This window comes from Escherichia sp. WS338 (genome assembly GCF_046486405.1).
GTDB lineage: Bacteria > Pseudomonadota > Gammaproteobacteria > Enterobacterales > Enterobacteriaceae > Escherichia > Escherichia coli.
Genome location: NZ_JBJQLL010000001.1, coordinates 1 through 230,686 on the forward strand (window position 1 = coordinate 1; position 230,686 = coordinate 230,686).

A 230,686-nucleotide genomic window follows, 5' to 3' on the forward strand; every position below is an offset into this window, starting at 1 on the left:
AAAAAACTCAGGCCGCAGTCGGTAACCTCGCGCATACAGCCGGGCAGTGACGTCATCGTCTGCGCGGAAATGGACGAACAGTGGGGCTATGTCGGGGCTAAATCGCGCCAGCGCTGGCTGTTTTACGCGTATGACAGTCTCCGGAAGACGGTTGTTGCGCACGTATTCGGTGAACGCACTATGGCGACGCTGGGGCGTCTTATGAGCCTGCTGTCACCCTTTGACGTGGTGATATGGATGACGGATGGCTGGCCGCTGTATGAATCCCGCCTGAAGGGAAAGCTGCACGTAATCAGCAAGCGATATACGCAGCGAATTGAGCGGCATAACCTGAATCTGAGGCAGCACCTGGCACGGCTGGGACGGAAGTCGCTGTCGTTCTCAAAATCGGTGGAGCTGCATGACAAAGTCATCGGGCATTATCTGAACATAAAACACTATCAATAAGTTGGAGTCATTACCGCCAGGGTCAAGATGGGTTGTCCCAGTTTTTCCCACAGTGCAAGGCGGTATTCGCTGCTGGGTTGCCCGGTTTCCTGCAAATAATGGATGTAATGATTAAGTTGACGGACAGAAAAAGTATTTCCCGGCATCGATAACTCTTCAAGATTCATACTGGTGAAGGCCGATTGCCAGGGAAGATTATCAGATGTTTCCTGCGTTTCTTTGCCATTCAGCCATTTTTTATGATTCACACCATGCAGGATCCACGTTTTGTCGTCTTCAATGGTAGCACTGCGCGCATAAATGTAGGATTCGAGCGAGAGATCATCGCGGTAATGAAATATCTCCACGTCCACCGGCTGGCCCTGCTCGTTCAGCGATTTCACCGTCACAAATTCATTACCACGCCTGGCCCACAGCATATTGCCGGTAATGTCATCGTCCTCCCCCAACGCAGTGGCAGTCGATTTGATTTGCAGCGCCTGTTGCTGCAATGGCGACGCCACCCACTCATCTATCGCGCCTAATGAAACAGTCCACAATATCCCGGCAACCAGCGCCACCAGTGCAATACGGAAGATAGAAAACCCCGTGCTGCGAATGGCGGTAAGCTCACTGTTTTTCGATAACTGCCCCAGGCCGACAATCCCTCCCAATAAGGCGATAAACGGCGAAAGTTCGACCAGTGTGCGCGGTAAGGTCATCAGCACCACCAGCACCGCCTGAGTCCAGCGATAACCACCCGGGCTGACATCATCCAGTTCGTTAATCAGGTTGAAGGTGGTAAAAAGCGGCAGCAATAGCCCTGCGGCGGCGGCAAAACCGAGAAAGAGATGACGGATTAAATAGCGACTGAAAACATTCATCGGGAAAATTTCTGCAGCAAAGAGAAGTCGCGTGCGACCAACATCAGCAGGCCCATTAGCATGAGTCCGGGTACTAACCACAAACCAGGAATGAGGGGAATCGCGCCGTTAGCCACCAGCGTACGGCAGACGTCGCCGCCATAAAAAATGGCAACAAACAGCAACGTCAGTGGCAATAACGTTGAAAATCGCCCTTGCCGCGGTTTTACCCGACTTAATGAAATGGCCAGCAGCGCCATCAACAATGCTGTCAGGCCACGGCTTTGTCGCCATTGCAGTTCGGCATGATCGGCAGGAAAGGCGGAGCGCGCCAGCTCCGTGACCGATTTTGCTTTGCGTTTGACGTTAGGGCTTTGATCCAGCGGATTCAGATGTAATTGCAGATTACGGTAGATCTGTTCGTTGTCGTCACGCCCCTGATGATCGAGAAGATAGGCGGTCCCGTTATGCAACATAACGGTCGGTTTCTCAGGTGATGGGTCAACCACATCAACCGAACGGGCGCGGAAAATGCGGGTTCGATTAGCAGTAGAAGTATAAATCAGCGCATCAGTCAGGCGATTATTATCCTGATCAACCGTCTGCGAAAGGATCATTCGTCCGTTATCGTTAGTGTTAAATTTCTTTGCCCGCAACTGGCGAACATCCAGCTCCGACTGTGACTGTTGCTCCAGTTGATAAATCTGCGCATAAGCCCACGGACGACCATACATCGACAGAAGGGTGACAAAAATACTTAGCGGTATCGCCAGATAAAGAACGGCTTTGTACAAGCGTCCCGGACTGCCCCCCGCCGCAGAGATAGCGGTAATTTCCGAGTCGGTATACATCTGCCCTAGCGTCACGCCAACTGACACATACAGTCCAACAGGTAACAACATCTCCAGTGCAATCAGCACTTTGTAGAAAACGATATCCAGCACAACATCAAGAGCTAATGTCCCATTTGCCGCTTCGGTCAGATAACGCTGTGCGGAGTAGCTGGCGAAAATAAAGATCAGAAAACCGACGATAATCAGCACCAGACGGCGCGTACCACGCATGATGTAGTGTTCAACCAGCTTCATCTCACTAACGCCCTCAATCCTTTGAATTTTTATTCATTGATCAGCTTCTGCGCCAGCGCAATGACATGATCTACCTCTTCCGGCGTCAGGCTGCCGTCCTTTGCCCACTGAATTTGCCCGGTTTTATTCAGCACCAGAATGGTTGAACTCTGCTCCTGCAAGTGCCAGGCAACGCGTCCCTGTCCATTGCCGTCAATAACGAATTGCGCCCATGGATAGCGGCGTTTATTTTTTTCGATTTTGCCAACGACAAAATAGCCGGTACCAAAGATGGCATCATCAGTGTTCACAATGGTGGTGGGCTGAAAACGATCCTGCGGAAAGTTTGCCGCTTCAACTGCTTTAATTAACAGTGAGTTCTTTTTCTTCGCCGACTTACGCCCGGCGATATACTGAATAATGCGAACTTTTCCCGCCAATTGGGTGCTGTTCCACTTTTGGTAGTGAATTTCGTCGTCGCTATTCCGAAGCAGCTCGCCGCCTTCCTGGATATAAACGGGGGTAACCGTTTTGCCAGTGACGAAATTGTGTGCCTGCACACCCGGGGCTAAGAGCATGATAATCAGCGCAATAATCAAACGAGATGACATCATTGCTCCGGTTATAGCGGAAAACGCGAAATCAGCAGTTCTAAGCGCTGGCGAATATCGCTATCCAGCGCCATCGGTGCATCATACGACTGGCGGTTTTCCATATCATCCGCCACCATGTCGTCGTGTTTATCCCCCATCAGGCCATTAATGGCGGCGAGGAAGCGGGAAATCTGTAACGCTTCTTTATTTTCAGGATCAAGCGATCTTAGGGTGTCGTAATAAGAAACCTGCTGGCTGATGATTTTTCGCACATCATGAAATTCCCTGCCGGTTAGTCGCGGTTTGGCAATTATCTCTTTCAGGGTATGCATTTGCTTTTGCCGATAGGCAATAAAACCGCTTACGCTTTCTAACTGGCTATGGCGTAATGAATAGTTCACCAACGACCAGACCGGAGAGCTTAAATAAACCCGTAACAGGTTGCCGTAATACGACACAATATTTTTCTTACCGTTACGAAAGCCGTCCTGAAAACGCCCCAAAAAAACGGTCGTTTTGCCGAATAAAAATCCGGCCTGATGCTTCTTTAAATACAGCCGTTGCGCAAAACGCAGGTGCTTGTAGCGCGCTCGCATGTATTTAAATTGTTTGCGCTCATCAGCAGTCAGCTCATCGCCTTTGGCCTGTTTGCATATTAAACGCAGTAACTCCTGGCGATTGACGCCATTGAGCCAGAATTGCAGGCATAACGCGTAATTATCATGGATGATTTCGGTGGTACAACTTAGTGCGATAGTCGGCGGCAAACTGACCTGTGCATCAACGACATCATCTTCTTCAATCGCAACAAATAGACGCTCGCTCGCCTCTAGCGGGAAATATTTTCTCATCATCAGGATTTCTCTCCGGCTGCGTTATAAAGCAAGGAATGGCGCTGAAAAAATGCCTTTAAGGTCGGAATTAGCGAAAGCACCACATCCAGACATTGACCACCGAAATAAGCAAACGCTGCTCCCAGCACGCCAAACAGATGACAGAACATGAACAGCAATACGATGTAGCCGATTGAGGCGATGGTTTGCGCCACGAGAAAAGCGCGCTGTTTTCCCGCCATCAATAGCAATGACTCCTGAGGGAAGCCCAGCATCGAGATCACAATTGCGCCCAGCATCACCTGAATCAGGTCATACGCTTCGAGATACTTAACGCCAAACACCAGCGAAATGAGCGGCTTGCCGACAATCAACACCGCGAGCGCCACCAGAATACCGATTCCGCCCGCCAGTAAACCTGACTTCACGCCTAACAACCACGGTCTGGTGGTACGCGGATCTAAACGCATCACCTCTGGGTAAAAACTTTTGCCCAGTAAACCCGCTGGCGTTCCGGCGGCGTCGAAGAATGTCATGGCGATTTTAAATAACCCGGCGGCAGCGGGTCCTAACACGATCCCCACCAACACTGTGCTGCACGAATTACGCGCCGACCAGATGGAATGGGCAATGTTGGTTGACCAGACAAAACTCCACGCGCCTTTGATGTGTCGGGCAGACTCAAACAGATTCAATTTGAACGCGTTATGGATATTTCTGCGGCGTAATTCACGTGCGGCAAACCACCAGTACATGGTGCCGCCAACAAGATTCGAGGCGTACCAGGCAATAACAAAACCCGCAAAACCAAAGTCAAAATACCAGGCAACGACGCTCCCCGCTGCGCGCAGAAAAGGTTTCGTCGCTTGCTGTACAGCAATTAGATCGAAGCGATCTACCGCACGCAGAATGCCGGTCGGCGTGGAGGAAGCCATTGAAGGAATGAGCGTGCAATACAGCGCTGCCAGCCAAAAGCTTTGGTCATCCAGACCTAATGAATGGGAAAGAAAAGGGAGTAAGGCAATGCCGCCGACAATCGCCACCGCGCCGCTGACGATATCCAGCGAGAAGGAAAATGAGACGACATTGCGGAATTGCTGCGGATTATTGTTGGTTAATGCTGGTGTTCCGTACTGAACCACCAGCTGCCATGTCTGAAACTTAATAAAATCGCTGATCGACTTGGCGTACGATTGTACAATCACCAGTACGCCAAACATGGCGGGCGTCATCCCTTTACCGGCACACGAGAGCGCCAACAGACCCAGCAAAGCGCTCACGACATTACTGGAGCCTAACCAGGCGCTATTGCGAATAATGGTGCGAAACGCGCCATCTGCAAACCAATGTTTGATGTTAAAACCCGCCAATTCAGCCTGACCTTATCGTTGATAGTAAAAAGTATCCCGCCAGCCTTAAGTTAAACTTCGGCGGTCAGAAACGATGGCAACCAGAGAAACCGCCTTCTGTGCCTGTTCCAGCACTTCGCTGTAGGGCGCTCTGGAATCAATCTCAAGAATTTTTGTGCCGTTATAGCCAATCGTCGACATGACGCCGATTTTGTCCTGCAGCTCGGCATAGTCATGGTCAGGCTTGCGGGAGATGGCAGTATCAATATCAATCCCCAAACGAATGATTAATTCAGGACGGTATTGCGCCATTTGTTGGTATAAACGCCGTTCGCGCTGCGCCAGAAACATGCTGATTTTCCCGGTCGCACGTTCGACGCCGATCCCCGGTCCGTCATAATAAAAGCCCGAAATTTCAGCCTGCGGGAAGCGATCGCTGACCACCAGAACGCCACTTTGCGCCAGTCGCTGAACCTTGCGTAGATTCGCCATTCTTCGCAGCGAGAAGCAGTACATAATCACCGCCGCCCATAGCGCTGGAGATTTGGTTTTCATGCTTTGGGTTTTCGAGGATTTGGCCGCCAGTCGCCGTTCGAGCCAGACGCCAACCAACGGCAATCGTTTGATTTTGTCGCCGTCTTCGCCCGAGAGCAGCCCCAGATAGCGCCGCTCGGTTTGCCAGTGTTGTTGCAGCGATTTCACCAGGTCGGTGGTCAGTGTGGATTTACCGGTGCCATCACACCCGACCACCGCAATCAGCCCCGGAATGTAGTTGGGCTGCGGCGCGGTTGTACTATTAACAGTTTGTGTTTGTAGTGCGTCCATTCGTTAAATCATCCCCTATCCATTTTGGTGATCAGGAAAGCGCGGCGTGAATTGCGCGTAGTGACGCTTGCAGAATTTCATCGGCGGGTTGCCGACCATCCAGTTCAAGGATCTTTGCGCCATTAAATGTCAGTTGCGGCGTAACGGCGATTTTTTCCTGTAACGCCGCCAGTTGGTGGTCAGGTTTACGCGCAAACGCGGTTTGTTCATCAATGCCAAGACGAATCAACAATACGGGCAAATAAGACGCCATCCATTGGTACAGCTTCAGCTCGCGCTGCCTTAACATTTTTATCCAACCGTTACCGCCCGTGGTTTTTGCCAATTGCGGGCCATCAAAGCGAAAACCCGGCACTTCAACCTGCGGGTAGCGGTCGGTGATGAGCAGATAGCCTTGCTGGCTTTTACACAACATTTTGCGAAACTTGTACGCCCGCCAGCAGGAAAGCAGATAGATAACCAGCGCAGTAATATTGCCAGGTGGTGTGGAGGGCTTTTCGTGCACATGTGCCGCTTTACTTCGCAGATAACGCCCAAAAGGTGCGCCAATAACAGGGAGCTGTGAAATCCATTCGCCAATTCGCCCGGACGATTGCCCGAGATAAATGTGTTCTGTTGGCATTGTTGCTGCCAGTTCATTTACCAGGCTTGCCGTGAGGGTCGATTTACCTGAACCATCACATCCTACAATGGCAATAACACGCACTGGCGTGGAATTAATTATTGACATATTACGTTGATTCACGAAAAACCCGGCAGCAAATAATGTATTGAATATTACGTGGTCCGTGCTCAGAATATCCGTTCAACCTTATTGTGACAATGGTTAATTGTGACATTAACCTGAATTACGCTTTCATAAAAACATATTAATCAAATAAATATTTTGGATGGATATTTAAATTTAAGGATATATTCATGCAGTCAATAACACCTCCATTAATTGCCGTTATTGGTAGCGATGGTTCAGGCAAGTCAACGGTGTGTGAACATCTTATTACCGTTGTCGAAAAATATGGTGCTGCCGAAAGAGTTCATTTAGGAAAACAGGCCGGAAATGTCGGTCGTGCAGTGACAAAATTACCGTTGATGGGAAAGTCTCTGCACAAGACTATTGAAAAAAATGAAGTGAAAACGGCAAAAAAATTGCCGGGTCCGGTTCCGGCCCTGGTGATCACCGCTTTCGTCGCCCGCCGACTGTTACGCTTTCGTCATATGCTCGCCTGTCGTCGTCGCGGGCTGATTGTCTTAACCGATCGTTATCCTCAGGACCAAATTCCTGGCGCTTACGATGGTACGGTGTTCCCACCTAACGTTGAAGGCGGCCGGTTTGTCTCATGGCTGGCAAGCCAGGAACGTAAAGCATTTCACTGGATGGCGAGCCATAAGCCTGATCTGGTCATCAAACTCAATGTTGACCTTGAAGTTGCCTGCGCGCGTAAACCCGACCATAAACGGGAATCGCTGGCGAGGAAGATTGCCATAACGCCACAGTTAACCTTTGGCGGTGCACAACTGGTTGATATCGACGCCAATCAGCCACTGGAAAAGGTGCTGGTTGATGCAGAAAAAGCGATTACGGATTTTATGACCGCGCGTGGTTATCACTAGTCAAAAATGGAAATGCCCGATCGCCAGGACCGGGCATTTTCAGGAAGGTTAAATCAACTGCAATGCTATCCAGTACAACCCACCAGAAAGAAAAATCGCCGCCGGTAAAGTAAACACCCACGCCATCAGGATGCTGGTTACCGTTTTACGCTGTAACCCACCGCCGTCCACCACCATCGTCCCTGCTACCGCAGACGAGAGGACGTGTGTTGTGGAGACGGGCATCCCAATATAACTGGCAAGGCCGATAGACACTGCCGCCGTCATTTGTGCCGCCATGCCTTGCGCATACGTCATGCCGCGCTTACCAATCTTCTCACCGATGGTCATCGCTACACGACGCCAGCCAATCATGGTGCCAATGCCGAGCGCCAGAGCTACTGCCATGATGATCCACACCGGAGCGTACTCAATGGTGCTTAACATATCGCTGCGCAGTTTTTTCAGCAGGTTCTGGTCTTCTTTACTGACGCCTGGCAGTTTCGCCAGCTTCGCGGAGGTATCAGAGATGCACAGCATAATGCGGCGCAGCTGGCTGCGCTGACTCACGCTTAACGGCTCGTAACTTTCCATATTGCCTGGCAGCATCGTTTTAACGCGCGCAATCGCATCAAAGGTATTTGCCGGATGACAGTGAAACTCCGTTACTTGCGTGCCATCAGTCGATGCCGCAGGCAATGGAGGTTCCATCGCAATCAACTTCTGCGGCAGTTCAGGATGCTGTTGCAGGTAGTGTTCGAAGTTGGTGACGGCATCGCGGGTACGGGTAATTTCATAGCCGGACGCATTCATATTGACGACGAAACCAGCAGGGGCAATCCCCACCAGTACCAGCATCACCAGGCCGATCCCTTTCTGCCCGTCGTTAGCACCGTGCGAAAACGCCACGCCCGCAGCGGAAACAATCAGCGCAATACGCGTCCAGAATGGTGGCTTCCGTTTGCCTTTTTTCTTTTTGCGATCTTCCGGAATGCGGTGAATACGGTCACGCTTTTTCGTCCCGCTCCAGTAGCGGCGCAGCAGGAATATCAGGCCTCCCGCAATGACCAGGCCGACGATAGGGGAAACAATCAGCGAGGAGAAAATTTTGGTCACTTCACGCAGGTTTAACGCATCCATCACCGATGAGCCGGTTAACAGCGCGTTGGTTAAACCGATGCCGATAATCGCACCAATCAAGGTATGCGAACTGGAGGCCGGTAAACCAAAGAACCACGTTCCCAGGTTCCAGATAATCGCCGCCAGCAGCATGGAAAAGACCATCGCCAGGCCGTGAGTTGACCCCATATTCAGCAACAAATCGGTTGGTAACATATGGACAATGGCATAGGCAACGCTAAGTCCGCCTAGCAATACGCCAAAAAAGTTAAAAAATGCCGCCATCACCACGGCAAGCTGTGGCTGCATGGCTCGAGTATAAATAACGGTTGCCACCGCATTCGCCGTGTCATGAAAACCATTGATTGCTTCGTAGAACAACACAAATGCCAGAGCAAGTAATAACAAAAGCCCCGTGTATATATCAAGGCCAACAAATAAATTTAGCATATATTAGATTACGCCATTTTGAATTTACGAACGGACGCATTATCAGTGACTTTAACGGCATGGGCAAAGTGAAATATCTTTTTTTAACGATAAAAAGAGTGTTATTTCTTGTGTATCAGACAATAAGCATTCATTCAAAATCTTTAGAAATAATCAAAACACAGGTATTCCACTGGTTAATATATTCATATATTAAATAAATAAATATTGAAATATATAAACGTTGAATGTTTTGATTAATCCCCGTACTGATTATTCTTCATAATCAGTACGGGGTTGCTACAACATGTATTACTCTTTCACCACAATTAGCGGTTCAATATCACTCTCTTTTTTGATGACCAGTGATTCATCACCGCGCAAACACGTCCCACCGTAGTTGCCGCCAACGGTGAAGGTACATACCTGAATGTATTTACCGTCCACTTTCGGCAAACACCACAGTTGCTGATAGATGTTTTTCTGCTCGGCAAATTTACCGCTGGTTTTGTCCAGCACCTCTTCATGATGGCTGACGAGGTCGATGTTACTGCCACAGCGACCGGCGATCGGTTTCACTGCATAACCGGTTTTCACCAGTTCATCATTCACGGAGAAATCGGTATCCAGCAGGTAACGATGGTGCGGGAACAGCGACCAGAGGATCGGCAGAATCGCTTTGTTGCCGGGGATCACTGTCCACAGAGGTTCAAAGACCAGCACTTCCGGGCGCAGCAATACGTCGATAAGACGCACTTCATTTTGCGGATGACCGGTACGGATCGGCACCGCAGCAAACTCACGGTCGCTAACTTCACGAATCTGATCAAACGCGGTTTCCCACGCCCAGGTTTTCCACACGCAGTTAACCAGTCGCCCTTCCCCATCAATCAGTTGCCCGGCAGCATCCCAGCCCAGTTCATCCAGCCCGCGCAAGATACGCGTTTCAAAGCCCGCCTGGTGCAGCGCCTGCTCCATAAACTGCGCGTGATAGTTTTCCTCGATATCTTTGTCCTGCATGATATGGACAAACGGACGTGCACGACTGTGTTTCCAGGCACCAGCCAGTTCGTTAATCAGCCCTTCCGCCGGATTGAAGCCGTTGCCTTTATAGCCCTGCTCCGCCCAACGTTCGAGGATCAAGCCAGCTTCGGTATGACAGGAGGCGGAGTCGGCGTTGTATTCGTAGACCTTCAGGCCACGTTCGTCCATACAGAAATCCATACGACCGGTGATCATATGGTGACGGCGACGCTGCCAGGAGAGACGCAAACGTGGCCAGAGGATTTTTGGGATGTCGAACAGCGCCAGCAGGTTGTCATCTTTCAGCACCTTGTCGGTTGCGTGAAGATACATCAGGTGCAGTTCGTTGGTGGCTTTAATCAGCTCCTGCTCTGCGCTCTCGGTAATGGTGTAGTAATGATACGGATCCTGATTGATCACCTGACCGTTGGCCTGCACATAGGCGTTTTGTAGCGGATCTTTTTCATCCAGCCATTTACCGTCAAACTGGCCTTTGTTTTCCAGGCGCGCTCCGCTGATTTTCAACAGCTCGCCTGCAATTTCCGGCTGCGGTAAGCTGTATTCAGTATCTTCCGTCTGGATCATCCAGCCGAGAATGGTGGTGTCATCAAAAGTGTCTTTAAGGGTATAGCAGCCGTTTTCGACCACCATCTCCAGCTCGCGCGTCCACTGTTGCCCTTGCGGTAACGGGGAATGAATCACGTTCTGTTCCGCAATACGGACTTTGTTGCCATGCAATTGGGTAATGATGGCGACATGACCAGTGTCTTTAAATTCACCGCCTTTATCCCAGATAAGAAGCGCACCCGCGACCGGCGCACGCGGCGAGCCGTTAGGAAATGCCTGCAATGGCAGGATGTTGTCATTAACCACTTCACGCAGGAAGCGCAGCGAGAAAATCTCCCACGCCATACCCACGTCAGTGAAGACCACACCGTAATTCAGAAAGAGAAAACGGCGAGCAAATTCAACGCATTGCCATTTGTGGCCCATATATTCGTCGTCGATATAGCTACGGAATACGGCGTCATCTTCGTATTCCTGCGGATCGAGAGAACTGTAATCTGAAGAGTAGATTGCTACCCCACCTGGGGCGTAGCCCAATAATGTCCCGAACGGGGCATCCTGGCTGGTCGTTCCTTTGCTCATCACTTTACCTTTAACAATACAACCTAAGCAGTTGGCGTAATTGTTGTGCTCTGATTACCTGCTCAGCGACATTAACCGGACAGAGGTCAGACTAATCATACACCTCATCGCAGCGGCTGGCGCAAAGGGTTAAAAAATTCACATTCTGTACAGCAAGTGACCTGCTACACTGCTTCAACACTACCACTCAGAAGGCAACTCACTATGACAGACAACACTTATCAGCCCGCGAAAGTCTGGACGTGGGACAAATCCGCCGGCGGCGCGTTCGCCAATATCAATCGCCCGGTTTCTGGTCCGACGCATGAAAAAACGCTGCCCGTTGGCAAACACCCATTGCAACTTTATTCGCTGGGAACGCCGAACGGTCAGAAAGTAACGATTATGCTTGAGGAGCTGCTGGCGCTGGGCGTTACTGGTGCAGAGTACGACGCCTGGCTGATTCGTATTGGCGATGGCGATCAATTCTCCAGCGGCTTTGTCGAAGTGAACCCAAACTCGAAGATCCCGGCGCTGCGCGATCATACGCATAATCCGCCGATCCGCGTGTTTGAGTCTGGATCGATTCTGCTTTATCTGGCGGAGAAATTTGGCTACTTCCTGCCGCAGGATCTGGCAAAGCGTACTGAAACGATGAACTGGCTGTTCTGGCTACAGGGGGCTGCACCGTTCCTCGGCGGTGGTTTTGGTCACTTTTACCATTACGCGCCGGTGAAAATTGAGTACGCCATCAATCGCTTTACCATGGAAGCCAAGCGCCTGCTCGACGTGCTGGATAAGCAACTGGCGCAGCATAAGTTTGTTGCAGGCGATGAGTACACCATTGCGGATATGGCGATTTGGCCGTGGTTTGGCAACGTGGTGTTAGGCGGCGTGTATGATGCCGCAGAGTTTCTGGATGCGGGAAGTTATAAACACGTACAACACTGGGCGAAAGAAGTGGGCGAACGTCCGGCAGTGAAGCGTGGGCGTATTGTTAACCGCATCAACGGACCGCTGAACGAGCAGTTGCATGAACGCCATGACGCCAGTGATTTCGAGACGAATACGGAAGATAAGCGTCAGGGGTAAGGGTTGGTATTCGTCGCAGCAAGCCATCCAGGCCGGATAAGGCGTTCACGCCGCATCCGGCAATCGAGCACAATGCCTGATGCGACGCTGCCGCGTCTTATCAGGCCTACAAAAGCTAATCATCACGCGCTGGTAATGTCGTAATCCATTTGGCGCAGCGCGTCTAATGTGGCTTTGGCTTCATCTTCGTCGATGATGCTCATGGCAAATCCGACGTGTACCAGTACCCACTGGCCCAGCAGATCGGCAGGGTTACCTTCACAAATCAGGGCGATATTCACGTCGCGCTTGATACCACATACTTCAACCTGCGCAAGCTGGTGAATATCTTCACCGACAGCCAGCACCTGGCCTGGAACGCCAATACACATTGTTAACTCCGGTTATTCAACTTCAATACTTTTGACGATTAGCGAATCGCCGGTATCGACACGCAACCGCTCGCCATGACAGATCGGACACTGCGCATCGTGCTGATGAATCTCCACCACCTGGCTGCAATCCCAGCACCAGGCCTGGGCGGGTTTATAGACGATATGTAAATCGCACCCTTGCGCCACCGTTCCGTGGCAGACAATTTCAAAACTAAAACGGACGGCGCTCTCCTCAACGCAGGAGAGCGCACCAATTTCCAGCCACACGGCGGTGACGCGCTTAACATCGTGCTGCTCCGCCTGCCGTTGGATAATTTCAACGGCGCTCTGGCAAAGCGACAACTCATGCATTTTCGCCACTCCTGCGGCCAAATAGCAGGGCACGACGCCCTGCGTGTGGTACATCCGGATTGGTGACTGGCAGCGAAAGGAGCATTCGGGCGCAGTCATCCGTCAGCCGTTGGCCCTCTTCAATCGACATGCTGTGCGAAAGCGGCGACATCAGCGAGCAGGAGAGGTATTGCGAAACACCATCCAGTTCACCAACAGTAAAGGTCATAGTGCCATACGGCAGTTGCAGACCAATTTTTTCACTCACTTTGCGCAGCGGCCAGAGTTGATCCGGGCCGGGGAAGATAACTGCACTCAGCATCCACGGGGTGATCACACACCCCGTCCACTGACCTTCGAACAGCGTAAAGTCAGAAACATACACCGGCATTGAAGGATGCAGAAAAGAGAGATCATGCATCGAACGCCGGGCAATTTCTTCAAAAGCTGCCTGTACTTGCGCCTTCGGGGAGGTCTGGAAACCTGCTATCTCTTCAGTCATGAATCGCCTCCCGTGGGATGGCTTCCACGCCTGATTCACGCAGCGCAGCCAGAACCTGCTCAAGCGCAGGTTCAATCATCGCTTCGACCGTCGGCGTCAAGCCAATGTGCGGCTCCAGTGATTCCGGGATCACGCCGACCAGGGTCAGCTTTTTCGGAAACTCACCGGTGAAGCGCAGGGCCGACAATACGTCGGCCAGGCCAAGCTGATGCGGAGAGATTTTGTTGGTAAACAACGCCGGAACTTCTTCATCTCGCAGGATCATCATCGTTCCCGGCGCGTTCTTTTTCGAGACAATGGCATCCGCAATAATCAGATGATCGCGATTTGCCATGTCGCCAAGCAGCTCCATTCCCGCCGTTCCGCCATCGAGGATCTCAACATAATCCGGCAGAATGTATCGTTGCTCTAACGCTTCAACAATTCGCACACCGATGGCTTCATCGGTCAGCAAAATATTGCCAACCCCTAAGACTAAAATACGCATTACAGAACCTTCACTGAAACCACTTCGTTGCCGTCGGCATCCACTACGTGTACCGCACAGGCCATGCACGGGTCGAAGGAGTGAATGGTACGCACCACTTCCAGCGGTTTATTCGGATCGGCAACCGGTGTACCCACCAGCGACTGCTCGTAAGGACCGACGTCATCATTGAAGTTACGCGGGCCAGAGTTCCAGGTTGATGGAACAACTGCCTGGTAGTTACTGATAATACCGTCTTTGATCACCATCCAGTGAGAGAGCATACCGCGCGGTGCTTCAAGGAAACCAACGCCTTTGAACTCACCTGTAGCCGGAATGTTCGGCTTCACAAAGGTGGTGTGATCGCCTTTGCCGATATTGGTGATCAGTGCACTGTATTGATTTTGCAGGATATCCTGCAATTCGCAGCAGTGAACGGTACGACCAATAATACGGCCCAGCGTGGAGTGCAGCTGCGCCACTTCCAGCGTGTTGCCAGTCAGTTTCTGATAAATCGCAACGATTTCATTCAGTTTGTTCTGGGTAGACTCGCGTCCTGCCGCCAGTTTCACCAGCATGTTAGCCAGCGGACCCACTTCTACCGTTTTGCCGTAGAAAGTCGGTGATTTCACCCAGGAATATTTACCGTCGTCAGACCAACCATCATAAGCCGGAATGGTGGTACCTTCCCACGGTGCCTGCGGCGCTTCGTCTTTATACCAGGAGTGCTTCGCGCTCTCCTGAATGCCTTTAATCAGGTATTCATCGGAGTGGGAAGTGATCGGGCGATACGAGGACAGATCCGCATTCTCAATGTAGCCGCCCGGGAACAGGAAGCTGCCGTTTTTGCTGTCGGTCGGGAATTCCGGCACGCTCAGGTAGTTCACCGCACCTTTACCGCGCGTCAGCCATTCCGGGTAGAACGCGGCGATAACTGCGGTATCAACCTTGTAAACCTGCTCAACAAAGTCGCTCAGTTTATCGATGAAAGACTTGATGTACATCAGGCGCTCAAGGTTCAGCACGCCCAGACCGTCGAGGTTGATCGGGTTAGCGACCCCACCTACTGCCAGGTTCTGAATGTGCGGCGTTTTACCGCCCAGCAGCGCCACGACGCGGTTAGCGTCACGCTGGCACTCCAGCGCCTGCAGGTAGTGCGCTACCGCAATCAGGTTCACTTCCGGCGGCAGTTTCATCGCCGGGTGACCCCAGTAGCCATTGGCGAAAATCCCCAACTGACCGCTGGCAACCAGATCTTTAATCTTGTTCTGAACTTTGGTGAACTCTTCCGGACTGTTCAGATGCCAGGTCGAAACGCCTTTCAGCATTTCAGAGGCTTTGGTTGGGTCAGCTTGCAGTGCAGAAGTGATGTCCACCCAGTCCAGCGCCGAGAGCTGATAGAAATGAACGATATGGTCATGCGTGGTGTGCGCAGCCAGAATGATGTTACGGATGTATTGCGCGTTAACCGGAACGTCGATATTCAGTGCACTTTCTGCCGCACGAACGGAAGAGAGCGCGTGAGTAGTCGTACATACGCCACAGATACGTTGCACAATCATCCATGCATCGCGCGGATCGCGGTTTTTCACGATCTCTTCCATGCCGCGCCACATGGTACCGGAAGCCCATGCTTTCGAAACGACGCCATTTTCGATTTCGCAATCGATGCGTAAATGCCCCTCAATACGGGTTACCGGATCAATAGTAATTCTCTGGCTCATGCTTTGCTCGCCTCATGACGATTATGATCGTTTTGTTTTAAAGGAGGAAGTATCGGCAGTAGACGAATGAGTACGATGTAAGCGCAAATCTCAATAGCCACAAAACCAATAGAAATCAACAGTTCTTCCCAGGTCGGGAAGTAGGCGTAACCGCCGCCCGGGTTGAATGCCACCAGCGAATAGGTCAGACGCCAGGTTGCACAACCTAACAGCGCGCTCAGTGCTGACAGGAACAGCATGCGGGAATCATTACGCAGCTTCGCCACACGCAGAACGACCAGCGGGAAGAGCATCAGCAGGACTTCAATCCAGAACATCGCGGAGTAGAAGTCACCGGCAAACGCTAACGACAGCTTGTCGCGATAGATAAGCTCGCCAAAGCGCAGCACGATGAAAATCGCCAGCAACACACTGATGGTGTTGGTCAGCTTGACGAACAGGCTCTTTTCATCTGGACCATTGCCACGCAGACCCGCCTGCACCAACGAACCTTCAAAGATGACAATCGAGAAGCCCATGATGAACGCCGTCAGCAGCGAGAACAGCGGCAACATTTCATAGCTCTGCCACAACGGATGCACTTTGTAGCCCGCCGAGATCATCAGCGACCCCATTGAAGACTGGTGCATAGTTGGCAGCAGCGCACCGAGCGCGATAATGAAGAACATCACCTTGTTCAGACGCTGTAGCGACACCTTCCAGCCCAATCGTTCAAACAATGCCGGAGCAAACTCCAGTGCCATCACGCCGATGTAGATGGTCATACAGACCGCCGTCTCGAACAGTACCGAGTTCACGTTGAAGTGACCCGGAATGTAGAAGTACGGCAGGTTCCAGTAGCGACCCACGTCGATAGTGATCGACAAGCCACCCAGTGAATAACCAAACAGACTCGCCAACAGCGCCGGACGCACCAGCGGATGGTATTGCCCACGGTTAAAGACGTATACTGCCCACGCCAGCGCCCAGCCGCCACAGGCAAAGCCGGTACCGATCAGCAGGTCAAACGCGATCCACACGCCCCACGGGAAGCCGCCGTTCAGGTCGGAGACAGAGCCCAGACCGAACACCAGACGCTTCACAATCAGGAGCATACAGATGACGATTAACGGTCCAAAAATCATGACCGGTTTACTGATGATTTTGCCGCCCAGCGGTTGTGGATCATGACTCATGATCGTCTCCTCCGTCGTGATGGTCGTTTTTAGTGTTGCGACGAACCAGCACGGTTAAGCCCGCCAGCACAGCCAGTGGTAGCATCATGCCTTTATACAGGGTGTGTTGGACATGTTCGGAACGCGCACCAGTAGAAAGATCGTCCAGTTTCGGCAGGTCGAGATTTTCATAAGGCACACCCGTCAGTACCAGAACCTGAGTACCGCCGCCCTCTTTCTCGCCGTACAGATGCGGATAATATTTCGGCACCGTATGCAGGTAAGTGTCGCCAGATTTCAGCGTCTGACGCGGATAGTGGTATTCGCTGCCCGGCTTCAGCGCCAGACGTTTTTTCGCCTCCGCCATCAGCTCTTCACGCGTACCAAAAATCACCGCGCCCGCCGGGCACACTTCTACGCAGCCAGGCAGACCGCCTTTATCAAGACGTTCCACACCTTTCTGGTTGCACAGTTCACACTTATGCAGCGCACCAAATGGGTTGTTGTAGTCGTACTTCGGCACGTTGTATGGGCAGGCGACCATGCAGTAACGGCAGCCGGTGCACACATCTTTGTCGTAATGGACAATACCGGTTTTCGGATCTTTTTTCAGTGCAGAGACCGGGCACACAGAGACACAGTTCGGATCGACGCAGTGCATACACTGTTTCTTAATGTACGCGTAGCCATTCTCCTCCTGGTCTTTGTTGACCCCTGTGCCGCTGGTCCACACCTGAATGATGTTATTGGTATACGGCGACAGTTTGTCGTTGTTCGACCAGGTCTGTTCCCCTTGCGGGTTACGTTCAGGGAAGTTGATATCCTGACACTTGGTGACGCAAGCCTGGCAGCCTACGCACAAGGTCGAGTCGTACAACATCCCCAGCGATCCCGGAATTGGCGGGCGGTTTTCAGCAGCCGCATGACTGACAGACGGCAGCGCGCCCGTCAGCAATGCCCCGCAGGAGGCTGCTTTAATAAAATTACGTCTGTTCACGGTTATTCTCCCCGTGAGTCAGCGTTATCTTTCTTTTGCTGACGACCCAGTTCACGCACCGCCATCACGCTGACACCGGCAACCAGCCCAACCACACCGCCGAGCAAACCAATAGCGCCCGCAGAGACGTTGCCGCCTTCTTTAGCGTTAACGTCCGGTTTCTGTGAACGCGGAGTCTGATTTTCGACGTTGGCAAGCTGATGGATGCCTTTATGGAAGCCGATACCTTCTTCGTTACAGCCATAGCACGGGTGACCAATCGCCACCGGCCACACACCGCCAACGTCACAGAATTGCAGCGTTGAGCAATTGCCGTAAGTTTCTGGCCCTTTACAGCCGAGGTGGTACAGGCACCAGCCTTCGCGGTGGCCTTCATCACCGAACTCTTTGGCAAAACGACCAGCATCGAAGTGCGGGCGACGTTCGCAGTGTTCGTGAATCAGACGGCCATAGGCGAAGGTCGGACGGTTTTTGTCATCCAGTTTCGGCGGCTTGCCGTAAGTGATGATGTGCGCAACGGTCGCGAGGAAGTTGTGCGGGTTCGGCGGGCAGCCCGGAATATTGATAACGGTTTTGCCTGGCAGAACTTCTTGCAGGCTGACTGCGCCAGTTGGGTTAACTCCAGCTGCGGCAACACCGCCCCACGCAGAGCAGGAACCGATAGCGATAATGGCTGCTGCGCCTTCCGCCGCTTTACGGATGTGATCCACAATCGGCTCACCGGCAACCATGCAATAAATACCATTATCTTTTAATGGGATGGAACCATCCACCACTAACACATACTGCCCTTTGTACTTCTCGAGAGCGTTATGTTTGTTCTCTTCGACCTGATGACCGAAGGCGGCGGAAAGCACTTCGTGATACTCCAGAGAGATAGTCTCCAGCACGAGGTTTTCTACCGTTGGATGCGTTGCACGAAGCAGAGATTCCGTACAACCGGTGCACTCCTGCGCGCCAATCCAGATAACTGGCGGACGCTGCGGGTTAGTAACCGATTCGGCCATCTCTGCAGCGGCTTTGCTACTTAACCCCATGGTGGCGGCTAATGCTGCACAAAGCTTCATGAAATCACGACGGTTAATGCCGTGAGAATGGATGAGGGTGTTATCTCCAGTCATTTATAGTTATTCCGTTGCGAAGACCTGGCATATATTTTGCCTCAATCGCAAAATCAATAATGCGATCGATGCGCCATTTACCACACATTTATTATGGTTATCGATATCATGATACTGCGGCGGGGCGCTAAAACGAAGGGAAGAAGCATTAGTGTAATTAATTAAAGCAAGATAATACGTATGTTTGATCAATTTTCGAGGCGATAACCGGCCATAAAAAAGCGCAACGTAGAACAGGAATTATTCTCACGAAAGAAATCCATTACCATCTCTTTATCCAGTCCATAGCGGCGCGTCAGAATACCCGCTTCCCAGGCGCTAAGCTGGCGATCTCCGGTCTTTTCGTACATCCGGTGTGAGTAGCCTAATACAAAACCGCGTTTATAATCGGCACAGTATTTTGTCACATTAACCGCACTGTCGGCATGCGTTGCTTTTAATCCCGCCATTAAGCCTTTACCAAAATGGTTATTCATCGTTCACCTCATTCGCTATATATTGACGTATATAGCGATATTTTAGGCAAAGAACGACATTTGCGCACGCTATTTTTTCATGCTTGTTTAAGACGTAATCCTGTAAGAGATAAACCCATCAGGAGAGATATTTATCGAACCATTTCAGCGTCCTTTGCCAGGCAAGATCGGCGGCAGATTTGTCATAACGGGGCGTGGAATCATTATGGAATCCGTGATTAACCCCCGGATATATATACGCCTCATAGACCTTATTATTGGCTTTCAACGCCGCCTCGTAAGCAGGCCAGCCCTCGTTGATTCGGGTGTCCAGTTCCGCGTAGTGCAACAGTAAAGGCGCTTCAATCTTCGCCACATCGGCAGTGGGTGCCTGACGACCATAAAACGGCACCGCGCAGGCCAGTTCCGGGTAAGCGACCGCTGCCGCGTTCGATACGCCACCGCCATAGCAAAATCCAGTAATACCCACTTTGCCTGTCGCTTGCGGATAGCTTTGCATAAACTCAATCGCGGCAAAGAAATCATTCATCAGTTTGGTTGGATCAACCTGCTGTTGCAGCTCACGACCTTTATCATCATTACCCGGATAACCTCCAACGGAACTTAAGCCGTCAGGTGCCAGGGCGATATATCCCGCCTTCGCCACTCGCCGCGTCACATCTTCGATATACGGATTCAGCCCTCGATTCTCATGCACCACTACCACGGCTGGCGTTTTGCCGCTCATTTTTGCGGGCTTCACCAGATAACCCCGTACCTCGCCGTGACCATTTGGCGAGGGATACGTGATGTACTCTGCAACAATTTCCGGGTCGGTAAACTCTACCTGAGTCGCCAGCGCATAATTTGGCTTGAGCAAATCAAACAGCGCTAATGCCGTCATCCCGCCCACCGCATACTTCGCCGCAAGGTTGAGGAACTCACGTTTCGAGATTTTCCCGTGAGCGTAATAGTCGTAGTAATCCAGCAACTCTTGTGGGAAATCTTTGGCGGTTAAACGCGGCATCGTTGCACTCCTCAACTGGTGTTTTTTTAAGCAAAGCATAAGCGCGTGTTTTTGCCCAGTTTTTCGTCACTCTGTGAGCCAGACTACGGGATACGCGCTGGCGAATCGCTAAACTAGAAACATTGTTTCGAAATTGAACGATGGAAAGGAGAGGTCATGGTCTGGTTAGCGAATCCCGAACGTTACGGGCAGATGCAGTACCGCTATTGCGGAAAAAGTGGTTTACGCCTGCCCGCGTTATCGCTCGGTTTATGGCACAATTTCGGTCACGTTAACGCGCTGGAATCACAGCGTGCGATCCTGCGTAAAGCGTTTGATTTAGGCATTACGCACTTTGATTTAGCCAACAATTACGGGCCGCCTCCAGGAAGCGCAGAAGAGAACTTTGGTCGCCTGCTGCGCGAGGATTTTGCCGCTTATCGCGATGAACTGATTATCTCTACCAAAGCCGGATACGATATGTGGCCCGGCCCGTACGGCTCTGGCGGCTCACGTAAATACCTGCTCGCCAGCCTCGACCAAAGCCTGAAGCGTATGGGGCTTGAGTATGTCGATATCTTTTACTCTCATCGCGTCGATGAAAATACGCCGATGGAAGAAACCGCCTCTGCGCTGGCTCATGCGGTACAAAGCGGTAAGGCGCTGTATGTCGGGATCTCCTCTTACTCGCCAGAGCGGACGCAAAAAATGGTTGAGTTGCTGCACGAGTGGAAAATTCCGCTGTTAATTCATCAACCTTCGTACAATTTACTGAACCGCTGGGTGGATAAAAGCGGCCTGCTGGATACCCTGCAAAATAACGGCGTGGGCTGCATTGCCTTTACTCCACTGGCTCAGGGATTGCTGACCGGAAAATATCTCAACGCTATTCCGCAAGATTCACGGATGCATCGTGAAGGGAATAAAGTTCGTGGTCTGACGCCGAAAATGCTCACCGAAGCCAACCTCAACAGCCTGCGCTTATTGCATGAAATGGCACAGCAGCGTGGACAATCAATGGCGCAAATGGCGTTAAGCTGGTTGCTGAAAGATGAGCGAGTGACGTCGGTATTGATTGGAGCCAGCCGCGCGGAGCAACTTGAGGAGAACGTGCAGGCGCTGAATAATCTGACATTTAGCACCGAGGAGCTGGCGCAGATTGATCAGCATATCGCCGATGGAGAGCTGAATCTGTGGCAGGCGTCTTCCGATAAATGACCTGTTAATAACGGGCGCGAGAACCGCGCCCGAATCAGATCAGTGATTATGACGAGTCAGTCGGTCAAGATAGCCCATCACAAATGCAGAGAGCACAAACGTCAGATGGATAATGACGTACCACATCAGTTTGTTATCAGGGACATTTTTCGCATCCATAAAGACGCGCAGTAAGTGAATGGAAGAAATTGCCACAATCGACGCTGCTACTTTGTTTTTCAGCGACGTTGCGTCCATTTTCCCCAGCCAGTTCAGCTTCTCTTTGTTCTCGGAGATATCCAACTGCGAGACGAAATTCTCATAACCGGAAAACATCACCATCACCAGCAAACCGCCAACCAGTGTCATATCCACCAGCGACAGCAACACGAGGATCAAATCTGATTCCGCCATCGAGAAGATATTCGGCAGTACGTGAATAATCTCCTGGAAGAACTTCAGCGCCAGGGCAACTAACGCCAGCGAAAGGCCAAAGTACACGGGGGCAAGCAGCCAGCGAGAAGCATACATTGCATTTTCAAGAAAACGTTCCATACATTCCTGTCGTGTAGTTAAAACGGGCAACAGTATATCGCAATTGAGTAAACAGCACGCAACAGCAAATCAACATATACGTTAAACCTTTGTCGCATAAATCCGAAGTTTAGGGATCTTCCTGGTTCCCTTATCAACGCATCGAGAGCGTCTACCCTTAAAGGACGTTGAACCTGAAGGGAGAAAAACGATGTCTCATTTAAAAGACCCGACCACGCAGTATTACACTGGTGAATATCCCAAACAGAAACAACCGACGCCAGGCATCCAGGCGAAGATGACACCGGTACCGGATTGCGGCGAGAAAACCTATGTTGGTAGCGGTCGCCTGAAAGATCGTAAAGCACTGGTGACAGGGGGCGATTCCGGAATCGGTCGCGCTGCCGCCATTGCTTACGCGCGTGAAGGGGCTGACGTGGCGATCAGTTATCTTCCCGTAGAAGAACAAGACGCTCAGGATGTGAAAAAGATCATTGAAGAATGCGGACGCAAAGCCGTCCTGCTGCCAGGCGATTTAAGCGATGAGAAATTCGCCCGTTCGCTGGTTCACGAAGCGCACAAGGCGTTAGGCGGGCTGGATATTATGGCGCTGGTCGCCGGGAAACAGGTTGCCATTACTGATATTGCAGACCTCACCAGCGAACAGTTTCAAAAGACCTTTGCCATTAACGTTTTCGCGCTGTTCTGGCTAACCCAGGAAGCGATCCCCCTGCTACCGAAAGGTGCCAGTATCATCACCACTTCGTCAATCCAGGCATACCAGCCAAGCCCGCATTTACTGGACTATGCGGCTACGAAGGCGGCGATTCTGAACTACAGCCGTGGCCTGGCAAAACAGGTCGCGGAGAAAGGTATTCGTGTGAATATTGTCGCACCTGGCCCGATCTGGACAGCACTGCAAATTTCCGGCGGGCAAACGCAGGATAAGATCCCGCAGTTTGGTCAGAAAACGCCGATGAAGCGTGCGGGGCAACCGGCGGAACTGGCCCCTGTATATGTTTATCTGGCAAGTCAGGAGTCGAGCTACGTCACCGCAGAAGTGCATGGCGTGTGCGGCGGCGAGCATTTAGGCTAAAAAAATGCCCGGTTGTGAAAAGCAACCGGGCATCATTTTTATTTCGCTTTCGCAGTTTCTTCGCCGACCAGACCTATCTTCAGGTAACCCGCCTGATGCAGCGTATCCATTACCTTCATCAACGTCTCGTAATCGACGGTTTTGTCCGCTCGGAAGAAGATGGTGGTGTCTTTCTTGCCTTCGGTTAACGCATTCAACGCCGTAATCATTGTTTCATCGGTGACCGGATCGTTACCGATAAACATCGAGTTGTCTGCCTTCACCGACAGATAAACCGGTTTTTCCGGGCGCGGCTGCGGCGTGCTGGTAGAAGCAGGCAAGTTCACCTTCACATCTACCGTCGCTAACGGTGCCGCCACCATAAAGATAATCAGCAGAACCAACATCACGTCGATAAACGGCGTCACGTTGATATCATGCATTTCGCCGTTATCGTCGAGGTTTTCGTTAAGATGCATTGCCATCGGACATTATCCTGCGCGTAATTTTTGTGCGACACGAACCGGATGCGCAGCGGCGCTGGCTTCCAGATCCAGGTCACGGCTTTGCAGCAACAATACCTGCGCTGCAACATCACCCAGCATCGCTTTAAAGCCGCCAATCTGGCGTGCAAATACGTTATAGATAACGACCGCCGGAATCGCTGCCACGAGGCCGATTGCCGTTGCTAACAGAGCTTCTGCGATACCCGGCGCAACGACTGCCAGGTTAGTAGTCTGCGTTTGCGCGATACCAATAAAGCTGTTCATGATGCCCCAGACCGTACCAAACAGACCAACGAACGGCGAAATCGCGCCGATGGTTGCCAGATAGCCGTTACCACGGCCCATTTGACGACCTACTGCGGCGACCCGACGCTCCAGACGGAAGCTGGTACGTTCTTTAATACCTTCGTTATCGTCGCTGCCTTCTGACAGTTCCAGCTCATTCTGCGCTTCATTGAGCAAATGCAGGCTTAAGCTTTTGCTACCAAAATCAGCGGCGATATCGTTGGCCTGGTTTAAGGAACGCGCTTCAGCCAGCAGTTGCTGCTCGCGCTTAAGGCGACGCTTCTGATTGAAGAACTCTACGCTCTTACTGAAGAAGATTGCCCAGGTGACTACGGAGGCCAAAATAAGCCCAATCATCACGCACTTAACGACAATATCGGCGTGCTGATACATACCCCAGACGGAAAGGTCCGTCTGCATTAAATTATTACCCACTGTGTATCTCCAGGACGCAAGTCACAAAATCTGCGCATAATAATATCAAAACGACGTCGAATTGATAGTCGTTCTCATTACTATTTGCATACTGCCGTACCTTTGCTTTCTTTTCCTTGCGTTTACGCAGTAAAAAAGTCACCAGCACGCCATTTGCGAAAATTTTCTGCTTTATGCCAATTCTTCAGGATGCGCCCGCGAATATTCATGCTAGTTTAGACATCCAGACGTATAAAAACAGGAATCCCGAGATGGCGGACAAAAAGCTTGATACTCAACTGGTGAATGCAGGACGCAGCAAAAAATACACTCTCGGCGCGGTAAATAGCGTGATTCAGCGCGCTTCTTCGCTGGTCTTTGACAGTGTGGAAGCCAAAAAACACGCAACGCGCAATCGCGCCAATGGCGAGTTGTTCTATGGACGGCGCGGAACGTTAACCCATTTCTCCTTACAACAAGCGATGTGCGAACTGGAAGGTGGCGCAGGCTGCGTGCTGTTCCCCTGCGGGGCGGCGGCGGTTGCTAATTCTATTCTTGCTTTTGTCGAACAGGGCGATCATGTGTTGATGACCAACACCGCCTATGAACCGAGTCAGGATTTCTGTAGCAAAATCCTCAGCAAACTGGGCGTAACGACATCGTGGTTTGATCCGCTGATTGGCGCAGATATCGTTAAACATGTGCAGCCAAACACTAAAATCGTGTTTCTGGAATCCCCAGGCTCCATCACCATGGAAGTCCACGACGTTCCGGCGATTGTTGCCGCCGTGCGCAATGTGGTGCCAGATGCCATCATTATGGTCGATAACACCTGGGCGGCCGGTGTGCTGTTTAAGGCGCTGGATTTTGGCATTGATGTTTCCATTCAGGCCGCTACCAAATATCTGGTGGGGCATTCAGATGCGATGATTGGCACTGCCGTGTGCAATGCACGTTGCTGGGAGCAGCTGCGGGAGAATGCCTATCTGATGGGCCAGATGGTCGATGCCGATACCGCCTATATAACCAGCCGTGGCCTGCGCACTTTGGGTGTTCGCCTGCGTCAACATCATGAAAGCAGTCTGAAAGTGGCTGAATGGCTGGCAGAACATCCCCAAGTAGCGCGAGTTAACCACCCTGCTCTGCCTGGCAGTAAAGGCCACGAATTCTGGAAACGAGACTTTACAGGTAGCAGCGGGCTATTTTCCTTTGTGCTTAAGAAAAAGCTCAATGATGAAGAGCTGGCGAACTATCTGGATAACTTCAGTTTATTCAGCATGGCCTACTCGTGGGGCGGGTATGAATCGTTGATCCTGGCAAATCAACCAGAACATATCGCCGCCATTCGTCCACAAGGCGAGATCGATTTTAGCGGGACCTTGATTCGCCTGCATATTGGTCTGGAAGATGTCGACGATCTGATTGCCGATCTGGACGCCGGTTTTGCGCGAATTGTATAACATTGCCACTTTTGGACAATTTTGCAGACATTTTATTGTGAAAAGTCTTAAATTGTTGCGTCCGGGATCAAGGCGTCCCGGACGATTCAGGAGTACAATAGGCAGATAAAGGCTTAAACGCTGTTCCACAGGAAAGTCCATGGCTGTTATTCAAGATATCATCGCTGCGCTCTGGCAACACGACTTTGCCGCGCTGGCGGATCCTCATATTGTTAGCGTTGTTTACTTTGTCATGTTTGCCACGCTGTTTTTAGAAAACGGCCTGCTGCCCGCCTCATTTTTGCCAGGCGACAGCTTGTTGATATTGGCTGGCGCATTGATTGCCCAGGGGGTTATGGATTTTCTGCCTACGATTGCGATTCTGACCGCCGCAGCAAGTCTGGGCTGCTGGCTAAGTTATATTCAGGGGCGCTGGTTAGGGAATACCAAAACGGTGAAAGGCTGGCTGGCACAGCTTCCTGCTAAATATCACCAGCGCGCCACCTGCATGTTTGACCGCCACGGTCTGCTGGCGCTGCTGGCTGGACGTTTTCTTGCATTTGTCCGTACGCTGCTGCCAACCATGGCAGGAATTTCCGGTTTGCCAAACCGCCGTTTCCAGTTTTTCAACTGGTTAAGCGGATTGCTGTGGGTCAGCGTGGTAACCAGTTTCGGCTATGCCTTAAGTATGATTCCGTTCGTTAAACGCCATGAAGATCAGGTAATGACGTTCCTGATGATCCTGCCAATTGCCTTGTTAACCGCTGGCTTGTTAGGCACGCTGTTTGTGGTGATTAAAAAAAAATACTGTAACGCCTGACGATTTTCCCCGTTCCCGGTTGCTGTACCGGGAACGTATTTAATTCCCCTGCATCGCCCGCATTCTTGCCGCATCTTCCCCCGGCGTCACACCAAAGTAACGTTTAAACTCACGGCTAAATTGCGATGCGCTTTCGTAACCGACGCGCATCGCTGCCGCACTGGCTTTCATGCCGTCGTGGATGATCATCATCCGCGCCTTATGCAGACGGTAATTCTTCAAATACTGCAACGGCGAGGTGCTGGTGACAGACTTAAAATTATGGTGGAACGCCGATACGCTCATGTTGGCTTCTGCCGCCAGTTGCTCGACGCTCAGGTTTTCGGTGTATTTATTCTCAATCCGTTTCAGCACGCGACTAATCAGGCTGAAGTGAGTCTGGCGGCTGACCAGCGCCAGTAACGCGCCGCCGCAAGGTCCGGTCAGCACGTAGTACAGAATTTCGCGGATGATCTGTTTGCCGAGAATACGCGCATCCAGTGGTCGCTCCATCACGTCGAGTAACCGCTCCGCCGCGCATAAAATCTCTTCTGATAACGTGGCAGAGTTAATCCCGCTGGCTGCCATCGACGGCTGGAAATGCTCATCTTCGCCAATGTCCATCAACAGTTCCTGTAACTGCAAAATATCGAAATTGAGACGCAACCCTGCCAGCGGCACCTCTGACGTGGCATAGGTTTCGCACTCAAACGGCAACGGCACCGTCAGCAGCAGGTATTCATTGGCATCATAACGAAACACGCGTTCATTGATATAACCGATTTTATGCCCGGAAAAGAGAATTATGATGCCAGGCTCGTACATTACCGGTGTACGTGCGAAAGGCGTCTCGCCATACAACAAACGCACATCGGGCAACAGCCCTGACAAACAATTTTCTTTATTTTTCAGTTTATTAACTTTATCCGCCAGCAAGCGGCAAATCTCTTCACGTTTCATATCGCGTAATTTCTTAGGAATAATGCGGCAATTTGATTGTGCGCAATTTTGTAGCATTTCTCCAGCACTCTGGAGAAATAGGCAAGACATTGGCAGAAATGAGCATTGAGAGCCAGGGCGCTGGCGATCACAATGAAAAACATCAGGCAGATCGTTCTCTGCCCTCATATTGGCCCAGCAAAGGGAGCAAGTAATGAACAACTTTAATCTGCACACCCCAACCCGCATTCTGTTTGGTAAAGGCGCAATCGCTGGTTTACGCGAACAAATTCCTCACGATGCTCGCGTATTGATTACCTACGGTGGCGGCAGCGTGAAAAAAACCGGCGTTCTCGATCAAGTTCTGGATGCCCTGAAAGGCATGGACGTGCTGGAATTTGGCGGTATTGAGCCAAACCCGGCTTATGAAACGCTGATGAACGCCGTGAAACTGGTTCGCGAACAAAAAGTGACTTTCCTGCTGGCAGTTGGCGGCGGTTCTGTACTGGACGGCACCAAATTTATCGCCGCAGCGGCTAACTATCCGGAAAATATCGATCCGTGGCACATTCTGCAAACGGGCGGTAAAGAGATTAAAAGCGCCATCCCGATGGGCTGTGTGCTGACGCTGCCAGCAACCGGTTCAGAATCCAACGCAGGTGCGGTGATCTCCCGTAAAACCACAGGCGACAAGCAGGCGTTCCATTCTGCCCATGTTCAGCCCGTATTTGCCGTGCTCGATCCGGTTTATACCTACACCCTGCCGCCGCGTCAGGTGGCTAACGGCGTAGTGGACGCCTTTGTACACACCGTGGAACAGTATGTTACCAAACCGGTTGATGCCAAAATTCAGGACCGTTTCGCAGAAGGCATTTTGCTGACGCTGATCGAAGATGGTCCGAAAGCCCTGAAAGAGCCAGAAAATTACGATGTGCGCGCCAACGTCATGTGGGCGGCGACTCAGGCGCTGAACGGTTTGATCGGCGCTGGCGTACCGCAGGACTGGGCAACGCATATGCTGGGCCACGAACTGACTGCGATGCACGGTCTGGATCACGCGCAAACACTGGCTATCGTCCTGCCTGCACTGTGGAATGAAAAACGCGATACCAAGCGCGCTAAGCTGCTGCAATATGCTGAACGCGTCTGGAATATCACTGAAGGTTCAGACGATGAGCGTATTGACGCCGCGATTGCCGCAACCCGCAATTTCTTTGAGCAATTAGGCGTGCCGACCCACCTCTCCGACTACGGTCTGGACGGCAGCTCCATCCCGGCTTTGCTGAAAAAACTGGAAGAGCACGGCATGACCCAACTGGGCGAAAATCATGACATTACGCTGGATGTCAGCCGCCGTATATACGAAGCCGCCCGCTAAGCTTTTTACGCCTCAAACTTTCGTTTTCGGGCATTTCGTCCAGACTTAAGTTCACAACACCTCACCGGAGCCTGCTCCGGTGAGTTCATATAAAGGAGGAACGTATGGCTAATCCAACCGTTATTAAGCTACAGGATGGCAATGTCATGCCCCAGCTGGGACTGGGCGTCTGGCAAGCAAGTAATGAGGAAGTAATCACCGCCATTCAAAAAGCGTTAGAAGTGGGTTATCGCTCGATTGATACCGCCGCGGCCTACAAGAACGAAGAAGGTGTCGGCAAAGCCCTGAAAAATGCCTCAGTCAACAGAGAAGAACTGTTCATCACCACTAAGCTGTGGAACGACGACCACAAGCGCCCCCGCGAAGCCCTGCTCGACAGCCTGAAAAAACTCCAGCTTGATTATATCGACCTCTATTTAATGCACTGGCCCGTTCCCGCTATCGACCATTATGTCGAAGCATGGAAAGGCATGATCGAATTGCAAAAAGAGGGATTAATCAAAAGCATCGGCGTGTGCAACTTCCAGATCCATCACCTGCAACGCCTGATTGATGAAACTGGCGTGACGCCTGTGATAAACCAGATCGAACTTCACCCGCTGATGCAACAACGCCAACTACATGCCTGGAACGCGACACACAAAATACAGACCGAATCCTGGAGTCCATTAGCGCAAGGTGGGAAAGGTGTTTTCGATCAGAAAGTCATTCGCGATCTGGCAGATAAATACGGCAAAACACCTGCGCAAATTGTTATCCGCTGGCATCTGGATAGCGGCCTGGTGGTGATCCCAAAATCGGTCACACCTTCACGCATTGTCGAAAACTTTGATGTCTGGGATTTCCGTCTCGACAAAGACGAACTTGGCGAAATTGCAAAACTCGATCAGGGCAAGCGTCTCGGTCCCGATCCTGACCAGTTCGGCGGCTAACGTGCAAATTCTCCCGGTGGCGGTAATGTTCCGCTACCGGACTTTTCAGAAATCATTTATTCCCCTCGCGTCCCGCCCGTTGCTACTCTTCCTTGTTCAGGAATGTCAAATATAAGGACATCATCATGCAGAGCCGGAAGCTCTTAAAAGAACAACTCATCTATATCCGGGATAAACGCAACGGAGAGGTGAAAAACAGATGAAAATAATACTTCTGTTTTTAGCAGCCCTGGCAAGTTTTACCGTACACGCACAGCCCCCCTCACAGACCGTAGAACAAACAGTCCGGCATATTTATCAGAACTATAAATCAGATGCCACTGCCCCTTATTTTGGTGAAACCGGAGAGCGAGCGATAACTTCTGCGCGTATTCAACAGGCGCTTACCCTGAACGACAATCTTACGCTGCCGGGCAATATTGGCTGGCTGGATTATGATCCGGTTTGTGATTGTCAGGATTTTGGCGATCTGGTGTTAGAAAGCGTAGCGATAACCCAACCTGACGCCGATCATGCCGATGCCGTTGTGCGCTTTCGTATCTTTAAAGACGATAAAGAAAAGACCATGCAGACACTGAAAATGGTGGCGGAAAATGGTCGTTGGGTCATTGACGATATTGTCAGCAATCATGGCAGCGTCTTACAAGCAGTTAATAGCGAGAATGAAAAAACGCTGGCCGCTATAGCTTCGTTGCAAAAAGAACAGCCGGAAGCCTTTGTTGCCGAACTCTTTGAACATATTGCTGATTATAGCTGGCCGTGGACGTGGGTGGTTTCCGACTCTTACCGCCAGGCGGTCAATGCCTTCTATAAAACCACCTTCAAGACTGCCAACAATCCCGATGAAGATATGCAAATAGAACGGCAATTTATTTACGACAATCCGATCTGTTTTGGCGAAGAGTCGCTATTTTCACGTGTTGATGAAATCCGTGTCCTGGAGAAAACCGCCGATTCCGCCCGCATTCATGTTCGTTTTACGCTGACCAATGGCAACAACGAAGAGCAAGAACTGGTTTTACAGCGGCGCGAAGGGAAATGGGAAATCGCTGATTTTATCCGCCCGAACAGCGGCAGCCTACTTAAACAGATTGAGGCAAAAACCGCCGCCAGATTAAAGCAATGAGCTGAATTAAATAACAATTAGCCGGAACAATAAATAAAAGGGAACACTATATGAAAACGATTTTCACCGTGGGAGCTGTTGTTCTGGCAACCTGCTTGCTCAGTGGCTGCGTCAATGAGCAAAAGGTCAATCAGCTGGCGAGCAATGTGCAAACATTAAATGCCAAAATCGCCCGGCTTGAGCAGGATATGAAAGCATTACGCCCACAAATCTATGCTGCCAAATCCGACGCTAACAGAGCCAATACGCGTCTTGATGCACAGGACTATTTCGACTGCCTGCGCTGCTTGCGTATGTACGCAGAATGATAAAAAAATCCCCGGCAGCATTCTGTTACCGGGGATATTTTTTAACGTCCAACCGCCGCTTTAGGGCGTTTCTTCGCACCAGCATTCTGCAGGCGAGATTGCGTAGACGACGCTTTTTTTGCCGTAGCAGGCGTCTGACGCTGGGTCGCCATCGGCGTATGTTTAGTCAACGCCGGACGGGTATTGCGGTTCTGACGGCGAGCTTCACGCATCTCTTCAATGGTTGGCGCAGGCACTAAGCAATCGCGACGGCTGCCAATCAGATGCTTTTTGCCCATCGCTTCCAGCGCCTGGCGGATTAACGGCCAGTTTGCCGGATCGTGGTAACGCAACAACGCTTTATGCAGGCGACGCTGCTTGTCGCCCTTAGGTACGAAGACGTCTTCACTCTTATAACCAATCTTCGCCAGCGGGTTTTTGCCGGTGTAATACATGGTGGTCGAGTTAGCCAGCGGCGACGGATAGAAGTTCTGCACCTGGTCGAGGCGGAAGCGATGCTTTTTCAGCCATAGCGCCAGATTCACCATATCTTCATCACGCGTACCCGGGTGCGCGGAGATGAAATACGGGATCAGATACTGTTCTTTACCTGCCTGTTTCGAGTAAGTATCGAACAGCTCTTTAAAGCGGTCATAGCTGCCCATGCCCGGCTTCATCATCTTCGATAACGGCCCTTCTTCGGTATGTTCCGGGGCAATCTTCAGATAACCGCCAACGTGATGGGTCGCCAGCTCTTTGATATAGCGCGGATCTTCTACGGCGATGTCATAACGCACACCAGAGGCAATCAGGATCTTTTTAATGCCTTTCAGATCGCGCGCACGGCGATAGAGGTTGATCGTCGGTTCGTGGTTAGTGTCCATATGCGGACAAATATCCGGATAAACGCACGACAAACGACGGCAGGTTTGCTCAGCGCGTGGCGATTTGCAACGCAACATATACATGTTGGCAGTAGGCCCACCGAGATCGGAAATCACGCCCGTAAAACCTGGAACAGTGTCGCGGATCGCTTCGATCTCATTGATGATCGAATCTTCCGAACGGCTCTGAATAATGCGCCCTTCATGCTCGGTCATAGAACAGAAAGAACAGCCACCAAAGCAGCCACGCATAATGTTGACCGAGAAACGGATCATTTCGTAAGCCGGAATACGAGCATTGCCATAGGCCGGATGCGGCACGCGCTTGTACGGCAGCGCAAAAACGCTGTCCATCTCTTCGGTAGAGAGCGGAATAGCAGGCGGGTTGATCCACACATAGCGGTCGCCATGTTTTTGCATCAATGCGCGGGCGCAGCCTGGGTTAGTTTCGTGGTGCAGAATACGCGAAGCATGGGCGTACAGCACTTTATCGCCCTTCACTTTCTCGAAAGAAGGCAGCAATACGTAGGTTTTTTCCCACGGTTTCGGGCGCGGCGGCTGCACGGTTACGGCTTTCGCTTCCTGCTTTTTCGGCGCAACAGGTTTGTTATCCGCGCACGGCAGATCTTCGCCATACGGATGCGGGATCGGGTCGATTTTCCCAGGAGTATCAAGACGGGTGGAATCCACGCCGCTCCAGCCTGGCAACGCCTCTTTTACGATAATTGCGGTATTACGCACATCGCGGATTTCACTAATCGGCTCGCCCATCGCCAGACGGTGCGCCACTTCCACCAGCGGACGCTCACCGTTACCAAACATCAGCATGTCGGCTTTCGAATCCACCAACACGGAACGGCGCACGGTATCGGACCAGTAATCATAATGCGCGGTACGGCGCAGGCTGGCCTCAATACCGCCGAGGATCACCGGCACATCTTTCCACGCCTCTTTACAACGTTGGGTATAAACCAGTGTGGCGCGATCCGGACGCTTACCCGCGACATTATCTGGCGTGTAGGCATCGTCATGACGTAAACGGCGATCGGCAGTGTAACGGTTGATCATCGAATCCATGTTGCCTGCGGTAACGCCGAAAAAGAGATTCGGTTTACCCAGACGCATGAAATCGTCTTTGCTGCTCCAGTCTGGCTGGGCGATGATCCCGACACGAAAGCCTTGCGCTTCCAGCATACGACCGCAAATCGCCATCCCGAAGCTTGGGTGATCAACATATGCATCACCTGTTACCAAAATGATGTCGCAGCTATCCCAGCCAAGTTGATCCATCTCTTCACGAGACATCGGCAAAAACGGTGCCGGTCCAAAACAGGCGGCCCAGTACTGCGGCCAGGAGAACAGGTCGCGATCCGGTTGGATCAGGGAGATAGAGCTCATTTTGCTTCCAGAAATGATAAAAAAATAATCAAAGGCCGGGGATTATAAGCCGGAACGAAAGAGAAATCGAAAGGTATTCCATACTCGCCCTCCTCGGGCGAGTATGAAGATTACGGTACCGGATTGACTAACAGTTGCCCTATCGAGCCACGGTCCGCCATTTCCAGCGTCTGACTGTTGAAGTAGAACGGGAAGTGCGCCCAGGAAGGCTGACCGAAATAAACCAGCAGCTCCACTTGTCCGTCAACCCAAACGGTATCTTTCCAGCCTCTGTCCTCCGGGAACGGCATCGCGCCATTCACGTTACGGATCTGGAACATCACGCCTTCAATATGGAACGCTTGCGGCTCGTCCGCGCGTACCGTCCAGCGTTCCCACGTTCCTTGCTGCGCGGTGACATCAATACGGTTAACGTCCCACAGTTGTCCATTAATACCCGGGTCATCACCCAGACTGATATCACGACTGCGAATCGGCGAACCAGCCATGATTTCAGTTGGCAGCAAGCGCATCGGAAGACTGTCTGTGACCAGCGGCAGAAGGCCGGTTGGGCGCAGCGTTAGCACCAGCGTAGAAACCAGAATGCTGGATGGCTCAAAGAAGCCACGAATACGATCAACAATGCTCGCCGCTTCGCCACAGGTGATCGACACTTCATCACCGTTGCTCATATCCACCAGAATCTCACGACGCTCGCCCGGTGCCAGCGAAAGTTGCTTCACCGATACAGGAGCGGGCAGGAATCCCTGATCGCCAGAAATCACATGTAACGGGCGACCATCGCTCATCTGTAGTTGATAGCGACGAGAGTTCGACGCGTTCAGCAGTCGCAAGCGCACCCAGCCTCGCGAGACTTCAACGTACGGGCTTTGTACACCGTTAACCAGCAGTGTGTCACCAACAAAGCCGCCGCTTCCCGGTTCGTTGTATTCTGGCGTACCAAAGTTGTCCAGCCGTTTATCCTGGATAATGACCGGAAAATCATCCACACCATAATGGTTGGGGATAGGCAGCGACTTGCTGACTTCATCTTCCACCAGCCACATTCCGGCAAGGCCGTTATAGACCTGCTGAGCCGTGCGGTTGGGAGTATTGGCGTGATACCACAGAGTAGCTGCGTTCTGGCGAATGGGCAGTACGGGTGCCCAGTCAGCGTTTGGCGACATCATCCGTGCCGGACCGCCCATCAGCGGGCCTGGTACCTGTAGCCCGGCCACCGTCATTGAGACATTTTCTGTCAGGCGGTTGCTGTAAATAAGCTTAACATCGTCGCCCTTCCATACGCGGATAGTCGGCCCCAGGTAACGACCATTGATTCCCCAAACCGACGCGCGTGTCCCTGGCGTAAATGACCAGTGCGCACGTTGTACAGTCATAAACAGCGGTTGCCCACGGCGAGATTCAAGCAGCGGCGGAACGGGTAGCGGTTGCTGTTGCCCGGCTGCGCTGGCCTTCAGGGGAACAGCGCCTGCACAAAGTGCAATCCCCGATGCCTGAATGAACTGACGCCGACTGAGTGACATATTTGCTCCATGTAAAACTGGCTAAAGTAATACCGTACAGGAAAGTGTTCCCCGCAAAAATACAGATTGCCGACTTAAACTTTTCCGGCGGCTTCGCGCTCTGCGACTTCTTTATCGAGCTCAGCGATTTTTTGTTCCATTATCGAACGACAATGGGCAGCCAACTCGCGAACCTGATCTTTGCCATACTGACTGACGTCAATTGGCGGCAGCATTTCGACAATCACCAGACCGTTGTGTAGCCGATTAAGATTAATCTTATTCGAAGTTGTAGAGACGCACACGGGAATAATCGGGACGCCCGCCGCAATTGCCGCGTGAAATGCCCCGGTCTTGAACGGTAGCAGGCCGCGACCACGGCTGCGGGTTCCTTCCGGGAACATCCAGATGGAAATACGGCGTTTTTTGAAGTGATTCACGACTTCCGCAATAGTGCCGTGAGCTTTAGTGCGATTGTTTCTGTCGATCAATAAGTTGCCGGTTAACCAGTACAACTGCCCGAAGAAGGGGATCCACAGCAAGCTCTTTTTCCCTACCGTCACCGTCGGCGGTTGCACAATGTTCGATGCTGTCACCATGTCATAGTTGTTCTGGTGGTTAGCGATATAGATAGCATTGCCGTAGCTTTCAGCATCCGCAGGTTTGCGGCACTCAACTTTCAGGCCGAACAGCGGTGCAAGACGACCAAACATATGCCCAAAGGTGGCCACATGTTTCGGGTTACGCGGGCTGAAAAGGCAGTAAATGGAGCCGAATACACAGACTAAGATGCTGTAAATCACGGTAATAATAAGACGAAAGATATATAGCATAACACCCTCTGAAGGTCTGAGAGACTGGCATTGTACGTCACCTGAAATCAGGTTAGGGCATTGTTAAAAGCCGCTCTCTGGAAAAGCGTATTGTTAATCGCAACGCATGAATAAACAACGGTTTCAAGGGAATTTTTATCGTTTCCGGGGGTTGAATACGCTGCCGGATGACGACTTAACGTTTCATCCGGCGTTCCTTGCAAGCGGGAGGAAACAGCGCCCTCCCCGGCATATTACTCTTCGCTATCACCGCTGCTGGCACGGCGAGGAGAGTCGATCTCAACACGATCGATACGCTGCAAACCGCGCATCAACGTACCGCGGCGTCCACGTTCGCCAGTGACTTTCTGTAGCTCTTCCGGACGCAGTTTAATTTTGCGTTTCCCAACATGAATGGTCAGCGTGCTTTGCGGCGGCAGAACGTACAGTTGCGCAAGACCATCCTCGCCACGCGCGGCTTCTGCCGATGGAATGTTGATAATCTTGTTGCCTTTGCCCTTCGACAGCTGCGGCAGATCGCTTACCGGGAACATCAACATACGGCCTGCCTGAGTGATTGCCAGCAGCATATCGGAAGCATCTTCAATCACCACCGGCGGCATAACATGGGCATTTTCCGGTAAGGTGATCAAAGCTTTACCTGCACGGTTACGCGCCACCAGATCGTTAAAGGTGCAGACGAAACCGTAACCCGCATCGGAAGCCATCAGCAGTTTCTGATCGTCGCTTTCCATCAGCATATGGTCAACGGTCGCTCCAGGCGGCAACGTTAATTTGCCGGTGAGCGGCTCGCCCTGACCACGCGCCGACGGCAGCGTAATCGGGTCGATGGCATAGCTACGACCGGTGGAATCAACAAACACTACCGGTTGGTTGCTCTTACCTTTCACCGCCGCTTTGAAGCTATCGCCCGCTTTATAATTCAGGCCCGGCGCGTCGATATCATGGCCTTTAGCGCTGCGTACCCAGCCCATCTGCGACAGCACAATGGTGACAGGTTCAGACGGCAGCATGTCGTGCTCGCTCATCGCTTTCGCTTCTTCGCGTTCCTGCAACGGCGAACGACGTTCGTCACCGTAGGCTTGCGCGTCTGCCTGCAGTTCTTTCTTCAGCAGGTTATTCATTTTACGCTCGGAAGCCAAAATGCCCTGCAACTGGTCGCGCTCTTTTTCCAGCTCACTCTGCTCACCGCGAATCTTCATCTCTTCCAGTTTGGCAAGATGACGCAGTTTCAGTTCGAGGATCGCTTCCGCCTGGGTTTCCGTAAGGCCAAACCGCGACATCAGCGCCGGTTTCGGTTCATCTTCATTACGAATGATCTCAATCACTTCGTCGATATTGAGAAACGCCACCAGCAAACCTTCGAGGATATGCAGGCGCTTGAGGACTTTCTCCAGACGATAGTTCAGTCGGCGGCGCACGGTATCGCGGCGGAACACCAGCCATTCGGAGAGGATTTCCAGCAGGTTTTTCACCGCCGGACGACCATCCAGACCGATCATATTGAGGTTAATGCGATAGCTCTTTTCCAGATCGGTGGTAGCAAAGAGGTGGTTCATCACCTGATCCATATCCACGCGGTTGGAACGCGGCACAATCACCAGACGGGTCGGGTTCTCGTGGTCAGATTCATCGCGCAGATCGTCAACCATCGGCAGCTTTTTGTTGCGCATTTGCGCAGCAATTTGCTCCAGTACGCGCGCACCTGAAACCTGATGCGGCAATGCGCTGATAACCACCGCGCCATCTTCTTTCTTCCAAACCGCGCGAATACGCACTGAACCACGTCCGTTCTCGTAGATTTTACGAATCTCGGCGCGCGAAGTGATAATTTCCGCTTCAGTCGGATAATCCGGCCCCTGCACGATATCCAGCAGCTGATCGAGCGTGGTTTTCGGCTGGTCGATTAAGGCGATTGCCGCCTGAGCCACTTCACGCAGGTTATGCGGTGGAATATCGGTCGCCATGCCGACGGCAATACCGGTGGTGCCGTTAAGCAAAATGTTTGGCAGACGGGCAGGTAGCATTTTCGGCTCCTGCAAAGTGCCGTCGAAGTTTGGTACCCAGTCAGCCGTCCCCTGCCCCAGCTCGCTCAATAGCAGCTCGGAATATTTCGACAACCGGGATTCGGTGTAACGCATTGCCGCGAACGATTTCGGATCGTCCGGCGCGCCCCAGTTCCCCTGACCATCAACCAGCGGATAACGGTAAGAGAACGGCTGCGCCATCAGGACCATCGCTTCATAACAGGCACTATCGCCGTGCGGATGGTATTTACCCAGTACGTCACCGACGGTACGGGCCGATTTTTTAAATTTGGCGCTGGCATTCAGGCCCAGCTCAGACATCGCATACACAATGCGGCGCTGAACAGGTTTCAGACCATCACCAATAAACGGCAACGCACGGTCCATGATCACATACATGGAGTAGTTTAAGTAGGCGTTTTCCGTAAATTCATGTAGCGCAAGGCGCTCTGCCATATCGCTCATTAATTCTGATTCCTCAACTTATTCGCCAGCCTTCAAAGGGGCAATATTGCCGGAGATACTACATTATCTGCCGCGTCGAGTCACAGGAGATCAGCGTGAATAGCGCCGCCGGACGTGCTCCGACGGCGATAAAGACATCAATGTGTCTTGATATACAACTCTTTGCTGTAGACATAATCCTGAGGATTATGCAGCGGAAAACCGCCAACGTAGGGTTTAAGCAGTTTGATTAACGGCTGATAGTAGATGGGAATCAGCGGTGCCTGCTGGTTGATGATCACTTCTGCCTGCTGATACAACGCATTACGCTTTGTCGCATCAGTGATCTGCGTGGCCTGGTTTAGTAAGGCGTCATACTGCGCATTTTTCCAGTGACCGACGTTTTCTTCAATATCGCTTTTGAGCGTGTTCAGGAAGCTGGAAGCATCATTGTACGTCGCATCCCACGACTGCCGCGACAACATGAAATCACCGGTTCGTCGGGCATCAAGATAGGTTTTCCACTCCATTGTGCGCAGCGTCACCTGTGCACCCAGCCATTTTTTCCATTCGGAAGACAACGCTATCGCGGTCTTTTCATGCAGATCGTACTTGTTGTAGAACAGCTCAAAGCGTAGCGGATGAGAGGCGTCGTATCCCGCCTGTTTCAGCAAGGCTTTTGCCATCGCGACACGCTCACTCATTGGCTTTTGCAGTTCATCGAACGTCGTCGCGCTAAAGCCTTTTACCTCTGGCGGCGTCAGCGTGGTTGCGGGCGTTCTCAACCCCAGTACCTTTTGCGCAATAAGCTGTCGATCAACCGTAAGATATAGCGCCCGACGCACCCGCACATCGTTAAATGGCGGTTTCTCAAGGTTAAAGTTGTAATATTCGCTGTTCAGACGCGGGATAATTCGTAGCTCGCCAGGCAGTGATTTTTCAATGGCAGGAATTTGCTGCGCCGGAACCCAGGTGAGATCGACCTCTCCCGCGCGATAGCGGTTATAGCCGGTGACCGAATTATCCAGCGCCAGATACTCAACCTGTTGCAATACTGTATGTTGCGCATCGCGGTACTTTGGATTTTTGCGTGCAGTAATCTTTTCGTTAACTACCCACTGATCAAGCACAAAGGCACCGTTGTAAACCATGTTCTCTGGCTTACTCCAGCTATCGCCATGTTTAGCGATGACATGATGAGGAACCGGGAACAACGTCGGCCAGGCGAGCATCGTCGTAAACCAAGGAACTGGCTGCTCAAGCGTAACTTCAAGAGTACGATCATCCGTCGCTTTGATCCCCAGCGATGTAACATCTGCTTTACCCGCAACAATAGCCGCGGCATTGTTAATGTGCGCCTGTGCCAGATAGCCAGCAAAAGGGCTTGCCGTTTTCGGGTCAACCGCACGTTGCCAGCCGAGGACAAAATCCTCTGCCGTCAGAGGCTGACCGTCTGACCACTGCAAACCGCTACGTAGATGGAAAATATAGCGCTTGCCGCCGTCCAGTATCTCCCAGCGTTCAGCCTGAGCGGGCTGCACCTGGCCTTCACCGTCCATCCATACCAGACCTTCAAACAGATCCAGCACAATCTGCGCGGCAGTATTCTCCTCTACCTTTTGCGGGTCGAGCGTGCCTGGGTCGCTATGATTGTTGTAACGAAAAACTTGTTGCGGGGCGAGCGGTGTGTTGGCGGGAACGTCAGCAGCGTAGAGAGGAGCCACACTTACCAGGCTGACCAGCCATAATAAATTTCGCGTATACATGGTATTCCTTACCGGAGAAATTATAAGCCCGACAACAATACGCCTGTGGCATTGTTAGCTCAAACTTATCGCGAGTGATTTGGCTCACACTCCGGTAAAGATTCCCCATCACGCTAACGGTACATAAATATCCGTTTCCAGTCGCCGCTCTGTCATCCCTTCGGCAAGATTGGTGTAGTGAAACAGGATCGGGGCTTTGCGCATTTTTTCGCCGCTTGCAGGTAGCCAGTGGCGAATGATGCCCCATATCGTGTGTGAAATATCGTCCAGCTCGCCAACATGGCGGGCAACAGCATAACGCCCACCGGTAAGTTCGCCATTACTCACGCCATAACGATTATCGGGGATCGGTTCGCTAACGCTGCCGCAGATATCAAAGCGAAACGCTTCTGGTGCGGTGGTGGCTGGGTCGTCCCAGGCGACGCCAAAAGTCTGGCTTTGGTTAACAGGAGAAAGCCCCGTCTCTTTACGCCACATGATAAATTTCGCCACGCTGTAGTTGAGCAACTCAGGGCTACAGCGGTGCGGCAACATCGCCACAGGGATTGATGGGAAATCGATAATATTTACATCCAGTGTCAGGTTTGTCATTTTGCCTCCCTGCGAAATTATTCCCGGGAACGCGTCCCGGGAGCGGTAACAATTACGGATTTACTTTGCGGATCTGTTTGACGTCAATTTCAACAGAGTTCCAGTCTTTATCGACTTCACCCTGAATCTCAACTGTATCTTTCGGCGTCACCGTCACGCCGTTCCAGCGTTTGTGGTCGATATCAACATTGATAGTACCGCTGGCATCTTTGAACACGTAGAGATCGTCAGAGATGCGTTCAACGATATTGCCGCGCAGGGTTACCCAGGTGTCGTCACGCAGGGATTTTGCGCTTTCTACGGTCGTTACGCTGCCGTTCGGCCCCTGGAATCCTCCGGCCTGACTTTGCGTTGCCGATGGGCCAGAAAAACCGCCCTGCTCTGCTGCCATCACCGGTGCGCTGCACAGGGCCATTACTGCGATTACTGCTGCGAATTTTTTCATGTTTATTACTCCCTTTAATGTCTGTTTCCGAGCATTTAACAAGATAGTCCTTAACAACTTCTTAAGGGAAAAAAATAAAATTTAATGCTGTACAGAGCGCGTTACAACACGGTTTACTGGCAGCAAATACGGTTATCGCAGGGATGAAAAAATGCGAATTTTACTGATAGAAGATGACATGCTGATTGGCGACGGCATCAAAACGGGCCTTAGTAAAATGGGTTTTAGCATCGACTGGTTTACACAAGGTCGTCAGGGAAAAGAGGCGCTATATAGCGCGCCTTATGATGCGGTGATCCTGGATTTAACCTTACCAGGCATGGATGGTCGCGATATTTTGCGCGAATGGCGAGAAAAAGGTCAGCGTGAGCCGGTACTGATCCTGACCGCGCGCGATGCGCTGGCGGAACGTGTAGAAGGGCTGCGTCTGGGAGCTGACGATTATCTGTGTAAACCTTTTGCGTTGATAGAAGTCGCCGCCAGGCTGGAAGCTCTGATGCGCCGAACCAACGGCCAGGCCAGCAACGAGCTGCGCCACGGCAACGTCATGCTCGACCCCGGCAAACGTATCGCCACGCTGGCTGGCGAACCCTTAACGCTGAAACCAAAAGAATTTGCCCTGCTGGAATTACTGATGCGTAACGCTGGTCGGGTACTGCCGCGCAAACTGATTGAAGAGAAACTGTATACCTGGGACGAAGAGGTCACCAGTAATGCCGTTGAAGTGCATGTGCATCATCTGCGACGCAAACTCGGTAGTGATTTTATTCGTACCGTGCATGGTATTGGCTACACATTAGGTGAGAAATGAAATTTACCCAACGTCTTAGTCTGCGCGTCAGGCTGACGCTAATCTTTTTAATTCTGGCCTCAGTGACCTGGCTGCTTTCCAGCTTTGTCGCCTGGAAACAAACAACGGATAACGTCGATGAGTTGTTCGACACCCAACTGATGCTGTTTGCCAAGCGGTTAAGTACGCTCGATCTCAACGAAATCAACGCGGCAGATCGCATGGCACAGACGCCAAATAAATTAAAACACGGTCATGTTGATGACGATGCGCTGACCTTTGCCATCTTTACCCACGACGGCAGAATGGTCCTTAATGATGGCGATAACGGAGAAGATATTCCCTATAGCTATCAACGGGAAGGTTTTGCTGACGGGCAACTGGTGGGCGATAAAGATCAATGGCGTTTTGTCTGGATGACCTCACCTGATGGCAAATATCGCATCGTTGTTGGTCAGGAATGGGAATACCGTGAAGACATGGCGCTGGCGATTGTTGCCGGGCAATTGATCCCGTGGTTGGTCGCACTGCCGATTATGTTAATCATCATGATGGTACTACTGGGTCGTGAACTCGCGCCGCTGAACAAACTGGCGCTGGCACTACGTATGCGTGACCCTGACTCGGAAAAACCACTAAACGCGACTGGCGTACCCAGCGAAGTGCGTCCACTGGTTGAGTCGTTGAATCAACTGTTCGCCCGCACACATGCGATGATGGTTCGTGAACGACGCTTTACCTCTGACGCAGCTCACGAACTTCGTAGCCCGTTAACGGCGCTGAAAGTGCAAACCGAAGTTGCGCAGCTCTCTGACGATGATCCGCAGGCGCGGAAAAAAGCACTGCTCCAATTACATTCCGGGATCGATCGTGCTACTCGTCTGGTTGATCAACTGCTCACGCTATCGCGGCTGGACTCACTGGATAACCTTCAGGACGTCGCGGAGATCCCGCTTGAAGATCTCCTGCAATCGTCGGTGATGGATATTTACCACACGGCGCAGCAGGCGAACATTGACGTGCGACTGACACTCAATGCCAACGGCATCAAACGCACCGGACAACCGCTATTGCTAAGTTTGTTGGTGCGAAATTTGCTGGATAACGCCGTGCGCTACAGTCCACAGGGCAGCGTGGTGGACGTCACGCTGAATGCCGATAGTTTCATCGTGAGGGATAACGGCCCCGGTGTAACACCAGAGGCACTGGCGAGAATTGGCGAACGCTTCTATCGCCCACCCGGACAAACCGCTACCGGCAGTGGACTTGGGCTATCAATTGTCCAGCGAATCGCCAAGCTGCATGGCATGAATGTTGAGTTTGGGAATGCGGAACAAGGTGGATTTGAGACGAAGGTAAGCTGGTAAGGGTAAGATTTTTGCTAAATTCGCAAAAGACTTTGCACATTTTGCTAATTTCACCGTACCGCTCTGTGACGTACTATAGTCGGCAAACGTCTCACCTTGAGGTTAAAAAATGAGCAACATCCTGATTATCAACGGCGCGAAAAAATTCGCCCACTCCAATGGTCAACTGAACGACACCCTGACCGAAGTGGCGGATGGCACACTGCGCGACCTCGGGCATGATGTCCGCATCGTTCGCGCCGACAGCGACTACGATGTCAAAGCGGAAGTACAAAACTTTCTCTGGGCTGATGTGGTGTTCTGGCAGATGCCAGGCTGGTGGATGGGCGCGCCGTGGACAGTGAAAAAATACATTGATGATGTATTCACCGAAGGTCACGGGACTCTGTATGCCAGCGATGGTCGTACCCGCAAAGATCCGTCGAAAAAATACGGTTCTGGCGGTCTGGTACAAGGTAAAAAATATATGCTTTCCCTGACCTGGAACGCACCAATGGAAGCCTTCACCGAAAAAGATCAGTTCTTCCACGGCGTTGGTGTTGACGGTGTGTACCTGCCGTTTCATAAAGCAAACCAGTTCCTTGGCATGGAACCGCTGCCGACATTTATCGCTAATGACGTGATAAAAATGCCTGATGTTCCCCGCTATACTGAAGAATATCGCAAGCATCTTGTGGAAATTTTTGGTTAACTAGAGCTCTGGCTTTAGAAGGAGTTAACCATGATTACAGTAATCGCAGAAATCCGTACTCGTCCTGGTCAACATCACCGTCAGGCAGTGTTGGATCAGTTTGCTAAAATCGTTCCAACCGTACTGAAAGAAGAAGGTTGCCACGGCTATGCGCCAATGGTGGATTGCGCTGCTGGCGTGAGTTTCCAGTCTATGGCACCGGATTCTATCGTGATGATTGAGCAGTGGGAAAGCATCGCGCATCTTGAAGCGCATCTGCAAACCCCGCACATGAAAGCATATAGCGAAGCCGTAAAAGGTGACGTGCTGGAGATGAATATTCGTATCCTGCAGCCGGGGCTTTGACATTTCTAAAAAGAGGCCGGTGCTGCTACCGGTCTCAGCCCAGATTAGCCATTCTTTCTTCCCGTTTTCAGTCCTCGATGGAAATCGTTAATTCGCTTAATGGTTTTAACCGCACGCTGCGGCACTGCGGAAGCTACCGACCAGACAATCATTTCCAGACACAACAATACCGTACCATGTAGCGGCGTTTTCCCTTTTTCATCCCCGCGCGGAACATGAATCACAATACTGGCGTCTTTGCTAAAACGTGAATCCAGCGCGTTTGTCAGCAAAATAACAGGGATCCCCAGCCGCCTCGCCTCACGAAGCATTGTCAGCCCTTCCCGGTGCGCAGATTTTTGCGCCATCATGATCAGAACATCGCCACGTTGAAGCGCGATCAGTTGCTCGGCAAGGCCAATACCCGTACGGTTTAGTGCCGTGGCAGGCAAACCTATGCGGTTGAATAGTCGTGCGGTATAGTCCGCCAGAATACCCGAAGCGCCAATGCCAAAAATTGCGACTTGCCGTGCCTGCACCAACAACGCTACAGCTTGCGCAAGCGCGTGGCGGTTTTCAGGCTCTGACAGGACATTACAGGTATACAAATGCCCTTCAAGAACAAAGTCGATTGCGGTGTTAACATCGCTCGTCAAGTTACTCACCGTCGTAGACATCTTTTCGCTGGAACTAAGGGCTGGACCAAGCCACTGTTCCAGAGTGCGTTTCAGATCACGCAGCCCGGCAAACCCCAGGGCCTGTATAGCCCTGATAACTGTGGCATCGGAAGTGTTCAACGTGGCCGCAATTTCCATCGCCGTTTGCTCGAGTACCACTTCACGATGCTCATTAATGTAGCTGGCGACAACTCTTAACCCAGGCGTTAACTGACTCGCGCGAGTGCGAAAACGCTCACCAAAAATATCAACCCGCACTTTATCTTTCTGGATCATTTAGCCTCCGGTAGAGGTCGCCCTGCAATTTGTGATTGTATCTGCGCAGCCATCAGCCCCAGAGATGCAAAGGAGTTAGAAATTGCCTCTTCACGAGAAATCAGCACATAACGCCCGGAACGACAGGCAGTCAGAAACTGACACCATCCCGGCATGACTTTTTCCATTGCTGCCAGCTCATCCTGAGGTTTACCACCGGTGTCACCGCGCCAGGTTGCAAAAACAAAATCGGCATCCAGTTCAGGTAAACGCTCCGCGCTCACATCCATTCGCCCACCTTCAGGAATGCTCTCAATCAGCGGCGGAAAGCGAAAATCAGCATCGCGTAATACCCGCCCCAGCGAATGATAGCTATGCATCACATTAATTTTTCCCTGATTTGCCTGAATCACCGATACCGTTATTTTTTGGCTGTCCAGCGTCGCCTTCAGCGCATTGATTTGTGCCTGATAGCGGCGTTCAAGTATCGCCAGCTGCGACTGCGTTCCTGTAAGTTCTGCCAGCTTGCGGTAGATTTCTGGCGCGCCTCCTTTGAGATGATCAATGCTCACCGTGGGCGCAATTTTTTCCAGTTGTTCAATGGGCGTATTACGGGTCGGTTCTGTGATGATCAGGTCAGGCTTTGCCGCCACAATCGCTTCAATATCAATATCAGCGGTGCCAATAAAAGCGATCGATGAATTATCAAAGTCGACACCTGTCAATAACGCGCCTGATCGAATGAAATGGCTACCGTCAGGCCGGGTTCGCCCGTGGCTGGCGACAGGAGGTACACCGAGCTCAATCAGAGGAATAGTGATATCAAGATCGTGTAAAGAGACAATTCTCTTTGGATGAGCAGGAACAGTGACTTTGCGCCCTAAATCATCAGTAAAGACCTGAACAGGTTCTGTCGCGCGGGCAAAGAATGACAACAGTATCAGCAGAGAAAAAAATAAACGCATATAACTCCCATTAAAAACTGTTCCTGCGCTGCCAGAGCAGTAGCAAAAAGAATGGTCCACCAATCAATGAAATAATGATTCCGGCAGGCAGTTGCAAAGGCAAAAAAGCCAAACGACCAATGCTATCCGCCAGAATAACTAACAACGCCCCCGATACCGCGCTCCCCAGCAGTAATGTCGTCTGCCCGCCACGTAGAATAAAACGTGATATATGGGGTGCTATCAATCCGACAAAACCGATGTTACCAACACACGAAACGCAGACGGCTGTCAGGATTATTGGTGCGGCGACACGTAACAACGCCAGACGAGAACTATTCACCCCTAACCCGGTTGCAACCTGATGACCAAGCAGAGCGATATCCGCCGTCCTGGCGGTGAACAGCAATAAAAGAGCGGCTGGCAACATCCAACAGGCTGAAATACCGACTAACATCCAGTTAGCTGCATGCAGGCTTCCCGATAACCACATCAATGCAGTTTGTACATCTCGAACATCTGCAGTGGTCATAAATACACCGATACCGGCGGCGAAAAACCAGGAAACACCAATACCAATCAGAACAAATCGCGGGCGGGAAATATCGCGCGCACAAAAAATCACGATTAAAGCCACCAACAGGCCACCAGCAAGACCAGCCACTGGACGCCAGAACATTCCCAGCATTGGAAACTGGAAAATCAGCCACAGCACAGCCACGCTACATCCTTCTTTGACGCCGATTAACCCAGGATCGGCAAGGCCGTTACGTGCAATGGATTGCATTGCGGCCCCTGCCATACCTAACATGGCCCCGCATAGCAATGCCATGATGACTCTCGGCAAGCGAATATCCTGCACAATATAACGTGCGTCTGTGCTTACGTTTTCTGGAGAGAACAATGCTCGTCCTACTTCCGATGCCGGGACGGAGAAAGAGCCATGCATCAGACCGAATATCAGTATTCCAACCGCAAACAGAAACAACCCACCAAGCAACAGCAGATTTTTAGGGCGTACCAGTGTCGAAAACTTACCAACACGTAGTGGGCGTAGCCCGACGTTCATTATCCGACTCATTTGAACATCCTCGTCGCCATAATGACAAAAACAGGCGCACCAACTAACGCCGTCATGACACCGGTCGCTAACTCATAGGGCGTGAAAAGCGTCCGGGCAATAATATCTGCCAGTAATAACAAAAGCGCGCCGACACAAGCTGAAAGAGGGAGCAGAACGCGCAGATCCGCTGATACCAGACGCCGGACAATCTGCGGTACTAGCAGGCCGACAAAACCAATGGGGCCAGCAATCGATACGGCTGCGCCACAGAGCAACGCGATCGCAAGCAGGGTGAATGTTCGCGTGCGGAGTACAGAGACGCCCAGCCCCTGCGCCATGCGATCGCCCAGTGCCAACATGTTAAGGGAGGGTGCAAGGTAAAGGGCTAACACAAATCCCCCCAGAGAAAACCAGGCGGACGTACCCAGCGTCGCCCAATCCTGCCCCGCTAAATCACCTGCTAGCCATGTCCGCATCGCCAGCAGTGTTTGTTCGTCAAGAATCAGGATTGCAGCCGTTATTGAGGACACGAACGCCGATAGCGCCACGCCGCATAAAGTAACTTTCATTGGCGTTACCCCTGAACGCCCTGCGGAGGAAAGCAGCAATATCAACAGGAACAATAACGCGCCCCCCGTAGATGCCAGCAGTGGGCGTCCAACCGGAAAGGCCAGTCCAAGCGCACTGGCGGCAACGACAGCAAGAGCGGCTCCGGCATTTAAGCCTAAAATATGTGGTTCCCCCAATGGGTTACGAATGACAGCCTGCAACAAAGCACCAGCAACACCAAGAGAAGCACCGGTAAGCAATGCTGCTGCTAAACGCGGCAAACGGAGTCTTACAATTACGTTGTGATCGAAGTTTTGCGGATCAAAATGAAGAAATGCCTGCAACACCGTTTGTGGTGCAATAAATCGGGCACCAATCCCTGGATATACCACGCATCCCACCAGCAATAAGGCGAGGAAAATTACAGTAACCAGCCCTGTGCGCATCATACTTTTTCTACACCACGAAACGGCATGAAGAACGGCTTTCCCGTCAGAGGATTTATTGATGCGTGAACATCAACGTCAAAGACAGCTTTTACCAGTTCAGGCGTGCAATGCTCCCCCTCATTCAACACACGCACCACTTTCCCCTGGCGTAAAAATATCAACGTATCGCCATAATTGACGGCAAAATTCAGATCATGCAACACCACGACGACTGTACGCCCGTGATGACGCGTTAAATCATGTAATAACTCAAGAATTTCAACCTGATAACGTAAATCAAGCCAAGTTGTGGGTTCATCCAGTAGGATATAAGGCGTCTTTTGCGCCAACACCATCGCAATCCAGCAACGCTGGCGCTGCCCACCAGAGAGTTTTTCAACAGGTAAATGTGCAAACTCCTGCGTACCGGTTAATTTCAGAGCCTCTTCTACCGCCTGCTCGTCGGCGTCGCTCCATTGACGAATGAAATTCTGCCAGGGAAAACGCCCACGCGACACCAGTTCATAAACGGTTAAGCCCTCCGGCAATAATGGCGACTGCGGCAAGATCCCAAGTCTACGGGATAACGCTTTCGTTGGTTGCTCGTGAATCGCTTTGCCATCAAGCAATATCGAACCGCCCATAGGTTGCAAGATACGTGCAATGGTGCTGAGCAACGTCGACTTTCCACAGCCGTTTGCCCCAACCAGAACGGTCATTTTTTCTGTGGGAACGGAGAAAGAAACACCATCAACAATGATTTTCTTGTGATACCCGGCAGAAACATTGTCGAGGATCAGCCCCTGCCCTTTTGCGTTATGTGCCACGTGTACGCCAACTTAATCAAAGACAAACAAAAATAAAACTCATTCTCCTTTGAGAGTTTGACGCCACAAAATGTAGTAGTCAAGCAGTTAAAAGCCACACAAAAACAAGGTAAATAACAGGCAAAACATTTTTATAAATAAAAATAAAAACATTAAATATCAATAAATTAAAAGCAATCAAATTGTATAAACTTTTCATAAAAACACATGTAGCAATTTTTTGTTATTTCTCATTTACTACTACATTACTGCGTGATTGAATGATTCTCAATTACATATCCGATGGCGAAATAACAAACGGATAGTGCTTAGTGAGCAATAAGAAACAATTTTCACTCGCGACAATCCGCGAGTTTTTGGGATAACAGACTAAATGGCTATGTTCACACCTTCATTCTCAGGACTCAAAGGTCGGGCGCTCTTTTCACTGCTTTTTGCGGCACCGATGATTCATGCAACAGACTCTGTAACGACCAAAGATGGCGAAACAATCACTGTTACAGCAGATGCAAATACCGCAACTGAGGCAACCGATGGTTATCAACCTCTGAGCACCTCCACGGCGACATTAACCGATATGCCGATGCTGGATATCCCGCAGGTGGTCAATACGGTTAGCGATCAGGTTCTGGAAAACCAGAATGCGACAACGCTGGATGAGGCGCTTTATAACGTCAGTAACGTGGTACAGACCAATACATTAGGCGGGACTCAGGATGCTTTTGTACGCCGTGGGTTTGGCGCAAACCGGGATGGCTCCATCATGACCAACGGTCTGCGAACCGTACTTCCTCGCAGTTTCAACGCCGCCACAGAACGTGTGGAAGTGCTAAAAGGCCCGGCCTCCACGCTGTATGGCATTCTCGATCCTGGCGGACTGATTAACGTCGTGACCAAGCGCCCGGAAAAAACATTCCATGGTTCGGTTTCAGCCACCTCCTCCAGTTTTGGTGGCGGCACTGGGCAACTTGATATCACAGGTCCCATTGAAGGCACTCAGCTGGCGTATCGCCTTACCGGGGAAGTGCAGGATGAAGATTACTGGCGAAACTTCGGTAAAGAGCGCAGTACATTTATTGCCCCGTCACTCACCTGGTTTGGTGATAATGCAACAGTAACCATGCTCTATTCCCATCGGGACTATAAAACTCCGTTCGATCGTGGAACGATTTTCGACCTTACGACGAAACAGCCCGTAAACGTTGATCGAAAAATACGTTTTGACGAACCGTTTAATATTACAGATGGTCAGTCCGATCTGGCGCAACTCAACGCAGAATATCATCTCAATAGCCAGTGGACAGCGCGCTTTGATTACAGCTACAGCCAGGATAAATACAGCGATAATCAGGCGCGTGTTACCGCGTATGATGCAACGACAGGAACACTGACACGGCGTGTTGATGCAACTCAGGGATCTACCCAGCGTATGCATGCTACTCGTGCGGATCTGCAAGGGAATGTTGATATTGCCGGATTCTATAATGAGATTCTGGGTGGGGTGTCATATGAATATTATGATCTTCTGCGTACAGATATGATTCGCTGTAAAAAAGCTAAAGATTTCAATATCTACAACCCTGTTTATGGTAATACCAGCAAATGTACAACGGTTTCGGCGTCGGACAGTGATCAGACGATCAAACAGGAGAGCTACTCAGCGTATGCACAGGACGCACTCTATCTGACCGATAACTGGATTGCCGTCGCCGGGATCCGCTATCAGTATTACACGCAGTATGCGGGTAAAGGCCGTCCTTTTAATGTCAATACTGACAGCCGCGATGAACAATGGACTCCCAAACTGGGGTTGGTCTACAAACTGACGCCATCGGTATCCTTATTTGCCAATTATTCGCAAACATTTATGCCGCAGTCGTCAATTGCCAGCTACATTGGCGATCTTCCACCAGAATCATCTAATGCTTACGAAGTCGGGGCAAAATTCGAGCTATTCGATGGTATCACCGCAGATATTGCGCTGTTTGATATCCATAAACGTAATGTGTTGTATACCGAAAGTGTTGGTGATGAAACCATTGCCAAAACGGCAGGCCGTGTTCGTTCAAGAGGGGTAGAAGTCGACCTTGCGGGAGCATTAACTGAAAACATTAATATCATTGCCAGCTACGGCTATACCGATGCTAAGGTTCTGGAAGATCCTGATTATGCAGGTAAACCATTGCCGAATGTTCCTCGTCATACCGGTTCGCTATTCCTGACCTATGACATTCATAACATGCCTGGCAATAACACACTGACGTTTGGCGGTGGTGGACATGGCGTAAGCCGTCGTTCGGCAACCAATGGGGCTGACTATTATCTGCCAGGCTATTTTGTTGCCGATGCCTTCGCCGCATACAAAATGAAATTGCAGTATCCGGTCACACTGCAATTAAACGTCAAAAACCTGTTTGATAAAACGTATTACACCTCTTCCATCGCCACAAATAATCTGGGGAATCAGATTGGCGATCCGCGTGAAGTGCAATTCACGGTGAAAATGGAATTTTGATCAAAAAAGCCCGGTATGTTTACCGGGCTGAGACTGATGACAAACTCCAAATTGTCTGATGCGCTACGCCCATCAGATCTACCATAGAAATTCAATATATTAAATTTTCATATATTTTTAGGCTGTAAACACACCTTAATCTGTTCGTAATATTCATTATTAATCAGATAAAATCTCATGATGAGTCCGGTAATCAGGTTAAGTATCGCGGGAATGATCGTCATTAACAGGCAGATCCCCCACAACGCCTGTGGTGTTTGTTCTACGCCAGGTTGATAGTCCATAAACGCTAAAGCGATTCCGATAAACCCTCCCGCCAGTCCCATACCAAACTTTTGAAAAAAGAGAATCCCGCCAAATGCCAGTCCAGAAACACGTTGCCCCGTTTTCATTTCACCATAATCCACTGACTCAGCAATGGATGCCCAATAAATGGGAAGCTGAATATCAGTCAGAAAGGTCACCACAATATAAAATGTAAAAGCTAACACTATAGAATTTGGTTGCACGAAATACATCGCACCACCCACCACGAACGCCAGTAATTGGGTATAACGAAATATTTTTATTTTGTCGTAGAGTCGAGTAAGCCAGGTGCAAGCGATCATAGCCAGAACAGAGGCGATCACGCCTGAAGTTAAAAACGGTGAAATTAAAGCATCCCCACCATTCAGGTAATATTTTGCATAATATGCAGCGACAGAGTTACGAATAATCCCGCCAAACATAATGATCGCAATTACAGCGCCCAAAATGAGCCATTGATCATTTTTGATCAGTAACCGAAACTGCGCGGCCATACCGAGACTGGGTTTTGGATGGTAGATGCGCTCTCTCACGCTAAAAAAACAATACAGGCATAAACACGTTGCCAGAATTCCCATTGCCCCCATTGCTATTTGATAACCCAGTTGTACGTTATTCTTCCCAAGATACATTGCAGATAAAGGAACAATAATTGTTACGGCGAACATGGCAATTTTTGTCATAACAAAACGATAACCATTGGCGCTCAATCGCTCTTGTGGATCATCCGTGATAACGCTGATTAATGAAACATAAGGAATAGCGATTAACGTATAGGTCAAGGTAAGTAACACATAGGTAGCCCAGGCCCATAAAAGCTTAACTGAATAATCGGTATTAGGTGTGGTGAACATCAACCAAATGCTTATCCCAAACGGTATTGACATAAAAAGCAACCACGGCCGATATTTTCCCCAACGTGTATTCGTTCTGTCTGTCATTGTTCCCACAACTGGATCAATCACAGCATCAAGGATACGTACAGAAAATAACAGAATACCTAAGTCGACGGGTTTCAGACCAAATACATCCGTGTAAAAATAAGTGATGATCATGGCCAAAGACATCATTACTATCGCGATAGCCATATCACCAGCACCAAAACCTATCTTTTCATTTATTGTAAGTTTCATACACAGCACTCATTGATTACGTGAACTTATATTAAAAACAAATATATCTGAACTCATTCAGCACATAACTTTACGAGTGAGCATAAATGCATTGGTTGATACCACAACAAACCATTGAGTCAATATTGAGCAACATCACATAAAAACCAATTTCACTTAATCTCATGATTTATATATTTAATTGTGGTTTTTTCTGTTTTATGTCACAGATAGTGAACAAGCACCATGCGTAATAAAAGTTAAAGAATGTAGAGTTGGTATCAACCACTTGAAATGAGGCTTTGTCATGATAAAAATTTATAAAGCCAGTAAAGGTCAGCTAAAGCATCGTGAAATCTTTGATGAAATAAAGAAAAAAGTAGATAACGGTGAATGGAAAGAAGGCAAAGCCATACCGACAGAAAGGGAATTGTCAGAATATTATTTAAGTAGCAGAACAACTATTCGAAAGGCAATAGAAAGTCTTAAACAACGCGGCTACCTGCATAGTGTCCACGGGCAAGGAACATTTGTATTGCCTTCTCGTAGTAGAGAAAATCATTTATTGCATAGTTTTACCGACGATATTAAAGCTCGAGGTGGTATACCAGCACAGAATATTCTTGAGATAGGCTATGTTCCTGTCAGTGATGTTATCAGAAAAAATCTCGACCTGGATATCCATGTCCAAACCGTATTCTGTATAAAACGCGTTCGCTATATGGGAAGTACCCCCCTGGGTATTCAGACATCATGGCTTGCATTAAATGACAGGCAAGAAATAACCCAAGAAGATCTGCTGGCGACGGGTTCGCTCTATATTTTACTGGAAGAAAAACTCGCTATTAAACCTTTAGAAGCAACAGAAATTATCTCTGCCCGGCTTCCCTCGCCCCTTGAGCGTCAATTACTGGAACTGACTGCCGATGATGTCGTATTAAGTTGTACCCGCGTCACGTTATCCGTGGAACGCAAACCAATGGAGTATGTAGAGATGGTGTATCCCGCAAGCCGGTACTCCTACAAAGCACGAATTACAAAAGACAGTTTTAGCGTGTAACAGAGAGAATATTGTGAACAAAATAGAACAAGCTGTAATTTATAACAAAATATTAGGTTCTTTAGCCTGCGCAGGTATGGGCGATGCATTAGGCGCAGCGACTGAACTCTACAGCATTGATGAAATAAAAGCTCAATGGGGAGGTTTTTTAAATGCCTTTGTTTCTCCTCCTGCCGATACATTCGCTGGCTCATTAAATGGTATTGCGGGACTTATCACCGACGATTCCAGCCAAATGTATGTGTTTTCAGAAGGGTTAATTGAGGCTGGATTTGATAACTTCACCAATAATGACTGGTTAGCTTGTCTTCTGCGTTGGGCCGATATGCAGCCCTACGCAAATTATAAAGGCCCCACAACAGAACAAATCGTCAAGGCACTAAAAGAAGGTAGACCAACAAACACCATTGGGCGTATTGGAACATCTTCTCGTCAGGCACCCAATGTCGGCACCACGAATGGAGCAGGAATGCGTGTAGCCCCTGCAGGATTGATCTGGCCAGGCAAGAAAGAAAAAGCGTGTCACCTGGCGCTAATAACTTGCCTACCTTCGCATGACACCAATATTGCGATTGCCAGCGCTTGCGCCATCGCTGCGGCGACATCACAAGCTATGTTACCAGAAGCTTCGCTCACATCATTACTGGACGCCGCAATCTGGGGAGCGAATTACGGCGAACGCCTGGCCAAACAATATGCACGATGTGTCGCAGGGCCATCTATCGCCATGCGCATCCAACTTGCAGCGGACATCGCCAGACGAGCCAATGACCTGGAGTCTTGTCTGCGAGAAATGGAAGGTTTGGTTGGTAACTCTGTTGCCGCCCATGAATCCATTCCTGCGGCAATCGGTCTATTGCTGTACTGCAAAGGAGAACCCTGGGAAACCATTCATGCCTGCGCCAATATTGGCAATGACACCGATAGCATCGCTACGATGGCAGGCGCAATTGCAGGGGCATGGCGCGGTTTTGATGCGCTCCCTGAAGATAAATATGCCTTTTTCCGCGCCGTAAATAATAAAGATTTCGATATTGAAGCGATCGCATCGGGTCTGACATTGCTTGCATTAGAGGCACAGGAGAAATAATGAACATGCCAGCCCGTACTCCTGTTATGCCATTAGCGCAAACTCGTGAGGAGATAAATGCTACGGCGGCATCGTTACGCCATTTGGCAGCTATCTGGGGTGAATGTTTTTCTACTTTTCAGCTCGATAAACGTGCTGTTGAACGCGTCTGTATAGTGGGATCGGGCGACTCCTGGACGGTGGCACTATGTGCCGCCGCCTGGCTGGGGAAATACACACATCTGTTTTGTTACGCATTGCAAACGTGGGATTTTCTTCAGACTGATTTAACCCGTTATCAGAAAGAAACGTTAATCATTATTCTCAGTGCAAGTGGCAGACCATCAATGACCGTTGACGCCCTCTGCCACGCAGTATGCTCAAACGCGCAAGTGCTGGGTGTGACGAATTGCCCTGGAACACCATTTTGCGCAATAACAGAAAACATGCTCTATACATGGGCGAATAAGCAGGGTATTCCAACGCAAAGTAGTAGCGTCACACTTTATGCCCTCCTGCGCTTAGCGCAAAAATTATGTCCAGGCTTAACACCACTGCAGATTGAAGATGATTTGGAAGGGAAATTTAGCCAGATTAATCAGCACTGGCAGCAAAAGAAGCGCCATTTTTACCAACAAAAAGAGATAACGTTTCTTGGGAGTGGCTTAAGTTGGGGACTGGCAATATCGGGGAGCAATTTACTTTCTTGCGGCCCACAGATTCGTGCGACAGCCCTTCCACTGGAAGAATTTTATCATTCATTACGCTTACATCAGGCTGGTGTCGGTCAGCATTATATTTTACTACCAGCCACATCCTGCGAGTCCCCATTTTACCTTGCAACCCAAAAAGCAATTGTTGAACAGGGAGCGACAGCAGAATTAATCAGTTTTATACCTGACGCCAGTGAGTCCAACAATTTATTTCTGGTCATGCAGTGGTTATATGAAATGTGCTGGCATTTAAGTTGTGATTATGTCGACGCAGGCGGGCAACGCGTTAGCCATAGGGAGAAATAAGACTATGAAGAAATTTGATGTCGCCGCTTTAGGCAGTGGAAATATAGATATTTTTTTATCTATCCCGTCACTCCCCACTCGTGGCGGTAAAGTTGTCGGGACACGTCTGGGTGAACAAGCTGGCGGCACAGTCGCCAACAGTGCCTGTGCGATGGGACAACTGGGTCTCAATGTGGTATCTGTTTCATGTGTGGGCAATGATCATTCAGCCTCGATCATTCTTGATGGATTTAAAAAATATCATGTAAATTGTGATTTCGTTCAGGTAATTCCGGAATTGATTGCCAATACCGCGATTATCTTTATTGATGAATTAGGTGAAAAAACGTTGGTTTACTCGCCTGGTAGTGATCATGAGTGGGATAAAGAAAAAGCCCTGCAGGCAATTGCGCAAAGCCGTTATTTTTATACGATGCCAGCAGATATCGAGAAATTTCGTATGCTGGCCGAATATTCCCGTAGCCAGATGACAAAAGTTGTCGTTGATATTGAGCCTCATATCATTGCAACACCTGAACACCTTGCCAGAATTTTACACCTTGCTGATATTGCGATATTTAATTATGACGGTTTTATTCGTGGCTATGCAACAGAGCCAGATTTTACACTTCTGCATGATATACAAGACGAGTATCAACTTGACGCTGTCGTGGTTACGCTGGATGTTAGGGGAGTAATTGCAGTCAAAGGCAATGAGCAAGTAAAAATAGGTAGTTATACAATTCCCGTTATTGATACCACAGGCGCTGGAGATACTTTTAATGGTGCATTTGTTTATAGCTTAATAAAAAATATGCCCTTAATTGAAGCACTAAAATTTGCTTCTGCCACAGCAGCAATAAATATTACTGCATTAGGTGCCAGAGGTCATCTGCCGACACCATCGGAGGTTAATCTTTTTCTTTCACAACACGACTAAAATCATATATATACAAAGGTAAATATCATGAAAATAAGATATGCCGCTATTTTTCTGGCATTACCGCTGTTATGCACAACAGCGCAGGCAAACAGTTTTCTTCATTATGCTGGGGAGTTTAACTTCCGGACGGGAGAAAAGCAGAACAATGTCACAATCGCGGGGCTATCAGCCATCACATTTGATGCAAAAAAAAATATTTTCTATGCTATTAACGATAGCAGAAACAATAATAAAGAAGGAGATGCCAGTCTTTATACACTAAAAATACAGGTATCATCCAGGGGCATTGAGCAAGTGAATTTTCTCAACCAGCGTCCACTGCTTGATGCAAAACAGCAACCTTTCGTGACCAATACGGTGGATGCCGAAGGTCTGGCCCTGACACACAATGGTAAATCATTACTCTGGAGTTCGGAGTTAGGTGCTCCACTGCGTCTGAGCACTCTCGATGGCGTAATGGAGAAAGATTTTACGTCTTTATTTCCTGCTCGCTTTAATATTAGTTCTGACAAAGAGAGCAGCAATGGTATTCGCAGCGGCAACGCCTGGGAGGGCCTGACAGTTACACCAGATGGAAAATCACTTTTTATCGCCGTTGAAAGCAGCCTTAAACAGGATGGGCCTATTGCAAGTCCAATAAATTCAGGCACATCACGCTTACTGCAATTTTCTATAGATGCAGACGGTCGACCTTCAAAGCAATTGCATGAATATCTCTATATTACTGATCCTGTTCCGCAAGTGAGTAAGTTCGGTATTAATGATAATGGCGTATCCGAGGTCATAGCGCTGAATGATCACCAATTGTTGGTCATCGAACGTTCCGGCAGAAACGTCAGTGCTGGGTTCAATGACTGGGATTACTCTGTCAGAGTTTATATGGTCGATTTAACTGCTGCCAGCGATATCAAGAATATTGACAGTCTGCAAGATTGGTCCAATAAATCCACGTTACAACCCGTCAGTAAAAAATTATTAATTGATTTTGCTGATTACACTTCCTCTGCGGATTGTATTGAAGGGGTAACCTTCGGTCCTCTGATTGATGGGCATACATCGTTAATATTTGTATCTGATAATAATTTCCAGCCCCATCAACAGACGAAATTTTATCTATTCATTGATAAGGAAAACAAACTTAAAATTTAAAGTCAAACTATAGATACAAAAACATTCTAATACATGGAATCATCAGATGGTGTATTCGATCACCAAAAATATATTTTATTCTGAAAGGGAATATTATGAATTCTTATCTTAAAATATCACTTGCAGGAATAACAATGTTATCCTGCCTGTCACCTACACTAGTCTGTGCAGAACAGCCGCATGGATTTATTGATTATCGCCATGAGTATCTTGATGATACTCGCACCCACGCGGACCGCGTTGAATTTGGTACATTTTTTAGTAATGGTATCGGTTTGATGGGAGAATTACGCTATAACACCGATGAAGGTGATAAAGATAAGTGGGACCCCTCACAATTTGGCAATAACGGAACAGGATTATCTGTTGTTTACCGCTTTAAGCCGCTGGATGACAAAAAATTCTGGTTAGAACCCATGTTCTGGCTTGATACCACGCAATATTGGTCAACTTACGAATATGGTCTTTCTGCGGGTTATGACTTCAGCAAAGAATGGAAAGTTTCAGGTCGGTTTCGTTATGACATGGATAAAGCCACCGATAAATCCAAAGGTTATGGCAACGATGATCGTAATAACCGCCGTTACGATGTGTGGATCGACTATCGACCACAAAAAACCAACTTCCAATATCAGTTAAACCTGGTCTATTACAATAATGGTTATTTAACCTGGAATGATGGCCATAAAAACTATACCGCATCATTTAAAGTAGGGTACAAAATGGGATCGTGGATACCCTATATGAGTATTGCGGATTATAAAGGTGTGGATAAAACATCAAGTAATCGCCAAATCCGCTGGCGCTGGGGTCTGACTTATACTTTCTAATCTGGAATAAAAAATGAATAATAAATTTAAAATCATTCTCTGGATGATGCTCTCTGCTCTGCCTGCTTTATCTTACGCACAGGTAAAAAATATAGTTACTGGCGAATATAGTGCGGTCAGTAAAATTATCACAGAAAAGGAAACTCTCTATCCATCCGATAAGATATTATTGGTTTTTGACATTGATAACACGTTATTAACGAGTGGCACTCGCATTGGCGGTGATATCTGGTATCAATGGCAAACCGATAAATTGCCTTTAAAGCCGGATGACTCGCAAAAAGTTCCTTGCCTGTATGAAAATACAATCAGTATGCTTTACGAACTTAGCCCTATGCAGCTTACCGAGCCACAGTTACCGACAATGTTAAAACAGTGGCAACAAAAGCATACCGCTTTTGCTCTGACATCCCGTGCACCGGATACTCTCTTTCCGACATTGCGGGAATTAAAGCGAAACGGCATTGATTTTTCGTCTTCCGCACTCAGGAAGAAAGAGGATACTTTGCCACCCTTTGAAAAAGGGAAACTCAAACGGTCATGGCTGTACAGCCAGGGGGTATTTTTTTCTTCCGGGCAAGATAAAGGCGTAATTCTCGATTATATGCTGGATAAAATGGGGAACAAATATGACGCGATTGTTTTTATCGATGACGGGCAAGCAAACATTCATGCGATGACGAAGATGTTCTCTAAGGATAAATGGTCCTCTACGGATTTTACCATTATTCACTATACCAGAGTGGAGGATGAGCTTATTAAACAACAAGGTGCAGTAATAACAACTGCACAAGCAGAAAAAATGGCTACGGACTGGAAAACTCTGGCTGGTTCGCTGGCAACACTATTTCCAGATCGTAATAAACTGTGCCCAATAAAATAATCAACGACAACCCGGCAAAACACATGTTTGCCGGGTTAAGATTATCAGACCTCAATCTCTGCCATGTCGCCTTTCTCTTGCAACCAGTTGCGGCGATCTTCCGAGCGTTTCTTCGCCAGCAGCATATCCATCATCGCGTCAGTACGCTGATCGTCTTCATCATCGATAGTCAACTGCACCAGACGGCGAGTGTTCGGATCAAGCGTGGTTTCGCGCAATTGCATCGGGTTCATTTCCCCGAGACCTTTAAAACGCTGAACGTTTGGCTTGCCTTTCTTGCGTTTTAATTGCTCAAGTACGCCCTCTTTCTCTTCTTCCGTCAGCGCGTAATAAACCTCTTTCCCGAGGTCAATACGGTAGAGCGGTGGCAGTGCAACGTAAACGTGACCGTGTTTCACCAATGCGCGGAAGTGTTTTACAAACAAAGCGCAGAGCAGCGTGGCAATGTGCAGACCATCGGAGTCAGCATCCGCCAGGATACAGATCTTGCCGTAACGAAGCTGGCTCAAATCGTCGCTGTCAGGATCGATACCGATAGCTACCGAAATATCGTGCACTTCCTGCGAAGCCAGCACTTCGTCGGAAGAGACTTCCCAGGTGTTAAGGATCTTACCTTTCAGTGGCATGATCGCCTGATATTCGCGATCGCGCGCCTGCTTGGCAGATCCGCCTGCGGAGTCACCTTCCACAAGGAATAGTTCGGTACGGTTAAGATCCTGCGCGGTACAGTCAGCCAATTTACCAGGCAGCGCCGGGCCGCTGGTTAGCTTTTTACGCACCACTTTTTTAGCCGCACGCATACGACGCTGGGCGCTGGAAATCGCCATCTCTGCCAACAGCTCCGCCGCCTGAACGTTCTGGTTCAGCCACAGGATGAAGGCATCTTTCACCACGCCCGAAACGAATGCCGCACACTGACGCGAAGAGAGACGTTCTTTGGTCTGCCCGGCAAACTGCGGATCCTGCATTTTTACTGACAGCACATAGGCGCAGCGATCCCAGATATCTTCCGCCGACAGCTTTACACCGCGCGGCAGAATGTTGCGGTATTCACAGAACTCACGCATCGCGTCCAGCAGGCCCTGACGCAGGCCATTAACATGGGTACCGCCCTGCATCGTTGGGATCAGGTTGACGTAGCTTTCGGTCAGCAGTTCACCGCCTTCCGGTAGCCACAGTAGCGCCCAGTCCACCGCTTCAGTATCGCCAGCGAAATTACCGATAAACGGTTTTTCTGGCAGCGTCGGTAAACCGTTTACCGCTTCCGCCAGGTAATCATTCAGACCGTCCTGATAGCACCAGCGCTGTTCGGTGTTGTTGATCTCATCTTTAAAGGTGATCTCAACACCAGGGCACAGTACTGCTTTGGCCTTCAGCACATGCGTCAGGCGTGAAACAGAAAAACGCGGGCTGTCAAAGAAGGTTTCATCCGGCCAGAAGTGCACGCTGGTACCGGTATTGCGCTTACCGCAAGTGCCGACAACCTGTAAATCCTGCACCTTTTCGCCATTTTCAAAGGCGATGTTATAAACCTGACCATCGCGGCGTACGTTAACTTCTACGCGCTTCGAAAGGGCGTTAACCACCGAAATCCCCACGCCATGCAGGCCGCCAGAGAACTGGTAATTTTTGTTAGAGAATTTACCGCCTGCATGCAGACGGCAAAGAATCAGTTCAACCGCCGGTACCCCCTCTTCCGGGTGAATATCCACCGGCATCCCGCGCCCATCGTCAATCACTTCTAACGACTGGTCAGCATGTAAGATTACGTCCACGCGTTTTGCGTGACCCGCCAGTGCTTCATCGACACTGTTATCAATAACTTCTTGCCCCAAATGGTTAGGGCGAGTGGTATCGGTATACATCCCCGGACGGCGGCGAACCGGCTCAAGCCCAGTGAGTACCTCAATGGCATCAGCGTTATAAGTTTGCGTCATGGTTTAAGTTAGCAATTCGAGTTGATCGTCAGAGATGGTGCAGACCAAGAAAATCGACGATCGGGTTGAAATAATCTTCGAAGCCCGTGAATGCGTGGTTGCCGCCTTCTATGACAGTCTGGCGGCAGGAAGCGTAGTACGCCACCGCCTGGCGGTAATCCAGCACTTCATCTCCCGTCTGTTGCAGCAGCCAGATCAAATCCGGCGCTTCCAGCGGGTCAATCTGCATGACTTTGAGATCGTAAATATGGCGTGACTCTAGCACATATTGCTGCCCGGTGTAGGGGTTCTCGTTCTGACCGAGATAGTCCGTCAGCAGTTCAAACGGGCGCACCGCCGGGTTGACCACCACTGCGGGCAGCATAAAACATTGCGACAACCAGGTGGCGTAATATCCCCCCAGTGACGAACCGACAATACCCAGCGAATCGCCACCATGTTCCAGGACAATGGATTCCAGCAGTTCTGCCGCATCGGAAGGATACGGCGGCAACTGCGGGATGATCATCTCAACGTCAGGGTGATGTTCCGCAAGCCAGTTTTTTAACAAGCTCGCTTTTGCAGAGCGCGGCGAGCTGTTGAAACCGTGTAAATAAAGAAGCGTAGACATCAGTAGCCTTCTGAAGCGGTATCAGGTTGGAAACGTGTGTCCGCCAGGCGATGCACCTCGGTGGTCAGCGTGCCATCAGCATGTAACTCGAGAGTACGCCAGCCGGGCGCGATGGTGTCCAGCGTAAAGTTGGAACAGTGCGGCTTAAACTGCACACAGGTCGACGGCGTTGCCAGCAGGCGGCGACCGTTCCAGTCGAGATCCAGCTCCTGATGAATATGACCGCACAGCAAGTATTTGACGTGCGGAAACTTCGCCAGCACGGTATCCAGTTCGCCCGCGTTACGCAGGCTGTGTTGATCAAGCCAACTACAACCCGCAGGTAGCGGATGATGATGCAGCAGCAGCAACGTATGGCGTTCTGGCGCATCGGCCAGTTTACGTTCCAGCCACTCAAGCTGAAACTCGCTCAGCTCACCGTGCGGCACGCCAAACACCTGGCTATCCAGCAACAGGATTTGCCATTGCTCACCAATAAACACCCGCTTCGCCGGGGAGATACCCGCATCCTGTAACGCGCTGTACATCGCGGGCTGGAAATCGTGGTTGCCCGGCAGCCAGACGCAGGGCGCACGAAAACTTGCGATGCCTTCAGCGAAATGCTGATAGGCCGCAGAGGATTGATCCTGCGCTAAATCACCTGTCGCGACAATCAGGTCGAATTCGTGCTGGTGTGGCCGAATCGCCTCCAGCACCGCCTGGTAGCTTTCCCAGGTGTTTACCCCTAACAGGGCTTCGTGCTTTTGCGCAAACAGGTGAGTGTCGGTAATTTGTAAAATCCTGACTCTGGCCTCACCAGCCAGAGGAAGGGTTAACAGGCTTTCCAAATGGTGTCCTTAGGTTTCACGACGCTAATAAACCGGAATCGCCATCGCTCCATGTGCTAAACAGTATCGCAACCAGTCCGCTAAAAACTGATTAATTTGATGCTTTTCGTCGCGTTGATGCAACTTTTTATTAGGATAATCATACCGCGCTTTGAAGCGAAAAATCTGCTGGCTTGAACACACTTCAGCCACCATCGCGTCATGATACAGACGCACCGTCATTGACGGAAGGCTCCAGTAACTGATCGCGGGCGCAGTCTGTTCTATTGTCACCAGGGTAGTGTATCGGGTCGATTCCACAATCGTCAGCCGATATTGTGCGTTTGCCACCTGATAGCTTACAGTTTCGCCGGGTGCGTCATTGCGCGGTAACAAACGGCGCAATTGTGAAAAGTTCATCTCGCACAGGCGCATCATTTCAGGAAAGTCAGGTGTGTAACGCTTCATTTATGCCCACTCATTTTTTAACGCTTGATGATGCAGCTGCAGCCATTGCAAAGCGATGACCGACGCTGCGTTGTCGATTTTCCCCTCTTCTACCCACTGGTATGCCTGTTCCCGGCTTACCACATGAACGCGAATATCTTCGTTTTCATCAGCCAGACCGTGAATACCGCTTGCGGTCGTGGCGTCCACTTCGCCCACCATAATTGACGAACGCTCACTGGTGCCCCCCGGGCTTGCCAGGAAACTTAACACCGGTTTGGTCCGTTTGACTATCAGCCCCGCCTCTTCAATCGCTTCGCGACGGGCAACATCTTCCACACTTTCACCCTCTTCAATCATCCCGGCAACCATCTCCAGTAGCCAGGGGGTTTCGCTAGTGTCGTACGCGGCAATTCGAATCTGCTCAATCAGCACAACTTCATCACGCACTGGGTCAAAGGGTAGCAAGACTGCGGCGTGACCGCGCTCAAAAATTTCCCGCCGTACCTCATGACTCATTTGCCCGTTGAATAGACGATGACGAAATCTATAAAGATCTAATGAAAAAAAGCCGCGATAAAGTGTTTCTCGTGCAATAATTTCTACATCGTTTTTGCCAAATGTAACGGGCAGGTTGTCTGGCTTAAGCATTGTTAATGTCCTGGCACTAATAGTGAATTAAATGTGAATTTCAGCGACGTTTGACTGCCGTTTGAGCAGTCATGTGTTAAATTGAGGCACATTAACGCCCTATGGCACGTAACGCCAACCTTTTGCGGTAGCGGCTTCTGCTAGAATCCGCAATAATTTTACAGTTTGATCGCGCTAAATACTGCTTCACCACAAGGAATGCAAATGAAGAAATTGCTCCCCATTCTTATCGGCCTGAGCCTTTCTGGTTTCAGTTCGTTGAGCCAGGCCGAGAACCTGATGCAAGTTTATCAGCAAGCACGCCTTAGTAACCCGGAATTGCGTAAGTCTGCCGCCGATCGTGATGCTGCCTTTGAAAAAATTAATGAAGCGCGCAGTCCATTACTGCCACAGCTAGGTTTAGGTGCAGATTACACCTATAGCAACGGCTACCGCGACGCGAACGGCATCAACTCTAACGCGACCAGTGCGTCCCTGCAGTTAACTCAATCCATTTTTGATATGTCGAAATGGCGTGCGTTAACGCTGCAGGAAAAAGCAGCTGGGATTCAGGACGTCACGTATCAGACCGATCAACAAACCTTGATCCTCAACACCGCGACCGCTTATTTCAACGTGTTGAATGCTATTGACGTTCTTTCCTATACACAGGCGCAAAAAGAAGCGATCTACCGTCAATTAGATCAAACCACCCAACGTTTTAACGTGGGCCTGGTAGCGATCACTGACGTGCAGAACGCCCGCGCACAGTACGATACCGTGCTGGCGAACGAAGTGACCGCACGTAATAACCTTGATAACGCGGTAGAGCAGCTGCGCCAGATCACCGGTAACTACTATCCAGAACTGGCGGCGCTGAATGTCGAAAACTTTAAAACCGACAAACCACAGCCGGTTAACACGCTGCTGAAAGAAGCCGAAAAACGCAACCTGTCGCTGTTACAGGCGCGCTTGAGCCAGGACCTGGCGCGCGAGCAAATTCGCCAGGCGCAGGATGGTCACTTACCGACTCTGGATTTAACGGCTTCTACCGGGATTTCTGACACCTCTTATAGCGGTTCGAAAACCCGTGGTGCCGCTGGTACCCAGTATGACGATAGCAATATGGGCCAGAACAAAGTTGGCCTGAGCTTCTCGCTGCCGATTTATCAGGGCGGAATGGTTAACTCGCAGGTGAAACAGGCCCAGTACAACTTTGTTGGTGCCAGCGAGCAACTGGAAAGCGCGCATCGTAGCGTCGTGCAAACCGTACGTTCCTCCTTCAACAACATTAATGCTTCTATCAGTAGCATTAACGCCTACAAACAAGCCGTAGTTTCCGCTCAAAGCTCATTAGACGCGATGGAAGCGGGTTACTCGGTCGGTACGCGTACCATTGTTGATGTGTTGGATGCGACCACCACGCTGTACAACGCCAAGCAAGAGCTGGCGAATGCGCGTTATAACTACCTGATTAACCAGTTGAATATTAAATCAGCTCTGGGTACGTTGAACGAGCAGGATCTTCTGGCACTGAACAATGCGCTGAGCAAACCGGTTTCCACTAATCCGGAAAACGTTGCCCCGCAAACGCCGGAACAGAATGCTATTGCTGATGGTTATGCGCCTGATAGCCCGGCACCCGTCGTTCAGCAAACATCCGCACGCACTACCACCAGTAACGGTCATAACCCTTTCCGTAACTGATGACGACGACGGGGCTTCGGCCCCGTCTGAACGTAAGGCAACGTAAAGATACGGGTTATCTGCCGCATTCTTCCCCCTTCTCGCTTCAATTTCGACCAGCCATCCTCTATTCTGATGGGTATTTACCACTGGTCCCGGAAGACAAAAATGAAACGGACAAAATCCATACGCCACGCATCGTTCCGCAAAAACTGGAGCGCACGCCATCTGACACCAGTCGCTCTCGCGGTTGCCACTGTTTTTATGCTGGCTGGCTGTGAAAAGAGTGATGAAACAGTGTCTCTCTATCAAAATGCTGACGACTGTTCAGCTGCAAACCCAGGCAAAAGCGCCGAATGTACCACCGCGTACAACAATGCGCTGAAAGAAGCCGAACGTACTGCGCCGAAATACGCCACCCGTGAAGACTGTGTTGCTGAATTTGGTGAAGGTCAGTGCCAGCAGGCACCAGCCCAGGCTGGCATGGCACCAGAAAACCAGGCGCAGGCCCAGCAATCCAGCGGGAGTTTCTGGATGCCGCTGATGGCCGGTTACATGATGGGACGTCTGATGGGCGGCGGCGCGGGATTTGCACAGCAGCCGCTGTTCTCCTCGAAAAACCCGGCCAGCCCGGCTTACGGTAAATATACCGACGCGACCGGTAAAAACTATGGCGCAGCCCAGCCAGGCCGCACCATGACCGTACCGAAGACGGCAATGGCACCAAAACCGGCGACCACTACTACTGTTACCCGTGGCGGTTTTGGTGAATCTGTTGCCAAACAAAGCACTATGCAGCGTAGCGCAACCGGCACCTCTTCTCGTTCAATGGGTGGCTGATACCGATGGAAAGAGTCAGTATTACCGAGCGCCCGGACTGGCGCGAAAAAGCCCACGAATACGGTTTCAATTTTCACACCATGTACGGCGAGCCGTACTGGTGTGAAGATGCTTACTACAAGTTGACCCTCGCCCAGGTTGAAAAGCTGGAAGAAGTCACCGCCGAACTGCACCAGATGTGCCTGAAAGTGGTGGAAAAAGTGATCGCCAGCGATGAGCTGATGACCAAATTCCGCATACCAAAACACACCTGGAGTTTTGTGCGCCAGTCATGGCTGACTCACCAGCCATCGCTTTATTCGCGTCTTGATCTGGCGTGGGATGGCACTGGCGAACCTAAACTGCTGGAAAATAACGCCGATACACCAACGTCACTATACGAGGCGGCGTTCTTTCAGTGGATCTGGCTGGAAGATCAGCTTAACGCCGGTAACTTGCCGGAGGGCAGCGACCAGTTTAACAGTCTGCAAGAAAAGCTAATCGATCGCTTTGTCGAGTTGCGTGAACAGTATGGCTTCCAGTTGCTGCATCTCACCTGCTGTCGCGACACGGTGGAAGATCGCGGAACCATTCAGTATTTGCAGGACTGCGCGACGGAAGCTGAAATCGCTACCGAATTCCTCTACATCGACGATATCGGTTTAGGCGAAAAAGGTCAGTTCACGGATTTACAGGATCAGGTAATTTCCAACCTGTTCAAGCTGTATCCGTGGGAATTTATGCTGCGCGAGATGTTCTCCACCAAGCTGGAGGATGCAGGCGTACGCTGGCTGGAACCGGCGTGGAAGAGCATTATCTCCAACAAAGCGCTTCTGCCGCTACTGTGGGAGATGTTCCCGAATCACCCGAACCTGCTGCCTGCTTATTTTGCGGAAGATGATCATCCGCAAATGGAAAAATATGTGGTTAAACCGATCTTCTCCCGTGAAGGCGCAAACGTGTCGATCATTGAGAACGGCAAAACCATTGAAGCAGCGGAAGGTCCGTATGGCGAAGAAGGGATGATTGTTCAGCAATTCCACCCGTTACCGAAATTCGGCGACAGCTATATGCTGATTGGTAGCTGGCTGGTGAACGATCAACCTGCCGGAATTGGCATTCGTGAAGACCGTGCATTGATCACCCAGGATATGTCTCGGTTTTATCCGCATATTTTTGTTGAGTAATACAGCTTAATATTGCCCCGATAAGCGGGGCAATCTCTTATAATCCACCATTCATAATTCCCATCAATATATAAACACATACATATCCAACCTTTATTTAACATTAATACTCAATTTAATGTTAAATCGTCATATGCAAGCGATATTGTAATTAAAGTAAGTGAATACATCACAACATAACTATTTGATATTATTTAAATACTTTACTTTCATTTCACCAGATTTAAATTTAATAATTAAAAAACAATGTTGCAGGGATCACACTACACAGTATTGAACATTGTGATTGATATATTGCCCCCCTACTATCCATTAAACATAAATATTTGTTTCACCGAATAACAACATATTTAAAAGAAACACAAAAGCATTCTCACTCTTTATTGAATTAATATTTATATTCACGTAACGAATTTATTAGCACCCTCTCAACAGTCGATATTCATCATTATTATATATTTGCGTTATATAAGGAGATATATCCATGTTTGATAAATATAGAAAAACACTCGTAGCCGGAACTGTGGCGATAACCCTGGGTTTGTCAGCATCGGGGGTGATGGCTGCGGGTTTTAAACCAGCGCCGCCTGCCGGGCAACTGGGTGCGGTCATTGTCGATCCCTACGGCAATGCACCACTGACCGCTTTGGTTGACTTAGATAGCCATGTTATTTCTGACGTCAAAGTTACCGTCCATGGGAAGGGCGAAAAAGGTGTAGAAATCAGCTATCCCGTGGGTCAGGAATCACTAAAAACTTACGATGGTGTACCGATTTTTGGTCTTTATCAGAAATTTGCTAACAAAGTGACCGTTGAGTGGAAAGAAAACGGCAAGGTCATGAAAGATGATTATGTGGTGCACACTTCGGCCATCGTCAATAATTACATGGATAACCGCTCTATATCCGATTTACAACAGACCAAAGTTATTAAAGTCGCACCGGGTTTTGAAGATCGCCTCTATCTGGTTAATACCCACACCTTTACCGCCCAAGGTTCCGATCTCCACTGGCATGGTGAGAAAGATAAAAATGCCGGTATCCTTGATGCGGGTCCGGCAACCGGCGCACTACCTTTTGATATCGCGCCCTTTACTTTCATCGTCGATACCGAAGGTGAATACCGCTGGTGGCTGGATCAAGACACTTTCTACGATGGTCGTGACCGCGATATCAACAAGCGTGGTTATCTGATGGGTATCCGCGAAACGCCACGCGGCACCTTTACCGCTGTACAAGGTCAGCACTGGTACGAGTTCGACATGATGGGGCAGGTGCTCGAAGATCACAAACTACCGCGCGGATTTGCTGACGCCACTCATGAGTCCATTGAGACGCCAAATGGCACGGTACTGTTGCGCGTAGGTAAGAGTAACTATCGTCGCGATGACGGCGTACACGTCACCACCATTCGTGACCATATCCTCGAAGTCGATAAATCTGGTCGCGTTGTCGATGTATGGGATCTGACCAAGATCCTCGATCCGAAACGCGATGCACTGCTCGGCGCGCTGGATGCAGGTGCAGTTTGCGTTAACGTTGACCTTGCCCATGCAGGACAACAGGCAAAACTGGAACCAGATACACCGTTCGGCGACGCGCTGGGTGTAGGGCCAGGCCGCAACTGGGCGCACGTGAACTCTATCGCCTATGACGCAAAAGATGACTCTATCATCCTCTCCTCTCGCCACCAGGGTGTTGTGAAGATTGGTCGTGATAAGCAAGTGAAATGGATCCTTGCGCCCTCTAAAGGTTGGGAAAAACCGCTGGCCAGCAAGCTGCTGAAACCGGTTGATGCTAACGGTAAGCCAATTACCTGTAACGAAAATGACCTGTGCGAAAACTCAGACTTCGACTTTACCTACACCCAGCATACCGCCTGGATTTCCAGCAAAGGAACGCTCACCATTTTTGATAATGGCGATGGGCGTCATCTGGAACAACCTGCCTTACCAACCATGAAATATTCCCGCTTTGTGGAATATAAGATTGATGAGAAGAAAGGCACCGTTCAGCAAGTGTGGGAATACGGTAAAGAACGTGGCTACGATTTCTATAGCCCAATCACCTCCATCATTGAATATCAAGCCGACCGTAACACCATGTTTGGCTTCGGTGGTTCTATTCATTTGTTCGATGTCGGGCAGCCAACCGTCGGTAAGTTGAACGAAATCGATTACAAAACCAAAGAAGTGAAAGTGGAAATCGACGTGCTGTCAGATAAACCCAATCAGACTCACTATCGTGCATTGTTAGTCCGTCCACAACAGATGTTCAAATAATTAAGAAGGGAATAAAAATGTCGAAATTAGGGATCTCATCACTATTTAAAAGCATACTGCTTACCGCAGCTTTGGCTGTTTCATTTACCGCTTCTGCATTTACCGAAGGCACGGATTACATGGTTCTGGAAAAACCTATTCCGAATGCCGACAAAACGCTGATTAAGGTATTTAGCTACGCCTGCCCGTTCTGTTACAAGTACGACAAAGCGGTTACCGGTCCGGTATCGGAAAAAGTGAAAGATATCGTTGCTTTCACTCCATTCCATCTGGAAACAAAAGGTGAATACGGCAAACAAGCAAGCGAAGTCTTTGCGGTCTTGATCAATAAAGATAAAGCAGCAGGCATTTCCTTATTTGATGCTAACTCTCAGTTTAAGAAAGCCAAGTTTGCCTACTACGCGGCTTATCACGACAAAAAAGAACGCTGGTCTGACGGTAAAGATCCGGCTGCTTTTATCAAAACCGGTCTGGATGCCGCAGGTATGAGTCAGGCGGATTTTGAAGCGGCACTGAAAGAACCAGCGGTTCAAGAAACACTGGAAAAATGGAAAGCCTCTTATGATGTCGCCAAAATCCAGGGGGTTCCAGCCTATGTCGTTAATGGTAAGTACTTGATCTACACCAAGAGCATCAAATCCATCGACGCGATGGCAGACCTTATCCGTGAGTTAGCAAGCAAATAACAGGGAAACAGGCTATGGGTATTAAGGGAATGTGGAAAGATCTTCGCACATCACCAGTTGACACACTGGTCAGATGGCAGGAGCAACGCTTGTTGTGGTTGTTAATGGCCGTTGCGATGGGCGCGTTAATTATCCTGGCGCACTCTTTCTTCCAGATCTATCTCTACATGGCACCCTGTGAGCAATGTGTATACATTCGCTACGCCATGTTTGTGATGGTTATTGGAGGATTGGTTGCAGCGATCAACCCAAAGAACATCATCCTAAAGCTAATTGGCTGCGTGATGGCATTTTACGGCAGCATTTTGGGACTGAAGTTTTCGCTCAAACTAAACGATATCCACCATGCAGTACATAATCCGGATCCCGATTCACTGTTTGGCGTACAGGGTTGCTCTACCGATCCAACTTTTCCCTTTAACCTGCCGCTGGCACAGTGGGCACCAAATTGGTTCAAGCCTACAGGGGATTGTGGCTATGACGCACCAATCGTTCCTGATGGCGTCACACTGAGCAGCACGCAACAGTGGTTTGTGGAAATGTATCAGCAATCTGAAGGCTGGTATCTGCTACCACCATGGCATTTTATGAATATGGCTCAGGCTTGTATGCTGGCTTTTGGTATGTGTCTGGTGCTGCTGGTCATTATGAGTGGCGCATGGGCGCTTAAAATCATCAGAGGCTAACTCAGCAACACCCGAAGCCAGTCGTTCTGGCTTCGGGTTCTTTTATTAACCTATCTGCACCGACAGCATACTTAAACTGCCCATTTCTATACCATCGACCGGAATGGTAATTGGCTCCTGCCCATCCCACGCACCTAAGACATACAACAACGGCAGATAGTGCTCTGGCGTTGGGTTCGATAACGCGCCACCTTCATGGTCGAGATAATTCACCAGAGGATGCTGCTCTACCGGCCCTTGCCACGTCAGATTCGCTTTCACATACTCATTAAACGACGTCGCCCACGGATACGGTGAACTATCACCGTGCCACTTCACTGTGCGCAGGTTATGTACCACGTTACCGCTGGCGACCAACATTATTCCTTCATCCCGCAGCGCTGCCAGTTTGCGCCCCATTTCGAAATGCCAGGCGGCAGGTTTGCTACTGTCGATACTCAACTGCACCATCGGAATATCGGCGTCAGGATACATCTTAATCAGCACGCCCCACGAGCCGTGGTCAAAGCCCCAGGCTTCTTTATCCAGTGTGACAGGCACTGGCGCTAACAGCTCAACCAATCGCTGAGCCAAAGCCGGTGAGCCAGGAGCCGGATAATGCGTATCGTACAGCGCCTGCGGGAAGCCACCAAAGTCATGAATCGTGGGCGGCATCTCCATCGCGGTCACTCCTGTTCCACGGGTAAACCAATGAGCCGAAACCACCACTATTGCTTGCGGGCGTGGCAATGTCATCCCCAACGTCTGCCAGCTGCGGGTATACAAATTATCTTCCAGCACGTTCATCGGACTACCGTGACCTAAAAACAATGCTGGCATACGTGTTGAAGACATGATGATATCCTTAACTAAAGGTGTCATTTTGATATCCTCACAATACGCTTGTTCGGCGGAGTAAGAACCCGGATAACAATGATGATGATCATCAGTTATTTTGACGATCTGCCTGAAAGTAAAGATTTATAAGGAGTTGTCGATGTCAGTACCTCTCATTCTGACCATACTGGCGGGGGCAGCCACGTTTATTGGCGCGTTTCTCGGCGTTCTCGGGCAAAAACCCTCGAACCGCTTACTGGCGTTTTCGCTAGGATTTGCGGCGGGGATCATGTTGCTCATCTCATTAATGGAAATGCTTCCTGCCGCATTAGCCGCCGAAGGAATGTCGCCTGTGTTGGGTTATGGAATGTTTATCTTCGGTCTGCTTGGCTATTTTGGCCTGGACCGCATGTTGCCACATGCGCATCCGCAGGATTTAATGCAAAAATCGGTGCAGCCGTTGCCAAAATCGATCAAGCGCACAGCCATTCTGCTCACTCTCGGCATCAGTCTGCATAACTTCCCGGAAGGGATTGCCACCTTTGTCACGGCGAGCAGCAACCTGGAGCTGGGATTTGGTATCGCCCTGGCCGTCGCGTTGCACAATATCCCTGAAGGTCTGGCGGTTGCAGGCCCGGTTTATGCAGCAACGGGTTCTAAACGCACGGCAATTCTGTGGGCGGGGATTTCTGGATTGGCAGAAATTCTTGGTGGTGTGCTGGCGTGGTTAATCCTCGGTAGCATGATTTCCCCGGTGGTCATGGCGGCAATCATGGCGGCGGTTGCAGGAATTATGGTGGCGCTCTCGGTTGATGAATTAATGCCGCTCGCCAAAGAGATTGACCCTAATAATAACCCCAGCTATGGCGTACTATGTGGAATGTCAGTGATGGGATTCAGTTTAGTGCTGCTACAAACGGCGGGAATTGGTTAAAAGCAACAACAGAAGTTGTCCAGCGCATGGACAACTTCTGCCAGCTTCACTAAAGCCTTATTCTACCTTTTCGGCTGTCTCTTCTCTCGTACTGTTTAAGTATTTGTTCCGCGCTTCAAGCAGTGCGTCTCTGTCCTGGCGAAACGCCCGACAATAACGTTTCAAATGCAGGAGATAACCCACCACAACAAGAGCAATCAATACAATCCAGTACCAGGCGATAAACATCCTTTTACCCTTAATATTTAACAATACTAAACATTTAGCGCATAAATTTCACATATCCTTTTTCGGATATATTCATATGGTCGCATAATAACGGAACAATTATATGATTTTGATCATAATGAAAAAGAATGCCTGATATTAATGAAATTTTCTCATAGAAAGAGAAGCGGAATTAACATCTTGCATAGCAGGGCAAAATAAAAACCGAAGCCAGCTACAACTTCGGTTTCTTGATTAAGACAGTAAATTAAGCAGCGATTTTCAGCTGGCTTTACGCTCATGTGCCTGACGGTATGCCACCAAGTCTTCAATAGTCACGAGCGCCATATTGTGTTTATTGGCAAACTCAATGCACTCTGGTGCACGCGCCATCGTGCCATCGTCATTAGTCAGCTCACACAGCACACCAGCCGGTTTAAAGCCTGCCAGCGTCATCAGATCAATAGTCGCTTCAGTATGGCCGCCACGCGTCAGTACACCACCAGCCTGAGCGCGAAGTGGGAAAACGTGGCCCGGGCGATTCAGATCAGAAGGTTTTGCGCCATCGGCAATCGCTGCGCGAACGGTCGTAATACGGTCAGCGGCAGAAACACCGGTAGTCACACCTTCAGCCGCTTCAATGGTCACGGTAAAACCGGTGCCATAGGCGCTGGTGTTATTTTCTACCATCATTGGCAGATCGAGTTGTTTACGGCGATCTTCAGTAATGCACAGGCAAACAATACCGCTACCGTGGCGAATGGTCAGCGCCATCTGCTCAACGGTCATGGTTTCTGCCGGGAAGATCATATCGCCTTCGTTTTCACGGTCTTCATCATCAAGCACCATTACACCGCGTCCTTCACGCAGCGCAGCCAGTGCATTTTCAACACGTTCGAAAGGCGTACCAAAAGAGGAAAGTAGCGTCTGATTCATGGTAAAAAAAACCTCACTAAAATTATGGTTACCAGAATCAGGGCAGTCTTAGGAGTGGCGGCATATAGCCAAAATAACGTGAGCGGGTCCATGCCCGACAGAATCGTTACTCTCTCCCATCCGGACTCTAACCGTCGGCCCCGGAATTACACCGGATCTGCTGTCCTTTGAGTTCGCACCCAAAGCGCTCGCGGGCTTTCAACTGAGTTGATTTACCGCCGGTGGGGAATTTCGCCCCGCCCTGAGAATAAGCGGATTCACTATAACGCTAATGATTAGCGGCAGCAACGCATAGCTTCACATAATTCTGGTTTATGACTTACCCTTATCGCACTACAATGGCACTCAACACCTATCAGTACAGGGAAACTACAATGATTGACCCGAAAAAAATTGAGCAAATCGCTCGCCAGGTTCACGAATCAATGCCTAAAGGAATCAGGGAGTTCGGGGAAGATGTGGAGAAAAAAATCCGCCAAACCCTACAAGCGCAGCTGACGCGTCTCGATCTGGTGAGCCGCGAAGAATTCGACGTACAGACGCAAGTCCTGTTACGGACTCGTGAGAAACTGGCATTACTGGAGCAGCGCATCAGTGAACTGGAAGCGCGCAATAATTCGGTAGCAGATCTTCAATCTCCTCCGGCTATCCCGCCTATTGATAAAGCAGAATAAAGCAACACAAAAACGGGCCAGACGGCCCGTAATATCAGTGTTCTAATTCAAGTTCTCTGGTTTGCATCATCTGTTGGCAATACCAGGCATAACGTGCGCAAAACCAGGTTCTATGTTCTTCATCCATGTTACCAGTAACGGCCAGAATATCGACCGGGCGACCTTCTGCGTGCATTCTGGCAAAACTACGCGCCAGGAAATCGAAATTATTTAAAGAATTAAGACTATGATCCATAAGCACATCCTCCGGTTATCGCATACCTTTTAAGGCCATATGCTTTTTCTGATTTCAGTATTCCCCAATCAGTGTAGTGCCTTTAAACATAACGTGCGTAAATATATTGTCCCCGATCACACTTTTTAGTGAAAAATAAAAAACCATATTAAAAGACTTTCTCTTCCAGAATTTCTCTAACGTGTGTTATTATTAACAAAGATAAATGTAAGCAAGGAAACTATCCTAAAGTAAATATTGCGTCACTAAATGGACATTGGAGTGACATATGATTTTATTCGCCGACTATAACACCCCTTATCTTTTCGCTATTTCCTTTGTACTGTTGATCGGCCTTTTAGAAATTTTTGCGCTTATCTGCGGTCACATGCTCTCCGGTGCTCTTGATGCACATCTTGACCATTATGATTCCATAACCACAGGTCATATTAGCCAGGCACTTCATTATCTCAATATCGGAAGATTGCCAGCTCTCGTCGTTCTCTGCTTGCTGGCTGGTTTTTTTGGTCTTATTGGCATCCTGTTGCAGCATGCCTGCATCATGGTCTGGCAATCACCACTGTCGAACCTGTTCGTGGTTCCTGTCAGTTTACTGTTTACGATTATTACGGTGCATTATACCGGTAAAATAGTTGCGCCCTGGATTCCACGCGACCATAGTTCAGCTATTACAGAAGAAGAATATATTGGTAGCATGGCATTAATTACCGGTCATCAAGCCACTTCAGGTAATCCCTGCGAAGGAAAACTCACCGATCAATTTGGCCAAATACATTATTTACTACTGGAGCCTGAAGAAGGAAAAATTTTCACTAAAGGAGACAAAGTGTTAATTATTTGCCGACTTTCTGCAACTCGATATTTGGCGGAAAACAATCCCTGGCCCCAAATATTGTAATTTATTAATCAAAAGGAAATTTAATAATGGATGATATTGTTAATTCTGTGCCCTCCTGGATGTTTACCGCGATTATTGCCGTATGCATTCTGTTTATTATTGGAATTATTTTCGCCAGGCTCTATCGTCGCGCTTCGGCAGAGCAAGCTTTTGTTCGTACTGGTTTAGGTGGGCAAAAAGTGGTAATGAGCGGTGGCGCAATCGTGATGCCGATCTTTCATGAAATAATCCCCATCAATATGAATACTCTGAAGCTGGAAGTCAGCCGCTCAACCATTGATAGCCTGATTACGAAAGATCGTATGCGCGTCGATGTCGTTGTCGCTTTCTTTGTGCGGGTAAAACCGTCAGTGGAAGGTATTGCCACCGCCGCCCAGACGCTTGGGCAACGCACCCTGTCGCCTGAAGACTTACGTATGTTGGTTGAAGATAAATTTGTCGATGCCCTCCGTGCAACAGCTGCACAAATGACCATGCATGAGTTACAGGATACCCGCGAGAACTTCGTGCAGGGCGTACAAAATACCGTAGCTGAAGATCTGTCGAAAAACGGCCTGGAACTGGAAAGCGTTTCACTTACCAACTTTAACCAGACGTCGAAAGAACATTTCAATCCTAACAACGCCTTTGACGCCGAAGGTTTAACTAAGCTGACGCAGGAGACGGAGCGCCGTCGTCGCGAACGTAACGAAGTTGAACAGGATGTAGAAGTTGCGGTGCGTGAGAAAAACCGTGATGCGCTTTCGCGGAAGCTGGAGATTGAACAGCAAGAAGCGTTTATGACGCTTGAGCAGGAGCAGCAGGTTAAAACCCGTACCGCTGAGCAGAATGCGAAAATTGCGGCTTTTGAGGCCGAGCGTCGTCGGGAAGCAGAGCAGACGCGAATTCTGGCTGAACGACAGATTCAGGAAACGGAAATCGACCGCGAACAGGCCGTCCGTTCCAGAAAAGTTGAAGCTGAACGTGAAGTTCGCATTAAAGAGATCGAACAGCAGCAGGTCACCGAAATCGCCAACCAGACGAAATCGATCGCGATTGCCGCCAAATCGGAACAGCAGTCACAAGCGGAAGCGCGTGCCAACCTTGCACTTGCAGAAGCGGTAAGCGCCCAGCAAAACGTAGAAACAACTCGCCAGACCGCAGAAGCCGATCGTGCTAAACAAGTTGCCCTAATCGCTGCCGCGCAGGATGCAGAAACCAAAGCGGTTGAACTGACCGTGCGGGCGAAAGCAGAGAAAGAAGCCGCAGAGATGCAGGCGGCGGCAATCGTTGAGTTAGCCGAAGCTACGCGTAAAAAGGGTCTGGCGGAAGCAGAAGCGCAACGTGCGCTGAACGACGCTATCAACGTACTTTCTGATGAACAAACCAGCCTTAAATTCAAACTGGCGCTATTACAGTCGTTACCTGCAGTAATAGAGAAATCCGTTGAGCCGATGAAGTCTATCGACGGCATCAAGATTATTCAGGTCGATGGATTAAACCGAGGTGGTGCTGCGGGGGATGCAGCATCAGGCAGCGTTAGTGGCGGAAACCTGGCAGAACAGGCATTGTCTGCCGCACTCTCTTACCGCACACAGGCACCGCTGATTGACTCCTTGCTCAATGAAATTGGCGTTTCAGGCGGCTCACTGGCTGCATTGACTTCACCCTTAACCTCAACAACTCCCGTCGCCGAAAACGTAGAATAAATTTTCAGCTATGAACATCCCTGGCACAAAAAGCCGGGGATTTTTTATATCTGCGTTCCGCTAAAAACTGCAAATGATCAGGTCGTTGCAACGTTTTGCGTGACCGCTCGGGGAAGGCAAAACTGCCTCAGGGAAAGCGTTGCGCGGGGTCCGGCGCTCATCAACAATCGGGGAGTCAGCAAAGGGCTGAAACGGGAAAGCCCCTCCCGAGGAAGGGGCCTTACAGAAGGAAAGGGTTATGATGAAGCTCGTCATCATACTGATTGTGTTGTTACTAGTAAGTTTCCAGGCTTATTAACAACCAATTCAGAGGGGGGAGAAATCCTCCCTTACCCTTGTTCCTTTACTCTAGGTTGAAAAAACAACAGCGTCAATAGGCCTGCCAGGTTCGAAGCGAGATCTGTGAAGCGCTTTCCGGTTAGCCTTTTTTATCCTGTTGGATCTTCTTGATAATATTAGTGGTCGAGCAACCGTCTTCAAAGTTGAGCACCAACACTTCGCCGCCGTTGGCCCAGACTTCTTTACTCCCGGCAATCTCTTCTGGTTTATAATCGCCGCCTTTCACCAGCAGGTCTGGCAGGATCCCGGCGATCAAGCGCTGCGGCGTGTCTTCTTCAAACGACACCACCCAGTCGACCGCTTCCAGTGCGCCCAGCACAATCATACGCTGTTCGAGCGGGTTAACGGGGCGGGAATCCCCTTTCAGCCGTTTGGTGGAGGCATCGCTGTTGACGGCGACAATCAGGCGGTCACCCAGCTTGCGGGCGTTTGCCAGATAGGAGACATGCCCGGCGTGGAGAATGTCAAAGACGCCATTGGTCATCACCACTTTTTCACCGCGTTTACGCGCTGCCGCTACGGCCAGCTTCAGTTCCTCTTCGGTCATCACGCCAAAGCCGGTATCTGCGCGTCCACGTACAGCGTTTTCCAACTCGATCGGCGAAACCGTGGACGTCCCCAGTTTGCCGACCACCACACCAGCCGCCGCATTGGCAAAGAAGCAGGCTTCTTCCAGCGAATTACCCGCTGCCAATGTTGCCGCCAGCACACCAATCACCGTGTCGCCCGCACCGGTAACGTCATACACTTCCTGCGCCTGAGTTGGCATATGCAGCGGTGCTTTACCCGGTTGCAGCAGCGACATCCCCTGTTCGGAACGGGTCACCAACAGAGCCGAGAGTTCGTAATCGGCAATCAGTTTCATGCCGCGCTCAACAATCTCTTCTTCAGTCTTACATTTACCGACAACAGCTTCAAATTCCGAGAGATTCGGCGTTAACAGCGTAGCGCCGCGGTAGCGCTCAAAATCGGTGCCTTTTGGATCAATCAGCACCGGAACGCCCGCTTTACGCGCCAGTTGGATCATCTGCTGCACGCTTGCCAGCGCACCTTTCGCGTAGTCAGAAAGCACCAGCGCGCCAATCGAACTCAGTGCCTGATTAATCCGCTCGTGCAGCGGCTGCGGATCAACCCCTTCGAAACCTTCTTCGAAATCCAGACGAATCAGCTGTTGGTTGCGGGAAAGTACCCGTAATTTGGTGATAGTCGGATGCGTCGGTACAGAAACAAAGTCGCATTTGACGTTGACGTCGGCCAGAGATTTACTCAGCGCGCGCGCTGCATCGTCAATGCCCGTCAACCCGACCAGGCGTGCATTAGCACCGAGAGAAGCGATATTCATCGCCACGTTAGCCGCGCCGCCCGGACGTTCTTCGATGGTATTCACTTTAACCACGGGCACCGGCGCTTCCGGCGAGATACGGCTGGTGGGACCGTACCAGTAACGATCCAGCATCACATCACCAACCACCATCACTCCTGCACGTTCAAACTCTGGCAGCGTTACTTTCATTCCTGTCTCCTGAGAGATTCAAAATTTGCGCGCGATAATACCATACTTCATTCTTCCACCAGCCACTTCTGCCAGCTTGCCCGCACCAGTTCACGCTCTGCGGTGAAGCAATCCTCCGGCACATGGCCCGGCAATTCCTGTAATGCCAGATGATGAAGTTCATCGCGCAGCGTAGTGTAAGCACGGGTCAGCGCCATCGCTTCCTGCTCTTCCATAATGTCGTTTTGCGCCAGCAGCTCCAGAATACGCACGTTGTCTGACCAGCGCGTTAACTTCGGTTTTTCATGAGCGTAGCGCAACACCAGATATTGAGTAATAAATTCGATATCGGTAATTCCGCCTTCATCGGCTTTGATATCAAAGCGATCGCGATGTTTATTGCCGAGATGAGCGCGCATTTTCTCGCGCATTTCCCGCACTTCCGTTTGCAGAGTTTTACCTTCACGCGGCAGCGTCATAATCTCGCGACGCACCGCGTCAAAGTGCGCGGTGAGCTGCGGATCGCCGTACACTACACGCGCACGCACCAGCGCCTGATGTTCCCACGTCCAGGCCTCGTTTTTCTGATAATCGGCAAATGCTTCTGCGGATGTCACCAGCATTCCCGCCGCCCCGGACGGACGCAACCGTGCATCCACTTCATACAAAATGCCGGAAGAGGTACGCGTACTGAACAGATGCATAATGCGTTGCGCCAGACGCAGATAAAACTGTCGCCCGTCGATTTCCCGCTCGCCGTCAGTCATCGCATCCATTGGGCAATCATGGAGGAAGATCAGGTCAAGATCGGAACTGTAGCCTAACTCCCAGCCGCCCAGCTTGCCGTAGCCGACCACCGCAAAACCACGCCCTTCGCGTTCGTTCAGGTGATTCGGTTTACCGTAGCGGGCCACCATTTGAACCCACGCCTGCTGAACGACGGCATCTATCATAGCTTCCGCCAGCCAGGTTAAGTGATCGCTCACTTTCATTACCGGTAGCGTACCGGCGATATCCGCTGCCGCAATACGTAACAGTTGCGCCTGTTTGAACTGACGCAGCGCCTCAAGCTGTTGTTCTTCGTCATCTTCCGGCACGCGCAGCAAATACTGGCGCAGTTCATCACGGTAGGCATCCGTCGCCGTCGGCTGGTAGAGAGTGTTTGGATCGAGCAGTTCATCCAGCAATAACGGATAGCGCGCCAGCTGGCTGGCAATCATCGGCGATGCGGCACACAGAGAAATCAAATGCTTAAGCGCCGCAGGAAATTCACTAAGCAATTCTAAATAGGTGGTGCGGGTAACAATCCCCACCAGCAAGGCGGTAATGCGCGACAGCGTGACAGCAGCGTCTTCACGCGCACAGACATCACTTAGCAGATGCGGCATCAGATGGTCGAGCACCTGACGCCCGCGCGGCCCGATGGTACGCTTATCCAGCTCTTTGCGAAAATCGGCAATCAGCGTCAGCACCTGTTTGCAATCATCTTCGCTAAGATGCGCCAGCACTGGCGTAGTGTCATCTTCCTGCAACACATCCTGCCACAGCTCACGCCACTGTTCCGACAGCGACTCTTCCTGAGTTTCGCTTTCGTCGTCGCCAATCAATTCGTTAAACACCCGGCGCACATTGGTCATATGTCCGGTCAGCTTCCCTGTTAGTTGCGACCAGTCAGCGAAATCCATTGCCCACGCCAGCCGCGCACGATTAAGCTCATCAGAAGGAAGCGTCTGGGTTTGTTCGTCGTTAATGCTTTGCAGCAGGTTTTCCAGACGCCGCAGGAACAGATACGCCACTCGCAATTGTTCAGCATCGTTTTCAGAAAGCAGATGCAGCGCGGAAATGGCGCTGAGCGTTGGCAGTAAAGAGCGCGATTGCAGCGACGGTTCACGCCCGCCGCGAATGAGCTGAAACACCTGGACGATAAATTCAATTTCGCGAATGCCACCTGCGCCAAGTTTGATGTTGTCGGTCAAACCGCGTCGACGCACTTCACGGGCAATCATTCCTTTCATGTTGCGCAGCGACTGAATCACGCTGAAATCGATGTAACGACGGAAAACAAACGGGCGCAGCATCGCACGCAACTCGTTAGCATAGACGCCTTCGCTATCGCCCATAATCCGCGCCTTGACCATCGCGTAACGCTCCCAGTCGCGCCCCTGCTCCTGGTAATAATCTTCCAACGCGGCAAAGCTCAGCACCAGCGGGCCACTTTCGCCAAACGGACGCAGCCGCATATCCACGCGATAGACGAAGCCATCCTGCGTTGGTTGATCCAGCACTTTAATCAGCCGCTGCCCCATGCGGGTAAAAAACTGCGCGTTATCCAGTTCCCGGCGTCCGCCCTGCGTACAACCATGTTCCGGCCAGGCAAAAATCAGATCGATATCTGATGAGAAATTCAGCTCCCCACCGCCCAGCTTACCCATGCCTAAAATCAGCAGCGGTTGCGCTTCGCCCTGCGCATTGCACGGCGTTCCCCATTCGCGGCAGCAGGCGTCATACAGCCAGTCACGCGCCGCAACAATCAGCGTCTCCGCCAGATGGCTGAGCTGCTGCAAAATGCTCTCTTCAGTAACCAGTGCCAGCGTTTGCGCCCAGGCAATGCGCACCATAATACGCCGCCGGAATAGCCGCAGCTCGCGCATTAACCCGGCTTCGTCGCTTACATCACTGAGCGCCTCCTGCAACCATGCAGCGTAATGCTGCCATTCGTCGGCCTGCGGCGGTTGGCTTTCCAGTTCCGTCAGCCACTCTGGATGCGCAATTATGCTGTCCTGCAGAAAATCACTGAAAGTAAGTACTGACTTCGCCTGTATGCTAAGTGATTCCTCGGCTAAAGGCTCTGGCAGCCGCTCAACAACGGTCTGCCAGTACTGCTGTAACGGTGAAGAGAGCGGCTTCATAAGCGATTATATCCTTGCCTGATTAACGTTTTCCGCTGTGCAACCAGAATGGTTCCTGATTGTTTGCCTCATTACGGAAATGTTCAATTTCAATGCGTTGTCCGGTCGCAATAGCGTGACGCAGCCCCTGCCAGTTCTCCAGCCAGGCTTGCGCGACGACAGGATCGTAGTAACCCGCCAGCAACAGGATTGAGTCAATATCACGCGTCAGGCGTGGCAACTGGTCACGGTAGCGATCGCCCAACGGCTGGCAGAAAACGCTTTTCAGTTCAGCGGCATGGCGGGAAAGATGGATATCGGCAAAGCGTTTGAAGGAATCGCTCATTTTACTCTGCGCTTTGGCATCTAAAAACGGCTGCCAGGCTTTGCTTACCAGCCATTCGGTCAACGCCAGCTTCGCCATTGCCGTTTCGGTAGAGTAGACCGCCGTCACGGCAGAAACCGCTGAAGCGATGGTCGCTTCGCATTGGGTCAGCAGGTCACGTAAGTGAGTGCTCGCTTTACGTGGCACGATACCGCCGAACAGCATCAGTGTATGACGGACCAGGCCAATGGCTGCCAGCACCTGCTCTTTCGCCGCATCGTTGCCGCGTACCCACAGTTCTTCATGATACTGCCATTGCGCTAACGCCAGCTCGAGCGCCGCTTCCAGCCCCTGTTCCACATCAGCTTTTGCCGCAACATGTAAAATGGTGGTCGGTTTGATTTCACGCGCCGGATTGCCCTGCGCCAGATGATAGCCACGCGCTGCTTTGCTCAGGCTGCCCTGGCGTAATCCGGTTTGCGATACCAGTTGGTTCGCCAGTTTCAGCACCGCGCGCGTGTCGCCGCTAAGCAGTTCCAGTTCAAGCTCGCAGATAGGTTCAGCAAATTCACCCGCTTTCACTTCCCCCTGGTCGAGGGCGATTTCAATTTGGCTACCATCGATCTCTACCAGCCACTTTTCGCGATAAAAATCGGTGCTGAACAGCGGTTGTACGCGGGAAGCGAGATCGGCAGGCAATTCGCCGTTCGGCCAGACTTCCGTCGGTAACTGCGCCAGGTCGAGCGTCGGTTCGCTCAACGCCACGTTATATTCCGGGCGCTGGTGTAAGCCGCCTGTCACTCTTCCTGCAACTTTCATGGTCATCTCATAGCGACCGTTTTCGCCACGGATACGTAAGCCCATGTCGTGCCCACGCAGCCAGTTATCCAGCGTTTCGTAGTAAATATTCAGCAACTGCACGGGGTCATGGTGCTCGCCGCCCAGCGTATTGAGATGGTCACGCAACGCCTCAACGGCACTGTGATTAACAATAAACTTTAATTCGATTTCCTGAGCCATGGCCTTTACTTATCGGTTATGTCACATAAGTGACGATGAACGGCGAACTTAATGCGATCTTTTTTGTCAGTAGATAGTATTTTGCGCCAAATTGCCATGCAACGGGCAATTTGACGGGCGTAAAAGTTTGAAGCAGTGGCAAGACCTGACACAGAGGATTCCGATTGATGTCGAATGCTTTGCGTAGCGACACTGATGCCACTACTATCGTTCCACTTTCCATGACAATAACGACAGCCTGATGCCAAAATTACGCCTGATCGGATTAACTTTACTCGCACTTAGCGCCACTGCCGTCTCACACGCTGAAGAAACGCGCTATGTTTCTGATGAACTGAATACCTGGGTCCGTAGCGGTCCGGGAGATCATTATCGCCTCGTGGGCACGGTTAACGCCGGCGAGGAAGTGACCTTATTACAAACTGACGCCAACACCAATTATGCCCAGGTGAAAGACAGCTCTGGCCGTACCGCCTGGATCCCGTTGAAACAACTTAGCACAGAGCCAAGCCTGCGCTCCCGTGTGCCAGATCTGGAAAATCAGGTCAAAACCCTGACCGATAAACTCACCAATATCGATAACACCTGGAACCAACGCACCGCAGAAATGCAGCAAAAAGTGGCGCAGAGCGACAGCGTGATCAACGGGTTAAAAGAAGAAAATCAGAAACTGAAAAACGAGCTGATTGTCGCGCAGAAAAAGGTCGATGCCGCCAGCGTACAGCTGGATGACAAACAGCGCACCATCATCATGCAGTGGTTTATGTATGGCGGTGGCGTGCTGGGGCTTGGCTTGCTGCTTGGTCTGGTACTGCCGCACCTGATCCCAAGCCGCAAACGCAAAGATCGCTGGATGAACTAAATCGCCTTCTTCGTTGCACTGTCTTATTATTAGGAATTGTGTATTTGACGAAGGGATGATGGCGTGAAGATTTATCTGGTCGGTGGTGCTGTTCGGGATGCATTGTTAGGGCTACCGGTCAAAGACAGAGATTGGGTGGTGGTCGGCAGTACGCCACAGGAGATGCTCGACGCGGGCTACCAGCAGGTAGGCCGCGATTTTCCTGTGTTTCTGCATCCGCAAACGCATGAAGAGTATGCACTGGCACGTACCGAACGGAAATCTGGTTCCGGTTACACCGGTTTTACCTGCTATGCCGCACCGGATGTCACGCTGGAAGATGATCTTAAGCGTCGCGATCTGACCATTAATGCGCTGGCCCAGGACGATAACGGCGAGATTATCGACCCGTACAACGGTCTGGGCGATCTGCAAAATCGTCTGTTGCGCCATGTTTCCCCCGCTTTTGGCGAAGATCCGTTACGCGTGTTGCGCGTAGCGCGTTTTGCTGCGCGTTATGCCCACCTCAGTTTCCGTATTGCCGATGAAACTCTGGCGCTGATGCGCGAGATGACCCATGCGGGTGAACTGGAACACCTGACGCCTGAACGGGTATGGAAAGAGACGGAAAACGCCCTCACCACCCGCAATCCCCAGGTGTTCTTCCAGGTACTGCGCGATTGCGGCGCACTGCGCGTTTTATTCCCGGAAATTGACGCCCTGTTTGGCGTTCCGGCCCCTGCCAGGTGGCATCCGGAAATCGACACGGGTATTCATACCTTAATGACGCTCTCAATGGCGGCGATGCTGAGTCCGCAGGTCGATGTCCGTTTCGCAACGTTATGCCACGATCTCGGTAAAGGACTGACGCCACCAGAACTTTGGCCGCGTCATCATGGTCATGGCCCGGCGGGTGTGAAGTTAGTGGAACAACTATGCCAGCGTCTGCGCGTGCCAAATGAAATTCGCGATTTAGCCAGACTGGTGGCTGAGTTTCACGATCTCATCCACACCTTCCCAATGCTGAACCCAAAAACCATCGTCAAACTATTTGATTCCATCGACGCCTGGCGTAAACCGCAGCGTGTCGAGCAACTGGCGCTGACCAGCGAGGCTGATGTGCGCGGCAGAACCGGTTTTGAATCAGCCGACTACCCACAAGGCCGCTGGTTGCGCGAAGCCTGGGAAGTGGCACAGTCAGTGCCGACAAAAGCCGTCGTTGAAGCGGGATTTAAAGGTGTGGAGATTCGCGAGGAGCTGACCCGACGGCGGATTGCGGCGGTGGCTGGCTGGAAGGAACAGCGTTGCCCAAAACCTGAGTGAGTGTTGGATATTTTGCCGGATGCGACGTAAGCGTCTTATCCGGCTACATGTCAACGACAGTTGTAGGCCTGATAAGACGCGCGAGCGTCGCATCAGGCGTTGATTGCCGGATGCGGCGTGAACGCCTTATCCGGCCTACGCAATCTGATAAGACGCGTCAGCATCATATCCGACACTGTTCTTCACATCAAAAGAACACAACGTACACCGCAGCCGCCACAATAAAGCGATAAATGGCGAACGGGATAAACGAAATGCGCTTAATCAATTGCAGGAAGGTTTTAATCGCTATCAGCGCCACCACAAAAGCGGTGATAAACCCAACGGCAAACATCGGGATATCGCCGGTTGTCAGGAAGCCCCAGCTTTTGTAGAGATCGAGCGCCGTTGCGCCCATCATCATCGGCACCGCCAGCAGGAACGAAAACTCGGAAGCAGCGTAACGGCTCACCCCCATCAGCATCCCACCTGAAATGGTCGCCCCGGAACGGGAGAAACCCGGCCACAGCGCCAGACACTGGAAGCAACCAATCATAAACGCCTGACGATAGGTCATATCATCAAGACCCGGCGCACGCGGCTCTTTCGGCTTCAGGCATTCAGCGGCAATCAGCAACAGACCGCCAACGACCAGTGCATACATCACATTTATCGGGTTAAACAATGATTTAATCGTGTCGTGGAACAACAGCCCCAGTACCACCGCCGGAATCATCCCCAGCAAAATGTGGATCAGCGTTAAACGGCCTTTGCTTTCTCCTTCGTGCTGCAACGGGCGACCAAAGTGAATACCAATAAGGCCAAACAGACGTCGCCAGAACATGACAACCACTGCCAGAATTGATCCTAACTGGATCACGACTTCAAAGGTTTTCGCCGTGTCGCCCTCAAACCCCAACAAGTGACCGACAATAATCATATGGCCCGTGCTGGATACCGGCAGAAATTCTGTCAATCCTTCGACCACACCCAATATTGCCGCTATCAGCAGCGAGTGCATATCGCTCATCAATAAACCCCTAAATTATAAAAATGTAACGCTTGTCCGAACTACTGCAGTATGACCAGGTTATAACCGTTTGGTTTAACAGCTGTAAAATTAATTATTTTCTTTCAGATTATTGCCACGCTCAATGATTACGCCAACATTCGCCGCCCGCGCCACTGCGCCTGGCTTGCTGAGTTTGATACGCACCCACGGCGAGTTGAAGCGTGCTAACAGCAACTCCGCCACCTCTTCAGCCACACGTTCCACCAGCGCAAAACGCGCCCCCTCGACGTGGCTGACTACCGTTTCTGCAATGTCAGCGTAACTGAGGCAATCCGCCACATCATCACTTTTCGCCGCTTTACGGTTATCCCACGCCATTTCGATATCGAACACTAACTTCTGTTCGATGGTCTGTTCCCAGTCGTAAACACCAATAGTGGTGATTACCGAAAGTTGCTCTATAAATACAATATCCATCACGTCCTGCCTGCTTTTTGGCTAACCGGATACCACTTCCGGCGAAATGTGCGTATTATCCACAGATTCATCGTTGAACACGAATTTTCAAAACGGAACAGCTTATGAGTGCAATCGCGCCTGGAATGATCCTCATCGCGTACCTCTGCGGCTCCATTTCCAGTGCCATTCTGGTTTGCCGCTTGTGTGGGCTGCCCGATCCGCGAACCAGCGGCTCCGGCAATCCAGGCGCAACCAATGTGTTACGTATCGGTGGCAAGGGAGCAGCCGTAGCAGTACTGATTTTCGACGTTCTGAAAGGAATGTTGCCCGTCTGGGGCGCGTATGAATTAGGTGTCAGCCCCTTCTGGCTAGGCTTAATTGCCATCGCCGCCTGTCTTGGACACATCTGGCCCGTTTTCTTCGGATTTAAAGGAGGAAAAGGCGTTGCTACCGCTTTTGGTGCCATCGCACCCATTGGCTGGGATCTCACCGGAGTAATGGCGGGAACCTGGTTACTGACCGTGCTATTGAGCGGATATTCGTCGCTGGGGGCGATTGTCAGTGCACTGATTGCTCCGTTTTATGTCTGGTGGTTTAAGCCACAATTCACCTTCCCGGTTTCGATGCTCTCTTGCCTGATCCTGCTGCGCCATCATGACAACATCCAGCGTCTGTGGCGTCGTCAGGAGACAAAAATCTGGACGAAATTCAAAAGAAAGCGCGAAAAGGATCCCGAGTGATTTCTGGTGGAGCTACATAACCTGATAGCCTTCGTCGGGCTTGCCCAGCCGTTGCTGGCACCATGCCGCCAGAAATTCCACGCAGACACGTAATTTCATGCTGCGATAGAGCGGCTCCCGGTAAACAGCCCAGATATTGGCGCTTTGTGCATACTCCGGCAATACTCGCACCAGTTTGCCACTCTCCAGAAACGGCAACACATCCCACTCGGAACGCAACATAATCCCTTTGCCCTCCAGCGCCCATTGCAACACTATCTCGCCGCTATTGGAGGAAAGATGCCCGCTTACCTTCACCGATTTTTTCTCCTGACCGTTCCCCAACTCCCATATTCCGTGGGTCATATCGCGCTCTTTGGTCACCAGGCAGTCATGACGACTTAATTCCTGTAAGGATTGTGGCTGCGGATATTTTTGCAGATACTCAGGTGCTGCGCATAATATTCTTTTATTTTTTGTCAAAAGATGCGCAATATAATAATCAGGAATTGCGTCATTAATACGAATATCCAGATCAATATTATCCTGCACTAAATCAATTTGCCGATCGAACAATTCAAAATGCACCTGTAACTCAGGATAATTGCGCATCAGTTCGGTAATGGCTGGAGCAATATGGCTGCGCCCAAAACCAAAACTGCAACCAATGCGGATCATCCCCTCCGGGCGCGTTTTGATTTGCGTGACGTCATCGACCAGTCGCTGATATTGGGTGAGGATTTCCAGCGCATGTTCGTAACAACGTTGGCCACTTTCAGTCAGCGCCACGCCGCGAGCGGAGCGGTTCAGCAGAGTTGTTGCCAGCGTATTTTCAAGGATTTGGATCCGCTTGGTGACAAATGCAGGCGTTTGCCCAAGCGTCGCCGCTGCAGCACTAAAACTCCCGCTATGGACGATTTCCACCAGTACCTGTAAGTCTTTGGCTAAAGGCCAGCTATTTAGCATTGTTAAATATCCGCAGTTTTGATAAACGCAGTGTATTTCGCAAAACATTACCATTCCCTGCTCTGGCGCAATATTCGTTCTTATTTTCGCGTTGATTCACGAACTGTTAATTACATATTCACGGTGGCAAAAAATATAAAACCACATTTTTAGTGGTAGTTTGTGGCGGTGAATTTTTCCAGACAAATACATAAACTGGAGTTGCCATGATGAGCGAAAGTAATAAGCAACAGGCAGTGAATAAGTTGACGGAGATTGTCGCTAACTTTACCGCCATGATTTCTACCCGAATGCCTGATGACGTGGTGGATAAACTAAAACAGCTAAAGGATGCCGAAACATCGTCGATGGGAAAAATCATCTACCACACGATGTTCGATAACATGCAAAAAGCGATCGACCTGAATCGTCCTGCCTGTCAGGACACCGGCGAAATCATGTTTTTTGTTAAGGTCGGTTCCCGTTTCCCACTGCTTGGCGAGCTGCAAAGCATACTCAAACAAGCCGTGGAAGAGGCAACCGTCAAAGCGCCACTGCGTCACAATGCGGTAGAAATTTTTGACGAAGTGAACACCGGCAAAAATACCGGCAGCGGCGTACCGTGGGTCACCTGGGATATCGTCCCCGACGGTGACGATGCGGAAATCGAAGTTTACATGGCAGGCGGCGGCTGCACACTACCTGGTCGTTCGAAAGTGTTAATGCCGTCGGAAGGATACGAAGGCGTGGTGAAATTCGTCTTCGAAAATATCTCCACCCTCGCCGTAAACGCCTGTCCACCGGTACTGGTAGGCGTGGGCATCGCCACCTCGGTGGAAACCGCCGCTGTGCTCTCACGTAAAGCCATTTTACGCCCAATTGGCAGCCGCCACCCCAATCCGAAAGCGGCAGAGCTGGAGCTACGCCTGGAAGAAGGACTCAACCGTCTGGGGATTGGTCCACAAGGGCTGACTGGCAACAGTTCAGTGATGGGCGTACATATCGAATCTGCCGCCCGCCATCCGTCAACCATCGGCGTTGCTGTTTCTACAGGCTGCTGGGCGCATCGTCGCGGCACACTGCTGGTTCATGCCGATCTCACCTTTGAAAATCTGTCTCACACCCGGAGCGCGTTATGAAAAAGATCCTGACAACCCCGATCAAAGCTGAAGATCTGCAAGATATTCGCGTCGGCGATGTGATCTACCTGACCGGTACGCTGGTGACCTGCCGTGACGTTTGTCACCGTCGCTTGATCGAACTGAAACGTCCGATCCCTTACGATCTCAACGGCAAAGCGATTTTCCACGCTGGCCCCATCGTGCGCAAAAACGGCGACAAATGGGAGATGGTATCCGTCGGCCCGACAACCAGTATGCGTATGGAAAGTTTTGAACGTGAATTTATCGAACAGACCGGCGTGAAACTGGTGGTCGGCAAAGGCGGAATGGGGCCGCTGACCGAAGAAGGCTGCCAGAAATTCAAGGCGCTGCATGTGATTTTCCCGGCAGGCTGCGCAGTACTGGCGGCAACCCAGGTGGAAGAGATTGAAGAAGTGCACTGGACAGAACTCGGGATGCCGGAGTCGCTGTGGGTCTGCCGGGTCAAAGAGTTCGGTCCGCTGATTGTTTCTATTGATACCCACGGCAACAACCTGATAGCCGAAAACAAAAAGCTGTTCGCCGAACGCCGCGATCCCATCGTGGAAGAGATTTGCGAGCACGTCCACTACATCAAATAACCCTCCCGGAGAGGCTCACCCCCTCTCCTTTTTCGCAGGCATAACACGATGAAACCTTCCACTGAATGGTGGCGATACCTTGCGCCGCTGGCGGTCATCGCCATTATTGCTCTAATTCCGGTTCCCGCAGGGCTGGAGAGTCATACCTGGCTCTACTTTGCCGTTTTTACTGGCGTGATCGTTGGACTGATCCTCGAACCCGTGCCGGGTGCCGTGGTGGCGATGGTGGGTATCTCCATTATCGCCATTCTCTCGCCGTGGCTGCTGTTTAGCCCGGAGCAGCTCGCCCAGCCAGGTTTTAAGTTCACCGCCAAATCCCTCTCCTGGGCGGTTTCTGGTTTTTCTAATTCGGTTATCTGGCTGATTTTCGCCGCCTTTATGTTTGGCACAGGCTATGAAAAAACCGGGCTTGGACGCCGCATTGCGCTGATTCTGGTGAAAAAGATGGGACATCGCACGCTGTTTCTCGGCTATGCGGTGATGTTCTCCGAGCTGATCCTGGCACCTGTAACACCGTCCAACTCGGCGCGCGGTGCGGGGATTATCTATCCCATCATCCGTAACCTGCCACCGCTCTATCAATCACAACCAAACGACAGCAGTTCGCGCAGCATTGGCTCGTACATCATGTGGATGGGGATTGTTGCCGACTGCGTGACCAGCGCCATTTTCCTGACGGCGATGGCACCTAACTTGCTGTTAATTGGCCTGATGAAAAGCGCATCTCACGCCACACTGAGTTGGGGCGACTGGTTCCTCGGGATGTTGCCGCTCAGTATTTTACTGGTTCTGCTGGTTCCCTGGCTGGCTTACGTGCTGTACCCGCCGGTACTGAAGTCTGGTGATCAGGTGCCGCGCTGGGCAGAGACGGAACTGCAGGCAATGGGCCCGCTCTGTTCGCGTGAAAAACGGATGCTGGGGCTGATGGTAGGCGCGCTGGTGCTGTGGATTTTCGGCGGTGATTATATCGATGCCGCGATGGTCGGTTACAGCGTGGTGGCGCTGATGCTGCTTCTGCGCATTATCAGTTGGGACGACATTGTCAGTAATAAAGCCGCGTGGAACGTTTTCTTCTGGCTGGCCTCGCTTATCACCCTCGCTACCGGACTCAACAACACCGGTTTTATTAGCTGGTTTGGCAAACTGTTAGCAGGCAGCTTAAGCGGTTATTCGCCAACGATAGTGATGGTGGCGTTGATTGTGGTGTTTTATCTACTGCGCTACTTTTTCGCCAGCGCCACGGCGTATACCTCCGCTCTCGCGCCGATGATGATTGCCGCCGCGCTGGCGATGCCGGAAATCCCGCTGCCGGTGTTCTGCCTGATGGTTGGCGCGGCAATTGGTCTGGGGAGCATTCTTACGCCATACGCCACCGGACCCAGTCCGATTTACTACGGTAGTGGTTATCTGCCAACGGTGGATTACTGGCGACTGGGGGCAATTTTTGGGCTGATATTCCTCGTGTTGCTGGTGATTACCGGCTTACTGTGGATGCCCGTGGTGTTGCTTTAAGTGAGGACGGTGCCGGAAGTGACTCTCCGGCACCTAAGAGTTTTACGCGGCCGGTAACTCTGCCAGCGGCCAGCGCGGACGCACGCTAACGCCAAGATCCGCCGTCGCGCCTGCTTTAAACCGCACCATTCCGGCATAGGCGATCATCGCGCCGTTATCAGTACAAAATTCCGGACGCGCGTAGAACACTTCGCCACGGCGTTTTTTCATCATTTCCGCCAGCTTCGCCCGTAACGTGCGGTTAGCACTCACGCCACCTGCCATTACCAGTCGCTTAAAGCCCGTCTGATCCAGCGCTCGCTTACACTTAATCATCAACGTATCGACCACCGCATCTTCAAAGGCGCGGGCGATATCAGCACGCGTCTGGTCGTCGGTGCCGTTATCACGAATGGTATTTGCCGCGAAGGTTTTCAGACCAGAAAAGCTGAAATCCAGCCCTGGACGGTCGGTCATCGGGCGCGGGAAGACAAAGCGCCCGGCTGTACCCTGAGCCGCCATTTTCGACAGTAATGGCCCGCCAGGATAATCCAGCCCCAGCAGCTTCGCGGTTTTATCAAACGCTTCACCAGCCGCATCATCGATAGACTCGCCGAGCAGCTCGTACTGACCAATGCCAGTCACGCTGATTAACTGCGTATGACCGCCGGAAACCAGCAGCGCCACAAACGGAAATTCCGGTGGGTTATCTTCCAGCATCGGCGCTAACAGATGCCCTTCCATATGGTGTACAGGGATCGCCGGAACGTTCCAGGCAAACGCCAGAGAACGCCCCACGGTCGCGCCAACCAGCAGTGCGCCGACTAATCCAGGGCCTGCGGTATAGGCCACAGCATCAATGTCTTTTGCCGTTAAACCAGACTCCTTTAGCGCCGCCTGGATCAACGGTACGGTTTTACGCACATGATCGCGGGAGGCCAGCTCAGGCACTACGCCGCCGTAGTCAGCGTGCAATTTCACCTGACTATACAATTGGTTGGCTAACAAACCTTTTTCATCGTCGTAAATGGCGATGCCGGTTTCATCGCAGGAAGTTTCAATACCCAGTACACGCATGACTTGTTTTACCTCGCTTTATTACCGCGCAGTGTAGGACCAATGCGGGTTGATGTAAAACTTTGTTCGCCCCTGGAGAAAGCCTCGTGTATACTCCTCACCCTTATAAAAGTCCCTTTCAAAAAAGGCCGCGGTGCTTTACAAAGCAGCAGCAATTGCAGTAAAATTCCGCACCATTTTGAAATAAGCTGGCGTTGATGCCAGCGGCAAACCGAATTAATCAAAGGTGAGAGGCACATGCCGGTAATTAAAGTACGTGAAAACGAGCCGTTCGACGTAGCTCTGCGTCGCTTCAAGCGTTCCTGCGAAAAAGCAGGTGTTCTGGCGGAAGTTCGTCGTCGTGAGTTCTATGAAAAACCGACTACCGAACGTAAGCGCGCTAAAGCTTCTGCAGTGAAACGTCACGCGAAGAAACTGGCTCGCGAAAACGCACGCCGCACTCGTCTGTACTAATTCCCCGAGAGCGTTGCTCTCCGATCAGACCGAGTTGTAGTTGTAAGGCCGTGCTTCCGAAAGGAATGCGCGGCTTATTTTCGTTTATGAATTGCTAAAAATCGGGGCCTATGGCTGGACGAATCCCACGCGTATTCATTAATGATCTGCTGGCACGCACTGACATCGTCGATCTGATCGATGCCCGTGTGAAGCTGAAAAAGCAGGGCAAGAATTTCCACGCGTGTTGTCCATTCCACAACGAGAAAACCCCGTCATTCACCGTTAACGGTGAGAAACAGTTTTACCACTGCTTTGGATGTGGCGCGCACGGCAACGCGATCGACTTCCTGATGAACTACGACAAGCTTGAGTTCGTCGAAACGGTCGAAGAGCTGGCGGCAATGCACAATCTTGAAGTGCCATTTGAAGCAGGTAGCGGCCCCAGCCAGATCGAGCGCCATCAACGACAAACGCTTTATCAGTTGATGGACGGTCTGAATACGTTTTACCAACAATCTTTACAGCAACCTGTTGCCACGTCTGCGCGCCAGTATCTGGAAAAACGCGGATTAAGCCACGAGGTTATCGCCCGCTTTGCGATTGGTTTTGCCCCCCCTGGCTGGGACAACGTCCTGAAGCGGTTTGGCGGCAATCCAGAAAATCGCCAGTCATTGATTGATGCGGGCATGTTGGTCACTAACGATCAGGGGCGCAGTTACGACCGTTTCCGCGAGCGGGTGATGTTCCCCATTCGTGATAAACGCGGTCGGGTGATTGGTTTTGGCGGACGCGTGCTGGGCAACGATACCCCCAAATACCTGAACTCGCCGGAAACGGACATTTTCCATAAAGGCCGCCAGCTTTACGGTCTTTATGAAGCGCAGCAGGATAACGCTGAACCCAATCGTCTGCTTGTGGTCGAAGGCTATATGGACGTGGTGGCGCTGGCGCAATACGGCATTAATTACGCCGTTGCGTCGTTAGGTACATCAACCACCGCCGATCACATACAACTGTTGTTCCGCGCGACCAACAATGTCATTTGCTGTTATGACGGCGACCGTGCAGGCCGCGATGCCGCCTGGCGAGCGCTGGAAACGGCGCTGCCTTACATGACAGACGGTCGTCAGCTACGCTTTATGTTTTTGCCTGATGGCGAAGACCCTGACACGCTGGTACGAAAAGAAGGTAAAGAAGCGTTTGAAGCGCGGATGGAGCAGGCGATGCCACTCTCCGCATTTCTGTTTAACAGTCTGATGCCGCAAGTTGATCTGAGTACCCCTGACGGGCGCGCACGTTTGAGTACGCTGGCACTGCCATTGATATCGCAAGTGCCGGGCGAAACGCTGCGAATATATCTTCGTCAGGAATTAGGCAACAAATTAGGCATACTTGATGACAGCCAGCTTGAACGATTAATCCCAAAAGCGGCAGAGAGCGGCGTTTCTCGCCCTGTTCCGCAGCTAAAACGCACGACCATGCGTATACTTATAGGGTTGCTGGTGCAAAATCCAGAATTAGCGACGTTGGTCCCGCCGCTTGAGAATCTGGATGAAAATAAGCTCCCTGGACTTGGCTTATTCAGAGAACTGGTCAACACTTGTCTCTCTCAGCCAGGTCTGACCACCGGGCAACTTTTAGAGCACTATCGTGGTACAAATAATGCTGCCACCCTTGAAAAACTGTCGATGTGGGACGATATAGCAGATAAGAATATTGCTGAGCAAACCTTCACCGACTCACTCAACCATATGTTTGATTCGCTGCTTGAACTGCGCCAGGAAGAGTTAATCGCTCGTGAGCGCACGCATGGTTTAAGCAACGAAGAACGCCTGGAGCTCTGGACATTAAACCAGGAGCTGGCGAAAAAGTGATTTAACGGCTTAAGTGCCGAAGAGCGATCGGGAAGCCCCCGACAGCCGCACTGAGAGGCAGCGGCAAATATATAAGTACGCCCTCGTAATTATCGTTGGCGGTAAACAACCGTTGGATTTCAGCGTTAACGGCTGAAGGACATCGGGTCAATCGCCCAACACCAACCTCATGAAATAAGTGTGGATACCGTCTTATGGAGCAAAACCCGCAGTCACAGCTGAAACTTCTTGTCACCCGTGGTAAGGAGCAAGGCTATCTGACCTATGCCGAGGTCAATGACCATCTGCCGGAAGATATCGTCGATTCAGATCAGATCGAAGACATCATCCAAATGATCAACGACATGGGCATTCAGGTGATGGAAGAAGCACCGGATGCCGATGATCTGATGCTGGCTGAAAACACCGCGGACGAAGATGCTGCCGAAGCCGCCGCGCAGGTGCTTTCCAGCGTGGAATCTGAAATCGGGCGCACGACTGACCCGGTACGCATGTACATGCGTGAAATGGGCACCGTTGAACTGTTGACCCGCGAAGGCGAAATTGACATCGCTAAGCGTATTGAAGACGGGATCAACCAGGTTCAATGCTCCGTTGCTGAATATCCGGAAGCGATCACCTATCTGCTGGAACAGTACGATCGTGTTGAAGCAGAAGAAGCGCGTCTGTCCGATCTGATCACCGGCTTTGTTGACCCGAACGCAGAAGAAGATCTGGCACCTACCGCCACTCACGTCGGTTCTGAGCTTTCCCAGGAAGATCTGGACGATGACGAAGATGAAGACGAAGAAGATGGCGATGACGACAGCGCCGATGATGACAACAGCATCGACCCGGAACTGGCTCGTGAAAAATTTGCGGAACTGCGCGCTCAGTACGTTGTAACGCGTGACACCATCAAAGCGAAAGGTCGCAGTCACGCTGCCGCTCAGGAAGAGATCCTGAAACTGTCTGAAGTATTCAAACAGTTCCGCCTGGTGCCGAAGCAGTTTGACTACCTGGTCAACAGCATGCGCGTCATGATGGACCGCGTTCGTACGCAAGAACGTCTGATCATGAAGCTCTGCGTTGAGCAGTGCAAAATGCCGAAGAAAAACTTCATTACCCTGTTTACCGGCAACGAAACCAGCGATACCTGGTTCAACGCGGCAATTGCAATGAACAAGCCGTGGTCGGAAAAACTGCACGATGTCTCTGAAGAAGTGCATCGCGCCCTGCAGAAACTGCAGCAGATTGAAGAAGAAACAGGCCTGACCATCGAGCAGGTTAAAGATATCAACCGTCGTATGTCCATCGGTGAAGCAAAAGCCCGCCGTGCGAAGAAAGAGATGGTTGAAGCGAACTTACGTCTGGTTATTTCTATCGCCAAGAAATACACCAACCGTGGCTTGCAGTTCCTTGACCTGATTCAGGAAGGTAACATCGGCCTGATGAAAGCGGTTGATAAATTCGAATACCGCCGTGGTTACAAGTTCTCCACCTACGCAACCTGGTGGATCCGTCAGGCGATCACCCGTTCTATCGCGGATCAGGCGCGCACCATCCGTATTCCGGTGCATATGATTGAGACTATCAACAAACTCAACCGTATTTCTCGCCAGATGCTGCAAGAGATGGGCCGTGAACCAACGCCGGAAGAACTGGCTGAACGTATGCTGATGCCGGAAGACAAGATCCGCAAAGTGCTGAAGATCGCCAAAGAGCCAATCTCCATGGAAACGCCGATCGGTGATGATGAAGATTCGCATCTGGGGGATTTCATCGAGGATACCACCCTCGAGCTGCCGCTGGATTCTGCGACCACCGAAAGCCTGCGTGCGGCAACGCACGACGTGCTGGCTGGCCTGACCGCGCGTGAAGCGAAAGTTCTGCGTATGCGTTTCGGTATCGATATGAACACCGACCACACGCTGGAAGAAGTGGGTAAACAGTTCGACGTTACCCGCGAACGTATCCGTCAGATCGAAGCGAAGGCGCTGCGCAAACTGCGTCACCCGAGCCGTTCTGAAGTGCTGCGTAGCTTCCTGGACGATTAATCGGTAGGCCGGATCAGGTGTTACGCCGCACCCGGCACTAGTCCCTCCGCACAAACGCCACCTTTTCGGTGGCGTTTTTATCGCCCACGCACCACCAGTGCCTGGTCCAGCTCGCGATACGCTTCAACCAGTTTCTCCAGTGAAACGCGACTTAAACCGCTGGGATTTGGCAGCACCCAAATCTGCGTCGAACCAATGGTGAGAGTTTGTTTCCCCCACTGTGCACCGCGCTGGCTGAATCCCTGTTCATATGCTTGTTTGCCCAGAATCGCCAACGCCTGCGGCTGATAATCTTCAATTTTTTCAATCAGCTTACGCCCGCCTGCGTGTAGCTCCTGCTTTGAAACTTCATTGGCTTGCACCGTTGGACGGTCTACCAGTTTGGTGACGCCACAACGATAATCCAGCAGATGCTGTGCCTCCTGCGGCTTCAACTGACGGTCGGTAAACCCGGCCTGATATATCACCTTCCAGAAGCGATTTGCCGGATGAGCAAAGGGAAAACCAGTCCCGGCGGATGAAAGCCCAGGGTTGATACCGCAAAACACGACCCGTAACCCTGGAGCCAAAATATCCTCAACCATATTTACTCCTTTCTAACATCACCAGGAAAAGTATAACGGATTGAAAATACATTGTTTATAAAAACAGCAGGCGCGCGGTAATGGCTGGATTGCGACACGGAGTTACTTTATAATCCGCTACCATGGCCCCTTAGCTCAGTGGTTAGAGCAGGCGACTCATAATCGCTTGGTCGCTGGTTCAAGTCCAGCAGGGGCCACCAGATATAGCAAAGGCTGACGAGAAATCGTCAGCCTTTTTCTTTTTATATATCAGTTACTTTGCGTGCCAGTAAGCCGCTGCACGTACCCGCTGTGGGTCATACTGTTCCGCTTCAAAGCGGCGGCTTAAATTCTTAACGACTTTGCCTTCGCCGGTTATCCAGATGAAGTAATCATCGGCAGGGATTTGCATCTGCGCCAGACGCGCATCTACCGCCTGCTCATCATGCGCCAGCCATTCGATATTAAAACCATCAAGGTGCGCGAGATAATCCTGACAGGCGTTATCCCGCACGCTAACCAGCGCACTAACTTGCGGTTTAACGGCAAGTTTGCTCAACGTTTCCAGGCGGCGGCGCAGTGCGGGCATTCCGGATTCATCGCAGACATACAGCTGATACGCGTAATCCTCTGGCACCACCAGCGAACCGCGCGGACCTGCCACCGTGAGTTTATCGCCCGGTTGCGCCTGCATCGCCCAGCCGCTGGCGACCCCACCGTCGTGAATAAAGAAATCGATCGCCAGTTCATGGCGTAGTTCGTCATACAGCGGCGTATAGTCACGCGACGGTGGGCGTGGTCCTTCCGGCCAGACGATGCCCTCCTCCGTTACCGTTGGCGGCACAAAGTGAGCGTCAGGTTGAGGAAAGAAGAGTTTGCTGTGATCGTCAAAGCCGCGCGATGTAAAACCGTCCAGCGCCTCGCCGCCAAGGACAATGCGCTGAAAACCGGCGCTGATACGCTCAACGCGTAGCACAGTCAGTTCACGGAAGCGCAGATCATTGCGAACGCGCTGTGGGTAGCGGGGGGTGTTATTCATTGTTATCGCCTTCATGATGGTAATCAGATATATCTAAATAAAATTTCGCAAATGATAATGATTGTTAATCATGATAAATGCAAGCGATTTGTAGAACTGATATGTCTATAGTCTGATAAGACGAACCGCCTCTTCTCAGGCATCATTACTCAACGCCGGATGCGGCGTGAACGCCTTATCCGGCCTACGTGTGAGATGAGTCCACGTTTAAAAATCATTATTGTACTTGCAGTAATGCTCATATCAGATATAAATTAGATATATCTAATTAAACAAAAGGAGGCTGATATGAGCCATCATCACGAAGGGTGTTGTAAACATGAAGGCCAGCCACGCCATGAGGGCTGCTGCAAAGGTGAGAAGTCAGAACACGAGCACTGCGGACACGGTCACCAGCATGAACACGGTCAATGCTGCGGTGGTCGCCACGGTCGCGGCGGCGGTCGTCGACAACGTTTCTTTGGTCACGGTGAATTGCGTCTGGTGATTCTGGATATTCTCTCGCGCGATGACAGCCACGGTTACGAGTTGATTAAAGCGATTGAAAATCTGACCCAGGGGAATTACACCCCAAGCCCGGGCGTCATCTACCCAACGCTGGATTTTCTGCAGGAGCAGTCGCTGATTACCATTCGCGAAGAGGAAGGTGGTAAGAAGCAGATTGCGCTGACCGAACAAGGCGCGCAGTGGCTGGAAGAAAACCGCGAACAGGTAGAGATGATTGAAGAACGCATCAAAGCGCGTTGCGTTGGCGCTGCGCTGCGCCAGAACCCGCAAATGAAGCGGGCGCTGGATAATTTTAAAGCGGTACTGGATTTACGCGTCAACCAGAGCGATATCACTGATGCACAAATAAAAAAGATCATTGCGGTGATCGACCGCGCCGCTTTTGATATTACGCAACTGGATTAATCACCGATTGCCGGATGTGGCGTGCCCTACCCCCGTAGGCCTGATAAGATGCGCCAGCATCGCATCAGGCATTGTGCGCCAACCGCCGGATGCGGCATATCGATTAATGCAGCACCGTCACCGCGTCTTCCAGTCGGCTGGCGCGGTGTTTCACCATCGCCGACACCTGCGCACTCTCTTCCACTAACTCGGCGTTTTTCTGGGTGATCAGGTTAAGCTCATCCACTGCACGGGTCAGGCTGGAAAGCCCATCGGCCTGTTCCAGCGTTGAATGGCTAATCTGAGCTATCAACTGGGTGACGTTTTTTACCTGTGCCACAATATCTTCCATCGTCCGTCCGGCGGCGTGTACCTGCTGCGAACCGGATTGCACCTTATCAGCACTGGCATCAATCAGCTTGCGAATATCGTTGGCAGCATTGGCGCTGCGGCTGGCTAAATGACGCACTTCCCCCGCCACCACTGCAAAACCTTTGCCCTGTTCGCCGGCACGCGCCGCTTCCACCGCCGCATTCAGGGCCAGAATATTGGTCTGAAACGCAATATCGTTAATCAGCGAAGTAATGGTGCCAATGCGCTGGGTACTGTCGGCAATATCGTCCATTGTCTTGATCACCGTAGTCATCGCCTCCCCGCCCTGCACTGCCGCATTACTGGCGGTGATAGAAAGTTTATCAGCAGCCGACGCCGTGGCAGAGTTCTGTTTCACCGACGCCGCCATCTGGTTCATGGTCGCCACCGTTTGCTGAACGTTATCAACTGTCTGCTGGGTATGTTCGTTCAGTTCATCGGTGCCTTTCGCCAGCGTCTCACTGCCATTTCTGACGCTGGAAACCTGGCTTGAGACATCGTTAATTAGCCAACGGCACATCAGGCCAAGCTGCCCTACCGCGCGTAATGTCAGCCCCAGCTCATCGCTGCGCTTCAGATGCTCAACACTATTACGCTCTCCGGTCGCCACCTTCAGTGCCTGACAGGCGACATTTTCTATCGGGCGGACAATCTGCCATTCAAAACAAGCGCTTGCCAACAATACCACTAACGCACAGAGGATATACGTCACCACCGGGGCAGCAACAAACCAAAGCATGGCCGCCAGCAAGATAAACATCAGGGTCATCACTCCACGCGCCCGCCAGCGAAGCGGTAATGAAGGCAGTTTACCCAGCCAGCCTTTACGCACCACCAGGCCTTTATGAATACGCTTACTGGTACGTCCGGCGTTCAACGCTTTGTACAGCGGCTCCACCGCCGCGATCTCTTCATCCGTCGCCCGGGTACGAATCGACATATAGCCACTGATTTTTCCCTCGCGCACCATCGGTACCGCATTGGCCCGCACCCAATAATGGTCGCCATTTTTGCGGCGATTTTTCACGATGCCGCTCCAGGGCTCCCCTTTTTTCAGGGTGAACCACATATCTGCAAACGCCGCTTTTGGCATATCCGGGTGACGCACCATGTTGTGCGGCTGCCCCTGTAACTCTTGCAAGGTAAAGCCGCTCACCTGCACAAAAGTGTCATTAGCATGAGTGATATAGCTTTGCAGATCGGTAGTGGACATCAGAGTGGTGTCGTCCGCCAGCGGGGTATTTTGCTGGGTGACATACGGATGAGAAGACATGTTCGCGTCCTGTGCAGGTTATATGGTTGTTAACTTCTTGTCAGAGTTTATGTCGGCCCCGCTGCGGTTATCTTTAACTGATTAATTTGATTTAGATCGCAATTTGCGATTAAAGCATAAATCTAATCCCTTGATTTAAAATACTTTCACTCTGTTACTATACGAAAACGTTAATTATCTTGCCCAAAAATCAGGCAGTTGTTGCCCTGAAAGTGTGCATTTGCGCAGCAATCGCCAAATCCATACCCGACAAAAACCGTGCAAAATAACAACAGATGTTAACAAATAGCATTAAATATTGCACAAATGATAACCGCATTTGTGTTTATCCCGATTTTCGCGATCGCAGCCGGTGTGGCGCAATCCCTGCAATACTTAAATCGGTATCATGTGATACGCGAGCCTCCGGAGCATATTTTGAACAGGTTACCTTCGAGCGCATCGGCTTTAGCGTGCAGCGCCCACGCCCTGAATCTCATTGAAAAGCGAACACTAGATCATGAGGAGATGAAAGCACTTAACCGGGAGGTGATTGAATACTTCAAAGAGCATGTCAATCCGGGGTTTTTAGAGTATCGCAAATCTGTTACCGCCGGCGGGGATTACGGAGCCGTAGAGTGGCAAGCGGGAGGTTTAAATACGCTTGTCGACACCCAGGGACAGGAGTTTATCGACTGCCTTGGAGGTTTTGGAATTTTCAACGTGGGGCACCGTAATCCAGTTGTGGTTTCCGCCGTACAGAATCAACTTGCGAAACAACCGCTGCACAGCCAGGAGCTGCTCGATCCGTTACGGGCGATTCTGGCGAAAACCCTTGCGGCGCTAACGCCCGGTAAACTGAAATACAGCTTCTTCTGTAATAGCGGCACCGAGTCCGTTGAAGCAGCGCTGAAGCTGGCGAAGGCTTATCAGTCACCGCGCGGCAAGTTTACTTTTATTGCCACCAGCGGCGCGTTCCACGGTAAATCACTTGGCGCGCTGTCGGCCACGGCGAAATCGACCTTCCGCAAACCATTTATGCCGCTGCTGCCAGGGTTCCGTCATGTACCGTTTGGCAATATCGAAGCCATGCGCACGGCCCTTAGCGAGTGCAAAAAAACCGGTGATGATGTGGCTGCAGTGATCCTCGAACCGATTCAGGGCGAAGGTGGCGTCATTCTGCCGCCGCCGGGCTATCTCACCGCCGTGCGTAAGCTGTGCGATGAGTTCGGCGCACTGATGATCCTCGATGAAGTGCAAACCGGTATGGGGCGCACGGGCAAGATGTTCGCCTGCGAGCATGAGAACGTACAGCCGGACATCCTGTGTCTGGCAAAAGCCCTCGGCGGCGGCGTGATGCCGATTGGCGCAACCATCGCCACTGAAGAGGTGTTCTCCGTGCTGTTCGACAACCCGTTCCTGCATACCACCACCTTTGGCGGCAACCCGCTGGCCTGTGCGGCGGCGCTGGCGACCATCAATGTGTTGCTGGAGCAGAACTTACCGGCTCAGGCTGAACAAAAAGGCGATATGTTGCTGGACGGTTTCCGTCAACTGGCGCGGGAATATCCCGATCTGGTACAGGAAGCGCGTGGCAAAGGGATGTTGATGGCGATTGAGTTTGTTGATAACGAAATCGGCTATAACTTTGCCAGCGAGATGTTCCGCCAGCGCGTCCTGGTGGCCGGAACGCTCAATAACGCCAAAACGATCCGCATTGAACCGCCACTGACACTGACCATTGAACAGTGTGAACAGGTGATCAAAGCGGCACGTAAGGCGCTGGCGGCCATGCGAGTCAGTGTCGAAGAAGCGTAGTATCAAATCGGATGGCGATTCGACGTCGCCATCCGATCTTTTTATACAATACGTACGCCCGCAGGCATCATCCGCTCCGGCGTTAACAGCACGCTTTCACTGCCGTCATCGGTTTCCGCACACAACAGCATGCATTCCGACGTTTCACCGCGCATTTTCGCTTTTTGCAGATTGCATAAGACCACCACCGTTTTCCCCATCAGCTCTTCTTCGCTGTAGTACGGCACCAGACTGGTCACGGTTTGCAGCGTTTTTTCACCCACATCAACCTGTACGATGTACAGCTTGTCGGCGTTTTCATGGCGTTTCACTTCCACAATCTTTCCGACACGCATTTCCAGACGTGCAAAATCAGCGTAAGCCACGGTTTCCATTGTTTCCTCCCTTCGGGTAAAATTTTACTAAATTATAGCAAAAGTTTTTCTCAATCCTGTAGGCTAAAACTGGAGAATGCAGGCGTGATCACATTCGTGAGCCGCTGTGTTACCGTTACAGCGTCAAAGAAACGCGCTTTATTTACTGAAAACAGGTGACCCGATAAGCACTTCCTCTACAATGGGGGCGCACATCAGGGAAAGTAAAAAAGGTAAACATGGCAACACTAAAAGACATCGCAATCGAAGCTGGCGTATCCCTGGCGACAGTATCCAGGGTCTTGAATGACGATCCGACATTGAATGTGAAAGAAGAGACGAAACATCGCATTCTCGAGATCGCCGAAAAGCTGGAGTACAAGACCAGTAGCGCCCGTAAACTCCAGACAGGCGCAGTCAACCAACACCATATTTTGGCTATCTACAGCTACCAACAGGAGCTGGAGATCAACGATCCTTACTATCTGGCGATCCGCCACGGCATTGAAACTCAGTGCGAAAAGCTGGCGATCGAACTGACCAACTGTTATGAACACAACGGCTTACCAGACATTAAAAACGTCACCGGTATTTTAATTGTCGGCAAACCCACGCCCGCCCTGCGCGCCGCCGCCTGTGCGTTGACCGACAATATCTGCTTTATCGACTTTCACGAACCCGGCAGCGGTTACGATGCGGTGGATATCGATCTGGCACGTATCAGTAAAGAAATCATCGATTTCTATATCGATCAGGGCGTTAATCGTATTGGTTTTATTGGCGGTGAAGACTTGCCTGGCAAGGCGGATATTCGTGAGGTCGCCTTTGTGGAATATGGCCGACTGAAACACGTGGTACGCGAAGAGGATATCTGGCGCGGCGGTTTTTCCAGTTCATCGGGCTATGAACTGGCAAAACAGATGCTGGCGCGGGAAGACTATCCGAAGGCACTGTTTGTTGCTTCCGATTCCATTGCTATCGGCGTACTGCGGGCAATTCATGAACGTGGCCTGAACATCCCACAGGATATTTCGCTCATCAGCGTTAACGATATCCCCACCGCGCGATTTACCTTTCCGCCGCTCTCCACCGTGCGCATCCATTCCGAGATGATGGGAAGTCAGGGCGTTAACCTGGTGTATGAAAAAGCCCGCGATGGTCGCGCGCTGCCGCTGTTGATCTTCGTTCCCAGCAAATTAAAACTGCGCGGCACGACCCGTTAAATCCCCTTACACACTGTCCGGCAATCGTTTTTGCCGGACAGTGCTGCCGTTTATTTTCGTGATCCAGTTAAAGTAAATGCATTTACCTGCTACTTTTTAGTAAAAATTTTACTAAACTCCCCAGCAATTACACAAACTACCATCACCATAAATGGTTCCGATTTCTCTCTACCGGGAGGCCCTATGAATCGCTGGGAAAAAATTCAGCTCACCCACGAAAACCGACTTGCGCCGCGTGCGTACTTTTTTTCATATGATTCTGTTGCGCAGGCGCGTACCTTTGCCCGCGAAACGAGCAGCCTGTTTCTGCCCTTAAGCGGTCAGTGGAATTTCCACTTTTTTGACCATCCGCTGCAAGTGCCAGAAGCCTTCACCTCTGAGTTAATGGCTGACTGGGGGCATATTACCGTCCCCGCCATGTGGCAAATGGAAGGTCACGGCAAACTGCAATATACCGACGAAGGTTTTCCGTTCCCTATCGATGTGCCGTTTGTCCCCAGCGATAACCCAACCGGTGCCTATCAACGTATTTTCACCCTCAGCGACGGCTGGCAGGGTAAACAGACGCTGATTAAATTTGACGGCGTCGAAACCTATTTTGAAGTCTACGTTAACGGTCAGTATGTGGGTTTCAGCAAGGGCAGTCGCCTGACCGCAGAGTTTGACATCAGCGCGATGGTTAAAACCGGCGACAACCTGTTGTGTGTGCGCGTGATGCAGTGGGCGGACTCTACCTACGTGGAAGACCAGGATATGTGGTGGTCGGCGGGGATTTTCCGCGATGTTTATCTGATCGGAAAACAACTCACGCATATTAACGATTTCACCGTGCGCACCGACTTTGACGAAGCCTATTGCGATGCCACGCTTTCCTGCGAAGTGGTGCTGGAAAATCTCGCCGCCTCCCCTGTCGTAACGACGCTGGAATATACCCTGTTTGATGGGGAACTCGTGGTGCACAGCAGCGCCATTGATCATTTGGCAATTGAAAAACTGACCAGCGCCAGCTTTGCTTTTACTGTCGAACAGCCCCAGCAATGGTCAGCAGAATCCCCTTATCTTTACCATTTGGTCATGACGCTGAAAGACGCCGACGGCAACGTTCTGGAAGTGGTGCCACAACGCGTTGGCTTCCGTGATATCAAAGTGCGCGACGGTCTGTTCTGGATCAATAACCGTTATGTGATGCTGCACGGCGTCAACCGTCACGACAACGATCATCGCAAAGGCCGCGCCGTTGGGATGGATCGCGTCGAGAAAGATCTCCAGTTGATGAAACAGCACAACATCAATTCCGTGCGTACCGCTCACTACCCGAACGATCCGCGTTTTTACGAACTGTGTGATATCTACGGCCTGTTTGTGATGGCGGAAACCGACGTCGAATCGCACGGCTTTGCTAACGTCGGCGATATCAGTCGTATTACCGACGATCCGCAGTGGGAAAAAGTCTACGTCGAGCGCATTGTTCGCCATATTCACGCGCAGAAAAACCATCCGTCGATCATCATCTGGTCGCTGGGCAATGAATCCGGCTATGGCTGTAACATCCGCGCGATGTACCATGCGGCGAAGGTGCTGGATGACACGCGACTGGTGCATTACGAAGAAGATCGCGATGCTGAAGTGGTCGATATTATTTCCACCATGTACACCCGCGTGCCGCTGATGAATGAGTTTGGTGAATACCCGCATCCGAAGCCGCGCATCATCTGTGAATATGCTCATGCGATGGGGAACGGACCAGGTGGGCTGACGGAGTACCAGAACGTCTTCTACAAGCACGATTGCATTCAGGGACATTATGTCTGGGAATGGTGCGACCACGGGATCCAGGCGCAGGATGACAATGGCAACGTCTGGTATAAATTCGGCGGCGACTACGGCGACTATCCCAACAACTATAACTTCTGTCTTGATGGTTTGATCTATTCCGATCAGACGCCGGGACCAGGACTGAAAGAGTACAAACAGGTTATTGCGCCGGTAAAAATCCACGCGCTGGATCTGACTCGCGGCGAGTTGAAAGTCGAAAATAAACTGTGGTTTACCACGCTTGATGACTACACCCTGCACGCAGAGGTGCGCGCCGAAGGTGAAACACTCGCGACGCAGCAGATTAAACTGCGCGACGTTGCGCCGAACAGCGAAGCCCCCTTGCAGATCACGCTGCCGCAGCTGGACGCCCGCGAAGCGTTCCTCAACATTACGGTGACCAAAGATTCCCGCACCCGCTACAGCGAAGCCGGGCATTCTATCGCCACTTATCAGTTCCCGCTGAAGGAAAACACCGCGCAGGCAGTGCCTTTCGCACCAAATAATGCGCGTCCGCTGACGCTGGAAGACGATCGTTTGAGCTGCACCGTTCGCGGCTACAACTTCGCGATCACCTTCTCAAAAATGAGTGGCAAACCGACATCCTGGCAGGTAAATGGCGAGTCGTTGCTGACCCGCGAGCCAAAGATCAACTTCTTCAAGCCGATGATCGACAACCACAAACAGGAGTACGAAGGGCTGTGGCAACCGAATCATTTGCAGATCATGCAGGAACATCTGCGCGACTTTGCCGTGGAACAGAGCGATGGTGAAGTGTTGATCATCAGCCGCACGGTTATTGCCCCACCGGTGTTTGACTTCGGGATGCGCTGCACCTACATCTGGCGCATCGCTGCCGATGGCCAGGTTAACGTGGCGCTTTCCGGCGAGCGTTACGGCGACTATCCGCACATCATTCCGTGCATCGGTTTCACCATGGGGATTAACGGCGAATACGACCAGGTGGCGTATTACGGTCGTGGACCGGGCGAAAACTACGCCGACAGCCAGCAGGCTAACATCATCGATATCTGGCGCAGCACCGTCGATGCCATGTTCGAGAACTATCCCTTCCCACAGAACAACGGCAACCGTCAGCATGTCCGCTGGACGGCACTGACTAACCGCCACGGCAATGGTCTGCTGGTGGTTCCGCAGCGCCCAATTAACTTCAGTGCCTGGCACTACACCCAGGAAAACATCCACGCTGCCCAGCACTGTAACGAGCTTCAGCGCAGTGATGACATCACTCTGAATCTCGACCACCAGCTGCTTGGCCTCGGCTCCAACTCCTGGGGCAGCGAGGTGCTGGACTCCTGGCGCGTCTGGTTCCGTGACTTCAGCTACGGCTTTACGTTGCTGCCGGTTTCTGGCGGAGAAGCTACCGCGCAAAGCCTGGCGTCGTATGAGTTCGGCGCAGGGTTCTTTTCCACGAATTTGCACAGCGAGAATAAGCAATGAGGATCATCGATAACTTAGAACAGTTCCGCCAGATTTACGCCTCTGGCAAGAAGTGGCAACGATGCGTTGAAGCGATTGAAAATATCGACAACATTCAGCCTGGCGTCGCCCACTCCATCGGTGACTCATTGACTTACCGCGTGGAGACGGACTCCGCGACCGATGCGCTATTTACCGGGCATCGACGCTATTTTGAAGTGCATTACTACCTGCAAGGGCAGCAAAAAATTGAATATGCGCCGAAAGAGACATTACAGGTAGTGGAATATTATCGTGATGAAACTGACCGTGAATATTTAAAAGGCTGCGGAGAAACCGTAGAGGTCCACGAAGGGCAAATCGTTATTTGCGATATCCATGAAGCGTATCGGTTTATCTGCAATAACGCGGTCAAAAAAGTGGTTCTCAAAGTCACCATCGAAGATGGTTATTTCCATAACAAATAACAACTACGGCGGCAAAAGGAGTTTGCCGCCACCGCTACCCTACTCATTTTCGGAGATGTGTTATGTCTGATACCAAACGTAATACAATCGGCAAATTCGGCTTGCTCTCGCTGACTTTTGCCGCCGTTTACAGCTTTAACAACGTTATCAATAATAATATTGAGCTTGGACTGGCCTCGGCACCGATGTTTTTCCTCGCGACGATTTTTTATTTTATTCCCTTCTGTCTGATCATCGCAGAATTTGTTTCGTTAAATAAAAACTCAGAAGCCGGTGTCTACGCGTGGGTAAAAAGCTCGCTGGGCGGACGTTGGGCATTTATTACTGCCTATACCTACTGGTTCGTAAACCTGTTCTTTTTCACCTCGCTGTTACCGCGCGTTATTGCTTATGCTTCGTATGCATTCCTCGGCTACGAATATATTATGACGCCGGTTGCCACCACCATTATCAGTATGGTGCTGTTCGCCTTCTCCACCTGGGTTTCTACCAATGGGGCGAAAATGCTGGGGCCAATTACCTCCGTCACTTCAACGCTGATGCTGCTGTTAACGCTCTCCTACATTTTACTGGCAGGTACGGCACTGGTTGGCGGCGTACAGCCTGCTGACCCCATCACTGTTGACGCGATGATCCCAAACTTTAACTGGGCGTTCCTCGGCGTTACCACCTGGATCTTTATGGCCGCAGGTGGCGCGGAGTCCGTCGCGGTGTACGTTAACGACGTCAAAGGCGGTTCGAAATCGTTCGTTAAAGTGATCATCCTCGCCGGGATTTTTATTGGCGTACTGTACTCTGTCTCCTCGGTACTGATTAACGTCTTCGTCAGCAGCAAAGAGTTGAAGTTTACCGGCGGATCGGTACAGGTATTCCACGGCATGGCGGCGTATTTTGGTCTACCGGAAGCACTGATGAATCGCTTTGTCGGTCTGGTGTCCTTTACCGCGATGTTCGGTTCCCTGCTGATGTGGACGGCAACGCCGGTGAAAATTTTCTTCTCCGAAATTCCGGAAGGCATCTTTGGTAAGAAAACCGTCGAACTGAACGAAAACGGCGTTCCGGCGCGCGCAGCGTGGATCCAGTTCCTGATCGTCATCCCGCTGATGATTATCCCAATGCTCGGTTCCAATACCGTGCAGGATCTGATGAATACTATTATTAATATGACTGCCGCAGCGTCCATGCTTCCGCCGTTATTCATCATGCTGGCTTACCTGAATTTACGCGCCAAATTAGATCACCTGCCACGCGATTTCCGTATGGGTTCCCGACGCACCGGTATTATCGTTGTTTCAATGCTGATTGCGATATTTGCTGTAGGGTTTGTCGCTTCGACATTCCCGACTGGCGCGAATATTCTGACCATCATTTTTTATAACGTCGGCGGTATTGTTATCTTCCTCGGCTTTGCGTGGTGGAAATACAGTAAATATATAAAGGGATTAACGGCTGAAGAGCGCCATATTGAAGCGACGCCAGCCAGCAATGTTGATTAAGCAGAATAATAAAAAATGAGCAGGCATTTTCCCTCTTCCTGGATGGGGAGAGGGAAAATAGTTTCTGCCTTTATATTTTTATAATTACAACGATAAAAGGCTGTACTTTTTCTTTAGCTCATGGATTAACACAATGAAATTAATCACTGCACCATGCAGAGCATTACTTGCGCTGCCGTTTTGCTACGCCTTTTCTGTGACCGCTGATGAAGCACGTCCGGCAGAACATGACGACACAAAAACCCCCGCAATGACCTCGACATCTTCTCCTTCATTTCGTTTTTACGGCGAATTAGGGGTTGGTGGGTATATGGATTTAGAGGGTGAGAATAAACATAAATACAGCGACGGCACCTATATTGAAGGTGGCCTGGAGATGAAGTACGGATCCTGGTTCGGCCTGATTTACGGCGAAGGCTGGACCGTGCAGGCCGACCACGACGGTAATGCCTGGGTGCCTGACCATAGCTGGGGCGGTTTCGAAGGTGGGATTAACCGTTTCTATGGCGGTTATCGTACCAATGATGGCACCGAAATCATGCTCAGTCTGCGTCAGGATTCCTCGCTGGATGACCTGCAATGGTGGGGCGATTTCACGCCCGATCTGGGCTACGTCATTCCCAATACCCGCGACATTATGACCGCGCTGAAGGTGCAGAACTTAAGCGGCAACTTTCGTTATAGCGTTACCGCCACACCTGCCGGACATCATGACGAAAGCAAAGCCTGGCTACATTTTGGCAAGTACGATCGCTACGACGACAAATACACCTATCCGGCAATGATGAACGGTTACATCCAGTATGACCTTGCCGAAGGCATCACCTGGATGAACGGTCTGGAAATCACCGACGGCACAGGCCAACTCTATCTGACGGGCCTGCTTACCCCTAACTTTGCCGCTCGCGCCTGGCACCATACCGGACGCGCCGACGGGCTGGACGTATCGGGAAGTGAAAGCGGGATGATGGTGAGCGCCATGTATGAAGCGTTAAAGGGCATTTATCTCTCCACCGCTTACACCTACGCCAAACATCGCCCTGACCACGCTGACGATGAAACCACCTCTTTCATGCAGTTTGGTATCTGGTACGAATACGGCGGCGGACGTTTCGCAACGGCTTTTGATAGCCGCTTCTACATGAAAAATGCCTCTCACGCTCCCAGCGACCAACTCTTCCTGATGCAATATTTCTACTGGTAATAAGGACTGTAATTTCATGAAAATCAAAACTATTTTAACGCCAGTAACCTGCGCTCTGCTGATAAGTTTTTCCGCCCATGCCGCTAACGCCGACAATTATAAAAACGTGATTAACCGTACTGGCGCGCCGCAGTACATGAAGGATTACGATTACGACGATCACCAGCGTTTTAATCCGTTTTTCGATCTCGGAGCCTGGCATGGTCATCTGTTGCCAGACGGCCCGAACACTATGGGCGGCTTTCCAGGCGTTGCGTTGTTGACGGAAGAGTACATCAACTTTATGGCCAGCAATTTCGACCGCCTGACCGTCTGGCAAGACGGCAAGAAAGTCGACTTCACGCTGGAGGCATACAGTATTCCCGGCGCGCTGGTGCAAAAACTGACAGCAAAAGATGTGCTGGTCGAAATGACTCTTCGCTTCGCCACGCCGCGCACGTCACTACTGGAAACTAAAATCATCAGCAATAAACCGCTGGATCTGGTGTGGGACGGCGAGCTGCTGGAAAAACTGGAAGCGAAAGAAGGGAAGCCGCTTTCCGATAAAACCATTGCTGGCGAATACCCTGACTATCAGCGCAAAATCAGCGCCACCCGTGATGGCCTGAAAGTCACCTTTGGCAAAGTGCGCGCCACCTGGGATCTGCTGACCTCCGGTGAATCAGAATATCAGGTGCATAAATCCCTGCCAGTGCAGACTGAAATCAACGGTAATCGCTTTACCAGTAAGGCGCATATCAACGGTTCGGCCACGCTCTATACCACCTACTCCCACCTGCTGACCGCTCAGGAAGTTAGCAAAGAGCAAATGCAGATCCGCGATATTCTGGCGCGTCCGGCGTTTTATCTCACCGCCTCGCAGCAACGCTGGGAAGAGTATCTGAAGAAAGGGTTAACCAATCCGGATGCGACGCCGGAACAGACGCGCGTCGCGGTGAAAGCCATCGAAACGCTCAACGGTAACTGGCGATCGCCGGGCGGTGCGGTGAAATATAACACCGTCACGCCGTCGGTGACCGGGCGCTGGTTCTCCGGCAATCAGACCTGGCCGTGGGATACCTGGAAGCAGGCGTTTGCGATGGCGCATTTCAATCCGGATATCGCCAAAGAGAATATCCGCGCGGTCTTCTCCTGGCAGATCCAGCCAGGCGACAGCGTGCGTCCGCAGGATGTGGGCTTTGTCCCCGACCTGATAGCGTGGAACCTTAGCCCCGAGCGTGGCGGCGATGGCGGCAACTGGAACGAACGTAACACCAAACCCAGCCTTGCCGCCTGGTCGGTGATGGAAGTGTACAACGTCACCCAGGATAAAACCTGGCTGGCAGAGATGTACCCGAAACTGGTGGCCTATCACGACTGGTGGCTACGTAACCGCGATCACAACGGCAACGGCGTGCCGGAATATGGCGCGACCCGCGATAAAGCCCACAATACTGAGAATGGCGAGATGCTGTTTACAGTGAAAAAAGGCGCCAAAGAGGAGACGCTGTCTGGGCTGAACAACTACACCCGCGTGGTGGAGAAAGGCCAGTACGACAGTCTGGAAATCCCGGCACAGGTTGCGGCGTCGTGGGAATCAGGTCGTGATGATGCCGCCGTCTTTGGGTTTATCGACAAAGAACAGTTGGATAAATATGTCGCTAACGGCGGCAAACGTAGCGACTGGACGGTGAAATTCGCCGAGAACCGCAGTCAGGACGGAACGTTGCTGGGCTACTCGCTATTGCAGGAGTCGGTGGATCAGGCCAGCTATATGTACAGCGATAACCATTATCTGGCGGAGATGGCGACGATTCTCGGTAAGCCGGAAGAGGCCAAACGCTATCGTCAGTTAGCACAACAGCTCGCGGACTACATCAACACCTGTATGTTCGACCCGACTACACAGTTCTACTATGACGTGCGTATTGAAGATAAACCGCTGGCGAACGGCTGTGCGGGCAAACCGATTGTTGAGCGCGGTAAAGGGCCGGAAGGCTGGTCACCGCTGTTTAACGGTGCAGCAACGCAGGCCAACGCCGACGCGGTGGTGAAGGTGATGCTCGATCCAAAAGAGTTCAACACCTTTGTCCCGCTGGGAACGGCAGCGTTAACCAACCCGGCCTTTGGCGCAGATATCTACTGGCGCGGGCGCGTATGGGTGGATCAGTTCTGGTTTGGTCTGAAAGGAATGGAGCGTTACGGTTATCGTGATGATGCCCTGAAGCTGGCGGATACGTTCTTCCGGCACGCCAAAGGGTTAACCGCCGATGGCCCGATTCAGGAGAATTACAACCCGCTCACTGGCGCGCAGCAAGGCGCACCAAATTTCTCCTGGAGTGCCGCGCATTTGTATATGTTGTATAACGATTTTTTCCGTAAGCAGTAATTTGCAACGGCTGGCGGATGCGGCGTGAACGCCTTATCCGCCCTACATGTGCAATCCCCCAGGCCGGATAAGATGCGGCAAGCGTTGCATCCGGCATTACCACCGGGCGTATTCTTTTTGAATCCCATCACAAACCCCGCACTCTCCTTTTCCCTTTTCTCCGGCGACGGCTAAATTAGAACTCATCCGACCACATAACAATTATTTTACATACTGGACAATTTTATGAGCTACCCGTCGCTGTTCGCCCCGCTGGATTTAGGTTTTACCACGTTAAAAAACCGCGTGTTGATGGGCTCAATGCACACCGGGCTGGAGGAATACCCGGACGGCGCTGAACGGCTGGCAGCGTTTTATGCCGAACGCGCCCGTCACGGCGTGGCGTTGATTGTCAGCGGCGGTATCGCACCAGATTTAACAGGCGTTGGCATGGAAGGCGGTGCAATGCTCAATGACGCCAACCAGATCCCACACCATCGCACCATTACCGAAGCCGTACATCAGGAAGGCGGCAAAATTGCCCTACAAATTTTGCATACCGGACGCTACAGCTACCAGCCGCACCTGGTTGCACCCTCTCCGTTGCAGGCACCAATTAACCGTTTCATTCCCCATGAACTCACCCATGAAGAGATTCTGCAACTGATCGACAATTTCGCCCGCTGTGCGCAACTGGCGCGAGAAGCAGGATACGATGGCGTAGAGGTAATGGGGTCCGAAGGGTATTTGATCAACGAGTTTCTTACCCTGCGCACCAACCAGCGTAGCGACCAGTGGGGCGGCGATTACCGCAACCGGATGCGGTTTGCCGTAGAAGTAGTGCGTGCGGTGCGCGAACGTGTCGGCAACGACTTCATTATTATCTACCGTTTGTCGATGCTCGACCTGGTCGAAGGCGGCGGTACTTTTGCCGAAACGGTAGAGCTGGCGCAGGCCATTGAAGCGGCGGGCGCAACGATTATCAACACCGGCATTGGCTGGCATGAAGCACGTATTCCGACCATTGCCACGCCCGTGCCGCGCGGCGCATTTAGCTGGGTCACGCGCAAACTGAAAGGCCACGTTTCGCTGCCACTGGTGACCACCAACCGGATTAACGATCCGCAGGTTGCCGACGACATTCTCTCGCGCGGTGATGCGGACATGGTATCGATGGCGCGACCGTTTCTCGCTGATGCGGAGCTGCTGTCAAAAGCGCAATCGGGACGAGCCGATGAGATCAACACTTGTATTGGCTGCAACCAGGCCTGTCTCGATCAGATCTTCGTTGGCAAAGTCACCTCGTGCCTGGTGAATCCTCGCGCCTGCCATGAAACCAAAATGCCAATCCTTCCTGCCGTGCAGAAAAAAAATCTGGCGGTGGTCGGTGCGGGACCTGCTGGGCTGGCGTTTGCCATTAACGCGGCGGCGCGTGGGCATCAGGTAACATTGTTTGACGCTCATAGCGAGATTGGCGGGCAGTTTAATATCGCCAAACAGATCCCCGGCAAAGAGGAGTTTTACGAAACGCTGCGCTACTACCGCCGGATGATCGAAGTAACGGGCGTGACGCTAAAACTCAATCACACCGTGACGGCGGATCAGTTACAGGCGTTCGATGAAACGATCCTCGCCAGTGGGATCGTGCCGCGCGTTCCGCCTATCAACGGGATCGATCATCCGAAGGTATTGAGTTATCTCGATGTACTGCGCGACAAAGCGCCGGTGGGCAACAAAGTTGCCATCATCGGTTGTGGTGGGATTGGCTTTGACACGGCGATGTATTTAAGTCAGCCGGGCGAATCCACCAGCCAGAATATCGCCGGGTTCTGTAATGAGTGGGGGATCGACAGCAGCCTACAACAGGCTGGTGGCTTAAGCCCGCAGGGAATGCAGATCCCTCGTAGCCCACGGCAGATTGTGATGCTCCAGCGCAAAGCCAGCAAACCGGGACAGGGGTTAGGCAAAACCACCGGCTGGATCCATCGCACCACCCTACTCTCGCGCGGCGTGAAAATGATCCCAGGTGTAAGTTATCAGAAGATCGACGATGACGGGCTGCATGTGGTGATCAACGGCGAACCGCAGGTATTAGCAGTGGACAATGTGGTGATCTGCGCAGGGCAAGAGCCAAACCGCGCATTGGCGCAACCGCTGATTGATAGCGGGAAAACTGTGCATTTAATTGGCGGCTGCGATGTAGCTATGGAGCTGGACGCACGACGGGCAATTGCCCAGGGAACACGGCTGGCGCTGGAGATTTAAATCGTTATTTGAAGCGCCGGATGCAACGCATCCGGCACGTCGCGTTAATCAATAAACAAGGCGGGAGAAATGCCGAATCGCGTTGCCAATTTTTTAGCGTGTTCCAGCGTTAATTTCCTCTTCCCGCTCAAAACGCGTGACACCATCGATTTACTGCCAATTTCCGGAAGATCGGAAAGGGTTAAACCATATTGATCCATAAGGGTACGAATCACAGCTATACCGCCAGGCATGGCTTGCGCCATGGCATTAAATTCAGCAAATTCGGGCGCTGATTCTTCCCACGCGGTTATTTTGGCACACACCAGATCCAGCAAGGGGTTTTCAGGATCGTTGAGCAGCAGATGATCTACCAGTTCCAGCGCCTGGGTGTATTGTTCCTCGTTCTGAATACCCGCCAGAAAAGGTGCCACAGCAGTTAACTTTTCTCCTGCTTGCAAGATGTCGGCAATCGCAATCATTTTTTCCCCTTAGTACGATGAACGGCGGTAAAGAAATCGTATTCTTTATGCGTCATAACTTCACGTATGTAGCATAAACGTAGAAAAACGCTAAACAAGAGAATGTAGAGGATGGTGACAGGGATTTTTTGTTTTATGGAAGCGCGATTCCAGAACTGGGCAGACATTGCCGGATGCGACGCTTGCCGCGTCTTATCCGACCTGGGGGTAATGTGCTGAACGTATGCCAGATAAGGCGTTTACGCCTTATCTGGCAGGTAGCTGCCAATCTTACCGACGACGCCCCAGCTTCACTGCTTTCAGCACCACAAATTTATTATTCGTGGCGATGGTGGTGCAGTTGCCGAAAATCTTCTTCAGTTTATGGAAGTAATCCAGGTGACGGTTGGCAACGATATACAGCTCGCCGTTGATTTTCAGACAGCGGCGGGCGTGGTGGAACATCTCCCAGGCGACGTTATCGGTCAGCGCATGTTGCTGATGAAACGGCGGGTTGCAGAGCACAGCATTAAAACGGAAAGGCTCCACGCCGGAGAGCGCGTTGTTGATCATAAACTCGCAGCGATCCAACGCCTCTGGCATGTTGGTTTCAACGTTTAAACGGCTGGAAGCAACCGCCATCGGCGATTCATCGACAAACACCACTTTCGCCTGCGGGTTTTTATCAAGCAGCGTCAGACCAATAACGCCATTACCACAACCGAGATCGACAATCTCACCTTCGAGATTCTCTGGCAGATGCTGCATAAAGAAGCGCGCGCCAATATCCAGCCCGGTGCGGGAGAAGACATTCGCATGGTTGTGGATAGTCCAGTCAGTACCTTCCAGTTTCCAGCTAACGGTCTGCGGCGCATCGGCCAACGGCGGCTCGTTGAAAGTACAGTTAATTAAGCGTGCCTTCTTCCATGCCAGCGTGGTGGTGGTCGGGCCGAGCACTTTTTCGAACAGTTCCAGCGTGGAAGTGTGGATGTCACGGGCTTTGGCACCGGCAATAATACGTGTATCCGGCGTGACCACTTTGCGCAGCGCACGCAGTTGTTGTTCCAGCAACGCCAGTGTTTTCGGTACTTTGATCAGTACCACGCCCGGCTGTTGCGGGTAGTCGGCGGTGCTGTCGAGAAACTTCACGCTCGACTCATCAATCCCGTTGAGGCGTAAATTCTCGCGCGTCGCCAGTTCGCTGATGTATGAGTCGCCAATGCTGTATGGCTTATGTTCCGCCAGCGCACAACTTAACGCACCAAAGGCATCATTCAGGATCAACACCGGGCCGCGGATTTCTGTGTCGTCCAACTGTTGCAGCAAATATTCATCCGCCGCTTCCCACGCCTGTAGTGGGTTAACGTCATCCGTCGCCGGAAAACGTTGTAGTGTCAGTGAACGGAAACCGTTGTCTAAGTGGCTCATCGGCCCTCCTGAATGATAAAATTTCGACGTTGCCCCTGAAAAGGGTGCGTGAGTATACCCTTTTTCTCTTTTTCGTGGGCGGTTATGAGCAATCTTACTTATCTTCAGGGTTATCCCGAGCAGCTACTTTCCCAGGTGCGAACGCTGATTAACGAACAGCGTCTGGGCGATGTGCTGGCAAAACGCTATCCGGGAACACACGACTACGCCACCGATAAAGCCCTCTGGCAATATACTCAGGATCTTAAAAATCAGTTTCTGCGCAATGCCCCGCCGATCACTAAAGTGATGTATGACAATAAGATCCATGTGCTGAAAAACGCGCTCGGGTTACATACCGCTGTTTCGCGTGTGCAGGGCGGCAAGCTGAAAGCAAAGGCGGAGATCCGCGTCGCTACCGTGTTTCGCAACGCGCCGGAACCGTTTTTGCGCATGATCGTGGTGCACGAGTTGGCGCACCTGAAGGAGAAAGAGCATAACAAAGCGTTCTATCAATTGTGCTGCCATATGGAGCCGCAGTACCACCAGCTTGAGTTCGACACCCGGCTGTGGCTAACGCAGTTGTCGCTTGGGCAGGACAAAATCTGAAAATGATGTCAGGCGTTATCTTTTCTTCCTATAGCGCCTAAAATCGACCTCCCCCCTTTCGTTAAGGATAACGACCATGCAGCCCCGCCTTCTTCTCCGTATTTGTTTTTCTCGCCGGACTCTTAAAATTGGCTGTTTATTGTTGCTTATAGCAGGAGCGACCATTTTTATTGCCGATCGCGTTATGGTCAACACCAGCAAGCAGCTGACCTGGAGCGATGTCAGCGCAGTTCCGGCGCGTAACGTGGGTTTATTGCTGGGGGCGAGGCCGGGTAATCGCTACTTTACCCGACGTATTGATACCGCAGCAGCGTTGTACCACGCCGGAAAAGTGAAATGGCTACTGGTAAGTGGCGATAACGGGCGTAAAAATTACGATGAAGCCTCAGGTATGCAGCAGGCTTTGATCGCTAAAGGCGTACCGGCGAAAGTGATCTTCTGCGACTATGCTGGATTCTCAACGCTTGATTCGGTGGTGCGTGCCAAAAAGGTGTTTGGGGAAAACCATATCACCATTATTTCGCAAGAATTTCATAACCAACGCGCCATCTGGCTGGCAAAACAGTACGGCATCGACGCTATCGGCTTTAACGCGCCAGACCTGAATATGAAGCACGGTTTTTATACTCAGTTACGGGAGAAACTCGCCAGAGTCAGCGCGGTGATTGACGCAAAAATCCTCCATCGCCAGCCGAAATATCTCGGGCCATCGGTCATGATTGGGCCGTTTAGTGAGCATGGCTGTCCGGCGAAAGAATAATGCGTATCTGCGCACGTCGAAGATGAAAAAGGCGTGCTACATTGACGACAGAATCCCTTTATGGAGTATCCACGCGTTATGATACGTTTCGCTGTGATTGGTACGAACTGGATCACTCGCCAGTTCGTCGAGGCCGCCCATGAGAGCGGTAAATACAAGTTAACCGCCGTATATTCCCGCAGCCTTGAACAGGCCCAGCACTTTGCCAATGATTTTTCTGTCGAGCATCTGTTTACGTCGCTGGAAGCGATGGCGGAAAGCGATGCCATTGACGCGGTGTATATTGCCAGCCCGAATGCCCTGCACTTTTCCCAGACACAACTTTTCCTTAGTCACAAAATTCATGTGATTTGCGAGAAGCCGCTGGCATCGAATCTGGCGGAAGTGGATGCCGCCATTGCCTGTGCGCGGGAAAATCAGGTGGTGCTGTTTGAGGCATTTAAAACGGCCTACCTGCCGAACTTTCATCTGTTGCGCCAGGCACTGCCGAAAGTCGGCAAACTGCGTAAAGTCTTTTTCAACTATTGCCAGTATTCCTCGCGGTATCAACGTTACCTGGATGGTGAGAATCCCAACACCTTTAATCCAGCATTCTCTAACGGTTCAATTATGGATATCGGCTTTTACTGTCTGGCGTCGGCGGTGGCATTATTCGGTGAACCGAAAAACGTGCAGGCAACCGCCAGTTTGCTGGCAAGCGGTGTGGATGCCCACGGCGTGGTGGTGATGGATTACGGTGATTTCAGCGTTACGTTGCAGCACTCAAAAGTGAGCGATTCTGTCCTGGCAAGCGAGATTCAGGGCGAAGCAGGATCGCTGGTGATTGAAAAACTGTCTGAATGCCAGAAAGTGTGTTTTGTGCCACGTGGCAGCCAGATGCAGGATCTCACCCAACCGCAGCATATTAATACCATGCTCTACGAAGCAGAGCTGTTTGCTGAACTGGTGGATGAGCATCTGGTGGATCATCCTGGGCTGGCGGTCAGTCGCATCACCGCCAAACTGCTGACCGAGATCCGCCGCCAGACTGGGGTGATTTTTCCGGCAGATAGCGTAAAACTATAATTGCCAAAGTAAAACAGTGTAAAAGGTATGTAACAGACCATTGACTGACTGAATGGTCTGTCATACTTTGTTACCTGCAAAGGGGAGTAACTTCATTGCCGGTCGATCGTCATTACGATGTGTGAAAAACCACATCCGGTCACCGGGCAACCCGAAAGGAATACGCAGACGTATTCCTTTTTTGTTGTAAGTGAGACCTTGCCGGAAGGCGAGGTCTATGCATAAAAAGCAGCGGCTGACGTCTTCCGACGTTGGCCGTTTTTTTTATGTGTAAGGAACTTCTATGAATACTGTCGGCACGCCGTTGCTATGGGGCGGATTCGCTGTTGTTGTCGCCATTATGCTGGCTATCGACCTGTTGTTGCAGGGGCGTCGTGGGGCACATGCCATGACCATGAAACAGGCTGCGGCCTGGTCGCTGGTCTGGGTGACGCTGTCGTTACTGTTTAACGCCGCTTTCTGGTGGTATCTGGTGCAAACCGAAGGTCGCGCCGTTGCCGATCCACAGGCACTGGCCTTTCTCACGGGTTATCTGATTGAGAAATCGCTGGCGGTCGATAACGTCTTTGTCTGGCTGATGTTGTTCAGCTATTTCTCTGTTCCGGCGGCGTTACAACGGCGCGTGCTGGTGTATGGCGTACTCGGGGCGATTGTTCTGCGTACCATCATGATCTTCACTGGCAGCTGGTTGATTTCGCAGTTCGACTGGATCCTGTATATCTTCGGTGCCTTCCTGCTGTTTACCGGCGTGAAGATGGCGCTGGCCCATGAAGATGAATCAGGCATTGGCGACAAGCCGCTGGTGCGCTGGCTGCGCGGTCATTTGCGCATGACCGACACCATCGACAACGAGCATTTCTTTGTGCGTAAGAATGGCTTGCTGTATGCCACGCCGCTGATGCTGGTGCTGATTCTGGTGGAATTGAGCGACGTGATTTTCGCCGTGGATAGCATTCCGGCTATCTTCGCCGTGACCACTGACCCGTTCATTGTGCTGACCTCAAACCTGTTTGCGATCCTCGGCCTGCGTGCGATGTATTTCCTGCTGGCAGGTGTGGCAGAGCGTTTCTCGATGCTCAAATATGGTCTGGCGGTGATTCTGGTGTTTATCGGTATCAAGATGCTGATTGTCGACTTCTACCATATTCCGATCGCCGTCTCGCTGGGCGTGGTGTTTGGCATTCTGGTGATGACGTTTATTATCAACGCCTGGGTGAATTATCGGCATGATAAGCAGCGGGGAGAATGATTCGCTGTATATTAAGCCATTACTAGAGATAACTCATTCCAGACAAAGGTGAGCTATTAATTATGTAATCGGCTTATAGCTCTTTACAAAAAGACCGCACGGGTGTTGGTGGCGTCAAAATCGCCGAAGCGTTCCCTGGAGGCCGGGGCGACGCGCATGGATGCGCGGCGAGGGCGCATCTTACAGGGACGTTCCCTTACGCCCGACCCGGTAGCCGCAAGGGATAAGCTGAGGGAACCGCGCAGCGGCGATTTTGTTCGCCAGAGCCTGGGGGTGCAGGGGGCGGCGGCGATTGGCCGCCCCCTGCGCGCTCCCTGCGCCAGTGACTTTATATGGCATAGCACATTAAAGGAGCGCAACCGTTCTCATATTCCAAATAGTTTTGCCCATATGTTATCTAATCAGCCTTAGTAGCCAGTCCTTCCCTCTGTTTATGTCAAATAAATGTAACTATTAAGTTGCAAAATATGACCTCTCTTTAAAATCCAGCATTTTTCGCTTCCCGAAGCTGTAACTTTCCTTATACTCGACCTTGCAAACACTTTGTTACATCCTGAAAGATGCGTCGACAGAACGCACCAGGGATGTGCGACAACACAATGAAAGGATCGAAAAATGACTACGCAACGTTCACCGGGGCTATTCCGGCGTCTGGCTCATGGCAGCCTGGTAAAACAAATCCTGGTCGGCCTTGTTCTGGGGATTCTTCTGGCATGGATCTCAAAACCCGCGGCGGAAGCTGTTGGTCTGTTAGGTACTTTGTTCGTCGGCGCACTGAAAGCCGTTGCCCCCATCCTGGTGTTGATGCTGGTAATGGCATCTATTGCTAACCACCAGCACGGGCAGAAAACCAATATCCGCCCTATTTTGTTCCTCTATCTGCTGGGCACCTTCTCTGCTGCTCTGGCCGCAGTAATCTTCAGTTTTGCCTTCCCTTCTACCCTGCACTTGTCCAGTAGCGCGGGTGATATTTCGCCGCCGTCAGGCATTGTAGAAGTGATGCGCGGGCTGGTAATGAGCATGGTTTCCAACCCCATTGACGCGCTGCTGAAAGGTAACTATATCGGGATCCTGGTGTGGGCAATTGGCCTCGGTTTCGCACTGCGTCACGGTAACGAGACCACCAAAAACCTGGTCAACGATATGTCGAATGCCGTCACCTTTATGGTGAAACTGGTGATTCGCTTCGCACCGATCGGTATTTTTGGTCTGGTTTCTTCTACCCTGGCAACCACCGGTTTCTCCACACTGTGGGGCTACGCGCAACTGCTGGTCGTGCTGGTTGGCTGTATGTTACTGGTGGCGCTGGTGGTTAACCCATTGCTGGTGTGGTGGAAAATTCGTCGTAACCCGTTCCCGCTGGTGCTGCTGTGCCTGCGTGAAAGCGGTGTGTATGCCTTCTTCACCCGCAGCTCTGCAGCGAACATTCCGGTGAATATGGCGCTGTGTGAAAAGCTGAATCTGGATCGCGATACCTATTCCGTTTCTATTCCGCTGGGAGCCACCATCAATATGGCGGGCGCAGCAATCACCATTACCGTGTTGACGCTGGCTGCGGTTAATACGCTGGGTATTCCGGTGGATCTGCCCACAGCGCTGCTGTTGAGCGTAGTGGCTTCTCTGTGTGCCTGTGGCGCATCCGGCGTGGCGGGGGGGTCTCTGCTGCTGATCCCACTGGCCTGTAATATGTTCGGTATTTCGAACGATATCGCCATGCAGGTGGTTGCCGTCGGCTTTATCATCGGCGTATTGCAGGACTCTTGCGAAACCGCGCTGAACTCGTCAACTGACGTGCTGTTCACTGCGGCAGCTTGCCAGGCAGAAGACGATCGTCTGGCAAATAGCGCCCTGCGTAATTAATTGTTTAACCCCTTTCGTCTACGGCGGAAGGGGTTGTTTTCTCTACTTTAAACGGATCAATTCCCCTTTTCTGCATCCGCCAGAAACGAATGATATTCAGGCCATTCATGAGCAGAAAACTCCCCTCAATCATCGTGCCGCCTATCGACCCCGCCCAGAAGTTGTGAATCACCCAGCAACACGTTGAAAACCACATCACGCAGCGCATGGTCAGCCCTTTACAGCGGAACAGCGCCCAGGTACTGACAATCGTGCCGATAACCGGCAATAGTTCGACAGGATGATGGAACTTCGCGAGACCAATTCCGCCAGTCAGCACAATAAAAATCGCCATTACCCATAAGCTGCGCGTGCGTAAGGTAATCAATGTACGAATGGCATTAAGGATGGCACTGGCACCGGCGGGATAGGTGCCCAGAAGAAAAAAATGTACGCCAATAACGGCGCTATAGACCGAAAGCTGCTTTTTGAAGCGACGTTCGTCACGATTGAAAAATGTTGTGATACCAATCAGAAAGGCGATGACACCCACGCCCTGGGCCAGCCAATACGCGGTCATGATAAATCCTTAGCAGGTATGGAAAAGCAAACGGCGCTTCACATTATGAAACGCCGTTTTTTATTAACAACTCATTTCGACTTTATAGCGTTACGCCGCTTTTGAAGATCGCCAGTTCGCGGAAGTCGTTACGCTCGTTGCAGGTTTGCTTACCGTTGGCAAACTCAACGATGGTGTCGATAAATTCTTCCAGCAACTGCGGCATCGCTTTACCGTGGATCAGCTGACCCGCGTCAAAGTCGATCCAGTGTTTTTTCTTCGCCGCCAGTTCACTGTTGGTGGCGATTTTCACCGTCGGCACAAATCCACCATACGGCGTGCCACGACCAGTACTGAACAGCACCATATGGCAGCCCGCACTCGCCAGGGCGCTGGTCGCTACGGCATCGTTACCCGGCGCACTTAACAAGTTCAGCCCCGGCGTTTTCAGACGCTCGCCGTAACGCAGCACGTCAACCACGACACTGGAACCCGCTTTCTGGGTACAGCCAAGCGATTTATCTTCCAGCGTGGTGATACCGCCTGCTTTGTTCCCCGGTGATGGGTTTTCGTAGATCGGCTGGTCATGGGCAATAAAGTACTGCTTGAAGTCATTGACCATGGTGACCAGTTTTTCAAACGTTGCTTCGTCGCGGCAATGGTCCATCAGCAACTGCTCTGCGCCGAACATTTCCGGTACTTCGGTCAGCACGGTAGTGCCGCCGTTAGCGATGACGTAATCAGAGAAACGCCCCAGCATTGGGTTAGCAGTAATACCAGAAAGACCGTCGGAACCGCCGCACTCCAGACCAAACTTCAGCTCGCTGAGTTTGCCCGGCTCACGCTTGTCATTGCGCATCACGTTATACAGCTGATGCAAATGCGCGATCCCGGCCTCGATCTCATCATCCTGCTGTTGGCAGATCATGAAATGAACGCGTTCAGGATCGATATCGCCCAGCGTTTCACGGAATGCGGCAACCTGGTTGTTTTCACAGCCCAGACCAATCACCAGCACTGCGCCTGCGTTCGGGTGGCGCACCATGTTTTGCAGCATGGTGCGGGTATTGATGTGATCGTCGCCCAGCTGTGAGCAGCCGTAGGTGTGGCTGAAGAGGAACACGCCGTCAGTACCTTCGGCGTTGTTGGTCTCTTTCAGGAAACGATTTTGGATCTGCCGCGCGATGCCGTTGACACAGCCCACGGTTGGCAGGATCCACAGCTCATTACGCACCCCGACATCGCCGTTAGCGCGACGATAGATCTGCACTTCACGATCTGCCGCTTGCGCAGGCAGCTCCTGAAAATCAGGTTGATAGCGATACTGATCCAGATCGCTCAGATTCGTGCGCGTATTGTGGGCGTGGACGTGTTCCCCCGCCGCAATATCCGCCAATGCATAACCAATCGGCAGGCCATATTTAATGACGTTGGCCCCTTTTGCGATATCCGTTAACGCAAATTTATGTCCACGAGCAACATCCTGGCGCAGCGTAACAGTCTGGTTATCGACACTGACTTCTGTGCCTTCAGCCAAATCCGCTAAAGCAACCGCGACGTTATCCAGCGCATGGATCTTGATGTATTGCATATCAACCCCAGACCTTAGTTCAGTTCAATGGCGAAGTAGTCACGCGCATTGTTAAAGCAAATATTTTTCACCATCTCGCCCAGCAGGTTGATGTCCGCCGGTGCTTCGCCCGCTTCCACCCAGCGACCGATCATCTGGCACAGAATGCGGCGGAAGTATTCGTGACGGGTGTATGACAGGAAGCTACGGCTGTCAGTCAGCATACCGACAAAGCGGCTCAACAGACCGAGCTGCGCCAGTTGGGTCATCTGACGTTCCATACCGTCTTTCTGATCGTTAAACCACCATCCGGAACCGAACTGCATTTTGCCCGGCATACCTTCGCCCTGGAAGTTACCGATCATGGTGCCCAGCACTTCGTTATCGCGCGGGTTCAGGCAGTAGAGAATGGTTTTCGGCAGCAGGTTTTCTTCGTTCTGCTTGCTCAGCAGCTTAGACAACTCTTCCGCCATCGGACGGTCGTTGATGGAGTCAAAGCCTACATCCGGCCCCAGCAGTTTGAACTGACGCAGGTTGTTATTACGCAGTGCGCCAATGTGGTACTGCTGTACCCAGCCGCGACGTGCGTATTCGGCACCAAGGAACACCAGCACCGCAGTTTTGAACTGTGCCACTTCGTGCTCGCTCAGGGTTTCGCCAGCCAGACGACGCGCCAGAATGCTGTCCAGTTCCGCTTCGTTCGCTTCAGCAAACATCACCACATCCAGCGCGTGGTCAGACACTTTACAGCCGTGAGCGGCGAAGTGATCCAGACGTTTGGTCAGGGCAGTTTGCAGATCAGCAAAGCGGCGGATGTCGGTATCAGAGACTTCACCCAGCTTCGCCATGTAGTCGTTAAAGGTCGCCTGTTCGATGTTAAAGGCTTTGTCCGGACGCCAGCTCGGCAGCACTTTAATGGTGAAAGAGCCGTCTTTGGCGATCTCTGCGTGATGCTCCAGAGAATCGATCGGGTCATCAGTGGTGCCGACCATTTTCACGTTCATCTGCTGCATGATGCCGCGCGCGGAGAAGTTATCCTGCGCCAACAGTTCGTTACATTCGTTCCAGATTTCATCCGCGGTAGACGGAGACAGCAGTTTACCGGTAATACCGAATGGACGACGCAGTTCAAGATGCGTCCAGTGGTATAACGGGTTGCCGATAGTGTGCGGAACAGTCGCCGCCCAGGCGTCAAATTTTTCACGGTCAGACGCATCACCGGTGCACAGACGCTCGGCCACACCGTTGGTACGCATAGCGCGCCATTTGTAGTGATCGCCCTTCAACCAGATGTCATACAGGTTTTTAAAACGATAGTCTTCCGCAATCTGCTGCGGCGGCAAATGGCAATGGTAATCGAAAATCGGCTGGTCTTTTGCGTAGTCGTGATACAGACGGCGGGCAAATTCGGTATCTAACAGGAAATCTTCAGTCATAAACGGAGTCATTTTCGTCTTCCTCTCAACGAGTGAGCTAGCTTGCTTATGGTGCGATGCTGACAAAGTTATCACACCAATTTCCAGAGTCCGAAGATATTTTCGTGAGTTAGATCAATAAACGTAGTTAAAAAAATTACTCTCAAAGTGGTAAATCTCGCTGCAGGCCGCGCCAGTACTGGCCTCGCCGTCGTCAGGTAATGTCCCTACAAATATTCGCACATTTGTGATGGCTCTCACCTTTTAAAGTTGTATGACAAGTTATCTTTCTGCCGTCGCAAATCATAAGTCGACGGAATGCAAATTGCCGATTCATTCATTTGTTAGATGAATCGGGTTAACCGGTACGGAAGCCGAATTAGCACGAAACTTTCATGGCAACGTTCGGGGCGTGCCGGTTTTTTTTCGGTTACCCGGTCGTAACTAACATCTTCAGCCTCTGGCGGGATGATGGCCGCGCTTCCTGCGGATATAACAAAACGATGAGGTTTTACATGCGTAAAATTAAAGGGTTACGTTGGTATATGATCGCACTGGTGACGCTCGGCACCGTGCTTGGTTACCTGACGCGTAACACTGTGGCGGCAGCTGCGCCAACTCTGATGGAAGAGTTAAACATCTCCACCCAACAGTATTCCTATATCATCGCAGCCTATTCTGCTGCTTATACGGTCATGCAACCGGTAGCGGGCTATGTACTGGATGTGCTGGGTACGAAAATCGGTTATGCAATGTTTGCTGTGCTGTGGGCCGTGTTCTGTGGTGCAACCGCGCTGGCAGGTAGCTGGGGCGGCCTGGCTGTTGCTCGTGGTGCGGTCGGTGCCGCGGAAGCCGCGATGATTCCGGCGGGTCTGAAAGCCAGCTCCGAATGGTTCCCGGCGAAAGAGCGTTCCATCGCGGTAGGTTACTTTAACGTAGGTTCTTCGATTGGTGCGATGATTGCGCCGCCGCTGGTGGTATGGGCAATCGTGATGCACAGCTGGCAGATGGCATTTATCATCTCCGGTGCGTTGAGCTTTATCTGGGCGATGGCATGGCTGATTTTCTATAAACATCCGCGCGACCAGAAACATCTGACCGATGAAGAACGCGACTACATTATTAATGGTCAGGAAGCCCAGCACCAGGTTGACACAGCGAAGAAAATGTCCGTTGGTCAGATCCTGCGTAACCGTCAGTTCTGGGGTATCGCGCTGCCGCGCTTCCTGGCAGAACCGGCATGGGGTACTTTTAACGCGTGGATCCCGCTGTTCATGTTTAAAGTTTACGGCTTTAACCTGAAAGAGATCGCGATGTTTGCCTGGATGCCGATGCTGTTTGCTGACCTCGGTTGTATCCTCGGTGGTTACCTGCCACCACTGTTCCAGCGTTGGTTTGGTGTGAACCTGATCGTTTCCCGTAAGATGGTCGTAACGCTGGGTGCGGTGCTGATGATTGGCCCGGGTATGATCGGTCTGTTCACCAACCCGTATGTCGCGATTATGCTGCTGTGTATCGGTGGTTTTGCTCACCAGGCACTGTCTGGCGCACTGATTACGCTCTCGTCTGACGTGTTCGGTCGTAACGAAGTGGCGACGGCGAACGGTTTAACCGGGATGTCCGCATGGCTGGCAAGTACGCTGTTTGCACTGGTAGTCGGTGCACTGGCTGACACCATCGGCTTCAGCCCGCTGTTCGCAGTTCTGGCAGTGTTCGACCTGTTAGGTGCGCTGGTTATCTGGACCGTGTTGCAGAACAAACCGGCGATTGAGGTGGCGCAGGAATCACATAACGATCCCGCACCGCAACATTAAGGCTTCGTGTAAGTTTTAGTTTCCCTTCAAAGCCGCCTTCTCAGGCGGCTTTTTCATCACTGTGAGTAGAGCTAAACTCGCAAAAGTGGTATAACAAATATAGTCTGCCGTATCATGCCTGGAGCGCATATGGAAATCACTGAACCACGCCGTTTGTATCAACAACTTGCCGCTGATCTGAAAGAGCGCATCGAACAGGGCGTCTATCTGGTGGGTGATAAACTGCCTGCTGAACGCTTTATTGCCGATGAAAAGAACGTCAGCCGCACCGTGGTTCGTGAAGCCATCATCATGCTGGAAGTTGAAGGCTATGTCGAAGTGCGTAAAGGTTCAGGTATTCATGTGGTTTCCAACCAGCCGCGCCATCAGCAGGCGACTGACAATAATATGGAATTCGCCAATTACGGTCCGTTTGAGTTGCTCCAGGCTCGCCAGCTCATCGAAAGTAATATTGCCGAGTTCGCGGCAACTCAGGTGACGAAACAGGACATCATGAAACTGATGGCCATCCAGGAGCAGGCGCGCGGCGAACAATGCTTCCGTGATTCCGAGTGGGATTTGCAGTTCCACATTCAGGTAGCCCTGGCGACGCAGAACTCCGCCCTGGCGGCTATCGTGGAAAAAATGTGGACCCAGCGTAGTCATAACCCGTACTGGAAAAAACTGCACGAACACATTGATGCCCGTACCGTCGATAACTGGTGCGATGACCACGATCAAATCCTCAAGGCGCTGATTCGCAAAGATCCTCATGCTGCTAAGCTGGCAATGTGGCAGCACCTGGAAAACACCAAGATCATGTTATTTAACGAAACCAGCGACGATTTCGAGTTCAATGCCGACCGCTATCTGTTCGCCGAAAACCCGGTGGTGCATCTCGATACAGCCACCAGCGGCAGTAAATGAAATTCCTGTCCGACAGGCGCTACAGTGCGCCTGTTTGTCTCGTCGGTAAGCGAAAAGTATAAAGTGTCAGCCTGTGTAAATCCTCTCGCCTCCCTCCCCTGCATTCAGCAAAATCAGACTCCACGGACATGTAATTTTGATAACGAACAACGTTGACCTTTGTTACAATTAGATTCAATTTGAATTTATGCTTTTGAATGCTTTCTTATCTCACGATTTAACAGGGAATAGTTCAGGCTGTGTTGATGTATCAAACCCGCAGAACATACCAAGACAGCAATAACATTGCGGTAGTGCATCATTTAAAACCAGCGTGGCGTTAACCGATTCACCAGGAATAATGAATGGAACTTTTGACCCAATTGCTGCAAGCCCTGTGGGCGCAGGATTTTGAAACCCTGGCCAATCCGTCGATGATTGGCATGTTGTATTTTGTCTTGTTTGTCATTTTGTTCCTTGAAAACGGCTTGCTTCCGGCAGCCTTTTTACCGGGCGACAGCTTACTGGTGTTGGTCGGTGTATTGATTGCGAAAGGCGCGATGGGCTATCCGCAAACGATTCTGCTGCTGACCGTTGCCGCCAGCCTCGGCTGCTGGGTCAGCTATATTCAGGGGCGATGGCTGGGCAATACCCGCACCGTACAAAACTGGCTATCTCATTTACCCGCGCATTATCATCAACGCGCACACCATCTTTTTCATAAACACGGTTTATCGGCGCTGTTAATTGGTCGCTTTATTGCGTTTGTCAGAACACTGCTGCCGACGATTGCCGGGTTATCAGGGCTGAATAACGCGCGCTTTCAGTTCTTCAACTGGATGAGTGGTTTGTTGTGGGTATTGATCCTGACAACTCTGGGTTACATGCTCGGCAAAACGCCGGTATTTTTAAAGTACGAGGACCAGCTGATGTCATGCCTGATGCTGCTCCCGGTGGTGCTGCTGGTGTTTGGCCTGGCAGGTTCTCTGGTCGTGTTATGGAAAAAGAAATATGGAAATCGGGGGTAAGGGATGCAAATACCTCGCATGTCGCTTCGCCAGCTAGCCTGGTCCGGCGCTGTTTTACTTCTGGTCGGCACACTGTTGCTGGCCTGGTCCGCGGTTCGCCAGCAAGAGTCTACGCTGGCGATTCGTGCCGTTCATCAAGGGACAACGATGCCAGACGGTTTTTCAATCTGGCATCACCTTGACGCTCACGGCATTCCTTTCAAAAGTATCACCCCCAAAAACGACACTCTGTTAATTACCTTTGACTCCAGCGACCAGAGCGCCGCCGCAAAAGCGGTCCTCGACAGAACATTGCCCCATGGCTACATCATTGCGCAGCAGGACAATAACAGTCAGGCTATGCAGTGGCTGACCCGGTTGCGGGATAACTCTCATCGCTTCGGATAACTTCCTGTTATCCGAAACAGATCACTCACTTTGGTGATTTCACCGTAACTGTCTATGATTAATGAGGCGGTGGTTAACACTACCGCTTCGTTGTCTGGACAATCGTTCCTTTGTAATAGGTCCGAATCACAATGGAAGGTTCAAGAATGAAATACCGCATCGCTTTAGCTGTTTCTCTCTTTGCTCTTAGTGCCGGTAGTTATGCCACTACCCTGTGTCAGGAAAAGGAGCAAAATATCCTTAAGGAGATCAGCTATGCCGAAAAACACCAAAACCAGAATCGTATTGACGGTCTGAATAAAGCCCTGAGTGAAGTCCGGGCCAACTGTTCAGATAGCCAACTGCGTGCCGATCATCAGAAGAAAATCGCAAAGCAGAAAGATGAGGTGGCGGAACGCCAGCAAGATTTAGCCGAGGCGAAGCAAAAAGGCGATGCAGATAAGATTGCCAAACGCGAACGGAAACTGGCAGAAGCGCAGGAAGAGCTGAAAAAGCTGGAAGCGCGCGACTACTAACTCACAATAGTCACTACTTACTCACCTGGAGAAAACTATGTCGAAAGAACACACTACGGAACATCTGCGTGCTGAGTTGAAATCCCTTTCCGATACGCTGGAAGAGGTGCTTAGCTCATCTGGCGAGAAGTCGAAAGAAGAGTTGAGTAAGATTCGTAGCAAAGCGGAGCAGGCACTGAAACAGAGCCGTTATCGCCTGGGTGAAACCGGTGATGCCATTGCCAAACAAACCCGTGTCGCGGCGGCGCGTGCCGATGAGTATGTGCGTGAAAATCCGTGGACGGGCGTGGGCATTGGCGCAGCAATCGGTGTAGTGCTCGGCGTTCTGCTGTCGCGTCGTTAATTATGGCGGACACTCATCACGCGCAAGGGCCCGGTAAAAGCGTTCTGGGCATCGGGCAGCGAATTGTTTCCATCATGGTTGAAATGGTGGAGACACGTCTGCGGCTGGCGGTGGTGGAGCTGGAAGAGGAAAAAGCGAATCTCTTTCAACTTTTACTGATGCTGGGCCTGACGATGCTTTTCGCTGCATTTGGTCTTATGAGCCTGATGGTGCTAATTATCTGGGCGGTTGATCCGCAATATCGCCTGAATGCGATGATTGCCACCACCGTGGTGTTGCTGCTACTGGCACTGATTGGCGGCATCTGGACGTTACGTAAATCGCGTAAGTCTACGTTGCTGCGCCACACGCGCCATGAGCTGGCAAACGATCGGCAGCTGCTCGAGGAGGAGTCCCGTGAGCAGTAAAGTCGAACGTGAACGACGTAAGGCGCAACTGCTTAGCCAGATCCAGCAACAACGGCTGGATCTTTCCGCCAGTCGTCGTGAATGGCTGGAGGCAACAGGCGCTTACGATCGTCGCTGGAATATGCTGTTGAGTCTGCGCTCCTGGGCGCTGGTTGGCAGTAGCGTGATGGCTATCTGGACGATTCGCCATCCTAATATGCTGGTCCGCTGGGCCAGACGCGGTTTTGGTGTATGGAGCGCCTGGCGTCTGGTGAAAACAACCCTCAAGCAACAACAGCTTCGCAGTTAACTTCCTCTCTGGCCGGAGAAATTCCGGCCTTATCCCTCAAATTTTTTGAAAATATTTGACAGTTTTCCTTGCTAACAATCACGCTTCGCCACGTTTATGATTCTCTCCATCGACAGCAACGACGCTAATAGCGCGCCCTTGCACAAAAAAACAATCAGCAGCCTGAGCGGCGCAGTGGAGAGTATGATGAAAAAATTAGAAGATGTTGGTGTACTGGTAGCGCGCATTTTAATGCCGATTCTGTTTATTACCGCAGGCTGGGGAAAAATTACTGGTTACGCGGGTACCCAACAATATATGGAAGCGATGGGCGTCCCGGGTTTTATGCTGCCGCTGGTGATTCTGCTTGAGTTTGGTGGTGGTCTGGCAATCCTGTTCGGTTTCCTGACTCGCACCACAGCCCTGTTTACTGCGGGCTTTACGCTGCTGACGGCATTTTTATTTCACAGCAACTTTGCTGAAGGCGTCAACTCGCTGATGTTCATGAAAAACCTGACAATTTCTGGCGGATTCCTGCTGCTGGCAATTACCGGTCCGGGCGCGTATAGCATCGACCGCCTGCTGAATAAAAAGTGGTAAGCACGCGCTATACTTAACGATAAAAAACGAGGAGGAAGCTCCTCGTTTTTGCTATTGGAGGAGAGAAATATGGGTCAACTGATTGACGGCGTCTGGCATGACACCTGGTACGATACCAAATCTACCGGCGGTAAATTTCAACGTTCAGCTTCCGCATTTCGTAACTGGCTCACTGCCGATGGCGCGCCAGGCCCCACTGGCACAGGCGGTTTTATCGCAGAGAAAGATCGTTATCATCTCTATGTTTCACTCGCCTGCCCGTGGGCGCACCGCACGCTGATCATGCGCAAACTCAAAGGACTGGAACCGTTTATTTCCGTTTCTGTAGTGAACCCGCTGATGCTGGAAAACGGCTGGACCTTTGATGACAGTTTTCCGGGTGCAACCGGCGATACACTCTATCAACATGAATTTTTGTATCAGCTTTATCTCCACGCCGATCCACACTACAGCGGACGAGTTACTGTTCCCGTACTGTGGGACAAAAAGAACCACACCATCGTCAGCAACGAATCAGCGGAAATCATCCGCATGTTCAATACCGCGTTTGATGCGCTGGGCGCGAAAGCGGGTGATTACTACCCACCAGCCCTGCAAACGAAAATTGACGAACTTAACGGCTGGATTTATGACACCGTTAACAACGGCGTGTATAAAGCTGGTTTTGCCACCAGCCAGCAAGCTTACGACGAGGCGGTGGCGAAAGTGTTTGAATCGCTGGCGCGACTGGAGCAGATTTTAGGCCAGCATCGTTACCTGACCGGCAATCAGCTAACCGAAGCCGATATTCGCCTGTGGACCACGCTGGTCCGTTTTGATCCGGTGTATGTGACCCACTTCAAGTGTGATAAGCACCGCATCAGCGATTACCTGAATCTGTACGGTTTTCTGCGCGATATCTACCAGATGCCGGGGATCGCCGAAACTGTCAATTTCAATCACATCCGTAATCATTACTTCCGCAGCCATAAGACCATCAACCCTACGGGGATTATTTCAATTGGTCCGTGGCAGGATCTCGATGAACCGCATGGACGAGATGTTCGCTTCGGTTAAAAAAAGGCACCTTACGAGGTGCCTCTGATTATTAGCTAAGTGCGTGTTATTTATGTCGGATGCGGCGTGAACGTCTTCTCCAACCTACAAAACGTTTATATTCAATATGTTACAATGCCGCGTAGGCCAGATAAGCGTAGCGCATCTGGCGATTTTGCGTTTGTCATCAGTCTTAGCGCGCTTTACGGCACTTTATTAATTCCTTGAACGAATATTTACTGCCATTTCATTCACGTCTATTCTTAATTTGCTGCTTTAAAAACAAGTGATTGAGCAAAATTGAGGCAAAAATGGACTGGTATCTGAAAGTACTAAAAAATTATGTCGGTTTCCGGGGTCGTGCGCGGCGCAAAGAGTACTGGATGTTTATTCTGGTCAACATCATCTTTACGTTCGTGCTGGGGCTGCTGGATAAAATGTTAGGCTGGCAACGTGCCGGTGGCGAAGGCATCCTGACGACAATCTACGGTATTCTGGTGTTTTTACCATGGTGGGCAGTTCAGTTCCGCCGCCTGCACGACACCGACCGCTCGGCGTGGTGGGCACTGCTGTTCTTAATCCCGTTTATCGGCTGGCTTATTATCATCGTCTTTAACTGCCAGGCGGGTACGCCAGGCGAAAACCGCTTTGGACCTGATCCAAAACTGGAACCTTAAAACAAATCTACTCGCCGGATGTCTGACTCATCCGGCTTTTATCATTATGTTGATGAATGAATAATTTACTAATGTTTATTTAAAATATTTCAATGTCGTTATATAAATTACCTATAAAAAAATAACCATGTATTTATCTTAAATATCAAAACCTTTATAACATCCGAAAAAGAAAGATACGAATAGCATTTACACAATACCCGGAATAGACTTTCGTCACTTTTAATTAAAGGGATGTTTTTATGCAGTGGTATTTAGCCGTATTAAAAAATTATGTTGGTTTCTCTGGTCGCGCACGTCGTAAAGAGTACTGGATGTTTACTCTGATTAACGCCATCGTCGGCGCTATTATCAATGTCATTCAATTGATTTTAGGTTTAGAGTTTCCATTCCTTTCTCTCATTTACCTGGCAGCAACAATCATTCCGGTCATTGCTCTGTGCGTTCGTCGTCTGCACGATACTGACCGTTCAGGTGCATGGGCGCTTCTCTATCTGGTTCCGATCATTGGCTGGTTAGTTCTGTTTGTATTTGCCTGTTTAGAAGGCAACTCTGGCAGCAATCGTTACGGAAACGATCCGAAGTTTGGTTCAAATTAATCATAGAATTGGGGCGATATTTCGCCCCTTTTTATTAACAATAATAAATATTATTTTCCGCTAAAAAGTTTGGGAATTTCCCGCAGACACCAGGATTTCGCCTCCCCCATACTGTCACGACGCCAGGCCATAATAATATCGATCTCGCTGGTCGATTCCGGGCTGACGACACGCAACCGCCCTTCCGCGATGTCTTTTTCGACCATCGGATACGGCATCGTCGCCACGCCAAGCCCCGCCAGTAACGCCTGACGTTTATCTTCAATCGTGCTCACCGTTAAACGCGGCTGTTTGTCCAGTAGCTGTACGGTCAATACCGGGCGCTCACGAGCGGTATCCGCCACCGCAATTCCACGATATTTCACGCGCGTCACTTCAGATAACGGTTCCGGCTCCTGATGAATCGGGTGATCAGGCGCGGCAACGTAGACGTTCATTAACGTATAGAGCTTGCGCGAGTTGATCTCCGACGAGGAGCGAAAATGCATATCCGGCGCGATAACAATATCCGCCCGCCCCTGCTCCAGCCGTTCCCATGCCCCCGCCAGCACTTCGGTGATGATTGCCAGTTGGGTATTCGCTTTTGCCGCCAGTTTGTCAATTAACGGGAAAAAGGCAGGTGTCGGTACCAGCGCCTCGGTCACAATGGTGAGATGCGTTTCCCAACCGCGCGCGAGAGCTTCCGCATCGGTAGTCAGTTTATCTGCGGCTTCCAGCAAAACGCGTCCTCGCTCCAGCAACATCCTCCCGACATTGGTGAATTTGGTGCGATGGCCCGAGCGGTCAAACAACACCACATCCAGCTCTTCTTCCAGTTTTTGCATGGTATAGCTAAGTGCGGAAGGCACGCGTCCCAGCTCATCCGCCGCCGCCGCAAAACTGCCCCGGCGATCGATCGCATCCATAACCCGTAGTGCTTCCAGCGTTAATGCCCTTTCTTTGGCCATTTCGTTCTCATTCAGGAAATTTGAACATACCGGGCAGAATATCTGGCTAACAATGTAGCGTCCAGCCCCTTACCATAAAAGGAAGTAAAGAGAGGTCAAGAATTATGATTACTACCCGAACTGCCAGGCAGTGTGGACAAGCAGACTACGGATGGTTGCAGGCCCGGTATACTTTTTCCTTTGGACACTACTTCGACCCGAAATTGTTAGGCTATGCCTCCCTGCGCGTGCTTAACCAGGAAGTGCTGGCCCCAGGTGCCGCCTTTCAGCCGCGAACCTATCCCAAAGTCGATATTTTAAATGTGATTCTGGATGGAGAAGCTGAGTATCGCGACAGTGAAGGCAATCATGTTCAGGCCAGCGCCGGAGAGACATTGCTGCTCTCTACCCAGCCGGGTATCAGCTATAGCGAACACAATCTCAGCAAAGACAAACCGTTAACGCGAATGCAGCTTTGGCTGGATGCCTGCCCGCAGCGAGAGAATCCGCTGATTCAAAAACTGGCGCTTAATATGGGCAAGCAGCAATTAATCGCCTCGCCAGAGGGCACAGTGGGTAGCCTGCAACTGCGCCAGCAAGTGTGGCTGCACCATATCGTGCTCGACAAAGGCGAAAGTGCGAATTTCCAGTTGCATGGACCACGCGCGTATTTGCAATCGATTCACGGGAAATTTCATGCGCTTACGCATCATGAAGAGAAAGCGGCGCTAACCTGCGGTGATGGGGCGTTTATTCGTGACGAGGCTAACATTACGCTGGTTGCCGATTCCCCACTGCGCGCTTTGCTGATAGATTTGCCTGTCTAGTTGTTTTTACAGGGAGATGATGATGAGTAAAAAATCGGCCAAAAAGCGCCAGCCAGTGAAGCCCGTGGTGGCGAAAGAACCTGCTCGTACCGCCAAAAATTTTGGCTATGAAGAGATGTTGAGCGAACTGGAAGCCATCGTCGCGGATGCTGAAACGCGTTTAGCCGAGGATGAAGCTACCGCGTAAAGACAGGTGCCGGATGCGGCGTAAACGCCTTATCCGGCCTACAAAACCCAACAACATCAACAAATTGTGCAATTCGTAGGCCAGATAAGACGCGCCAGCATCGCATCCGGCACGATACCCAAAACTGGCGTTTATCTGGCCTTGCTCGCCATAATCTCGATAATCTGCCGATCCGTTTGCTGCATCGAATGGCTTGCTAACGCACACAGGTTGGCAATCGACTGCTCAACATCATGCGCCACAATCCCTTCATTACCGGTTACGGCGGTATCATCCAGCGCCATTAACACCGCTTTCCACGCAGCCGAAGCACTGGTCGAAACCTTCATCGCGCAGCTGTTCGATGCACCATCGCAAATCATGCCACTGACATCGCCGATCATACTGCTGATCGCCATCGAAATGGTTTCATAACGCCCATCCACCAGCCATGCCATCCCGGCGGCGGCCCCCATTGCTGCGGTCGTTGCGGCACACAGCGCAGACAAACGCGGTAACTGGTTATGGATGTAAATTGCGCTCAAATGCGAAAGCATCAGCGCACGCGCCAGCCGTTCATCATCGGCCCCGAAGTGTTCTGCTACCACCACCACTGGCATTGTTGCAGTGATCCCCTGGTTACCCGAGCCGGAGTTACTCATTGCCGGAAGCGTAGCGCCGCCCATACGCGCATCGGATGCCGCGCTGGTACGAATCACAATGGATGAAGAGAGATCTTTCGCCAGCAAACCGCGTGCACACTGTTTTTCCAGCGTCGCGCCAATATGCAGCCCCCACTTACCGCTCAAACCTTCCTGCGATAACGCACAATTTAGCTTCGCGGAATCGAGAATAAAGCGGATCGCCGCAAACGGGACTTCATTGACGAACTTCAGGATCTCAGCCAGCGTCGTTCTTGAAAGCACCGTCAGCGGCGACTCTTGCTCGCCCTCTGTCACACACGCCTGCTGGGTAAACACCACACCATTGTGCGTCTCAATATGCACAATGTTGGTATGCCCGCCGACGATGGTGACACACGCCCACTTCTCACCGTTCCAGACTTTGGCGCGTGAGAAGAGGATTTCATCGCAAGGTTCCTGGATCTTAACTGAGACTTTCCCCGCCGCCAGCAGTGCTTTGGCATCGGCAATTGCCTGCGCAGTTGCGTCTTTCAGCACTTCCAGCCCGGCGTTAGCATTTCCACCTAACGCTCCCAGCGCCGCCGCAATTGGCAGCCCCACCATTCCCGTGCCGGGAACGGTGACGCCCAGACCGTTCTTCATCAGATTTGGCGAAACCCAGGCTTCTACACGTTCAACCGGACCTTCCAGTTCTGCCGCAGCAACCGCCGCCGCCAGCGCCAGTGAAATCGGTTCAGTACATCCCAGCGCCGGTTTTACTTCCTCCTGAACGGCGAGGATGTAACGCTGCCATAACGGATTTAAAGTCGAATCAAACATATTAAAAACCTTAAAATTTCAGGTAAATCAAGAAAATGCCAGGAACGGAGAAACACAAAGCAACAAACCAGTGACGATAATCAGGTACAGAGACATCCCTTTGTATTTGTGCAATGCCGGTACTTTGTAAACCAGCCACGCCGGGATCAGGCACCCTACCATGCCGAAAATCGGGCTACAGATAGAGGTGAAGCTCAACACCGGTGCGTTCAGTACGATGGCGCTCCAGGCCAGCAAAATGGCGAAAATCATGATGCCGCGCTGAACGAGATTTTCGTTAATCTTCTCGGCAGGCATCTTGCGACGCAGGATGTTCATTACGATCCCTTGCGTTGCTTCGCGAAAGCCTAAATAGACGCCAAAGAATGCAGTCATTACAGCAAAGATATTGAGAATGACGCTGACCACTTTCACCCACGCTGCGCCATCACCGCTAATAAACTGTGCGGCAATCGCCAGCGCGGAAATATTCTGCTCGTAGGCTTTTACCGCTTCGTCATGTCCCATCGCCAGCGTGAACGACACGGCGTAGAAAAAGACGGTGACAAACAAAATACCAAACGCGATATTCATTGCCCGCAATGCTTTATGCCGCGCCACTTCAATTGATTTTTCCCGCGAGCGATAAGAGATCACCATCGGGCTTAACGTCTGGATAAACAGAATCGACGTCAGGGTAAACGGCAGCGTAATAATGGCGTTTTTCACCAGCAGCCCCAGCGGCGGTAGCGAACCGACGTTATACAGATGCCACATTCCCACCATCGACACGCCCAGCGCCGCGACCACCAGCAGCTTGGTCAGCACCATGCCGGTCGAAATTTTAAATAACAATTTCTCGCCGCGTGAGGAGATCGCCACCAGAATGCAAATCAGTACCAGACCATAAAAGGGACTGTCTGACAGCACCCCTTCCGTCACGCCGAAGGTATGCAGGTAGGAAGCACTATCGTTGGTGATGGCGGTGGAATAGACGAACATCCAAATCACCAGCATTACGAAATAGAGCGCACCTAACAGGATGCCCCAGTTTTTACCTAAATAACCGCTGATGACGCTCGGGTAATCTTTACACTCCGGTGATTCTGCCAGCGTATTAATAAACAACCGCTGAAACAGATACATTGCCGGGTAACCAATCACCGATGAGAGCAAAAATACCCACAATCCCATCAAACCGACCTGCACCGGGAGAAAAACAATCCCCGCGCCAATCGCCATCCCGATACTCATAATCACCCAGCCGGTGTCAGTACTGTCGAATTTGATCGCTTCTCGCCACTCGCTCTCACTCATTCCAGCACGACCCGCCGGGGTCGAAGCGTCTGCAATGACGCCTTTATTCGATGCAATTTCCATAATTTCTCGCTCAATATTTTGTAGGGCTTATTATTTTTTTCCGAGCCGCATCAAGGCGATATGCGGTCTACGTTTTTGCAGGCGAGTTATTAGAATAAAGAAATGATACGCGCGAGGTCAGAGAAAATCTTCACAATCAAGACTTTGAAATAACGGAGATGGATAAGAATTTTCTACTAAATTAATCGCAAGAGAATATTCATTCTCTATTTGCGGCAGATCACAAAAAAAAGGTGCACATTTGTGCACCCAAGGATGAAAGCTGACAGCAATGTCAGCCACAGACCACTTTAATGGCCAGTCCTCCGCGTGATGTTTCGCGGTATTTATCGTTCATATCTTTGCCGGTTTCATACATCGTCTCGATCACTTTATCGAGTGAAACACGCGGTGCCGAGGTGCGGCGCATTGCCATCCGCGCGGCGTTTACTGCTTTCACGGCATTAATGGCATTACGTTCAATGCACGGGATTTGTACCTGTCCGGCAACCGGATCGCAGGTCAGCCCAAGGTTATGCTCCATCGCGATTTCCGCCGCATTGCATACCTGCGCCGGACTGCCGCCCAGGAGTTCAGTTAACCCTGCCGCCGCCATTGAACAGGCCACGCCAATCTCCCCCTGACAGCCGACCTCCGCACCAGAGATGGAGGCGTTCATTTTATACAGCGCGCCAATAGCCCCGGCTGCAAGAAAATAGCGGGCAATTGACCGCTCGTTTACCGGACGACGGAACTTATCGTAATAAGCCAGCACTGCCGGAATAATGCCGCACGCACCGTTAGTCGGTGCCGTTACCACGCGCCCGCCAGCTGCGTTTTCTTCACTAACCGCCAGCGCGTACATATTGATCCAGTCGATGACATTCATCGGATCGTTAGAGATGTTATCGCTGGAAACCAGCTGACGACGCAGCGCTACGGCGCGGCGCGGCACATTGAGCGGACCAGGCAGCACGCCTTCAGTGTTCATCCCGCGTTCAATACCGTCATGCATCACTTGCCAGATACGGGCAAACCCTGCGTCAATTTCCGCTTTGCTGCGCAGCGCCAGCTCGTTGTGCATCATCAGGCCAGATATAGACAGGCCGTTGTAATCACACATTTTCAGCAGTTCACCTGCTGAGTGGAAATCGTAAGGTACGGGTGTTTCGACATCGTGCGACAGGCCGAAGTGTTCTTCTTCGACAATAAACCCGCCGCCGACAGAGTAATAGGTTTTGCTTAATAGCGCTTCCTGTCCCTTCCAGGCAGTGATCCGCATTCCGTTCTCATGGCGAGGCAACATTTCGGGATGGAAGATAATGTTCTTTGCTACAGGAAAATCAACAATATGCGCGCCAGAAGCCACCGGCAACCGCCCGCTGCGCGTCACTAACTCTATAAATGCAGGGATCTCATCAATGACAACATCCTGCGGACTGTTTCCTGCCAGTCCCATGATGATGGCGACATCCGTGGCATGGCCTTTGCCCGTCAGTGACAACGACCCGTACAGATCGACCACAATATGGCTCGTCGCGGTTAATAAGCCGCTACTTTCCAGCCGATCAATAAAACTTTTTCCGGCATTCATTGGCCCCACAGTATGCGAACTGGAGGGACCAATCCCAATTTTGAAAATATCGAATGCACTAATCATATCCACACCCTCGGATTGCCGTTCAGTAAAGTGGAGCGGAACGACCTTGCGACCGTCCCGCTCACGAGGCCTTACGCACTACGTACTGCGATGGCTTCAATTTCCAACTTCACATCTTTCGGCAAACGCGCGACCTGCACACAGCTCCGGGTCGGGTAGGTCGCCTGATGTTCATCGAAGAACTGCTTATAGACTTCATTGATGGTGGCAAAATCATTCAGATCGGTGATGAACACGGTCATCTTGATGATATCGCCCACACTCAGCCCGGCAGCAACCACGATCGCTTTGACGTTTTCGAGGCTTAAACGCGCCTGATCTTGCACATCAGCCGGGATCTCACCGGTCTGTGGGCAAACCGGAATTTGCCCGGAGGTGAAGACCATGCTGCCTAAATCAACGCCCTGAACATAAGGGCCGATTGCGCCTGGGGCACGTTGCGTTTCGATAATCTTTTTCATACATCCTCCGGCGTCAGAGCGCCTGGGTAAAGGTACGTGAAATAACATCCTGTTGCTGTTCACGGGTCAGTGCGTTAAAGCGCACGGCGTAGCCAGAGACACGGATTGTCAGGTTAGGATATTTTTCCGGGTGCTCGATGGCATCCAGCAGCATTTCCCGATTCATTACGTTGACGTTGAGGTGTTGACCGCCTTCGACATCCGCTTCGTGGTGGAAATACCCATCCAGCAGGCCGACAAGGTTGGTTTTACGTACTGGATCTTCTTTGCCCAGCGCCGCAGGGACGATGGAGAAGGTGTACGAGATCCCATCTTTGGCGTAGGTGAACGGCAGTTTCGCCACCGACGTCAATGAGGCCACGGCGCCTTTGCGATCACGACCGTGCATCGGGTTAGCGCCCGGCGCGAACGGTGTTCCGGCGCGGCGACCGTCCGGCGTGTTCCCGGTTTTCTGACCGTACACCACGTTAGAGGTGATAGTCAGAATCGATTGGGTCGGCACAGCATTGCGATAGGTTGGCAAAGCTTTAATTTTCTTCATAAAGCGTTCAACCAGATCGCAGGCAATGCTGTCTACGCGCTCGTCGTTGTTGCCATACTGCGGATATTCGCCGTCGATTTCGAAATCCACCGCCAGGCCGTTTTCGTCACGGATTGGTTTCACACGAGCATATTTGATGGCAGACAGGGAGTCCGTTGCCACCGACAGGCCCGCGATGCCGCACGCCATGGTGCGATAGACATCACGATCGTGTAGCGCCATCAGCGAGGCTTCATAGCTGTACTTGTCGTGCATGTAGTGGATGATATTCAGCGCGCTGATGTACTGTACCGCCAGCCAGTCCATGAAGTGGTCGAGGCTATCCATCACTTTGTCGTAGTCCAGCACGTCATCCATCAACGGAGCCGTTTTCGGGCCAACCTGAATCTTCAGCTTCTCGTCCATTCCGCCGTTGATTGCGTACAGTAGCGTTTTCGCCAGGTTAGCGCGCGCACCGAAGAACTGCATCTGCTTACCAATCACCATTGGGCTGACGCAACAGGCAATCGCGTAATCGTCGCTATTGAAGTCAGTACGCATCAGATCGTCGTTTTCATACTGCAAAGAGGATGTGACGATAGACACCTGCGCGGCATATTTTTTGAAGGCAATCGGCAAGGCTTCCGACCACAGAATAGTCAGGTTAGGTTCCGGTGCAGGCCCCATAGTGTGCAGGGTGTGTAAATAGCGGAAGGAGTTTTTGGTCACCAGGGTTCGACCGTCCAGCCCCATCCCGCCGATCACTTCCGTCGCCCAGATCGGGTCGCCGGAGAACAGCGAATCAAATTCCGGCGTACGCAAGAAGCGCACCATACGGATCTTCATGATGAAGTGGTCGATCAGTTCCTGTGCCTGCTGCTCATTGAGTACGCCTGCTTTAAAGTCGCGCTCAATGTAGATATCGAGGAACGATGCCGTGCGCCCCAGCGACATCGCGCCGCCATTTTGCGATTTCACTGCCGCCAGGTAAGCGAAGTAGAGCCACTGCACCGCTTCCTGTGCATTCTGCGCCGGACGGGAGATGTCAAAACCGTATTTCGCCGCCATTTCTTGAATCTGCAACAGCGCACGACGATGTTCCGCCAGCTCCTCACGCAGACGGATCGTAGCTTCGAGATCTTCGCCTTTTTCCAGACGGGACTGGAGATCGGCAAACTGCAGTTCGCGTTCACGTACCAGATAACTGATGCCGTAAAGCGCCACGCGGCGGTAGTCACCGATGATACGCCCACGACCATAACCATCTGGTAAACCGGTCAGTACACCAGATTTACGGCAGCGCAGCATATCCGGTGAGTAAACATCAAATACGCCCTGGTTATGGGTTTTACGCAGATCGGTAAAGATGTATTCAAATTCGCTATCCATTTCACGACCATACGCGTGGAATGAACTTCTAATCATATTAATGCCGCCGAACGGATGCAGCGCACGCTTTAATGGCGCATCCGTTTGCAGACCCACTATTTTTTCCAGCGGCTGGTCAATATATCCTGCATCATGAGCGGTAATTGTGGTGGCAATATTGGTATCGAAATCCAATGGCGCGTGAGTCGCATTTTCGATACGGATGCCTTCCATCACTTTTTCCCACAATTCCGTGGTGGCAGGCGTCGCTTCGGCGAGAAAAGATTCATCACCTTCATACGGTGTATAGTTATGTTGAATAAAATCGCGGACATTAATTTCGTTTTTCCAGTCCGTACCTTTAAAGCCAAGCCATGCGTCGGCGTACAGCTTATCGCTGGTATCAATATCTACCTTCATGAAAAATAATCTCTCTACAATACTTCAACTAAATTATGCAAATTCTGCGGGCGCGTTCACTTTGCCTAAATGAATGGCATCCAAAGCAATCATTTTTTCTTCGTTAGTCGGAATTACGGCGCAAATGACACGCGCATTTTCACTGGAAACAATTCGCTCTCCAAAAGAGTTAGAGCGATTATTCATTTCTGTATCAATCTCTACGCCTAATACAGCTAAATGTTCCATGACCAGACGACGAATTAAACTTGAATTCTCTCCTATTCCGCCGGTGAATATAATTCCATCCAGGCGATGTAATGAAGCAGCGTGTCCGGCAATATGACGGGCAATTCGATGAACAAAGGTTTTAATTGCCAATTGCGCGCGTTCGTGACCTTCATGCCAGGCTTTTTCCAGAACACGTAAATCCGAAGAAAGGCCGGAAATACCTAATAATCCCGACTCTTTATTCACGACGCGTTCCAGGTCACCCAGGCTCTGGTTGGTTTGGCTGGCGACCCAGGACATCGCCCCGAAGTCGACATCACCACTGCGGGTACCCATCATCAAGCCTTCCAGCGGCGTCATTCCCATTGAGGTATCAACACTCTGACCGTTGCGAACTGCGCAGATTGACGCGCCATTGCCAAGATGCGCCACAACCAGGCCGGAGTCATCTTCCGCCAGATTCAGCAAAGAATGCGCGCGCTGGGAAACATAGCGGTGCGACGTGCCGTGGAAACCATAACGGCGTACACCTAACTCTTCATAATATTTCCACGGCAGGCCGTATAAATAAGCTTCCGGAGCCATCGTCTGGTGGAAACTGGTATCAAATACCGCTACCTGAGTTACGCCCGGAAATAATTGCTGCGCCGATTCAATACCACTTAAATTGGCGTAATTATGCAGGGGTGCCAGTGGAGAAACGCGACGGATATTATCAATGACTTCATCGGTAATAATGGCGGACTCGGTAAAAATACTGCCGCCGTGAGCGATGCGGTGGCCAATTAAGGCCACACTGTCATTTAAATTCCGTTTTTCCAGTTCAAATGCAATTGCCTTCAATGCACCTTCGTAGCTGTGGTGAGCCAGCGGTGCTGGCTCTCCCCCATTTACGGATAAGAATGCATTTTCCGAGTTAATACCGTCGGCAATACCTGACATTAATACTTCACAGTCGCTGGCATTGAGTACGGAAAACTTAATCGAAGACGAACCACAGTTAATAACCAAAACAACCGGAAATTCATTCATCTCTTTTCTCATCCTGAGTTACGGATTAAAACAGTTTGTATACGATGTTCAGGATAGTCAGCAGACCAATCACGGTAACAAACACGTTATCCAGACGACCACGGTATTTCGCCAGAGACGGCGCTTTACGAATGGCATACATCGGCAACAGGCATAGCAGTGATGCGATAATCGGTGCGCCCATGGCTTCAATCAGGTCGAGGATGTTCGGGTTGGCGTAGGCAACAACCCAGGTGGAGCCCATGATGAAGATCATGCTGAGAGTATTCAGTTTACCCAGCGACACTTTGGTTTTGTCACCTTTATAACCGAACTTCAGAATCAGGCCATTCAAGCCTTCCAGCGTCCCCAGATAGTGACCGAAGAAAGATTTGAAGATAGCCACGAGTGCGATGATGGAAGCCGCATATTCCAGTGTAATCGCGAACGTTGTTTTGGTACCGGTCATGGACGCAAAGTGGTTAGCCAGATAAGAAAGCACTGGAATATTCTGCGCTTTGGCTTCCGCCATGTTGGCCGGAGACAGCGTAAACAGGCAGCTAAAGGCAAAGAACATCACCACTGCAACCATCAGCATGCTGGCACGAGAAATGATTTGGGAACATTTACGTTCGGTGAAGTCGCGACCGAAGTCTTTCTCATACTCTTCACGTTTAGAAACCACGAAGGAAGAGACGATTGGCGAGAAGTTAAAGGAGAAAACCATGATGGAAATCCCCAGCCAGACAGTGATCAGGATACCGTCATGACCGGTTAACGACAGCGAACCGAGGTCAACCTGGTCGATAACTGCAGAGTTCCAGTAAGGGATCAGCGACAGAGAAATCAGCACCAGGCTGGCGATAAACGGCCATACCAGGTAGCTCATCACTTTAACCATCAGATCCTTACCAAACCAGATGACGAAAGCCATCAGCAGCAACAGGAACAGCGCCACAAAGCCGCGATTCAGCGGTGCAAAGCCGAGCTGGTTTTCCCAGAACGTCATAAAGGTATTGGTAATAGTAACGCCATAAATCCACAGCAGTGGGCAAATCGCGAAGAAGTACAGGAACGTGATAACCACGCCGCCAGTTTTACCAAAATGCTCTTCCACCGTTTCCGTAATGTTGCCGGAAGGGTTAGAGCCAGAAAGACACAGACGCGCCAGCGCCCGGTGGCAATAAAATGCGATGGGGTATGCCAATACCAACATCAGAAGAATCGGGATCAGTCCGCCAAAACCTGCGCGGATAGGGAAGAACAGCACCCCGGCGCCGATTGCCGTACCAAACAAGCCTAACGTCCATGTGGTATCTGATTTACGCCAGGACGATTGTTTTGTCTGGCTGGATACAATGCTATCTGAAGTACTCATATCCTATCCTCAACGAATTAATTAAGCGTCAACGAAACCGGTGATTTGAGAGACGCGAGAAAGATCGATATTGCCGCCGGAAATAATACTGACGGTTTTTCTGTTTTGAATATATTGGTCTAATTTACCGCTTAATAATGCAGCACATGCCAGAGCGCCTGCGCCTTCGGTGACGACTTTATTGCGCTGAATTAAGGCAATCATACTGTTTCTGATTTCATCTTCGCTGACCAGCACGATGTCATCGACTAATTCACGAACGATTTCGTAAGTTAAATTACCCGGGCGGGAGACATCACAACCATCCGCCAGGGTGCCGGTAGTTCGGTGCGTGGTTATTTCTCCGGAGTGGAAAGAAGCCGCCATGCCGTGAACGTTTTCAGACTGTACGCCAATAACACGAATGGTCGGGTTAATAGATTTAATTGCCACCGCAATACCAGCAATTAAACCGCCACCGCCAATTGGCACAATCACATTATCGACATCATAGAGATCTTCCATAATTTCCAGACCAATCGTTCCCTGGCCAGCAATCACTTTCGGATCATCGTAAGGTGGGATAAAAATACGGCCTTCCATTTCGACAATTTCGCTCACTTTAGCAATAGTGTCGTTGAAGTTATCACCATGCAAAACGACTTCTGCGGAGTAGTCGCACGTTGCCGCGACTTTGGATTTCGGCGCACCTTTTGGCATCACCACTTTACCGTCAATACCCAGCATCGCACAGGAGAGCGAAACCCCTTGCGCATGGTTGCCCGCAGAGCAGGCCACTACACCTTTACGTTTTTCCGCATCAGTCAGTGAACTTAATTTATTAAATGCGCCACGAATTTTAAATGAACCGGTACGCTGCATGTTTTCGAATTTGAGGAATATTTCACCTTTGCAACGTTCACTAAAATAGTTGGAGCGAGGCATACCTGTTTTATAAATTCGCCCAGCCAGTCGTTGTTTTGCTTCAATGATGTCATCAATAGCAACCGGGAGATCGTATGTAATATGCATTATAAAACCTCTTAGCCTGAATTAAATATGTAGGTAACCGTAACCGACACCTGCAAAACAGACAGGTGGATTATTTATGTTTAAATTAAAACAAATAACTAATCAACTTCAATTAATTGCCTTCGTCTACACCCATTATAAGATGAATACTCTTTGGCTAATTCCACCAAAACCGATGCTGCTTTTTTAATACGATAATTTTTCGACCATACCGCGGCATATTGTGCCACAGGTAATGTTTCTTCAACCGGAATAGTAATAAATTGATTAGAACCAAAAGGTGATGTCATATCACAAGGAATTACAGTTAAGAAATCAGCATTGAGAACAAGATTATAAATTGTCACGACTGAGTCGGTTTTAACGATGTTTTCAATACTGATGCCATTTCTTTGTAACGTAGTAAGTAGTTCGCTGTAGTACCCCATATTGGTTTGTGGCAACACCCACTGTTCGTTCTTCAACGACTCCAGCGTGGTGGTGCCGGTGCATGTTCGGGACTTACTGGCTACCAGCACAAACTCGGACTCGAACAGCGGCTCAACATGTAAATCCTGAAGCTTCATTTCTGCGCTTAACGTACCAATCGCAAAATCCAGTCGACCGTCGCGTATTGCCGGTAAGAACGAAGACAGTTGCGCTTCATACATAGAAACCTGCGCTTTCGGGAACACCTCTTTGAACTTGTTGATCATCCCTGACATAAAAGTAAAACCAATCAATGAAGGAAAACCAAATGAGACTTCCACCACCGCCTCAGAAGACATACCGCTTATCTCATTAACCATATTTTTCATTTCACGGGTAATGGATTCGGAACGGGAGAGTAACAATTGACCAGCAGGTGTTAATGTTACACCGGTATTTTTCCGCACCACTAACTCCACACCAAAATAATCTTCAATATCGTTAATGATTTTACTGACGGCCGGTTGAGTTAACCCTAACTCTTTTGCAGCCGAGCCGATAGAACCACTTCTAATAACTTCCTGAAAGACTACCAGGTGCTGCGTTTTCGGAAGAAGAATAGTGCTCATAACGACCTACGTTAATTACCTCATTGACGGCATGAAGTGTATCAAAATGAAATGAACAGGATATGTGCGACCACTCACAAATTAACTTTCAATACTTTCCAGGGTATCGTTATTACAATTAAATATCTTTATATATCAATGAGTTAAAGTATAAAAATCAGCATAAACCTTGATTTTTGTCAAAAAAAATGACGGGGATAACCATATTTTATGGCGATAACATCATTCGTTATGTGGTTAATACAAAAAAGGGGCTGAGACCATATTTCAAGCAATTACCGGATAATTACCAGGCAAAATTTGAGTTAAATTTAATGAGCAAGTTCTCAAATTTTATTATAAATAAATCATTTTCAGTGATAAATAATGCGGCACGTCACATTTTTTCACGCTATTTGTTGGAGAACAAACATTTATTTTATCAATATTTTAAAATTTCGAATACAGGTATCGATCATCTCGAACAATTGATTAACGTCAACTTTTTCTCTTCTGACAGGACGTCATTTTGTGAATGCAATCGTTTTCCATAAATTCCTCTCCCCTCATAGGCGACGAATAGCATTTTGTGTTGAGGATCACAAAACGAATAATTGCTGGTCGCCGCGATAAGGTCAGACGAAGACAACAAGGGGGATTCTCACTGTGCTTTACATCAGCGTAGGCCATAGAATGTTGCTTCGTTGACTGTAATGCCGGGTAAATGAGCATTTTTTGATAGTGCGAAAGAACCCTGCGAGGAAAATAAGCATCTATTATTGTTTGTCATGATGACAAGGCAGGCATCAATGAAAGGCTTCCCAATTGCACATATTTTTCACCCTTCAATCCCGCCAATGCACGCAGTGGTTAACAATCACAACAGAAATATTGATTATTGGACGGTAAAAATTTAGGTTATAACGCCCAAATGATTCAACGATCGGACAATACCTGCGAACTTACAATTAATGAGAGAAATATATGTATAATTACGACCTTTTAAATGCAATATAGACTTAATAACTTCTTACAAAGTCTATTATTAATACCGTAGATATTCATCTTACCCTGGGCACCAAAAGCAAAAACCCGCCGAAGCGGGTTTTTACGTAAATCAGGTGAAACTGACCGATAAGCCGGGTTCTGTCGTGGACAGTCATTCATCTAGGCCAGCAATCGCTCACTGGCTCAAGCAGCCTACCCGGGTTCAGTACGGGCCGTACCTTATGAACCCCTATTTGGCCTTGCTCCGGGTGGAGTTTACCGTGCCACGGACTGTTACCAGCCGCGCGGTGCGCTCTTACCGCACCCTTTCACCCTTACCTGATCCCGCTTACGCGGGCCATCGGCGGTTTGCTCTCTGTTGCACTGGTCGTGGGTTTCCCCCCCAGGCGTTACCTGGCACCCTGCCCTATGGAGCCCGGACTTTCCTCCCCTCCGCCCGTCTCCCCCGAAGAGGACGACGACGAAGCGGCGACTGTCTGGTCAGCTTCGGCGCGCAGTATAGAGGGTTTGCGCGCCCTTGTCACCCCGCGTTGCGCATTCCAATCGCCAGTGTCGCGGCGATATTACGTGAAGCACGGCAGATATTGTCATAAGCCCCGCGGAATGCTTCGTCCAACGTACCAATGCTGGTCAATACGCTGAAGACCGCATCAATGCCATGCTGATGTACAACGCCAACATCATTGGTCAGGCTACCCGCAATGCCAATCACCGGTTTATGGTACTTTTTCGCCACGTTTGCGACGCCAATCGGAACCTTGCCGTGAATACTCTGGCTGTCAATACGCCCTTCACCGGTGATCACCAGCGTACAATCGTGAATATGTTCCTCCAGATTCAGCGCCGTAGTGACTATTTCAATACCACTTTTCAGTTCTGCACCAAGAAACGCCATCAGCGCCGCGCCCATACCGCCCGCAGCTCCTGCGCCGGGGACATCTTTCACATCAACATGCAGCGCTTTTTTAATGACATCGGCATAGTGAGAGAGGTTATTGTCCAGCTCAACAATCATCGCTTCACTGGCTCCCTTTTGTGGGCCAAAGATGCGCGATGCGCCGTTATCGCCCACCAGCGGATTGGTGACATCACAAGCGACGCGAATGACGCAATCTTTTAAGCGCGGATCGAGGCCGGAAATATCAATATCATTCAGAGTATTAAGACTACCGCCGCCAAAACCAATTTCATTGCCGTTGGCGTCGCATAATTTCGCCCCCAGTGCCTGTACCATGCCTGCGCCGCCATCATTTGTAGCGCTGCCGCCAATGCCGATAATAATGTTTGTTGCACCGCTCTCCAGCGCCTGCAGGATTAACTCGCCTGTGCCGCGTGAAGTGGTCACGAGTGGATCGCGTTTTTCCGCAGGTACCAGCTCCAGCCCACTGGCCGCCGCCATTTCAATAAACGCGGTTTTGCCATCGCCGGAGATCCCCCAACTGGCATCCACTTTCTCGCCCAGCGGCCCTGTAACCCAGGCGTGACGTTCAGAACCCTGGGTAGCTGCAATCATCGCTTCCACCGTTCCTTCGCCACCATCGGCAACCGGAACAGAAACGTACTGTGCATCAGGAAAAATTTCCCGAAATCCTTTTTCTATCGCCTGCGCAACCTCGCTGGCAGATAAACTTTCTTTATAAGAGTCTGGGGCGATTACGATTTTCATACCTATGCCTGTTACCACATGACGCCGGAGGGCGTTTCTCTTATTCGGCCTGGATTCCAGGCCCGGATTGCAATACGCCATCCGGGCACGACGTCATTAACGAGTAACTTCGACTTTCGCCAGTTTTTCGTAGTAGCACGCCAGAGCGCTATGATCCGCCGTTCCTAAACCATCTGCTCGCAGTGCCTGCATCATCTCCATAACCGCAGCTGTGAGCGGCAGTTGCGCGCCGACGCCGTGGGAAGTATCCAGTGCATTCGCCAGATCCTTAATATGCAGATCAATACGGAAGCCTGGCTTGAAGTTGCGGTCCATCACCATCGGCGCTTTGGCATCCAGCACGGTACTGCCCGCCAGCCCACCGCGAATTGCCTGATACACCAGATCCGGGTTAACGCCCGCTTTGGTTGCCAGCGTTAACGCTTCTGACATCGCGGCAATATTCAGCGCTACAATGACCTGATTCGCCAGTTTGGTAACGTTACCTGCACCAATTTCCCCGGTATGCACCACGGAACCCGCCATCGCTTTCATCAAATCATAGTATTTGTCGAAAATAGCCTTGTCGCCGCCCACCATCACTGACAGCGTACCGTCGATAGCTTTCGGTTCACCGCCGCTCACCGGAGCATCCAGCATATCAATGCCTTTCGCTTTCAGCGCTTCGCTGATTTCACGGCTTGCCAGCGGTGCGATAGAACTCATATCGATCAATACCGTACCAGGCTTCGCGCCTTCAATAATGCCATTCTCACCCAGCGCCACCTCTTTCACATGAGGGGAGTTTGGCAGCATGGTTATGATGACGTCGCACTGTTCAGCGATCGCTTTAGCCGTAGAGGCTGTTTCTGCACCTGCAGCAATCACGTCAGCAATAGCTTCTGGGTTACGGTCAGCAACCACCAGCGAGTAACCTGCTTTCAGAAGGTTTTTACTCATTGGTTTACCCATAATCCCCAGGCCAATAAAACCAACTTTCATAGTCATATCAATCATCTCTCTTGTTGCGGTGGTGGTTATTTTTTAAAGGTATCAGCCAGTTTCTGAGTGGCAGAGCGGAAGACGCCGAGATCGCTGCCGACAGCCACAAACGTCGCGCCCCATTCCAGATAACGACGCGCATCGGCTTCGACCGGCGCGAGGATGCCGCTGGGTTTGCCGTGCGCGCTGGCACGGTTAAAAATGTGCTGAATTGCTTTTTGTACATCCGGGTGCGAGGCATTGCCGAGATGGCCTAATGCCGCAGCCAGATCGCTGGGGCCGACGAAGATGCCGTCTACACCTTCGGTAGCGGCAATAGCATCGACGTTATCTACGCCCTGCTGACTTTCTATCTGGACCAGAATAGTGATGTTCTTGTTCGACTGAGCGAAATAATCCGCCACGGTGCCAAACATATTGGCGCGGTGAGAAACGGAGACGCCGCGAATGCCTTCCGGTGGGTAACGAGTTGATGCCACCGCCTGCTCTGCTTCCTCTTTTGTTTCTACAAAAGGAATCAGGAAGTTATAGAAACCGATATCCAGAAGACGCTTAATAATTACCGGCTCGTTGGTCGGCACTCGCACTACTGGCGCGCTGGCGCTGCCTTTCAGGGCCATTAACTGCGGAATAAACGTGGAGATATCGTTTGGCGCATGTTCACCATCCAGCACCAGCCAGTCAAACCCAGCCAAACCAAGAACTTCAGTGCTAATCGGGTTAGAGAGAGCTGACCAGCAACCAATTTGTACCTGTTTCGCAGCCAGTGCGGCTTTGAATTTATTCGGGAAAACATCGTTATTCATCGCTTATACCTTTGCTTATTTCTGCAATTCCATACGTTTAATGTCGCCGACTACGAAGAGGTAGCAGACCATCGCCATCAGCGCTGAACATCCCACAAAAACCAGTGCTGCATTGAAGGAGTGCAGTTCACTTACCAGGTAGCCAATCACCAGTGGAGTGACAATGGAGGCAACATTGCCAAAGACGTTAAAGACGCCGCCGCAGAGGCCAACAATCTCTTTCGGCGCGGTGTCAGAAATCACTGGCCAGCCCAGCGCACCAAATCCTTTACCAAAGAAAGCCAGCGCCATCAGCATGACCACCAGCGTGGTGTTGTTGGTGTAGTTACATAAGATGATGGTGGAAGCCAGCAACATTCCCAGCACAATTGGTAGCTTACGAGCCAGGGTCAGGGACAAACCGCGTTTGATCAGATAATCCGAGAAGACACCTCCCAGCACGCCGCCCGCAAAGCCACACAGTGCCGGAATCGAGGCGACCAGACCCACTTTCAGAATCGACATGCCTTTTTCCTGCACCAGATAAATTGGGAACCAGGTGAGGAAGAACCAGGTGATGGTGTTGATAAAATATTGTCCGAAAAATACGCCCAGCATCATGCGGTTAGAGAGCAATTGCTTGATGTAATGCAGTTTGGGTCCACTTGCTGCCGCACTGCCCGGCTTTTTGTGGTCCATATCGACCACCGCGCCATTTTCCGAGATAAACTTCAGCTCTTCCGCAGACATACGTGGGTGATCTGTCGGATTATGAATCAACTTGATCCACAGCGCCGTCAGCACAAAACCAATCACCCCCATAACGGTAAAGACGTGCTCCCAGCCCCAGGCGAAAGTCAGCCAGCCAAGCAGCGGCGAAAAGAGCGCCAACGAGAAATATTGCGCCGAGTTAAAGATGGCGGAGGCAGTACCACGTTCTTTCGTCGGGAACCAGGCGGCGACAATACGGGCGTTCGCCGGGAATGATGGCGCTTCCGAGAACCCCAGCATAAAGCGCATAAAGAACATGGAGATCCCAGCCCAGGCCAGCGGAAACATATCGACAAAGCCTTGCAGGAAGGTGAACAGCGACCAGAAAAAGAGGCTGTAAGTGTAAACTTTCTTCGAGCCAAACTTATCAAGCAGCCAGCCGCCGGGAATTTGCATCAGCAAGTAGGCCCAGCCAAAAGCAGAGAAGATGTAACCCATCGAAACCGCACTTAACTGCAACTCTTTTGCCACTTCGGTACCAGCAATAGACAGCGTTGCACGATCGGCGTAGTTAACGGCGGTAACAATAAAAATAATCAGTAATATTAAATAGCGGGTATGCACGCCTTTCTTTTTTTCGTCAACGGTGTCCAGCATCATTTTATTTACCTCGGGTACTTATGCTGATTTTTATTATTATGGGGAAGGTGTTATTTATGAGTTTCATTTATGCCGTTACGACAATGAACTCGGGAATTAGTATAAGCAGCGCGAGAATAATAATCATTGTGCAAATGCTAATTTAATTAATACTATTTAAATATTATTTTGAGCATATGCACATAAGGTTGCGCGCTAAAGCACAGATTTGCGCTTTACCTTGCCGGGAGGTACTGCAATCCCTGAAATGATTGACATTGATCACATTTCTGCATTTAAACTCCTGACATTCTTATTTCACCCAATGAAGTTATTTATTTTTAAATGAGACCAGGTCCTCATTTTAATAGTCCCTGGCTGGAGAATATTGCACAATGGCCAACATCAAAATCAGACAAGAAACGCCAACTGCGTTTTATATAAAAGTTCACGACACAGATAATGTGGCAATTATTGTTAATGATAATGGCCTGAAAGCAGGAACGCGTTTTCCGGATGGGCTGGAATTAATTGAACATATTCCCCAGGGGCATAAAGTCGCATTGCTGGACATTCCGGCTAATGGTGAAATTATTCGTTATGGCGAGGTGATTGGTTACGCCGTGCGCGCAATCCCACGCGGAAGCTGGATCGACGAATCAATGGTTGTACTACCGGAAGCGCCGCCGTTACATACGCTGCCACTGGCAACCAAAGTCCAGGAACCCTTACCGCCGCTGGAAGGATACACCTTTGAGGGCTATCGCAATGCCGATGGCAGCGTGGGCACCAAAAACCTGCTCGGCATCACCACCAGCGTCCACTGTGTGGCAGGCGTGGTGGACTACGTAGTAAAAATCATTGAACGCGATCTGCTACCGAAATACCCGAACGTCGATGGCGTGGTGGGGCTGAATCATTTGTACGGTTGTGGCGTGGCGATTAACGCACCCGCGGCAGTTGTACCTATTCGTACCATTCACAATATTTCGCTGAACCCTAACTTTGGCGGCGAAGTAATGGTGATTGGTCTGGGTTGTGAAAAGTTGCAGCCTGAACGCCTACTGACTGGAACGGATGATGTGCAAGCTATTCCAGTAGAAAGCGCCAGCATTGTCAGTTTGCAGGATGAAAAGCATGTCGGTTTTCAGTCCATGGTCGAGGATATTTTGCAGGTCGCCGAATGCCATCTACAAAAACTGAATCAACGTCAGCGAGAAACCTGTCCGGCTTCAGAACTGGTTGTCGGCATGCAGTGCGGTGGCAGCGATGCGTTTTCTGGCGTAACGGCAAACCCGGCGGTTGGGTATGCGTCTGATCTATTGGTGCGCTGCGGCGCAACGGTGATGTTTTCAGAAGTCACAGAAGTGCGTGACGCGATACATCTGCTGACACCACGCGCAGTGAACGAAGAGGTCGGCAAACGGCTGCTGGAGGAGATGGAGTGGTACGATAACTATCTCAATATGGGAAAAACCGATCGCAGCGCCAACCCTTCGCCGGGGAACAAGAAAGGCGGTCTGGCAAATGTGGTGGAGAAGGCACTCGGCTCCATTGCTAAATCGGGTAAAAGTGCAATTGTTGAAGTGCTGTCGCCCGGCCAACGCCCGACTAAACGCGGATTAATTTACGCCGCGACGCCAGCCAGCGATTTTGTCTGTGGCACGCAACAGGTGGCTTCGGGTATCACCGTGCAAGTGTTTACGACCGGTCGTGGTACGCCGTACGGCCTGATGGCGGTACCCGTCATTAAAATGGCGACCCGCACCGAGCTGGCGAACCGCTGGTTTGATTTAATGGATATTAACGCGGGCACTATCGCTACCGGCGAAGAAACCATTGAAGAAGTGGGCTGGAAGTTGTTTCACTTTATTCTCGACGTCGCCAGCGGGAAGAAGAAAACTTTCTCGGATCAATGGGGACTGCATAACCAGCTGGCGGTGTTTAACCCGGCACCGGTGACCTGATTTCTTTTGGAACGTCCCTCGCAAAACATGGCCTTAGTGCCATGTTTTTATTGTTTAAAGTCCACACATCCATTAATAATGCATTTGCATTACCTTAGTTCAAGCTTATAATTTGAGCAGAAAACAGGCTGTAAAAGGACAGTAAATAATGCCCGCTAATGCTCGCTCTAACGCTGTACTGACCACTGAATCAAAGGTCACTATACGCGGACAAACAACTATCCCCGCGCCAGTGCGTGAGGCCTTAAAACTGAAGCCTGGCCTGGACAGCATTCATTACGAAATTCTGCCTGGTGGGCAAGTATTTATGTGCCGACTGGGAGATGAACAGGAGGATCATACTATGAATGCATTTTTGCGTTTTCTGGATGCAGATATCCAGAACAACCCGCAAAAAACTCGTCCATTCGACATTCAACAAGGAAAGAAACTTGTCGCTGGCATGGACGTCAACATTGACGATGAGATTGGCGACGACGAATAATGGATTTTCCACAAAGGGTTAATGGTTGGGCGCTATATGCTCATCCCTGTTTTCAGGAAACCTACGATGCTTTAGTTGCCGAAGTCGAGGCATTAAAGGGAAAAGATCCTGAAAATTATCAGAGAAAAGCTGCCACAAAGTTATTGGCGGTGGTCCATAAAGTGATTGAGGAGCATATCACGGTCAATCCATCATCACCGGCATTCCGTCATGGCAAGTCGTTAGGCTCTGGGAAAAATAAAGACTGGTCACGGGTAAAATTTGGCGCTGGTCGCTATCGTCTCTTCTTTCGTTACAGTGAAAAAGAGAAAGTCATCATTCTGGGATGGATGAACGATGAAAACACGCTGCGCACCTACGGTAAAAAAACAGATGCCTATACCGTATTCAGTAAAATGTTAAAAAGAGGACATCCTCCTGCCGACTGGGAAAGCCTCACCCAAGAGACAGAAGAAAACCATTGATGGTGTTCACAATGCCCGCCGAACGCATTGGTGTTGACCAGCGGGCATCCTTTCTCATTCCCCGACCAGAATCACTTCAACCCCAGCCTTTCTCAGTCCTTCCAGACTATCCGCAGGAATGCCTTCATCAACAATGATCATGTCGATACGTTGAGTATCAATGATCTTATGTAAACTAGAACGATTGAACTTACTGGAATCGGTGACCACGATGATCCGTTCCGCAACTTCGCACATCCGACGGTTTAAACGGGCTTCATCTTCATTATGCGTGCTGACGCCACGCTCCAGATCAATAGCATCTACACCAAGAAACAGCATATCGAAGTGGTAATTTTGCAGCGATTGCTCAGCCTGATCGCCATAAAAAGATTGTGACTGACGGCGCAAATGCCCGCCGGTCATCAGCAGCTCAACACCTTCCGCTTCCAGCAACGCATTAGCCACGTTCATACCGTTGGTCATCGCAATTACGTCGGTGTGCTTGCGCATCAGACGAGCAATCTCAAAAGTGGTAGTCCCGGAATCGAGGATTACCCGATGACCTGGCTGAATCAACTCAACGGCAGCTTTCGCAACGCTGCGTTTCATTGCGGTGTTCAGCGCGCTTTTATCTTCCACTGATGGCTCGACTGACGGCGTCGTGCTATCGCAGATCAACGCGCCGCCATAGGCACGCACAGCGATCCCCTGCTTTTCCAGAAACGCCAGATCGTTGCGGATCGTCACAGTAGATACACCATACAACGCCGATAGATCATTAACTTGCACACTTCCTTGCTGGCGCAGGCGTTGAATGATCTGCTCTCGTCGCTCACTGGTGCCTGTCACTCGCTTCTCGCCTGAAGCGTCGGTATTACTCATAGTAAGTCCTTTCGTAAAACTTTCGTTTCATTTCGTTTTGCCTATTAACGCCTTTCTATTAAGCAAATGCAAGCCCACCTTACCCATTGGCGCAAGCTACTCTCGTTTCAGTGGCTTTCATTATGTTTCTTTTGTGAATCAGATCAGAAAACTATTATCTTTCGTTTTATTTTTATCTCACCATGACGCAGTATCAACTGAAACAAAACGAAAGATTAATATCGCAGTAATCTGAACTGGAGAGGAAAGTGAAACATCTGACAGAAATGGTGAGACAGCACAAAGCGGGCAAAACAAATGGGATTTATGCCGTTTGTTCCGCACATCCGCTGGTGCTGGAAGCTGCAATCCGCTACGCCAGTGCAAACCAAACGCCGTTACTGATTGAAGCAACCTCCAATCAGGTGGACCAGTTCGGCGGTTATACCGGAATGACACCCGCCGATTTTCGCGGCTTTGTTTGTCAGCTAGCCGACTCGTTGAATTTCCCGCAGGATGCGCTGATTCTGGGTGGCGACCATCTGGGGCCAAACCGCTGGCAAAACCTGCCTGCCGCTCAGGCAATGGCCAATGCCGATGATTTGATTAAAAGCTACGTGGCGGCAGGATTCAAAAAAATTCACCTTGATTGCAGCATGTCCTGTCAGGACGATCCGATTCCCTTAACTGATGATATCGTGGCTGAACGCGCCGCCCGTCTGGCGAAAGTGGCGGAAGAAACCTGCCGTGAACATTTTGGCGAGGCCGATCTGGTGTATGTCATTGGCACCGAAGTTCCGGTGCCTGGCGGCGCGCATGAAACCTTAAGCGAGCTGGCGGTCACCACACCGGATGCCGCCCGCGCCACACTGGAAGCCCATCGCCACGCCTTTGAAAAGCAGGGCCTGAATGCCATCTGGCCACGCATTATTGCCCTGGTGGTTCAACCCGGCGTCGAATTCGATCACACCAACGTTATTGATTATCAGCCCGCCAAAGCGACCGCCTTAAGCCAGATGGTCGAAAACTACGAAACGCTGATTTTCGAAGCGCACTCTACCGATTACCAAACACCGCAATCGCTGCGCCAGCTGGTGATTGACCACTTTGCCATTCTGAAAGTTGGCCCGGCGCTGACCTTTGCCCTGCGTGAAGCTCTGTTCTCTCTGGCGGCGATTGAAGAAGAACTGGTACCAGCAAAAGCCTGTTCTGGTCTGCGTCAGGTGCTGGAAAACGTGATGCTCGACCGCCCGGAATACTGGCAAAGCCACTACCACGGTGACGGCAACGCGCGTCGTCTGGCGCGTGGTTACAGCTACTCGGACCGCGTGCGCTATTACTGGCCAGACAGCCAGATTGATGACGCTTTCGCTCATCTGGTTCGTAATCTGGCGGATTCACCAATTCCGCTGCCGCTGATCAGCCAGTATCTGCCGCTGCAGTACGTGAAAGTTCGCTCCGGCGAGCTGCAGCCAACGCTACGGGAACTCATTATCAACCATATTCAGGACATCCTGGCGCAGTACCACACAGCCTGTGAAGGCCAATAAGCAAAACAAAGAGGAACACGCTATGCCAAATATTGTTTTAAGCCGGATTGATGAACGCTTGATTCACGGTCAGGTTGGCGTTCAGTGGGTCGGATTTGCGGGGGCAAATCTGGTGCTGGTAGCCAACGATGAGGTTGCCGAAGATCCGGTACAACAAAACCTGATGGAAATGGTACTGGCAGAAGGGATCGCCGTACGTTTCTAGACGCTGCAAAAAGTTATCGACAACATTCATCGCGCCGCCGATCGACAGAAAATCCTGCTGGTTTGTAAAACACCTGCCGATTTCCTGACGCTGGTGAAAGGTGGCGTTCCGGTGAATCGCATTAACGTTGGCAATATGCACTACGCCAATGGCAAGCAACAAATCGCCAAAACGGTTTCTGTAGATGCGGGCGATATCGCAGCATTTAACGACCTGAAAGCCGCTGGGGTGGAATGCTTCGTTCAGGGCGTCCCGACAGAGCCTGCTGTGGACCTCTTTAAATTACTTTGAGGGATTCATCATGGAAATCAGTCTGTTGCAGGCATTCGCGTTGGGCATTATCGCCTTTATCGCTGGCCTGGATATGTTTAACGGCCTAACCCATATGCACCGCCCGGTGGTCCTCGGCCCGTTGGTCGGGCTGGTACTTGGCGATCTGCATACCGGTATTTTAACCGGCGGTACGCTGGAACTGGTGTGGATGGGGCTGGCCCCGCTGGCGGGCGCACAGCCGCCTAACGTGATTATCGGTACTATCGTCGGCACGGCGTTTGCCATTACTACTGGCGTGAAACCCGATGTCGCGGTCGGTGTCGCCGTACCTTTCGCTGTCGCAGTACAGATGGGGATTACCTTCCTGTTCTCGGTGATGTCTGGCGTGATGTCCCGCTGCGACCGGATGGCGGAGAACGCCGATACTCGCGGCATTGAACGCGTGAACTATCTGGCACTGCTGGCACTCGGCACTTTCTATTTTCTCTGCGCTTTCCTGCCTATCTACTTCGGCGCAGAACATGCCAAAACCATCATTGATGTCCTGCCGCAACGATTAATCGACGGCCTCGGCGTCGCGGGCGGCATCATGCCAGCAATCGGTTTTGCCGTGCTGCTGAAAATCATGATGAAAAACGTCTACATCCCCTACTTCATCCTGGGCTTTGTTGCCGCAGCCTGGCTCAAGTTACCGGTGCTGGCTATTGCTGCCGCCGCGCTGGCGATGGCGCTGATCGACCTGCTGCGTAAATCTCCTGAACCGACTCAACCTGCGGCACAGAAAGAGGAATTTGAAGATGGCATCTAATCAAACCACCCTGCCGAACGTCAGTGAAAACGAAGAAACACTGCTGACAGGCGTCAATGAAAACGTGTATGAAGATCAGAGCATTGGCGCAGAGCTGACGAAAAAAGATATCAACCGCGTCGCCTGGCGTTCCATGCTGTTACAAGCGTCTTTTAACTACGAACGTATGCAGGCTTCTGGCTGGTTGTACGGTCTGCTGCCTGCTCTGAAAAAGATCCACACTAATAAACGCGACCTGGCGCGCGCCATGAAGGGGCATATGGGTTTCTTCAATACCCATCCGTTTCTGGTGACGTTTGTTATCGGCATTATCCTTGCGATGGAGCGTTCTAAGCAGGACGTTAACAGTATTCAGAGCACCAAAATTGCCGTCGGTGCGCCGCTCGGCGGGATTGGCGATGCGATGTTCTGGCTAACGCTACTGCCGATTTGTGGCGGGATAGGCGCAAGCCTCGCGCTACAAGGCTCTATTCTTGGCGCAGTCGTCTTTATTGTGCTGTTCAACGTGGTACACCTGGGGCTGCGTTTTGGTCTGGCGCATTATGCTTACCGCATGGGCGTGGCGGCGATTCCACTCATTAAAGCGAATACCAAAAAAGTCGGCCATGCTGCGTCAATCGTTGGGATGACGGTAATCGGCGCGCTGGTGGCAACCTATGTTCGTTTAAGCACCACGCTGGAAATCACCGCTGGCGACGCAGTGGTTAAGTTACAGGCTGATGTTATCGACAAACTGATGCCAGCCTTCTTACCGCTGGTCTACACCCTGACCATGTTCTGGCTGGTACGCCGCGGCTGGAGTCCGCTGCGCCTGATTGCAGTGACCGTGGTTCTCGGCATCGTCGGTAAATTCTGCCATTTCCTTTAAATACAATGAGGTATTAGATGTTAAGTATTATTTTGACAGGGCATGGCGGGTTTGCCAGTGGCATGGAAAAAGCAATGAAGCAAATCCTCGGCGAGCAATCGCAGTTTATTGCCATCGATTTTCCGGAAACCTCAAGCACCGCGCTGCTTACATCGCAGCTTGAAGAGGCCATCGCCCAACTGGATTGTGAAGACGGCATTGTTTTTCTGACGGATTTGCTGGGCGGCACGCCGTTTCGCGTAGCTTCAACGCTGGCGATGCAAAAACTGGGCTGTGAAGTGATTACCGGCACCAATTTGCAACTGCTACTGGAGATGGTGCTGGAGCGCGAAGGGTTAAGCGGTGAAGAGTTTCGTGTGCAGGCGCTGGAGTGTGGACATCGTGGGCTGACCAGTCTGGTGGACGAGTTAGGCCGCTGCCATGAGGAATGTCCGGTCGAGGAAGGAATATGACACCCGTTTTGCGCGCCAGAAGGCTGCTGACTGAAGAGGGATGGCTCGATGACCATCAGTTGCGTATTGCTGACGGTGTAATCGCAGAAATCGAACCGATTCCAGTGGGCGTGACTGAACGCGATGCGGAACTGCTCTGCCCCGCTTACATCGACACCCATGTACACGGTGGTGCGGGCGTTGATGTAATGGATGACGCGCTGGATGTGCTCGACAAGCTGGCAATGCACAAAGCACGCGAAGGTGTCGGCAGTTGGTTACCGACCACCGTAACCGCGCCGCTTAATACCATTCATGCGGCGCTGGAACGTATTGCTCAACGTTGCCAACGCGGCGGACCTGGTGCACAAATACTGGGGAGTTATCTCGAAGGACCGTACTTCACGCCGCAGAATAAAGGCGCGCATCCGCCGGAGCTGTTTCGCGAGCTGGAAATTGCCGAGCTGGATCAATTGATTGCCGTTTCTCAGCACACCTTGCGCGTGGTGGCGCTGGCACCGGAAAAAGAAGGGGCATTGCAGGCCATCCGCCATCTTAAACAGCAAAACGTAAGGGTGATGCTGGGGCATAGCGCGGCGACCTGGCAACAAACCCGCGCCGCGTTTGATGCTGGTGCCGACGGCCTGGTGCATTGCTATAACGGGATGACAGGTTTACATCACCGCGAACCGGGAATGGTTGGCGCGGGATTAACGGACAAGCGCGCCTGGCTGGAACTGATAGCCGATGGTCATCATGTGCATCCGGCGGCGATGTCGCTGTGTTGTTGCTGTGCGAAAGAGAGAATCGTGCTGATCACCGACGCGATGCAGGCAGCCGGGATGCCGGATGGTCGCTATACGTTATGTGGCGAAGAAGTGCAGATGCACGGTGGCGTTGTCCGTACCGCGTCCGGTGGGCTGGCGGGCAGTACGCTGTCTGTTGATGCGGCAGTGCGCAACATGGTTGAGTTGGCGGGTGTAACGCCTGCGGAAGCCATCCATATGGCATCGCTGCATCCGGCGCGTATGCTGGGTGTTGATGATGTTCTGGGATCGCTTAAACCGGGCAAACGCGCCAGCGTCGTTGCGCTGGATAGCGGGCTGCATGTGCAACAAATCAGGATTCAGGGTCAATTAGCTTCGTTTTGATGGTTTGCTCCTTTATTGGGCCTTCACTTCCCCCGTAAGGCCTTTCTTTTTCTTTCGTTTTGATCTGTGCAGCGGTGTCGGATGCGACGCTAATGCGCCTTATCCGACCTACGGTTGGTGACCGTAAGGCCGGATAAAGTATTTACGCCGCATCCAGCAATCCCTTTTACTTCCCTTGTCTTTTCTTTCAACGATCACAGATTTCGTTTTATTTCCTTTTTCTCCATTGAACTTTCAGTTTCTTTTCTATAGATTTTAACCAACGAAAGAAATCACCAAGTGAAATGAAACGAAAGGCAAACGAAAGCGACAACGCCGACGTCAAGTTCATCAGACTAAGGATTGAGTTATGCCAGAAAATTACACCCCTGCTGCTGCCGCAACCGGTACATGGACTGAAGAAGAGATCCGCCATCAGCCTCGCGCATGGATCCGTTCACTCACCAACATCGACGCGCTACGTTCCGCGCTCAATAACTTCCTTGAACCGTTACTGCGCAAAGAGAATCTGCAAATCATCCTGACCGGAGCCGGAACCTCGGCATTTATCGGTGACATCATCACGCCGTGGCTCGCCAGTCATACCGGTAAAAACTTCAGCGCCGTACCGACCACCGATCTGGTCACTAATCCGATGGACTACCTGAATCCAGCTCATCCGCTGCTGTTGATCTCCTTCGGTCGATCCGGCAACAGCCCGGAAAGCGTCGCCGCCGTGGAACTGGCAAATCAATTTGTACCCGAGTGCTATCACCTGCCGATCACCTGCAACGAAGCGGGCGCTCTTTACCAAAACGCGATCAACAGCGACAACGCGTTTGCCCTACTGATGCCTGCAGAAACGCACGACCGCGGCTTTGCGATGACCAGCAGCATTACCACCATGATGGTCAGCTGCCTCGCGGTTTTCGCACCTGAGACGATCAACAGCCAGAGCTTCCGCGACGTAGCGGATCGTTGCCAGGCGATCCTGACCTCACTGGGCGATTTCAGCGAAGGTGTGTTTGGTTACTCACCGTGGAAACGGATCGTTTATCTCGGCAGCGGTGGCTTACAGGGCGCAGCACGCGAGTCGGCGCTGAAAGTACTGGAACTGACGGCGGGTAAACTGGCGGCCTTTTATGATTCCCCGACCGGATTCCGTCATGGCCCGAAATCGCTGGTCGATAACGAAACGCTGGTGGTGGTGTTTGTCTCCAGCCACCCTTACACCCGTCAGTATGATCTTGATCTGCTGGCAGAACTCCGCCGCGATAACCAGGCATTGCGCGTAATCGCCATCGCCGCGGAAAGCAACGACGTTATTACCGCCGGTCCACATATCATCCTGCCGCCGTCCCGTCACTTTATCGACGTTGAGCAGGCATTTTGCTTCCTGATGTACGCCCAGACATTTGCACTGATGCAGTCGCTGCACATGGGTAATACGCCGGATACCCCATCAGCCAGTGGCACCGTTAACCGCGTGGTGCAAGGCGTAATCATTCATCCGTGGCAGGCATAAGAGGATCGCATTATGAGCATTATCTCCACCAAATATCTGTTACAGGACGCCCAGGCCAATGGCTACGCGGTGCCTGCTTTTAACATTCATAACGCCGAGACGATCCAGGCGATCCTCGAAGTGTGCAGTGAAATGCGATCGCCGGTGATCCTCGCCGGGACGCCGGGGACCTTTAAACATATCGCGCTGGAAGAGATCTACGCCCTGTGTAGTGCCTATTCCACAACCTACAACATGCCACTGGCGCTGCATCTCGACCACCACGAATCGTTGGATGATATTCGCCGCAAAGTCCACGCAGGCGTGCGCAGTGCGATGATCGACGGCAGCCACTTCCCGTTTGACGAGAACGTGAAGCTGGTGAAATCGGTTGTCGACTTCTGCCACTCACAGGATTGCAGCGTGGAAGCAGAACTGGGCCGCCTGGGCGGTGTTGAAGATGACATGAGCGTTGACGCCGAAAGTGCATTCCTAACCGATCCACAAGAAGCTAAACGCTTTGTCGAACTGACTGGCGTCGACAGCCTGGCGGTAGCGATTGGTACGGCGCACGGCTTATACAGCAAAACGCCGAAGATTGATTTCCAGCGGCTGGCGGAAATTCGTGAAGTGGTGGATGTTCCTCTGGTGCTGCATGGTGCCAGCGATGTCCCGGATGAATTTGTCCGTCGCACTATTGAACTTGGCGTCACAAAAGTGAACGTTGCCACAGAATTAAAAATAGCCTTCGCTGGCGCGGTTAAAGCCTGGTTTGCGGAAAATCCACAGGGTAATGATCCTCGTTATTATATGCGCGTCGGTATGGATGCGATGAAAGAAGTTGTCAGAAATAAAATTAATGTCTGTGGTTCAGCGAATCGAATTTCAGCATAATCATTAGTTTTTTATGATTTATCCCAATGTACTTCCCGATTAATATCGGGGAGTGCCTTAATGGTAAAGGAGATAACTAAACCTTAATAAATACATCAGTAAAATATCGCAACAATAATATATTTAAAAAAATTATATTATTCAACTTTATGGTGAGGATCACACAATGAGCAGTCCAAATATTCTCTTAACCCGTATTGATAACCGTCTGGTTCACGGTCAGGTTGGCGTGACCTGGACATCCACCATCGGTGCGAATCTGCTGGTAGTCGTGGATGATGTTGTCGCTAACGATGATATTCAACAGAAATTAATGAGTATTACCGCAGAAACCTACGGCTTTGGCATTCGTTTCTTTACTATCGAAAAAACCATTAACGTCATCGGCAAAGCTGCACCGCATCAAAAGATCTTCCTGATTTGCCGTACGCCACAAACGGTACGTAAATTGGTAGAAGGTGGTATTGACCTGAAAGATGTCAACATCGGCAATATGCATTTCTCGGAAGGGAAAAAGCAAATCAGCAGTAAAGTTTATGTCGATGACCAGGATCTCACGGACTTACGTTTTATTAAACAACGTGGCGTGAATGTTTTCATTCAGGACGTCCCTGGCGATCAAAAAGAACAAATCCCTGACTAAATCTAAAATCGCCTTAATATTGGTTTGAGGTAATAAAAATGCATGAAATAACCCTACTCCAGGGATTATCCCTGGCGGCGTTAGTTTTCGTTCTGGGGATTGATTTTTGGCTGGAAGCCTTATTTTTATTCCGCCCGATAATCGTTTGTACCCTTACAGGTGCTATTCTCGGTGATATTCAGACTGGCTTAATTACCGGTGGCCTGACAGAGTTGGCTTTCGCCGGATTAACCCCTGCAGGTGGTGTTCAGCCGCCCAACCCGATTATGGCGGGTCTGATGACCACTGTCATTGCATGGTCTACGGGCGTTGATGCCAAAACGGCAATTGGTCTTGGCCTGCCGTTTAGTTTGTTAATGCAGTACGTCATTCTGTTCTTCTATTCCGCTTTCTCATTATTTATGACCAAAGCCGATAAATGCGCAAAAGAGGCGGATACGGCAGCGTTTTCCCGACTTAACTGGACAACGATGCTCATCGTCGCTTCAGCGTATGCGGTGATTGCTTTCCTCTGTACTTACCTGGCACAAGGGGCGATGCAGGCGCTGGTGAAAGCGATGCCCGCCTGGCTGACCCACGGCTTTGAAGTGGCTGGCGGTATTCTGCCTGCCGTTGGTTTTGGCTTGCTGCTGCGCGTGATGTTCAAAGCGCAATATATCCCTTATCTGATCGCCGGTTTCCTGTTCGTTTGCTACATCCAGGTCAGCAACCTGTTGCCGGTTGCCGTACTGGGCGCAGGCTTTGCGGTGTATGAGTTTTTCAATGCGAAATCCCGGCAGCAAGCGCAACCGCAGCCCGTTGCCAGTAAAAATGAAGAAGAGGACTACAGCAATGGGATCTGAAATCAGTAAAAAAGATATCACCCGTCTGGGCTTTCGTTCGTCACTGCTACAAGCAAGCTTTAACTACGAAAGGATGCAGGCAGGCGGTTTTACCTGGGCGATGTTGCCGATCCTGAAAAAGATTTATAAGGACGACAAACCGGGCCTAAGCGCGGCGATGAAAGATAACCTCGAATTTATTAATACCCACCCTAATCTGGTCGGATTCCTGATGGGGTTATTAATTTCGATGGAAGAAAAAGGAGAAAACCGCGACACCATTAAAGGCCTCAAAGTGGCACTGTTTGGCCCAATCGCCGGGATTGGCGATGCGATTTTCTGGTTCACTTTGTTGCCGATTATGGCGGGGATTTGCTCATCGTTTGCCAGTCAGGGAAACCTGCTGGGGCCGATTCTATTTTTCGCCGTTTACCTGCTTATCTTTTTCCTGCGCGTCGGCTGGACCCACGTCGGTTATTCAGTCGGCGTGAAGGCGATCGATAAAGTGCGAGAGAACTCGCAGATGATTGCCCGTTCGGCAACCATCCTCGGGATCACAGTAATCGGCGGGCTGATCGCTTCGTATGTGCATATTAACGTGGTGACATCGTTTGCCATCGACAGTACCCACAGCGTCGCGCTGCAGCAGGATTTCTTCGATAAAGTCTTCCCGAATATTTTACCGATGGCCTACACCCTGCTGATGTATTACTTCCTGCGGGTGAAAAAAGCGCATCCGGTGCTGTTAATCGGCGTGACGTTTGTTCTTTCTATTGTTTGTTCTGCATTCGGCATTTTGTAAATGGAACGAGGCACCGCGTCTGGCGGTGCCTCTTTACTTAAGGAATTTCATCCTGTGCAAACCCTTCAACAAGTTGAAAACTATACGGCGTTAAGTGAACGTGCCAGCGAATATTTATTGGCCGTGATCCGTAGCAAACCGGATGCCGTGATTTGCCTGGCGACCGGAGCCACGCCATTACTGACGTATCATTATCTGGTAGAAAAAATCCACCAGCAGCAGGTTGATGTCAGCCATCTCACCTTCGTGAAGCTCGACGAATGGGTGGATCTGCCATTAACGATGCCTGGTACCTGCGAAACTTTCCTGCAACAGCATATCGTGCAGCCGCTGGGGCTACGTGAAGACCAGCTCATCAGCTTTCGCTCCGAAGAGATAAATGAGACAGAGTGCGAACGGGTAACGAACCTGATTGCGCGCAAAGGCGGTCTGGATTTATGCGTTCTCGGATTGGGGAAAAACGGTCATCTTGGGCTGAACGAACCGGGAGAAAGCCTGCAACCGGCCTGCCATATCAGTCAACTTGATGCCAGAACACAGCAACATGAGATGTTAAAAACCGCGGGCCGTCCTGTGACTCGTGGGATCACCTTAGGCCTGAAGGATATTCTCAATGCCCGCGAAGTTTTGTTACTGGTGACTGGCGAAGGAAAGCAGGATGCGACAGAACGTTTTCTCACGGCTAAAGTCTCTACCGCTATCCCGGCTTCATTTTTATGGCTGCATAACTATTTCACATGCATGATTGATGAGATGTGTCGTCGTTAACTCGCCTGCTACAGGCGTTGCAACGCTATTCCTGCTGCGACGCCTGTAATCACTCTCCCTGCTGCTCCAGCGCATACTTATACAGCGCATTTTTCTTCACGCCGTGAATTTCTGCTGCCAGCGCCGCCGCTTTTTTCAGCGGCAGTTCTGCCTGCAACAGCGCCAGCGTGCGCAGAGCATCGGCGGGTAAGTCTTCTTCCTGTGCTTTATGGCCTTCGACAATCAGTACCATTTCGCCTTTGCGACGGTTTTCATCTTCTTTGACCCACGCCAGCAGCTCGCCAACGGGCGCGCCGTGAATGGTTTCCCAGGTTTTGGTCAGCTCACGCGCCAGAACGACGTAGCGGGATTCGCCTAATACCGCAACGATATCTTCCAGGCTATCTAACAGACGGTGGGTAGATTCATAAAAAATCAGCGTGCGCGGCTCCGCTTCAATGGCTTTTAGCGCATCACGGCGGCCTTTTGATTTGGCAGGTAAAAAGCCTTCATAACAAAAACGATCGGATGGTAAACCCGCGGCGCTTAACGCAGTGATAGCAGCACACGGCCCGGGTAGCGGCACCACGCGAATCCCCGCTTCACGGCAGGTACGCACCAGATGGTAGCCAGGATCGTTAATTAGCGGCGTTCCGGCATCGGAAACCAGCGCAATGTTTTGCCCCTCTTGCAGCTTCGCCAGCAGCGTTTCGGCTTTTTGTTGTTCGTTATGGTCGTGCAGCGCAAACAACCGAGCATTAATCCCAAAATGTTGCAGCAATAAACCGGTGTGACGCGTATCCTCGGCGGCAATCAGATCAACGGCCTGTAATACCTCCAACGCACGCTGGGTGATATCCGCCAGATTGCCGATTGGCGTCGGTACAATGTAAAGCTGGCCCTGAGAATTATCCGCCGATTGGTGTTGTTTCATTGTGTCGTCCGTATTGCCGATTTAATATTGAGCATTGCGTAAAAAAAAATATCACTGGATACATTATGGTACCCTCAACATTTTCTCGTTTGAAAGCCGCGCGTTGTCTGCCTGTTGTTCTGGCAGCCCTGATTTTCGCCGGTTGTGGCACCCATACTCCCGATCAGTCCACTGCTTATATGCAGGGCACGGCGCAGGCTGATTCTGCCTTTTACCTGCAACAGATGCAGCAAAGTTCTGATGATACCAGGATCAACTGGCAATTACTCGCCATTCGTGCACTGGTGAAAGAAGGTAAAACCGGACAGGCGGTGGAGTTGTTTAACCAACTACCGCAAGAACTGAACGATTCTCAGCGTCGCGAGAAAACACTGCTGGCGGCAGAGATTAAACTGGCGCAGAAAGATTTTGCTGGCGCGCAAAACTTGCTGGCGAAAATCACACCTGCCGATTTAGAACAAAACCAGCAAGCCCGTTACTGGCAGGCAAAAATCGATGCCAGCCAGGGGCGTCCTTCCATTGATTTACTGCGCGCGTTAATTGCTCAGGAACCGCTGCTCGGTGCGAAAGAAAAGCAGCAGAATATTGACGCCACATGGCAGGCGCTCTCCTCCATGACTCAGGAGCAGGCGAATACGCTGGTGATCAACGCCGACGAAAATATTCTGCAAGGCTGGCTGGATCTGCAGCGCGTCTGGTTTGATAACCGTAACGATCCTGACATGATGAAAGCTGGGATCGCCGACTGGCAGAAACGTTATCCGAACAACCCGGGCGCGAAAATGCTGCCAACGCAGTTGGTTAACGTAAAAGCGTTTAAACCCGCATCGACCAACAAAATCGCCCTGCTGTTGCCGCTGAATGGCCAGGCAGCGGTATTTGGTCGCACTATTCAGCAAGGCTTTGAAGCGGCGAAAAATATCGGCACTCAGCCAGTGGCGGCCCAGGTAGCAGCCGCACCTGCCGCAGACGTAGCAGAACAACCTCAGCCGCAAACCGTGGATGGCGTTGCCAGCCCGGCACAAGCTTCGGTTAGCGAGCTGACCGGTGAACAGCCTGCGGCCCAGCCGGTACCTGTAAGCGCCCCGGCGACAAGCACCGCAGCGGTAAGCGCACCCGCAAATCCATCCGCAGAGCTGAAAATCTACGATACCTCATCACAACCACTTAGCCAGATCTTAAGCCAGGTTCAGCAGGATGGTGCGAGTATTGTGGTCGGTCCGTTGCTGAAAAATAACGTTGAAGAGTTGCTGAAGAGCAACACCCCGCTGAACGTGCTGGCACTGAACCAGCCGGAGAACATCGAAAACCGCGTCAATATTTGTTACTTCGCGCTTTCACCGGAAGACGAAGCGCGCGATGCAGCGCGTCATATTCGTGACCAGGGTAAACAAGCGCCGCTGGTGCTGATCCCACGCAGTTCATTGGGCGACCGCGTAGCCAATGCGTTTGCGCAAGAGTGGCAGAAACTGGGCGGCGGCACCGTTCTGCAACAAAAATTTGGTTCCACCAGCGAATTACGCGCGGGTGTTAACGGCGGTTCTGGTATTGCTTTAACGGGTAGCCCGATTACTCCCAGAGCGACAACCGACTCCGGCATGACGACCAACAATCCAACGCTGCAAACCACGCCAACCGATGACCAGTTCACCAATAATGGCGGTCGTGTCGATGCGGTGTACATTGTGGCAACGCCGGGTGAAATCGCTTTTATCAAACCGATGATCGCCATGCGTAACGGTAGCCAGAGCGGTGCAACGCTGTACGCCAGTTCCCGCAGCGCACAAGGCACCGCAGGCCCGGATTTCCGTCTGGAGATGGAAGGCTTGCAGTATAGCGAAATCCCGATGCTGGCAGGCGGTAATCTGCCGTTAATGCAGCAGGCGCTCAGCGCGGTGAACAACGATTATTCGCTGGCTCGCATGTATGCGATGGGCGTCGATGCCTGGTCGTTGGCAAATCATTTCTCACAAATGCGCCAGGTTCAGGGTTTTGAAATCAACGGTAATACCGGAAGTCTGACGGCTAACCCGGATTGCGTGATTAACAGGAAGTTATCATGGCTACAGTACCAACAAGGTCAGGTAGTCCCCGCCAGTTAACCACCAAACAGACCGGCGATGTGTGGGAAGCACAAGCGCGTCGCTGGCTGGAAGGCAAAGGACTGCGGTTTATCGCCGCTAACGTGAACGAGCGTGGCGGCGAGATCGATCTGATAATGCGTGAAGGCCGGATCACCGTTTTTGTCGAGGTGCGTTACCGCCGCTCTGCGCTTTATGGCGGCGCGGCAGCCAGTGTGACCCGCAGCAAACAACACAAATTATTACAGACTGCCCGCTTGTGGCTCGCGCGTCATAATGGGAGTTTTGATACTGTGGATTGCCGGTTCGATGTGGTAGCCTTCACCGGGAATGAGGTTGAGTGGATTAAGGATGCCTTTAATGACCACTCATAATTAAGGTTTAAGGATTAGCGTGCAAGAAAGAATTAAAGCTTGCTTCACTGAAAGCATTCAAACTCAAATTGCGGCGGCAGAGGCGCTTCCGGATGCCATCTCGCGTGCAGCTATGACGCTGGTTCAGTCTCTGCTCAATGGCAACAAAATCCTCTGTTGTGGTAATGGAACTTCCGCTGCCAATGCACAGCATTTTGCTGCCAGCATGATCAACCGTTTCGAAACGGAGCGGCCCAGCTTACCTGCCATTGCACTAAATACTGATAATGTTGTCTTAACGGCGATTGCCAACGATCGCTTACATGATGAAGTGTATGCAAAACAGGTGCGGGCGCTGGGTCATGCGGGAGATGTATTGTTAGCCATTTCCACCCGTGGCAACAGCCGCGATATTGTAAAAGCGGTAGAAGCTGCCGTTACGCGTGATATGACCATTGTGGCATTAACCGGCTATGACGGCGGTGAACTTGCAGGTTTGTTAGGGCCACAGGATGTGGAGATCCGCATTCCTTCGCATCGTAGTGCTCGCATTCAGGAAATGCATATGCTGACGGTAAATTGCCTGTGCGATCTGATCGATAACACGCTTTTCCCTCACCAGGATGTTTAAGGAGAATACATGAAGGCATTATCGCCAATCGCAGTCCTTCTTTCCGCGCTGCTGTTGCAAGGTTGTGTTGCCGCTGCCGTAGTGGGTACCGCTGCTGTAGGTACCAAAGCCGCAACTGACCCACGCAGTGTCGGCACCCAGGTGGACGATGGTACCCTGGAAGTGCGCGTGAACAGCGCATTGTCGAAAGACGAACAAATTAAGAAAGAAGCGCGCATTAATGTCACGGCCTATCAGGGCAAAGTGCTGCTGGTTGGGCAGTCACCAAACGCTGAACTTTCGGCTCGCGCCAAACAGATTGCTATGGGCGTAGACGGTGCCAACGAAGTGTATAACGAGATTCGTCAGGGCCAGCCGATTGGTCTGGGCGAAGCGTCTAACGATACGTGGATCACCACCAAAGTGCGTTCGCAGCTCTTAACCAGCGACCTGGTGAAATCGTCCAACGTGAAAGTGACCACCGAAAACGGTGAAGTGTTCCTGATGGGGCTAGTGACTGAACGTGAAGCGAAAGCGGCGGCTGATATTGCCAGCCGGGTAAGCGGCGTGAAGCGGGTAACCACGGCGTTTACGTTTATTAAATAGCAGCCCTTGTAATGCCTGATGCGACGCTTGCAGCGTCTTATCAGGCCTACAACGATGCAAACCGTAGGTCGGATAAGGCGTTTACGCCGCATCCGACATGTTTTCCCTCAAATCAAACCAACAGCGCCAGCCCGCCGACAATCACACCAGACACTGCCACCATCGCCCCCGTCAGCCATAAGGCTTTCGCCGGGAACGCTTTGCGCAGCATAATCAGTGACGGCAAACTCACCGCCGGGAGCGTCATCAACAATGCCAGCGCCGGAGCAGTTCCCATACCTGCCAGCATCATCGTTTGTACAATCGGAATTTCTGCTGCCGTGGGAATGACAAACAAGCATCCTGCTACCGCCATCGCCACCACCCACATCAGGCTGTTATCGACAGCACCATCAGCATGGGGGAATAACCACACGCGAGCGGCACCCAACACCAGTACTGCAAGGATGTAAACCGGGATCGTACTCCAGAAAAGCGTCCATAGCGCCCTGCCCCAGCGGCTAAAAAATCCTCCCTGTGCTTCCGGTATGTCAATTTCGACCGGTGCCTGCGTTTGCGGTGTTTCACGCACCCATTTTTGCACCAGCGTCGCAATCAGCAACACCATCACCAGCCCCGCCACCAGACGAATCGCCGCAAAACCCCAGCCGAGGACGAACCCCATAAACACCAGCGTCGCCGGGTTTAACAACGGATTCCCCATCCAGAATGCCAGCGCACCGCCCATCGACACCTGTTGGCGACGCATTCCCGCCGCGACCGGAGCCGCACAGCAGGTACACATCATGCCCGGCAGCGAAAACAGCGTTCCCAGCAGCGTGCCGCGAAAGCGCGATTGCCCAAGCGTACGAAGCAACCAGTCACGCGGGATCAGCACCTGAATCAACGAACCGAGGATCACCCCCAGCACCGCCGCTTTCCATACCGCGAGGAAATAGATCATCGCGTAATCCAACGCCGCCTGCCACGGATTAGCATCCGCCTGCGCAAGGATAGATTTACCGATACTGTGGGTTTCGGCAGCAGTAAACGCTTTGCCGTAGTAAGGTTGCCATTTCACATACCAGAGACCAGCAATGACAACGAGAAAGAAAAGCGCGGGTTTCCACCACTGAATGGGCGTTGCCGCCTGAGATGAAGACTGACCAGTCATAGCATTCCCCAGGAATAAGTTATGATAATTGAGCGCGTGAATATTACGCTCACTATCAATTCTTGGGAATAATTATTCAGCTCTTTTGCGTAATTCTGAAGAGCTTAAAATCGTCACACCTTCATGCTCAGGCCGCATCGCCTCTGCCAGCATGACCCGCGCCACGTCTCTCGCATCAATGGATTTCCAGTTACCCGGTAACAAACGGAACAGCGGCGCAAAAAGCGTTTCGTTCATCCGCTGTTTGCTACGATCGCCCAGTAACATCGACGGGCGAGCAATGGTCAATTTCGGCCAGTTCTGGGCGATTAATGCTTCTTCCATCTCCCCTTTGACGCGGTTATAGAAAAACGGCGAGTGGGCATTAGCACCCATAGCACTGACCACCAGCATATGCTGCGCACCGAGCCGCCGCCCGGTTAATGCGGTATCCACCACCAGCGTGTAATCGGCATGAATAAACGCCTCTTTACTCCCCGCTTCTCGCCGCGTGGTGCCGAGACAACAAAACACAATGTCGATGGGATCGGTGACCTGCGCCAGCGCGTCGGTCAGTTGCGGATCATGGGGATTAAACACACCGGGCATATCGCCCAACGGACGTCGCGTCGGCGCGGCTATGGCGTTAACTTTCGGTTCATTAATCAACATCCGCAGCAGGTGACCACCCACCAGCCCCGTTGCGCCTGTAATCAGTACCTGGCTCATCTTCGCTCCTTTACAGAATTGTCTGCCTTGCGCTCCCCGGCTCATGCACCAGGCTTAATAGTCTACGAGGTAATTATCCCCGATTGTGGGAAATTCGCCTCATCCAATGCAACAACGCGGAGGAAGCATGAGTAAGAAAATTGCCGTTTTAATCACTGATGAATTTGAGGATTCAGAATTTACTTCACCCGCAGACGAGTTCCGTAAAGCCGGACACGAAGTGATTACCATTGAAAAACAAGCGGGTAAAACGGTGAAAGGCAAAAAAGGAGAAGCCAGCGTGGCCATCGATAAATCCATCGATGAAGTGACGCCAGCGGAGTTTGATGCCCTGCTGCTACCGGGCGGCCATTCACCGGATTATCTGCGTGGCGACAACCGTTTTGTCACTTTCACCCGTGATTTTGTGAATAGCGGCAAACCTGTTTTCGCCATCTGTCACGGTCCGCAGCTGCTGATCAGCGCCGATGTGATTCGGGGGCGCAAACTGACTGCCGTTAAACCGATCATTATTGATGTTAAAAACGCGGGCGCGGAATTTTACGATCAGGAAGTGGTGGTCGATAAAGATCAGCTGGTTACCAGCCGTACACCGGACGATCTGCCAGCGTTTAACCGCGAGGCATTACGCCTGCTCGGTGCCTGAGTTACGTAGCCAGATCATTTTTTTACCAAAGCCCAGCGTGTTGTCGGTGAATTTGATTTCATCGAGCCGGATTTCCCACACCGGGGCCGACAGCATTCTGGCAACCGGAAAGCGGCGATTGTACGCCTGGCGCGCAAGGTCGCTTTCCTCACCTTCAAGCCTGCGGATCTCGCCTTTAAATTGCACGCCGCGAATTAACGCTACCGTTTTCGGCTGACCGTTTACCGTTCCGGCAACTGCCGCCTGCGGCCCACTCATCTGCGCGTGGCGCGTTTTTTCTTCCGTCAAAATGTAGAAGGCGACTTTCTGCGCATCAAAAAGATAAAAGGCATTAGCGCACCAGAGTTCCCCTTCCTGCTGCACACACCAGGTGACAACATGTTGTTTTGCCAGCCAACGGCTGATGGCGGTGAGTGTTTCCATTGCTGTTCTCTTTTATACTGTGGGCCTGACCTTAACATGCGACGCAGACGATGACACCCTGGTTTCTTTACTTGATCCGTACCGCCGACGATAAGCTTTATACCGGGATCACCACAGATGTCGAACGCCGCTATCAGCAGCACCAAAGCGGCAAAGGGGCGAAAGCACTGCGCGGGAAAGGAGAACTAACGCTGGCGTTTTCCGCGCCAGTGGGCGATCGTTCGCTGGCACTACGGGCGGAATATCGCGTTAAGCAACTGACCAAACGGCAAAAAGAGCGTCTGGTAGCGGAAGGCGCAGGGTTTGCAGAACTGTTGAGCAGCCTGCAAACCCCAAAGATTAAAAGCGATTGAAGTGCTCGTGATACTCAACCAGACCAGTTACACCGTTCAGCGCGTCATCCGCTAAACGATGTACCTGGAAGGCACTTTCAGTGCCCGGCCAGCGGCAACGCAGATCGTGATGTGCCGCCAGTTCAAAGCCGAAACGGCTGTACAGCGCCGGATCGCCCAGCGTCACCACTGCGGCATAGCCGAACTCATTAAGCGAATCGAGTCCTTCATAGACCAGTTGGCGTGCCAGCCCCTGTCCACGGTATTTTTCATCTACCGCCAGCGGTGCCATGCCGACCCATTGCAGGTCTTCGCCCTGCACATCAACCGGACTAAATGCCACATAGCCAATGACCTGACCTTCGTCATCTGTCGCCACCAGCCCCAGCGTCAGAAAGCCATCTTCACGCAGATCGTGAACCAGCTTCGCTTCCGCATCACTTTCGAATGAACGACGCAGCAGGGCATCAATACCCGGCGCATCAATGGGAATTTCTACTCGAATTAGCATGGTTCACCTACCGATGTCTGTTTGGTTTCAGACGCGGTTTTCATTCCCGCCTCAACAAAATCCGCCAGTTGCAGCAGCATCATGCGTAAGGCTTTCGGCATTTGCTCCAGTTCAATGGCGTCCATCAGGTTTTTCACATACAGCCCCAGCTCCGTATCGCCTTCAATTACCAGCCGACGCTGGAAGAAGAGCGTATCCGGATCTTGTTTACGCGCCGCAATCATCAGCAGATCGCTGGCGTCGGCACTAAAACTCACATCAGCTTGCGCGTTCTGGCTAACGACCAGTTTGCCATTCACCACCGAGGTAAACCATTGCAGGTCAATATCACGCACATGAATACTTAACCAGCGGCCTTCAAGAAACTCCAGCTCGCCATCATCCAACGCCTGGCGGAATTGCCAGCTTAAGACCTGCTCAAGAACCTGGCGTTTTAGCGCAAATGGCGTCAGTTTTACCGGTACACTCAACAGAGATGGCCCCAAATGCACAATACGGGAACGCAGTTTATCCAACACGAGTTTTACTCCCTGTTTCAACAATCATCCTATTTTGCCATATCAGAAAAATAACATAGCGGTATAAATCAACAATTCCATATGAAATTGCTGCTACCACCAATACAACTTTAACTGCCTTAAATCAAAAATTGTCGCAGCAAGGTTAACTAAAATCCCAGTTCGTTAACATTTTTGCGCTTTGATAGCGCAACCTTCAGGAAAAATTATGGAGCTGCTCTGCCCTGCCGGAAATCTCCCGGCGCTTAAGGCGGCCATCGAAAACGGCGCAGATGCTGTTTATATCGGGCTAAAAGATGATACCAATGCCCGTCACTTCGCCGGCCTTAACTTTACCGAGAAAAAATTGCAGGAAGCGGTGAGTTTTGTCCATCAACATCGCCGCAAACTTCACATCGCGATTAACACTTTTGCGCATCCGGACGGTTACGCCCGCTGGCAGCGCGCCGTGGATATGGCGGCGCAGTTGGGTGCCGACGCGCTGATCCTCGCCGACCTCGCCATGCTGGAGTACGCCGCCGAGCGTTACCCGCATATTGAGCGTCATGTGTCAGTGCAGGCTTCGGCGACCAATGAAGAGGCGATTAACTTTTATCATCGCCATTTTGACGTTGCCCGCGTGGTGCTGCCGCGCGTGTTGTCGATTCATCAGGTGAAACAACTGGCACGGGTCACACCTGTCCCGCTGGAAGTGTTTGCTTTCGGCAGCCTGTGCATTATGTCGGAAGGCCGTTGCTATCTGTCGTCGTATCTGACGGGTGAGTCGCCCAACACCGTGGGCGCGTGTTCTCCGGCCCGTTTCGTGCGCTGGCAGCAAACGCCGCAGGGACTGGAATCTCGCCTGAACGAAGTGCTGATCGACCGTTATCAGGATGGCGAAAACGCAGGTTATCCGACGCTGTGTAAAGGGCGTTATCTGGTGGACGGCGAGCGCTATCACGCGCTGGAAGAACCCACCAGTCTCAATACCCTGGAACTGCTGCCGGAGTTAATGGCAGCGAATATTGCTTCGGTGAAAATTGAAGGCCGCCAGCGTAGCCCGGCGTATGTCAGCCAGGTGGCGAAAGTCTGGCGTCAGGCTATCGACCGTTGTAAGGCCGATCCGCAAAACTTCATACCGCAAAGCGCGTGGATGGAGACGCTCGGGTCGATGTCCGAAGGCACGCAGACCACCCTTGGCGCGTATCACCGTAAATGGCAGTGAGAAAAGCAATGAAATATTCCTTAGGGCCAGTGCTGTGGTACTGGCCAAAAGAGACGCTGGAAGAATTTTATCAGCAGGCCGCCGCCAGCAGCGCCGACGTGATTTATCTTGGTGAAGCGGTATGCAGCAAGCGCCGGGCAACCAAAGTTGGCGACTGGCTGGAGATGGCAAAATCACTCGCCGGAAGTGGTAAGCAGATTGTGCTCTCCACGCTGGCGCTGGTGCAGGCATCCTCAGAACTGGGCGAACTGAAACGGTATGTTGAGAACGGTGAGTTTCTGATTGAAGCCAGCGATCTCGGCGTGGTGAATATGTGCGCTGAACGCAAACTGCCGTTCGTCGCCGGGCACGCGCTGAACTGCTACAACGCGGTGACACTGAAAATATTGCTCAAACAGGGCATGATGCGCTGGTGTATGCCGGTGGAGCTTTCCCGCGACTGGCTGGTGAATCTGCTTAATCAGTGCGATGAGCTGGGCATTCGCAACCAGTTTGAAGTGGAAGTCCTGAGCTACGGTCATCTGCCGCTGGCCTACTCCGCCCGCTGCTTTACCGCGCGTTCGGAAGACCGCCCGAAAGATGAGTGTGAAACCTGCTGCATTAAGTATCCGAACGGGCGCAACGTGCTATCGCAGGAAAACCAACAAGTGTTTGTACTCAATGGCATTCAGACCATGAGCGGCTACGTTTACAACCTCGGTAACGAGCTGGCATCCATGCAGGGGCTGGTCGATGTGGTCCGCCTGTCACCGCAGGGTACTGACACTTTCGCGATACTCGACGCCTTCCGCGCCAATGAAAATGGCGCTGCACCACTGCCGTTGACGGCAAACAGCGATTGTAACGGCTACTGGCGGCGGCTGGCCGGGCTGGAGCTGCAAGCCTAAGTAAATAGCTCACTTTGTTAACAACTTTAACTACTCTTTAATGCAGTATTAAAGATTAATCAGTAACAAAGTGAGCTGTTATGACTGATAAAACCATTGCGTTTTCGCTACTCGATCTGGCCCCCATTCCCGAAGGCTCTTCAGCGCGGGAAGCGTTCTCCCACTCTCTCGACCTCGCCCGTCTGGCTGAAAAGCGCGGCTATCATCGCTACTGGCTGGCGGAACACCACAATATGACCGGCATTGCCAGTGCTGCAACATCAGTTTTGATTGGCTATCTGGCGGCGAATACCACTACGCTGCATCTGGGGTCTGGCGGCGTGATGTTGCCTAACCACTCACCATTGGTGATCGCCGAACAGTTCGGCACGCTTAATACGCTCTATCCGGGGCGAATCGATTTGGGGCTGGGTCGTGCGCCGGGTAGTGACCAGCGAACCATGATGGCACTACGTCGTCATATGAGCGGTGATATTGATAATTTCCCCCGCGATGTCGCGGAGCTGGTGGACTGGTTTGACGCCCGCGATCCCAATCCGCATGTGCGCCCGGTACCAGGCTATGGCGAGAAAATCCCCGTGTGGTTGTTAGGCTCCAGCCTTTACAGCGCGCAACTGGCGGCGCAGCTTGGTCTGCCGTTTGCGTTTGCCTCACACTTCGCGCCGGATATGTTGTTCCAGGCGCTGCATCTTTATCGCAGCAACTTCAAACCGTCGGCACGACTGGAAAAACCATACGCGATGGTGTGCATCAATATTATCGCTGCCGACAGCAACCGCGACGCTGAATTTCTGTTTACCTCAATGCTGCAAGCCTTTGTGAAACTACGCCGTGGCGAAACCGGACAACTACCGCCACCGATTCAAAATATGGATCAGTTCTGGTCACCGTCTGAGCAGTATGGCGTGCAGCAGGCGCTGAGTATGTCGTTGGTAGGTGATAAAGCGAAAGTGCGTCATGGCTTGCAGTCGATCCTGCGCGAAACCGACGCCGATGAGATTATGGTTAACGGGCAGATTTTCGACCACCAGGCACGCCTGCATTCGTTTGAGCTGGCGATGGATGTGAAGGAAGAGTTGTTGGGGTAGTGTGTTTTAACGTAGGAAGCCTTATCCGAGATGGCAACGCTGTCCTACGTAGGCCTGATAAGCGAAGCGCATCAGGCATTGTGTAGGCAGCAGAAATGTCGGATAAGGCACCGCTGATTACTGATACACCGGCAGCAAATTAAAGCTCGATAAAATATGCACCAGTGCGTTGCCAACGCCAAACACCAGAATCAGCGCAATCATCGGCTTGCCGCCCCAGACGCGGAATTTCGGGCTGCCAAAGCGTTTACGCGATGCGCGGGCCAACAGCGCCGGTACAATTGCCGCCCAGATAGTAGCTGCTAAGCCAGCATAACCAATGGCATACAGGAATCCGTTCGGAAATAGCAGACCACCCACAACAGGCGGGGCAAAGGTCAGCAACGCTGTTTTCAAACGGCCCATAGCCGAGTCGTCGAAACCAAACAGATCTGCCAGATAGTCAAACAAACCCAGCGTTACGCCGAGGAACGAACTTGCTACCGCAAAGTTTGAGAACACGACCAGCAGAAGGTCCAGGCTACGGCTGTTCAGCACGCCGCTTAATGCCTGTACCAGCACATCAATATTACCGCCCTTCTCGGCGATGCCGATAAACTCCGGACGAGGGATGTTGCCCATCGTCGCCAGCAACCAGATGGTATACAGCGCCAGTGCCATCAGCGTACCGTACACCAGGCATTTCACGATGGTTTTCGGATCTTTGCCGTAATACTTCATCAGGCTCGGCACGTTACCGTGATAACCAAACGATGCCAGACAGAATGGCAGCGTCATCAGCAGATACGGTGCATAAGACGCATTGCTTTCGGCGACGTTGAACAATGTCGCAGGCTGCACATGTCCCAGCAGGCTACCGAAGGTGAGGAAAAACGTAATGACTTTCGCCCCCAGCACAATCGCCGTCATCCGGCTGACCGCTTTGGTGCTCAACCACACCACAAACGCCACCAGTAGTGCAAAACCAAATCCAGCTGCCCGTGCCGGGACGTTCAATGACATCTCTGCGAAGGTATGATGCAGAATCGAACCGCTGGCAGAAATATAGGCATAGGTCAGGATATAGAGCACAAAGGCAATGGAAATGCCGTTGACCACGTTCCAGCCTTTGCCCAGCAAATCTTTGGTGATGGTGTCAAAGCTCGAACCGATTCGGTAATTCAGGTTAGCTTCCAGAATCATCAAGCCGGAATGCAGCATACAGAACCAGGTAAAGATCAGCGCCGCCATTGACCAGAAGAACCACGCCCCGGACATGACCACAGGCAGAGAAAACATCCCTGCGCCAATAATGGTGCCGCCGATAATCACCACGCCGCCAAGCAGCGACGGTGACGTTTGGGTGGTGGTTAGTGTTGCCATGAGGGCTTCTCTCCAGTGAAAAATAGTGCGACTGCGTTGTTATGCATTGCACTGTACCAGTACACGAGTACAAAAGACAGAAAAAAAGCCCCGATGGTAAAAATCGGGGCTGTATATATTATTTTACAGATTGTGTTCGCTGTTCAGCGATGATTACGCATCACCACCGAAACGACGACGACCGGTAGAGTCATCACGACGCGGAGCGCGGCCTTCACGACGTTCGCCGCTAAAACGACGACCATCACCACGACCACCTTCACGGCGTTCACCGCTGAAGTTACGACCACCTTCACGACGTTCGCCACTGAAACCACGACCACCGCCACGACGCTCACCGCCAGTATGCGGCTGTGCATCGCCCAGTAACTGCATGTTCATCGGCTTGTTGAGAATGCGAGTGCGTGTAAAGTGTTGCAGCACTTCACCCGGCATACCTTTCGGCAGTTCGATGGTGGAGTGAGAAGCAAACAGCTTGATGTTACCAATGTAACGGCTGCTGATGTCGCCTTCGTTAGCAATCGCACCAACGATATGACGAACTTCAACACCATCATCGCGGCCCACTTCAATGCGGTACAGCTGCATATCGCCAACATCACGACGTTCACGACGCGGACGATCTTCACGGTCACCACGCGGGCCACGGTCGTTACGATCGCGCGGACCACGGTCATCACGGTCACGGAATTCACGTTTCGGACGCATCGGCGCATCTGGCGGAACAATCAGAGTACGTTCACCCTGTGCCATTTTCAGCAGTGCGGCGGCCAGAGTTTCGAGATCCAGCTCTTCACCTTCTGCCGTCGGCTGAATTTTGCTCAGCAGTGCACGGTATTGATCCAGATCGCTGCTTTCCAGCTGCTGCTGTACTTTAGCGGCGAATTTTTCCAGACGACGTTTGCCCAGCAGTTCTGCGTTCGGCAGTTCAACTTCCGGAATGGTCAGCTTCATGGTGCGTTCAATGTTACGCAGCAGACGACGCTCACGGTTCTCAACGAACAGCAGCGCACGGCCAGCACGGCCCGCACGACCAGTACGACCGATACGGTGAACGTAAGACTCAGAATCCATCGGGATATCGTAGTTAACTACCAGGCTGATACGCTCAACGTCCAGGCCACGGGCCGCAACGTCGGTCGCAATCAGGATGTCCAGACGACCATCTTTCAGTCGTTCCAGTGTCTGCTCACGCAGCGCCTGGTTCATGTCACCGTTCAGCGCGGCGCTGTTGTAGCCGTTACGCTCAAGGGCTTCTGCCACTTCCAGAGTCGCGTTTTTGGTACGAACGAAGATAATCGCCGCATCAAAATCTTCCGCTTCCAGGAAACGTACCAGTGCTTCGTTTTTACGCATACCCCAGACAGTCCAGTAGCTCTGGCTGATGTCAGGACGGGTAGTCACGCTGGACTGAATGCGCACTTCCTGCGGCTCTTTCATAAAGCGGCGGGTAATGCGACGAATCGCTTCCGGCATGGTTGCAGAGAACAGAGCGGTCTGATGACCTTCCGGGATCTGCGCCATAATAGTTTCAACGTCTTCGATGAAGCCCATGCGCAGCATTTCGTCAGCTTCATCCAGAACCAGACCGCTCAGTTTAGAAAGGTCCAGAGTGCCACGTTTCAGGTGATCCAGCAGACGGCCCGGAGTACCGACAACGATCTGCGGCCCCTGACGCAGGGCGCGTAATTGCACGTCATAACGCTGGCCGCCGTACAGGGCAACCACGTTTACGCCGCGCATGTGTTTAGAGAAATCCGTCATTGCCTCAGCAACCTGTACCGCCAGTTCGCGGGTCGGTGCCAACACCAGAATCTGTGGTGCTTTCAGCTCAGGATCAAGATTCTGCAGCAGAGGTAAAGAGAATGCTGCAGTTTTTCCGCTCCCCGTCTGGGCCATACCCAGAACGTCGCGGCCATTCAGCAGATGTGGAATACACTCTGCCTGAATTGGAGATGGTTTTTCGTAACCCAGATCGTTAAGGGCTTCAAGGATAGGAGCCTTCAGGCCCAGATCTGCAAAAGTGGTTTCGAATTCAGCCATGTAGTACGTGTGCCTCAAAATTAATGGCGGCCAGTCTACATAACTCATCATGAAATTGATCAGCAATTTTCATTGAAAAGTGTGAACCGGCTCAAAGTAGGTGTATTAACGAACAACAACGCCCTCACCCGTTAAGGTGATGGCAATCAAAAAAGATTACGGGCTGATGTGTACGTCAGCTATTGCTGGTCCGATTCTGCCAGGTCATCTTGGTCCTGGCCCAGGAGCGATAATTCCAACAATGCGTATCGGTGCTCAACAAAGTTATGAACGTTGTTGGCAACCGCCAGTTTGAACAGTGCCGTGGCGCTGTCCAAATCCCCCAGACTTAGGTAGTACTTACCTAAATAGAAGTTGGTTTCACTGAGATGCTCAGCGAGCGAGGTGTTATCCGTTGCGTCCGCCTTGAGCCTTTCCATTAACGTTTGTTCGCTAATGTTGCCCAGGTAGAACTCGACAATGTTCCATCCCCACTGTTCCTTATCCGATTTTTCGAAGTGCTGTTTCAACACTTCTTTAGCCTGCTTCTCATCGAGCTTCTGCTCGGCGAGATAAAGCCACAGACTACGGAAAGGATCATTGGGATCGTCTTGATAAAACGCCAGCAGATCATCTTGCGCTAACTTGTCACGACCGCCGTAATATAATGCGATCCCGCGATTCAAGTGCGCGTAGTTGTAAGTTGGATCAAGCTCAAGTACAGAATCAAACGCTTCATAGGCAGCATCAAAATTGCCTGCCTGCGTTAAATATATGCCTAAGTAATTGAATACTTCAGGCATATCCGGTCGGATTGCCAGCGCTTGCGAAAAATCGTTACGCGCTAATGCCCTCAGACCGAGACTATCATACAACACTCCGCGCTCATATAAAAGCTGTGCGCGTTCGTCATCGGTTAAAGCCCGACTGGCAAGGATTTGTTCCATACGTGCCAGAATCACTTCCTGCTGTAAAGTCGGTTGCAATGGTACCGCGAGGACTTCACTTTTACGCCAGGAAGTATTACTGCATCCTGCAAGCGTAAGTGCTGTCACAACGAAACACCAGCGCAAAAAAGGCTTCATTTCCCACTCCCGAAGACCACGGTTGAATGAACGTCCTGTTCCCGGTTGCTAACAAGGCGTCCTGCCCGGTTAAAAGCCCCCCGCAGCAGCGGAGGGCAAATGGCAACCTTACTCGCCCTGTTCAGCAGCCGGAGCTTCCGGTGCTGCAGCAGGTTGAGACTGCTCAGTCGCTTCTTTAATGCTCAGACGGATACGGCCCTGGCGATCAACTTCCAGAACTTTCACCGGTACTTCCTGACCCATCTGCAGGTAATCGGTCACTTTCTCAACGCGTTTGTCAGCGATCTGAGAGATGTGTACCAGACCTTCTTTACCGCCGCCGATGGCAACAAATGCGCCAAAGTCAACGATACGGGTCACTTTACCATTGTAGACGCGGCCCACTTCGATTTCTGCAGTGATCTCTTCGATACGACGAATAGCATGTTTCGCTTTCTCGCCGTCGGTCGCTGCGATTTTCACAGTACCGTCATCTTCGATTTCGATGGTGGTGCCAGTTTCTTCGGTCAGAGCACGGATAACAGAACCGCCTTTACCGATAACGTCTTTGATCTTGTCCGGGTTGATCTTGATGGTATGGATACGCGGAGCGAACTCAGAGATATCGCCGCGCGGCGCGTTGATCGCCTGTTCCATTACGCCCAGGATATGCAGACGCGCACCTTTAGCCTGGTTCAGTGCAACCTGCATGATCTCTTTGGTGATACCTTCAATTTTGATATCCATCTGCAATGCAGAGATACCGTCGCGGGAACCCGCAACTTTGAAGTCCATATCGCCCAGGTGATCTTCGTCGCCCAAAATGTCAGACAGTACAACGTAGTTGTCGCCTTCTTTCACCAGACCCATTGCGATACCCGCAACGGCAGCTTTAATTGGCACACCTGCGTCCATCAGCGCCAGAGACGCGCCGCACACGGAAGCCATAGAAGAAGAACCGTTGGATTCAGTGATTTCAGACACAACACGTACGGTATACGGGAATTTGTCCATATCCGGCATGACTGCCAGCACGCCGCGCTTCGCCAGACGACCGTGACCAATTTCACGACGCTTCGGAGAACCGACCATGCCGGTTTCGCCTACAGAGTACGGAGGGAAGTTGTAGTGGAACAGGAAGGTGTCAGTACGTTCGCCCATCAGTTCATCAAGAACCTGCGCGTCACGTGCAGTACCTAGCGTTGCGGTAACCAGCGCCTGAGTTTCACCACGGGTGAACAGCGCAGAACCGTGAGTACGCGGCAGCACGCCAGTACGCACATCCAGACCACGAATCATATCTTTTTCACGACCGTCGATACGCGGTTCGCCTGCCAGTACGCGGCTACGAACAACGTTTTTCTCGATAGCGTGCAGAATTTCACCCAGTTCGTTTTCGTCCAGGGTTTCATCTTCAGCAAGCAGCGTCGCGATGGTTTCAGATTTGATGACATCAACCTGCGCATAACGCTCTTGTTTGTCGGTGATGCGGTAAGCATCGCTCAGACGAGCTTCAGCCAGTGCAGCAACGCGCGCGTTCAGCGCTTCGTTTACCGGCTCCGGCTGCCAGTCCCAACGCGGTTTACCGGCTTCTTTCACCAGTTCATTGATGTTCTGAATAACAACCTGCTGTTGTTCATGACCGAACACTACTGCGCCCAGCATCTGGTCTTCGCTCAGCAGTTCAGCTTCAGATTCAACCATCAGTACAGCGGCTTCAGTACCCGCAACAACCAGATCCAGTTTGCTCTCTTTCAGCTCGTCCTGAGTCGGGTTCAGTACGTACTGGTCATTGATGTAACCTACGCGGGCAGCACCAATCGGACCATTGAACGGAATACCAGACAGAGACAGTGCTGCGGAAGCACCAATCATCGCGACGATATCCGGGTTAACCTGCGGGTTAACAGAAACCACGGTGGCGATAACCTGAACTTCGTTGACGAAGCCTTCCGGGAACAGCGGGCGAATCGGGCGGTCAATCAGACGCGCGATCAGGGTTTCGCCTTCGCTTGGGCGGCCTTCACGACGGAAGAAGCTACCCGGGATACGACCAGCAGCGTAGGTACGCTCCTGATAGTTAACGGTCAGTGGGAAGAAGTCCTGACCTGGCTTGGCTTTTTTCTGGCCAACAACGGTAACGAATACCGCAGTGTCATCCATGCTAACCATAACAGCGGCAGTAGCCTGACGAGCCATCATGCCGGTTTCCAGAGTCACGGTGTGTTGGCCGTACTGGAATTTACGAACGATCGGATTAAGCAATGTAATATCCTTTCTCTTTCTTAGACAGTACCTTACGGCACTGGTGTTAATACCCGATCTTCTGCGCATCCTCGCGACTAATGACAACCCTAACCCAGCTCTATGTGGGTAAAGCCTCTCATTAGCCGCGCGAACCTCTGCAACGGAAGATCATTCATAGCAACAATACATTAGTTTCCAGTGAATTGCTGCCGTCAGCTTGAAAAAAGGGGCCACTCAGGCCCCCTTTTCTGAAACTCGCAAGAATTAGCGACGCAGACCCAGGCGCTCGATGAGCTGGGTGTAACGTGCTACGTCTTTACGTTTCAGGTAGTCGAGCAGTTTACGACGCTGAGAAACCATGCGCAGCAGACCACGACGGCTGTGGTGATCTTTTTTGTGCTCTGCAAAGTGGCCCTGCAGGTGGTTGATCTGTGCAGTCAGCAGTGCTACCTGAACTTCGGTAGAACCGGTGTCGTTTGCGTCACGACCAAACTCAGAAACGATTTTAGCTGTTGCTTCAGTACTTAGAGACATTTTAAAACTCCAAAGTATATAGAATGAAAGGACGCCGATCTCTAATTCAGCGATCCCAGTGTACGTTACGCAAAGTGTTAAACAATTTACGCGACGTTAAGCGGCAGTATTCTACTCGTAGCGACCTGTTATCGCAAGACGGTTAACATTACGCCGGGTATTCAACCACCAGGCGACGAGGCGCGACGCGGCCTTCATCGTCAATTTCGCCCATACCGATAAACTTGCCGTTCTCACCTTCAGTAACGCGAACCAGTCCTTCCAGCGGCGCACCGGATGTACGAACCGGGTTACCATTTTTGAAGTAAACAGAAGACGTTAACGGAAGATTCACCACCGGGTAGTCCGAAGCTGGACTGTCCATTGGCATCAGTAATGGATCAAGTAACTCCGCGGCTGGAATATCCTGCTGTTCGGCTTGTTCAACCAGTTCACGCAGATGTTCCAGGGTCACCATCCGTTCAACCGGATATTTACTTACCGCCAGACGACGCAGGTAAATAACATGCGCGCCACAACCGAGTTTTTCACCCAGGTCATCAATGATGGTGCGGATATAAGTGCCTTTTGAGCAGTGAATTTCCAGCTCCAGCTCATTGCCTTCGTGGCGAATAAACAGCAATTCATAAACGGTAATCGGGCGCGCTTCACGCGGAACTTCAATGCCCTGACGCGCATATTCGTACAGTTTTTTGCCCTGGTATTTCAGTGCTGAATACATCGATGGGATCTGTTCGATATCGCCACGGAAAGTATCCAGTGCCGCCGCCAGTTGCTCTGCGCTAAAGGTTACCGGACGTTCTTCAACGATTTGTCCATCGGCGTCAGACGTATCGGTACGCTGTCCAAGACGCGCAATCACCCGATAGCGTTTGTCGGAGTCCAGCAGATACTGGGAAAACTTCGTCGCTTCCCCGAGGCAAATCGGCAACATGCCAGTTGCCAGCGGGTCCAGCGCGCCGGTGTGTCCGGCACGGTTGGCGTTATATATACGTTTCACTTTTTGCAGCGCATCGTTGCTGGACATACCCTGCGGTTTATCCAGCAACAAAACGCCGTTAATGTCGCGACCGCGACGACGAGGACGACTCATTAGTCCTCCTTGCTGTCGTCCGGGTTAACACGACGTTCTTCGTCATGTTTGACCACGCTGGTCACCAGGTTTGACATGCGCATCCCTTCAACCAGCGAGTTGTCGTAGAAGAAGGTCAGTTCCGGCACGATACGCAGGCGCATCGCTTTCCCCAGCAGGCTGCGGATGAAACCAGAAGCTTCCTGCAGCGCTTTGATGCCCGCTTTAACCGCGTCTTCATCTTTGTCGTTGAGGAACGTTACATATACTTTGGCATACGCCAGGTCGCGAGACATTTCGACACCGGAAACGGTGGTCATCATGCCCAGACGAGGATCTTTAATTTCACGCTGCAGGATGAGAGCGATCTCTTTTTGCATTTCCTGCGCTACGCGCTGCGGGCGACCAAATTCTTTCGCCATAATAAATTCTCCTGACAAAAAAGGGGCCATAGCCCCTTTTAAAATTAATCTCAGGTGGAAAGGGCTGTGTAGGCCTGATAAGACGCGCGAGCGTCGCATCAGGCAACGGCTGCCGGATGCGGCGTAAAAGTCTTATCCGGCCTACAACCCAGACAACCTTAAGCGATGGTACGTTGGATTTCGATGATTTCGAATACTTCGATCACATCGCCAGTGCGGACGTCGTTGTAGTTCTTAACGCCGATACCACATTCCATACCGTTACGGACTTCGTTAACGTCATCTTTGAAGCGGCGCAGGGACTCCAGCTCGCCTTCGTAGATAACCACGTTGTCGCGCAGAACGCGGATCGGGTTGTGACGTTTAACCACACCTTCGGTAACCATACAACCTGCGATGGCACCAAATTTCGGTGATTTGAATACGTCACGAACTTCCGCCAGACCGATAATCTGTTGTTTCAGTTCCGGAGACAGCATACCGCTCATTGCCGCTTTCACTTCGTCGATCAGGTTATAGATGACGGAGTAGTAACGCAGATCCAGGCTTTCCGCTTCAATCACTTTACGTGCAGAGGCATCAGCACGTACGTTGAAGCCAACCAGGATGGCATTGGACGCCGCAGCCAGGGTAGCGTCGGTTTCGGTGATACCACCTACGCCAGAACCGATGATCTTCACTTTAACTTCGTCAGTAGACAGTTTCAGCAAGGAGTCGGAGATAGCTTCCACAGAACCCTGTACGTCTGCCTTCAGGACGATATTCACTTCGTGAACTTCGCCTTCGGTCATGTTGGCGAACATGTTCTCGAGTTTAGATTTCTGCTGACGCGCCAGTTTAACTTCGCGGAATTTACCCTGACGATAGAGTGCAACTTCACGCGCTTTCTTCTCGTCACGTACAACGGTAACTTCATCACCCGCAGCCGGAACGCCGGACAGGCCGAGGATTTCCACCGGAATGGACGGACCCGCTTCCAGCACTTCCTGACCCAGTTCGTTGCGCATCGCACGAACACGACCGTATTCGAAGCCACACAGAACGATATCGCCCTTGTGCAGAGTACCTTCACGTACCAGAACGGTAGCAACCGGACCACGACCTTTATCGAGGAAGGATTCGATAACCGCACCGCTCGCCATACCTTTACGTACCGCTTTCAGTTCCAGAACTTCCGCCTGCAGCAGGATAGCGTCCAGCAGCTCATCGATACCAGTACCCGCTTTCGCAGACACATGTACGAACTGGCTTTCACCGCCCCACTCTTCCGGCAGGATGCCGTACTGGGAGAGTTCGTTCTTAACGCGATCCGGATCGGCTTCTGGTTTATCGATCTTGTTCACTGCAACCACCACCGGAACCTGCGCCGCTTTCGCGTGCTGGATTGCTTCGATGGTCTGCGGCATTACGCCGTCGTCGGCAGCAACAACCAGGACTACGATGTCCGTTGCCTGCGCACCACGAGCACGCATTGAAGTAAACGCGGCGTGCCCCGGGGTGTCCAGGAAGGTGATCATGCCGTTTTCAGTTTCAACGTGGTATGCACCAATGTGCTGGGTAATGCCGCCCGCTTCGCCAGAGGCCACTTTCGTTGAACGAATGTAGTCCAGCAGAGAGGTTTTACCGTGGTCAACGTGACCCATGATGGTCACAACCGGCGCGCGCGGTTCAGCCGCTGCACCCGTGTCACGGTCGCTCATTACCGCTTCTTCCAACTCGTTTTCACGACGCAGGATAACTTTGTGGCCCATCTCTTCAGCAACCAGCTGTGCGGTTTCCTGATCGATAACCTGGTTGATGGTTGCCATTGCGCCCAGTTTCATCATCGCTTTGATGACCTGAGAGCCTTTAACCGCCATCTTGTTCGCCAGTTCGCCAACGGTGATGGTTTCGCCGATCACAACGTCACGGTTAACGGCCTGAGCAGGCTTCTGGAAGCCTTGCTGCAGCGAAGAACCTTTACGTTTTCCGCCCTTACCGCCACGTACTGCTGCGCGTGCTTCTTCACGATCAGCTTTTGATTCAGCGTGTTTGTTGCCTTTCTTCGGACGCGCAGCTTTCGCGTTACGACCACGGCCACGGCCGCCTTCGACTTCACGATCGCTTTCGTCTTCTGCCTGGCGAGCATGTTGAGAAGTAGTGACATGATAATCGCTGGAATCTTCAGTCGGTTCCGCGTTATCAGTCCATTTGTTTTCTTCCGCCATACGACGTGCTTCTTCAGCAACGCGACGTGCTTCTTCTTCGAGTTTACGACGCGCTTCTTCTTCGGCTTTACGCTTGAGCTCTGCAGCTTCCTGCTCACGGCGGGCTTTTTCAGCCTGGGCGTTTTTAGTCATATCGTCTTGTTGATTGCTCACTTTGTCTTTTTCCGCAGCTTCACGTTTCGCTTGTTCAGCAGCTTCACGCTTAGCTTGTTCTGCGGCCTCACGTTCAGCTTTTTGTTGCGCCTCGCGTTTAGCCGATTCTTCTGCCTCACGACGGGCTTGCTCTTCCGCTTCACGCTGCGCTTGCTCTTCCGCTGCAAGGCGTTCAGCCTCTTGCGGATCGCGTTTCACAAAGGTGCGTTTCTTGCGGACTTCGATTTGTACCGATTTGCTTTTTCCACCGGTACCAGGAATGTTAAGGGTGCTGCGTGTTTTACGTTGCAGCGTCAATTTGTCCGGGCCTGAATTTTTCTGATTCAGGTGGTCAATCAAAGTCTGTTTCTCTTGTGCAGACACAGAGTCGTCAGCAGACTTCCGGATACCTGCATCAGCAAATTGCTGTACCAGGCGTTCCACGGAGGTCTGTCGCTCTGCGGCCAGCGTTTTAATCGTTACATCTGTCATGCTGTTCCTTCCTGCTACAGTTTATTACGCTTCGTCACCGAACCAGCAAATATTACGGGCAGCCATAATCAGTGCTCCGGCTTTTTCGTCGGTCAACCCTTCGATATCAGCCAGATCATCAATGCCCTGTTCGGCGAGATCTTCCAGCGTACAAACGCCACGGGCGGCCAGTTTGAATGCCAAATCACGATCTACCCCTTCAAGGTTCAGCAGATCGTCAGCCGGTTTGTTATCACCGAGGCTTTCTTCCTGGGCCTGTGCAATGGTGGCCAGTGCATTTTTAGCACGCTCGCGCAGTGCTTCAACGGTCGGCTCATCAAGGCCTTCGATTTCCAACAGCTCTTTCATCGGCACATAGGCCAGTTCTTCCAGCGTCGAGAAACCTTCTTCTACCAGAACAGTCGCGAAGTCTTCGTCGATGTCGAGATATTTGGTGAAGGTGTCGATCGCTGCGTGCGCTTCCGCCTGATGCTTAGCCTGCAGGTCGTCAACGGTCATTACGTTGAGTTCCCAACCGCTCAGCTGCGAAGCCAGACGCACGTTCTGACCGTTACGGCCAATCGCCTGCGCCAGGTTACCGGCTTCAACGGCGATATCCATGGTGTGTTTATCTTCATCCACCACGATAGAAGCAACGTCTGCCGGTGCCATTGCGTTAATCACAAACTGCGCCGGGTTATCATCCCACAGGACGATATCGATACGCTCGCCGCCCAGTTCAGTAGAAACCGCCTGAACACGCGCGCCACGCATACCTACGCAAGCACCTACCGGATCGATACGTTTATCGTTGGTTTTCACCGCGATTTTCGCACGAGAACCCGGGTCGCGAGCCGCTGCTTTAATTTCAATCACTTCTTCGCCGATTTCTGGCACTTCAATACGGAACAGTTCGATCAGCATTTCCGGCTTGGAACGAGTGACGAACAGTTGCGCGCCACGCGCTTCCGGGCGAACGGAATAAAGCACGCCACGAACGCGGTCGCCAGGGCGGAAGTTTTCACGCGGCAGCATATCTTCGCGCAGGATCACGGCTTCAGCGTTGTTGCCCAGATCCAGAGAGATGTTGTCGCGGTTTACTTTTTTCACCACGCCGGTGATGATTTCACCTTCGTGTTCACGGAACTGATCAACCACCATCGCACGTTCGGCTTCACGCACTTTCTGCACGATAACCTGTTTTGCCGTCTGGGTGGTGATACGGTCAAAGGTAACAGACTCAATCTGATCTTCAACGTAATCGCCCAGGTTCAGGCTTTCATCTTCATAACGTGCGGCTTCAAGGGTGATTTCCTTGGTCGGCTGGGTGACTTCATCAACAACTAACCAGCGACGGAAGGTGTCAAAATCACCGCTTTTGCGATCGATCTGTACGCGGACGTCGATCTCTTGTTCATATTTTTTCTTTGTTGCTGTCGCCAGCGCGCTTTCCAATGCTTCGAAAATCTTCTCGCGAGGTAGCGCCTTTTCATTGGATACGGCTTCAACTACAGCCAAAATTTCTTTGTTCATCGCGGGCTTTTCACCTCATCCAGACTATTAAAAGTGGGGAACCAGGTTCGCCTTCTGGATATTACTCAGCGCGAACACTTCATCTTTACCTTCGACGGTAACTGTGATCATTTCACCGTCTACCGCTTTGATAACGCCCTGCCATTTACGACGGTTTTGTACCGCCATACGGAGAACCAGAGTCACCTCTTCTCCGACAAAACGGGCGTAGTGTTCAGCCGTGAACAGTGGGCGATCGAGACCCGGTGAGGAGACTTCCAGGTTATAAGCAACGGTGATGGGATCTTCAACATCCAGCACAGCACTTACCTGGTGGCTCACATCAGCACAATCATCAACATTGATGCCATCTTCACTATCAATATAGATGCGCAGTGTGGATGTGCGACCGCGAATAAATTCGATGCCAACCAGTTCAAAACCCAGGGCCTCAACTGGCGCAGTAATCATCTCTGTTAATTTTTGCTCTAATGTGGACAAGCCCACCCCCAAGACATAAAAAAAGGGCCTAAAGCCCAGTTATTCTGTAGTCAGATAACAAAAAACCCCGATAAATCGGGGCTTTATATAACTGAACCCTATAACCGCAACTGCGGTCTGGAGCACTTTCCAGAAGGATTTTTTCAAATCCCACTACGAAGGCCGAAGTCTTCACAGTATATTTGAAAAAGGACTCTAAGGGAAAGTGGTTGCGGGGGCCGGATTTGAACCGACGACCTTCGGGTTATGAGCCCGACGAGCTACCAGGCTGCTCCACCCCGCGCCTGAAACGTGGCAAATTCTACTCGTTTTGGGTAAAAAATGCAAATACTGCTGGGATTTGGTGTACCGAGACGGGACGTAAAATCTGCAGGCATTATAGTGATCCACGCCACATTTTGTCAACGTTTATTGCTAATCACGTGAATGAATATCCAGTTCACTTTCATTTGTTGAATACTTTTGCCTTCTCCTGCTCTCCCTTAAGCGCATTATTTTACAAAAAACACACTAAACTCTTCCTGTCTCCGATAAAAGATGATTAAATGAAAACTCATTTATTTTGCATAAAAATTCAGTGAGAGCGGAAATCCAGGCTCATCATCAGTTAATTAAGCAGGGTGTTATTTTATGACGACGATTCTCAAGCATCTCCCGGTAGGTCAACGTATTGGTATCGCTTTTTCCGGCGGTCTGGACACCAGTGCCGCACTGCTGTGGATGCGACAAAAGGGAGCGGTTCCTTATGCATATACTGCAAACCTGGGCCAGCCAGACGAAGAGGATTATGATGCGATCCCTCGTCGTGCCATGGAATACGGCGCGGAGAACGCACGTCTGATCGACTGCCGCAAACAACTGGTGGCCGAAGGTATTGCCGCTATTCAGTGTGGCGCATTTCATAACACCACCGGCGGCCTGACCTATTTCAACACAACGCCGCTGGGCCGCGCCGTGACTGGTACCATGCTGGTTGCTGCGATGAAAGAAGATGGCGTGAATATCTGGGGTGACGGTAGCACCTATAAAGGAAACGATATCGAACGTTTCTATCGTTATGGTCTGTTGACCAATGCTGAACTGCAGATTTACAAACCGTGGCTTGATACTGACTTTATTGATGAACTGGGCGGCCGTCATGAGATGTCTGAATTTATGATTGCCTGCGGTTTCGACTACAAAATGTCTGTCGAAAAAGCCTACTCCACAGACTCCAACATGCTTGGTGCAACGCATGAAGCGAAGGATCTGGAATACCTCAACTCCAGCGTCAAAATCGTCAACCCGATTATGGGCGTGAAATTCTGGGATGAGAGCGTGAAGATCCCGGCAGAAGAAGTCACAGTACGCTTTGAGCAAGGTCATCCGGTGGCGCTGAACGGTAAAACCTTTAGCGACGACGTAGAAATGATGCTGGAAGCTAACCGCATCGGCGGTCGTCACGGCCTGGGCATGAGCGACCAGATTGAAAACCGTATCATCGAAGCGAAAAGCCGTGGTATTTACGAAGCTCCGGGGATGGCACTGCTGCACATTGCGTATGAACGCCTGTTGACCGGTATTCACAACGAAGACACCATTGAGCAGTATCACGCGCATGGTCGTCAGTTGGGCCGTCTGCTGTACCAAGGGCGTTGGTTTGACTCCCAGGCGCTGATGCTGCGTGACTCTCTGCAACGCTGGGTTGCCAGCCAGATCACTGGTGAAGTTACTCTGGAGCTGCGCCGCGGGAACGATTATTCAATCCTGAATACCGTCTCAGAGAACCTGACCTACAAGCCAGAGCGTCTGACGATGGAAAAAGGCGACTCGGTGTTCTCGCCAGATGATCGTATCGGTCAATTGACCATGCGTAACCTGGATATCACCGATACCCGCGAGAAACTTTTCGGTTATGCCAAAACTGGCCTCCTCTCCTCCTCTGCCGCTTCAGGCGTGCCGCAGGTGGAGAATCTGGAAAATAAAGGCCAGTAATTCGACATCAACCCTGCCCTTCAGGGGTGGGGTTACCTTGCTTATCCTCTGTAAACTCCTTTCTGAGCATCACATAATCGAAAACATCATGGTTTGCATCCACAACCCGTGAGTCTCCTTTATAGTGTGCAATCACTTCCTCCAGCGTTTTCGGTTGTTCCGGCTTTGTTACCCCCATCCACGCATTAATCAGGTAATTATTGTAAGCTGTGGAAAAGATGTTGTTTTCCGTTGTGCGATCCACGCCATCCCCAAGAACGGGGCTATACCAGATAAACATCGGGACATGATATGCCTGCTGGCTAGCCTCCCTGCCTCCATGAAAATAGACGTTCTTCTTCGTAGGGTCACGTTCCAGGCCGTGGTCGGCAAAATACATGACCGAGGCGCGGCGATCTTTTAATAATTCAAAAATCTGACCTAGCAAACTATCTGTGTAATGAATGGAGTTGTCATAGCAGGCATCCTGATCGTCCTGCGGTTGAAACACGGCGCTGGATTGCGGATAGGCGCTACAAGCCGGTTCATGGCTTCCATTTAAATGAAGAACAATCAGTTTCTTTTGCTGCGTCTTTTGCTTTAACGCTTGCGATAAATGCGGCAACAACAATTCATCAAATCCTCTGACATAAACTGTTTCCATGGCGCGCATGGCGATACTGGTAACTGCTGTACCATTCTGCCGAAAAGCGGATTGCGAGCTTAGCCAGAAAGTCTGAAATCCTGCTTGATTAGCCATATTAATAATGTTGTCCGGGTAATTATGAATGTCATGACTCAAAACGGAATCAGCAGTTAAAGAAAGAGGAACCGACAGCGCAGTGTAAGGTGCACCGCTTATTGCTTGATTAAACAGTTTGATCTGTTTTCTTTGTGCTTCGACTTGCGGTGTCGTAGAGCGTGTATATCCATACAAAGACATATTGTCGACACGTACAGACTCCCCCACAATCAACACGTAGGTATCAATACCTGTATCCCTGACTGATAATTGAAAATACGGCACCGTGTTTGCAATTGAGAGTAATCTTTGATGCTCTTTCGCTGCTAAAGCAAAATAATTGAGATTGAAAAACGGTGTATAGGTAGCAAATCGCGACGCTAGTATATATGGACTGAACGCTTTTTTATTTTTTGCATCTTTATAAGCAAATTGACAAGCGGAAAATAAACTGCCCGAAATGACAATCAGCAATAATATTCCTGTCACTTTTTTCGTCGGCAAGGAAACATCATATTTTATTATTACTGCAAAAAAAAGAAGGGATAAAAAGGCAAAAGCACATAGATAAGGGATATACATCCCCAGCATTTTGACAACTTCATCCGGATCACTCTGCAGCACGCTAATCGCAAATCCATCATTGAAAGTTGTACCAAAGGTACACCATGAATAGAGGCTAATACTCATGTCTGCCGCTGTCAGTAACACAAATGGTGCGGCAACAAGCAGGCGAAGCGGAAGGGATGATATACGTTTAACAACCAGGATGGTCAGAACGAAAAACAGCAATCGCTGAACCATATGCGCTCCGGAAGAGGCGACTAAGTTCGTAATACCAAAAACAATAACACAAAGATACAACAACCAATGAGATTTAAAACTTCTAACAAATTTGTTGAATACTGTCATCCAGAAATCCAAGTTCACAACCAATATAAACAATTATCAACAATGTTCAATTTTATATCAGACATGTTTTTCAACTCTGATCCATATCAGACCGAAACACTGTTAGTTTTTTCTTTTTAAATGATGCGGCCATTGTTCTCAGTAATTAAATAACATTATCAATGCGTCTCTAAACATTACGCAGAACGTAGCCATCAGTAGTTATACTGACAGGAGCAGGATGGTTTATCGAGAAGTAAACATATCCGTATTCGTACCGGAACTGGAGTTGACACAATAAAGTGCCAATTATGTCAGCAGAAGGGAAAAGTTTATAACTAAGGCGTACCGATACCATCGTTTCAAAGTACCAGCTACGAGTAAAGCAACTGGACGAGATACAGATACCTGACAACCATTCCTCAGACCAGGACCAAAACGAAAAAAGACGCTTTTCAGCGTCTCTTTTCTGGAATTTGGTACCGAGGACGGGACTTGAACCCGTAAGCCCTATTGGGCACTACCACCTCAAGGTAGCGTGTCTACCAATTCCACCACCTCGGCACGGATACTACTTTTTAGTTCGGGATATCGCTGGTCGGCTTAGCCGGAGCAGCTGGCTGAGTTTGTTCGGTTTTCGCCGGCGCACTCAGGTTTTCCCATTCGCTACCTTTATTGGTTTTATTGCTATTGATGTTACCCAGCACCAGACTGATGATGAAGAATAACGTTGCCAGCAGCGCCGTCATGCGGGTCATGAAGTTACCAGAACCACTTGAACCAAACAGCGTAGCGGAAGCGCCTGCTCCGAAGGAGGCTCCCATATCAGCGCCTTTACCTTGCTGCAGCATGATCAGACCAACAAGGCCAATTGCCACAATAAGGAAAACTACTAAAAGAGCTTCGTACATAATCAACCTGTTCCTTGCGGAGTTGCCGCGTACCAATGCTTCAACCAATAAAGCGGGAGTTTTTAATCTTTCCCACTGAAGCGGGTGTGAATACTAACCAAAGCGAATGACCTTCGCAAGGGCAATTTTATTGCATTGTATCAACTGCGGAAAAAAACAGCAAAACCGATGTGTTCGCCGAGAAAAAAGGCGACAATCGCCGCCTTTTTAGCCAGTTATCTAACGCTTTAAACGGCTTTTACTGCATCGGCGATACGGTGTGCAAATTCAGTTACCTGCGCTTCGTCTTCACCTTCTACCATCACGCGAATTAACGGCTCGGTGCCAGATTTACGCAGCAAAACGCGTCCACGGCTACCCAGCGCAGCTTCAACCTCTGCGGTCACGGCTTTAACTGACTCATGCTCAAGCGGATCGCCGCTACCTGCGGTGTAACGCACGTTAACCAGAATCTGCGGGAACATTTTCATGCCGCTGCAAAGGTCGTGCAGGCTCATATGGTTACGTGCCATCGCCGCCAGCACCTGCAAACCAGCAACGATGCCGTCACCGGTAGTGGTTTTATCCAGCAGGATCACATGACCGGAATTCTCTGCACCGATACGCCAGCCTTTCTCCTGCATTTTTTCCAGTACGTAGCGGTCACCCACTTTCGCGCGCGCAAATGGAATTCCTAACTGTTTCAGCGCCAGTTCAAGCCCCATGTTGCTCATCAATGTACCCACAGCGCCACCACGCAGCTGGCCCTGACGAAGACCTTCACGCGCGATGATATACATGATCTGATCGCCATCGACTTTATTGCCTTCATGGTCAACCATAATCACGCGATCGCCGTCGCCGTCGAAGGCAATACCGAGATCCGCTTTTTCAGCCAGCACACGAGCCTGGAGCGCGCGAACGTCGGTAGCCCCCACTTCGGCATTGATGTTTACACCGTTCGGCTCACAACCGATAGCGATAACGTTCGCTCCCAGTTCACGCAGCACGTTCGGCGCGATGTGATAAGTCGCACCGTTTGCACAATCCACCACAATCTTCAGTTCACTGAGGCTAAGTTCGTTTGGGAACGTGGCTTTGCAAAACTCGATATAGCGACCCGCAGCATCAACGATACGGCTGGCTTTACCCAGTTCTGCCGAATCAACGCAGCTGATCTCTTTTTCCATTTCCGCTTCGATGGCTTCTTCAACTGCATCCGGTAGTTTGGTGCCGTCGATAGAGAAAAATTTAATGCCATTATCGTAGAACGGGTTATGCGATGCAGATATCACAATTCCGGCCTCTGCGCGGAAGGTACGCGTCAGATAAGCCACGGCCGGTGTTGGCATCGGGCCAGTGAAGAGTGCGGAAAGGCCCGCAGCCGCCAGACCCGCTTCAAGTGCTGACTCCAGCATATAGCCAGAAATACGCGTGTCTTTACCAATAATGATCTTACGGGAGCCGTGGCGCGCCAGCACTTTACCCGCGGCCCAACCCAGCTTAAGCACAAAATCAGGGGTGATCGGCGCATCCCCTACACGACCACGAATCCCATCGGTACCGAAATATTTACGATTACTCATAGCGTTTGTTTTCCTTTGCAGACAGAGTGGCTTCCACCACCCGCATCGCTTCTACGGTTTCTTTGACGTCATGAACACGAATGATATGCGCGCCTTGCATAGCGGCAATCACCGCACAAGCCAGACTACCGCTCAGACGCTCGGACGGCCCCACGTTCAGCAGCTGCCCAATCATCGATTTTCGTGACATACCCACCAACAGCGGCAGGTTGAAATGGTGAAATTCAGCCAGGCGCGCCAGTAATGAATAGTTATGGGAGAGATTTTTACCGAAACCGAATCCGGGGTCGAGCAACAATTTCTCTTTTGCGATACCCGCCTGCTCGCAACGTGCTATTTGCTCAATAAAATAGCGATTCACTTCTGCAAAGACATCGTCATACTTCGGGGCTTCCTGCATGGTCTTTGGATTTCCCTGCATATGCATCAGACAAACCGGTAAACCGGTTTCTGCAGCTGCCTCCAGAGCCCCTGGTTCGGAAAGGGAGCGGATATCGTTAATAATGTGAGCGCCAACTTTCGCTGACTCACGGATGACTTCTGGTTTGGATGTATCGACCGAGATCCAGACTTCGAAGCGTTGAGCAATTGCCTCAACCACAGGAATAACACGTTGCAACTCTTCTTCAACGCTAACTTCCGCCGCTCCTGGGCGCGTGGACTCGCCACCAACGTCAATGATCGTCGCGCCAGCGTTGATCATCAGATTCGCATGTTTCACCGCATCTATCAGCGAGTTATGCGTGCCGCCATCCGAGAAGGAATCAGGCGTGACGTTGAGGATCCCCATTACGTGAGGATGGCTAAGGTCCAGTGAAGTGCCCTGGGCAAAGAGTTTCATGGTGTTATCCCTGGTATGAATTGATAAGAAAAAACCCCGGAGCACGCCCCGGGGTTTTCGGTACAAATACAGTCATCTGATGCGGGAACTTACTTGTCGCCTAACTGCTCTGACATGGTGTTACCCGGGTTCGGCGTACGCGGTTCATCAACCGGACGCGGAGCCTTTGGGCTACCATTGTCGCCAGAATTGTTAGAAGCGCCTGGTTCTTCCCAGCCCGCTGGCGGACGTACATCGCGACGTGCCATCAGGTCATCAATCTGCGGTGCGTCGATAGTCTCATATTTCATGAGAGCATCTTTCATCGCATGCAGAATATCCATATTGTCGGTCAGAAGCTGACGCGCACGATTATAGTTACGCTCGATCAGTGCTTTCACTTCCTGGTCGATGATACGTGCAGTTTCATCGGACATATGTTTCGCTTTCGCTACGCTACGGCCGAGGAACACTTCACCTTCTTCTTCCGCGTACAGCAGTGGCCCCAATTTCTCAGAGAAGCCCCACTGAGTCACCATGTTACGTGCCAGATTGGTCGCAACTTTAATATCGTTGGATGCACCGGTAGAAACATGTTCCGGCCCGTAGATGATCTCTTCTGCCAGACGACCACCGTACAGCGTAGAAATCTGGCTTTCCAGTTTCTGACGGCTGGCGCTGATTGCGTCGCCCTCAGGCAAGAAGAAAGTCACACCCAGCGCACGACCGCGTGGGATAATCGTCACTTTGTGCACCGGATCGTGTTCCGGCACCAGGCGACCGATAATCGCGTGACCCGCTTCGTGGTAAGCCGTCGATTCTTTCTGCGCTTCCGTCATCACCATGGAGCGACGTTCCGCACCCATCATGATTTTGTCTTTCGCTTTCTCGAACTCAACCATCGACACAACGCGTTTGTTGCCACGAGCAGCGAACAGTGCCGCTTCGTTTACCAGGTTCGCCAGGTCAGCACCGGAGAAACCAGGAGTACCACGGGCAATGATTGCCGCGTCGATATCGGGTGCCAATGGTACGCGACGCATGTGAACTTTCAGGATCTGCTCACGACCGCGAACATCTGGCAAGCCAACCACAACCTGACGGTCGAAACGGCCAGGACGCAGCAGCGCCGGGTCGAGAACGTCCGGACGGTTAGTTGCGGCGATAACGATGATACCTTCGTTACCTTCGAAGCCATCCATCTCAACCAGCATCTGGTTCAGAGTCTGTTCACGTTCATCGTGACCACCGCCCAGACCTGCGCCACGCTGGCGGCCTACGGCGTCGATTTCATCGATAAAGATGATACACGGTGCCGCTTTCTTCGCCTGTTCGAACATGTCACGAACACGGGATGCACCCACACCGACGAACATTTCTACGAAGTCAGAACCGGAGATAGTAAAGAACGGAACTTTCGCTTCGCCTGCAATCGCTTTCGCCAGCAGCGTTTTACCGGTACCCGGAGGACCGACCATCAGGACGCCTTTCGGGATCTTACCGCCGAGTTTCTGGAAGCGGCTCGGCTCGCGCAGATACTCAACCAGTTCAGCAACTTCTTCTTTTGCTTCGTCGCAGCCCGCAACGTCAGCAAAGGTCGTTTTGATCTGATCTTCCGTCAGCATGCGCGCTTTGCTCTTACCAAACGACATGGCACCTTTGCCACCGCCGCCCTGCATTTGACGCATGAAGAAGATCCAGACACCAATCAGCAACAGCATCGGGAACCAGGAGATGAAGATAGAAGCCAGCAGGCTTGGTTCTTCAGGCGGTTCACCGACAACCTTGACGTTCTTGGTCAACAGGTTATCCAGTAATTTCGGATCCTGAACCGGAATGTAAGTGGTATAACGGTTACTATCTTTCTTGGTAACGTTGATTTCACGTCCGTTGATACGCGCTTCACGAACCTGGTCGTTATTGACCTCTTGTAGGAAGGTAGAGTAATCCACCTTACGGCCATTAGACTCGCTGGGCCCAAAGCTCTGGAATACTGACATCAGCACAACGGCAATGACCAGCCAGAGTATTAGGTTTTTCGCCATGTCACTCAAGGGATTAACCTCTTATTACAACTGTGTTAAAAACAGCGTCAGGATACTCTATATCCAGCATCTTTCAAACTTTCGTCTGAAATCTCCCGGTTAGGGTTTACGCCCGGTCGCTACAATATACACTTCCCGCGAACGTGCGCGAGAAGAGTCCGGCTTACGAACTTTGACCTTCGTAAACAGGGAGCGAATTTCCCTTAGATACTCATCGAAACCTTCGCCCTGGAACACCTTCACTACAAAACTTCCACCTGGCGCTAATACATCACGACACATTTCTAGCGCCAGTTCCACCAGATACATGGCACGGGGGATATCCACCGCCGGTGTTCCGCTCATGTTTGGTGCCATATCGGACATGACAACCTGGACTTTGCTGTCGCCAACGCGCTCCAGCAGTGCTTTCATCACCAGTTCATCACGAAAATCGCCCTGAAGAAAGTCCACACCAACGATAGGATCCATAGGTAAAAGATCGCAAGCGATGATGCGGCCTTTGCCGCCAATTTGGGTGACCACATATTGTGACCAACCACCCGGAGCAGCACCAAGGTCGACAACCGTCATTCCCGGTTTAAAGAGTTTGTCACTTTGCTGTATTTCATCAAGTTTAAACCAGGCACGGGAACGTAACCCCTTTTTCTGTGCCTGTTGAACATATTTATCGCTAAAGTGTTCCTGAAGCCAGCGGCTGGAGCTGGCAGAACGCTTCTTACCTGTCATTTAACTTTCCCATTGGGATAACTCATCGTAACCAATTGCGTAAATTTTTACGCGCCTATTTGGCGATATATGGGAGATGGCGGTAGAATGACCCGTTTTCAATCCCAACGTAAGCAAAAAATACGATGAATCTGAGTACTAAACAAAAACAGCACCTGAAAGGTCTGGCACATCCGCTCAAGCCAGTTGTTCTGCTTGGCAGTAATGGTTTGACCGAAGGGGTGCTGGCCGAGATTGAACAAGCGTTAGAGCACCATGAACTCATCAAGGTGAAAATCGCCACCGAAGATCGCGAAACTAAAACCTTGATCGTGGAAGCTATCGTACGCGAAACCGGCGCCTGTAATGTACAGGTCATCGGTAAAACGCTGGTGCTTTATCGCCCAACTAAAGAACGTAAAATCTCGCTGCCACGCTAAGATTATCCTAAAGTTACACACATTTGCTGTGTAAAACGAGGGGTTTTCCGCAGGCAGGAGAGCAAAATGCCACGCTCTGTTCGTTGATAAAAGGCCGCATAGCGGCCTTTTTCCTTTCTTTACAATACATCAACATCTTGAGTATTGGGTAATTCTTACAGGTATTCCACCTTAATTACTTCAAATTCTACTTCGCCGCCCGGCGTTTTGATGACCACAACATCATCTTCTTCTTTGCCGATCAGGCCACGAGCAATAGGCGAGTTTACAGAAATCAGGTTTTGTTTAAAGTCAGCTTCGTCATCGCCAACGATGCGATAAGTCTGTTCTTCGTCAGAATCCAGATTCAGCACCGTTACGGTAGCACCAAAAATAACGCGCCCATTGTTGGGCATTTTGGTGACATCAATCACCTGCGCGTTCGACAGCTTGGCTTCGATGTCTTTGATACGGCCTTCGCAGAAGCCCTGCTGTTCACGAGCTGCGTGGTATTCGGCGTTTTCTTTCAGGTCGCCATGCTCACGCGCTTCCGCGATAGCAGCAATGATTTCAGGACGGCGCACAGATTTCAGAAAATCCAGCTCTTCGCGTAATTTTTCAGCGCCGCGTAAGGTCATCGGAATAGCTTGCATTTGTTATACCTCTTGAATATTCCTGATGGGGCAAGTCTTCACCCACCCCGGCTGTTCGGCCTGCCCGGCATAACTCCTCACCGGGACCAGAAGCAAAAAAATACCGACCCGGGTACAAGTCCCAGGTCAGCTACAATTCACATTTTGATAGTCATTTTACCCTGAAGTTCCCGAAGGGTCATCGTTTACTTTATAGGGCGTTGCGCCGTAGTATGACGGCTCGATTCCAGGTTGTTAGCGCGAGATTATGCGATTTTCCAGATTTATCATCGGATTGACCAGCTGTATAGCGTTCAGTGTTCAGGCCGCAAATGTTGATGAGTACATTACTCAACTCCCCGCTGGTGCCAACCTTGCCCTGATGGTGCAAAAAGTCGGCGCGTCGGCCCCCGCTATTGATTACCACAGTCAGCAGATGGCGCTGCCCGCCAGTACGCAGAAAGTGATTACTGCACTGGCGGCGTTGATTCAACTCGGCCCCGATTTTCGTTTTACCACGACGCTTGAAACCAAAGGCAATGTGGAAAACGGCGTACTTAAGGGTGACTTAGTGGCGCGATTTGGTGCCGATCCGACGTTAAGACGTCAGGATATTCGCAATATGGTCGCGACTTTGAAAAAATCTGGCGTCAACCAAATCGATGGCAATGTGTTGATAGATACCTCCATTTTCGCCAGCCACGATAAAGCCCCCGGCTGGCCATGGAATGACATGACACAATGCTTTAGCGCTCCGCCTGCCGCCGCCATAGTTGACCGCAACTGTTTCTCCGTCTCGCTCTATAGTGCCCCAAAACCTGGTGATATGGCTTTTATACGCGTGGCATCTTATTACCCCGTTACGATGTTCAGCCAGGTACGCACCCTCCCCCGTGGTTCTGCCGAAGCGCAATACTGCGAGCTGGATGTGGTGCCAGGCGACCTGAACCGCTTTACGCTGACCGGATGCCTGCCACAACGTTCTGAGCCGCTCCCGTTGGCTTTTGCCGTGCAGGATGGTGCCAGCTATGCTGGAGCAATTCTGAAAGATGAGTTAAAACAGGCAGGTATCACCTGGAGCGGAACACTGCTGCGTCAGACGCAGGTTAACGAACCCGGAACGGTAGTTGCCAGTAAACAGTCGGCCCCGTTGCACGATCTGCTTAAGATTATGCTGAAAAAGTCGGACAACATGATTGCCGATACGGTTTTCCGCATGATCGGCCATGCGCGCTTCAATGTGCCTGGAACATGGCGGGCCGGGTCGGACGCCGTGCGTCAGATCCTGCGCCAGCAAGCCGGTGTCGATATTGGAAATACCATTATTGCCGATGGTTCAGGGCTTTCGCGGCATAACCTGATTGCTCCCGCCACCATGATGCAGGTGCTGCAATACATTGCCCAACACGACAATGAACTTAACTTTATCTCTATGCTGCCGCTGGCGGGCTATGACGGCTCTTTGCAGTACCGTGCAGGTCTGCATCAGGCGGGCGTGGATGGAAAAGTCTCAGCGAAAACCGGTTCGTTGCAGGGGGTATATAACCTGGCGGGATTCATTACCACAGCGAGCGGGCAACGAATGGCGTTTGTGCAATATCTTTCTGGCTATGCAGTAGAACCGGCGGATCAGCGTAATCGCCGTATTCCGTTGGTACGTTTTGAAAGCCGTTTGTATAAAGATATTTACCAGAACAATTAGTCTAAAGAGAAACCCCGGCACATGGCCGGGGTTTTGCTGATTAACGCTTGTAAATGAACTCAACGCCTTCTTCGTCGTCTTCGTCCCAGTCGTCATCCCAGTCTTCATCATCCTCTTCAGCAATCTCTTCAAGCTGCTGGCGATGATAATCATCCCACATGAATTCGACTTTCTCTGGCTGTTTCGCTTCTTCAGCCTGCACGACCGGGTTTTCAATGATAAAGGTCATCACATCCCAGCAGAGATCTTTCACGCCCAGTCCGCTCGCCGCAGAGATCAGATAATATTTATCTTCCCAACCCAGCGCCTCAGCGATCGCTTTCGCTTTCTCTTCGGCTTCTGCCTTATCCAGCAGGTCGATCTTGTTGAAGACTAACCAACGCGGTTTCGCCGCCAGATCCTGGCTGTATTTTTCCAGCTCGCTGATAATAATACGCGCGTTTTCAACCGGATCGGTGCCGTCAATCGGATCGATATCGATGAGGTGCAACAGAACGCGGCAACGCTCCAGGTGCTTCAGGAAGCGAATGCCCAGACCTGCGCCTTCTGCAGCGCCTTCAATCAGTCCTGGAATATCGGCAACAACGAAGCTCTTTTCGTTGTCCATTCGTACCACACCAAGACTTGGCACCAGAGTGGTAAACGGATAATCCGCCACTTTCGGTTTAGCCGCCGATACCGCGCGAATAAAGGTCGATTTACCCGCGTTTGGCATCCCCAACATACCGACGTCAGCCAGCAGCATCAGCTCCAGCAGCAGCTCACGCTTATCACCCGGCGTACCGTTGGTTTTCTGCCGTGGTGTACGGTTAACGGACGATTTGAAACGGGTATTGCCCAGACCGTGCCAGCCGCCCTTAGCAACCAGCAGACGCTGACCGTGTTTGGTCATATCGCCCATGGTTTCACCGGTACCCTGGTCGATTACACGCGTACCTACCGGTACTTTAATCGTGACGTCTTTACCGCGCTTACCGGTACAGTCTCGGCTTGCACCGTTCTGACCGCGCTCTGCACGGAAAGATTTTTCAAAACGATAATCGATAAGCGTGTTCAGGTTCTCGTCGGCTTCCATCCATACGTCACCACCATCACCGCCGTCGCCGCCATCCGGGCCGCCTTTCGGAATATACTTTTCGCGGCGGAAGCTCACGCAACCATTACCGCCATCACCTGCAACGACCAGAATCGATGCCTCATCAACAAACTTCATTTTATTCTCCGTAAATCATTCGCCTGCGCGGGGTTGCGATACCACCGTTGTATGCTTACGTAATCCGCCCCAAATACGATGACCAATGGCGGAATACATCGCGCCCGCAACCACGACAAACGCACCGAGATAACCTAAAAGGTTTAACATCGGTCTGGCGAAGAAATCGGGCCAGGCCAGTGATAAAAGATCTGAAAAAAACAGCGTAAACAGTGGGGTGAGCGTGATGATCGCGCTCACCTGCGCTGCCTGCCAGCGAGCCATCGCTTCCGCCAGGGCGCCATATCCTACCAATGTATTCAGTCCGCAAAAAATTAAACATGCGAGCTGCCAGTGGCTAAGCTGCGCTATCACTCCAGGATTTGCCAGAGGGAAGAGCGCAATTGTACATAAAGTGTACAGTAAAAACAGGATCTGCGGTGAGGCCAGACGACGCAATAAAACCTTTTGCGCCACGCCATAACTCACCCAAACCGTCGCCGCACCGACCCCAAAGATAACTCCCCAGGTGTAATCGGTGAGCTTTGTAAATATCTCGACCAGACTGGTGTTAAAAAACATCACCAGGCCGCTCAGGAGCATCAATGCCCCTACAACCTGAGTACTGCGCATTTTCTCTTTCAGGATAAATACGCTGGCAACCATCATGCCAACTGGCGAGAGTTGCCCAATTACCTGCGAAGCGGTCGGACTCAGGTATTGCAAGGATGAGCTGAACAGGATGAAGTTCCCAAACAGCCCGGCAGTCGCCACTGCTAACAAAATCAACCAGCGTGGCTTACGAAACACGCGTAATGGCGGCAACCGCTTCTTCACCGCAAGAATGGCACCAAGGCCAATACTCGCCATCAAGAAACGGTAAAACACGATTGTCGGAGGTTCCATCACCTCCAGCACCTGCTTCATTGCGATTGGCAACGCCCCCCAGCAAATTGCTGTGGTGAGCGCCAAAAGAATGCCAATGCCTGCCTGCTGCTTCATACCGTATTCCCTGCAAAGCGCATATGCGGATTAACGTCGCACCATGCGCATTTTTACCGGTTATCGAATGTAAAAAGCCCCGCAACGTGTTGCGGGGCTTTCATCCGTTACCGGGACGCGAAAAACTTATTCAGCTTCGATGCTGATAAATTTACGGTTTTTCGGGCCTTTAACTTCGAATTTCACTTTACCGTCTGCTTTAGCAAACAGAGTGTGGTCACGACCGCAACCTACGTTAGCGCCAGCGTGGAATTTGGTACCACGTTGACGAACGATGATGCTACCCGCCAGAACGGATTCGCCACCGAAACGCTTAACGCCCAGGCGTTTAGCTTCTGAATCGCGACCGTTACGTGTGGAGCCGCCAGCCTTTTTATGTGCCATTTGAAATCTCTCCTCAGGTCTTAGGCGCTGATGCCAGTAATTTTCACATCAGTGAACCACTGACGATGGCCCTGCTGCTTACGATAGTGTTTACGACGACGAAACTTAACGATTTTAACTTTCTCGCCACGACCGTGAGCAACAACTTCAGCTTTGATTACGCCGCCATCAACGAAAGGAACGCCGATTTTGACTTCTTCACCGTTTGCGATCATCAGCACTTCAGCGAACTCAACAGTTTCGCCAGTTGCGATGTCCAGCTTTTCCAGGCGAACGGTCTGACCTTCGCTTACTCGGTGTTGTTTACCACCACTTTGGAAAACCGCGTACATATAAAACTCCGCTTCCGCGCACACCTTTTCAATGATTCAGAGTGCGCTATAAATATTCACAATAGGGCGCGAATATTACGCAAAACGCACGCCTTTGACAAGTGCTACAGTCAATACACGAAGAAAAAAAACACAACTTGTACGGTAACGTTTATCTGTGCCATTTTTTCAGTACAATCACCCTATATTCCTAACCATAAACCCTAAGTTGCCTTTGTTCACAGTAAGGTAATCGGGGCGAAAAGCCCGGCTTTTGCGATGAATTTAGAAAAAATCAATGAGTTAACCGCGCAAGATATGGCGGGTGTTAATGCGGCAATCCTTGAGCAGCTTAATTCCGACGTCCAACTGATCAATCAGTTAGGCTATTACATCGTCAGCGGCGGCGGTAAACGTATTCGTCCGATGATTGCTGTACTGGCTGCACGAGCTGTTGGCTATGAGGGAAATGCGCATGTCACCATTGCTGCCCTGATCGAGTTTATCCACACGGCGACTCTGCTACACGACGACGTTGTGGATGAATCAGATATGCGCAGGGGTAAAGCTACCGCCAACGCCGCATTTGGCAATGCCGCCAGCGTGCTGGTAGGCGATTTTATTTATACCCGCGCGTTCCAGATGATGACCAGCCTCGGTTCACTCAAAGTGCTGGAAGTCATGTCAGAAGCCGTAAACGTCATCGCAGAAGGTGAAGTTCTGCAACTGATGAACGTTAACGATCCGGACATCACTGAAGAAAACTACATGCGCGTTATCTATAGCAAAACCGCGCGTCTGTTTGAGGCTGCCGCGCAGTGTTCCGGGATTCTGGCTGGCTGTACGCCGGAGGAGGAGAAAGGCCTGCAGGATTATGGGCGCTATCTCGGCACTGCTTTCCAGTTGATCGACGATTTACTCGATTACAATGCCGATGGCGAACAGTTAGGTAAAAACGTCGGCGACGATCTGAACGAAGGTAAACCGACGCTGCCGCTGCTGCATGCAATGCATCATGGCACACCAGAACAGGCACAGATGATTCGTACCGCCATCGAACAGGGTAACGGTCGCCATCTTCTGGAACCGGTTCTGGAAGCAATGAACGCTTGTGGATCTCTTGAATGGACGCGTCAGCGTGCCGAGGAAGAAGCAGACAAAGCCATCGCAGCGTTACAGGTGCTCCCGGACACCCCTTGGCGAGAAGCACTCATCGGCCTCGCGCACATCGCTGTTCAACGCGATCGTTAATCCCCTCCCCTCATCCCGCGCAGCGCGCGGGATGATTCCAGTAAATTCCATAAAAACACTTATTCAGCTCTATAACACCTGAAAAATAGGGCCGTACATCTTTATATATTCTGAATATTCACACTCTTTACAGGAACTTTTTAGAGCAATAGGCCATCAGGAGTATAGTGATGCTCGACAGAAGAAGTGTTCTGAATGAAAGCGACTAACTTAAGGAGTGAGGAAAGATGGAAAGTAATTTCATTGACTGGCATCCCGCTGACATCATTGCGGGTTTGCGCAAGAAGGGAACGTCAATGGCGGCGGAATCTCGCAGAAATGGTTTGAGTTCCTCAACGCTGGCGAACGCATTATCGCGCCCCTGGCCGAAAGGAGAGATGATTATTGCGAAAGCCCTGGGAACTGACCCCTGGATTATCTGGCCATCTCGCTACCATGATCCGCAGACCCATGAGTTTATCGACAGAACGCAGTTGATGCGTAGCTACACTAAACCGAAAAAATGAGTGGTCTGGCGGTAGCCCCGCGAACGGGGCTGCCAGCTCTCAGACAATTACTCGCCTTTCACACGCTCAATATTTGCACCTAAAGCGCGCAGTTTGTCTTCAATGCGTTCGTAGCCACGATCGATGTGATAAATACGATCAACTACCGTCGTCCCTTCCGCAATACAGCCAGCCAGCACCAGGCTTGCTGATGCACGTAGATCGGTTGCCATAACCTGTGCGCCAGAAAGTTTTTCAACACCGTGACAAATAACGGTATTGCTTTCGATTTCGGCGTGCGCGCCCATACGGCTCAGCTCTGGCACATGCATAAAGCGGTTTTCAAAGACCGTTTCGGTGATGAAGCCGGTCCCTTCTGCCACCAGGTTCAACAGTGTGAACTGGGCCTGCATATCGGTCGGGAATGCCGGATGCGGCGCAGTACGTACGTTAACAGCCTTCGGACGTTTGCCATGCATATCCAGGCTAATCCAGTCTTCGCCGACTTCGATGTCCGCTCCAGCGTCACGCAGTTTCGCCAGCACGGCGTCCAGAGTATCTGGCTGCGCGTTACGGCAGATAATTTTGCCGCGAGAGATCGCCGCCGCCACCAGGAAAGTACCGGTTTCGATACGATCCGGTAGCACGCGATAGACACCGCCGCCTAAACGTTCCACACCTTCGATGACGATACGATCGGTGCCCTGACCGCTAATTTTCGCACCCAGCGTAATCAGGAAGTTCGCGGTATCGACGATTTCCGGTTCACGCGCTGCGTTTTCAATAATCGTGGTGCCTTCGGCCAGGGTTGCAGCACACATGATAGTCACCGTTGCGCCAACGCTGACTTTATCCATCACGATATGTGCGCCTTTCAGACGACCATCGACGGAAGCTTTAACGTAACCTTCTTCCAGTTTGATGGTCGCGCCTAATTGTTCGAGGCCAGAAATGTGTAGATCAACCGGACGTGCACCAATCGTACAACCGCCAGGCAGTGAAACTTGCCCCTGACCAAAGCGCGCTACCAGCGGCCCCAGCGCCCAGATAGAAGCACGCATGGTTTTAACCAGATCGTAAGGTGCGCAGAATACATTAACGTCGCGGGCATCAATATGCACAGAACCATTACGTTCTACTTTCGCACCCAGCTGGCTTAGCAGCTTCATTGATGTATCGACGTCTTTTAGTTTCGGGACGTTCTGGATCTCTACCGGTTCTTCCGCCAGTAGTGCGGCAAAAAGGATAGGCAGAGCAGCATTTTTAGCGCCGGAAATTGTGACTTCGCCCTGGAGCTTCGTTGGCCCCTGAACACGAAATTTATCCATTTAGTTTGTTCTCAGTTAACAATTCATATCCGCTACCGGCGAATCGCCCATAGCTCAAAAGCCGTTCAGTTTGCGATCGCGCGCCCACTCCGCAGGGGTATACGCTTTGATCGACACAGCATGAATGCGGTTATCCGCAATATATTCCATCAGCGGGCCATAGACCGTCTGCTGTTTTTTAACCCGACTCATGCCGTCAAACAACTCACCCACGGCAATAACCTGAAAGTGGCTGCCATCGCCGGAAACGTGGACTTCCTGGAGGGAGAGAGCGTTCATCAACACGCTCTGAATTTCATTATTTTCCATGGGATCTTCAATCATCAGTTAATAAACCAGCGAAACATCTTAGAGCAAAGTTGCGCTGGCATAAATAAGCAAAAAGCCTCGCTGATAAATCAGACAAGGCTCGACTTGCAGGCAGGTTTGCCGGACAGGCGGTTAACGCCATATCCGGCCTGAAAAAATTTAACGAGGCAGAACATCAGCAGGCAAATTATACAATTTCGCCAGGGTATACACTTTGTCGTTTACCCCCTGAAGCGTCACGTTGTTGCCCTGCTTTTTCGCCAGATCGATAAGATGGAGCAGCAGTGCCAGTCCACCCGTATCCACGCGGGACACACGGCTAAGATCGATGCAGGTAATCCCCTTCACCGCTTCCTCACGCATTTCCCAAAGCGGTAGCAGAACGTCCTGATCCAGCTCTCCGGATAGCGCCAGCGTGTCACCCGTCTGCATCCAGCTCAGTGACTCGCTCATTATTTTTTCTCTTCCAGAGTGATTTTCTGTTGAGAAATCGATTTCAGTTGTGCAGTCAGGCCGTCGATACCTTTGGTACGCAGCAGTGTTCCCCACTCGTTTTGTTTGGTGGTGATCATACTGACGCCTTCAGCAATCATGTCGTAAGCCTGCCAGTTGCCCGTCTGGGAGTTTTTACGCCACTGGAAGTCCAGACGCACCGGCGGGCGGCCATTCGGGTCAATAATGGTAACGCGAATAGGCACAATGGTTTTATCGCCCAGCGGCTGTTCTGGCGCAATCTGATAGGTTTGACCGTGATACATCGCCAGCGCCTGACCGTAAGCCTGCTTCAGGTACTCACGGAAAGCGGCAAAGTAAGCATCACGTTGAGCAGGGGTCGCACTCTTGTAATACTGGCCCAGCACCAGCGCACCGGCGTATTTCACCTGTACGTATGGCAGCAGTTCCTGATCGACAATGGTACGCAGATAATCCGGGTTGGCCCGAATTTGCGGTTGCTCATTCTTCAGGCGATCGAACGTTTTCTGCGCCGCCTCGTCCATCAGCTTATACGGATTGGTCTGGTCTGCCGCGGTTGCCGCACTCAGCGGTGCAATCACCAGCAAAGCGACCATCATTAAACGTTTAAACATGCGTCGGTTCTCCTGAAATTATTTCGTTGTACCCACAGGTTCAGTGGTTTCATTATTACCTGGCGCAGCAGCTGGCGCATCGCCACTATTCTTATTGTCATCGCCTTTACTACCGTAAAGGAACTGACCAATAAGATCTTCCAGCACCATCGCAGACTTGGTGTCCTGAATTGTATCGCCATCCTTCAGGATAGCAGTCCCCAGTTCCGGGTCTTCAAAACCGACGTTTAATGCCAGATATTGTTCCCCCAGCAGGCCGGAAGTACGAATGCTCAGCGAACTGGTATCTGGAATGTGGTTATAACGTTGTTCAATTTCCAGCGTTACGCGCGGCAGATAGGTTTTCGGGTCCAGCGTAATATCCGCCACCCGGCCCACAACAACACCACCAATGCTGACCGGAGAGCGCGCTTTCAGGCCGCCAATGTTATCGAACGTCGCATAAAGCGTGTAGGTCGGTTCAGTACGTATGGACGTCACGTTCGCCGCCTTCAGGCAAACAAACAGCGCCGCCAGTAGTGCTGCTAATAAAAAGATACCCACCCAAATTTCATTTTTTTTCGTTTGCATGAACTCAATTCCCAAACATCAATGCGGTCAGCACAAAATCCAGCCCCAGAACAGCCAGAGACGAGTGGACAACGGTGCGAGTGGTTGCCCGGCTAATCCCGGCAGACGTCGGGATGGCGTCGTAGCCGTTAAACAACGAAATCCACGTCACCGTGATGGCGAACACCACGCTCTTAATCAGACAGTTGACCAGATCCATACGCCAGTCGACGGCATTTTGCATTGCCGACCAGAAGAACCCGCTATCAATGCCTTTCCAACTGACGCCGACCAGAGATCCGCCCCAGATCCCCACGGCGACGAAAATAACCGTCAACAGTGGTAATGAAATAACCCCAGCCCAGAAACGGGGAGATATAACCCGACGCAACGGATCCACCGCCATCATCTCCATACTGGAGAGTTGCTCTGTAGCGCGCATCAGGCCGATTTCTGCGGTTAGCGCCGAACCAGCACGCCCGGCAAACAACAACGCGGCAACCACCGGCCCCAGTTCACGCAGTAGCGATAACGCCACCAGCATACCCAGACTGGTTTCCGCACTATAAGTGGTCAGAACCAGATAACCTTGCAGCCCCAACACCATTCCGATGAACACGCCAGAAACCACAATAATCAGCATCGACAGGACGCCGACATTATAGAGCTGGCGCACCAGCAGCGGCGCATGTTTGCGAAATTCCGGTTTGCCGACCAGCGCATTGAATAACATTAACCCGGCCCGCCCGAACGTTCTCAGGGTTTTAATCCCTTTATGTCCGAGCGACGCCAGCGCATTTAACAGCATGAGTGGCTTAACTCCCTGGTAAAAGATCAGCGTGATAATCGCCGGCAGGATAGCGGAACGGAACAGGCCCGTCAGCTATCCCGTCCAGAAACTGACGTACGCGCGGATCAGGATTCGCCTGCAACGCCTGGGCACTGCCATGAGCGACAATTTTTTTGTCCGCCAGGATCCAGGCGTGATCGGCAATACTTAACACTTCCGGCACATCGTGAGAAACCACCACACAAGTCACGCCCAGCGCGCTGTTCAGCTCAGAAATCAGCTTCACCAGTACGCCCATGGTGATGGGATCTTGCCCAACAAAGGGTTCATCAAACATGATGAGATCCGGCTCCAGCGCAATCGCACGCGCCAGCGCTGCACGCCGCGCCATCCCACCGGAAAGTTCAGAAGGCATTAGTTTAGCCGCTCCACGCAGCCCCACGGCCTCCAGCTTCATCATCACCGTACTATGCAACAATGCCGCGGGAAGTTGGGTATGTTCGCGCAGTGGATAGGCGACGTTGTCAAATACGTTCATATCAGTGAACAACGCCCCGGACTGAAATAACATGCTCATCCGTTTGCGCACTGTATACAGGCGCGAACGAGACATCGCCGGAATATTCTCACCATCGAAAAGAATCTCACCATGATCTGGTGCGATTTGCCCGCCAATCAGACGGAGTAGCGTCGTTTTACCGATGCCCGATGGCCCCATGATCGCCGTGATCTTCCCTCGCGGCACGGTCAGGGAAATATTATCGAAGATGCAGCGATTGCCACGCGTAAAACTGACATCGCGCATATCGACTAAATTCGCCACAGACTGCTCCATAATTCACCCTTCGTCTTGCGTTGATTTTCTAAGCATGGCGCTCAATTTAACCTTGAACCCAACATATTTACAGAATATTACCCGCCGTGGTTAGCGAAAGCTGGCATTTGTTTTACTTTTTAGCCGCATAAAGTCAAAATTAAGAATCCGTTACGGCTTTCTGAAAATCTTCAGCGGACCGGCGAGTATACCTGAAGAAAGGACGTTAGATGCTTTTAGCTACGGCACTGTTAATTGTTGGTTTACTTTTGGTCGTTTACAGTGCCGACCGCCTGGTTTTTGCCGCGTCTATTCTTTGCCGAACCTTTGGCATCCCGCCGCTGATCATCGGCATGACGGTGGTCAGTATTGGTACATCGTTACCAGAAATCATCGTCTCGCTTGCCGCGTCTCTGCACGAACAACGCGATTTAGCCGTTGGTACAGCCCTCGGCTCAAACATTATCAATATATTGCTGATCCTCGGTCTGGCTGCGCTGGTTCGTCCTTTTACCGTCCATTCTGATGTTCTACGCCGTGAATTACCCTTAATGTTGTTGGTCAGCGTGGTGGCCGGTTCCGTACTCTATGACGGACAACTTAGTCGAAGCGATGGTATCTTTCTCCTCTTTCTGGCTGTGCTATGGCTGCTGTTCATTGTTAAACTTGCACGTCAGGCTGAACGTCAGGGGACTGACAGCCTGACCAGAGAGCAGCTTGCAGAGCTGCCTCGTGACGGCGGATTGCCCGTCGCGTTTTTATGGCTCGGCATTGCGCTTATCATCATGCCAGTGGCCACGCGGATGGTGGTTGATAACGCCACGGTGCTGGCGAATTACTTTGCCATCAGCGAGTTGACGATGGGTCTGACGGCAATTGCTATCGGAACCAGCCTGCCGGAACTGGCAACCGCAATAGCGGGGGTTCGCAAAGGTGAAAACGACATTGCTGTCGGAAATATCATTGGCGCAAACATTTTTAATATTGTCATCGTGTTGGGTTTACCCGCGCTGATAACGCCAGGAGAGATTGATCCACTGGCGTACAGTCGTGACTACAGCGTGATGTTGCTGGTGAGCATTATTTTTGCGTTGCTGTGCTGGCGGCGCTCCCCGCAACCGGGCCGTGGTGTAGGGGTATTATTAACTGGCGGATTTATCGTATGGCTGGCGATGTTGTACTGGTTATCGCCAATACTCGTTGAATAACTGGAAACGCATTATGTCGCACGTAGAGTTACAACCGGGTTTTGACTTTCAGCAAGCAGGTAAAGAAGTCCTGGCGATTGAACGTGAATGCCTGGCGGAGCTTGATCAATACATCAATCAGAATTTCACGCTTGCCTGTGAAAAGATGTTCTGGTGTAAAGGGAAAGTTGTCGTCATGGGGATGGGGAAATCGGGGCATATTGGGCGCAAAATGGCGGCAACGTTTGCCAGCACCGGTACACCTTCATTTTTCGTCCATCCTGGTGAAGCCGCGCATGGTGATTTAGGCATGGTCACCCCACAGGATGTGGTGATTGCTATCTCTAACTCAGGTGAATCCAGCGAAATCACGGCCTTAATTCCAGTGCTTAAGCGTCTTCACGTACCGTTAATCTGCATCACCGGTCGCCCGAAGAGCAGCATGGCGCGCGCCGCAGATGTTCATCTGTGTGTTAAAGTAGCGAAAGAAGCCTGTCCGTTAGGGCTGGCACCGACCAGCAGCACCACCGCCACGCTGGTTATGGGCGATGCCCTCGCTGTCGCGCTGTTAAAAGCACGCGGCTTTACTGCCGAAGATTTTGCGCTCTCACATCCAGGCGGCGCACTGGGTCGTAAACTTCTGCTGCGCGTAAACGATATTATGCATACGGGCGATGAGATCCCGCATGTTAAGAAAACGGCCAGTCTGCGTGACGCATTGCTGGAAGTTACCCGCAAAAATCTTGGTATGACTGTCATTTGCGATGACAATATGATGATTGAAGGCATCTTTACCGACGGTGATTTACGCCGTGTCTTCGATATGGGCGTGGATGTTCGTCAGTTAAGTATTGCCGATGTTATGACGCCGGGGGGAATACGCGTGCGCCCTGGCATTCTGGCCGTTGAGGCACTGAACTTAATGCAGTCCCGCCATATCACCTCCGTGATGGTTGCCGATGGCGACCATTTACTCGGTGTGTTACATATGCATGATTTACTGCGTGCAGGCGTAGTGTAAAGATTCAAGGATAAACAACAATGAGCAAAGCAGGTGCGTCGCTTGCGACCTGTTACGGCCCTGTCAGCGCCGACGTTATGGCAAAAGCAGAGAACATTCGTCTGCTGATCCTCGACGTTGATGGCGTACTGTCAGATGGCCTGATTTATATGGGCAATAACGGCGAAGAGCTGAAAGCGTTCAATGTTCGTGACGGTTATGGCATTCGTTGTGCGCTCACCTCTGATATTGAAGTCGCTATCATTACCGGGCGAAAGGCTAAACTGGTAGAAGATCGTTGTGCCACATTGGGGATCACTCACTTGTATCAGGGGCAGTCAAACAAACTGATCGCCTTTAGCGATCTGCTGGAAAAACTGGCGATTGCCCCGGAAAATGTGGCTTATGTCGGCGATGATCTCATCGACTGGCCGGTAATGGAAAAAGTGGGTTTAAGCGTCGCCGTGGCCGATGCGCATCCACTGTTGATCCCGCGCGCCGATTACGTGACGCGCATTGCTGGCGGTCGTGGCGCAGTGCGAGAAGTTTGCGACTTATTACTCCTGGCGCAGGGCAAACTGGATGAAGCCAAAGGGCAATCGATATGAGTAAAGCCAGACGTTGGGTTATCATTGTGCTATCACTGGCGGTTCTGGTGATGATCGGCATTAATATGGCCGAAAAAGACGATACCGCCCAGGTGGTCGTCAACAACAATGATCCCACCTATAAAAGCGAGCATACGGACACGCTCGTCTATAACCCAGAAGGGGCACTAAGCTATCGATTGATTGCTCAACACGTTGAATATTATTCCGATCAGGCCGTTTCGTGGTTTACGCAGCCGGTACTTACCACGTTTGATAAGGATAAAATCCCGACATGGTCCGTAAAAGCAGATAAAGCCAAGCTGACCAATGACCGGATGCTCTATTTATATGGACACGTTGAAGTCAACGCACTTGTGCCGGACTCTCAACTTCGCAGAATCACGACGGATAACGCGCAGATCAATCTGGTGACGCAGGATGTTACCTCTGAAGACCTCGTCACGTTATACGGAACAACATTTAACTCCAGCGGTCTGAAAATGCGCGGCAACTTACGCAGCAAGAACGCCGAGCTGATTGAAAAGGTTAGAACATCCTATGAAATTCAAAACAAACAAACTCAGCCTTAATCTTGTGCTTGCCAGCTCACTTCTGGCCGCCAGCATTCCGGCATTTGCCGTAACCGGAGACACTGATCAGCCGATCCACATTGAATCGGACCAGCAATCTCTTGATATGCAAGGCAACGTGGTTACCTTTACCGGTAATGTCATCGTCACCCAGGGCACCATCAAAATTAATGCCGACAAAGTGGTCGTTACCCGTCCGGGCGGCGAACAAGGTAAAGAAGTGATTGACGGCTACGGTAAACCGGCAACGTTCTACCAGATGCAGGACAACGGTAAACCCGTTGAAGGTCACGCTTCCCAGATGCACTACGAACTGGCAAAAGATTTTGTCGTTCTGACGGGTAATGCTTATCTGCAGCAGGTCGATAGCAACATTAAGGGCGATAAGATCACTTACCTGGTGAAAGAGCAGAAAATGCAGGCTTTCAGCGACAAAGGTAAGCGCGTAACCACCGTTCTGGTGCCGTCGCAGCTGCAGGACAAAAACAATAAAGGCCAGACCCCGGCACAGAAGAAGGGTAATTAATTCGTTATGGCAACATTAACTGCAAAGAATCTTGCAAAAGCCTATAAAGGCCGTCGCGTGGTAGAAGACGTCAGCCTGACCGTCAACTCCGGGGAAATTGTCGGTCTGCTGGGGCCAAACGGTGCCGGTAAGACCACCACTTTCTACATGGTTGTTGGCATTGTGCCGCGCGATGCGGGCAACATCATTATTGATGATGACGATATCAGTCTGCTGCCTCTGCATGCACGCGCGCGCCGCGGTATCGGCTATCTGCCGCAGGAAGCCTCCATTTTCCGTCGCCTCAGCGTTTACGATAACCTGATGGCGGTACTGCAAATTCGTGACGACTTGTCTGCTGAACAACGTGAAGACCGCGCGAACGAGCTGATGGAAGAGTTTCACATTGAGCACCTGCGTGACAGCATGGGGCAGTCACTCTCCGGGGGTGAACGTCGCCGTGTAGAAATTGCCCGCGCACTGGCTGCGAATCCGAAATTTATTCTGCTCGACGAACCGTTTGCCGGGGTTGACCCGATCTCGGTTATCGACATTAAACGCATCATTGAGCACCTGCGCGACAGCGGCCTGGGCGTGCTGATCACTGACCACAACGTGCGTGAAACACTGGCGGTTTGTGAACGCGCTTATATCGTCAGTCAGGGGCATTTGATCGCCCACGGCACGCCTACAGAAATCTTACAAGACGAACACGTTAAGCGTGTATACCTTGGGGAAGACTTCAGACTCTGATAGGGTAGAAGTTTGCGACGTTTTAGCAGGAGAGTACGATTCTGAACATGAAGCAAGGTTTGCAACTCAGGCTTAGCCAACAACTGGCGATGACGCCACAGCTCCAACAGGCAATTCGTCTGTTGCAGTTGTCGACGCTGGAACTTCAGCAGGAGCTACAGCAGGCGCTGGAGAGTAATCCGCTGCTTGAGCAAATCGACACTCATGAAGAAATCGACACCCGCGAAACGCAAGACAGTGAAACGCTGGACACCGCCGACGCGCTCGAACAAAAAGAGATGCCGGAAGAGCTGCCGCTCGATGCCAGTTGGGACACCATTTACACCGCTGGTACACCATCCGGCACCAGCGGTGACTACATTGACGATGAGCTGCCGGTCTATCAGGGCGAAACGACGCAGACCTTGCAGGATTACCTGATGTGGCAGGTCGAGCTGACACCGTTTTCCGACACTGACCGCGCTATTGCTACCTCTATCGTCGATGCCGTTGATGACACCGGTTATCTGACTGTCCCGCTGGAAGATATTCTTGAAAGTATGGGCGATGAAGAGATCGACATCGACGAGGTTGAAGCCGTCCTTAAGCGGATCCAACGGTTTGATCCGGTCGGTGTAGCGGCAAAAGATCTGCGTGACTGCCTGCTAATCCAACTCTCCCAATTCGATAAAACCACGCCGTGGCTGGAAGAGGCCAGACTGATCATTAGCGATCATCTCGATCTGTTAGCCAATCACGACTTCCGCACTTTAATGCGCGTCACGCGTCTGAAAGAAGATGTGCTGAAAGAAGCCGTCAATCTGATCCAGTCGCTCGATCCGCGCCCCGGGCAGTCGATCCAGACTGGCGAACCTGAGTATGTCATTCCAGATGTGCTGGTGCGTAAGCATAACGGTCACTGGACGGTAGAACTCAACAGTGACAGCATTCCGCGTCTGCAAATCAACCAGCACTACGCCTCGATGTGCAATAACGCGCGCAACGATGGTGACAGCCAGTTTATCCGCAGCAATCTGCAGGATGCCAAATGGTTGATCAAGAGTCTGGAAAGCCGTAACGATACGCTACTGCGCGTGAGTCGCTGTATCGTTGAACAGCAGCAAGCCTTCTTTGAGCAAGGTGAAGAATATATGAAACCGATGGTACTGGCCGATATCGCCCAGGCTGTCGAAATGCATGAATCGACGATATCTCGCGTGACCACGCAAAAATACCTGCATAGTCCACGAGGCATTTTTGAACTGAAGTATTTCTTTTCCAGTCACGTCAATACCGAGGGCGGCGGCGAAGCTTCCTCCACGGCGATTCGTGCGCTGGTGAAGAAATTAATCGCGGCGGAAAACCCAGCGAAACCGTTGAGCGACAGCAAGTTAACCTCTTTGCTGTCGGAACAAGGTATCATGGTGGCACGCCGCACTGTTGCGAAGTACCGAGAGTCTTTATCCATTCCGCCGTCAAACCAGCGTAAACAGCTCGTTTGACCCAACCGATAAGGAAGACACTATGCAGCTCAACATTACCGGAAATAACGTCGAGATCACCGAGGCACTGCGCGAATTTGTTACAGCCAAATTTGCCAAACTTGAGCAATATTTTGACCGAATCAACCAGGTCTATGTTGTTCTGAAAGTGGAGAAAGTCACCCACACCTCAGATGCAACACTGCATGTAAACGGTGGTGAAATTCATGCCAGCGCGGAAGGTCAGGACATGTACGCTGCCATTGATGGCTTAATTGATAAGCTGGCACGCCAGTTGACCAAACATAAAGATAAACTGAAACAACACTAATTGTCCGGGCAATTAGCATGTGCATGGCGGCCTGTTGTGCGGCACAACGGGCCATTTGTACGGTTAATGCTCCGAGCCTGTTCCACTGTTTGAGTGGGCAGGTTCTTAGGTGAAATTATGACAAATAATGATACAACTCTACAGCTTAGCAGTGTTCTTAACAGGGAATGTACGCGAAGCCGCGTCCACTGTCAGAGCAAAAAACGCGCCCTGGAAATCATCAGCGAGCTGGCGGCGAAACAACTTAGCCTGCCGCCTCAGGTGGTTTTTGAAGCTATCCTGACGCGGGAAAAAATGGGCAGTACCGGTATCGGCAATGGTATTGCCATTCCGCATGGCAAACTGGAAGAAGATACTCTGCGTGCCGTTGGCGTTTTCGTTCAGCTCGAAACGCCTATAGCTTTCGATGCCATCGACAACCAACCGGTGGACTTACTTTTTGCCCTGCTGGTGCCGGCAGACCAAACTAAAACGCACCTGCATACTCTGTCGCTGGTGGCGAAACGTCTGGCGGACAAAACCATCTGCCGCCGTTTACGCGCAGCCCAGAGCGATGAAGAGCTGTATCAAATCATTACGGATACCGAAGGTACTCCGGATGAAGCGTAGTTATTCGGTAATGTCTCTTTTAGACGTTGTGAGGAGAAACAGTACATGGTACTGATGATCGTCAGCGGACGTTCAGGTTCAGGTAAATCTGTCGCCCTGCGTGCGCTGGAAGATATGGGTTTTTACTGCGTGGATAACCTTCCCGTAGTGTTGTTACCCGATCTGGCTCGAACCCTGGCCGATCGCGAGATTTCTGCCGCCGTCAGCATTGATGTTCGTAATATGCCGGAGTCACCAGAAATATTCGAACAGGCGATGAGTAACCTGCCTGACGCTTTCTCACCGCAACTACTGTTCCTGGATGCCGACCGTAATACCTTAATTCGTCGTTACAGTGACACGCGCCGACTGCATCCGCTTTCCAGCAAAAACCTGTCGCTGGAAAGTGCTATCGACAAAGAAAGCGATCTGCTGGAGCCTCTGCGTTCGCGAGCGGATCTGATTGTCGATACCTCAGAAATGTCCGTTCACGAGCTGGCAGAAATGCTGCGTACCCGTCTGCTGGGTAAACGTGAACGTGAACTGACCATGGTCTTTGAGTCTTTCGGCTTCAAACACGGTATCCCTATCGATGCAGATTACGTCTTTGACGTGCGCTTCTTGCCGAACCCGCACTGGGATCCGAAACTGCGTCCAATGACAGGTCTTGATAAACCTGTCGCCGCGTTCCTCGACCGCCACACAGAAGTACACAATTTTATCTACCAGACGCGAAGCTATCTTGAGCTATGGTTACCTATGCTGGAAACCAACAACCGTAGCTACTTGACGGTCGCCATTGGTTGTACCGGCGGGAAGCACCGTTCGGTGTATATTGCAGAGCAACTGGCAGACTACTTCCGCTCGCGCGGTAAAAACGTCCAGTCACGCCATCGTACGCTGGAAAAACGTAAACCATGACCGTCAAGCAAACTGTTGAAATCACAAACAAGCTGGGCATGCATGCCCGGCCTGCAATGAAGCTGTTTGAATTAATGCAGGGTTTCGACGCAGAAGTGCTGTTACGTAATGACGAAGGTACCGAGGCCGAAGCCAACAGCGTTATTGCACTGCTGATGCTGGATTCTGCCAAAGGACGGCAGATTGAAGTTGAAGCGACCGGTCCACAGGAAGAGGAAGCACTGGCCGCCGTTATCGCCCTCTTTAATTCTGGTTTTGATGAAGATTAATCTTCATCACTTTGACATTCAAATCCCTTCAAGCTCCCCCGACAATAAGAAAAGCGCGTACTGAAATCGTTCTCAATCAACGTCATTTGTACATTTTGTGCGCTTTTCACTTTCAGAAGAACCTTAAGAAAACCTTAAGAAGCATTGTTTAGGTTTCGTTTAAGTTAATCGACCATACTGGAGATCGTCAGAAAATATTTCCAGGAGATGGCATGATTCGCTTATCTGAACAAAGTCCCCTGGGCACCGGAAGACATCGGAAATGTTATGCGCATCCGGAAGATGCCCAACGCTGTATCAAGATTGTCTACCATCGTGGCGATGGTGGCGATAAAGAGATCCGCCGTGAGTTAAAGTACTACGCGCATCTTGGTCGCCGGTTAAAAGACTGGAGTGGAATACCGCGCTATCACGGTACCGTTGAGACGGATTGCGGAACCGGTTATGTCTACGATGTGATTGCAGATTTTGACGGCAAACCCTCCATTACGCTGACCGAATTTGCTGAACAATGCCGTTACGAAGAAGACATTGCACAACTGCGCCAGCTACTGAAACAGCTGAAGCGTTATTTGCAGGATAACCGTATCGTGACGATGTCGCTGAAGCCGCAGAATATCCTCTGTCACCGCATCAGTGAGTCAGAGGTTATCCCCGTCGTCTGCGACAACATTGGTGAAAGCACATTGATTCCACTGGCGACCTGGTCGAAGTGGTGTTGTCTGCGTAAGCAAGAGCGGTTATGGAAACGATTTATCGCCCAACCGGCGCTGGCTATTGCCCTGCAGAAAGATCTGCAACCTCGTGAGAGCAAAACGCTGGCCCTCACTTCGCGCGAAGCTTAATCCAGCTGGTGCTGTTGCATAAACGACTCACCGCCTAACTGATACATCTGCCGTAAAATCCACGCCTGACGGCTACGCACGTAGCCCGATGGCGCGGAGACTTTGAAACGAAGTGGATTAGGTAATACAGCAGCCAGTAATGCAGCTTCCGAGCGGGTAAGTTTGCTCGCGGGTTTGTGGAAATAACGTTGTGCCGCAGCTTCGACGCCAAACACACCGTCGCCAAATTCGGCGATATTCAGGTAAACCGTCAGGATACGCTTTTTGCTCCAGACAGTTTCTATCCCCAGCGTTAATCCAGCTTCCAGCCCTTTTCGAACCCAGCTACGCCCATCCCATAAAAAGAGATTTTTGGCTGTCTGCTGAGAAATCGTTGACGCACCGCGAATACGGTTTTCATTGCGCTCGTTGTGGGCCAGGGCTTGCTCAATGGAGGCGACATCAAAGCCCCAGTGCTCAGGAAACTTCTGATCTTCTGCGGCAATCACCGCCAGTCCCATCCACGGCGAAATTTGATCCATACTGACCCAGTCAGAATGTGCCACGTAACGAAAATTGCCATGCAGCCAGGCGCTGACTTGTCGCTCGGCCATTACCGCTGAGAAAGGAACAGGCGCAACGCTAAACAACGCGATGCCCCCGCCCCAGAAAACGGCGAGGACAACCATTAACCGCAGAAGAAAACGGCGAACGAAACTAAACACCGTTAAGCGGCTTTTACTCATTCAGCCAGAACCAGCACGCGGGAAACCAGCTTATCAATGCCGCTCGCCGCTTCTGCAATGTTCTGCGCCAGCATATATGCCGGGGTGGTGACAATCTTATTGTCTTCATCAACCACGATATCATCGACAGGACATGGCACATGCTCCGCGCCCATCTCTTCCAGCACTTCTGCGGTATCGATATCAGTACCGATGGTCAAACGCAGCGGGAAATCGAAAATTTTCGGCAGCATCGCCGGGGCAATACACATAAAACCAAGCGGTTTTCCGGCCTGATGCATCGCTTGTGCCAGCGCCTTTAATTCACGGTCAACGGTGCATTCGCTACCAAGACTGGCAAAATTGCTTAAATTCTTCGCTGCGCCAAAACCCCCCGGCACAATCAACGCATCCAGTTCAGCGGCATCGGCCTGGGCCAGAGGACGGATTTCACCGCGCGTTATTCGTGCCGCTTCAATCAGCACATTGCGCGTTTCCGTCATCGCTTCGCCCGTTAAATGGTTGATAACATCAACCTGCTGCTTATCCGGTGCAAAGCAGACCGCCTGCGCACCGCTGCGTGAAATAGCTAACAACGTCAACACCGCTTCATGAATTTCAGAACCGTCATAGACGCCGCATCCGCTCAGAATTACGCCAATTTTCTTCATTGTGATCATCCTTTCGCAATTGACTGAAACACATTAATTTTTTTAATAAAAATGCTACGCATCACACATTTAACTGATTCATGTAACAAATCATTTAAGTTTTGCTATCTTAACTGCGTGCGGCCTGAAAAACAGTGCTGTGCCCTTGTAACTCATCATAATAATTTACGGCGCAGCCAAGATTTCCCTGGTGTTGGCGCAGTATTCGCGCACCCCGGTCTAGCCGGGGTCATTTTTTAGTGGCTTTTGCCACCCACGCTTTCAGTACTTCTACGTCGTGACGCCACTCTTCTTTCATCTCTTCAATCCATTCACCGACGTTATCTTCCCAGGCGGGAAGGTCAGGAGACTGAATTTGCTGACCCAGCTGTTGCAGATGGCGTAACCCCACTGACCCCGCCGCACCTTTAATTTTATGTCCTTCCTCAACAATGCCTTTTTTATCCTGCGCCGTCAGATTCGACTCCAGCACGCTGACATAGCCCGGCATCATCTTCTCAAACACCGCTAACCCGTCGGTGATCAGCTTCGGTCCTACAAGTTCGAGATACTGTTCCAGCATGGGAATATCGAGCAATGCTTCTGATTTACTGTTCTCTTCTGTCGTCACCGTACTCTCCTCATCATCCTGGGTATCCCAGAATTTCTTGATCATCGCGGTTAGCGCCGGAACAGAAAGCGGCTTACTCAGCACATCATCCATTCCAGCATTGAGGTACTCTTGTTTGTCTTTCAGCACGTTAGCGGTTAAGGCCACCAGCGGCGGTAAATCCTCGCGCGGATAACGCTTCGTCAGTTCACGAGAGATATCCAGCCCGGTCATATCTGGCAACTGAATATCCAGCAATACCAGGTCGTATTCGCCCGGTTTAAACATCTCCAGCGCCGCCTTGCCGGTCATGGCGACATCAACGCTGTTACCTAATTTTTCCAGCACAGAACGCGCGACAATCACGTTCAGTTCAATGTCTTCCACCAGCAGCACATTCAGCGCCGGTAAAGGCATATCGTCTTCATCAAACGCATCATCGACCTCTTCAGCCACCGACGGTGCGTGGATCGTCAACGTAAAGGTTGAACCTTTGCCCTGTTCGCTGGTAACCGTAATATCGCCGCCCATATTTTTCGCCAGACGACGAGAAACGGCCAGACCAATACCGGTGCCGGTGGCAGGTTTACCGCCATGACTGTCTTTCACCTGGTAATACATGGCAAAGATTTTATCCAGCTCATCCTGCGGAATGCCGATACCAGAGTCTTCCACTTCAAAATGCAGCATATCGCCTTCATCGTAGCGCACGCGCACGGTAACCTGGCCTTGCTGGGTGAATTTGACGGCGTTACTGATGAGATTCCACAGGATCTGCCGTAAACGCGTCCCGTCGGTAATGACCTGATGCGGTAATGGCAGCGTAGGCTCCAGATTAAAGCGCAATCCTTTTTGTTGCGCCTGCAATGCGGAGAGATTTTCCAGATCGGCAAGGAAGCTGGTGAAATCAACCGGCTGATTATCAAGCTGGACCTTACGCCGTTCCATCTTATCCATGTCGATAATATCGTTGAAGATATTCCCGAGCGTGACGGCCGAAACATGGATGGTTTTGAGATATTTTTCCTGCTCGGCGGTGAGTTCGGTATCCAGCAGAATGCGGCTCAGGCCGACGATACCATTCAGCGGTGTACGCAATTCGTGACTGATGGTGGAAATAAACGTCGTTTTGTCGCGGCTGGCGCGTTCAAGCGCATCCTGATACCGCTTACGCTCGGTAATGTCGCGACCAAAACCCATCAAACCGTGACGTTTACCCACGCGGTCGTAGTACGGCACTTTACGGATTTCAAAACAGGCTTTGCGCCCGTCCGGGTAATCCAGCCACTGTTCATAGGTCAGTGACACATTATGACGGAACACTTTTTCATCGGTTTCAATGACTTTCGCAGCGGCTTCCGGTGAGTAAACATCAGCAGGTTTCAGGTGAACCAGTTGTTTTTCGCTTTTTCCGGTCAGCAGCTCCATCGCGCGGTTACAGCCGGAAAACTCTTTATCTTCGTTACGATAAAAAACCAGGTCGGGTGAAGCGTCAAGGAAGGAACGTAAGAATGAGGATTGCTGCTCGAGCTGAATTTGTGTCTCTTCGCGCTCTTTGATTTCAATTTTCAGTTGGCCGAAGGTTTCCTGCAGTTCTGCTTCCGCTTTTTCACGAACGGCAATTTCCTGATTTAGCTGGGCAATATTATCTTTTAACTGAACGTTGAGGCTCAAATCGCGCTCGCGCATCTCCTCCAGTTTTTGCACCAGCCGTGACAGACGTTGTCGTGACTCCTCCAATTGCTCGACGACCACCGATAGAAAGTAGACCGCCCATGGCGTAATCAGCAAACCAAAGAAGATAGAACGAATAACATCAATGCTTTCGACCTGACCATGCAGCACCATGGTTACCGCCATTTGTACCACAATGGCGAGTACAACGAGGGCCAACGCCAGCAACATTGAGAAGCGCACCAGACCTAACTTCATCATCAGGTCAACATAATACTGCGCCAGCAGACGAATTTG

Annotated in this window: 225 protein-coding genes, 3 tRNA genes, 1 other RNA gene, 6 pseudogenes and 1 riboswitch (1 of these 236 cut by a window edge); of the genes and pseudogenes, 117 read left to right on the forward strand and 118 right to left on the reverse strand. The window is 51.1% G+C overall.

Features of this window, described 5'->3' with window-relative positions; translation table 11 throughout:
- Positions 1-447 (forward strand): annotated as a pseudogene (locus tag ACJHWT_RS00005) (IS1-like element IS1A family transposase); the annotation flags it as partial.
- Between the two features lie 8 nt (positions 448-455).
- On the opposite strand, the pseudogene lptG reads toward ACJHWT_RS00005, so the two are convergent.
- The 7 genes and pseudogenes from lptG to ACJHWT_RS00040 all read right to left on the reverse strand — a co-directional run.
- Positions 456-1,310: pseudogene (gene lptG, locus ACJHWT_RS00010) on the reverse strand (LPS export ABC transporter permease LptG); the annotation flags it as partial.
- Positions 1,307-2,377 carry an LPS export ABC transporter permease LptF gene (gene lptF / locus ACJHWT_RS00015; RefSeq protein ID WP_000779645.1) on the reverse strand — a complete coding sequence of 357 codons (1,071 nt, stop codon included), beginning with the start codon at positions 2,375-2,377 and terminating at the stop codon, positions 1,307-1,309. The pseudogene lptG and the gene lptF, both read right to left, overlap by 4 nt.
- Before the next feature lie 29 nt (positions 2,378-2,406).
- Positions 2,407-2,967: a YtfJ family protein gene (locus tag ACJHWT_RS00020; protein ID WP_000098711.1), complete on the reverse strand. Its 561-nt coding sequence runs from the start codon at positions 2,965-2,967 to the stop codon at positions 2,407-2,409.
- A gap of 11 nt (positions 2,968-2,978) precedes the next feature.
- Positions 2,979-3,803, reverse strand: a complete 825-nt coding sequence (locus tag ACJHWT_RS00025; protein WP_000984989.1) for a hypothetical protein — start codon at positions 3,801-3,803, stop codon at positions 2,979-2,981.
- Complete coding sequence (locus ACJHWT_RS00030; protein ID WP_000896872.1) at positions 3,803-5,152, reverse strand: lipopolysaccharide biosynthesis protein; 1,350 nt, start codon at positions 5,150-5,152, stop codon at positions 3,803-3,805. The genes ACJHWT_RS00025 and ACJHWT_RS00030 overlap by 1 nt, the downstream gene beginning before the upstream one ends.
- 45 nt (positions 5,153-5,197) lie before the next feature.
- Positions 5,198-5,956 carry a hypothetical protein gene (locus tag ACJHWT_RS00035; protein ID WP_000339529.1) on the reverse strand — a complete coding sequence of 253 codons (759 nt, stop codon included), beginning with the start codon at positions 5,954-5,956 and terminating at the stop codon, positions 5,198-5,200.
- Between the two features lie 31 nt (positions 5,957-5,987).
- Positions 5,988-6,701, reverse strand: coding sequence for a dTMP kinase (locus ACJHWT_RS00040; protein ID WP_001076267.1), 714 nt, complete (start codon positions 6,699-6,701; stop codon positions 5,988-5,990).
- Between the two features lie 173 nt (positions 6,702-6,874).
- Between ACJHWT_RS00040 and ACJHWT_RS00045 the strand changes: the two genes are divergently transcribed.
- Positions 6,875-7,567, forward strand: a complete 693-nt coding sequence (locus ACJHWT_RS00045) for a dTMP kinase (RefSeq protein WP_001190763.1) — start codon at positions 6,875-6,877, stop codon at positions 7,565-7,567.
- A 48-nt stretch (positions 7,568-7,615) separates the two neighbouring features.
- On the opposite strand, the gene pitB is transcribed toward ACJHWT_RS00045, so the two are convergent.
- Together pitB and gss are read right to left on the reverse strand one after the other, a co-directional pair.
- Positions 7,616-9,115: an inorganic phosphate transporter PitB gene (gene pitB / locus ACJHWT_RS00050; RefSeq protein ID WP_000933296.1), complete on the reverse strand. Its 1,500-nt coding sequence runs from the start codon at positions 9,113-9,115 to the stop codon at positions 7,616-7,618.
- 291 nt (positions 9,116-9,406) lie between these two features.
- Positions 9,407-11,266, reverse strand: a complete 1,860-nt coding sequence (gene gss / locus ACJHWT_RS00055; protein WP_001309761.1) for a bifunctional glutathionylspermidine amidase/synthase — start codon at positions 11,264-11,266, stop codon at positions 9,407-9,409.
- Positions 11,267-11,470: 204 nt separating this feature from the next.
- Between gss and yghU the strand changes: the two genes are divergently transcribed.
- A complete protein-coding gene (yghU, locus tag ACJHWT_RS00060; RefSeq protein ID WP_001318042.1) occupies positions 11,471-12,337 on the forward strand; it encodes a glutathione-dependent disulfide-bond oxidoreductase in 867 nt (288 codons plus the stop codon).
- 122 nt (positions 12,338-12,459) lie between these two features.
- Here yghU and hybG read toward each other — a convergent pair whose 3' ends face one another.
- The 10 genes from hybG to yghX form a co-directional block, all read right to left on the reverse strand.
- Positions 12,460-12,708 (reverse strand): hydrogenase maturation factor HybG, encoded by a 249-nt coding sequence (hybG, locus tag ACJHWT_RS00065; protein ID WP_000334896.1) that lies wholly within the window; start codon positions 12,706-12,708, stop codon positions 12,460-12,462.
- Positions 12,709-12,720: 12 nt separating this feature from the next.
- Complete coding sequence (gene hypA, locus ACJHWT_RS00070; RefSeq protein ID WP_000544952.1) at positions 12,721-13,062, reverse strand: hydrogenase maturation nickel metallochaperone HypA; 342 nt, start codon at positions 13,060-13,062, stop codon at positions 12,721-12,723.
- On the reverse strand, positions 13,055-13,543 hold the full coding sequence (gene hybE / locus ACJHWT_RS00075; protein WP_000134017.1) for a hydrogenase-2 assembly chaperone: 489 nt from the start codon (positions 13,541-13,543) through the stop codon (positions 13,055-13,057). The genes hypA and hybE overlap by 8 nt, the downstream gene beginning before the upstream one ends.
- Positions 13,536-14,030: a HyaD/HybD family hydrogenase maturation endopeptidase gene (locus ACJHWT_RS00080; protein WP_001221939.1), complete on the reverse strand. Its 495-nt coding sequence runs from the start codon at positions 14,028-14,030 to the stop codon at positions 13,536-13,538. Before ACJHWT_RS00080 ends, hybE begins: the two co-directional genes overlap by 8 nt.
- Complete coding sequence (gene hybC, locus ACJHWT_RS00085; RefSeq protein WP_000083065.1) at positions 14,030-15,733, reverse strand: hydrogenase 2 large subunit; 1,704 nt, start codon at positions 15,731-15,733, stop codon at positions 14,030-14,032. The genes ACJHWT_RS00080 and hybC overlap by 1 nt, the downstream gene beginning before the upstream one ends.
- Positions 15,730-16,908 (reverse strand): Ni/Fe-hydrogenase cytochrome b subunit, encoded by a 1,179-nt coding sequence (hybB, locus tag ACJHWT_RS00090; RefSeq protein WP_000017701.1) that lies wholly within the window; start codon positions 16,906-16,908, stop codon positions 15,730-15,732. Before hybB ends, hybC begins: the two co-directional genes overlap by 4 nt.
- The gene (hybA, locus tag ACJHWT_RS00095; RefSeq protein WP_001081868.1) at positions 16,898-17,884 is read right to left on the reverse strand and encodes a hydrogenase 2 operon protein HybA; all 987 of its coding nucleotides are present in this window, start codon (positions 17,882-17,884) and stop codon (positions 16,898-16,900) included. Before hybA ends, hybB begins: the two co-directional genes overlap by 11 nt.
- A 2-nt stretch (positions 17,885-17,886) precedes the next feature.
- Positions 17,887-19,005 carry a hydrogenase 2 small subunit gene (gene hybO, locus ACJHWT_RS00100; RefSeq protein WP_000145410.1) on the reverse strand — a complete coding sequence of 373 codons (1,119 nt, stop codon included), beginning with the start codon at positions 19,003-19,005 and terminating at the stop codon, positions 17,887-17,889.
- 188 nt (positions 19,006-19,193) lie between these two features.
- Positions 19,194-19,481, reverse strand: coding sequence for a DUF2623 family protein YghW (gene yghW, locus ACJHWT_RS00105; RefSeq protein WP_001059139.1), 288 nt, complete (start codon positions 19,479-19,481; stop codon positions 19,194-19,196).
- Positions 19,482-19,599: 118 nt separating this feature from the next.
- Complete coding sequence (gene yghX, locus ACJHWT_RS00110) at positions 19,600-20,487, reverse strand: YghX family hydrolase (RefSeq protein ID WP_001318043.1); 888 nt, start codon at positions 20,485-20,487, stop codon at positions 19,600-19,602.
- A gap of 156 nt (positions 20,488-20,643) precedes the next feature.
- On the opposite strand from yghX, the gene gpr reads away from it, so the two are divergent.
- Entirely contained in the window at positions 20,644-21,684 is a 1,041-nt protein-coding gene (gene gpr / locus ACJHWT_RS00115) for an L-glyceraldehyde 3-phosphate reductase (RefSeq protein ID WP_000262143.1), read from the forward strand.
- Positions 21,685-21,723: 39 nt separating this feature from the next.
- Here gpr and ACJHWT_RS00120 read toward each other — a convergent pair whose 3' ends face one another.
- A complete protein-coding gene (locus ACJHWT_RS00120) occupies positions 21,724-22,218 on the reverse strand; it encodes a TIGR00645 family protein (RefSeq protein WP_000439331.1) in 495 nt (164 codons plus the stop codon).
- A gap of 190 nt (positions 22,219-22,408) precedes the next feature.
- Here ACJHWT_RS00120 and yghA point away from each other — a divergent pair, with 190 nt between their 5' ends.
- Positions 22,409-23,293 carry an NADP(+)-dependent aldehyde reductase gene (gene yghA, locus ACJHWT_RS00125; RefSeq protein ID WP_000018778.1) on the forward strand — a complete coding sequence of 295 codons (885 nt, stop codon included), beginning with the start codon at positions 22,409-22,411 and terminating at the stop codon, positions 23,291-23,293.
- A gap of 38 nt (positions 23,294-23,331) precedes the next feature.
- On the opposite strand, the gene exbD is transcribed toward yghA, so the two are convergent.
- Positions 23,332-23,757: a TonB system transport protein ExbD gene (exbD, locus tag ACJHWT_RS00130; RefSeq protein WP_001240712.1), complete on the reverse strand. Its 426-nt coding sequence runs from the start codon at positions 23,755-23,757 to the stop codon at positions 23,332-23,334.
- Between the two features lie 6 nt (positions 23,758-23,763).
- On the reverse strand, positions 23,764-24,498 hold the full coding sequence (exbB, locus tag ACJHWT_RS00135) for a tol-pal system-associated acyl-CoA thioesterase (RefSeq protein ID WP_000527844.1): 735 nt from the start codon (positions 24,496-24,498) through the stop codon (positions 23,764-23,766).
- A 251-nt stretch (positions 24,499-24,749) separates the two neighbouring features.
- Between exbB and metC the strand changes: the two genes are divergently transcribed.
- Entirely contained in the window at positions 24,750-25,937 is a 1,188-nt protein-coding gene (gene metC / locus ACJHWT_RS00140) for a cystathionine beta-lyase (protein ID WP_001318044.1), read from the forward strand.
- A gap of 139 nt (positions 25,938-26,076) precedes the next feature.
- Positions 26,077-26,736, forward strand: coding sequence for a DedA family general envelope maintenance protein YghB (gene yghB, locus ACJHWT_RS00145; protein WP_000268419.1), 660 nt, complete (start codon positions 26,077-26,079; stop codon positions 26,734-26,736).
- 39 nt (positions 26,737-26,775) lie between these two features.
- Here the strand turns inward: yghB and yqhC are convergent, their stop codons facing one another.
- Positions 26,776-27,675: a DNA-binding transcriptional regulator YqhC gene (gene yqhC, locus ACJHWT_RS00150; RefSeq protein ID WP_001318045.1), complete on the reverse strand. Its 900-nt coding sequence runs from the start codon at positions 27,673-27,675 to the stop codon at positions 26,776-26,778.
- 193 nt (positions 27,676-27,868) lie between these two features.
- On the opposite strand from yqhC, the gene yqhD reads away from it, so the two are divergent.
- The 4 genes from yqhD (at position 27,869) to yqhH (ending at position 31,398) form a co-directional block, all read left to right on the forward strand.
- Positions 27,869-29,032: an alcohol dehydrogenase gene (yqhD, locus tag ACJHWT_RS00155; protein WP_001058802.1), complete on the forward strand. Its 1,164-nt coding sequence runs from the start codon at positions 27,869-27,871 to the stop codon at positions 29,030-29,032.
- A 104-nt stretch (positions 29,033-29,136) separates the two neighbouring features.
- Positions 29,137-29,964 carry a 2,5-didehydrogluconate reductase DkgA gene (dkgA, locus tag ACJHWT_RS00160; RefSeq protein WP_000013152.1) on the forward strand — a complete coding sequence of 276 codons (828 nt, stop codon included), beginning with the start codon at positions 29,137-29,139 and terminating at the stop codon, positions 29,962-29,964.
- Between the two features lie 199 nt (positions 29,965-30,163).
- Complete coding sequence (locus ACJHWT_RS00165) at positions 30,164-31,090, forward strand: YbjP/YqhG family protein (protein WP_000691608.1); 927 nt, start codon at positions 30,164-30,166, stop codon at positions 31,088-31,090.
- A gap of 50 nt (positions 31,091-31,140) precedes the next feature.
- Positions 31,141-31,398, forward strand: coding sequence for a lipoprotein YqhH (gene yqhH, locus ACJHWT_RS00170; RefSeq protein WP_000848523.1), 258 nt, complete (start codon positions 31,141-31,143; stop codon positions 31,396-31,398).
- Positions 31,399-31,439: 41 nt separating this feature from the next.
- Here yqhH and ACJHWT_RS00175 read toward each other — a convergent pair whose 3' ends face one another.
- From ACJHWT_RS00175 to ygiW, 7 genes are all read right to left on the reverse strand, one after another.
- Positions 31,440-33,659 carry a YgiQ family radical SAM protein gene (locus ACJHWT_RS00175; RefSeq protein ID WP_065203312.1) on the reverse strand — a complete coding sequence of 740 codons (2,220 nt, stop codon included), beginning with the start codon at positions 33,657-33,659 and terminating at the stop codon, positions 31,440-31,442.
- 110 nt (positions 33,660-33,769) lie between these two features.
- Positions 33,770-35,182 (reverse strand): cell division protein FtsP, encoded by a 1,413-nt coding sequence (gene ftsP / locus ACJHWT_RS00180; protein WP_000059395.1) that lies wholly within the window; start codon positions 35,180-35,182, stop codon positions 33,770-33,772.
- A gap of 74 nt (positions 35,183-35,256) precedes the next feature.
- Complete coding sequence (plsC, locus tag ACJHWT_RS00185) at positions 35,257-35,994, reverse strand: 1-acylglycerol-3-phosphate O-acyltransferase (protein WP_000965712.1); 738 nt, start codon at positions 35,992-35,994, stop codon at positions 35,257-35,259.
- A 233-nt stretch (positions 35,995-36,227) separates the two neighbouring features.
- On the reverse strand, positions 36,228-38,486 hold the full coding sequence (parC, locus tag ACJHWT_RS00190; protein WP_001281871.1) for a DNA topoisomerase IV subunit A: 2,259 nt from the start codon (positions 38,484-38,486) through the stop codon (positions 36,228-36,230).
- Between the two features lie 137 nt (positions 38,487-38,623).
- Positions 38,624-40,231: an ABC transporter substrate-binding protein gene (locus tag ACJHWT_RS00195; RefSeq protein ID WP_000288665.1), complete on the reverse strand. Its 1,608-nt coding sequence runs from the start codon at positions 40,229-40,231 to the stop codon at positions 38,624-38,626.
- A gap of 108 nt (positions 40,232-40,339) precedes the next feature.
- On the reverse strand, positions 40,340-40,822 hold the full coding sequence (locus ACJHWT_RS00200) for a GyrI-like domain-containing protein (RefSeq protein ID WP_000183493.1): 483 nt from the start codon (positions 40,820-40,822) through the stop codon (positions 40,340-40,342).
- A gap of 52 nt (positions 40,823-40,874) precedes the next feature.
- Positions 40,875-41,267 carry an OB fold stress tolerance protein YgiW gene (gene ygiW / locus ACJHWT_RS00205; RefSeq protein WP_000712658.1) on the reverse strand — a complete coding sequence of 131 codons (393 nt, stop codon included), beginning with the start codon at positions 41,265-41,267 and terminating at the stop codon, positions 40,875-40,877.
- A gap of 151 nt (positions 41,268-41,418) precedes the next feature.
- Here ygiW and qseB point away from each other — a divergent pair, with 151 nt between their 5' ends.
- From qseB to ACJHWT_RS00225, 4 genes are all read left to right on the forward strand, one after another.
- Positions 41,419-42,078: a quorum sensing response regulator transcription factor QseB gene (qseB, locus tag ACJHWT_RS00210; RefSeq protein ID WP_001221478.1), complete on the forward strand. Its 660-nt coding sequence runs from the start codon at positions 41,419-41,421 to the stop codon at positions 42,076-42,078.
- Positions 42,075-43,424, forward strand: a complete 1,350-nt coding sequence (qseC, locus tag ACJHWT_RS00215; protein ID WP_000673349.1) for a quorum sensing histidine kinase QseC — start codon at positions 42,075-42,077, stop codon at positions 43,422-43,424. The genes qseB and qseC overlap by 4 nt, the downstream gene beginning before the upstream one ends.
- Positions 43,425-43,533: 109 nt before the next feature.
- Positions 43,534-44,115, forward strand: coding sequence for an NADPH:quinone oxidoreductase MdaB (mdaB, locus tag ACJHWT_RS00220; RefSeq protein ID WP_000065421.1), 582 nt, complete (start codon positions 43,534-43,536; stop codon positions 44,113-44,115).
- A gap of 30 nt (positions 44,116-44,145) precedes the next feature.
- Complete coding sequence (locus tag ACJHWT_RS00225) at positions 44,146-44,460, forward strand: putative quinol monooxygenase (RefSeq protein WP_000633738.1); 315 nt, start codon at positions 44,146-44,148, stop codon at positions 44,458-44,460.
- Positions 44,461-44,504: 44 nt separating this feature from the next.
- Here ACJHWT_RS00225 and ACJHWT_RS00230 read toward each other — a convergent pair whose 3' ends face one another.
- From ACJHWT_RS00230 to ACJHWT_RS00250, 5 genes are read right to left on the reverse strand one after another with little or no spacing between them, the layout of a single operon-like run.
- Positions 44,505-45,392, reverse strand: coding sequence for a MurR/RpiR family transcriptional regulator (locus ACJHWT_RS00230; RefSeq protein WP_000614959.1), 888 nt, complete (start codon positions 45,390-45,392; stop codon positions 44,505-44,507).
- Entirely contained in the window at positions 45,389-46,336 is a 948-nt protein-coding gene (locus ACJHWT_RS00235) for an iron-siderophore ABC transporter substrate-binding protein (RefSeq protein WP_001318046.1), read from the reverse strand. Before ACJHWT_RS00235 ends, ACJHWT_RS00230 begins: the two co-directional genes overlap by 4 nt.
- A gap of 10 nt (positions 46,337-46,346) precedes the next feature.
- A complete protein-coding gene (locus ACJHWT_RS00240; protein ID WP_001357675.1) occupies positions 46,347-47,384 on the reverse strand; it encodes a FecCD family ABC transporter permease in 1,038 nt (345 codons plus the stop codon).
- Positions 47,385-47,392: 8 nt separating this feature from the next.
- A complete protein-coding gene (locus tag ACJHWT_RS00245) occupies positions 47,393-48,376 on the reverse strand; it encodes a FecCD family ABC transporter permease (protein ID WP_001696213.1) in 984 nt (327 codons plus the stop codon).
- Entirely contained in the window at positions 48,373-49,182 is an 810-nt protein-coding gene (locus tag ACJHWT_RS00250) for an ABC transporter ATP-binding protein (protein ID WP_000940874.1), read from the reverse strand. Before ACJHWT_RS00250 ends, ACJHWT_RS00245 begins: the two co-directional genes overlap by 4 nt.
- Before the next feature lie 373 nt (positions 49,183-49,555).
- Between ACJHWT_RS00250 and ACJHWT_RS00255 the strand changes: the two genes are divergently transcribed.
- Positions 49,556-51,697 (forward strand): TonB-dependent siderophore receptor, encoded by a 2,142-nt coding sequence (locus ACJHWT_RS00255; protein WP_001240666.1) that lies wholly within the window; start codon positions 49,556-49,558, stop codon positions 51,695-51,697.
- A 107-nt stretch (positions 51,698-51,804) separates the two neighbouring features.
- Here ACJHWT_RS00255 and ACJHWT_RS00260 read toward each other — a convergent pair whose 3' ends face one another.
- Positions 51,805-53,136 (reverse strand): MFS transporter, encoded by a 1,332-nt coding sequence (locus tag ACJHWT_RS00260; RefSeq protein ID WP_000778884.1) that lies wholly within the window; start codon positions 53,134-53,136, stop codon positions 51,805-51,807.
- A 286-nt stretch (positions 53,137-53,422) separates the two neighbouring features.
- Between ACJHWT_RS00260 and ACJHWT_RS00265 the strand changes: the two genes are divergently transcribed.
- The 7 genes from ACJHWT_RS00265 to ACJHWT_RS00295 all read left to right on the forward strand — a co-directional run bounded on the left by ACJHWT_RS00265 (position 53,423) and on the right by ACJHWT_RS00295 (position 60,047).
- Positions 53,423-54,175 (forward strand): GntR family transcriptional regulator, encoded by a 753-nt coding sequence (locus ACJHWT_RS00265; RefSeq protein ID WP_000591154.1) that lies wholly within the window; start codon positions 53,423-53,425, stop codon positions 54,173-54,175.
- A gap of 13 nt (positions 54,176-54,188) precedes the next feature.
- The gene (locus ACJHWT_RS00270) at positions 54,189-55,265 is read left to right on the forward strand and encodes an ADP-ribosylglycohydrolase family protein (protein WP_001033122.1); all 1,077 of its coding nucleotides are present in this window, start codon (positions 54,189-54,191) and stop codon (positions 55,263-55,265) included.
- A complete protein-coding gene (locus ACJHWT_RS00275) occupies positions 55,265-56,263 on the forward strand; it encodes an SIS domain-containing protein (protein ID WP_001318049.1) in 999 nt (332 codons plus the stop codon). The genes ACJHWT_RS00270 and ACJHWT_RS00275 overlap by 1 nt, the downstream gene beginning before the upstream one ends.
- Before the next feature lie 4 nt (positions 56,264-56,267).
- Entirely contained in the window at positions 56,268-57,182 is a 915-nt protein-coding gene (locus ACJHWT_RS00280; RefSeq protein ID WP_000712976.1) for a carbohydrate kinase family protein, read from the forward strand.
- Positions 57,183-57,209: 27 nt separating this feature from the next.
- A complete protein-coding gene (locus ACJHWT_RS00285; RefSeq protein ID WP_065203311.1) occupies positions 57,210-58,334 on the forward strand; it encodes an esterase-like activity of phytase family protein in 1,125 nt (374 codons plus the stop codon).
- Positions 58,335-58,429: 95 nt separating this feature from the next.
- Positions 58,430-59,164: a porin gene (locus ACJHWT_RS00290; RefSeq protein WP_001317336.1), complete on the forward strand. Its 735-nt coding sequence runs from the start codon at positions 58,430-58,432 to the stop codon at positions 59,162-59,164.
- A gap of 13 nt (positions 59,165-59,177) precedes the next feature.
- Positions 59,178-60,047 (forward strand): DUF2608 domain-containing protein, encoded by an 870-nt coding sequence (locus ACJHWT_RS00295; protein ID WP_001060174.1) that lies wholly within the window; start codon positions 59,178-59,180, stop codon positions 60,045-60,047.
- Positions 60,048-60,091: 44 nt separating this feature from the next.
- Here ACJHWT_RS00295 and parE read toward each other — a convergent pair whose 3' ends face one another.
- Genes parE through nudF form a run of 5 tightly spaced genes read right to left on the reverse strand, consistent with a single transcriptional unit; the run spans position 60,092 to position 64,498 of the window.
- A complete protein-coding gene (parE, locus tag ACJHWT_RS00300) occupies positions 60,092-61,984 on the reverse strand; it encodes a DNA topoisomerase IV subunit B (protein ID WP_000195296.1) in 1,893 nt (630 codons plus the stop codon).
- Positions 61,985-62,012: 28 nt separating this feature from the next.
- Positions 62,013-62,594 carry an esterase YqiA gene (gene yqiA, locus ACJHWT_RS00305; protein ID WP_000105733.1) on the reverse strand — a complete coding sequence of 194 codons (582 nt, stop codon included), beginning with the start codon at positions 62,592-62,594 and terminating at the stop codon, positions 62,013-62,015.
- Positions 62,594-63,421, reverse strand: a complete 828-nt coding sequence (cpdA, locus tag ACJHWT_RS00310) for a 3',5'-cyclic-AMP phosphodiesterase (protein ID WP_000444747.1) — start codon at positions 63,419-63,421, stop codon at positions 62,594-62,596. Before cpdA ends, yqiA begins: the two co-directional genes overlap by 1 nt.
- Before the next feature lie 24 nt (positions 63,422-63,445).
- Positions 63,446-63,868 carry a DUF1249 family protein gene (locus tag ACJHWT_RS00315; RefSeq protein ID WP_000833393.1) on the reverse strand — a complete coding sequence of 141 codons (423 nt, stop codon included), beginning with the start codon at positions 63,866-63,868 and terminating at the stop codon, positions 63,446-63,448.
- Positions 63,869-64,498, reverse strand: a complete 630-nt coding sequence (gene nudF / locus ACJHWT_RS00320; RefSeq protein ID WP_000917117.1) for an ADP-ribose diphosphatase — start codon at positions 64,496-64,498, stop codon at positions 63,869-63,871.
- A 204-nt stretch (positions 64,499-64,702) separates the two neighbouring features.
- Here nudF and tolC point away from each other — a divergent pair, with 204 nt between their 5' ends.
- The 6 genes from tolC to dsbI all read left to right on the forward strand — a co-directional run bounded on the left by tolC (position 64,703) and on the right by dsbI (position 71,822).
- Positions 64,703-66,184: an outer membrane channel protein TolC gene (gene tolC / locus ACJHWT_RS00325; RefSeq protein WP_000735289.1), complete on the forward strand. Its 1,482-nt coding sequence runs from the start codon at positions 64,703-64,705 to the stop codon at positions 66,182-66,184.
- A gap of 147 nt (positions 66,185-66,331) precedes the next feature.
- Positions 66,332-67,003: a DUF1190 family protein gene (locus ACJHWT_RS00330; protein WP_000831543.1), complete on the forward strand. Its 672-nt coding sequence runs from the start codon at positions 66,332-66,334 to the stop codon at positions 67,001-67,003.
- A gap of 5 nt (positions 67,004-67,008) precedes the next feature.
- Entirely contained in the window at positions 67,009-68,169 is a 1,161-nt protein-coding gene (locus ACJHWT_RS00335) for a glutathionylspermidine synthase family protein (protein ID WP_000442860.1), read from the forward strand.
- A gap of 484 nt (positions 68,170-68,653) precedes the next feature.
- Positions 68,654-70,450: an aryl-sulfate sulfotransferase gene (locus tag ACJHWT_RS00340; protein ID WP_000459864.1), complete on the forward strand. Its 1,797-nt coding sequence runs from the start codon at positions 68,654-68,656 to the stop codon at positions 70,448-70,450.
- Between the two features lie 17 nt (positions 70,451-70,467).
- Entirely contained in the window at positions 70,468-71,136 is a 669-nt protein-coding gene (locus tag ACJHWT_RS00345) for a thiol:disulfide interchange protein DsbA/DsbL (protein ID WP_000040015.1), read from the forward strand.
- 14 nt (positions 71,137-71,150) lie between these two features.
- Entirely contained in the window at positions 71,151-71,822 is a 672-nt protein-coding gene (dsbI, locus tag ACJHWT_RS00350; RefSeq protein WP_000511506.1) for a protein-disulfide oxidoreductase DsbI, read from the forward strand.
- 45 nt (positions 71,823-71,867) lie between these two features.
- On the opposite strand, the gene ygiD is transcribed toward dsbI, so the two are convergent.
- On the reverse strand, positions 71,868-72,656 hold the full coding sequence (gene ygiD / locus ACJHWT_RS00355; RefSeq protein ID WP_001696216.1) for a 4,5-DOPA dioxygenase extradiol: 789 nt from the start codon (positions 72,654-72,656) through the stop codon (positions 71,868-71,870).
- Between the two features lie 142 nt (positions 72,657-72,798).
- Here ygiD and zupT point away from each other — a divergent pair, with 142 nt between their 5' ends.
- Complete coding sequence (gene zupT / locus ACJHWT_RS00360) at positions 72,799-73,572, forward strand: zinc transporter ZupT (protein WP_001295627.1); 774 nt, start codon at positions 72,799-72,801, stop codon at positions 73,570-73,572.
- Between the two features lie 57 nt (positions 73,573-73,629).
- Here zupT and yqiD read toward each other — a convergent pair whose 3' ends face one another.
- Complete coding sequence (gene yqiD, locus ACJHWT_RS00365) at positions 73,630-73,800, reverse strand: protein YqiD (protein WP_000469268.1); 171 nt, start codon at positions 73,798-73,800, stop codon at positions 73,630-73,632.
- Between the two features lie 261 nt (positions 73,801-74,061).
- Positions 74,062-74,715: a 3,4-dihydroxy-2-butanone-4-phosphate synthase gene (gene ribB / locus ACJHWT_RS00370; RefSeq protein WP_001076997.1), complete on the reverse strand. Its 654-nt coding sequence runs from the start codon at positions 74,713-74,715 to the stop codon at positions 74,062-74,064.
- A gap of 104 nt (positions 74,716-74,819) precedes the next feature.
- A riboswitch (FMN riboswitch) is annotated at positions 74,820-74,968 on the reverse strand.
- 121 nt (positions 74,969-75,089) lie between these two features.
- On the opposite strand from ribB, the gene ubiK reads away from it, so the two are divergent.
- The gene (gene ubiK / locus ACJHWT_RS00375) at positions 75,090-75,389 is read left to right on the forward strand and encodes a ubiquinone biosynthesis accessory factor UbiK (protein ID WP_001298379.1); all 300 of its coding nucleotides are present in this window, start codon (positions 75,090-75,092) and stop codon (positions 75,387-75,389) included.
- Between the two features lie 34 nt (positions 75,390-75,423).
- Here ubiK and glgS read toward each other — a convergent pair whose 3' ends face one another.
- The gene (gene glgS, locus ACJHWT_RS00380) at positions 75,424-75,624 is read right to left on the reverse strand and encodes a cell surface composition regulator GlgS (protein WP_001296424.1); all 201 of its coding nucleotides are present in this window, start codon (positions 75,622-75,624) and stop codon (positions 75,424-75,426) included.
- Between the two features lie 268 nt (positions 75,625-75,892).
- Between glgS and ACJHWT_RS00385 the strand changes: the two genes are divergently transcribed.
- The 3 genes from ACJHWT_RS00385 to ACJHWT_RS00395 all read left to right on the forward strand — a co-directional run bounded on the left by ACJHWT_RS00385 (position 75,893) and on the right by ACJHWT_RS00395 (position 78,508).
- On the forward strand, positions 75,893-76,522 hold the full coding sequence (locus ACJHWT_RS00385; protein WP_000599928.1) for an OB-fold-containig protein: 630 nt from the start codon (positions 75,893-75,895) through the stop codon (positions 76,520-76,522).
- 26 nt (positions 76,523-76,548) lie between these two features.
- Positions 76,549-78,210 carry a flotillin family protein gene (locus tag ACJHWT_RS00390; protein ID WP_000341038.1) on the forward strand — a complete coding sequence of 554 codons (1,662 nt, stop codon included), beginning with the start codon at positions 76,549-76,551 and terminating at the stop codon, positions 78,208-78,210.
- Positions 78,211-78,448: 238 nt separating this feature from the next.
- Positions 78,449-78,508, forward strand: coding sequence for a type I toxin-antitoxin system Ibs family toxin (locus ACJHWT_RS00395; RefSeq protein ID WP_071528379.1), 60 nt, complete (start codon positions 78,449-78,451; stop codon positions 78,506-78,508).
- Between the two features lie 120 nt (positions 78,509-78,628).
- On the opposite strand, the gene hldE is transcribed toward ACJHWT_RS00395, so the two are convergent.
- Genes hldE through ygiF form a run of 3 tightly spaced genes read right to left on the reverse strand, consistent with a single transcriptional unit; the run spans position 78,629 to position 84,274 of the window.
- The gene (gene hldE / locus ACJHWT_RS00400) at positions 78,629-80,062 is read right to left on the reverse strand and encodes a bifunctional D-glycero-beta-D-manno-heptose-7-phosphate kinase/D-glycero-beta-D-manno-heptose 1-phosphate adenylyltransferase HldE (protein ID WP_000869178.1); all 1,434 of its coding nucleotides are present in this window, start codon (positions 80,060-80,062) and stop codon (positions 78,629-78,631) included.
- 47 nt (positions 80,063-80,109) lie between these two features.
- Positions 80,110-82,950, reverse strand: a complete 2,841-nt coding sequence (gene glnE, locus ACJHWT_RS00405) for a bifunctional [glutamate--ammonia ligase]-adenylyl-L-tyrosine phosphorylase/[glutamate--ammonia-ligase] adenylyltransferase (protein ID WP_000803670.1) — start codon at positions 82,948-82,950, stop codon at positions 80,110-80,112.
- 22 nt (positions 82,951-82,972) lie between these two features.
- Positions 82,973-84,274, reverse strand: coding sequence for an inorganic triphosphatase (gene ygiF, locus ACJHWT_RS00410; RefSeq protein ID WP_000046246.1), 1,302 nt, complete (start codon positions 84,272-84,274; stop codon positions 82,973-82,975).
- A 241-nt stretch (positions 84,275-84,515) separates the two neighbouring features.
- Between ygiF and ACJHWT_RS00415 the strand changes: the two genes are divergently transcribed.
- Positions 84,516-85,136: a TIGR04211 family SH3 domain-containing protein gene (locus tag ACJHWT_RS00415; RefSeq protein ID WP_001125331.1), complete on the forward strand. Its 621-nt coding sequence runs from the start codon at positions 84,516-84,518 to the stop codon at positions 85,134-85,136.
- A 63-nt stretch (positions 85,137-85,199) separates the two neighbouring features.
- Positions 85,200-86,438 (forward strand): fused tRNA nucleotidyltransferase/2',3'-cyclic phosphodiesterase/2' nucleotidase/phosphatase Cca, encoded by a 1,239-nt coding sequence (cca, locus tag ACJHWT_RS00420; RefSeq protein ID WP_000708508.1) that lies wholly within the window; start codon positions 85,200-85,202, stop codon positions 86,436-86,438.
- Positions 86,439-86,625: 187 nt separating this feature from the next.
- On the opposite strand, the gene bacA is transcribed toward cca, so the two are convergent.
- Both bacA and folB read right to left on the reverse strand, forming a co-directional pair.
- On the reverse strand, positions 86,626-87,447 hold the full coding sequence (gene bacA, locus ACJHWT_RS00425; RefSeq protein ID WP_001305111.1) for an undecaprenyl-diphosphate phosphatase: 822 nt from the start codon (positions 87,445-87,447) through the stop codon (positions 86,626-86,628).
- 90 nt (positions 87,448-87,537) lie between these two features.
- Entirely contained in the window at positions 87,538-87,906 is a 369-nt protein-coding gene (gene folB, locus ACJHWT_RS00430; RefSeq protein ID WP_001295541.1) for a bifunctional dihydroneopterin aldolase/7,8-dihydroneopterin epimerase, read from the reverse strand.
- Between the two features lie 104 nt (positions 87,907-88,010).
- Between folB and plsY the strand changes: the two genes are divergently transcribed.
- On the forward strand, positions 88,011-88,628 hold the full coding sequence (plsY, locus tag ACJHWT_RS00435; protein ID WP_001272796.1) for a glycerol-3-phosphate 1-O-acyltransferase PlsY: 618 nt from the start codon (positions 88,011-88,013) through the stop codon (positions 88,626-88,628).
- A 12-nt stretch (positions 88,629-88,640) separates the two neighbouring features.
- On the opposite strand, the gene ttdR is transcribed toward plsY, so the two are convergent.
- On the reverse strand, positions 88,641-89,573 hold the full coding sequence (gene ttdR / locus ACJHWT_RS00440) for an L-tartrate utilization transcriptional activator TtdR (protein WP_000935202.1): 933 nt from the start codon (positions 89,571-89,573) through the stop codon (positions 88,641-88,643).
- Positions 89,574-89,779: 206 nt separating this feature from the next.
- Between ttdR and ttdA the strand changes: the two genes are divergently transcribed.
- From ttdA to ttdT, 3 genes are read left to right on the forward strand one after another with little or no spacing between them, the layout of a single operon-like run.
- Positions 89,780-90,691: a L(+)-tartrate dehydratase subunit alpha gene (gene ttdA / locus ACJHWT_RS00445; protein WP_000986806.1), complete on the forward strand. Its 912-nt coding sequence runs from the start codon at positions 89,780-89,782 to the stop codon at positions 90,689-90,691.
- Positions 90,688-91,293 (forward strand): L(+)-tartrate dehydratase subunit beta, encoded by a 606-nt coding sequence (gene ttdB / locus ACJHWT_RS00450; protein ID WP_000722957.1) that lies wholly within the window; start codon positions 90,688-90,690, stop codon positions 91,291-91,293. Before ttdA ends, ttdB begins: the two co-directional genes overlap by 4 nt.
- Before the next feature lie 48 nt (positions 91,294-91,341).
- Positions 91,342-92,805, forward strand: a complete 1,464-nt coding sequence (gene ttdT / locus ACJHWT_RS00455; protein ID WP_000804927.1) for an L-tartrate/succinate antiporter — start codon at positions 91,342-91,344, stop codon at positions 92,803-92,805.
- Between the two features lie 42 nt (positions 92,806-92,847).
- Here ttdT and tsaD read toward each other — a convergent pair whose 3' ends face one another.
- Positions 92,848-93,861, reverse strand: coding sequence for a tRNA (adenosine(37)-N6)-threonylcarbamoyltransferase complex transferase subunit TsaD (gene tsaD / locus ACJHWT_RS00460; protein ID WP_001264365.1), 1,014 nt, complete (start codon positions 93,859-93,861; stop codon positions 92,848-92,850).
- A gap of 237 nt (positions 93,862-94,098) precedes the next feature.
- Here tsaD and rpsU point away from each other — a divergent pair, with 237 nt between their 5' ends.
- The 3 genes from rpsU (at position 94,099) to rpoD (ending at position 98,206) form a co-directional block, all read left to right on the forward strand.
- Complete coding sequence (gene rpsU, locus ACJHWT_RS00465; protein WP_001144069.1) at positions 94,099-94,314, forward strand: 30S ribosomal protein S21; 216 nt, start codon at positions 94,099-94,101, stop codon at positions 94,312-94,314.
- A gap of 110 nt (positions 94,315-94,424) precedes the next feature.
- Positions 94,425-96,170 (forward strand): DNA primase, encoded by a 1,746-nt coding sequence (gene dnaG, locus ACJHWT_RS00470; RefSeq protein WP_000918822.1) that lies wholly within the window; start codon positions 94,425-94,427, stop codon positions 96,168-96,170.
- 194 nt (positions 96,171-96,364) lie between these two features.
- On the forward strand, positions 96,365-98,206 hold the full coding sequence (gene rpoD / locus ACJHWT_RS00475) for an RNA polymerase sigma factor RpoD (protein WP_000437371.1): 1,842 nt from the start codon (positions 96,365-96,367) through the stop codon (positions 98,204-98,206).
- Between the two features lie 77 nt (positions 98,207-98,283).
- Here rpoD and mug read toward each other — a convergent pair whose 3' ends face one another.
- Positions 98,284-98,790 (reverse strand): G/U mismatch-specific DNA glycosylase, encoded by a 507-nt coding sequence (mug, locus tag ACJHWT_RS00480; RefSeq protein ID WP_000228937.1) that lies wholly within the window; start codon positions 98,788-98,790, stop codon positions 98,284-98,286.
- A gap of 124 nt (positions 98,791-98,914) precedes the next feature.
- On the opposite strand from mug, the gene ACJHWT_RS00485 reads away from it, so the two are divergent.
- Positions 98,915-98,990, forward strand: a tRNA-Ile gene (locus ACJHWT_RS00485).
- Between the two features lie 53 nt (positions 98,991-99,043).
- Here ACJHWT_RS00485 and nfeF read toward each other — a convergent pair.
- Complete coding sequence (gene nfeF / locus ACJHWT_RS00490; RefSeq protein ID WP_001066494.1) at positions 99,044-99,808, reverse strand: NADPH-dependent ferric chelate reductase NfeF; 765 nt, start codon at positions 99,806-99,808, stop codon at positions 99,044-99,046.
- A gap of 288 nt (positions 99,809-100,096) precedes the next feature.
- Here nfeF and nfeR point away from each other — a divergent pair, with 288 nt between their 5' ends.
- Positions 100,097-100,720: a DNA-binding transcriptional regulator NfeR gene (gene nfeR, locus ACJHWT_RS00495; protein WP_000018005.1), complete on the forward strand. Its 624-nt coding sequence runs from the start codon at positions 100,097-100,099 to the stop codon at positions 100,718-100,720.
- Positions 100,721-100,823: 103 nt separating this feature from the next.
- Here nfeR and aer read toward each other — a convergent pair whose 3' ends face one another.
- A complete protein-coding gene (gene aer / locus ACJHWT_RS00500) occupies positions 100,824-102,344 on the reverse strand; it encodes an aerotaxis sensor receptor Aer (protein ID WP_000094688.1) in 1,521 nt (506 codons plus the stop codon).
- Between the two features lie 417 nt (positions 102,345-102,761).
- Here aer and ygjG point away from each other — a divergent pair, with 417 nt between their 5' ends.
- Positions 102,762-104,141, forward strand: a complete 1,380-nt coding sequence (gene ygjG / locus ACJHWT_RS00505) for a putrescine aminotransferase (protein WP_032140334.1) — start codon at positions 102,762-102,764, stop codon at positions 104,139-104,141.
- A 41-nt stretch (positions 104,142-104,182) separates the two neighbouring features.
- Here ygjG and ACJHWT_RS00510 read toward each other — a convergent pair whose 3' ends face one another.
- Positions 104,183-104,515: a tRNA-binding protein gene (locus tag ACJHWT_RS00510; protein WP_000450588.1), complete on the reverse strand. Its 333-nt coding sequence runs from the start codon at positions 104,513-104,515 to the stop codon at positions 104,183-104,185.
- Between the two features lie 218 nt (positions 104,516-104,733).
- Between ACJHWT_RS00510 and ebgR the strand changes: the two genes are divergently transcribed.
- The 7 genes from ebgR (at position 104,734) to fadH (ending at position 116,751) form a co-directional block, all read left to right on the forward strand.
- Positions 104,734-105,717, forward strand: coding sequence for a transcriptional regulator EbgR (gene ebgR / locus ACJHWT_RS00515; protein ID WP_000212433.1), 984 nt, complete (start codon positions 104,734-104,736; stop codon positions 105,715-105,717).
- Positions 105,718-105,900: 183 nt separating this feature from the next.
- Positions 105,901-108,993 (forward strand): beta-galactosidase subunit alpha, encoded by a 3,093-nt coding sequence (ebgA, locus tag ACJHWT_RS00520; protein ID WP_410232304.1) that lies wholly within the window; start codon positions 105,901-105,903, stop codon positions 108,991-108,993.
- The gene (locus ACJHWT_RS00525; RefSeq protein ID WP_001219954.1) at positions 108,990-109,439 is read left to right on the forward strand and encodes a beta-galactosidase subunit beta; all 450 of its coding nucleotides are present in this window, start codon (positions 108,990-108,992) and stop codon (positions 109,437-109,439) included. The genes ebgA and ACJHWT_RS00525 overlap by 4 nt, the downstream gene beginning before the upstream one ends.
- Positions 109,440-109,501: 62 nt before the next feature.
- On the forward strand, positions 109,502-110,935 hold the full coding sequence (locus tag ACJHWT_RS00530; RefSeq protein ID WP_001285446.1) for an amino acid permease: 1,434 nt from the start codon (positions 109,502-109,504) through the stop codon (positions 110,933-110,935).
- Positions 110,936-111,068: 133 nt separating this feature from the next.
- Positions 111,069-112,139, forward strand: a complete 1,071-nt coding sequence (gene ygjJ / locus ACJHWT_RS00535; protein WP_000767677.1) for a protein YgjJ — start codon at positions 111,069-111,071, stop codon at positions 112,137-112,139.
- 16 nt (positions 112,140-112,155) lie between these two features.
- The gene (gene ygjK, locus ACJHWT_RS00540) at positions 112,156-114,507 is read left to right on the forward strand and encodes an alpha-glucosidase (protein ID WP_001696228.1); all 2,352 of its coding nucleotides are present in this window, start codon (positions 112,156-112,158) and stop codon (positions 114,505-114,507) included.
- Between the two features lie 225 nt (positions 114,508-114,732).
- Positions 114,733-116,751, forward strand: coding sequence for an NADPH-dependent 2,4-dienoyl-CoA reductase (fadH, locus tag ACJHWT_RS00545; protein WP_000121416.1), 2,019 nt, complete (start codon positions 114,733-114,735; stop codon positions 116,749-116,751).
- A 44-nt stretch (positions 116,752-116,795) separates the two neighbouring features.
- Here the strand turns inward: fadH and higA are convergent, their stop codons facing one another.
- The 3 genes and pseudogenes from higA to rlmG form a co-directional block, all read right to left on the reverse strand.
- On the reverse strand, positions 116,796-117,212 hold the full coding sequence (higA, locus tag ACJHWT_RS00550) for a type II toxin-antitoxin system antitoxin HigA (protein ID WP_000560266.1): 417 nt from the start codon (positions 117,210-117,212) through the stop codon (positions 116,796-116,798).
- A pseudogene (locus ACJHWT_RS00555) lies at positions 117,209-117,286 on the reverse strand (type II toxin-antitoxin system HigB family toxin); the annotation flags it as partial. The pseudogene ACJHWT_RS00555 and the gene higA, both read right to left, overlap by 4 nt.
- Positions 117,287-117,482: 196 nt before the next feature.
- Positions 117,483-118,619: a 23S rRNA (guanine(1835)-N(2))-methyltransferase RlmG gene (gene rlmG, locus ACJHWT_RS00560; protein ID WP_000018671.1), complete on the reverse strand. Its 1,137-nt coding sequence runs from the start codon at positions 118,617-118,619 to the stop codon at positions 117,483-117,485.
- A gap of 84 nt (positions 118,620-118,703) precedes the next feature.
- Between rlmG and ACJHWT_RS00565 the strand changes: the two genes are divergently transcribed.
- The 5 genes from ACJHWT_RS00565 (at position 118,704) to sstT (ending at position 124,141) form a co-directional block, all read left to right on the forward strand.
- The gene (locus ACJHWT_RS00565; protein WP_001305117.1) at positions 118,704-119,207 is read left to right on the forward strand and encodes a M48 family metallopeptidase; all 504 of its coding nucleotides are present in this window, start codon (positions 118,704-118,706) and stop codon (positions 119,205-119,207) included.
- A 76-nt stretch (positions 119,208-119,283) separates the two neighbouring features.
- Positions 119,284-119,967: a vancomycin high temperature exclusion protein gene (locus ACJHWT_RS00570; RefSeq protein ID WP_001183055.1), complete on the forward strand. Its 684-nt coding sequence runs from the start codon at positions 119,284-119,286 to the stop codon at positions 119,965-119,967.
- 78 nt (positions 119,968-120,045) lie between these two features.
- Positions 120,046-121,032, forward strand: a complete 987-nt coding sequence (locus ACJHWT_RS00575; protein ID WP_001562140.1) for a Gfo/Idh/MocA family protein — start codon at positions 120,046-120,048, stop codon at positions 121,030-121,032.
- 283 nt (positions 121,033-121,315) lie between these two features.
- Positions 121,316-122,281, forward strand: coding sequence for a TerC family membrane protein Alx (gene alx, locus ACJHWT_RS00580; protein ID WP_001098805.1), 966 nt, complete (start codon positions 121,316-121,318; stop codon positions 122,279-122,281).
- A gap of 615 nt (positions 122,282-122,896) precedes the next feature.
- Positions 122,897-124,141: a serine/threonine transporter SstT gene (gene sstT, locus ACJHWT_RS00585; RefSeq protein ID WP_000211642.1), complete on the forward strand. Its 1,245-nt coding sequence runs from the start codon at positions 122,897-122,899 to the stop codon at positions 124,139-124,141.
- 4 nt (positions 124,142-124,145) lie between these two features.
- On the opposite strand, the gene ACJHWT_RS00590 is transcribed toward sstT, so the two are convergent.
- From ACJHWT_RS00590 to uxaC, 3 genes are all read right to left on the reverse strand, one after another.
- Complete coding sequence (locus ACJHWT_RS00590) at positions 124,146-124,700, reverse strand: YgjV family protein (RefSeq protein ID WP_000128139.1); 555 nt, start codon at positions 124,698-124,700, stop codon at positions 124,146-124,148.
- Between the two features lie 82 nt (positions 124,701-124,782).
- On the reverse strand, positions 124,783-126,270 hold the full coding sequence (gene uxaA / locus ACJHWT_RS00595) for an altronate dehydratase (protein ID WP_001199385.1): 1,488 nt from the start codon (positions 126,268-126,270) through the stop codon (positions 124,783-124,785).
- 14 nt (positions 126,271-126,284) lie between these two features.
- Positions 126,285-127,697, reverse strand: a complete 1,413-nt coding sequence (gene uxaC, locus ACJHWT_RS00600) for a glucuronate isomerase (protein WP_000187442.1) — start codon at positions 127,695-127,697, stop codon at positions 126,285-126,287.
- Between the two features lie 482 nt (positions 127,698-128,179).
- Between uxaC and exuT the strand changes: the two genes are divergently transcribed.
- The 13 genes from exuT to ACJHWT_RS00665 all read left to right on the forward strand — a co-directional run bounded on the left by exuT (position 128,180) and on the right by ACJHWT_RS00665 (position 136,222).
- Positions 128,180-129,478 (forward strand): hexuronate transporter ExuT, encoded by a 1,299-nt coding sequence (gene exuT, locus ACJHWT_RS00605; RefSeq protein ID WP_001298326.1) that lies wholly within the window; start codon positions 128,180-128,182, stop codon positions 129,476-129,478.
- 129 nt (positions 129,479-129,607) lie between these two features.
- Positions 129,608-130,384, forward strand: a complete 777-nt coding sequence (gene exuR, locus ACJHWT_RS00610) for a transcriptional regulator ExuR (RefSeq protein WP_000406494.1) — start codon at positions 129,608-129,610, stop codon at positions 130,382-130,384.
- Positions 130,385-130,623: 239 nt separating this feature from the next.
- Positions 130,624-130,707, forward strand: a complete 84-nt coding sequence (locus ACJHWT_RS00615; protein ID WP_212734101.1) for a hypothetical protein — start codon at positions 130,624-130,626, stop codon at positions 130,705-130,707.
- A 21-nt stretch (positions 130,708-130,728) separates the two neighbouring features.
- Positions 130,729-131,391: a DedA family general envelope maintenance protein YqjA gene (gene yqjA / locus ACJHWT_RS00620; protein ID WP_000422149.1), complete on the forward strand. Its 663-nt coding sequence runs from the start codon at positions 130,729-130,731 to the stop codon at positions 131,389-131,391.
- Between the two features lie 3 nt (positions 131,392-131,394).
- Positions 131,395-131,778, forward strand: a complete 384-nt coding sequence (gene mzrA, locus ACJHWT_RS00625; protein ID WP_001166760.1) for an EnvZ/OmpR regulon moderator MzrA — start codon at positions 131,395-131,397, stop codon at positions 131,776-131,778.
- Between the two features lie 146 nt (positions 131,779-131,924).
- The gene (gene yqjC / locus ACJHWT_RS00630) at positions 131,925-132,293 is read left to right on the forward strand and encodes a DUF1090 family protein YqjC (RefSeq protein WP_001295543.1); all 369 of its coding nucleotides are present in this window, start codon (positions 131,925-131,927) and stop codon (positions 132,291-132,293) included.
- Between the two features lie 37 nt (positions 132,294-132,330).
- Positions 132,331-132,636 (forward strand): YqjD family protein, encoded by a 306-nt coding sequence (locus tag ACJHWT_RS00635; protein WP_000031415.1) that lies wholly within the window; start codon positions 132,331-132,333, stop codon positions 132,634-132,636.
- Between the two features lie 2 nt (positions 132,637-132,638).
- The gene (locus ACJHWT_RS00640; protein WP_000785722.1) at positions 132,639-133,043 is read left to right on the forward strand and encodes a phage holin family protein; all 405 of its coding nucleotides are present in this window, start codon (positions 132,639-132,641) and stop codon (positions 133,041-133,043) included.
- A complete protein-coding gene (locus ACJHWT_RS00645; RefSeq protein WP_000096087.1) occupies positions 133,033-133,332 on the forward strand; it encodes a YqjK-like family protein in 300 nt (99 codons plus the stop codon). The genes ACJHWT_RS00640 and ACJHWT_RS00645 overlap by 11 nt, the downstream gene beginning before the upstream one ends.
- Positions 133,333-133,518: 186 nt before the next feature.
- Positions 133,519-133,911, forward strand: a complete 393-nt coding sequence (locus tag ACJHWT_RS00650; RefSeq protein WP_000732240.1) for a DoxX family protein — start codon at positions 133,519-133,521, stop codon at positions 133,909-133,911.
- Between the two features lie 69 nt (positions 133,912-133,980).
- Entirely contained in the window at positions 133,981-134,967 is a 987-nt protein-coding gene (gene yqjG, locus ACJHWT_RS00655) for a glutathionyl-hydroquinone reductase YqjG (RefSeq protein ID WP_000531202.1), read from the forward strand.
- Positions 134,968-135,257: 290 nt separating this feature from the next.
- Complete coding sequence (locus tag ACJHWT_RS00660) at positions 135,258-135,623, forward strand: DUF805 domain-containing protein (protein WP_000384145.1); 366 nt, start codon at positions 135,258-135,260, stop codon at positions 135,621-135,623.
- Positions 135,624-135,865: 242 nt separating this feature from the next.
- Positions 135,866-136,222 (forward strand): DUF805 domain-containing protein, encoded by a 357-nt coding sequence (locus tag ACJHWT_RS00665; protein ID WP_001198780.1) that lies wholly within the window; start codon positions 135,866-135,868, stop codon positions 136,220-136,222.
- 50 nt (positions 136,223-136,272) lie between these two features.
- Here the strand turns inward: ACJHWT_RS00665 and yhaJ are convergent, their stop codons facing one another.
- Positions 136,273-137,169 (reverse strand): DNA-binding transcriptional regulator YhaJ, encoded by an 897-nt coding sequence (gene yhaJ, locus ACJHWT_RS00670; RefSeq protein WP_001041010.1) that lies wholly within the window; start codon positions 137,167-137,169, stop codon positions 136,273-136,275.
- Between the two features lie 104 nt (positions 137,170-137,273).
- On the opposite strand from yhaJ, the gene ACJHWT_RS00675 reads away from it, so the two are divergent.
- Both ACJHWT_RS00675 and yhaL read left to right on the forward strand, forming a co-directional pair.
- Positions 137,274-137,975 carry a pirin family protein gene (locus tag ACJHWT_RS00675; RefSeq protein ID WP_000633585.1) on the forward strand — a complete coding sequence of 234 codons (702 nt, stop codon included), beginning with the start codon at positions 137,274-137,276 and terminating at the stop codon, positions 137,973-137,975.
- 22 nt (positions 137,976-137,997) lie between these two features.
- The gene (yhaL, locus tag ACJHWT_RS00680; protein ID WP_001295544.1) at positions 137,998-138,162 is read left to right on the forward strand and encodes a protein YhaL; all 165 of its coding nucleotides are present in this window, start codon (positions 137,998-138,000) and stop codon (positions 138,160-138,162) included.
- A 131-nt stretch (positions 138,163-138,293) separates the two neighbouring features.
- Here the strand turns inward: yhaL and cyuA are convergent, their stop codons facing one another.
- The 9 genes from cyuA to tdcA all read right to left on the reverse strand — a co-directional run bounded on the left by cyuA (position 138,294) and on the right by tdcA (position 150,018).
- The gene (cyuA, locus tag ACJHWT_RS00685; protein ID WP_000460503.1) at positions 138,294-139,604 is read right to left on the reverse strand and encodes a cysteine desulfidase; all 1,311 of its coding nucleotides are present in this window, start codon (positions 139,602-139,604) and stop codon (positions 138,294-138,296) included.
- 27 nt (positions 139,605-139,631) lie between these two features.
- The gene (locus ACJHWT_RS00690; RefSeq protein WP_000401605.1) at positions 139,632-140,963 is read right to left on the reverse strand and encodes an amino acid permease; all 1,332 of its coding nucleotides are present in this window, start codon (positions 140,961-140,963) and stop codon (positions 139,632-139,634) included.
- Positions 140,964-141,237: 274 nt separating this feature from the next.
- Positions 141,238-142,602, reverse strand: coding sequence for an L-serine ammonia-lyase (gene tdcG / locus ACJHWT_RS00695; protein WP_000622107.1), 1,365 nt, complete (start codon positions 142,600-142,602; stop codon positions 141,238-141,240).
- Between the two features lie 71 nt (positions 142,603-142,673).
- Positions 142,674-143,063 carry an enamine/imine deaminase gene (locus ACJHWT_RS00700; protein WP_000719990.1) on the reverse strand — a complete coding sequence of 130 codons (390 nt, stop codon included), beginning with the start codon at positions 143,061-143,063 and terminating at the stop codon, positions 142,674-142,676.
- A gap of 13 nt (positions 143,064-143,076) precedes the next feature.
- The gene (gene tdcE, locus ACJHWT_RS00705; RefSeq protein ID WP_000861710.1) at positions 143,077-145,371 is read right to left on the reverse strand and encodes a 2-ketobutyrate formate-lyase/pyruvate formate-lyase; all 2,295 of its coding nucleotides are present in this window, start codon (positions 145,369-145,371) and stop codon (positions 143,077-143,079) included.
- A 33-nt stretch (positions 145,372-145,404) separates the two neighbouring features.
- Positions 145,405-146,613 (reverse strand): propionate kinase, encoded by a 1,209-nt coding sequence (gene tdcD, locus ACJHWT_RS00710; protein ID WP_001296431.1) that lies wholly within the window; start codon positions 146,611-146,613, stop codon positions 145,405-145,407.
- 25 nt (positions 146,614-146,638) lie between these two features.
- A complete protein-coding gene (gene tdcC, locus ACJHWT_RS00715; protein ID WP_000107721.1) occupies positions 146,639-147,970 on the reverse strand; it encodes a threonine/serine transporter TdcC in 1,332 nt (443 codons plus the stop codon).
- 21 nt (positions 147,971-147,991) lie between these two features.
- Complete coding sequence (gene tdcB, locus ACJHWT_RS00720; protein ID WP_000548347.1) at positions 147,992-148,981, reverse strand: bifunctional threonine ammonia-lyase/L-serine ammonia-lyase TdcB; 990 nt, start codon at positions 148,979-148,981, stop codon at positions 147,992-147,994.
- Between the two features lie 98 nt (positions 148,982-149,079).
- Entirely contained in the window at positions 149,080-150,018 is a 939-nt protein-coding gene (gene tdcA, locus ACJHWT_RS00725; protein ID WP_000104210.1) for a transcriptional regulator TdcA, read from the reverse strand.
- A gap of 314 nt (positions 150,019-150,332) precedes the next feature.
- Here tdcA and tdcR point away from each other — a divergent pair, with 314 nt between their 5' ends.
- The 3 genes and pseudogenes from tdcR to ACJHWT_RS00740 all read left to right on the forward strand — a co-directional run.
- A complete protein-coding gene (gene tdcR / locus ACJHWT_RS00730) occupies positions 150,333-150,551 on the forward strand; it encodes a transcriptional activator TdcR (RefSeq protein ID WP_192480904.1) in 219 nt (72 codons plus the stop codon).
- A 255-nt stretch (positions 150,552-150,806) separates the two neighbouring features.
- Positions 150,807-150,908 (forward strand): annotated as a pseudogene (locus ACJHWT_RS00735) (hypothetical protein); the annotation flags it as partial.
- A 2-nt stretch (positions 150,909-150,910) separates the two neighbouring features.
- Positions 150,911-150,973 (forward strand): annotated as a pseudogene (locus ACJHWT_RS00740) (hypothetical protein); the annotation flags it as partial.
- Positions 150,974-151,116: 143 nt separating this feature from the next.
- Here the strand turns inward: ACJHWT_RS00740 and rnpB are convergent.
- From rnpB to garP, 5 genes are all read right to left on the reverse strand, one after another.
- Positions 151,117-151,493: RNase P RNA component class A (gene rnpB / locus ACJHWT_RS00745), an RNA gene on the reverse strand.
- Between the two features lie 32 nt (positions 151,494-151,525).
- The gene (gene garK / locus ACJHWT_RS00750; protein ID WP_001318056.1) at positions 151,526-152,671 is read right to left on the reverse strand and encodes a glycerate 2-kinase; all 1,146 of its coding nucleotides are present in this window, start codon (positions 152,669-152,671) and stop codon (positions 151,526-151,528) included.
- A 96-nt stretch (positions 152,672-152,767) separates the two neighbouring features.
- On the reverse strand, positions 152,768-153,658 hold the full coding sequence (garR, locus tag ACJHWT_RS00755; protein ID WP_001303675.1) for a 2-hydroxy-3-oxopropionate reductase: 891 nt from the start codon (positions 153,656-153,658) through the stop codon (positions 152,768-152,770).
- Positions 153,659-153,687: 29 nt separating this feature from the next.
- Positions 153,688-154,458: a 2-dehydro-3-deoxyglucarate aldolase gene (garL, locus tag ACJHWT_RS00760; protein ID WP_001058227.1), complete on the reverse strand. Its 771-nt coding sequence runs from the start codon at positions 154,456-154,458 to the stop codon at positions 153,688-153,690.
- 15 nt (positions 154,459-154,473) lie between these two features.
- Positions 154,474-155,808, reverse strand: coding sequence for a galactarate/glucarate/glycerate transporter GarP (gene garP / locus ACJHWT_RS00765; RefSeq protein ID WP_000979025.1), 1,335 nt, complete (start codon positions 155,806-155,808; stop codon positions 154,474-154,476).
- Positions 155,809-156,182: 374 nt separating this feature from the next.
- Here garP and garD point away from each other — a divergent pair, with 374 nt between their 5' ends.
- The 3 genes from garD (at position 156,183) to yhaV (ending at position 158,702) form a co-directional block, all read left to right on the forward strand.
- On the forward strand, positions 156,183-157,754 hold the full coding sequence (gene garD / locus ACJHWT_RS00770) for a galactarate dehydratase (protein WP_001273941.1): 1,572 nt from the start codon (positions 156,183-156,185) through the stop codon (positions 157,752-157,754).
- A 148-nt stretch (positions 157,755-157,902) separates the two neighbouring features.
- Positions 157,903-158,238: a type II toxin-antitoxin system antitoxin PrlF gene (gene prlF, locus ACJHWT_RS00775; RefSeq protein WP_001296435.1), complete on the forward strand. Its 336-nt coding sequence runs from the start codon at positions 157,903-157,905 to the stop codon at positions 158,236-158,238.
- Positions 158,238-158,702 (forward strand): type II toxin-antitoxin system ribonuclease toxin YhaV, encoded by a 465-nt coding sequence (gene yhaV, locus ACJHWT_RS00780; RefSeq protein ID WP_000347251.1) that lies wholly within the window; start codon positions 158,238-158,240, stop codon positions 158,700-158,702. Before prlF ends, yhaV begins: the two co-directional genes overlap by 1 nt.
- Before the next feature lie 54 nt (positions 158,703-158,756).
- Here the strand turns inward: yhaV and agaR are convergent, their stop codons facing one another.
- A complete protein-coding gene (gene agaR / locus ACJHWT_RS00785; RefSeq protein WP_000072187.1) occupies positions 158,757-159,566 on the reverse strand; it encodes an aga operon transcriptional regulator AgaR in 810 nt (269 codons plus the stop codon).
- A gap of 248 nt (positions 159,567-159,814) precedes the next feature.
- Here agaR and kbaZ point away from each other — a divergent pair, with 248 nt between their 5' ends.
- The 12 genes and pseudogenes from kbaZ (at position 159,815) to ACJHWT_RS00845 (ending at position 170,242) form a co-directional block, all read left to right on the forward strand.
- Positions 159,815-161,095 carry a tagatose-bisphosphate aldolase subunit KbaZ gene (gene kbaZ / locus ACJHWT_RS00790; RefSeq protein ID WP_000681938.1) on the forward strand — a complete coding sequence of 427 codons (1,281 nt, stop codon included), beginning with the start codon at positions 159,815-159,817 and terminating at the stop codon, positions 161,093-161,095.
- Between the two features lie 22 nt (positions 161,096-161,117).
- Positions 161,118-161,591: pseudogene (agaV, locus tag ACJHWT_RS00795) on the forward strand (PTS N-acetylgalactosamine transporter subunit IIB).
- Positions 161,592-161,601: 10 nt separating this feature from the next.
- Complete coding sequence (gene agaW, locus ACJHWT_RS00800) at positions 161,602-162,381, forward strand: PTS N-acetylgalactosamine transporter subunit IIC (protein ID WP_000406214.1); 780 nt, start codon at positions 161,602-161,604, stop codon at positions 162,379-162,381.
- Entirely contained in the window at positions 162,371-163,249 is an 879-nt protein-coding gene (gene agaE, locus ACJHWT_RS00805) for a PTS N-acetylgalactosamine transporter subunit IID (protein ID WP_001295548.1), read from the forward strand. Before agaW ends, agaE begins: the two co-directional genes overlap by 11 nt.
- A 17-nt stretch (positions 163,250-163,266) precedes the next feature.
- Entirely contained in the window at positions 163,267-163,701 is a 435-nt protein-coding gene (agaF, locus tag ACJHWT_RS00810; RefSeq protein ID WP_000948823.1) for a PTS galactosamine/N-acetylgalactosamine transporter subunit IIA, read from the forward strand.
- Entirely contained in the window at positions 163,698-164,831 is a 1,134-nt protein-coding gene (gene nagA / locus ACJHWT_RS00815) for an N-acetylglucosamine-6-phosphate deacetylase (protein WP_001696234.1), read from the forward strand. Before agaF ends, nagA begins: the two co-directional genes overlap by 4 nt.
- Before the next feature lie 349 nt (positions 164,832-165,180).
- A complete protein-coding gene (locus ACJHWT_RS00820; protein WP_284344191.1) occupies positions 165,181-166,335 on the forward strand; it encodes an AgaS family sugar isomerase in 1,155 nt (384 codons plus the stop codon).
- Positions 166,336-166,347: 12 nt separating this feature from the next.
- Positions 166,348-167,208: a tagatose-bisphosphate aldolase subunit KbaY gene (kbaY, locus tag ACJHWT_RS00825; RefSeq protein WP_000022773.1), complete on the forward strand. Its 861-nt coding sequence runs from the start codon at positions 166,348-166,350 to the stop codon at positions 167,206-167,208.
- A gap of 166 nt (positions 167,209-167,374) precedes the next feature.
- Complete coding sequence (gene agaB / locus ACJHWT_RS00830) at positions 167,375-167,851, forward strand: PTS galactosamine transporter subunit IIB (protein ID WP_000098039.1); 477 nt, start codon at positions 167,375-167,377, stop codon at positions 167,849-167,851.
- A 38-nt stretch (positions 167,852-167,889) separates the two neighbouring features.
- A complete protein-coding gene (gene agaC, locus ACJHWT_RS00835) occupies positions 167,890-168,693 on the forward strand; it encodes a PTS galactosamine transporter subunit IIC (RefSeq protein WP_000544489.1) in 804 nt (267 codons plus the stop codon).
- Complete coding sequence (gene agaD / locus ACJHWT_RS00840; RefSeq protein WP_000534351.1) at positions 168,683-169,474, forward strand: PTS galactosamine transporter subunit IID; 792 nt, start codon at positions 168,683-168,685, stop codon at positions 169,472-169,474. The genes agaC and agaD overlap by 11 nt, the downstream gene beginning before the upstream one ends.
- A complete protein-coding gene (locus ACJHWT_RS00845) occupies positions 169,475-170,242 on the forward strand; it encodes a galactosamine-6-phosphate isomerase (protein WP_001696235.1) in 768 nt (255 codons plus the stop codon). It abuts the gene before it with no gap.
- Positions 170,243-170,291: 49 nt separating this feature from the next.
- Here ACJHWT_RS00845 and rsmI read toward each other — a convergent pair whose 3' ends face one another.
- A complete protein-coding gene (rsmI, locus tag ACJHWT_RS00850) occupies positions 170,292-171,155 on the reverse strand; it encodes a 16S rRNA (cytidine(1402)-2'-O)-methyltransferase (RefSeq protein ID WP_000809263.1) in 864 nt (287 codons plus the stop codon).
- Positions 171,156-171,220: 65 nt separating this feature from the next.
- On the opposite strand from rsmI, the gene lpoA reads away from it, so the two are divergent.
- The 4 genes from lpoA to dolP are packed head-to-tail and all read left to right on the forward strand — an operon-like array spanning position 171,221 to position 174,805.
- Complete coding sequence (lpoA, locus tag ACJHWT_RS00855; protein WP_000249129.1) at positions 171,221-173,257, forward strand: penicillin-binding protein activator LpoA; 2,037 nt, start codon at positions 171,221-171,223, stop codon at positions 173,255-173,257.
- On the forward strand, positions 173,215-173,610 hold the full coding sequence (locus ACJHWT_RS00860) for a YraN family protein (RefSeq protein WP_000246864.1): 396 nt from the start codon (positions 173,215-173,217) through the stop codon (positions 173,608-173,610). The genes lpoA and ACJHWT_RS00860 overlap by 43 nt, the downstream gene beginning before the upstream one ends.
- A gap of 19 nt (positions 173,611-173,629) precedes the next feature.
- Positions 173,630-174,220 (forward strand): DnaA initiator-associating protein DiaA, encoded by a 591-nt coding sequence (diaA, locus tag ACJHWT_RS00865; RefSeq protein ID WP_001158035.1) that lies wholly within the window; start codon positions 173,630-173,632, stop codon positions 174,218-174,220.
- A gap of 9 nt (positions 174,221-174,229) precedes the next feature.
- Complete coding sequence (dolP, locus tag ACJHWT_RS00870) at positions 174,230-174,805, forward strand: division/outer membrane stress-associated lipid-binding lipoprotein (protein ID WP_000646047.1); 576 nt, start codon at positions 174,230-174,232, stop codon at positions 174,803-174,805.
- A gap of 112 nt (positions 174,806-174,917) precedes the next feature.
- On the opposite strand, the gene ACJHWT_RS00875 is transcribed toward dolP, so the two are convergent.
- Together ACJHWT_RS00875 and ACJHWT_RS00880 are read right to left on the reverse strand one after the other, a co-directional pair.
- Positions 174,918-175,958 (reverse strand): permease, encoded by a 1,041-nt coding sequence (locus ACJHWT_RS00875; RefSeq protein ID WP_000147602.1) that lies wholly within the window; start codon positions 175,956-175,958, stop codon positions 174,918-174,920.
- A 72-nt stretch (positions 175,959-176,030) separates the two neighbouring features.
- Positions 176,031-176,666 (reverse strand): NAD(P)H-binding protein, encoded by a 636-nt coding sequence (locus ACJHWT_RS00880; RefSeq protein ID WP_000084526.1) that lies wholly within the window; start codon positions 176,664-176,666, stop codon positions 176,031-176,033.
- Positions 176,667-176,793: 127 nt separating this feature from the next.
- On the opposite strand from ACJHWT_RS00880, the gene yhbO reads away from it, so the two are divergent.
- Positions 176,794-177,312 carry a protein/nucleic acid deglycase gene (gene yhbO / locus ACJHWT_RS00885; protein WP_001346703.1) on the forward strand — a complete coding sequence of 173 codons (519 nt, stop codon included), beginning with the start codon at positions 176,794-176,796 and terminating at the stop codon, positions 177,310-177,312.
- Here the strand turns inward: yhbO and ACJHWT_RS00890 are convergent.
- A complete protein-coding gene (locus ACJHWT_RS00890; RefSeq protein ID WP_000449457.1) occupies positions 177,292-177,735 on the reverse strand; it encodes a YhbP family protein in 444 nt (147 codons plus the stop codon). The two genes, yhbO and ACJHWT_RS00890, sit on opposite strands and share 21 nt — an antisense overlap.
- A gap of 50 nt (positions 177,736-177,785) precedes the next feature.
- On the opposite strand from ACJHWT_RS00890, the gene yhbQ reads away from it, so the two are divergent.
- On the forward strand, positions 177,786-178,088 hold the full coding sequence (yhbQ, locus tag ACJHWT_RS00895; protein WP_000189301.1) for a DNA damage response exodeoxyribonuclease YhbQ: 303 nt from the start codon (positions 177,786-177,788) through the stop codon (positions 178,086-178,088).
- Here the strand turns inward: yhbQ and ACJHWT_RS00900 are convergent.
- Entirely contained in the window at positions 178,075-178,578 is a 504-nt protein-coding gene (locus tag ACJHWT_RS00900; protein ID WP_000908554.1) for a GNAT family N-acetyltransferase, read from the reverse strand. The genes yhbQ and ACJHWT_RS00900 overlap by 14 nt on opposite strands.
- On the reverse strand, positions 178,572-179,096 hold the full coding sequence (locus ACJHWT_RS00905; protein WP_001318058.1) for an SCP2 domain-containing protein: 525 nt from the start codon (positions 179,094-179,096) through the stop codon (positions 178,572-178,574). Before ACJHWT_RS00905 ends, ACJHWT_RS00900 begins: the two co-directional genes overlap by 7 nt.
- 208 nt (positions 179,097-179,304) lie before the next feature.
- On the opposite strand from ACJHWT_RS00905, the gene ACJHWT_RS00910 reads away from it, so the two are divergent.
- The 3 genes from ACJHWT_RS00910 to ACJHWT_RS00920 all read left to right on the forward strand — a co-directional run bounded on the left by ACJHWT_RS00910 (position 179,305) and on the right by ACJHWT_RS00920 (position 182,275).
- Positions 179,305-180,300: a peptidase U32 family protein gene (locus ACJHWT_RS00910; RefSeq protein ID WP_001298771.1), complete on the forward strand. Its 996-nt coding sequence runs from the start codon at positions 179,305-179,307 to the stop codon at positions 180,298-180,300.
- An 8-nt stretch (positions 180,301-180,308) separates the two neighbouring features.
- On the forward strand, positions 180,309-181,187 hold the full coding sequence (locus ACJHWT_RS00915; protein ID WP_001318059.1) for a U32 family peptidase: 879 nt from the start codon (positions 180,309-180,311) through the stop codon (positions 181,185-181,187).
- An 80-nt stretch (positions 181,188-181,267) separates the two neighbouring features.
- A complete protein-coding gene (locus ACJHWT_RS00920) occupies positions 181,268-182,275 on the forward strand; it encodes a luciferase-like monooxygenase (RefSeq protein WP_000130373.1) in 1,008 nt (335 codons plus the stop codon).
- A gap of 117 nt (positions 182,276-182,392) precedes the next feature.
- Here the strand turns inward: ACJHWT_RS00920 and mtr are convergent, their stop codons facing one another.
- The 12 genes from mtr to ACJHWT_RS00980 form a co-directional block, all read right to left on the reverse strand.
- Positions 182,393-183,637 carry a tryptophan permease gene (mtr, locus tag ACJHWT_RS00925; RefSeq protein ID WP_000224345.1) on the reverse strand — a complete coding sequence of 415 codons (1,245 nt, stop codon included), beginning with the start codon at positions 183,635-183,637 and terminating at the stop codon, positions 182,393-182,395.
- A gap of 153 nt (positions 183,638-183,790) precedes the next feature.
- On the reverse strand, positions 183,791-185,680 hold the full coding sequence (gene deaD, locus ACJHWT_RS00930) for an ATP-dependent RNA helicase DeaD (protein ID WP_001301504.1): 1,890 nt from the start codon (positions 185,678-185,680) through the stop codon (positions 183,791-183,793).
- Positions 185,673-185,753 (reverse strand): protein YrbN, encoded by an 81-nt coding sequence (yrbN, locus tag ACJHWT_RS00935; RefSeq protein WP_010723222.1) that lies wholly within the window; start codon positions 185,751-185,753, stop codon positions 185,673-185,675. Before yrbN ends, deaD begins: the two co-directional genes overlap by 8 nt.
- A gap of 106 nt (positions 185,754-185,859) precedes the next feature.
- Positions 185,860-186,744, reverse strand: a complete 885-nt coding sequence (nlpI, locus tag ACJHWT_RS00940; protein WP_000802091.1) for a lipoprotein NlpI — start codon at positions 186,742-186,744, stop codon at positions 185,860-185,862.
- A gap of 108 nt (positions 186,745-186,852) precedes the next feature.
- Complete coding sequence (pnp, locus tag ACJHWT_RS00945; protein ID WP_001298330.1) at positions 186,853-188,988, reverse strand: polyribonucleotide nucleotidyltransferase; 2,136 nt, start codon at positions 188,986-188,988, stop codon at positions 186,853-186,855.
- A gap of 246 nt (positions 188,989-189,234) precedes the next feature.
- On the reverse strand, positions 189,235-189,504 hold the full coding sequence (gene rpsO / locus ACJHWT_RS00950; protein ID WP_000059466.1) for a 30S ribosomal protein S15: 270 nt from the start codon (positions 189,502-189,504) through the stop codon (positions 189,235-189,237).
- A gap of 148 nt (positions 189,505-189,652) precedes the next feature.
- Positions 189,653-190,597 (reverse strand): tRNA pseudouridine(55) synthase TruB, encoded by a 945-nt coding sequence (truB, locus tag ACJHWT_RS00955; protein ID WP_000089698.1) that lies wholly within the window; start codon positions 190,595-190,597, stop codon positions 189,653-189,655.
- The gene (gene rbfA / locus ACJHWT_RS00960) at positions 190,597-190,998 is read right to left on the reverse strand and encodes a 30S ribosome-binding factor RbfA (RefSeq protein ID WP_001040205.1); all 402 of its coding nucleotides are present in this window, start codon (positions 190,996-190,998) and stop codon (positions 190,597-190,599) included. The genes truB and rbfA overlap by 1 nt, the downstream gene beginning before the upstream one ends.
- 158 nt (positions 190,999-191,156) lie before the next feature.
- A complete protein-coding gene (infB, locus tag ACJHWT_RS00965) occupies positions 191,157-193,829 on the reverse strand; it encodes a translation initiation factor IF-2 (RefSeq protein WP_000133044.1) in 2,673 nt (890 codons plus the stop codon).
- Positions 193,830-193,853: 24 nt separating this feature from the next.
- Positions 193,854-195,341, reverse strand: coding sequence for a transcription termination factor NusA (gene nusA, locus ACJHWT_RS00970; protein ID WP_001031057.1), 1,488 nt, complete (start codon positions 195,339-195,341; stop codon positions 193,854-193,856).
- A 27-nt stretch (positions 195,342-195,368) separates the two neighbouring features.
- On the reverse strand, positions 195,369-195,821 hold the full coding sequence (rimP, locus tag ACJHWT_RS00975; RefSeq protein WP_001300397.1) for a ribosome maturation factor RimP: 453 nt from the start codon (positions 195,819-195,821) through the stop codon (positions 195,369-195,371).
- Between the two features lie 206 nt (positions 195,822-196,027).
- Positions 196,028-196,104 (reverse strand) — tRNA-Met (locus tag ACJHWT_RS00980).
- Positions 196,105-196,451: 347 nt separating this feature from the next.
- Between ACJHWT_RS00980 and argG the strand changes: the two genes are divergently transcribed.
- A complete protein-coding gene (argG, locus tag ACJHWT_RS00985) occupies positions 196,452-197,795 on the forward strand; it encodes an argininosuccinate synthase (RefSeq protein ID WP_000207680.1) in 1,344 nt (447 codons plus the stop codon).
- Between the two features lie 7 nt (positions 197,796-197,802).
- Here the strand turns inward: argG and ACJHWT_RS00990 are convergent, their stop codons facing one another.
- The 7 genes from ACJHWT_RS00990 to rlmE form a co-directional block, all read right to left on the reverse strand.
- Positions 197,803-199,428, reverse strand: a complete 1,626-nt coding sequence (locus ACJHWT_RS00990) for a phosphoethanolamine transferase (RefSeq protein ID WP_001696238.1) — start codon at positions 199,426-199,428, stop codon at positions 197,803-197,805.
- 456 nt (positions 199,429-199,884) lie between these two features.
- Positions 199,885-199,971, reverse strand: a tRNA-Leu gene (locus tag ACJHWT_RS00995).
- 14 nt (positions 199,972-199,985) lie between these two features.
- Complete coding sequence (gene secG / locus ACJHWT_RS01000; protein ID WP_001295556.1) at positions 199,986-200,318, reverse strand: preprotein translocase subunit SecG; 333 nt, start codon at positions 200,316-200,318, stop codon at positions 199,986-199,988.
- 227 nt (positions 200,319-200,545) lie between these two features.
- Entirely contained in the window at positions 200,546-201,883 is a 1,338-nt protein-coding gene (gene glmM, locus ACJHWT_RS01005) for a phosphoglucosamine mutase (protein ID WP_000071137.1), read from the reverse strand.
- Positions 201,876-202,724 carry a dihydropteroate synthase gene (gene folP / locus ACJHWT_RS01010; RefSeq protein ID WP_000764731.1) on the reverse strand — a complete coding sequence of 283 codons (849 nt, stop codon included), beginning with the start codon at positions 202,722-202,724 and terminating at the stop codon, positions 201,876-201,878. Before folP ends, glmM begins: the two co-directional genes overlap by 8 nt.
- 89 nt (positions 202,725-202,813) lie before the next feature.
- Positions 202,814-204,748, reverse strand: a complete 1,935-nt coding sequence (ftsH, locus tag ACJHWT_RS01015; protein ID WP_001107467.1) for an ATP-dependent zinc metalloprotease FtsH — start codon at positions 204,746-204,748, stop codon at positions 202,814-202,816.
- Positions 204,749-204,847: 99 nt separating this feature from the next.
- Positions 204,848-205,477, reverse strand: a complete 630-nt coding sequence (gene rlmE / locus ACJHWT_RS01020) for a 23S rRNA (uridine(2552)-2'-O)-methyltransferase RlmE (RefSeq protein ID WP_000145975.1) — start codon at positions 205,475-205,477, stop codon at positions 204,848-204,850.
- A gap of 125 nt (positions 205,478-205,602) precedes the next feature.
- Here rlmE and yhbY point away from each other — a divergent pair, with 125 nt between their 5' ends.
- Complete coding sequence (gene yhbY / locus ACJHWT_RS01025; protein ID WP_001054420.1) at positions 205,603-205,896, forward strand: ribosome assembly RNA-binding protein YhbY; 294 nt, start codon at positions 205,603-205,605, stop codon at positions 205,894-205,896.
- A gap of 155 nt (positions 205,897-206,051) precedes the next feature.
- Here the strand turns inward: yhbY and greA are convergent, their stop codons facing one another.
- Positions 206,052-206,528 carry a transcription elongation factor GreA gene (gene greA, locus ACJHWT_RS01030; protein WP_001148001.1) on the reverse strand — a complete coding sequence of 159 codons (477 nt, stop codon included), beginning with the start codon at positions 206,526-206,528 and terminating at the stop codon, positions 206,052-206,054.
- Positions 206,529-206,775: 247 nt separating this feature from the next.
- Between greA and dacB the strand changes: the two genes are divergently transcribed.
- The gene (gene dacB / locus ACJHWT_RS01035; RefSeq protein WP_001212636.1) at positions 206,776-208,209 is read left to right on the forward strand and encodes a serine-type D-Ala-D-Ala carboxypeptidase; all 1,434 of its coding nucleotides are present in this window, start codon (positions 206,776-206,778) and stop codon (positions 208,207-208,209) included.
- Positions 208,210-208,249: 40 nt separating this feature from the next.
- Here the strand turns inward: dacB and cgtA are convergent, their stop codons facing one another.
- The 4 genes from cgtA to rplU all read right to left on the reverse strand — a co-directional run bounded on the left by cgtA (position 208,250) and on the right by rplU (position 211,119).
- The gene (gene cgtA, locus ACJHWT_RS01040; RefSeq protein WP_000673561.1) at positions 208,250-209,422 is read right to left on the reverse strand and encodes an Obg family GTPase CgtA; all 1,173 of its coding nucleotides are present in this window, start codon (positions 209,420-209,422) and stop codon (positions 208,250-208,252) included.
- A gap of 15 nt (positions 209,423-209,437) precedes the next feature.
- A complete protein-coding gene (locus ACJHWT_RS01045; protein ID WP_000813040.1) occupies positions 209,438-210,403 on the reverse strand; it encodes a DMT family transporter in 966 nt (321 codons plus the stop codon).
- Positions 210,404-210,529: 126 nt separating this feature from the next.
- A complete protein-coding gene (gene rpmA / locus ACJHWT_RS01050) occupies positions 210,530-210,787 on the reverse strand; it encodes a 50S ribosomal protein L27 (RefSeq protein ID WP_000940595.1) in 258 nt (85 codons plus the stop codon).
- 20 nt (positions 210,788-210,807) lie between these two features.
- Positions 210,808-211,119, reverse strand: a complete 312-nt coding sequence (gene rplU, locus ACJHWT_RS01055; protein WP_000271401.1) for a 50S ribosomal protein L21 — start codon at positions 211,117-211,119, stop codon at positions 210,808-210,810.
- Positions 211,120-211,377: 258 nt separating this feature from the next.
- On the opposite strand from rplU, the gene ispB reads away from it, so the two are divergent.
- Both ispB and sfsB read left to right on the forward strand, forming a co-directional pair.
- A complete protein-coding gene (gene ispB / locus ACJHWT_RS01060; RefSeq protein WP_001047336.1) occupies positions 211,378-212,349 on the forward strand; it encodes an octaprenyl diphosphate synthase in 972 nt (323 codons plus the stop codon).
- Between the two features lie 227 nt (positions 212,350-212,576).
- The gene (gene sfsB / locus ACJHWT_RS01065) at positions 212,577-212,855 is read left to right on the forward strand and encodes a DNA-binding transcriptional regulator SfsB (protein WP_000445407.1); all 279 of its coding nucleotides are present in this window, start codon (positions 212,577-212,579) and stop codon (positions 212,853-212,855) included.
- A gap of 47 nt (positions 212,856-212,902) precedes the next feature.
- Here sfsB and murA read toward each other — a convergent pair whose 3' ends face one another.
- The 7 genes from murA to mlaF all read right to left on the reverse strand — a co-directional run bounded on the left by murA (position 212,903) and on the right by mlaF (position 217,733).
- Positions 212,903-214,162, reverse strand: coding sequence for a UDP-N-acetylglucosamine 1-carboxyvinyltransferase (gene murA, locus ACJHWT_RS01070; RefSeq protein WP_000357259.1), 1,260 nt, complete (start codon positions 214,160-214,162; stop codon positions 212,903-212,905).
- Between the two features lie 54 nt (positions 214,163-214,216).
- A complete protein-coding gene (gene ibaG / locus ACJHWT_RS01075) occupies positions 214,217-214,471 on the reverse strand; it encodes a BolA family iron metabolism protein IbaG (RefSeq protein ID WP_000429656.1) in 255 nt (84 codons plus the stop codon).
- Positions 214,472-214,630: 159 nt separating this feature from the next.
- Positions 214,631-214,924 carry a lipid asymmetry maintenance protein MlaB gene (mlaB, locus tag ACJHWT_RS01080; protein ID WP_000004488.1) on the reverse strand — a complete coding sequence of 98 codons (294 nt, stop codon included), beginning with the start codon at positions 214,922-214,924 and terminating at the stop codon, positions 214,631-214,633.
- The gene (gene mlaC, locus ACJHWT_RS01085; protein ID WP_000476484.1) at positions 214,924-215,559 is read right to left on the reverse strand and encodes a phospholipid-binding protein MlaC; all 636 of its coding nucleotides are present in this window, start codon (positions 215,557-215,559) and stop codon (positions 214,924-214,926) included. Before mlaC ends, mlaB begins: the two co-directional genes overlap by 1 nt.
- 18 nt (positions 215,560-215,577) lie before the next feature.
- Complete coding sequence (gene mlaD / locus ACJHWT_RS01090) at positions 215,578-216,129, reverse strand: outer membrane lipid asymmetry maintenance protein MlaD (RefSeq protein ID WP_001296448.1); 552 nt, start codon at positions 216,127-216,129, stop codon at positions 215,578-215,580.
- A 4-nt stretch (positions 216,130-216,133) separates the two neighbouring features.
- Entirely contained in the window at positions 216,134-216,916 is a 783-nt protein-coding gene (gene mlaE / locus ACJHWT_RS01095) for a lipid asymmetry maintenance ABC transporter permease subunit MlaE (RefSeq protein WP_000925795.1), read from the reverse strand.
- 7 nt (positions 216,917-216,923) lie between these two features.
- A complete protein-coding gene (gene mlaF, locus ACJHWT_RS01100; RefSeq protein ID WP_000438239.1) occupies positions 216,924-217,733 on the reverse strand; it encodes a phospholipid ABC transporter ATP-binding protein MlaF in 810 nt (269 codons plus the stop codon).
- Between the two features lie 209 nt (positions 217,734-217,942).
- Between mlaF and ACJHWT_RS01105 the strand changes: the two genes are divergently transcribed.
- The 12 genes from ACJHWT_RS01105 (at position 217,943) to yrbL (ending at position 226,751) form a co-directional block, all read left to right on the forward strand.
- The gene (locus tag ACJHWT_RS01105) at positions 217,943-218,920 is read left to right on the forward strand and encodes a calcium/sodium antiporter (RefSeq protein WP_000922872.1); all 978 of its coding nucleotides are present in this window, start codon (positions 217,943-217,945) and stop codon (positions 218,918-218,920) included.
- Between the two features lie 13 nt (positions 218,921-218,933).
- Positions 218,934-219,920 carry an arabinose-5-phosphate isomerase KdsD gene (kdsD, locus tag ACJHWT_RS01110; RefSeq protein ID WP_001318060.1) on the forward strand — a complete coding sequence of 329 codons (987 nt, stop codon included), beginning with the start codon at positions 218,934-218,936 and terminating at the stop codon, positions 219,918-219,920.
- 20 nt (positions 219,921-219,940) lie between these two features.
- The gene (kdsC, locus tag ACJHWT_RS01115; protein WP_000030016.1) at positions 219,941-220,507 is read left to right on the forward strand and encodes a 3-deoxy-manno-octulosonate-8-phosphatase KdsC; all 567 of its coding nucleotides are present in this window, start codon (positions 219,941-219,943) and stop codon (positions 220,505-220,507) included.
- Positions 220,504-221,079 (forward strand): LPS export ABC transporter periplasmic protein LptC, encoded by a 576-nt coding sequence (gene lptC, locus ACJHWT_RS01120; RefSeq protein WP_000030537.1) that lies wholly within the window; start codon positions 220,504-220,506, stop codon positions 221,077-221,079. Before kdsC ends, lptC begins: the two co-directional genes overlap by 4 nt.
- Positions 221,048-221,605: a lipopolysaccharide ABC transporter substrate-binding protein LptA gene (lptA, locus tag ACJHWT_RS01125; protein ID WP_000669785.1), complete on the forward strand. Its 558-nt coding sequence runs from the start codon at positions 221,048-221,050 to the stop codon at positions 221,603-221,605. The genes lptC and lptA overlap by 32 nt, the downstream gene beginning before the upstream one ends.
- 6 nt (positions 221,606-221,611) lie before the next feature.
- Positions 221,612-222,337 (forward strand): LPS export ABC transporter ATP-binding protein, encoded by a 726-nt coding sequence (lptB, locus tag ACJHWT_RS01130; protein ID WP_000224099.1) that lies wholly within the window; start codon positions 221,612-221,614, stop codon positions 222,335-222,337.
- A 47-nt stretch (positions 222,338-222,384) separates the two neighbouring features.
- Positions 222,385-223,818, forward strand: coding sequence for an RNA polymerase factor sigma-54 (gene rpoN, locus ACJHWT_RS01135; protein ID WP_000809051.1), 1,434 nt, complete (start codon positions 222,385-222,387; stop codon positions 223,816-223,818).
- 22 nt (positions 223,819-223,840) lie between these two features.
- Positions 223,841-224,128 (forward strand): ribosome hibernation promoting factor, encoded by a 288-nt coding sequence (gene hpf / locus ACJHWT_RS01140; protein WP_001176599.1) that lies wholly within the window; start codon positions 223,841-223,843, stop codon positions 224,126-224,128.
- 117 nt (positions 224,129-224,245) lie between these two features.
- Entirely contained in the window at positions 224,246-224,737 is a 492-nt protein-coding gene (gene ptsN / locus ACJHWT_RS01145) for a PTS IIA-like nitrogen regulatory protein PtsN (RefSeq protein ID WP_000183676.1), read from the forward strand.
- A 45-nt stretch (positions 224,738-224,782) separates the two neighbouring features.
- Positions 224,783-225,637 carry an RNase adapter RapZ gene (gene rapZ / locus ACJHWT_RS01150; protein ID WP_000243741.1) on the forward strand — a complete coding sequence of 285 codons (855 nt, stop codon included), beginning with the start codon at positions 224,783-224,785 and terminating at the stop codon, positions 225,635-225,637.
- Positions 225,634-225,906: a PTS phosphocarrier protein NPr gene (gene npr / locus ACJHWT_RS01155; RefSeq protein ID WP_000216791.1), complete on the forward strand. Its 273-nt coding sequence runs from the start codon at positions 225,634-225,636 to the stop codon at positions 225,904-225,906. Before rapZ ends, npr begins: the two co-directional genes overlap by 4 nt.
- Before the next feature lie 212 nt (positions 225,907-226,118).
- Positions 226,119-226,751, forward strand: coding sequence for a PhoP regulatory network protein YrbL (gene yrbL / locus ACJHWT_RS01160; RefSeq protein WP_000620405.1), 633 nt, complete (start codon positions 226,119-226,121; stop codon positions 226,749-226,751).
- Here the strand turns inward: yrbL and mtgA are convergent.
- The 3 genes from mtgA to arcB form a co-directional block, all read right to left on the reverse strand.
- Entirely contained in the window at positions 226,748-227,476 is a 729-nt protein-coding gene (gene mtgA, locus ACJHWT_RS01165; RefSeq protein WP_000047075.1) for a monofunctional biosynthetic peptidoglycan transglycosylase, read from the reverse strand. The genes yrbL and mtgA overlap by 4 nt on opposite strands.
- Complete coding sequence (gene elbB / locus ACJHWT_RS01170) at positions 227,473-228,126, reverse strand: isoprenoid biosynthesis glyoxalase ElbB (protein WP_001300411.1); 654 nt, start codon at positions 228,124-228,126, stop codon at positions 227,473-227,475. Before elbB ends, mtgA begins: the two co-directional genes overlap by 4 nt.
- Before the next feature lie 229 nt (positions 228,127-228,355).
- Positions 228,356-230,686, reverse strand: the 3' portion of a protein-coding gene (gene arcB / locus ACJHWT_RS01175) for an aerobic respiration two-component sensor histidine kinase ArcB (protein WP_000809774.1). 6 nt of this gene lie beyond the right edge of the window; the window shows 2,331 of its 2,337 coding nt (coding positions 7-2,337); the start codon falls outside the window, past its right edge — the gene reads right to left on this strand; its stop codon occupies positions 228,356-228,358.

Bases quoted from the DNA above. Each gene is read 5' to 3' on its own strand.
- ACJHWT_RS00650 (WP_000732240.1), top strand. From the start codon at position 133,519: ATGAAAAAATTAGAAGATGTTGGTGTACTGGTAGCGCGCATTTTAATG.
- ACJHWT_RS00390 (WP_000341038.1), top strand. From the start codon at position 76,549: ATGGATGATATTGTTAATTCTGTGCCCTCCTGGATGTTTACCGCGATT.
- ACJHWT_RS00265 (WP_000591154.1), top strand. From the start codon at position 53,423: ATGATAAAAATTTATAAAGCCAGTAAAGGTCAGCTAAAGCATCGTGAA.
- deaD (WP_001301504.1), bottom strand. From the start codon at position 185,680: ATGGCTGAATTCGAAACCACTTTTGCAGATCTGGGCCTGAAGGCTCCT.
- mlaC (WP_000476484.1), bottom strand. From the start codon at position 215,559: ATGTTTAAACGTTTAATGATGGTCGCTTTGCTGGTGATTGCACCGCTG.
- mug (WP_000228937.1), bottom strand. From the start codon at position 98,790: ATGGTTGAGGATATTTTGGCTCCAGGGTTACGGGTCGTGTTTTGCGGT.
- nfeR (WP_000018005.1), top strand. From the start codon at position 100,097: ATGAGCCATCATCACGAAGGGTGTTGTAAACATGAAGGCCAGCCACGC.
- zupT (WP_001295627.1), top strand. From the start codon at position 72,799: ATGTCAGTACCTCTCATTCTGACCATACTGGCGGGGGCAGCCACGTTT.
- ebgR (WP_000212433.1), top strand. From the start codon at position 104,734: ATGGCAACACTAAAAGACATCGCAATCGAAGCTGGCGTATCCCTGGCG.
- yghX (WP_001318043.1), bottom strand. From the start codon at position 20,487: ATGCCGCGTTTAACCGCCAAAGATTTCCCACAAGAGTTGCTGGATTAC.
- agaD (WP_000534351.1), top strand. From the start codon at position 168,683: ATGGGATCTGAAATCAGTAAAAAAGATATCACCCGTCTGGGCTTTCGT.
- ttdR (WP_000935202.1), bottom strand. From the start codon at position 89,573: ATGCTAAATAGCTGGCCTTTAGCCAAAGACTTACAGGTACTGGTGGAA.
- ACJHWT_RS00890 (WP_000449457.1), bottom strand. From the start codon at position 177,735: ATGGAAACACTCACCGCCATCAGCCGTTGGCTGGCAAAACAACATGTT.
- ACJHWT_RS00860 (WP_000246864.1), top strand. From the start codon at position 173,215: ATGGCTACAGTACCAACAAGGTCAGGTAGTCCCCGCCAGTTAACCACC.
- greA (WP_001148001.1), bottom strand. From the start codon at position 206,528: ATGCAAGCTATTCCGATGACCTTACGCGGCGCTGAAAAATTACGCGAA.
- gss (WP_001309761.1), bottom strand. From the start codon at position 11,266: ATGAGCAAAGGAACGACCAGCCAGGATGCCCCGTTCGGGACATTATTG.
- infB (WP_000133044.1), bottom strand. From the start codon at position 193,829: ATGACAGATGTAACGATTAAAACGCTGGCCGCAGAGCGACAGACCTCC.
- rpoN (WP_000809051.1), top strand. From the start codon at position 222,385: ATGAAGCAAGGTTTGCAACTCAGGCTTAGCCAACAACTGGCGATGACG.
- lptF (WP_000779645.1), bottom strand. From the start codon at position 2,377: ATGAAGCTGGTTGAACACTACATCATGCGTGGTACGCGCCGTCTGGTG.
- ACJHWT_RS00675 (WP_000633585.1), top strand. From the start codon at position 137,274: ATGATTACTACCCGAACTGCCAGGCAGTGTGGACAAGCAGACTACGGA.
- murA (WP_000357259.1), bottom strand. From the start codon at position 214,162: ATGGATAAATTTCGTGTTCAGGGGCCAACGAAGCTCCAGGGCGAAGTC.
- rapZ (WP_000243741.1), top strand. From the start codon at position 224,783: ATGGTACTGATGATCGTCAGCGGACGTTCAGGTTCAGGTAAATCTGTC.
- ACJHWT_RS00575 (WP_001562140.1), top strand. From the start codon at position 120,046: ATGATACGTTTCGCTGTGATTGGTACGAACTGGATCACTCGCCAGTTC.
- sfsB (WP_000445407.1), top strand. From the start codon at position 212,577: ATGGAAAGTAATTTCATTGACTGGCATCCCGCTGACATCATTGCGGGT.
- yhaV (WP_000347251.1), top strand. From the start codon at position 158,238: ATGGATTTTCCACAAAGGGTTAATGGTTGGGCGCTATATGCTCATCCC.
- ygiD (WP_001696216.1), bottom strand. From the start codon at position 72,656: ATGTCTTCAACACGTATGCCAGCATTGTTTTTAGGTCACGGTAGTCCG.
- ACJHWT_RS00195 (WP_000288665.1), bottom strand. From the start codon at position 40,231: ATGTATACGCGAAATTTATTATGGCTGGTCAGCCTGGTAAGTGTGGCT.
- agaB (WP_000098039.1), top strand. From the start codon at position 167,375: ATGAGCAGTCCAAATATTCTCTTAACCCGTATTGATAACCGTCTGGTT.
- truB (WP_000089698.1), bottom strand. From the start codon at position 190,597: ATGAGTCGTCCTCGTCGTCGCGGTCGCGACATTAACGGCGTTTTGTTG.
- garP (WP_000979025.1), bottom strand. From the start codon at position 155,808: ATGATGCTGGACACCGTTGACGAAAAAAAGAAAGGCGTGCATACCCGC.
- ACJHWT_RS00025 (WP_000984989.1), bottom strand. From the start codon at position 3,803: ATGATGAGAAAATATTTCCCGCTAGAGGCGAGCGAGCGTCTATTTGTT.
- yrbL (WP_000620405.1), top strand. From the start codon at position 226,119: ATGATTCGCTTATCTGAACAAAGTCCCCTGGGCACCGGAAGACATCGG.
- mlaF (WP_000438239.1), bottom strand. From the start codon at position 217,733: ATGGAGCAGTCTGTGGCGAATTTAGTCGATATGCGCGATGTCAGTTTT.
- alx (WP_001098805.1), top strand. From the start codon at position 121,316: ATGAATACTGTCGGCACGCCGTTGCTATGGGGCGGATTCGCTGTTGTT.
- ACJHWT_RS00245 (WP_001696213.1), bottom strand. From the start codon at position 48,376: ATGATGCGCACAGGGCTGGTTACTGTAATTTTCCTCGCCTTATTGCTG.
- kdsC (WP_000030016.1), top strand. From the start codon at position 219,941: ATGAGCAAAGCAGGTGCGTCGCTTGCGACCTGTTACGGCCCTGTCAGC.
- lptC (WP_000030537.1), top strand. From the start codon at position 220,504: ATGAGTAAAGCCAGACGTTGGGTTATCATTGTGCTATCACTGGCGGTT.
- yhbO (WP_001346703.1), top strand. From the start codon at position 176,794: ATGAGTAAGAAAATTGCCGTTTTAATCACTGATGAATTTGAGGATTCA.
- yqjG (WP_000531202.1), top strand. From the start codon at position 133,981: ATGGGTCAACTGATTGACGGCGTCTGGCATGACACCTGGTACGATACC.
- hybC (WP_000083065.1), bottom strand. From the start codon at position 15,733: ATGAGCCAGAGAATTACTATTGATCCGGTAACCCGTATTGAGGGGCAT.
- rpoD (WP_000437371.1), top strand. From the start codon at position 96,365: ATGGAGCAAAACCCGCAGTCACAGCTGAAACTTCTTGTCACCCGTGGT.
- nusA (WP_001031057.1), bottom strand. From the start codon at position 195,341: ATGAACAAAGAAATTTTGGCTGTAGTTGAAGCCGTATCCAATGAAAAG.
- hpf (WP_001176599.1), top strand. From the start codon at position 223,841: ATGCAGCTCAACATTACCGGAAATAACGTCGAGATCACCGAGGCACTG.
- ispB (WP_001047336.1), top strand. From the start codon at position 211,378: ATGAATTTAGAAAAAATCAATGAGTTAACCGCGCAAGATATGGCGGGT.
- yqhH (WP_000848523.1), top strand. From the start codon at position 31,141: ATGAAAACGATTTTCACCGTGGGAGCTGTTGTTCTGGCAACCTGCTTG.
- ygjK (WP_001696228.1), top strand. From the start codon at position 112,156: ATGAAAATCAAAACTATTTTAACGCCAGTAACCTGCGCTCTGCTGATA.
- uxaC (WP_000187442.1), bottom strand. From the start codon at position 127,697: ATGACTCCGTTTATGACTGAAGATTTCCTGTTAGATACCGAATTTGCC.
- ACJHWT_RS00175 (WP_065203312.1), bottom strand. From the start codon at position 33,659: ATGAGCTCTATCTCCCTGATCCAACCGGATCGCGACCTGTTCTCCTGG.
- ACJHWT_RS00080 (WP_001221939.1), bottom strand. From the start codon at position 14,030: ATGCGTATTTTAGTCTTAGGGGTTGGCAATATTTTGCTGACCGATGAA.
- ftsH (WP_001107467.1), bottom strand. From the start codon at position 204,748: ATGGCGAAAAACCTAATACTCTGGCTGGTCATTGCCGTTGTGCTGATG.
- ACJHWT_RS00200 (WP_000183493.1), bottom strand. From the start codon at position 40,822: ATGACAAACCTGACACTGGATGTAAATATTATCGATTTCCCATCAATC.
- ACJHWT_RS00990 (WP_001696238.1), bottom strand. From the start codon at position 199,428: ATGACAGTATTCAACAAATTTGTTAGAAGTTTTAAATCTCATTGGTTG.
- mdaB (WP_000065421.1), top strand. From the start codon at position 43,534: ATGAGCAACATCCTGATTATCAACGGCGCGAAAAAATTCGCCCACTCC.
- ACJHWT_RS00240 (WP_001357675.1), bottom strand. From the start codon at position 47,384: ATGAACGTCGGGCTACGCCCACTACGTGTTGGTAAGTTTTCGACACTG.
- rlmG (WP_000018671.1), bottom strand. From the start codon at position 118,619: ATGAGCCACTTAGACAACGGTTTCCGTTCACTGACACTACAACGTTTT.
- plsY (WP_001272796.1), top strand. From the start codon at position 88,011: ATGAGTGCAATCGCGCCTGGAATGATCCTCATCGCGTACCTCTGCGGC.
- ACJHWT_RS00910 (WP_001298771.1), top strand. From the start codon at position 179,305: ATGGAGCTGCTCTGCCCTGCCGGAAATCTCCCGGCGCTTAAGGCGGCC.
- garL (WP_001058227.1), bottom strand. From the start codon at position 154,458: ATGAATAACGATGTTTTCCCGAATAAATTCAAAGCCGCACTGGCTGCG.
- tsaD (WP_001264365.1), bottom strand. From the start codon at position 93,861: ATGCGTGTACTGGGTATTGAAACTTCCTGCGATGAAACCGGCATCGCC.
- ACJHWT_RS00915 (WP_001318059.1), top strand. From the start codon at position 180,309: ATGAAATATTCCTTAGGGCCAGTGCTGTGGTACTGGCCAAAAGAGACG.
- yqjA (WP_000422149.1), top strand. From the start codon at position 130,729: ATGGAACTTTTGACCCAATTGCTGCAAGCCCTGTGGGCGCAGGATTTT.
- mlaD (WP_001296448.1), bottom strand. From the start codon at position 216,129: ATGCAAACGAAAAAAAATGAAATTTGGGTGGGTATCTTTTTATTAGCA.
- cyuA (WP_000460503.1), bottom strand. From the start codon at position 139,604: ATGTTTGATTCGACTTTAAATCCGTTATGGCAGCGTTACATCCTCGCC.
- ACJHWT_RS00635 (WP_000031415.1), top strand. From the start codon at position 132,331: ATGTCGAAAGAACACACTACGGAACATCTGCGTGCTGAGTTGAAATCC.
- exuT (WP_001298326.1), top strand. From the start codon at position 128,180: ATGCGTAAAATTAAAGGGTTACGTTGGTATATGATCGCACTGGTGACG.
- yghW (WP_001059139.1), bottom strand. From the start codon at position 19,481: ATGAATAACCATTTTGGTAAAGGCTTAATGGCGGGATTAAAAGCAACG.
- glgS (WP_001296424.1), bottom strand. From the start codon at position 75,624: ATGGATCATAGTCTTAATTCTTTAAATAATTTCGATTTCCTGGCGCGT.
- pitB (WP_000933296.1), bottom strand. From the start codon at position 9,115: ATGCTAAATTTATTTGTTGGCCTTGATATATACACGGGGCTTTTGTTA.
- rpsU (WP_001144069.1), top strand. From the start codon at position 94,099: ATGCCGGTAATTAAAGTACGTGAAAACGAGCCGTTCGACGTAGCTCTG.
- ygiF (WP_000046246.1), bottom strand. From the start codon at position 84,274: ATGGCTCAGGAAATCGAATTAAAGTTTATTGTTAATCACAGTGCCGTT.
- plsC (WP_000965712.1), bottom strand. From the start codon at position 35,994: ATGCTATATATCTTTCGTCTTATTATTACCGTGATTTACAGCATCTTA.
- ptsN (WP_000183676.1), top strand. From the start codon at position 224,246: ATGACAAATAATGATACAACTCTACAGCTTAGCAGTGTTCTTAACAGG.
- ACJHWT_RS00820 (WP_284344191.1), top strand. From the start codon at position 165,181: ATGCCAGAAAATTACACCCCTGCTGCTGCCGCAACCGGTACATGGACT.
- yhbQ (WP_000189301.1), top strand. From the start codon at position 177,786: ATGACACCCTGGTTTCTTTACTTGATCCGTACCGCCGACGATAAGCTT.
- ACJHWT_RS00900 (WP_000908554.1), bottom strand. From the start codon at position 178,578: ATGCTAATTCGAGTAGAAATTCCCATTGATGCGCCGGGTATTGATGCC.
- yhbY (WP_001054420.1), top strand. From the start codon at position 205,603: ATGAATCTGAGTACTAAACAAAAACAGCACCTGAAAGGTCTGGCACAT.
- ACJHWT_RS00290 (WP_001317336.1), top strand. From the start codon at position 58,430: ATGAATTCTTATCTTAAAATATCACTTGCAGGAATAACAATGTTATCC.
- yhaJ (WP_001041010.1), bottom strand. From the start codon at position 137,169: ATGGCCAAAGAAAGGGCATTAACGCTGGAAGCACTACGGGTTATGGAT.
- ygjJ (WP_000767677.1), top strand. From the start codon at position 111,069: ATGAAATTAATCACTGCACCATGCAGAGCATTACTTGCGCTGCCGTTT.
- ACJHWT_RS00330 (WP_000831543.1), top strand. From the start codon at position 66,332: ATGAAACGGACAAAATCCATACGCCACGCATCGTTCCGCAAAAACTGG.
- ACJHWT_RS00230 (WP_000614959.1), bottom strand. From the start codon at position 45,392: ATGATCCAGAAAGATAAAGTGCGGGTTGATATTTTTGGTGAGCGTTTT.
- ACJHWT_RS00700 (WP_000719990.1), bottom strand. From the start codon at position 143,063: ATGAAAAAGATTATCGAAACGCAACGTGCCCCAGGCGCAATCGGCCCT.
- agaR (WP_000072187.1), bottom strand. From the start codon at position 159,566: ATGAGTAATACCGACGCTTCAGGCGAGAAGCGAGTGACAGGCACCAGT.
- hypA (WP_000544952.1), bottom strand. From the start codon at position 13,062: ATGCATGAGTTGTCGCTTTGCCAGAGCGCCGTTGAAATTATCCAACGG.
- dolP (WP_000646047.1), top strand. From the start codon at position 174,230: ATGAAGGCATTATCGCCAATCGCAGTCCTTCTTTCCGCGCTGCTGTTG.
- tdcE (WP_000861710.1), bottom strand. From the start codon at position 145,371: ATGAAGGTAGATATTGATACCAGCGATAAGCTGTACGCCGACGCATGG.
- rlmE (WP_000145975.1), bottom strand. From the start codon at position 205,477: ATGACAGGTAAGAAGCGTTCTGCCAGCTCCAGCCGCTGGCTTCAGGAA.
- metC (WP_001318044.1), top strand. From the start codon at position 24,750: ATGGCGGACAAAAAGCTTGATACTCAACTGGTGAATGCAGGACGCAGC.
- ACJHWT_RS00285 (WP_065203311.1), top strand. From the start codon at position 57,210: ATGAAAATAAGATATGCCGCTATTTTTCTGGCATTACCGCTGTTATGC.
- tdcR (WP_192480904.1), top strand. From the start codon at position 150,333: ATGAGCAAGTTCTCAAATTTTATTATAAATAAATCATTTTCAGTGATA.
- ACJHWT_RS00225 (WP_000633738.1), top strand. From the start codon at position 44,146: ATGATTACAGTAATCGCAGAAATCCGTACTCGTCCTGGTCAACATCAC.
- agaW (WP_000406214.1), top strand. From the start codon at position 161,602: ATGGAAATCAGTCTGTTGCAGGCATTCGCGTTGGGCATTATCGCCTTT.
- ribB (WP_001076997.1), bottom strand. From the start codon at position 74,715: ATGAATCAGACGCTACTTTCCTCTTTTGGTACGCCTTTCGAACGTGTT.
- folP (WP_000764731.1), bottom strand. From the start codon at position 202,724: ATGAAACTCTTTGCCCAGGGCACTTCACTGGACCTTAGCCATCCTCAC.
- ACJHWT_RS00260 (WP_000778884.1), bottom strand. From the start codon at position 53,136: ATGAAACTTACAATAAATGAAAAGATAGGTTTTGGTGCTGGTGATATG.
- ACJHWT_RS00415 (WP_001125331.1), top strand. From the start codon at position 84,516: ATGCCAAAATTACGCCTGATCGGATTAACTTTACTCGCACTTAGCGCC.
- hybE (WP_000134017.1), bottom strand. From the start codon at position 13,543: ATGACTGAAGAGATAGCAGGTTTCCAGACCTCCCCGAAGGCGCAAGTA.
- mlaB (WP_000004488.1), bottom strand. From the start codon at position 214,924: ATGAGCGAGTCACTGAGCTGGATGCAGACGGGTGACACGCTGGCGCTA.
- hybB (WP_000017701.1), bottom strand. From the start codon at position 16,908: ATGAGTCATGATCCACAACCGCTGGGCGGCAAAATCATCAGTAAACCG.
- mzrA (WP_001166760.1), top strand. From the start codon at position 131,395: ATGCAAATACCTCGCATGTCGCTTCGCCAGCTAGCCTGGTCCGGCGCT.
- nagA (WP_001696234.1), top strand. From the start codon at position 163,698: ATGACACCCGTTTTGCGCGCCAGAAGGCTGCTGACTGAAGAGGGATGG.
- ttdB (WP_000722957.1), top strand. From the start codon at position 90,688: ATGAAAAAGATCCTGACAACCCCGATCAAAGCTGAAGATCTGCAAGAT.
- ACJHWT_RS00295 (WP_001060174.1), top strand. From the start codon at position 59,178: ATGAATAATAAATTTAAAATCATTCTCTGGATGATGCTCTCTGCTCTG.
- ACJHWT_RS00920 (WP_000130373.1), top strand. From the start codon at position 181,268: ATGACTGATAAAACCATTGCGTTTTCGCTACTCGATCTGGCCCCCATT.
- nudF (WP_000917117.1), bottom strand. From the start codon at position 64,498: ATGCTTAAGCCAGACAACCTGCCCGTTACATTTGGCAAAAACGATGTA.
- ACJHWT_RS00280 (WP_000712976.1), top strand. From the start codon at position 56,268: ATGAAGAAATTTGATGTCGCCGCTTTAGGCAGTGGAAATATAGATATT.
- tolC (WP_000735289.1), top strand. From the start codon at position 64,703: ATGAAGAAATTGCTCCCCATTCTTATCGGCCTGAGCCTTTCTGGTTTC.
- glmM (WP_000071137.1), bottom strand. From the start codon at position 201,883: ATGAGTAATCGTAAATATTTCGGTACCGATGGGATTCGTGGTCGTGTA.
- cgtA (WP_000673561.1), bottom strand. From the start codon at position 209,422: ATGAAGTTTGTTGATGAGGCATCGATTCTGGTCGTTGCAGGTGATGGC.
- yghU (WP_001318042.1), top strand. From the start codon at position 11,471: ATGACAGACAACACTTATCAGCCCGCGAAAGTCTGGACGTGGGACAAA.
- agaE (WP_001295548.1), top strand. From the start codon at position 162,371: ATGGCATCTAATCAAACCACCCTGCCGAACGTCAGTGAAAACGAAGAA.
- ttdT (WP_000804927.1), top strand. From the start codon at position 91,342: ATGAAACCTTCCACTGAATGGTGGCGATACCTTGCGCCGCTGGCGGTC.
- rpsO (WP_000059466.1), bottom strand. From the start codon at position 189,504: ATGTCTCTAAGTACTGAAGCAACAGCTAAAATCGTTTCTGAGTTTGGT.
- qseC (WP_000673349.1), top strand. From the start codon at position 42,075: ATGAAATTTACCCAACGTCTTAGTCTGCGCGTCAGGCTGACGCTAATC.
- ACJHWT_RS00045 (WP_001190763.1), top strand. From the start codon at position 6,875: ATGCAGTCAATAACACCTCCATTAATTGCCGTTATTGGTAGCGATGGT.
- bacA (WP_001305111.1), bottom strand. From the start codon at position 87,447: ATGAGCGATATGCACTCGCTGCTGATAGCGGCAATATTGGGTGTGGTC.
- exbD (WP_001240712.1), bottom strand. From the start codon at position 23,757: ATGGCAATGCATCTTAACGAAAACCTCGACGATAACGGCGAAATGCAT.
- ACJHWT_RS01105 (WP_000922872.1), top strand. From the start codon at position 217,943: ATGCTTTTAGCTACGGCACTGTTAATTGTTGGTTTACTTTTGGTCGTT.
- lptA (WP_000669785.1), top strand. From the start codon at position 221,048: ATGAAATTCAAAACAAACAAACTCAGCCTTAATCTTGTGCTTGCCAGC.
- ACJHWT_RS00875 (WP_000147602.1), bottom strand. From the start codon at position 175,958: ATGACTGGTCAGTCTTCATCTCAGGCGGCAACGCCCATTCAGTGGTGG.
- npr (WP_000216791.1), top strand. From the start codon at position 225,634: ATGACCGTCAAGCAAACTGTTGAAATCACAAACAAGCTGGGCATGCAT.
- agaF (WP_000948823.1), top strand. From the start codon at position 163,267: ATGTTAAGTATTATTTTGACAGGGCATGGCGGGTTTGCCAGTGGCATG.
- glnE (WP_000803670.1), bottom strand. From the start codon at position 82,950: ATGAAGCCGCTCTCTTCACCGTTACAGCAGTACTGGCAGACCGTTGTT.
- lpoA (WP_000249129.1), top strand. From the start codon at position 171,221: ATGGTACCCTCAACATTTTCTCGTTTGAAAGCCGCGCGTTGTCTGCCT.
- sstT (WP_000211642.1), top strand. From the start codon at position 122,897: ATGACTACGCAACGTTCACCGGGGCTATTCCGGCGTCTGGCTCATGGC.
- tdcA (WP_000104210.1), bottom strand. From the start codon at position 150,018: ATGAGCACTATTCTTCTTCCGAAAACGCAGCACCTGGTAGTCTTTCAG.
- ACJHWT_RS01045 (WP_000813040.1), bottom strand. From the start codon at position 210,403: ATGAAGCAGCAGGCAGGCATTGGCATTCTTTTGGCGCTCACCACAGCA.
- dsbI (WP_000511506.1), top strand. From the start codon at position 71,151: ATGGGTATTAAGGGAATGTGGAAAGATCTTCGCACATCACCAGTTGAC.
- tdcD (WP_001296431.1), bottom strand. From the start codon at position 146,613: ATGAATGAATTTCCGGTTGTTTTGGTTATTAACTGTGGTTCGTCTTCG.
- ACJHWT_RS00880 (WP_000084526.1), bottom strand. From the start codon at position 176,666: ATGAGCCAGGTACTGATTACAGGCGCAACGGGGCTGGTGGGTGGTCAC.
- yghA (WP_000018778.1), top strand. From the start codon at position 22,409: ATGTCTCATTTAAAAGACCCGACCACGCAGTATTACACTGGTGAATAT.
- parE (WP_000195296.1), bottom strand. From the start codon at position 61,984: ATGACGCAAACTTATAACGCTGATGCCATTGAGGTACTCACTGGGCTT.
- argG (WP_000207680.1), top strand. From the start codon at position 196,452: ATGACGACGATTCTCAAGCATCTCCCGGTAGGTCAACGTATTGGTATC.
- rbfA (WP_001040205.1), bottom strand. From the start codon at position 190,998: ATGGCGAAAGAATTTGGTCGCCCGCAGCGCGTAGCGCAGGAAATGCAA.
- ACJHWT_RS00275 (WP_001318049.1), top strand. From the start codon at position 55,265: ATGAACATGCCAGCCCGTACTCCTGTTATGCCATTAGCGCAAACTCGT.
- ygiW (WP_000712658.1), bottom strand. From the start codon at position 41,267: ATGAAAAAATTCGCAGCAGTAATCGCAGTAATGGCCCTGTGCAGCGCA.
- elbB (WP_001300411.1), bottom strand. From the start codon at position 228,126: ATGAAGAAAATTGGCGTAATTCTGAGCGGATGCGGCGTCTATGACGGT.
- ebgA (WP_410232304.1), top strand. From the start codon at position 105,901: ATGAATCGCTGGGAAAAAATTCAGCTCACCCACGAAAACCGACTTGCG.
- ACJHWT_RS00035 (WP_000339529.1), bottom strand. From the start codon at position 5,956: ATGGACGCACTACAAACACAAACTGTTAATAGTACAACCGCGCCGCAG.
- dkgA (WP_000013152.1), top strand. From the start codon at position 29,137: ATGGCTAATCCAACCGTTATTAAGCTACAGGATGGCAATGTCATGCCC.
- ACJHWT_RS00690 (WP_000401605.1), bottom strand. From the start codon at position 140,963: ATGGAAATTGCATCGAATAAAGGCGTCATTGCAGACGCTTCGACCCCG.
- yrbN (WP_010723222.1), bottom strand. From the start codon at position 185,753: ATGAAAATTGCTGATCAATTTCATGATGAGTTATGTAGACTGGCCGCC.
- yqiA (WP_000105733.1), bottom strand. From the start codon at position 62,594: ATGTCTACGCTTCTTTATTTACACGGTTTCAACAGCTCGCCGCGCTCT.
- ACJHWT_RS00255 (WP_001240666.1), top strand. From the start codon at position 49,556: ATGGCTATGTTCACACCTTCATTCTCAGGACTCAAAGGTCGGGCGCTC.
- yqhC (WP_001318045.1), bottom strand. From the start codon at position 27,675: ATGAAACGTGAAGAGATTTGCCGCTTGCTGGCGGATAAAGTTAATAAA.
- ACJHWT_RS00660 (WP_000384145.1), top strand. From the start codon at position 135,258: ATGGACTGGTATCTGAAAGTACTAAAAAATTATGTCGGTTTCCGGGGT.
- prlF (WP_001296435.1), top strand. From the start codon at position 157,903: ATGCCCGCTAATGCTCGCTCTAACGCTGTACTGACCACTGAATCAAAG.
- ACJHWT_RS00315 (WP_000833393.1), bottom strand. From the start codon at position 63,868: ATGAAGCGTTACACACCTGACTTTCCTGAAATGATGCGCCTGTGCGAG.
- ibaG (WP_000429656.1), bottom strand. From the start codon at position 214,471: ATGGAAAATAATGAAATTCAGAGCGTGTTGATGAACGCTCTCTCCCTC.
- ACJHWT_RS00525 (WP_001219954.1), top strand. From the start codon at position 108,990: ATGAGGATCATCGATAACTTAGAACAGTTCCGCCAGATTTACGCCTCT.
- lptB (WP_000224099.1), top strand. From the start codon at position 221,612: ATGGCAACATTAACTGCAAAGAATCTTGCAAAAGCCTATAAAGGCCGT.
- higA (WP_000560266.1), bottom strand. From the start codon at position 117,212: ATGATTGCGATTGCCGACATCTTGCAAGCAGGAGAAAAGTTAACTGCT.
- ACJHWT_RS00340 (WP_000459864.1), top strand. From the start codon at position 68,654: ATGTTTGATAAATATAGAAAAACACTCGTAGCCGGAACTGTGGCGATA.
- yqhD (WP_001058802.1), top strand. From the start codon at position 27,869: ATGAACAACTTTAATCTGCACACCCCAACCCGCATTCTGTTTGGTAAA.
- ACJHWT_RS00235 (WP_001318046.1), bottom strand. From the start codon at position 46,336: ATGCGTTTATTTTTTTCTCTGCTGATACTGTTGTCATTCTTTGCCCGC.
- uxaA (WP_001199385.1), bottom strand. From the start codon at position 126,270: ATGCAATACATCAAGATCCATGCGCTGGATAACGTCGCGGTTGCTTTA.
- hybO (WP_000145410.1), bottom strand. From the start codon at position 19,005: ATGACTGGAGATAACACCCTCATCCATTCTCACGGCATTAACCGTCGT.
- rsmI (WP_000809263.1), bottom strand. From the start codon at position 171,155: ATGAAACAACACCAATCGGCGGATAATTCTCAGGGCCAGCTTTACATT.
- yghB (WP_000268419.1), top strand. From the start codon at position 26,077: ATGGCTGTTATTCAAGATATCATCGCTGCGCTCTGGCAACACGACTTT.
- ACJHWT_RS00120 (WP_000439331.1), bottom strand. From the start codon at position 22,218: ATGGAACGTTTTCTTGAAAATGCAATGTATGCTTCTCGCTGGCTGCTT.
- kbaY (WP_000022773.1), top strand. From the start codon at position 166,348: ATGAGCATTATCTCCACCAAATATCTGTTACAGGACGCCCAGGCCAAT.
- garR (WP_001303675.1), bottom strand. From the start codon at position 153,658: ATGACTATGAAAGTTGGTTTTATTGGCCTGGGGATTATGGGTAAACCA.
- folB (WP_001295541.1), bottom strand. From the start codon at position 87,906: ATGGATATTGTATTTATAGAGCAACTTTCGGTAATCACCACTATTGGT.
- tdcC (WP_000107721.1), bottom strand. From the start codon at position 147,970: ATGAGTACTTCAGATAGCATTGTATCCAGCCAGACAAAACAATCGTCC.
- exuR (WP_000406494.1), top strand. From the start codon at position 129,608: ATGGAAATCACTGAACCACGCCGTTTGTATCAACAACTTGCCGCTGAT.
- hybG (WP_000334896.1), bottom strand. From the start codon at position 12,708: ATGTGTATTGGCGTTCCAGGCCAGGTGCTGGCTGTCGGTGAAGATATT.
- yhaL (WP_001295544.1), top strand. From the start codon at position 137,998: ATGAGTAAAAAATCGGCCAAAAAGCGCCAGCCAGTGAAGCCCGTGGTG.
- ACJHWT_RS00385 (WP_000599928.1), top strand. From the start codon at position 75,893: ATGATTTTATTCGCCGACTATAACACCCCTTATCTTTTCGCTATTTCC.
- ttdA (WP_000986806.1), top strand. From the start codon at position 89,780: ATGATGAGCGAAAGTAATAAGCAACAGGCAGTGAATAAGTTGACGGAG.
- agaC (WP_000544489.1), top strand. From the start codon at position 167,890: ATGCATGAAATAACCCTACTCCAGGGATTATCCCTGGCGGCGTTAGTT.
- ftsP (WP_000059395.1), bottom strand. From the start codon at position 35,182: ATGTCACTCAGTCGGCGTCAGTTCATTCAGGCATCGGGGATTGCACTT.
- gpr (WP_000262143.1), top strand. From the start codon at position 20,644: ATGGTCTGGTTAGCGAATCCCGAACGTTACGGGCAGATGCAGTACCGC.
- rpmA (WP_000940595.1), bottom strand. From the start codon at position 210,787: ATGGCACATAAAAAGGCTGGCGGCTCCACACGTAACGGTCGCGATTCA.
- ACJHWT_RS00020 (WP_000098711.1), bottom strand. From the start codon at position 2,967: ATGTCATCTCGTTTGATTATTGCGCTGATTATCATGCTCTTAGCCCCG.
- yqjC (WP_001295543.1), top strand. From the start codon at position 131,925: ATGAAATACCGCATCGCTTTAGCTGTTTCTCTCTTTGCTCTTAGTGCC.
- ACJHWT_RS00565 (WP_001305117.1), top strand. From the start codon at position 118,704: ATGAGCAATCTTACTTATCTTCAGGGTTATCCCGAGCAGCTACTTTCC.
- ACJHWT_RS00845 (WP_001696235.1), top strand. From the start codon at position 169,475: ATGGAACGAGGCACCGCGTCTGGCGGTGCCTCTTTACTTAAGGAATTT.
- dnaG (WP_000918822.1), top strand. From the start codon at position 94,425: ATGGCTGGACGAATCCCACGCGTATTCATTAATGATCTGCTGGCACGC.
- secG (WP_001295556.1), bottom strand. From the start codon at position 200,318: ATGTACGAAGCTCTTTTAGTAGTTTTCCTTATTGTGGCAATTGGCCTT.
- ACJHWT_RS00530 (WP_001285446.1), top strand. From the start codon at position 109,502: ATGTCTGATACCAAACGTAATACAATCGGCAAATTCGGCTTGCTCTCG.
- fadH (WP_000121416.1), top strand. From the start codon at position 114,733: ATGAGCTACCCGTCGCTGTTCGCCCCGCTGGATTTAGGTTTTACCACG.
- mtr (WP_000224345.1), bottom strand. From the start codon at position 183,637: ATGGCAACACTAACCACCACCCAAACGTCACCGTCGCTGCTTGGCGGC.
- ACJHWT_RS00570 (WP_001183055.1), top strand. From the start codon at position 119,284: ATGCAGCCCCGCCTTCTTCTCCGTATTTGTTTTTCTCGCCGGACTCTT.
- ACJHWT_RS00665 (WP_001198780.1), top strand. From the start codon at position 135,866: ATGCAGTGGTATTTAGCCGTATTAAAAAATTATGTTGGTTTCTCTGGT.
- ACJHWT_RS00335 (WP_000442860.1), top strand. From the start codon at position 67,009: ATGGAAAGAGTCAGTATTACCGAGCGCCCGGACTGGCGCGAAAAAGCC.
- ACJHWT_RS00640 (WP_000785722.1), top strand. From the start codon at position 132,639: ATGGCGGACACTCATCACGCGCAAGGGCCCGGTAAAAGCGTTCTGGGC.
- tdcB (WP_000548347.1), bottom strand. From the start codon at position 148,981: ATGCATATTACATACGATCTCCCGGTTGCTATTGATGACATCATTGAA.
- garK (WP_001318056.1), bottom strand. From the start codon at position 152,671: ATGAAAATCGTAATCGCCCCAGACTCTTATAAAGAAAGTTTATCTGCC.
- dacB (WP_001212636.1), top strand. From the start codon at position 206,776: ATGCGATTTTCCAGATTTATCATCGGATTGACCAGCTGTATAGCGTTC.
- ubiK (WP_001298379.1), top strand. From the start codon at position 75,090: ATGATTGACCCGAAAAAAATTGAGCAAATCGCTCGCCAGGTTCACGAA.
- kdsD (WP_001318060.1), top strand. From the start codon at position 218,934: ATGTCGCACGTAGAGTTACAACCGGGTTTTGACTTTCAGCAAGCAGGT.
- ACJHWT_RS00590 (WP_000128139.1), bottom strand. From the start codon at position 124,700: ATGACCGCGTATTGGCTGGCCCAGGGCGTGGGTGTCATCGCCTTTCTG.
- ACJHWT_RS00510 (WP_000450588.1), bottom strand. From the start codon at position 104,515: ATGGAAACCGTGGCTTACGCTGATTTTGCACGTCTGGAAATGCGTGTC.
- garD (WP_001273941.1), top strand. From the start codon at position 156,183: ATGGCCAACATCAAAATCAGACAAGAAACGCCAACTGCGTTTTATATA.
- parC (WP_001281871.1), bottom strand. From the start codon at position 38,486: ATGAGCGATATGGCAGAGCGCCTTGCGCTACATGAATTTACGGAAAAC.
- aer (WP_000094688.1), bottom strand. From the start codon at position 102,344: ATGTCTTCTCATCCGTATGTCACCCAGCAAAATACCCCGCTGGCGGAC.
- mlaE (WP_000925795.1), bottom strand. From the start codon at position 216,916: ATGCTGTTAAATGCGCTGGCGTCGCTCGGACATAAAGGGATTAAAACC.
- ACJHWT_RS00345 (WP_000040015.1), top strand. From the start codon at position 70,468: ATGTCGAAATTAGGGATCTCATCACTATTTAAAAGCATACTGCTTACC.
- nfeF (WP_001066494.1), bottom strand. From the start codon at position 99,808: ATGAATAACACCCCCCGCTACCCACAGCGCGTTCGCAATGATCTGCGC.
- tdcG (WP_000622107.1), bottom strand. From the start codon at position 142,602: ATGATTAGTGCATTCGATATTTTCAAAATTGGGATTGGTCCCTCCAGT.
- rplU (WP_000271401.1), bottom strand. From the start codon at position 211,119: ATGTACGCGGTTTTCCAAAGTGGTGGTAAACAACACCGAGTAAGCGAA.
- yqiD (WP_000469268.1), bottom strand. From the start codon at position 73,800: ATGTTTATCGCCTGGTACTGGATTGTATTGATTGCTCTTGTTGTGGTG.
- qseB (WP_001221478.1), top strand. From the start codon at position 41,419: ATGCGAATTTTACTGATAGAAGATGACATGCTGATTGGCGACGGCATC.
- nlpI (WP_000802091.1), bottom strand. From the start codon at position 186,744: ATGAAGCCTTTTTTGCGCTGGTGTTTCGTTGTGACAGCACTTACGCTT.
- hldE (WP_000869178.1), bottom strand. From the start codon at position 80,062: ATGAAAGTAACGCTGCCAGAGTTTGAACGTGCAGGAGTGATGGTGGTT.
- ACJHWT_RS00165 (WP_000691608.1), top strand. From the start codon at position 30,164: ATGAAAATAATACTTCTGTTTTTAGCAGCCCTGGCAAGTTTTACCGTA.
- mtgA (WP_000047075.1), bottom strand. From the start codon at position 227,476: ATGAGTAAAAGCCGCTTAACGGTGTTTAGTTTCGTTCGCCGTTTTCTT.